Raw genomic sequence first — 229,471 nt, 5'->3', positions numbered from 1 at the left:
GCCTTGCGGATCATCTTGTCACTCCTTATGCCATGCCCATGCCGACCAGATTGGCGGCACCGACGATAACTACAGAGGAAACGAACCGGATGGGTACCAACCCCTTTCCATTTCGTCATCAACAGCCCCACGATACCGCCACACAACACATAACCGCTCGTGTGCGACATCCAGTTCACGAAGGACAGATAGTCTGGAATGCTGGCTTCACCCTAGGCATAAAAGAAGAACTGCAGATACCACATGATGCCACCGACCGCGGCCAGCAAGCCATTGAGCAGCAACCTCCACGCTGGCTGGGCTAGATCATTGCGCAGTGACAGTTCGGGAGCGCGTTGCCAGCCGAATGAAGCACTAGGCCATGTTGACGATGGCCCCACTGCCCATAATGATGCCGTAGCTCGGCAAGACGGCGTTGACAGTAGAGCTGGTTGATATCCAGTGCCAGCGATGCCTACCGAATGGTGGCTGCTGCTTTCAGACCGAAGGCAAATCCCGAGGGAAAAATTCCGCACATCACTGCCATCAACAACCCTTTCTTCAGGTTGAATTCTTGGGTAGTTGTGTCCAAGGCACTTTCTTTCTGATGCCCAGCCTAGGTGACTAGGCCTACACCGATCAATGCGACAAATACACCAATCTGGCCACTGACAGTTGTGAGTAGGTGACCTAATTCGCTGCGCAATATGGGTGGCATCAGGGTCCCCACAACCAGCGTCAAGCCTTTAACGATTCCCATGCCCAGAGACATTCCCAAGGTGCTGTCGGCACATTCCACCTGTTTGGTCGATTAAAAATCGATGGCCATCAGTACCCTTGGGCGGATTAACGATCACATCGCGCAACTCGAGGCACTGGAAGGTAGCCCCTAAAATACCTGATGGGCTTAAGCATCGGTGCAGGGTGTTCACCTTGGCCGGAATGGCTGTTCAACTTCGTCGAAATACGCAACTGAACTCGCAAGACTCTTGGACGACACCATTTGTCGCCCCTATAAGGACAATAACAGCAAGAGTGGAGTCTCTTATGAAGTAATGACCGGAACATTCGTAGTCCTACAGAAAGACTAGGCCTTCTATCGCGAATATAATGGCCCCAAACGAGATGCCAAGAACAGTCTTGGCCATGTAAGGTAGTTGCTATGTCTCAAACAAAAGACACGCTGTTGCGCCATTTTGCATTACTGCGGCTGATTCCCACCGAGCCACAGCGTATTGCTACAACGACACTTTTGGAAAAGCTCCGAGATAAAGGTTTTACTGTGACGCTGCGCTCCGTGCAGCGAGATTTGAATAGTTTATCAATCCCCTTTTCACTACAGTGCGATGACAGTGAGCTTCCCTTTCGCTGGAGTTTCACTCGCGACGCGCCACTGAAACTGGAAGACATGGATACCCCTACAGCGCTGGCGCTTTATTTCTCCGAAAGGCATCTGACCACTTTGCTCCCACAAGCAGTGCTGGACCAGCTAGCCCCTCAATTCAGGCGCGCCCGAAACTTTTTACGCGTTCTTGGCAATAACGATTTGGCGGATTGGGCAAAGAGGGTCAGAGCGATTCCTAGTGGCAAAGTCTTGATTCCTGCCGACATTGTGCCTCAGGTCTGGGAAGACGTTTCAACCGGCTTGTTGGAACACCGAATACTGGAAGTGGCTTACCAGAGCCGTAGCAAAAATGAGCTCAAACATTTCCGTCTGCATCCTGCAGGGCTAGTGTCACGACATGCCATTAATTATCTGGTGGCGTCGGTGGATGGCTACGACGATCTTCGACAGTTTGCCCTGCATCGCATATGTGAGATCCGGGTGCTAGATGACGCTGCAGATTTACACGCCACATTCGACATCGATGACTATATCGACACTGGGATTTTTAGCCATCGACAAACCGATGTTCAGACTGAATTGATTGCTGACGTACACCCGCAGATTGCCATCCTGCTCAACGAGACTCCGCTTAGCACAGTTCAGAGCCTTAGCGATCTCCCCAACCAAGCTTGGAAGCGGTTGCACGCACAGGTAACGCTGGATCGAGAAACCTTGTGGTGGATTTTTGGGCTCAACGACAACATTCGGGTCTATGCACCTCAGGTCTGGGTCGATGAAATCCGGCTGAAGTTAAACAACTTAAGGACTCTTTATTCAGAACCAGGTCACCAACCTCACTCGTGATCATGCACCGATCGACCTCTGTATTTCGATGATTAGGGATAATTTTATGAACAACGAACGTAAAAGAGCATTGAACAATTCAATCAGCCTCTGCCCGATCTGGCCTGCTAAAGCATCAGAGCAGATCGGCAACATGCTGCACGAGATCAATCAAGCGAACGCTATTATCGACAAAGTTGCCGGAACTGCACAAAACAGCGCGATAAAGGGCGGATTCGCAGCCGAGACTTGGCACGCGGAATCGTTTAACCTAGACGCAATCCTTAAAGACAAAGACGTTCGGGCCTTCACCGACAACTTCACCAATACGCCACTCACAAAAAACCATACGACCCACGATATCGTTGTGATGAAAGGCGATGAACAATTGCTCGGGGCTCAGCTGAAATACTTCAAAGATGGCGAGGCAACCCAAAAGGCATTCAGGTCCACCAAAGATGGTATCCATCAATATCAGGACAGCGATGCTTTTATCGGCCCTGCAGACCAGATAGAGCAGATCAAGGACGCAGCGGAACGTGACATGCTGCGAAACCAGCAAACTCGTCCAGGGGTATCCAAAGCTGCCGAAAGGGTACGTGAAAAGACTACAGGTAATCTTGACGTAGATGGTGTTCAGTCGACCCCACTAAGCAAGCGGGATGCCGAACATTTAGGTGGCGGGAATAAGACCGGCAAGGAGCTGCATGAAAACATGCAGAACGGTTATCTGAATAAGTCTACTGTCCAGCAAAGCCTGCGCGCAGCGAAATCAGCTGCGGTCATAACCACTGTTATCGCTGGCAGTATCAACACCTTCCAATCGATAAAACGTGTACGAGATGGGGAGATCACTGCGGAACAAGCCACTTTCCAAATTCTGCAAGATACGGCTATCGCCGCTGGAGATAGTGCGCTGAAAGCGGGTGTCGCCACTGCAGCGGTCAGCATGACCGCACGGAAATTGCCAGCAATGTTTGCAGGTACGGCCTTCAAACGAACTTTCGCCAACAACGGCGTGGCTACTGCAGCAGTGTGTGCGGTGGATGTGGTTCAGAACATCGTGCTGTTCGCGGCAGGTAAGATCACCCGCGAAGAACTCGAAACTCGTTCTGGGCACAACTTTTTGCAGTCCGGTGCAGCCGTTGTCGGCAGCTCGGTGGGCGCTGCAGTCGGTGCTCTCGGCGGACCGATTGGCGCATTGGTCGGCGGCATCATCGGTGGTCTGATCACCACAATGGCTATGAGCATCGCCATCGACAATCACATTGAGAAAAACTTCCGCCTGACTCTGGAAGCCACCGAGCTAGTGGCTAGCAACACAATGATTATGCATGACTCTCTGGAATATCTGCAGATGTCGCAGTCTTTCTATGCCGAGTTCCACAGGGGGTTATATCTGTCCGAACGTCACTTCGCAGACCAAGTCCAGACCATGGCAAACCAAAGCACACAGTTGAAGAATCTGATCGATAATCTTTAAGGGATATTATCAATGAACGAAACGATCGAAGCAGCTCCTCATAACATGTTCGAACAGCAACTGAATGCCTCGGAACAGGAAGCGGTCGAGGCTCTCGTTGCCCAGCACCGAAACAACGCAGCACTCACCCATCAACTGGCAATGGATGCTTCACGGCTGATCACATGTAGCGAAGAACGCTTGAAGCAACAAACAGAGAGCGGTTTTTTTAAGCGGTTTGCAGGCGCGATCAGTGGCAAGAACAGCCAAAACCAGTTGCACAACCAGCGTGACACCTTGCATATGCAGAGATGTGCTTGGCATTACCTCCAGCAACTCCAGCAGCAGAACCTGATCAGCGCCCAGAGCATTGCAGTAATTCGCAACAATCTGAGCACGATGAACGGTTACATTATCGAGACTCGTGAATTCCTCTTCCAGGCGGTTGACAAGCTCAATAGTCGTCTTATTCGGGTTGAGAACAACACCCATTTTCATCAATGGTCCTTGAATATCGAGGCGAACAAGCGCCGCTTCAAGTCGATGCCCAAAGCGCTGCTGGTACTGCACCTGACGTATGACTTTATACGCAGTCATTCCGGCATAATGCTGACTACTAAAGACATCAATCATCTGCTTGTTACGCTGGGAAAGCTGGACGTGGACTACGATGAAGAAGTCGAGTTGTTGAGTTTCATCATCGACTTGATAGATCAGATCGAAGTCTGTGGCATTGAACGCTATCGCTCTGACATCGAGCTGTCGTTTGAAGAGCACGTTGCCGATTCGGACTTTATCCAGATAAATATCCCAGGTCTGGCGTTTAATTCGCTGTATTACCTCTCCGACGAGTATGAGCGTATCAACGATATGATCTCGGACGGCGAACTCTGCGATAGTGACGAGAAACGCGGACTCATCATTTCCAAATTCTTCGACAAGGTGTTTTCCGGCCTTAACCCGCAGTACAAGGTGCGCGAACTGATCGAGGAAATCATCGGCGGTAGTCTGCTGACCTTGGAGATTTACAAGGATCAGAATGGGCTGAACGCCCTGCCTGATGAAGTCGCCGATAATGCAAACAGCGAACCGGTTGCACTGGTGTCGTCATTGCCAGACATCCACTCCCACACCTTCTTCGACAGCACTGACGATGTTGACGCCCGATACAATTATCTCTTGTTGTTAGCTCTGAGCATCGAAAACTCAGCGTCATTGAACAGACAAGGCCGGGAGTTTCTCGAATTATTGGCGCACAAGGCTGGGTGCCCGCAGGTAATAGCTGAAATCTCCGTACTGGCAGACAACCCTCTCAAGACGCAACACTATCAGCAGATTTTGCAAAGTCTGCTCAAGAGCGATGACAGGGCCTACACTTGGCTACTCGATGCATTCTTCTTGTTGACGCTGTGCCTGAAACCGATAGAAAGCCCTCATGTACAACGTATCTTTAGTGTGCTCAAGCCTACGCAGCTCAAGGAACAGTTCCCCCGTCTGATGACGATGCTCACCGGGCAGGATGAGGAGAGCATACTTGATGCTGCGGAGAAGCTGCAGCAGCATACTCATGGCTGGAAGAACATCGTGCACTACCGCGAGTTGCGCTTCGTAAAAACCTTTTCCGAGATAAGCACCCAATTGGACAAGATCAGCGTCGACTCAGTACGTCTTTCTCTCGAACTAACGACGGTGGCAATGAAATCCTCGGATTATTCGTTTTTCATGGAAACTTGGGGTGATGACTCGTTCCTGAGTAAAGTCAGTAGTAAAGTCGGCGGAACAGCATATGCCATTGGTCGTAGTTCTTGTCTTTCCTCGCTTAACGAAATGCGGAAAAAGATCAGTGAGTTCATCTCTGCGCATTCGAACACGCTGCACCAAGGGAATCGCATCATGAGTCGTTGGAGCATTCCCTCGATTACGTACAATGATGAGTCCGGCTACACAGATTTTGATCTGGACAACTCCGCTACTAACGAAGACTGGCACGACCAGTTCTGTCACTTAGAACGCCAGCTGGACAACACTCTGACTTCCTTCTCTGAAGCCTGCAGCTATGTTGCCAAGCAGCTGTCCTTATTCAAGGACGGTCGATTCGACGAATCTGTGGTTGAACTCAAGGCAAAAGAGTACGCCGCACGGCTAGAGCAGCAACAACAGGATAAACTAGCAAAACAATCGGTCACCATTAATAAAGATGGATGTGATCATCTTTTCAGCATTGAGTGGAATTTGGTAGAACACCCGCCCTGTGATCCAGAGAAAATTCAGTTCATCAAGACAGACGGCACCATCTGGCTGATCGTCGATAATGATAGTCGGGTCTATCGCAGCCTTGATCGTGAGCACTGGCACACCGTGCTCCTTAGCGCCGCCGAAGATTCACCGTACATCAGCAAATTGGATTTCGTGAACGGTATGTGGATCGCCATGGCGGGCTACGGTGATGGTTTCTATTACTCCAGTGATGCACAGAACTGGAAACAGAGTCACTTTCCAGACGTACCGAGCTATCACTTTACCCGCACCGAAGATGTCGTCTATTTCAACGGCCTGTGGCTCTGGCGCTTCAAGGAAAGCAAGGAGTACTCCTACATTGAAAAAGGCATTATCTTCGATTCGACCAAGACCAACAGCTACGACAAGGTAGCCGTATTCTGCACAGCGAACCTAGATGATCAATGGCAGCGCTGGGAGGACACACCTAACTTTTCTGAGGGGATCGTGGTGGATAGTCTCCAGCTATTGCCCGACGGAAACTCCTTGCTCGTATTCTGCAAGTACGACTGGTTCTATACGAAGTCGAAAAAGAAGAACAACGCATCCTCATTCGTCAGCTATTATATTCTTGGAAAAGGCTGGCGAAACTGCACTTGGACCAATGACGACGACAACTACGATTCGCCGCTCATCACACGTATGGGCACTAGCCTGTTATGTTTCTATTCGGGTTGTGTGATGAAGTCAGACAAGAATGGCTACGAATGGAATCTTCAGTCCAAGGATATCAGCATCAATGACTGCACCCATCTGCAGGACCTGAGCCTATTTTGGACACATTGGGGCCGCGAAATGCTCTACGTGAGTCAGACAGGGGAATCCTTTGCGGAGTTGGTTCTCGAAGAAGGCACTTGGCAGCACATTGCAGCCAACAAGCAAGGTGTGTTGTGCGTCTACTCGCCAAACAAGCATGAAACCTTCTTGCGAGTTGGCAATTACATTAGTCATCCGAAAGTTTAATACAGGTCGGAGGGGCATCGTCGATGCCCCATTTGACGTCAATCTGGTATCTCATCTGAGCGGTTGGAGTTGTCGCAAATAGGCCTCCTTCCTGCATGACCCTGTTTATTTCGATGAAGAAGTCGTTCAATTGACGAGTCTTGATTGAGCCTCTATTCCGAGTGTTTCGGCGTTTAGTCCTGACCGGCCCAGTTTTCTTTACGCCATCTTGACATCACGCACAGGATTTCTAGCCGCAAAGAATTGAAATATATATAAAAACAATGCTTTTTGATCTGGTTTATCACCAAACAAAACCGACACGCCTGAAGCCATGACCATTATGGCCGCCTACTGCTACCTCAATCAACTCCTTGCCCCCGTCGAGCTCGAACGCATTGCTCACCATTGTTGTTTTTGCATACGAAAACGAGCTATTACTCCCTAGATGCTGCTCATCGCCCTGTTATGCGCCCTCGTCGGCGATAGGGTCGATGCCATCACCAGCTTGCCCTAGCATTTCAATGGCTTGCAGTTCACAGATGCTCATCTGACCTCCAAAAAAACCTTTCTCACAACTAGCTGCGTAAACCCGCGTTTGCCAAATTTATTAAGACACTCGTTCAACTAGCCATTGCCTTGCAGATCGGCCAGCAGGTGACTGACGTTTCCCAAGGGGTCTTCATATCTCAACGCCTACTCTCTGCGAGCCAAACTGCTGCAGACTCCCCCTCTGTCAATGCCATCATAGGCCAGCTGGTGGACAATGACGATCAACTTTACTTCTCGCTGGTGTTCAGAAAACGGGTGAGGGTCAGCCCGAACGAATACAGTAAATGTGCTACTCCTGCTGACATTTCTGACATGCGCTTCAAGTAAACATGTACTGTGAATCGTCTTGGTGGCTCGATTGAAAAGGATCTCAGATAGATATTATCAAGGGAGAGTAAACACATATCGCTGTGAAGCTGCTTGGGAGCGCCATTACGGCCTCCCAAGTTATTGACCCTGGCATCGGGTGTCAGTCAGTCACAGATGCGCACTGCGAGCTGTTAAGGCGCCAGTCGCGCCACCAGCTTATCAACCATCTCCAGCACCAGCCCTCTGTCCGCTGTATCGAGCTTGGCCAACTGTTGGCTGAGCACAATGCCTTGTTCGGTGGGGCGGTTGCTGGTCTCACGCAGAAAGTCTGCAAGCTCACAGCCAAACAGCTGAGCCAGCTCAGCGAGCCGCACGACTGTCGGCACCACGAGGCCTCGCTCCATCCGGGAAACGGCTTCCATACCTATCTTTAAGTGCTCTGCCACTTGCTCCTGAGTCAGCCCCGCCTGGTGGCGTTGGCGTCCAATCGCTTTGCCCACGCTCTTGGCCAGCTCTTCAGAGTTGATGTTTGTCATAAGTCCTCCAGTCAACTCATATGGTTGGCTATGGACTCATTGACTTTAAGGACCCTTTGCGATGAGGATCGCCCCATTAGATCTAATTCAGTGAAATAGTCACCCCAACATCGAAAGGAGTTCGACACGACCTAACCTCAATCTATCCCCTTGGTGGCATTTGGCTATCAGCCAGCACCACCATTAACCCATTACGTTTACACCCGTTAGTCCGACAGGCTCGCCTCGTCGGTCAGGCATCCCTTTGCCATTTTTATTAAGGAGAAATCATGAATCGCACACTGCTTTATCCCTTGCTGCTGGCCTCTGGCCTATCACTGAGCGCCTGCAATGCAGAGTCTGCCGATGGCCCAGAATTCAATCTAGACGTGGAGTACACCGCTATTGGGCGGCCTCAGATAGTCGTCACCTCGCTCAACGATCAAGTCACCATTCAGAAAGTACTGATTAATGGCGGCAAGAGTAAATGCCGGGTGATGCTGCGCAATTACATCGGTGGTCGGCTTGGGGGGACCCATTTCCCGTTCAAGCTCAATTACACCGAAAGCTGGCGGCTGGTCATGACCGAACCGTGCCGATTGAGGGAGGTCACCCTCTTTACCAATCTGGGTAATGCCTCTTACACCATTGAATAAGTCGTCTGGAGAGTGACATGACAGAAAAAATCAAACTGGCACTGTGGTGTACATGGTTATCGTTGTTTGCCTTACCGAGCTGGGCTGCGCCCCAGTTCACTGTGCCAACGGTCACTAAACGGGTACCGACTAACGTTGAGGGCACCCTAAATTTCGCCAGCATGCAGTTTTGGATAGAGACCTCGAAAGGGGAACGCATCATGTTGATGCCGCTGGATGAAGATGAGCCAAGGCTCATACCCAGTGTCAGCCAGCCGGTTGCCCTGAACGGTTTTATGCTCACCTATTCAGATGGCAGTCGTTACTTCGAGCCCTCCTTTGCACCTGCGTCAGCTGCATCAAGTACCACGTCATTTACCATCGTGAAAAATGGTGATGACAACATCGAGATCCGGCATGGGGGTGAAGTGCTGCTGCGCACCGATGAATATGACGCCATCAAACTCACACACCGTTTGCCGCTGGCCAACGGGCAGGCAGTCTTGTTTGAGCTGCACAGTGGCGGAGTGGCATGCCCGGTGCTCTATCAGTTGGCGGTCGCACAGACGGGGGCGCTGACCATGCTTTCACAACCATTTGGTACCTGCAGTGATGAAGGCAAGCTGACCCCTGCCCCCAACGGTTTCACCCTCGACCTGCCCGGCAATCCTCGCCAGCGCTGGGTATGGGATGCCAACAGCTTGACGCTGCGCAAGCAGTCCTGACCACCAGCCACCACACATTCACCACCATCAGGGCACCTTCGGGTGCCCTCTTTTTTATGTCGCATTTTATTTAAGGAACGGTTCATGCCATTACCACAATCAGGGGACCACCTCGTTTCCCCCCGCACCGGTTACCAGCACCACGGTCTCTATCTGGGGGACCATCTGGTCATCCATTACCAAGGGATCAGTGCCGGAATACATTCCGGTCAGATAGCTATCACCACGCTTGCCGAGTTTAGCCAAGGGCGGGGCTATCACATCCAGCACCATAGCGCACGCGCCTATAACCGGGATGAGAGTATCGACCGTGCTTACTCCCGTCTTGGAGAGGCGCACTACAGCACGCTCTTTAACAACTGCGAGCACTTCGTGCTCTGGTGCATCGAGGGCTTTCACTACAGCAAGCAGATTAATCAGCTGATTGCCACGGGGTGTATCGCACATCAGGCGCTTCGCACTGTGGCTCGGCAGCCTACCCTTGCGGCCTTGCCTGGCATGGTTACCAGCACGGCACTGAACCCATCAGCAACTACCGCTGTGACCGCCGCAGTCGGTGCGTTGCTGGGGAGCTCGGCCACCTCGCTGGCGGCGCCTTTGGCTGCAACCTACGGCCTCTACCGCGCCTGGCGCTGGTTCAGGGATTAACGGTTCTCAAATTCGATACGAAAGGACACACCATGATGACCATGCCATTTCACCTGGCAGGGATGGCCCTGCCGATTTCCCCCGAGCTGCCTGACTTGCTGCGCAGCGCCGTGCAGGAACAACCGCTCGACCTCACCCACCTATCGACCCTGACTTTTAACTTTCGCAGCCCCAACTACAGTGCCGAAACGGGTGGCGTACATCCGGTAGAGCTGCGGCTTATTCGGGGGCTACACGGCTGGGTATTCGATTACATCACCGACTTCAGTTATCAGGGAGTGGGCCAGGATGCCGAGCTCTGCAAGGAGCTCGACTTCAACCTCTCCTGCGACGAGCATTACCTACAAGGCTGGGGGCCACTGCCCGGCGTGGAAGCGCGGGAACTGTTCGCCCTGTGGCAGAGCAATTTCATGAGCTACGCCCAGTTGGGGTATTTCTCCGTTACGGTCAGTGGGGATTAGGAGGTGTGTGATGACTAACGGACTGCCGCTCTCTCACTATTCACGCCAGTGGCTGGGACTGGTCGCGGCTAAAGCTAAGCTGCTGCCGATTCGCCAGGGCGAGCGCTGGTTGCTGCACCTGACGCCTTGTAGCAAACATACACGCACCGTCACGCTACATCTGCGCTGGTCTGGCGTGCAGTGGCAACTGCTCTCCCTCACCAATGCCGAGGATTGGCGCACCATGAGTCAGCATGTCGATGAAATCTGCGTGAACCCCACTCGTCGCTGTTTCTGGCGCTGCCAAGCAGGACCTGTCCCGCTCTCTGAGCAGCCCCGCGTGCTGGGGAGCTTTTTGAACGACCTGCAGCGTAGCTGCATTCATCACGGCTATTGCGTGGAGAGTGACCCCTTACCCCAAGAGGAGGCACATGATGCCCAAACAACCGATCGCCGTTGAGCTGGAAGCCATCAACCGAGAGGGAGAAACGCAGGTGGTGCGTGACAGTAGCCTAACCGTGCAAGGCTACAGCGTCTATCTGCGGGCTGTGGAGGCCAGCGGGCTGGCCTTGGCTACCTGGGTTGCTGACCACAACGCCATTGGTCCTGCCTATGAGCTGGCAGAACGGCTGAGCGTTGCGCTCGCTATCCCGCTCACCATGCTGGTCCCCGAACCACTAATGCCGGTGAAGCAGGAACCCACCGCCAGGGAAGGCGCCACCACCACGGCCAACTGAACACCCCTCATAGTGAACCAACAACCTCTTTGCCTTTAACCCCGACATGCTTCCTGTGTGCCGGGGTTTTGCTTATTTGGAGACCCACCATGCGTTACTACAAGCTCAAAGCCGGGGAGTGCCCCGGCACTTATGTCGTCACTGAACCCGTGACCGAACAAGACCTGCTGCGTATCGCCAACCAAATTGCCCGTAAGCGCTTGGCCAAAGGCACCGCCATTACCAGTACTACAGAGGCCGCAGAGCGACTGCAAACCCTGCTGCAAGACCGGGAGCATGAAGTGTTTGGCGCACTGTTCCTTGACTCCCAGCATCGCGTGCTGGCTTTTGAGGAGCTGTTTCGCGGCACCCTCGACAGTGCCAGCATCTACCCACGGGAAGTGGTCAAGCGGGCCTTGCTGCTTAACAGCGGGGCCATTATCGCGGTGCATAATCACCCCAGTGGTGACCCGGAACCCAGCTACTCTGACCGGGTCTTTACCCAAGCCCTCAAAGAGGCCTTGGCGCTGGTGGATGTCCGGTTGCTTGACCATCTGGTGGTCGGTGCTGAGGGCGTGGTATCCCTGAAAGAGAGAGGTCAGCTATGAACTTGGTCCCAGGCACATCACACCTCACCGCCCTCGATATCCTCCTCGAGCTGCGCTTTTGGCTGGCAAACAACGTCTAGATGCAGGCAGATCCCGCCATCGTTGCCCACTGCCTAACGGCTACCAGCTCACCCAGGCTGACTGCATCGAGGTCATTGATTTGCTGCTACATCAGCTGCGCGATTAGCCAATCCGGATCATCAGGTCCAACGCCATCACCCACAAGGCCACCTCACTGCAGGTGGCCTTTTGCATTTCAAGGAACTATGCCCATGTCTGCCTTCATGATCGATCGCAAGGACTACCTTACCTTTGCCGTGCAGTTGCACCGCTTTTGCAATGCCCCGATGCCACCGCACTATACCCTTGAGCTGCTGCGCTCCCTCTGGTGGAACTCACCAATGGAGGTCACCAGTACTTGGACATGTCGGGTAGACCGGCTGGTACGGCTGATGATGCTCGCCAACCGGCGGGCTGTCTGGCATCGCTATCAGTTAGGACGCCAGCAAGATCAGAAGGAACCACGCCAGCGTGGCTCAACCAAACTGGGATCGCTTAAACCTGCCCACCGTTACCACCAGACACCACTCACCGATGCCGAACTGGTGGCGCTGTACAAATTCACCTGCTGCGCCCTGTACCAATCGAGTGAATGGAGCGGGAGCCCTGAGCAGGCACCTCGGCTTGTGAAGGTACTACAGCAGTTGCAACAGGCTCTCGCGCAAGACGTGCTGACCCGGTTGTCACTGTGGGAGCAAGCCCCTTGGGGAGAGATGTGATGAGCCTTTCCATCACCCTGACGGTGACAAGCTCACCATCGAGCTCAACTGCCCATATAGCCCAGTGTATCGCCGATGACATGGCACACCTGCATCACCGTCTAGGGGATGGGGTGAGCGATGAACTGGGCATCAGTATCAGTTACCTGGTCGAACAGTTTGCCCTGCTGGCAGCGGCTTACCGTTCACCGGATGAAATGGAGAAACACCAATGATTGAGTTCAATGACAGCTTTAGCCAAGCCGCAGTTGCGGAGGCCATGTGTGCCCATCCTGCACTCGCCAAGCTCATCTGTCAGCAGTTGATGCTGCCGGGCTTTGCCTATGCCCACGATGTAGAGGGGCGGCGTATTGGTGGCCCGCTGGTGGCCCCCAACCCGGTGTTGCACAAGACCACGCTCTTTGTCAGTCCACGGGATATGAGTGAGCATCTGCCACGTGAGATTAACTTCGCCCGCTTTCGCTGTGCCTGTAATGCAGCGGGTCAGCCGGTCGGTGAGTGGCAACGGGTAATTGTCGGGGCCTACGTCAACCACGGCAGTAATGACGAACCGGATTGGAGTAGTCACACCTGAACCACGGCCACCAGCACACATAAGACCTCTAGCAGCCCCTCACTCCGAGGGGCTGTTTGCATTTTAAGGAACCTAACCATGCACGACCTGCGTGATTACAAGACCCTGACTGCTCGGCAGATCACCACTGCTATCGGCCAGCTCAACCACAACACCGCGCCGAAGATAATGACCCACCTGACATTACGGGCCACACAGCAGCATCCGCTTGGTAATGGCCGCAGCAGAGCCAAAGCCCTCAAGCTGCTGCGTCGGGTCAAAAAAGCCCACAAGGCGGGCTGTATCCCGTTTGAGCTCACCGTGACGGGTTGCCGCATCGACCGAGGCAGCCATCAAGCAGACCGTTACTACTACGACCGCACGCTGCTGGCCCAGGGCTGGCAGCAATACGATACCGAGGAAGACGCCTGGTATTTCGGCATCTGGATTAACACAGAGAAGCTGGAGACCTTTACCTACGCCGAGGGGGATACCAGCCATGTGATTGCGCCAAACGTCGAGGCGTTTCGTGCTGAGCTGGAGCGGCTCTACCAGTACTACCCACAAGCCCCGGCGTTTATCAGCATCGATCCGGAGGCGGGCGTTATGACCCACCATTTTGAAGCCAAACCGGAGGTGTGAAATGGCGAAAAACATCACCATCAAGGTGCCCGGCAAACATCCGCAAACCGGCGAGTTCACTACCTTCGAGCTCAAGGGCCAGCGCATGGATATCGACATCGGCGGCCAAGCCGTGCCCTTCCTCATTCACGGGAGGGGCATAGGGACGTCGCTCACCCACATCCCGAGTGGCTATCGCATCGCGCTGCTCGGCGGTTGGCTCACCGCGCGTTACGTCATACCTGAGAATAAGCCCAGCAGAACGGCCTGCGCCCAGATGGCCATAGACCGGCTGGTAGCCCAATACGGCTCGCGGCACCTGCTGGACCGACTCAACTGCAAGCCGGTTATCAACGAGACGGCTGACTGTACTCGTTGACGTCCCACAATCTTGGTCATCCGCACACAGCATAAAGGGCCAGCCCTCTCAGGCTGGCCCTTGGCATCATTGGAGTCACCGAACATGACCCGTCTTATCAACGGACTCGAGGTGCATCGCTATGCCCCCGAGCTCAACAAGCTGCATCTGCGCAACCGCCAGACGTTACCAGCGCCCGGCATCACCACCATCAGGGAAGCCAAAGCTCGCCTGTTTGGCCGCTGGCAACCAGGGCATCAGGTGACCATCACCGTGAGCCATCCCAACTACATCAATCTCTCCCGGCTTTATCGGGGGAGGCTAGCAAGCCTGACCGACCTTCCCGAGCACCTGACCAGATTGCGCCAGCGTCACAACGTACCCGGCACCTGTATAGACATTCAACTGAGGTATCGCTAATCATGACCACAACCGATCCAACATACTCTGCCACACACTCTCCAGATCTCCAGATCTCTCACACCGCTCCCCAGCATTTGCTGGGGTCTACCGCGTGATATCTCACCACGCTTTGGTGCTCGTCTGATACAGAGTCGCTACCGGCTCGATTTTCTATCCGATCGGGCCAGTCTGATTGGTGACTGGAGTGAGGTGCAGATAGCCAAGCTCGACCTGGCTTTCCCGGAGATCATCAAAGCTCTGGAAGCCAAGCTGCTGACCGGCGAACTGGATGCCCAACGTCAGCACTGCATCACTATCCAGCACAGCTGCTTTACCTGCGAAGCCGATACCCTTGGCAGCCACGGCTATGTCTATATCGCGATTTCCCCCGCAATAAGCGCGGACATCACGCACTGCGCCAAGGCGTGATCGCAGGGGAAACCCCCGGCACCTACCGGGTGACTGACCTTGTCACCGACGATGACCTCCTCACCATCGCCCAAGCCGTTGCCCGCCAGAAACTCGCCAAGGGCACAGCTCTAGCCGATAAATACCCGGCACAGCAAGGGCTGCAAGGGCTGCTGCAAACACGGGAGCGCGAAGTTTTTGCGGCACTGTTCCTTGATAACCAACACCGGATCCTGGCCTACGAGGAGCTGTTCCTTGGCACCCTGTCCGTTGCAACCGTCTACCCCCGAGATGTCGTCAAACGGGCACTGCACCACAATGCTGCCGCCCTGATACTGATACATAACCACCCATCGGGATACCCGGAACCCAGCCGGGCAGATATCGAGATCACCCTGCGCCTACAGGATGCCCTGGCACTGGTGGATATCCGGATTTTGGATCATCTGGTCGTCGGTACTGAGGGAGTGGTGTCGCTGGCAGAACGAGGAAATTTGTAACTGCCACATCGGTCAGGTGGCCCGCTCATGGAGGAAGAAGGCATTGCCAGCAGTGAGCTCTACAACGGCTTACCATCATTAGGAGTACACAGAAAATGGGATCAACTATTTGCCTATGTAGAAATTGCGAGCGAAGCGCACTGGAATGCAGTGGCCGATACCGCCATCTGCAAGCAGTGGTGGACCTATATGAAAGAGATCATGCCCTCCCTCCAACCCGGACAACAGCCCGGTCAGCCACGAGCTGGTTGAGGTATTCCATCTGGCGTAAATACTTGTTGAGATAGTTTGAGCAGGCCGCAGGCCTGCTTCCCGCTAAAAACGTGCATGCACAGAGGTAGTCATTTATTAATCTATAGTTGATGCATTGTTGGTGCGACATACTCACCAACAATAAAATACATGAGTATAACCCATATAGGCTTACAATAAGCAAAACCCAATGAGCACGTGATGTGTCAATTGGATTTGAATTATAATCCTTAGGATGTCATGCTTTAACCAAAACTAATTATTCACACTATAAAACCAGCAGCATACATAAACTTGACTTTATGTTTAAGACTGTATAGCGTATTAGAAATCATGGAAAATCAACACTCGAGAGTTTAATATGTACAACTCTGACCACGCTACCACACTAAACTCAAAATTTACAATGATTGGGTTGTCCGCAGATTGGATTTTTCAAACATGGTTAATACGTGGAACTGTTGAAAAAGGAATTGTTATATTTGAAAATGAAGACAGCTCTAATTATGAGCTCATCGAATTTTACTATAAAGGAGAGGAGCGGATTGAAATAACACTATTATCTGGCTCACTAAACCAAATAATGCAACACATCAAGAAACTAAAAGCATTACCTTAAATAACTTTTTTACCAGACTACATTAGGCAAAAAAGTAGTTTACATGGAATTATTTCAATATATTTCATGCAAAAAAACCTCTAACTCTGAGTGGAGTAGTTAGGTTATAGCATCTATAAGTTCGACCGCACTTACTACAGTTGGTTTAATCTCACTCAGAGAAGCATGTATGTCTTGGATTACAGGTTTGGGATAAATCTGCCGCCCCGAGTTTAATGCCCGGTTGGAACGGACGACATACCATGCTTGCATTCTAGTATCCCAGCTACGAACCTCACAAAACTGTTTCCAATCGAATTCCACTATGCGCTCTAATGTAAAATCTTCATGAATTATCACAATAAGGATAAACTCAAATAACTGCCGTTCTTTATTGGATTTATCTGGGTATATTGTCCCAGATTTTTTTGCCCTTTGTAGGGTCTTAATAGAATACCTATTTCCTTCACGAGAAATTGCATCTATGTTTTTTGTGCCTCGAGGAGATGGAGCTAAAACAGGAAGATCTGTGCGTTCTTTAAAGAGATTAATAGCGATTTTTTCACCGATTTCGCCGACATTGAAGTTCAACCCACGGCTTCTTGCCTCACTTGCAACTGCTGCATGCAGCGCTAGAAGCTTGATATCATCAAGGCCTTTCAAGTCTACTGAAATCTCAGTTAGCAAATTGCTATTTTTTTTCATGTTCCCTCACAACTCCAAAGATATCGCTCTGCTTATCGCCCTCTGATTGTAGGGCTACTTTAAATTTATAGATTGTGGACCTGCAAGTCCAGAGGCTATATTTTCATGCATTCATAGCCGATGGTTTGATATCACCTCCCACAGATCCGGCTCATACTGAAGTAATTCTTTACCTGAATCAGTAAATCAGTTATCAGAACTCCTAGCAGCATCGGCAACAATCGCTTTCAAGCTGCTTCTCAATTCATCACAGCTCATTCCTGGACGTAGGGTGATAGCACCGAAGCGGAACTTATCTCTGTACTGAGGATGAAAAAATCGCCCTGGTACAGGGGTAGTCTTAAAATCAGATCTAGTGACAGGAGCATACGGCGTTAGTAGGTAGGCGGCCGTAACAACCCCTTCGATTTCGCCACTCTTAGCCTCTTGTACCAATGCGTCACGATATGTGTGAATAGAAGTCAACGCGTCATTCAGACCATCATTAATCCGGTACTTCGCATCTAGGACTATGACCTGCTTCCCAAGACTGCCGAAATCACTACCAGCAAGAACCATGTCAGGTACCATAACTCTACTGAAGCTACCTTCACCGCTTGGCTCTATCCAGTACTCACGGTATTGACGTTGAAAACACAGGGTCTTATCAGGACCGACAGACACAATTACTGCACCTGCGGATATGGTTACACCACCAACAGCATCAGTTACGAACAAATTGCCTAAATCAACACCAGTTGAACCGTACTCTTGAATAGCTGCTCTAAGAAGGCGTAGAAAGCACCATAGTTCGTACAGTTCATACGTTCTTGCCAATGGCATCTGTAAGAAATCGCCGAAAAGGGCTGCGAGACCCAAGTTCATATCTTGCCATAAACGATAGAAACGGTGGTAAACAGGGTCATTGCGAAACAACGAAGACATCTGCAGCATTCCCGGACTGTCGCTAACCTCTGTCATAAAACCTGAGCTAGCAGCATCGTTTAACTGGCGCGCAATATGTCGTGTACGGACCGCCCAACTACCAGCGGTAGTGAGCATATCTGGATCTTCGTTACGGCTTATCTTTGCAAGTACATCTGCAACACTTGACAACCAAGCTGCCCACGACCGTAAGCATGTTTTGATCTGCCTGTGCTCCGGGATATCTACGCTGTTACGCCGTTTCTGTGTTGTAATCTGTGCAGGCAATCGCCCTCGGAGCACTGCTGGCAATCGTGACGGCTGGTTGGATTCCATCCGAACAAGTCCAGTGCGGAACGACTTGATAATTTCCGGTCCTGTAGCACGTACCGCGCAGTGAGAAGGTACTGTGACCTGTTCTGCACGCAGGAAATGCCTAGGTGAGCGGTTGATTGTCGCAATAGTCTGCGTGATATCCTCAGCTCGCGAGCGCAGGAACTCTAGTCGGGCTAGAGGAGGTGGCTTATTACCAGGCTGGCGGGCGACGCTCTTACGAAAAGCACTCAGTGAGAAAAGCGCAAAGGTGTCTTCTAATACCTCACGCACCATTGCGTCAAAGTCGTTACGAGTGAGTTTACGAAGATCCGGGTCTGTTGTGATCTCGAATCGGCGTATTCCGATACCGGAAAGCCTTAATGCTACTTGCACAGTTCCAGCATGAAAACCCGGTGCCCAGCGCCAACGCGCAACGCGTGGCTGGCGCGAACGCAAAGCCTCAATAGGGACATCATCAATCAAGAGATCGGCTGCAAGAGCATCATCGCAATCGCGTAGCTCAAACAGATAGGAAGATGCCTCCCTGATTGAGCCACTAGGAATAACATCCTGTTTAGGCCAGACCTGCCATTCAGGCTCCCCATTTTCTCCCTGTATATATAGCGCAGTCATTTATCAACGCATCGCCTGGAAGGAACCATATTCATCCAGGTCATTCAGTAGCCTCTGGATATACTTCTGTGCATGTGGGAGCCCCTTACAAGCCTTTTCTAGGGCATTGAGTAGTGGACGTTGACGCTCTGATCCACGTAACTTGACCAGGACCTTTTGTACCAGCAACTGGTCAGTAACGCTGTCAGCCTGATTTTGCAAGTGCTTGGCATCGAAGGCATGGTATCGCACAAACTCCTCAATTACTCGGTAACCAAACCCTAAGCCATAGTTCTCTAAGAGACCGTGGATTTCGGCTAGTTTTGGTTTGGAAGCATTTATTGCAATCTGTAACTCTGGATGATGGGCCGCCAATGAATCCATAAAACCAATTACGTTTACCGTTGACATATCGATCACAGAAGCCCGATCAAGTACTTTATCGCTGACTGGGTTGGTTGTCTCATCGATGTTAATTGTACCGATAATAAACAAGTTAGAGGGTAACGGAATCTCGGCACGGACACTGGCGCCAGTGGTTCCCTCCAGCGGTACACCATTAGAGTGCAGTTGCAAAGATCCACCAGTCTCGATGGCAGACAATATGTCCGACAAATAGTATTCAACACGTGCAAGATTCATCTCATCGAGAATGACAAATACTGGAGAATCTCGGTGGGCTGTTGCAACTAATACAGCTTCCAAAAAAGTCGGCACAACATATCGGTTCGTCAAGACATCGTAATAGCCCGTCAATCCCGTGGGGTCGGTCCATTCTGGACGAACCGGACACTCGAAAAGTAGTGGATCAGAAGCTGTATTTGTACTCAAACCATGTACTGCACGAGCATACTTTAGTGCCAGTTGAGTTTTTCCAGTACCTGAGAGCCCCGACAAGATCACGAAATGCTTGTGGTCCAGGAAATTCAGAGCGGCATGAAATCTCCGGACCTCTCTATTTGGATAGTACCCACCAAGAGCCCTGATAGAATCTTCGATTTCGCTGATTGGAATTGCTGCCGGCAGACGACACATCTTCTGGCTGAGTGTTGCAGTATCAGTCCATACGGGGAGTTCGTGTATTTTTTCCCTACCAACCAAGCTACCCAACCAACCTATGAACTCACGGGCAAGAAGGCTACGCCTTGCGGACGCCGTCGGCGGATACAGCGCAACAACAATTTTGTCTGGTTCAGTGGAGGGCCCGAAAGGTGTGAGGTCGAAAGCCAAACTATCCCAAAATTTGGCGTTTCGCAGCCAAAGGCGTCCATCTCTTGCCAGATAGATCGGCACGAGATTGTTCCTAGCGCTGTACTTGATCGTGGTATCAGGCGATTCTGACGACTCGTCACTATCTACAGCAACTTCTAGAGCAAGCTCCGAACCATCCCCCACACTTTTTGTAATCGTGCCGAGACATTTCATCTCTGCCAGACGCTTCAGGAAGTTAGCTTTGTCCTTGCGAACCAGAACAGCAAAATAAACCTCATCTTCCGGGGGAAACCGAAGAACACAGCCAAATATTAGGGCTTCGACATCTTCTTTAACATTATCCAGATTGACAACCCCAAGCTGGATACCGCCCTCGACGACCTTCGCGCTGTTCGACACACCAAACAGCTCTCTTGGTCGAACGGCCTTTGACGTACCGAAGTCCTTCTGGACAGCTTCAAGAAATTGTCGTTGCCGCTCGACAAGATTCATCTGTCATATCCTTTTGTGTAATTGCTTGCTTGATAGTCTGCATCATGTGGGTAGCTAGAGCCTTTGCTAACAGAGGCGGAACTGCATTTCCGATCTGTTTAAACGCTGGATTCATCGTGCCGCTGAAACGAAAACCATCAGGAAAAGACTGAAGCCGTGCAGCTTCACGTACGGAAATTGTTCGTGCCTGCTTGCTATCGTAATGGATATGGCTATACCCATCTTTACCCAAATGGGCCAACAGTGTACGCGCTGGTTGATCACGCCACATCTTTCGCCATTTGTTAGGGAACTTCGTTGCATCATAAGGCGGTACTATCGAGTCCTTCAGGCCAAGATACTCTTTTGAACCCTCTTCTAAGTATTCCCCTCTGGCTTGCGCAAAAGCTAGGCGCTCCTGAAACAGGTCGATAGCATGCGCATACGCTTCCGGATACTGATCGCCTGGATTCATACGGGCAAATAGTTCGTAGTCCCGCGGCAAATAACGGATAACATGATCCGTCAATCCGTCTTGAGGTGCTTCATGACTAGGCCAAGTGCGCATCAGTTCTGCGTATGCTGAAGGCTTCCTGTTACTGTAATCGATTGGTTTGTCAAATCGCCGCGCACCACGGGAAATCTTTCCAGCAGCTAGTAGCTCTCTAGCATTGATTGCAGGCAAGTCTTGTAGAGCCTCCTCAGCCGTCACTGCTGGGGGAAGGTCAGGACTTGCAGATGGGGGAGCAACGTAAGAATGAGCATTATCATCCAAGCTACGCAGTGACTTCAGAGCTACAGATCGAGATCCTTCATAACCAGGGGGGAGTATCAACCAGTGGCTTGGAGAAGGGAACGAAACTGTCACCCCCAACTCACGGCGGTATGCGATCAGGAACATTCGTTCCCGCATCTGTGGGACGCCGTAGAATGCTGCGTTAAGTAATGTGTAGGCACAGACATAGCCTTTGGCTTCCAGAACCTCGCAGGTTTCTTCGGCAATGTTCTGCCCACCGTGGTTAAGAATGTCAGGCACATTTTCCATAAGCACTGCAAGTGGCTGAAAAGCATCTACATATTCCAGATACTTCTTGTAGAGTTGCGCACGTGGATCATGAATAAATGCTTCTGGGTGTTCTTCTATTTCACGCAGCTTTGATCTGCCGACGCGAGCAAATGCTTGGCAAGGAGGCCCACCAACAACAACGTCAAAAGCATCTTCAACATTACCCAGCTCAAGCCGATGACATAATTCAACTGGAGTCGTCTTTGTTATGTCGATCGGTTGACAATGAGCATCCGCACCACCATGGAAATTCAGACCATGGGATCTCGCAGCATCAGGGTCAAACTCAACAGCGCCCCGCATCTCAAAGCCGGCAGATTCAAAGCCTAATGAGATACCACCACAGCCAGAGAAAAGATCGAGTACACGAGGCTTATCTGAAGCTTGAAGACGTGCCAGTTTACGGAGAATAACATCTTTATTCATGAACCATGACCCTGCCGTGCAGACGGACGAAAAGTGAGCTCCAAGCGCCCCTCGCTTTCATCTAGGAAACGCTGCACCGCCATGCGGATGATCCATGCGGACGATACCTGATTTGCATCAGCCAGAGCTTGTATCTGAAAATGCACGTCCTCAGGTAGCATGACTGAAGTCCTGACGCTTTTGCGATCAGACGTAATAGGGGAACGAGCCATAAATTTGAAACCTATAGTAGAAGTGGTGTCATTGTGCACCAAATTACATATAATTACACCAACAGGTTAATGTTGTTTAGTACATTGCGTCACAGCATAGCGTCCATAACGGAGCACGTTTGACAGACAACGTTCTGAATCGCCCCAGGTAGTGCAGAATACACCACTGTATATTAATACAGTTTTTTTTGCCATAGTCCGCCACAGCACCGATGCAGCACTCACAGAACTTCCCCCTGTATATCATCTCTGCCACCTGTCAGTTATCTCTAAATCTGTTGATCAGCGCGCAAAAATGACTAGGTTTCCGGGGTTTTCAGCGTCTAATTTTGACCACCCTGAGAGGGTGCAACTATCCGCTCTTTGGATCGGATAACCTGGAGTGTTAATCATGGAAACCGTATTGAAGATCCGGTGTATGTACTAGGTGGACGGCCAGTCCATCAGCGCCATCACTAAAGTCACAGGGCTATCTCGCAATACCGTTCGCAAGTACCTTCGCCAACCGTCCTCCGCACCGCCCAAATATCGACGCCAGCAGCCTGCCAGACCCAAGCTCGGCGAGTTCGAGCCGACTCTGACCCAGTGGCTGGACCTCGATGCAAAGCGGCCCAAGCGACAAACCGTTGTGCAAGACAACTCTACAACGCCTTGACTACCGGGGCGCCTACGACAGCGTCCAGCGCTTCGCCCGTGACTATAAACAGCTGCCGGCCAACGTGGCCGCCTTTGTCCCTCTGACATTCGCGGCTGGTGAGGCCTATCAGTTTGACTGGAGCGAGGAAGAGGTGAAGAGCAGCTGAACCGGGACGGGTCAAACCCACCTAGCCATCGCCCTGGGACTCAATACCGTACGCAGGGCAAACGAGTGAGTTTCTACGGCGTGGTGGTTCTGGTCAACCAACTGGAACAGGAAAAGGCATCAGGCAAAGCTGGGCAGCTTGCCAACCGGCGGGTCAATATTGATGCGGTGGTCCTAGACGAACTGGGCTACCTGCCGTTTGCCGAAAGCGGTGGAGCCCTGCTGTTTCACCTGCTCTGCAAGTTGTACGAGCGCACCAACCTGAGCTTCAGCGAATGGGGCTAGGTATTTACGGATTAGAAAATGACAACAGCGATGCTGGATAGGATCACCTATCACTGCGAAATCATCGAGACGGGAAATGATTCGTACCGCGTCAAACAGAGGATGAAATCAGCCAGCTAACCCTGGTCAATTTTGGACGCTGATTGACAGGGTTATTTACATATCTCACACCACCAACCATTCGGGCCATTGCCTCTATCGCCCCCGCAGTGTGGGCAGAAACCCGGTTTGATAGAGGAGTACCACTGGCGTTGCGTGTCGCTCACGGGTTGCGGACTGGCAACGGGGTTGGTCTGTTTCTGGGGAGTGCTGTTTACATTTGCGCCACCTCGCATGCTGGCGTAGGAATACCGCGTAGACGCATCTGCCTTTTCTGCTCTTGCTATTCGTTTCGCACGAGATCTGATGCAAACCTCGCGATAGCAGTAGCCGTCAGCATCAAGGCGTTGGTGCTGTAGTTGGCAATTACGACACGCGGTCGGCGTAGATCGTGGATACTGCCCCCCAATGCTGGTCTTGTCGCTGTCTTGCGCAGCCCGTGCGGCATAGTCCCGTGCTCTCTGGGCGGCGCGCTCCTGTTCAGCCAATCTCATCTGAGCCGTAATCGCCGCTTGGTGCTCGCGTTGCATCCTTTGCTTTGCCTCATACTGACGCCGCGCTTCCTCCAGTTGTTCTTGTTTTAGTTGCTGCAGTCTGGCTTTCTCCTCTGCTTCTTGCCGTCGCTGTTCGGCAAGCTGCTTCAGGGCGATCAGCGCCATCTCCTCGCGTGGGTGATAGAGCCAATGCAGGCAGTTGGGATTTTCGCTGAGAATAGTCAGCATCAAAGTCGTCGTGTCCATCCCTGCTGGGCGAGACTTATCGAACATCCGGTCGCCAAATTGGTTATAACGAACAGCCAAAACGCCTGTTTTAGGGTGTTTGGCAATGAATCGCCCCAGCCACAGCGGGTACAACCCTACAGGCTCGTGCGCGGCAGGAAAGTGTAAGGCAAGGTGGAAATCTGGTCGGGACATCAACTGAAATAGCCCTGCCGGAACACCATGGGTCTCTGCTTGCGGAACAAATTGAACGCCAATGTCAGCATGGGCCTTAGCAACTAGTTCCTTGACCCCATCAAACGAGGTGTAATGGGCAGGGGTATTTAGCTTCACTACACTTTCCAGCTTAGAGAGCAGCATCAACCGAACACTGGTTTCAAAGGCGTAGAAGCATTTTTCCTTGCTGTCACGGTAATGCGCGAAGCAGTGGCGGTTTTGCTCACCTTTTCTGGCAACGAGCAATCCTTTACAACTGGGACAATGACAACCGGCTGCAAGTCCTCTTTCAACATCATCGACCGAGACAATTGCACCGGTCTCGGTCTTCATTGCGAAGGGTATTTTATTCTGAAAGTCCATCAATCGGTCACCTGAATAAGCTCAACCTTCATTTCTGGTAAGCCGCAGAATAGAGTGGCAACGTCCTCTGCCTTATCCCTTTACCTGCACCCTTTGAGTCTCCACCACGTTCATCTGCTTGGTACCCTTGCACTAAATAAATACACCTAATCGTACTACACCATCCCGAAAGCCCTGAGGTATAGGGCCTGGCGGCAAAGCCTGGCATGACCTTGTGATTGTGAGAGCAACCGAAGTTGAGCTGCACTTCGGCAATATGCTGGTAGAACGTGGTACAGACAGCACAATCTTTTTCACCACACTGTGATTAACTCAGTATATGTCGCCTGTATACTCATGCCGATACTGGTTACATACACATGTCGCATTTTGGAGCACATATGGCCCCCAGAGAGCTCACTTGGGATCAGACCCTACGCTTTCGCCTGCTAGAGATCGTGTTGCAATGGGAAGGTCGGCTGACCACCAATCACCTAATGACAGCCTTCAATATCGGCCGCCAGCAAGCATCACGGGATATCAATCACTACCTGACCTACTACTCACCAGAAGGGTTGATCTATGACCGAAGCCTGAAGGGATACAAGCCCACCGAGCAATTCGTGCCGCGATTTAGTGAAGGAAAGGTAGATGAGTACCTGATGCTGTTACATCGTGAAAAACAGCACCAACGCCAACATGAAGCGGGGCTGTTGACCCTGCCGCTGATGGATTTGCGCTACGGCCATATCGAGATCTTGGATGTACCCAACCGCCATATCGACCCCAAGATTGTGCGGGGTCTGGTGCAAGCGGCTCGCGGTCAGTTGCGGGTCGATGTCGATTACGTATCCCTCAGCTCAGAGGAGCAAAGCGGCCGCAATATCGTGCCCCATACCCTGGTCTATGACGGGATCCGCTGGCACGTTCGCGCTTACTGCGAGAAGAAAGGGGTGTATCTGGATTTTGTGATGAGCCGGTTTCGTGGGGAACCTGAGCTACTGGATACCTCCCCTCACGGCCGGGATCAGGATCTTGAGTGGAACACCCAGGTCACTGCGGTGGTCATACCCAATCCAACCCTCAGCGCAGGACAACAGGCCATCATTGCCAGTGACTATGCCATGCCAGATGGCAAGCTGCTGCTCAACCAGCGCATCCCTTTGATGCATTACGCGCTGGAGCGCATGCAAGTGAGCTATAACGGCGATCACGAACAGCATCCGCTGCTCTACCCGCTGGTGCTGGCAAACCGGGACGAGTTGGTAGCCAAGGGCTGCATCTTCAAGCTCCGAAGCCCGGATTTGCGCGAGAGTTAAGGGACTTAAGGTGTTCCCAGAATAAAAACATGGCTACAGGAAGGCTAGCCCCGTTTGTACCTACTTACTTGCTCAAGAAAGTAGCTGCCCAGCTCACCCTTATGCTGGCTTGCTTCGCTTTCTGCGCTGGCCAAGTAACCGTTGCGCTCCTTCCATACCGCATACGCGGCGGCCTTCTCGACCTCGACCCGTTCTTGCTGCTCTTTCGGTAGGGCACACAGATTGTGACTCATACTGACCTCTTTGTTATCTATTGGCGCCATGGTACGCCATCAGTGGCATGCGGGACTTGCGCTGGTTCAAAGGTGGCGCGCTATAATAGCTGTATATAAATACAGGTGCTGTTACCATGAAGCTGTTAACCCCAGACCCATCACCCGCCGAGGTGACCATCCCGCTGTTCTTGCATCGCGCCTCTTGTGGCTTTCCCAGCCCAGCCAGCGACTATCTGGAAGGGAAGTTGGACCTCAACACCCACTGCGTGGCGCACCCTGCAGCAACCTTCTATCTGCGTGCCGAGGGGGAGAGCATGACTGGGGTCGGCATCTTTCCCGGTGACTTGCTGGTGGTCGATAAGAGCCTGACCCCGCGCCATGGTGATGTGGTAATTGCACTGCTTGACGGCGGCTTCACAGTCAAGACCTTGCAGCTCAAGCCGAGGCTGCGGCTGTTGCCAGCCAATCCGGCGTTCGCGCCTATCGACCCTTGCATGAGCCTCTCCCTGGAGCTGTTCGGGGTGGTCACCCATGTGATTGGCAATCTGAGGCAGCGTGATGGCCATAGCGCTCGTTGATGTAAACAACTTCTATGCCAGCTGTGAGCGGTTGTTTCGCCCTGAGCTGCGTGGCCGCCCAATCGTGGTGCTCTCCAACAACAATGGATGCGTGGTGTCGCGCAGCCCCGAAGCCAAGGCGATGGGTATCAAGATGGCCGGGCCCTACTTCAAGATCCGCGAGCAGTTCGAGGCGCATGGCGGTGTGGCGTTCAGCTCCAACTACGCACTCTATGGAGATATGTCTGGCAGGGTGATGAGCACGTTGGAGACCATGGCCCCCGAGCTGGAGGTCTACTCCATCGATGAAGCATTCCTGTCTCTGTCAGAGTCGTTTGCCGGGGACCTGATAGCCTATGGGCAACAGATCCGGCAGCGAGTGTGGCAGTGGACCGGCTTAACGGTAGGGGTTGGGATCGGCCCCTCCAAGACCCTCGCTAAGCTGGCCAACTATGCAGCCAAGAAGTGGCCTGCCACTGGCGGCGTCGTGGACTTGCGTGACGAGCTGCGCCGCGCCCGGCTGATGGCTATCACCCCGGTGGATGAGGTGTGGGGCATAGGGCGGCGCTTGGGGGCCAAGTTGGTGGCACAAGGCATCAACACCGTGGCTGACTTGGTGGCTAGCGATGCCAAAGGGTTACGCGCCCAATACGGCGTGGTGGTCGAGCGGATCGTGCAGGAGCTGCGTGGCCTGCCTTGCGCGGAGCTGACCGTTGAACCGGCGGCGAAGCAGCAGATCCTCTCGAGCCGTTCCTTTGGGGAGCGCGTGACTGACCGTGGGGAAATGGCCCAAGCGTTGTCAAGCTTTATGGCTCGTGCTGCCGAGAAGTTGCGGGCCGAGGGAATGTGTTGCCAGCGGGTGCACCTGTTCGTGCGGACCAGCCCCTTTGACGAACGTGCGCCTTACTACAGTGAGCAGGCGGGCATCCGGCTGGTCAGCCCTAGCGATGATACCCGGTTGCTGCTGCAGCAAGTGAACGTGCTGCTACCGCAGATTTGGCGCGACGGTTACCGTTATCAGAAGGGGGGAGTCATGCTGAGTGAGTTCACCCCCAAGGGGCAGCAACAGGCCGACCTGTTTGCCCCGTCCTCCGCTCAATCAGATGCGCTGATGGCAGTGATGGACCAGATCAAAGCCAAGGGATTGGGGCGCGTAGGCTTTGCCAGCCAAGGCGCGGGGTCGACTGAGTGGATGATGCGACAAGCGCACCTGAGCCCCTGTTACACCACACGCTGGGAGGACCTGCCGGTGGCGAGGTAAGTGGATACAGTAATGTTCCTACCGTTTGCTAGATGTGGTACCCCACGTGGTACCCCACGCCAAAAAGCACAAAGGGCTAGCTTCACCTCGAAGCTAACCCTTTGTTTTATATGGTGCCGATAAGGGGGATCGAACTCCTGACCTTCGCATTACGAATGCGCTGCTCTACCAACTGAGCTATACCGGCTTGTTGCTCTCCACATTCATAAAAAATGACCGGCAAGTCAATTGAACCAGCTCGATTTTATGAGTTGGCTCATGGTGTTAGAGCCCGATTTACAGATCGACAAACTCGGGGATATGGGCACGACCGCGGCTCTCGAGGAAATCGAGCAGGGCGCGGGGGGAGCGCACCAGGATCCGCTCTTGCGGGAAGCCCGCTTCGGTCACCAGACGGTGGCAATGGTCAAAATCGCCAAGGGTAAATGCCACGTGGGAATCAGAGCCGAAAGTGAGATAGGCCCCCAGATCTCGCGCGGCTTCGACTATGGCACGGCAGTTGCCTTCGCTCCCCGGGCGGGAATGAATGAAGGAGGAGTTGTTGATCTCCAGCGCCACCCGATAGTCGGCCGCCGCCTTGACCACCGCCTGAATGTCGATGGGAAATGAGGGGTTGCCCGGGTGGCTGATCATATCGACCCGGCCGCTCTTGATGGCGTTGATCATCGCCTGGGTGTGAGTGGCCTGATCGCAGGGAGGGAATACCTGCTCATGAAAGCCCGCCATGATCATGTCGAGGCGCGACTCGTAACGCTCGGGAAAATCGATCTCCCCGTCGAGGTTTTTGATGTTGGCCTCGATACCCCGCAGGATCCCTACCCCATCCACCACTCTTGGCAATATCGGCAAGTTGGCAAAGTGCCAGACATGAGGGGCATCGGCCATCTCGGGCCCGTGATCCGTGGTGGCAAACAGCTTGATCCCCTTGGCCCTGGCTATCGGCAGATAGTCGTGGATGGTGCTGTAGGCATGGGTGCTGGCAATGGTGTGAGTGTGGGTATCGACCGGGTACTTCATCTTCTCTCCCCTCATATTTTGAAAGGGCAGCATAGCAAAGAGCGGCAGCTTGGGCCACGCCAGTGCTTGCCACACTTTGTCACAAAATACCGCGAAGCTGACATAGTCTGAGGGGCTCTGGCTGGCATACTGCCCCCGTCGATACATGCCTGAACTCGCATCGACAGTTTGCCGTCAGGATGACGCGAACTCACTTTCCCCACCGTCGCTCCCTGCGGCGGTTTTTTTTTGCCTGCAAACCGCAAACCGGTAACAGACGCGCAAAAAAAGGCCCAACTAGCATGGAGCTGGTTGGGCGAGACTTAATGTTTAATTGCAGTGGCATAGATATAGAGTCCTGCTTTTTGACTAAGTTCCGCCCACTTTGCTTTTTTCATCGAAAAACATTCCGCTAACACTCATTCACATTCTCTTGACACCTCACGTTATGAAACGTACTTTTTAAACATTCGTTTAAGTGAGGTGTCCAGTGAGTAAAATCGATACCAAAAACCGTATTCTCGACGCCGCTGAAGTGCTGTTTGCCGAGCGGGGATTCGCCGATACCTCTTTGCGTCTGATCACCAGTGAGGCCGACGTCAATCTGGCGTCGGTGAACTATCACTTCGGCTCCAAGAAGGAGCTGATCCAGGCAGTGCTCGACCGCTATCTGAGCCAGTTTATGCCCGATCTCGATGCTCGCCTGCGGGTACTGATGGAGCAGGAGCAGCTGACCCTGCTGCAACTGTTTGAAAGCTTTGTCGAGCCGCTGATGAAGCTCTCGGCGGTGCGGGCCAACGGCCCGGCCATCTTCATGCAGTTGCTGGGACGCGGCTATATCGACAGCCAGGGCCACCTGCGCCGCTTCATCACCGCCCACTACGGCCCCATTTTACAGCGGATCACCCAGGCCATCTCCAAGGCCAATCCTGCCCTGTCGCCGGCAGATCTCTTCTGGCGCCTGCACTTCACTCTGGGCACCGTCGTATTCACCATGGCCTCTGCCGATGCGCTGCGCGACATCGCCCTGGCCGACTTTGGCCAGCAGCTCGATGTGGAAGGGCTGGTGCGCAACGTTATTCCTTATCTGGCGTCCGGAGTCGGGGCGCCCGTGGAGTCGACCAGGCTCTCCCTGGCCGTGTAACAACCAACAATAAATCAACGGAAACAGTGAAATAGAAGGAACTTCGGTATGATCACATTGCTTGTCCTGCTGGTGCTGGCGATAGCCGTTGTGCTCGGCGTACCCTCCATCCGTAAAAAGGTGGTAACCCGTCCGGTGTTCGGCATCTTCAAAAAGATATTGCCGCCCTTGTCAGCTACCGAGCGGGAGGCTATGGAAGCCGGCTCCGTCTGGTGGGATGGCGAGTTGTTTCGCGGCAACCCCGACTGGAAAAAACTGCACGGCTACGGCAAGGCCGAGCTGACCGCAGAGGAGCAGGCCTTTATCGACAATCAGGTCGAAACCCTGCTCGCCATGGTTGATGACTTCAAGATCGTCAACGAAACCAAAGACCTGCCAGAGCCGGTGTGGGACTATCTGAAGAAGGAAGGCTTCTTCTCCCTGATCATCCCGAAATCCTACGGCGGCCGCGAATTCTCGGCGATTGCCAACTCCACCATCGTCACCCGTATCGCGACCAAGAGCCTGAGCGTGGCTGTCACCGTCATGGTGCCGAACTCCCTCGGCCCGGGCGAGCTGCTGATGCACTATGGCACCCAGGCCCAGAAAGATTTCTGGCTGCCGGGGCTGGCCAGTGGCAAAGAGGTGCCCTGCTTCGCCCTGACCGGTCCGGAAGCGGGCTCCGATGCCGGCGCCATTCCTGACAAGGGGATCGTCTGCAAGGGGATGCACAAGGGTGAAGAGGTGCTGGGTATTCGCCTCAACTGGAACAAGCGCTACATCACCCTGGCGCCACGCGCCACCGTGCTGGGGCTGGCGTTCAAACTCTATGACCCGGAAAAGCTGCTGGGTGACAAGGAAGAGCTCGGCATCACCTGCGCACTCATCCCCACCAACCACCCGGGCGTGCGCGTCGGCGATCGCCACTACCCTATGGGTCTGGCGTTCATGAACGGCCCGACCTTCGGCAAGGATGTGTTCATTCCGCTCGACTGGATCATCGGCGGCCCGGATTACGCCGGTCGCGGCTGGCGTATGCTGGTTGAGTGCCTCTCCGCCGGTCGCGGCATCTCGCTGCCTGCTCTGGGCACCGCTTGCGGTCACATGGCGAGCCGCACCGTGGGCGCTTACTCCTACGTGCGTAAACAGTTCGGCATGTCCATCGGCAAGTTTGAAGGGGTGCAAGAGGCGCTGGCTCGCATCGGCGGCCTCACCTATCAGCTGGAAGGGGCCCGTCGTATGACCGCAGGTTCCTTGGATTTGGGTCAGGCACCGGCCATCGTCACCGCGATTTCCAAGTACCACATGACCGAAATGGCGCGTCAGATCATGGATGACTCCATGGACATCCACGCCGGTCGTGCCATCCAGCTGGGCCCGAAAAACTACACCGGCTACGCCTACATGGGTATTCCGGTCGCCATCACGGTGGAAGGGGCCAACATCCTGACCCGCAACCTGATGATCTTCGGGCAAGGGGCTACCCGCTGCCACCCGTACGTCTTTGCCGAGCTGGAAGCTGCAGCCGACACCGACGTGGAGCGCGGTCTCGAGAAGTTTGACGCCCTGCTGATGAAGCACATCGCCTTCGGCGCTGGCAACTTCTTCGGCTCCCTGTTCCAGGGGCTGACCCTGGGTCAGTTCAACAGCGCGCCGGTAGCCGGTGAAACCGCCCGCTACTACAAGCAGCTGTCCCGCATGAGTAAAGGGCTGGCCCTGTGCGCCGACGTCTCCATGCTGATGCTGGGTGGCGATCTCAAGCGCAAGGAGATGATCTCCGCCCGTCTGGGTGACGTGCTGAGCCACCTCTACCTGGCCTCCGCCACCCTCAAGCACTACGAGGATCAGGGCCGTATGGTCTCCGATTTGCCGTTCGTGCAGTACGCGGTGGAGCGCAACCTCTACCTGATTGGCAAGGCGTTCGAGGGCTTCTTCCAGAACTTCCCGAACAAGGTGGTGGGTGCCGTACTCAAGCGCGTGGTGTTCCCGTTCGGCGTCGGTTACAAGATGCCGGCCGACGATCGCTGCCACGCCATCTGCCTGGCCATGATGAAGCCGGGCGAGTTCCGCGACCGTCTGACCGCCCTCTGCTATGTGGGCAAGGACGAGGCAGATCCGGTCGGCCTGATGGAGCGCGCCTTCCAGGCCATGGTCGCTGTGCAGCCCTACGAGAAGAAGCTGGTGCAGGCCCAGAAAGAGGGCAAACTGCCCCGCAAACTGGCTCTGCCGGAGCTGGTTGCCGCCGCACTGGCCGGTTCCATCCTGAGCAAGGACGAAGCGGACAAACTGCTGGCCGCCGATGCCCTGCGCTACGAAGCGATCCAGGTAGACAACTTCGCCCCGGGCGAGCTGGAAGGCTTCTCCCAGCAAGCAAACAAGCAGCCAAACAAGGTCGAGCACGCCGCCTGATCCCTTGGCAAACCAGTACCAAACCGGCCCTCGTGGCCGGTTTTTTTGTTTGTTAACCATGCATTTACAAGCCGGGAGAATTCCAGTTAAATGCTTGAGTCCCTGTTGCAGGGGCTTTGGAAGCAAGGCCAGCGGAATGGCCGATAACAACAACTCAGGAAGAGTGAATGAACCTCGCCAAAACGGCGATCGAACGCCCCATCTGGGTGGCGGTCTCGATCGTGCTGATTTTCCTGCTGGGCCTGCTCAGCATCCGGGGACTGCCGATCCAGCTGTTCCCCGACATCGACCGTCCACACCTCAACATCTTGGTGAGCTGGCGTTCCGCCTCGCCGCAAGAGATGGAGTCGGAGATCACCGACCCCATCGAGCAGGAGATGCAGGGGGTGCAAGGGCTCAAGAGCCTTGTCAGCAACAGCTATCCCGGCTTTACCGAAATCGACATGGAGTTTGCCCTCGGCACCGACATGCAACGGGCCCAACTCGATGTGATTTCGCGACTGAACCGGGTCTCGGGACTGCCGGACAAGATTGGCGGCCCCTACGTCAACAACTACAGCAGCAACGATACCCTCACCTTCTTCTTCATCCAGCAGCTGCCCGGTGCCAAAGGGGTGATCGATGATCATCAGGCGCTGATCGAGGCGCGGGTCAAACCCGAGCTGGAGCGCATCGAAGGGGTCTCGACAGTCGCAGTCGAGGGGATCAACGAGCGCCAGATCCAGATCCGCTTCGACCCCTATCGCGCCGCCGAGCTGGGGGTGGAGATCCCGGTGCTGGCCAGCCGCGCCACCACCGGCTGGGACGTGTCGGCCGGTACCCTCGACATCGGTCGCTGGGAGTACAAGCTGCGCTTCGCCGGTCGCTATGATGTCGAGACGCTGGGGGACAAGGTGGTGGACTGGCGCGATGGCCTGCCCATCTATCTGCGGGATGTGGCGGAAGTAAGGGTGGCCAGGGAAGAGAACCCGGTGCTGCGGATCCAGAACGGCAATACCGCCATCGCCGCCCAGATCTTCAAGGAGAGCGACGCCAATGCCCTGGCCTCCCTTGAGGCGATCAAGGCCCGGGTGAACGAGCTCAACCGCGAGGTGCTGGAGCCGGTCGGGCTGCACATGGAGCAGTCGTTCGATGCCTCCCTCTACATCAATCGCGCCGTCAGCATGGTCACTGCCAACCTGGGGCTCGGGGTACTGCTCTCCTGCGCCATCCTCTGGCTCTTCCTGCGCCAGCTCAAGGCGACCCTGATGATTGCCCTCGCCATTCCCATCAGCATCATGCTCACCTTCTGCCTGCTCAAGGTGATGGATCGCACCCTCAACATCATCTCGCTGGCGGGCATCGCCTTTGCCGTCGGCATGGTGCTCGACGCCGCCATCGTGGTGCTGGAGAGTATCTACCGGCGCCACGAGCGGGGGGATTTGAGCAAGGCGGAGGCGGCGCTCGAAGGTACCCGTCAGGTATGGACGGCGCTGGTCGCCTCCACCCTCACCACGGTCGCCATCTTCCTGCCGGTGCTGCTGCTCAACGATGTGGAGGGTCAGCTGTTTGCCGATCTGGCGCTCACCATCGCCTTCGCCGTGACTGTCTCCATGCTGGTCGCCGTCATCGTGCTGCCGGCGGTGGCGGCGCGCTGGATGGGACATGAAACACTGACCGATCCCTATGAGTCGCTGTGGCAGCGCACCACTCGTCATGTGATCCGCTGGACCTCGACCTCACGCCAGCGCTGGGCGGTCATTACCCTGATGATGAGTCTGCCGGCACTGGCCACCTGGGCGCTGCTGCCCAAGATGGACTATCTGCCGGACGTGAAACGGGACGCGGTGGATGTCTGGATGAACTTCACCCCCGGGGTCAACCTCAAGGCCCAGCGCGAAGAGGTGATCGATACCCTGATCGCCCGCCTCGCCCCCTACATGAAGGGGGAGAAAGAGCCTGCCCTCAAGAACTACTACATCTTGCGCTACCCGGGGGGCGCCCAGATTGGCGTGCGCCCCAAAGACGAAAACCGCATCAAGGAGCTGGAGAGCCTGTTGATGAAACAGCTGCTGGTGGGTATTCCCGACACCCGGGTGTTCGGCGGTCAGGGGTCGCTGTTTGGCGGCTTTGACAGCGAGAACGGCGTCTCCCTGCTGCTGCAGGGAGGCAACCTGCCCGAGCTCTATCAGGCGGCCCGTGCCAGCATGGGGATCCTCAGCAAGGACTTGCCGGGAGCACAGATCCGGCCCGAGCCGAGTCTCGACTTCACCGCTCCCGAGCTCAAACTGGTGCCGCAAGATCGACGTCTCGCCGAAGTGGGTTGGGATCGCACGCCCCTGCCCACCATCATCCAGACCTTTGGCGACGGCTTGCGGGTTGGCGAGTATTTCGACGGCGAGGATCGGCTCGACATCATGCTGATGGGGCAGAGCTCCGCCAATCCGGACGAACTGAAGGCAGTGCCGCTGGCCACCCCCTCCGGGCGCATCATTCCCCTTGGCGAGCTGCTGCGGGTAGAGCACGACATGGGCCCGGCCAGTATCTTCCGGGCCGATGGGCTGCGCAGCATCATCCTGCAGATAGCACCTCCGGCGGGCATGACCATGGAGCAGGTGATCGACACCCTGAAAAACCGCAGTTTTTCCGCCATCCGCCCCCTACTGCCCGCTGGTGGCGAGCTGCGCATTGCCGGCAATGCCGACAGCCTGCAACAGGCGCTCGACAATCTGGGGACCATCTTCCTGTTCGCCGTGGTGATCCTGCTGGTGCTGCTGTGGGGGGTGTTTGCCTCCATCAAGGATGCCCTGCTGGTGCTGCTCACCCTGCCCCTTGCCTCGGTTGGCGGCGTACTGGCGCTGCAGCTGAGCGGGCTGCTGGTGCCGCTGCCGATGGACCTGCTCACCATCATCGGCTTTGTCATCCTGCTGGGACTGGTGGTCAACAACGCCATCCTGCTGGTGCATCAGACCCGCACCGCCGAGCGGGACGGCATGAGCCGCCAGCTGGCGGTGGCCGATGCCCTGCAAAGCCGGATGCGTCCCATCGCCATGACCAGTCTCACCAGCATCTTCGGCATGCTGCCGCTGATGCTGAGCCCGAGCGAGGGGAGCGAAATTTACCGCGGGCTCGCCACCGTCATTGTCGGCGGCATGAGTTGCAGCACCCTGTTTACCCTGATCCTGTTGCCTGCCTTCCTGCGTCTCGGGGAGCAGGTGGCGATCCCACAACCCCTGCGCCAGCGGGCCTGAGCAAGGAGCTCATCGATGACACATATGATTACCCGAATGTTGGCTGGCGCGGTGCTGATTGCAGGCAGTGCGCTACCGGTATTAGCCGATCAGGGCAAGATGGTGACCCTGGCGGATGTGACCCAAGGGGATGCGGCCGCCAATATCTGGGTCAGCGGCACGGTGGCGAGTCGCCAGCAAGCTGCGCTAAGCGCCGAAGTGAGCGGCCGGGTGGAGTGGATCGCCGAATTTGGCAGCCGGGTCAAAAAAGGGGACGAGCTGCTGCGCCTCGACAGCGCGGCACTGCGCCTCTCGCTGGAGCAGGCCCGCGCCGAGCAGGCGAAATGGCAGAGCAACTTGCGCTTCGCTCGCGCCGAATCCCAGCGGATCACCCGACTGCACCAGCAAAAGAGCGCCTCCCAGAGCCAGTACGACAAGGCCAGCTACGATGTGGAGCAGGCCGCGCTGGCCGAGCGACTGGCCGCCATACAGGTAAACCAGATTGAAGAACAGCTGCGCCGCAGCCACATCTATGCCCCGTTCGACGGGGTGGTGAACAACCACTTCATCCAACCCGGCGAGCATGTGGACGCAGGCGAGCAGGCGCTGGAGCTGGTCAACCCGGATCAGCCGGATATCCGCCTGCAGGCCCCCATTCTCTGGGCCCAGCAGCTGGCGCCGCAAACCCGGCTGCGGGTGGAGGGGGAGCAGCTGAGCGGTCACGGTGTTTATTACCAGCGAGCCGCCAGCGCCGATCCCAAATCGCGGCTGATCGAGCTGCGCCTAAAACCGGAAACAGGCAACTTCATCATCGGCTCGCCGGTACGGGTTGCCCTGCCACTGGGGGATCAGCAGAGCATGCTGCTGCCCCGGGACGCCTTGGTGCTCGGCACCGATGGCAGCGTGGTCTATCAGGTGGCGCGAAGCGGCAAATCGCTCAAGGTGAATCGGGTGCCGGTCACCGTGCTGTTTGGCGACAGCCAGCAAGTGGCGGTGAGCGGCGCCCTCAAGCAGGGTGATCGGGTGGTGGTGCGCGGCGCGGGCAGCCTGCAGGATGGCGACACCATAGAATTGTTCAAGGGGTAGCCACGCCCGACGCAGGCTGTCCAATCTTTGCCCGCTTGACCCGGGACATACAGCCAAACGGGCCACAGTTTGCTATCTTGGCGGCCATCACTCGCGTTTAGAGCAATCAACACCCATGAGCATTATTTTGGGCATCGATCCGGGTTCGCGGATCACCGGATACGGGGTTATCCGGGTCGTGGGCGGCAAGGCCGAATACTTGGGCTCTGGCTGCATCCGCACCGATTGCGGCGAGCTGCCGGAGCGCCTCAAGCAGGTCTATGACGGGGTATGCGAGATCATCACCCAGTTCAAACCCACCGAATTTGCCATCGAGCGGGTCTTTATGGCCCGCAACGCCGACTCGGCCCTGAAACTGGGACAGGCCCGGGGCAGCGCCATCGTCGCCGCGGCCAACGCTTATCTGCCGGTGAGCGAATACTCTGCCACCCAGATCAAGCAGGCAGTGGTGGGCACCGGTGGCGCCGCCAAGGAGCAGGTGCAGCATATGGTGACCCATCTGCTGAAACTCTCCGCCACCCCGCAGGCGGACGCAGCAGATGCCCTTGGCGTCGCGCTCTGCCACCTGCACACCCGCCAGAGCCTGATCAAGATGGCCGGCCGCGCCAGCAGCTCGGTACGTGGCCGCTATCGCTGAGCCCTTATGTCGCCCACGACTCATCTCGGTATCGCAAAATAAAAAACCGCCCCGGATCTCCGGGGCGGTTTTGTTTTGGGCGCGGAATAGAGAGCAATCCGGAGAGCAAGGTCATACACGCCAGCTCCATCAACAGTTGCAATCGAGCGACACGTGCGCCGACGTGACGAGCAACTCGATTATCATCGTAAACCCGTACCGTATTGCCATCAGACACAACGCCAAAGAGGCTTATAAATCACACTCTTGGCAATAGATACTTGCTTTCAATTTGTCGTGTCCGCAAACAATACAACCTCGAGTTACAAACTGATATGAATCATGCCAAGGAAGAATTAGATATGGAAAAAATCGGACTTTCCGCTATCGCCCTTCTGCTATGTGGTTGTTCTGCTGCTGGCGTCGTAAAAAGCAACGACCCTTGGCAAAATCTGGCCCAAGCAGATGTGCTGATTGAACATGGGCGGCCAACCGCTGCAGAAAAACTTATCGTCGAAGCTAGAAACCTTTGCAAGGAAGACGCGGTTTGCCATGCCATGGCAGATAGAGAATATGCCCTGCTACTCCTATCTTCTTCCGTTGGTTCTACTTGGGCAGAACACTATAAAGAACAAGGATTTATAGATCAGACAGTCAACCTGCAAAACAGGACAATCAAGGCAGCAGCATATCTGGAGCAGGCCGCCACTCAGCTAAATACAACAACCGCTTACGACAAGTTGAGCAATGTGCAGCTACTAAAAGCCTCTGTCTATCAGGAACTGCAGGATCAAAAAAGTACCTGTTCATCCCTGGCTCAAGCGCTGACAGCCTACCAAGATAATCTGCGCCATAACCCAGGCGCAGCCCCGCAGGGGGTGGATGGTTACGCCTCGCTGGGAGACTATATCATCGCACGGCAGAAAGCCGTTCGCTGTATGTAAACAGGTATCTTATGGTTCAGTGCCCCTTGCCAGCATTGGCAAGGGGCACTGTGTTAAACCAGCCCCCCCAGCGCACCGATCAGAGCGTCGAGTCCTTGGTCAACCTTCGAGCGCGGGCAACCGACGTTGAGGCGGATATAGCCTGTGCCTTCAGGGCCATAGGTGTCGCCGCGCATGATGGCGACCCGGTATTTCTCCACCAGCAAGGCTTGCAGCGCATCCATCCGTTCGGTGGAGTCGATGCCAAGGCCGCGCAGATCAATCCAGGCGAGATAGGTTCCCTCGGGCACCCGATAGTCGATGGCGGGGAAAGCGGCGTTTAGCCGCGCCGCCACATGGGTGAGGTTGCCGTGCAGATAGCTTTTCAAGGCATCGAGCCAGGCAGCGCCGTCCCGATAGGCGCTGATATGGGCCAGCACCCCGAGAATGGGGGGCGATGAGAGGCCATGGGCCGCCTTGAGCCGCTGCAGATAGGCGGCCCGCGCCGCTGCGTTAGCAATAAAGGCGTAGGCGCCGCCAAGGGCGGGAATATTGAAGGATTTGGAGCCCGAGCTCACCAGCGCCCAGTGATCGTCCAGCGCCACCTCGCTCCACGGCAGGTAGCGGGCAAAGCTCACATCCATATGGATGTCGTCCGAGATGACCTTGACCCCGTGGCGCTGGCAGATAGCGGCCATCCGGCCGAGTTCATCCCGCGTCCAGACCCGGCCGGTGGGGTTGTGGGGGCTGCAGAGCAGCAAAATCCGGCAATCGGGGCGGGCAGTCTGTTGCTCGAAGCAGGCCCAGTCGATCTGGTAGCTCCCCTCTGTTTTTTTGAGCGGGCAGGGCAGCAGCATCCGATCGTTGGCAGCCAGCATATTTCCGAAGGCGTCGTAGGCGGGGGTATGCACCAGCACACCTTCACCCGGCGCCGACCAGAGGCTCACCAGCTGGGCAATCACATAGATGACCGAGGGGCCGTAGACCAGCGTCTCGGGTTCGAGGCTCGCCCCGTAGCGGTGGGCAAACCAGTTGCTCACCGCCCCCTTGAAGTCGTCGTGATTCCAGCGGCTGTAGCCAAATACCCCGTGCTCAAGGCGGGTTGCCAGGGTCTGGCGAATGCAGGGGGCGGTCTCGAAATCCATATCGGAGATGGTAAAGGGGAGCAGATCGGCATGGCCAAAACGGTCGGCTACATAGTCCCACTGGGTGCAGTAGGTGCCGTGGCGGTCGACCACGCGGTCGAAGTCATAAATATCGTGCATGAAGTTTCTCCCTCCATAAACAGGAGACATATTGGGAGAGGCAAACAAGGGGGGCTTGCGCCCCCCGTTCGGTTCTTATTGGCCGGTTCAGGCCCCCATCAGGCTCTGCAGCTGGTTTTTCACCAGATGCACCTGCGGGCCGATCACCACCTGCAGGTTGTGCTCGTCGAGCTTGATCACCCCGATGGCACCGTTCGCTTTCAATACCTTGTCATCGACCCGGCTCATGTCCTGCACCGACATCCGCAGGCGGGTGATGCAGTTATCGAGCGCGAGGATGTTATCGGCCCCGCCCAGGGCGTTAAGGATGATTTCACCGTTGTAACCGCTGTTGCCGGCCTTCTTGCCTGCGGGCTGGGCAGTCTCGCTGGTCTCGATTTCACGACCGGGGGTTTTCAGGTTAAAGCGCACAATGGCGAAGCGGAACACGCTGTAGTAGATGGCAAACCAGATGGCCGCCGCGACCGGCACCAGATACCACTTGGTGGCGGTGCCCTGCAGCACGCCGAACACCAGAAAATCGATGAGGTTGCCGTCGGTGTTGCCGATGGTGACGCCGAGCAGCCCCATGGTCATAAAGCCCAGACCCGTCAGGATGGCGTGAATAACGTAGAGCACCGGAGCCACGAACAGGAACAGGAACTCCAGCGGCTCTGTGATGCCGCCGATGACGCAGGCCACCACGCCGGAGACCAGCAGCGCCTTGATCTTGCCGCGATTTTCAGGGCGGGCGCAGTGATACATGGCGAGCGCCGCGCCCGGCAGGCCGCCGAGGAAGGCAGGCATCTTGCCCTGCGAGAGGAAGGAGGTGGCAGAAACAGAGAAGCCGGTGGTGTCAGCGCAGGAGAGCTCGGCGTAGAAGATATTGAGGGCGCCGCTCACCTCGTGACCGCATACCAGCTGGGTGCCGCCCGCTTCGGTAAAGCGAATGAGCGCCACCAGAATGTGGTGCAGACCGAGCGGCAGCAGCAGGCGCTCACCGGTACCGAACAGGAAGGGGCCGAAGGGACCGGCGTGGGAGATGAGTGCCCCGATACCGTTGATGCCGGCGGCAAACCAGGGCCAGGCGAACGGCACGACCAGACCGACGACACCCAGCACCAATACAGTGATGATGGGCACGAAGCGAGCTCCGCCGAAGAAGGCAAGCGCATCGGGCATCTTGTAGGTGTAGAAACGGGCGTGGAGCTTCGCGACGATCACCCCGACGATGATGGCCCCCAGAATACCGGTGTCGATGGAGCTGATACCGAGGATCGATTTCACCCCGTAGGCCTTCTCCGCCGCTGCGTCACCGATGACGTTGGCCACGGTGAGGTAGAAGTTGATGGAGAGGTTGAGCGCCGCATAGCCGACGAAACCGGCAAAGGCCGCGACCCCCTTCTCTTCTCGCGCCAGTCCGAGCGGAATGGCCACCGCAAACATCACCGGCAGATAGATAAAGGCCACCAGCCCCACCTTGGTCATCCAGAGGAACAACAGTTGCAGCACGGTATTGTCGAGGAAGGGCATGCTCTGCTTGACCGCATCGCTGGTGAGCGAGCTGCCGACACCGAGCAAAATACCCGAGAAGGCCAGCAGGGCGACCGGCAACATAAAGGTCTTGCCGAGGCTCTGCAGGAACTCCCAGATGGTGGATTTGGCTTGAGGCTTGGCCATGAAACGGCTCCTTGTGAATAGACAGCAATATCTGCGGCTGCCCTCCCCCGCTCGAGGCAATCTCGAAGCAAAAGGCGCGGGTCAGCATCAGGTTTTGCTGGATGATAAAACGTTTTATCAACTTACAAGTGCCGACAGGATCACAGAATAAGGGGGCTGGCTGGCAGCAGGATCCAAATTTGTGAGCCGGATCGGCCCAATCGTGATGTAACGTTTCACTTGAGCATCTGAGCAGGTATGCTGGGGCCTCGCTTTCAACTGTCCGTCGTCCATTCGCCCTATGTCGCCCAAATCCCTCTCTGCCAAAGCCACCAAGATCACCGATGTCGCCCAGCGGGCGGGAGTGTCGGTCACCACCGTCTCCATGGTGCTCAACGGCAAGGGGCGCATCTCGCCGGCCACCGCCGAGCGGGTGCAGCAGGCGATAAAAGAGCTCGACTACGTGCCCAACAGCGCCGCCGCCAACCTGCGCAGCCAGCAATCCAATCTGGTGGGGCTGATCCTGCGCGACATCACCGACCCCTTCTATACCGAGGTGACCGCCGGGGTGAGCGAGGTGCTGGAGCAGCAGGGCTATCTGCTGTTTCTGACCCAGTGCGGCCACAGTCCGGAGCGGCTGCAGCAGAGCATCCACTCCCTGTCACGGCAGGGGGTGGCGGGCATCATCTTCAATCCGGTGCGCGGCGCGGCGGCCAAAACCCTGGAGACCCTGCTCGACTCCGAGCTGCCAGTGGTGTGCGCCGCCCGTTCCTACTATCGGGATGATGTGGACTTTATCGGCCCTGACAACACCCACGCCGCCAAGCAGGCCACCACCTACCTTATCGAGCAGGGCCACCGCCATATCGCCTATGTCGGCGGGCGGGCCGACTCCCTCACCCGCGCCGAGCGGATCGGTGGCTACTGCGCCAGCCTGTTGCAATATGGCCTGCCCTTCAAACCGGAGTGGGTACTGGAGTGCGAGCGCACCCAGCGCAGCGCTGCCGACACCATCGCCCAACTGCTGCACCAGCACCCCAAGGTGACCGCTATTCTCTGCCACTACCCCGAGGTGGCACTCGGCGCCATCTATGGCGTCGAGGCGAGCGGCCGCACCGTGGGCAAGGACAACTACATCGGCCAGCAGGTGGCCCTGCTCGGCTTTGACGATGTGGCGGAAGCGGAACTGACCACCCCCGCCCTCACCTTTGTCAGCTCACCGGCCCGCGAAATCGGCCGTCAGGCGGCAAAGCGACTGTTGACCCGGATGCAGCAACCCGATCTCGCCCCCAACCGCCATATCATCACCCCCAATCTGCAAAAGCGGGAGTCGGCTTGAGCTGGCAAGGCTGACCCATCTGCAGCAACCCGAGCTCACCCCCAACCGCCATATCATCACCGCTCACCAGCAAACCGCAAAAGCGGGAGTTGGCCTAAGCTCGCCAGGCAGGCTCGCCCGCCTGCGAACCACCCTCTCTTCACTTTTCCTGCGCCTTGATCCAGCGCCGATAACGGGCGTTGCCAAGCAGGGTTTGCCACTGCTGGCAAGCCAGCGCCAGCGATGGCGCAACCTTGGGGTGGCTCGGCTGACCTCGGCCCAGCCGCCGCAGCTGGTATTTCACCATCGCCATATAACCTACCGAAGCCAACACCTTGTTGCGCCAGGGGATGGGTCTGAGCTCGGCGCTTGCCGCCTGCTCACGGCGCCATCTGGCGGGCAGATCCGGGGCGATGGCAAGCGCGGTGGCCATGCCAACGACCGCCACTCCGCTGCCGAGCACTTGTTCCACCACCGGATAACGGCGGATCCCCCCGGTCACCATCACGGGCATATGAGCGGCACTCACTATCTCTTCGGCAAACGTCAGAAAATAGGCTTCCCGCGCCAGAGTGCGGCCATCGCGGGCCTGACCGTGCATGGCGGGCGCCTCGTAACTGCCACCGGAGAGCTCCACCAGATCCACCCCGAGCGGGTTGAGCATGTCGACCACAGCCTTGGCATCTTCGGTACTGAAGCCGCCACGCTGAAAGTCGGCGGAGTTGAGTTTGACCGACAGTGAGAAGCGCTCCCCCACCTGCTCACGGATCCCCTGCACTATCTCCAGCAGCAAGCGGGCACGATTCTCAAGGCTGCCGCCCCAACGATCGTGGCGCTGGTTGGTGAGCGGCGAGAGGAACTGGCTCAGCAGATAACCGTGCGCAGCGTGGATCTGCACTCCGTCAAAGCCGAGACGCTGTGCCAACAGCGCCGTATTGATAAAGCGTGCTTTCACCTCGGCAATATCGGCTTCGCTCATGGCCCTGGGCGGAGAGAACTGTTTGGAGAAACTGCCGAGCGCCATGGGCACGGCGGAAGGTGCCAGGGTAGGTTGCCCCAGCGCCGCCGGCATCTGGCGACCGGGGTGGTTGATCTGCATCCAGATCTGGGCGCCCCCGCTTTTGGCCGCTTCGGCCCAGGCCCTGAAACGCCCGGCCAGCTGTGGGGATAGCGCCGGGGTGTCGAGCACCACGCCCCCCGCTCCCGTCATGGCGTGCCCATCCACCATCACATTGCCAGTGATGATAAGGCCAGCGCCACCCTCAGCCCAGGTACGATAGAGGCGGATCAGCGCCTCGGAGGGGGCATGGTCACGGTCAGCCATGTTCTCTTCCATGGCTGCCTTGGCGAGGCGGTTGATAAGCTGGCTGCCATTTGGCAGGGTCAGGGGAGTAAATGGGTTCATGGCGATCTCCTCGGTAGTGAGGACCCCACCATAAGTTTGAAGCTGACTTGAAGGTCAAGCCCTTTGTCGAGATGCCGCTACGACCAAGGAAAGGCTCCTCCCCTTGCTCGGAGCCGTTGACATTCAAGCGGGCTTTAACCCTAGAATCTCCCGGCCCCCGCCCCTCAGCCTTAGCGTCAGGGGCCATCAACCCGCAGCCCAGGAGGCAAGATGAAGATCGGTGAACTGGCCAGACAGACCGGCATGGCGGCATCGGCTATCCGCTTTTACGAAGCCAGGGGCCTGCTCAACAAGGTGCAACGGGGGGCCAACGGCTATCGCGACTACCCGCCCGAGACAGTGCCGTTGCTGACCATCATCAGCCAGGCACAGCAGGCAGGCTTCTCCCTCGACGAGATCAAGCAGCTGGTACCGGCGGATATCAGCACCTGGCAACACGCCCCGCTGCTGGCGGCACTCAAGGCCAAGGTGAGCGACATAGAGACGCTGGAGGCCAGGCTTGCCCACAGCAAGCAGCAGTTGCAGACCCTGATCCGGCTGGTGGAGTCCAAACCCGACGAGATGCCCTGTGAAGAGAACGCCGCTCGGGTATTGGCCAGCATGGGCATACCCTCCCACGAGCACGTCGCAAAGGCTGCCACCACGGCCAAGTCTGCGTCACGCCACAAAAGGTGATCCTGTTCACAACCGGCACACTCCCTCGACCAGAGAGGTTGAGAGCCAAGTGGAGAGGAATATGATGGGCGCCTCCCTCTCTTCACGAGCCCCTTTATGAGCAACCCGCACGACCAGAATCCGCCAACTGAAATCCATCGCTGTGACAAATGCGGCGAGCGTACCCGCCATATCGTGGTGCTGGTCGCCCGCGATCACACTCAGGACATCATGCCCAAGGATCCGCGCAAAGCCTTCTGGCAAGCCTTTACTTCCAGCAGCATCACCAACTGGGCGTTTGGTGAAACACTGGCCTACCAGACCACCCATGTAAAACATCTAATTTGCGAACGCTGCGGGGAGAAGTTTCTGGAGTATTGATGGCTCCAGTCTGTCATCCATCACACAACCAACTGAATAAACTCCCGTCATCAAGCAAGTAGTTTGTTGATCCTTGGCAGGTTTTTACCTGCTGCCGGTTTTGCATTGCCCCCACCGTGATTACCATGGCTCACTTGGCAACCGGGGTTGGGAGGGACGTTGCCGAGATCGCTCTGGCCACCATAGCACCATCACCTCCCGCCACATCACCGGTTAACAGCAGCAGAGTGGAGGCTGTCGTCCAGGGGCGGTAGCATGGCAGCAAGAAATGAGATATAGCGATAATTTCCTCGTGACCGTCCAATTACGTTTCGACAATCCGACCGACAAAACTGAACAATCAAAGCGGTAAAAAACATGATCGATCACAAGCGATTCCAGAGATTGGTACAACAGCTCTACTCGACGGTAGAGGAGCTTGAAGAAATGTTTCCGGGGCGACACTTTACGCCCGATGGCCATATGGTCGGCAGTATTGGCGAATGTCTGGTTGCTGATGCTTACGGGTTAGAATTGATGAATGCATCAAACAAGGGATATGACGCTTTATCTCCATCCGGGCTGCAAGTTGAAATCAAAGCAACGCAGGCAAAATCAGTCGCCTTCCGCAGCCAGCCAGAACACACCATCGCCATCAAAATTCTTCCCAACGGCACATTCGAAGAGATTTTTAATGGCCCGGGAAACTTGGTATGGCAGCAGTTTGACGGGAAACCCCTGCCCTCAAATGGTCAATACCAAATTTCTCTTAACAAGCTCAAAGAATTAAACAAGCAGGTTGATAAATCTCAGCGGATCTTAAGAGTCACCCAATAGAACCCGTTCACAGGATGAGGTGCCCCTCTCCGGCAACAGAAAAGGATCCCGCCGTTATGTTTGAGTACGTCGAAAAACTGCAAGCGCGCATTGCTACCATGGTCAGTCAGAACGAAGCCGGGATCCGGCAGGCGGCCCACTGGTTTAGCGAGGCTATCGTCCACAACAAGATGATCCATATGTTGGGCACCGGGCACTCTCATATGGTAGGACTGGAGGGGTTTATCCGTGCCGGTGGCCTTGGCAATATCAACGCCGTACTCGACTCCACCGTCACCACTGCCGATGGTGCCCTGCGCAGCTCGGCGCTGGAGAAGCTGCCGGGGCTTGCCGCCATCCTGTGGGAGGAGCAGCCGATTGCGCCGGGGGATCTGATGGTGGTCATCTCCAATTCGGGTCGCAACGCCCTGCCCATCGAGTGGGCCCAGCTTGCCAAAGCACGCGGCCACAAGGTGATCGCTATTACCTCGGTGGCGCAATCGGCACAAAATCCGAGTCGTCACCCTTCAGGCCAGAAACTGATGGAGCTGGCCGATCTGGTACTGGACAACTGCGTGCCGCCGGGCGATGGCCTGTGCGAAGTCAATGATCGGGTTACCGGCGCCTTCTCCTCCATCTCCGGCATGGTGCTGATCAATACGCTGGTAGTCGAAGCGCAGAAACTGGCGCTGGCACAAGGTGTCACCCCGCTTATTTTCTCCAGCCAGAATGTGGATGGCTTTAATAACGATGATGTTTACCGCCATTTCCAAGGGCGATTGAAGTCGATGTAAGCAATTAAGATATTGTCGCGGTAAACGTTGGGCTTCACTTCGTTCAGCTCCAACCTACGATGCTTGGCCCAACTTACGAGATGCTCCAGAAAAGAGCGCTCATAGATGAAACAAATTCTGATTATTGGCAACTCGGGATCGGGCAAGAGCTGGTTGGCGGCGCAGCTGGCTGAGGTATTAACTATCCGCGAGGTCAATCTGGACACCATCGTCTGGCAACCGGGCGGCTTTAACCAAAAACGGCCCCAGCATGAGATTGATCATGCCATTCAAATACTTGCTCAAGAGCCATCATGGGTGGTCGAAGGGGTATTTGGTGCCCTGGCCGAGCAACTGCTTGATGCCGCCGATACCCTGCTTTTTCTGGATCTCGACTGGTCGGTATGCCGTGATTCACTGCTATCGCGCGGATCACAAAGTGCCAGGCAACGGGATACAGTGGCAGCCGAAGAGAGCTTTCAACAACTGCTGGTGTGGGCATCTGAATATGGGCAGCGAGCCAGTAAAAGCTCCCGCCACTTCCATCGCGAGCTGTTTGATCGATTCCCAAACGACAAGCACCGTTTCACGACTCGGGCAGAGGTAAATAGCTATCTCACTCAACTGACCGTTAACAGCTAACAGGAAACTGGATGGACCAATACAAACAGACTCCAAAACCTGACCATATATTTTTCAGAAAATTTATATCCTATCTGGCTATTACCTTGCCTATCGGCCTGATCCCGGAATTTATTCGGCAGGACTTTCATCTGGACTTGCTCTCATGGCAGGAGGGCGGCCGCCTCACTCTGATCATGATTGGCGTCGCGGCGGCAATGGCGGGAGTTGACTGGCTCGTGCATCGCTATCGAACCAAACGACAGCAGCCAAAGGGCCCGGTTGGACCAAACAGGTAAGAGAAGATCGGGCTGCCAAAGATATGGCAGCCCCGTGCCATCAGGAGAGCATGCTTCTTAGCATCCAGGCGGTTTTTTCATGAATATCGATGCGCTGGGTCAGCACATCGGCGGTGGGCTGGTCATTGACGGCATCGACCAGATCGAACAGTTTTCTGGCGGTTCTCGCCGTGGCTTCTTGCGCCAACACCAGATGTTTGAGCATTTCACTGGCACAGGGCACCCCTTCGACCTCCTCAATGGAGGAGAGACGGACAAACTCCTTATATGTGCCGGGAGCGGGGAAGCCCAATGCGCGGATCCGCTCGGCAATAACATCCAGCGCATTCCACTGCTCGGTGTATTGATCCATAAACATATTGTGCAGACTGTTGAACTGCGGGCCGGTTACGTTCCAGTGAAAATTGTGGGTCATCAAATAAAGGGTGTAACTATCGGCAAGCAGTGCCGACAATCCATCTGCAATTTTCTTGCGATCGGCTGCTGAAATACCGATATCCATTTCTGGTAAAACCACACTCTCTTTTTTCATCACGCTAACTCCTGTCATTGGCTTTCGGCTTGATAAATTTGGCCGATGCTTTTGCAACAATCATCCCGCCGACCGACGCTACGGCATTCAGGCGATAGATACCGTGACGCCGGTCGACTATTCTGGCCGACAGCGCTACTTTGCTGCCGATATCGATGGGAGCAATAAAACGAACGGTCAGCTCCGCTGTTAATCCTCTTATTCCCCGTTGCAGCAACGCATGTGTCATCACCGCATCGAGCAGGGTGCTGGTCATGCCGCCATGCAAAATATCGCTGTAACCCTGATGGCGCTGGTCGGCAATAAACAGCCCTTCCGTCGTCCCTTCCTCCCCCTGGTAAAAGCGAATTCCCAGTGAATCCGGGTTATGAGTGCCGCACACCATACAACGGGCGTGGGACATCATGGTCTGTTGATAGTTCTCTGATTGATATTCATCCACTTGATCTATTCACTCGCTATTTGGCCACTCGCATGTTGAGAACAGAGTGCTAGGAGAGCAGCTCTTCGATGGCGGCATGTGCCTGGGTGCCATAGATGATGGAGGGGCCGCCTCCCATCAATACCGCGACATCTACCGTTGCAATCAGCTCCGCTCGCGAAGCACCGGCCTTCACGGCCCCGGCAACATGGGCGGCAATGCAGCCATCGCAGCGGGAAGCGATACCAATACCGAGGGCGATCATTTCCCGATATTTCAGCGCCAGCGACTCGTCCTCTTTCATAACGGCTTTGTGCAGCGCAATAAACGCATTCATGGTATCCGGGCTGCTCTTGCGATAAGCAGAGCCAAGCTTGTGTTGTTCTTTATTGATCTCTCGATAATTTTTCATCACGTTATTTCTCCGGTGTGAAAATCTCACCTTTATAGAATGACTGCACTGTCATGCTGATTAACCAGATGATCAATACAATCAGGGCACACACCACTATTTTGGCCAGATAATATGGAATGATATTCCCGGTTGCGTCGGCAAACATGGCTGAGGCTGCGGAAAATGCCGCCAGTGGAAATGAGTACGCCCACGAAGAGAGAAAGAATTTCAGTTTCAAAAAAGTGAGGGTGTTGTACATCAGCAAGATAAATACAAACAGCGCAAAATAATAAATGACATGGGCAAACAGATCGCCGGAGCTGGCTATTTCGCTATACGAGATAAATCCGATGGAGGGCGGTGCCAGCAGAATAAACATGGTGGGCATCAGCTTCTCGGGCAGGCTCTCATGAAAGAACAGCCGATAGAGCACTATGGTCAGCAGAGAGAACCAGAAAATAAGGCCAATGCTGAAGAAGAACAGGCTGATCTCGTGAAAGCCAAGCGGCACGCCACCCAGGGGCACCACAATATTGCCGACAATCGGAATAAACCATGCCGGGTTGGTGTGGGTGATTGTGAAATGGTCGCGATGGATCCAGTTGCTCATGATGTAGAGGGTGAAGAGCAGCTGCAAGCTGGCGCCCACCGACCAGAGGGCCAGCGCCGCATCATGCCAGCTGGCCCAGTAGGCGGATTGCAGCAGCAAGCTGATTGAGATGGTCGGGAAGAAATTGATCCTGACCGGGTGTTTCAGCTCATGCAGGAACTCGTCATTGTGTCTGAGAATTTTCCAGCCATACATCACCAGAAACGTCGCCAGTAACAGAGATGACAAGACCCCGAACAGGAACCCTGCCGACTGCAACAGCAGCAGATCCGGAAACGCCTTGCGACAGGCAATCGCCGCCCCCGTCAGCCCCATGATGATTGAAAAGAGTGTGACAGGCATATGTGCAATCTTGGTTATGGAGGGGATTTGCTTACCCTCTTGATTCAGGTTTTCCATCAACGTTCCCCTCCAGTTCGGCCTAGCGGTTGTGCTTACTCTTCACAACATTTCTTGTGGTTGCGCTGACGGTTGCCCTGACAGCCCTGCTGTTGTCCGGAGGCTGACTTGCAGCAACCCCCTTTGCCAAGGCGGCCACGGGGAGCGCATTGACGGCTTCCCTTGCCGTGATGGCCAGCCCCCTCGGCGCAGCGCGATGCACTGCCCTGTTCAGCGGATGTCAGCTCGGTCAGATTGCCCGACTCATTGCTCAGCATGTCAGCCATAGCGAGACGCCCCTGACTGGCCTGATAGACGGCAAGCCCACTGCCCAGCAGCTTGCCAAGCATCTTGCTACCGATATTTTTCAGCACGATACGACGGGCTCCCTGCGCCTGAAGCAGCTCCGCCAACGCACTTTTGCACTCGTTGCCAGCCACCGGATTGGCGATCTCTGCCAGCGTGCTCCCCTGTTCATCTACGAATACAAAGCGCTCTGCCTTGGCAAAATGTCCTGCGATATGGTCGTCATTCATCGGAATGGCTGTGATGATGGTCATTTGACCTCCTGCTATCACTGTTGATATTCCGGCCCTGCCCCTTGCCACTCTGCATTAGTCCCCTTGTTCAGGATCTTCCCGCAGGCTTGCCGGTTGGCATGGCCATGTTCCCAGCCTCTTGCAGCAACCAGATGAAGAGCCGTACGCATCAACTTTTACTGGTTTAGTCACGCATCATTCGGCTCGATAAGCGTCTGATCATGATGCCGCCGTAATTGGCATATGCCATGTATACACTCAGTTTATGGCATATGCAACAAACTATTTTTTCCAACGAAGAGGTTTGGGGACTCATTAAAGCTCGCCCTGGCATCATTCCAGGGCGCACCAATCCGCTATCCGCGAGGGCAAAAGGCAGGGGGAGAAATGGCGCATAAAAATCCTAATCCGCCCGGCGAAATGGCGACTTTTTGTGAGAATGGTCACATCTGATGGCGCCGTTTAACCACATATAAATCCAGACTCCTCTGATGATTAATTTATTGATATGGCGTATTACAAATCTGATGGCGAGCCTGACATCAATACATTCGTCTGTTTTTAAAGAAAAAATGGATGGTTGACTGAAAATGGCGAGTCCTGCCTGAAAACGGGATCTTCATCACATCTCGTTTTTCTGCGCACAAAAATCCAGTGATTAGCACATTTGTCCGATAGGGAGGGTGCAGGCGAGCCGCGATAATGATCAGGTCATTTTTATCCAGTACGTCGATACGTACTCACGCATAGCTTCCGTCACCGGAAGCGGGGAGAGCGCTATGATCACCACCTTGATCAATGAACATCTGATCAATCTCGATTTGAAAGCGACACGCAAGGAAGAGGTCTTCACCGAGATGGCCCGCCTGCTGGCGTCGCAAGGCAAGGTCAGCGACGAGCAGGCCTTTATCAAGGATCTGTGGGCCCGCGAAGAGCTGGGCAACACCGGCTTTGAAGAGGGCGTGGCCCTGCCCCACGCCAAGAGTGCAGCGGTATGCAATCCGGCGGTCGCCATCGGCATCAGCCGCAACGGCATCGAGTACGGCGCCGAAGATGGCAAGCCGTCCCACATTTTCTTTATGATCGCCTCCCCCGATGGCGGCGCCAACCACCATATCGAAGTGCTGGCCGAGCTCTCCGGCAAGCTGATCGAGGAGGGCTTTATCGCCAAACTGCTGGCGGCAAAAACCCCGGCCGATGCGCTGGCACTGCTGCTGACCAAGAAAGAGGAGCAGAGCGCGGCCCCGACCACCAGCAAGGGCTTTATCATCGGTGTCACCGGTTGCCCGGCCGGTATCGCCCACACCTATCTGGCGGCCGAGTCGCTGGAGCGCGCCGCCAAGGAGCTGGGTTATGAGGTGAAGGTGGAGACCAACGGCTCCATCGGCGTCAAGAACAGCCCGACTGCGGACGAGATCGCCCGCGCCACCGCCATCGTGGTCGCCTGTGACAAGCAGGTGGACATGGCCCGCTTCAACGGCAAGCCCCTCATCAAGACCGGCGTGAAGGCCCCCATCAAGGATGGCAAGGGTCTGATCGAGCAAGCCCTGAAAGCCCCCGCCTATGTGGCTGGCAAAGAAGATAAAAAAGGTGAAGAGAAGAGCGCGGGCGGCAGTTCCGATCTCTATCGTTTTCTCATGAACGGTGTATCGCACATGATCCCGTTTGTGGTGACCGGCGGTCTGTTGATTGCGCTGGCACTCGCCATCGGCGGCAACCCGACCCCGAGCGGCATGCAGATCCCGGAAGGGAGCATGTGGAACCAGATCCTCAACGTCGGCGTGGCCGCCTTCACCCTGATGATCCCCATTTTGGCCGGCTATATCGCCTACGCCATCGGTGACCGTCCGGCGCTGGCACCGGGCTTTATCGGTGGCTGGATCGCCAACAACGGCAGCTTCTACGGCGCTGACGCCGGTACCGGCTTTATCGGTGCCATCATTGCGGGCCTGTTGGTCGGTTATCTGGTGCGCTGGATTGCGACCCGTCAGTACCACAAGATGGTGCAGCCGCTGGTGCCGATCCTGATCGCCCCGATTGTCGGGTCGCTCTTTATCGCTGCGGTATTCATCTTCATCATCGGCGCTCCCATTGCCGACATGATGACTGGCCTCAACACCATGCTGCTCTCCATGAGCGGTGGCAGTCTGGTGCTGCTGGGTATCGTGCTGGGTGGTATGGCCGGCTTTGATATGGGTGGCCCGGTCAACAAGGTGGCCTTCCTCTTCTCCGTCGGCATGATCGCCTCCGGTCAGACCCAGTTCATGGGTGCCATGGCCTGCGCCATCCCGGCTGCGCCCCTTGGCATGTCGCTGGCGACCGTGCTCGGTCGCAAGCTAGGAATCTTCGATGCTTCTGAAATCGAAGCGGGCAAAGCCGCCGGTGCCATGGGTCTGGTGGGTATCTCCGAAGGGGCGATTCCGTTCGCCGCCCGTGATCCGCTGGCCGTGATCCCGGCCAACATTCTGGGCAGCATGACCGCAGCTGTGATGGCCTTCCTATTCGGCATCACCAACAGCGTTGCCCACGGTGGCCCCATCGTGGCCCTGCTGGGTGCGGTCAACAAGCCGCTGCTGGCGCTGCTCTGCATGATCTGCGGTGCCATCGTCACCGGTGTGGTGGCGGTTGCCCTGAAAAAACTGCGGGTCAAAAAGAGTGATGAGGTAACCCTGGCCAAGGCGGCCTGAGTGCCTCTCGCCATCGCGGCTCGTAAAACATGACAAGAGGCCACCCCACGGGGTGGCCTCTTGTTTTTGGGGATGGCTGGTGGGCCGTATTTCCCAATATCGCCAACTGAGAATTGGTGGTCAATCAGCCCTCTCCCTTCACTTTTCCCCTTACCTTTCCCTGGCTCCCTTCTGGCCTATCCATCCCACCAGCCCAGCCCAGCCCAGCACTCACACAGAGCGCCAAACTGGCTGAAATGGCAGCAATCTGGCGTCAGCGGTGTGATGTTTCTCACGCTTTGTCCGCGAAAGCGCAAAAACTAGGAAAATTTCCTAGCCCCACTAGGGATGGCTCTCAAGCCATTTTTTGCCCCTCTTATTAGAGTCACCTCACCTGATGTCGTGACCCGCACCGCGACGGGCAATGTGCCCCGTCATCCCGTGCCGGGCCCGGGTTTATATGGATGGAGCGTCGAGCGCAGCAACGGCTGACAGCCCCGACGTTCCGTTCCCCCTTCCGTGGCGTGACCTCGAACAACCTATCTACAAATGAGGGGCGCGGCGGAAATACCGTCTATCTCGCAGAGGATGAACGAAGATGTTGAAATTGCTCCAACAGGTCCGGGTCCCCACCCTGGACCTGCCGGTCGAAGCCCGGCGCAAGCTCTGGTTCAAGCCGTTTATGCAATCTTATCTGGTTGTATTTATTGGCTATTTGACCATGTATCTGATCCGCAAGAACTTCAACATTGCGCAAAATGACATGATCCAGGAGTACGGTCTCTCCATGACCGAGCTTGGCATGATCGGCCTTGGCTTCTCCATCACCTACGGGGTGGGCAAGACCATCGTCTCCTACTACGCCGATGGCAAGAACACCAAGCAGTTCCTGCCGCTGATGCTGATCCTCTCCGCTCTGTGCATGCTGGGCTTCAGTGCCAGCATGGGCGGCACCGGTTTCAGCCTCTACTTCATGATCTTCTTCTACGCCCTGAGCGGTTTCTTCCAGAGCTGTGGTGGCTCCTGCAGCTACTCCACCATCACCAAGTGGACCCCTCGCAACAAGCGCGGCACCTATCTGGGCATGTGGAACCTATCCCACAACGTGGGCGGTGCCGGTGCGGCCGGTGTGGCGCTGTTTGGTGCCAACTACCTGTTCGATGGCAACGTGCTCGGCATGTTTATCTTCCCCTCCATCATCGCGCTGATCGTCGGCTTTATCGGCCTGCGCTTTGGTAGCGATTCGCCGGAAGCCTATGGCCTTGGCAAGGTGGAAGAGCTGTTTGACGAAGTGGCGAGCGAAGAGGATATCGCCACCGAAGAGCAGAAGCTGACCAAGTGGCAGATCTTCGTGAAGTACGTGCTGCTCAACAAGGTGATCTGGCTGCTCTGCTTTGCCAACATCTTCCTCTACGTGGTGCGTATCGGTATCGACCAGTGGTCTACCGTCTATGCCCACCAGGAGCTGGGCTTCTCCAAAGACGTGGCTATTCAGGGCTTTACCTTCTTCGAAGTAGGCGCACTGGTCGGCACCCTGATGTGGGGTTACCTCTCCGATCTGGCCAATGGCCGTCGTGGTCTGGTGGCTTGCGTGGCACTGGCGCTGATCATCGCGACTCTGGGTCTCTACCAGCATGCGACTACCCAGTTTATGTTCCTGGGCTCCCTGTTCACTTTGGGCTTCCTGGTGTTTGGTCCGCAACTGCTGATCGGCGTCGCCGCTGTGGGCTTCGTCCCCAAGCAGGGCATCAGCGTAGCCGATGGCGTCAAGGGGACCTTTGCTTACCTGATTGGTGACAGCTTCGCCAAACTGGGTCTGGGCATGATCGCCGATGGCACCCCCATCTTCGGTCTGACCGGCTGGACCGGCACCTTCGCGGCGCTGGACATCGCAGCCGCCGCCTGTCTGGTACTGATGGGTTGTGTCGCGGTCGCCGAGGAGCGCAAGATCCGCCGCATCAAGCGCGAACTGAAAGCCGCCGAGCTGGCCGCCCAGACCGCCTGATAGCCATAACAACAGACGCAGATTGTTCAGGGCCACCCACAGGGGTGGCCCTTGTTGTTTAGAGCAACCAGACACCCGACTGGCCCGGCATGAGCCTGCACAGCCGTTCAAGGGACGGGCATATCCCCATCAAGATCCCACTTTTCATATGCGCTTTTGGTAAAAGCCCCCCGCTGGCGCTATCTTGTTGCTCCCCCTTGTCAGCATCACAGAGAGCAGATGAAGATCGTCGCCGTCACCGCTTGCCCGACCGGTATTGCCCATACCTATATGGCTGCCGATGCCCTGCAAAAAGCCGCCACTGGGCTGGGACTCAAGATCAAGGTCGAGACTCAGGGCGCCATGGGCATGGAAAACATGCTGACCGCCCGCGATATTGCCAGCGCCGACCTGGTGCTGATTGCCTCCGATATCGAGATTGAGCAGAAAGAGCGCTTCCTCGGCTGCACCATCCATCAGGTGAGACTGGAAACCGTGCTGCTGGATGCCAACGCCGTACTCAAGGCCCTGCCGATCCCGGCCTGATGCTGACCCGCGAAATCACCTTCTACTGCCAGCAGGGGTTGAGCATCACCCAGGCCAAGCAGTTGAACCGGCTGGCGGGGATGTTCAAATCCACCATCCGCTGCGCCAACCTCACCCGGCGCCAGACCGTTGCCGCCAGCAACCAGCTCTCCCTGTTGACCCTCGCCACCCAACCCGGCGATCTCTGCCAGTTGCAGATTGAAGGGTGCGATGCCGAGCTCGCCCACATGGCCTTCACCTGCTGGTGCGGCGAACTGGGTCAACCGCTGGTGCGCCCGCGCACCGCCGCGCTGGCGGAGTTGCGACTGGCCAACGCTCTGCCCGACTACCATTTTGCCCTGCGCCAGCTGGCCCACAGCCCCGAACCGCTGACCAAGGCCGAAGCCCTCGAGCATCTGATCGATCTGCTGCCCGCCGAGCTGATCACCGACCGCGCCACACTGACCGCCGCGGTGGAGCGGCGCGAGCAGGTCTCGGCCACCATCATCCGCCCCGGCCTTGCCATGCCTCATGTATTGAGCGAAGGGATCAGCCAGCCAGCGCTGACCCTGCTCAATTGCAAGGAGCCCATCGAGTGGGGCTCTCAAATCGGGCCGGTGCAGACCATTATTCTGCTGGCGGTGCCGGTTGGTAGCGGACGGGAGACCCTGCGCCCCCTCACCCGACTGGCGCAGGCGATGATCGACGATGTGGTCAGCCACGCCCTGCTGTTGGCGGGCTCGGCCCCCGCCCGTCAGGCTATCGTCATCGAGAGCCTGCTAAGCTAGGCGAATTGGCTCTGGGCACTGCTTGCTGTAACGCCAGCCATTCATCCTGTCCTCAGCCCCTGTGGTACACTCGCTGCCATCGTCTGTCTGAAGTGTGTATCCGATGAAATCTCCCCGCTCCCGTCTCTCTGTCAGCCGCGCGCCGCGCCATAACGCCCCGCGCACGGCGGCCAAACCCGCCGCACCCCGCCATGCATCCCCCCGCAAACCGGAGCTGGCACCGGCGGATCGCAAATTGCTACTGCTGAACAAGCCCTATATGGTGCTCTGCCAGTTCACCGACGAGGCGGGCCGGGAGACCCTCAAGGATTACATCAAAGAGCCCGGCATCTATGCCGCAGGGCGGCTCGATCGCGACAGCGAGGGGCTGCTGCTGCTCACCAACGATGGCAAGCTGCAGGCGCGCCTCACCCAGCCGGGGGAGAAGACCCCCAAGACCTACTGGGTGCAGGTGGAAGGCATTCCGAGCGAGGAGAAACTGGCCGCCCTGCGCGCCGGGGTGGAGCTCAATGACGGCATGACCCTGCCCGCCGGGGCGCGCATTATGAATGAACCTGCGGTATGGCCGCGCAATCCGCCCATTCGCGAGCGCAAGGAGATCCCCACCAGCTGGCTGGAGATCAAGATCATCGAGGGACGCAACCGGCAGGTGCGGCGGATGACCGCCCATATCGGCCACCCCACCTTGCGCCTTATTCGCTACGCCATCGGCGACTGGACCCTGGATGGACTGGCACCCGGCGAGAGCCGCAGCCTGCCCGCCCCCGAGCTGGCGCCGCTCTCCGCCCGCCGCCCGCGTCCGTCCTCATCCCGTTCAGGCGCTCATACCGCCAAACCGGCAGGGGAGGCGCCACGGCGGGCCAGCCAGCCGAGACGGGACGAACGCCCCCGCAGCACTCACCCAACCGAGCGTTCAACTTCAAACCCGACCAGCGGCAAACCCCGCAGCAGCGGGCGAGGAACGGCACGCAGACCCGCCCGTGCGGGCAATCCCAATAGCAGCGACAAGGAGTCATGATGAGCAATCAAGCAGAGCAATCGGCCACCAGCCACGCCCGCATGGAGGCGCGCCTGACGGTCGCCGCCCTGGTGCAGTGGCAGGGGCGCTTTCTGGTGGTGGAAGAGGAGATAAAAGGCCAGCGCCGTTTCAACCAACCCGCCGGCCATGTGGAGCCGGGGGAAAACCTGCTTGAAGCGGCCTGTCGTGAGCTGAAAGAAGAGACGGGTCTGACCGCCACACCGACCGCCTGGCTTGGTACCTATCTGTTCAAACCGGCCGACAGCGAGGCCACCTATGTGCGCACCGCCATCATCTTCGACCTTGAAAAAGCGCCGGGTCAGCACCATCCAGAGGATCCTGACGGTGATGTGCTGGCTTGCCACTGGCTCACTCTTGAAGAAATAGCGGAATGCAAACCGGCCCTGCGCAGCCCCTTGGTGTGGCAGTGCATTCAGGATTATCTGGCGGGTACACGGCTGCCGCTCTCGGCCCTCAAGGCCTTTATCTGAGGCCATTTGACACTCTTTTTCGGTGACAAAGGCCAACAACAGAAAAACGATTTCCTGCTATCAGGCTCCTGATGGGAACTGCGGCATGGATATGTGACCGGGGGCGCAAAACTCTGGTAGAATACGCCCCGTTTAAACGAACTGGTAACTTCGACTAATGACAGACAACAGCCAAATCAAGGTGATCGTCGGCATGTCCGGCGGCGTGGATTCTTCCGTCTCGGCCTACCTGCTCCAGCAGCAGGGCTATCAGGTCGAAGGCTTGTTCATGAAGAACTGGGAAGAAGACGACACGGACGAGTACTGCTCTGCCGCCCAGGATTTGGCTGATGCCAAGGCCGTCTGCGACAAGCTGGGGATGAAACTCCACACCATCAACTTCGCGGCCGAGTACTGGGACAATGTGTTCGAGCACTTCCTCGAAGAGTACAAGGCTGGCCGCACGCCAAACCCCGATATCCTGTGCAACAAGGAGATCAAGTTCAAGGCGTTCCTCGAATTTGCCGCCGAAGAGCTGGGTGCCACCTACATCGCCACCGGCCACTATGTGCGCCGTGACGACAGCACAGGCCGCCCGCGCCTGCTGCGCGGTCTCGATACCAACAAGGATCAGAGCTACTTCCTCTATACCCTGAGCGAGAAGCAAGTGGGTCAGAGCCTGTTCCCGGTTGGCGACCTGGAAAAGCCCGAGGTGCGCCGCATCGCCGAGCAGCTGGATCTCATCACCGCCAAGAAGAAAGACTCCACCGGCATCTGCTTTATCGGCGAGCGCAAGTTCAAGGACTTCCTGGCCAAGTTCCTGCCCGCCCAGCCCGGTAAAATCGAGACCGTGGATGGCAAGGTGATCGGCGAGCATCAGGGTCTGATGTATCACACCCTGGGTCAGCGCAAGGGGCTCGGCATCGGTGGTCGCAAAGATGCCACCGAAGAGGCCTGGTATGTGGTCGACAAAGAGGTCGAGCGCAACGTGCTGGTGGTGGCGCAGGGCGAGCATCCTCGCCTCTACTCCGACGGCCTCATCGCCAGCCAGCTGCACTGGGTGGATCGCACCCCCATTCGCGAGCCGCGTCGCTGCACCGTCAAGACCCGCTACCGTCAGCAGGATATCCCCTGCCTGATCCAGCCCATCGACGACGAGACCATCCGGGTCATCTTCGACGAGAAACAGGCTGCGGTGACCCCGGGCCAGTCCGCCGTCTTCTACGACGGGGAAGTGTGTCTGGGCGGCGGCATCATCGAACAACGTTTCAGCCATCCGGTTTGAATCCTTAACAGAAGGCAGCAGACGTGAGCGATAAATTCCAAGACAGAACCATGGCCTTTGCCGGCATCTGCCAGGCCGCGTATCTGGTGCAGAAGGTGGCCCGAGACGGCAGCTGTGACGAGGCCGCCCTGCGCGAGAGCCTCTCCAGCATTCTGGTGACCAACCCGAGCCAGCCGCTCGAGGTGTTCAACAACACCCATCTGGCCATTCGCGACGGCTACCGTGCGCTGGTCGAGCAGCTGGGTGCCGACGGCAGCCAGAAGAATGCCGAGCTGACCCGCTACGTGGTAAGCCTGATTGCACTGGAGCGCAAGCTGGCCAAGCGCAAGGACATTCTCAATATGCTGGGTGAGCGGATCAGCCAGATTGGCCGCCAGCAACAGCACTTCGATCTGCTCGACGAGCAGATTTTGGCCAACATGGCGAGCATCTACAGCGATCTTATCAGCCCCATCGGGCCGCGCATCCAGGTTGCGGGTACTCCGCTGTTCCTGCAGCAACCGCTGGTGCAGCACAAGGTGCGCGCCCTGCTGCTGGCAGGCATTCGGGCCTGCGTGCTGTGGCGTCAGCTCGGTGGCAGCCGCACCCAGATCATCTTCGCTCGCAAGAAGATGGTGGAGCTGGCCAAACGTTACTAATCATCGGCTCGCGCGCGGACCAGCCGAGGTCAACATCAGGGTGAACAGCCGCACATCCGCCTTGATGACGACTCAGCCCCACGCGCGAGTGGATACGGATCCCCCACACAAATCATCAGGAGTTCACCCCATGGAGCTGTCCGCGCTGACTGCTGTTTCCCCGATTGACGGTCGTTATGGCGACAAGGCCGATGCCCTGCGCCCTATCTTCTCCGAATTCGGCCTGCTGCGTTTTCGCGTCGAAGTCGAGGTGCGCTGGTTGCAAAAACTGGCCAGCCACGCCGGGATCCCGGAAGTCCCTGCCCTGAGCGCGGCCGCCAACGCCCTGCTCGACGGCATCGTCAGCAACTTCAACGAGAGTGACGCCGCCCGTATCAAACAGATCGAGCGCACCACCAACCATGATGTGAAAGCGGTGGAGTACTTCCTCAAAGAGAAGGTCGAAGTGAACCCGGAGCTGGCGGCTGTCAGCGAGTTCATCCACTTCGCCTGCACCTCGGAAGACATCAACAACAACTCCCACGGTCTGATGCTGAAAACCGCTCGCGAAGAGGTCATCAAGCCTTATTGCGAAAAGCTGATCAGCGAGCTCAAACGTCTGGCTCACGAGTATCGTGACATGCCGCTGCTCTCCCGTACCCACGGCCAGCCGGCCACCCCGAGCACCATGGGCAAGGAGATGGCCAACGTCGCCTACCGTCTTGAGCGCCAGTTCAAGCAGATCATGGCGGTGGAGATCCTCGGCAAAATCAACGGTGCGGTCGGCAACTACAACGCCCACCTCAGCGCCTACCCGGATGTGGACTGGCACCAGTTCTCCGAGGAGTTCGTTACCTCTCTGGGCCTGACCTGGAACCCCTACACCACCCAGATCGAGCCACACGACTATATCGCCGAGCTGTTCGACGCCATGGCCCGCTTCAACACCATCCTGATCGACTTCGACCGCGATGTGTGGGGTTACATCTCCCTGGGTCACTTCAAGCAGCGCACCATCGCAGGCGAAATTGGCTCCTCCACCATGCCGCACAAGGTCAACCCCATCGACTTCGAGAACTCCGAAGGCAATCTGGGTCTGGCCAACGCCGTGTTCCAGCATCTGGCGAGCAAGCTGCCCATCTCCCGCTGGCAGCGTGACCTCACCGACTCTACCGTGCTGCGCAACCTGGGTGTGGCGGTGGGTTACTCCCTGATTGCCTATCAGGCGACCCTCAAGGGCATCTCCAAGCTGGAAGCCAACGACGCCGCCATGGCCGCCGATCTGGATGCCAACTGGGAAGTGCTGGCCGAGCCGATCCAGACCGTGATGCGCCGCTACGGTATCGAGAAGCCCTACGAGAAACTCAAGGAGCTGACCCGTGGTCGCCGCGTCGATGCCGAAGGGATGCGTACCTTTATCGACACCCTGGAGTTGCCGGAAGCGGTCAAGGTTGAGCTGAAGAAGCTAACCCCGGCCAACTACATCGGTGACGCCCAACGTCTGGTTGATCTGCTGAAATAAGCGGATAAATGACACTACCGGGGCCCTGTGCATGATCTGCAACAGGGCCCCTGTTATTTTCCCTGCCACGGCAGGATCCCGAGTGGCTTTTCCCAAGCCGGCCTTGGGCAAAACCTCTTTGCGAGACACGAGAAACAGCATGTACGAACTCAATCTGGATATCGCTCACTTCCTTGAGCACTACTGGCAGAAGCGCCCGCTCCTTATCAAGGGTGGCTTCAAGGACTTTCAGGATCCCATCAGCCCGGACGAGCTGGCCGGTCTGGCCATGGAAGAGGTGGTAGAGTCGCGCCTCGTCACCCGTTTCGACGGCAAGTGGGATGCTGCCCACGGCCCCTTCGAATCCTACGACCATCTGGGCGAAGAGAACTGGACCATTCTGGTACAGGCTTGCAACCACTGGGCCCCCGAGGTGAACGAGCTGGCGGTGCCGTTCCAGTTCATTCCGGGCTGGCGCTTTGACGATGTGATGGTGAGCTTCTCCACCCCTCACGCGGGTGTCGGCCCCCACATCGACAACTACGATGTGTTCATCACCCAGGGGCTGGGCAAACGCCACTGGCGGGTTGGCGATGCCAAGCCCCTCAACGAGTTTGCCGCCCACGCCGCCCTGCTGCACTGCGAGCCGTTCGAGGCGATCATCGACGTCATCATGGAGCCGGGCGACATCCTCTACATTCCGCCCGGATTCCCCCACGAAGGCTACGCCATCGAGCCCTCCATGAACTTCTCGGTGGGTTTCCGCGCACCGGATGCCAAGGCGCTTATCTCCTCCTTTGCCGATCACCTGATCGACAACGAGGTGCGTACCGAGCGTTACGGCGATGCCGATCTCAAGCCCCGCGCCCGTCACGGCGAGATCCAGCCCCACGAGCTGCACCGTCTGCGCGAGCTGATGCAGCAGGCCCTCGATGACGAGACTCTGTTCAAGGAGTGGTTCGGCACCATGATCTCCGAGGCCAAGCACGATCTGGACGTCAATCCGGTGGAGCCAGACTACAGCGCCGAGGAAGTGGCCGACCTGCTGACCCAGGGCGAGCCCGCCATCAAGGTGCCGGGTCTGCGCACCGTCTGGTTTAGCGGCGAGAGCCAGCAGTGCTTCATCGATGGCGAAGCCTGGACCCTGCAGAGCGAAGATCCGGCAGCCATTTCGCTCCTGTGCGACAAGGACATCATCACTCAGGCCGACATGGTGGAGCTGGCCGATCAGGCCGGCTTCCTGCAACTGCTGACCCGTCTGGTCAACCGCGGGTACTGGTTCTTTTCATAAAAAGAATACTAATATAAGGGTGGTAAATTACTGCCCTTACTCTATTTAAATTAAAACTTTCGTTCAAAACATGATTTCAATTTATTGATTTGATTTAGCAAACTTAATAAGCAATTTTTTTTGTCGCCTGAAAAGAATATATCATCCGTCATTATCTTTTTAACAGACAAAAGACATTCTTTTCTTTGTAATTCATTATTCTTATCATATAAATTTATTTCTTTCACAATCCATTGAAGCTTAACATACATACTAACCTGATATAAATACTTGCTATTGTCAAAGGTACTATTAGATATAATATCTATGCACTCATCAAATATTCGGTCCAATGATGTTGACAAGTCATCAATCTTCAAATTTATGAAGTCGTGTTTTGATGCTTGCCTACCTAAACGATGTGTAATAGGAACAGCAATAATTGATACTATAAGTGCCAGCACGGCTATTATTAGCTCAGCATCTTTCATTACTAATACCAGATCATTATTTGTTCATTTTCACGGCATCTTCCACATACGACTTTATTTCCAATAAAATATCTGGATCATCGTTGGATATTGCTGATGAAATAATATTCATTACTACATCCTGTTTAATCCCAGAACGAATTAAACCACCAAAAACCTCTTCTAGAAATGATGAGCCATAACCGAAAACACCATCAAAATTCACGATAACATGATTATTATCTTTGATTGCAGGAATTAGCACATCATCTCTAAATTCTTCACCACTATAGGGGCCAAGTTTTCTATATCGAGCCCCAGGGAATTCACTAAAATCAATTATCTTTATTTCCACAGTAACATCCCTCAGCAGCTACTTGGTACTGACCACTCCACTATAGTACCACCAATTGATGAATCATTGTCATATGCAGTTGATAATCTATTACATTTTTTATTATAGTATCTGTAAGTGCCTCTGTTAGAGAAGATAACCATCTTTGCTCTGTCTGTTTTATCAACAAAAGTTCTAAGGTCCGTAGTTCCCTTCCCTCTATGAGACAACCCCGTTCGAGTCTCTTTTACCAAGGTTGACGCCTTAATATATTCACAATCACCATGTGAATCCGAATTTTGCTGTCCAATCAGTGCCCATATTTTATTTAGCAAAGAAGTTTGCTGGGTTAATTCAAGCGTATTCGGGATGCCATGCCCGACATCACAAATAATAACCACATACTCTTTATTTATATTACCAACAAATATCCACCATTTTTTTAAAATAAAAGGCTTATCCACCTTAATATCAGAGGAATAGGCGTGCTCAGCAGCATTAGATATCGCTTCTATACAGCTACGATAGAGAACAGACTGCGATATATTTTCATCATCGATATTTTTCAAAATGGAGCCAGCAATAGTTCCATCACTTTCTTTACTACTGGCAAAACGCCAACATTTCACACTGGGGTTATTAATGTCGGCAGAACATATTTTCTTTCCTATTAACTCATAAAAACCAACCTGACATAACACAGCATCAACCAAATTAATAGGCTTCTTTATTCCAGATGTAGGATTGCTATGTGGCCTGATCAATTTAAACTTAACACCATCATATCTTTTTATAATAACATCAACCTTTGCTATCAGTAATAGACATGCTGATGCTGTGATTGCTCTAGTATCTCGAAAATTAATTTTCAAGGACTTTTTTGACAACCTAACCCTCTGTGCCGCCTGTTCAATACTATAAATAAACCGGTTAAATTCTTTATGATTCCTAACTTTATAAAGGTCTATAACATGAGGAGCAAACACAACAATGTCACGACTGACCTTACCTTTTTTTAATCGCCTAACACCATACTTTTTCAAATTTTTTGAGCAAAGACGCCGTAAAAATCGCTTATGGCTAAGCTTGATATGGCGAAGACGTCCTTTAATAGAAAAGAAATGCATCTAAATTCAACCTTCCTCATTATTCTGGACACTCATCAAACAGGGGGTGATAGAGCACCTCACCCTGCGCCCCCGTAAAACCACTCTCCTGCAGTTCCATCGCCATAAAGCAGTCGGCAGGCACCTCATAGATGCAGTGCAGGCCAAACTCGCTAGCCGGGCGGAAACCGAAACGGCTGTAATAGGCCGGATCCCCAAGTACTACCACCCCTTTCCAGTCCATCTCAAGCGCCGTATCAAGCCCTTCACGGATGAGATCAGAGCCAATCCCTTGGCCTTGCCAGTCGGGATGAACCGCGACCGGCGCCAGACCGAGCCAGGGCCCTTCCATGCCGTTAATGGTGATCGGGCTTAGCATCAGGTGCCCCATGAACTCGTACTCTTCCTCTTCGACCATGGTCACTACGGCAGCGCCACATTCGCGCAGGCGGTTGACCAGTTCGGCCTCATCGGCACGACCGAAGGCAGCACTCAGCAGCTCATAAACCGGCAGCATGTCACCGGGGCGCTCGGTTCTCAACATCAGGTATTACTCCTCGTACAGCAGAGCAGGCATTATTCCACACAACGGCTGGTCATTCTGAGTACCTTTGTCCAAAAATGGGAGGGTGCACTCAGGAAAACGAGCTGCAAACTGCAGCTGCAAGGCGGTTAGCGTCGCCGGGGTGGCCCTGTTCATCGCCTCACGGTAGGCCAGCCAGAGGGCTGGAGCCTCCCGCGCCAAGCGCTCAAAGGTCAGTTCGGGTGTTTGATGCCAACAGCCATCCAGCTCATCGACCAGCTCCGGCAGCTCCACCAGCAGCCGTAACTGCTGATAGCGTATCTGCGAAGAGTCACCGTTGCCGCCCAGCACCTGCGCCATCAATTGGTTGAACCAGTGGAGCCGTGATACGCGCTCCTCGCGGCTGAGCAGATCGGGCCCCTGCCGCTGCAGCGCGGCCAGTTGCAGCAACCACGCCAGCCCCTGTTCATCCCTGTCTTTCAGCAAGACGCCGCCAAGATGGGACAACTGCTCCGGTTCGGCCTGCTCCAGCAGTTCGACGGGGTAACAGTGCAGCTCCAGCAACCTCTCAAGATGCGGCGGGCAGCGAATAGAGCAGGACTCCTCCCCCGCGCCCCTCTCATCCACAAAGAGCGAGATAGCCAGCTTGCCGTTAGTACTCTGCCGATTGCTCGTTGCGGGATCCCACAGGATCACCACGGCGATCCGCTCATCAGCAAGCCAGCAGGCAATCTCCTCGGGCAAGGGATTGGTTAAGGAGGGTGCGCGATCCAGTCGCCAGTAGCTCACCTCACACGGCTGGCGACCACTGATATGGCGCCGCCCGCGATAGTGCATGCCCACTTTTGCCATCACCCGGCCAGAGGCTAAATTGTCTGGCATATGGCGAGCCGTCAGCGCAGGCAGTTGCAGTTGGTCAAAGGCAAACTCCTTGACCAAGCCAGCGGCCCGAGTCGCCAGACCGCGATGCTGCCAGGGCACGCCAACCCACCAGGCCAGTTCGCCATTCCAGTGCAGGGAGATCACCCCAAGCAACGCCGCACCTTGCTCCTCTGGCAAGGTGATGGCCCAGCTCCAGCCAAGGCCAAGCGCTGCCTTGCGCCAGCTGAGCGCCAGCCAGTCGCGGGCCCCCTCCGGCGGATAGGGGTGAGGAATATTGAGGGTGTAGCGGGCCAGCGCCTCATCTCTGCAGTAGCGTACTATCTCGCGATCATCATCGGCCTGTAGTGGCCGCAACACGACACCTGATAGCGAATGCCCCTCAGCCAGGGTCGGCACCGTCACACGGCGCGCCAGCAGTCGATTGAGCACGGCGCCCAAATCGGCCTCGGGGGTGAGCGGCAGATCGGCCCCCACAGGGCCAAGGGTGAGCAGTCCCTGCTCCCTGGCGAGGGTCAATAGGGAAGTAGAGGCGCTGATCAGGATCTGGCGGCTGGGATCAACATGAAAATCCGCCAGCAGCTCCCCATCGAGCCAGGCGGCCAGCAGGGCTCCCGGGCAGAGCACCCCGTCTGGAGGGCTGCTCGCCCAGGGTGCATCGGTTTGATCGAGGGCGGCCGCCGCCTCTTTGCCCAGCAGCAGCTGCCAGCGATGACCTTGTTGCTGCCAGTGCGGCAACAGCGCAGCCCACTGCGGTTGCCACAGACTGGCCTCGATCAGCAATTCCATCAGCTGGCCTGACAGGCCGCTGGCAGCGTCAGATGCCGGGGATGGGCTTCGATACGGGCGATCCAGCTACGGATAGCGGGCCACCCCTGCAGGGAGAAGACCCCCTCCTCTGCCACGTGGGTGTAGGCATAAAGGGCGATATCGGCGATGGTCGGCGCATCACCGCACAGGTAGGGGCTCTGTTTCAGCTGCTGCTCCATTACCGCCAGCGCCTTCTCGCCACCGGCTTTCAGACCGTCGAGCCGCGCCTCCTGCGACTCGGGTCGGCCGAGATAGTGAACGATAAAACGGGCCACCGCGATGTAGGGCTCATGGCTGTACTGCTCAAAGAACATCCATTTGAGCACCTCGGCCTGCTGGCGCGGATCGGTTGGCCACAAGGTGCTACCTTGCGCCAGATAGAAGAGGATGGCGTTAGATTCCACCAGCATGTCGCCCTGGCCAATCTCCAGCACCGGGATCTTGCCGTTGGGGTTCATGGCCAGAAATGCGGGGGTACGGGTATCCCCCGCCTGAATATCCACCTCTACCCACTCAAGGGGCAGCTCCAGCCAGCGGGCCAGCAGCCAGACCTTGTAACAGTTGCCGGAACGCAGATCACCATACAGATGCATACACACTCCTTGTGAAAACAGAATTGAACAGCGCGATCAGGGAGCCAGACGCTCGATATGCCAGCCATCCCCATCGCGGGTGTAGTAGAAACGATCGTGCAGGCGATGCTCACCCCCCTGCCAGAATTCGACCGTGTCGATCCGCACCCGAAAACCGCCCCAGAAGCTCGGCAGCGGCACTTCGCCATTGGCAAACTTCTGCTTGAGCTCGAGGAACTTGGCCTCCAGCACGCCGCGGGCCGAGATGCGGGTCGACTGTTTGGAGACCCAGGCAGCGATCTGGCTATCCTTGGGACGGCTGTGGAAATACTTCATCACCTCGAAAGTGCTCATCTTCTCCACCCGACCGGTCACATGAACCTGACGGTCGAGCGTATGCCAGGGGAAGAGCAAACTGATACGGGGATTGCCTTCCAGCTGCTGCGCCTTGCGACTCCCCATGTTGGTGTAAAAGACCATCCCCTGGGCGTCGTAGTGCTTGAGCAGCACGGTGCGCTGCCAGGGCTGACCATCGGCATCCACCGTCGCCACCACCATGGCGGTGGGATCGGTCAGTTTGGCCTCACAGGCCTGCGCCAACCACTTCTCGAACATCGCCAGCGGCTCGGCCGGCAGATCGGCCCGGTGCAGCCCGCCACGGGAGTATTCACGGCGCAGATCAGCAACATCCATCATCTTGATTTTCCTTCTCTCTTTGCCGCCCATGCGGCCATGCGTGCTGGCATTGTGCGACGAGCACGCCATGGGTACAAGCCTTGTGACCAGCAAATGGCTGCTGCAAAAAAAGAGGGAGGCTCACGCCTCCCTCCTTGATATACCCTTCGCACGATCTTGGTACGCGCAGGCTTATTGCCTGCCAGCGACAGCAGGACAATGCGCCAGCATGCGCCGGTTGTAATCGGCCGCGTAGGCCGCCAGCTTGGCCTGGGCCTCTTCCTGTCCGGGCTTGATGACATCCCCCAGACCGTCGAGGTAGCGCACACCGCAGCGCGCCTTGGCCGAGGCCTGCTGCTCCGGCGCGATGCCGGGCGCCACCTCGCCGCGCCCGGCCCGCACGATCAACCGGTAATCCTGCTTTGCCAGGCTGGCGCTGACCGCCTGCTCCAGAGTATCGGCATCGGCCTGACAGCCGCCAAGCAGGGAAACCAGCATCAGCCAGCCAACCCTCATCCGCGCCTCCGTTGCCAACCCAGCAGTGCCAGCGCCAGAGTCCAGAGACCGAGGGCACCACCGCCGCCGCTACCGCCCGAGCTGCCGCCGCTTTGGACAACCGGCAGCTTGGAGGGACTGATCGCGAAGAAGATGTTGTCGCTGCAGGCCACCTTCAGGCGGGCAGAGCTGGCCAGATCCGCTGGCAGGATGACAGTGGCGGCGCCGCTGTTGGGCTGGCTGACCGCCAGACTGCTCCAGCTGGTTCCCTCGTTTTGGGTGATGAACAGGTCTACCTTGCTGCAGCTGATCGGCGCCAGTGTGGTGCCGGCCACATCCCAGCTGACAGCCAGGCTTGCCCCCGGCGTCAATGCCACCCCAATCGGGGCGGTCAACCGGAAGGCACTGCCAGTGTTGATCACCTGGACCTTCATATCGTCGCTGGCGACACCGCCCTTGCCGTCACGCACCGTCAATCGGAAATTGAGATCCCGGTTAGTGGTGGGCCATGCCTCGCCCTTGGCGAGCGAGCCCGAGAGCAGGGATGGCAAGCTCGGCAAAATCCGCTCCGGCGAGCCGGTCGGCGACACGAAGCGGAACAACGGACGGGAGCCGTCATCGATCATGTCAAGAGCACTGCTGGACGGGTCGCCCAGATCAATCTGCTCCCAAGTATAGGTAAGGGGATCCTTGTCCAAATCGGCGCCGGCCCCCTTGAGCACGAACGGCGTGTTGGCGGGAATGATATAGCTGGCTCCGGCCACCGCCTGGGGCGTGTTGTTGACGAGATTCAGGGTGGTGCCACAGGCCGGCACGGTCGCCATGTGCGCCCGCATCTGCTCGATAGATTTGCTGTGAAAATAGGGATCGCTGTGGGGCTGGATGTTCTCGTCCCCGCAGATCCCGGCATAGGCCATGATGGAAGTACCGCTGCCCGGCTCCCAGGCTTGTGCCGCCTCCCGGTTGCCACCGCCGCAACTGCCAGTGGTGCCGTTGAAGGTGTGGTCGGCACCAAACTGGTGGCCGATCTCGTGGGCCACATAGTCGATAAAGAAGGCATCCCCCACCGGCTTATCGGAGCCCGTCATCCCGGCCGACTTGTCCGCGGTGCACAGCACGCCGAGCCCGGCCAGGCCACCTCCTCCGGTATTGACCACATGCCCGATATCGAATGCGCCCAGCTCACCATTGGCAAAGGCTTCTCCCTGTACCAGGACGTTCTTGCTGGTGTCATCAGCCTCATAGATGCTGCTCACCCCGCTCACGTAGTCAGGGTTATCGCCGTTGTAGAAAGGGTCTGTTACCGGATCGGTAAAAATCACAGAATCGTTGCCGCTGGCTAGCTGAAACTCGGCCCCCACATCTCGCTGGTACACCTCATTGACCCGGTTGAGCAGGGTAGTAATGGCCGCCAGGGCCAGCACTTGGGAGCCGCCATGATATTGGGTGTACTCACCTGCGGCCGAGATAGCGATGGTGTAACGTTTGCGAACATTACCATCCACTTGCACCTTGCGAGCCAACGTTTTGGCGTCAGCCCCGATCACCTTGTCGGCGTCTTCTTCCAGTCGGCTGTAGGCATCCTGCTGGTAGTAAATTGCATACCCCTCGGCATTGCGCAGCGGATCGACAAACACCATCTTGCCCTGATGGCTGAACATGGCATGAAAACCTTGCGGCCCCAGATCGAAGCGTCCGGTATTGACTGGATGAGCCGGGTTGTACCCCTTGAAGGTGCGGATCTGAGGATACTTGGCTGCAAGGTCTGCGGGCAGTACATTGTAAGCTTCCAGTGCAAAGGTAACCTCCCCCCCATCAGGCAGTGGCAAGGTCAGCTTGCTGGCCCCCGCTTGCAACCCGGCAAAATAGTCGAGCGGCACCTTGGCGACCCGGAACTGATGAGCCCGTACCTCATAACCCTCGTCTGCTGTTGCTCTGGCGGCAACCGTGCTCCATTCGCTGGCCATCAGGCTGGTTGAGCCCAGCATGCTGGAAACCAGCAAGGCCACCCTAGAGTATTTCGTCACATGCATTGTTTTTAGTCCTTGTATTAATGCAATCGCCTGAATTGCGGCCTGTACTTTATTTTTATTCGGCCACATCAATACAAAGCTGAAGCAACCCTTTCCACCATTCCCGAGTGGGAGTGTTGCGCCAACCTCGCCCCCCTATCATTGCGCATTTTGGTCAATTTTAGAATACATCTCTTGACAAGAAAGCTATCTCTACCCTCAGAGATCCCCTCATTTTTAGAGACTCAAATAATTCCAAGTGTGCGGGTATATAAGCGGTGTTGCTTCAGGTAGTAGATAAATTTATCCATCAACAAGACCGCATTGGCTTCTTTCATTTTAGGTAACAACTGGTAATAGATGACCCCTTGCCGAAAGAACGAATAGGTTCGGCTCTTGCTGGTATTGACCTTGATCGTTCTCTCTAGACCGACACTGTCTCCAGCCTTACCCAGCAGCGTCAGCAAGACGATGGCCAGGGCACTGAATAAAAACAGTCGGTCGCGCCGGACCGGATTACTGATGTGCACATCTCCCATACCCATGCCGAATTTGTAATCTTTGATATCACGAAAACTGGTCTCGATACCCCAGCGCTGGCCGTATAGTTGCAACGCCTTGGCGGCGCTCAGGTCGGTCCGGTTACTGGCCAGAAACCACGCGTCTTTCATGCCACTCTTATGACAACAATAGACCCGTTCGACAGGCTGTCGCTGCCCAGTTAGCTCCACCGCTTTGAGGGTTCGGGTGCGCCCGGTCGGCGTTAGCCAGTCCCGAGCTGGAACCTGCTCTACACCAGGGTAACCAACCAAAACATTTCCTTTAAATCTAATGAGATAAGCAAAGCCTAGCTCTTGCTCCAGGCGTTCGAACAGCTCCATGTAACCAAAGCCGCGGTCAGCTACTACCGTCACGAAGATACCCTCTGGCAACGTCTGCTTGAGCTTGGTGAGCAGCTCTTTCTCATGGGCATTGCGTTGCCCTTTGAGCAACGATTTCCGATGGGTTTTCCACAGCAGCGGAGTACTGCGACCGTGGTTGGTTTGCAGGCTGATAACCAAGGTACTGTGATCATCGGCATCGAATTCGGTCCAGTCCATGGAGACTACGATCTCGGTACGTTCACCGACCACATAGGGCACCCAATCGTCAAAGAGGCTCCAGACATTGAGCTTGGTGTTAGTGAGCAGGCGATCCACCTGTTTAACCGCATGTTTACGTTCGAGACCGTTGGCCAAGGAGAGGCCACTACCGATGGCGTGGATGGCCAGTGAACCTGACTCGATAACCCCGAGGGTAGCATTGGCGAGGGAAAGAACACGCTTAGCATGCATGTCCTGTCCAAATATATCGTCGATGTGGTTGAGGATTAGTTCGTGGTTAAACATGGGGATAGTCTGTTGGGTATTAGCTGGTCAAGGATGGCGATCATACCTCAGAAGCCGCGCCACGCCTCGCTCATATGAGGGGATGGTTAAGATCTCTACCTTTTTATTTAAAATAGACAAATAAGTATTTTTATTGCTAAATCACATAACTGTTCATAGAACAAATAAACTTAGATACATAAACCACATGACTCTATTGCGAATGAATCACCATTTTTTATTAACCAGTGAAGTATAACTGAAATAAAAACCTGCATGTGAATACCATAGTTAGGTGATAAGAGCACTATCCATATTGAATATAAAGTGACTGACGACCCACAGAAATTGGTACAAATACTCTGTCGAGGTGAATGTGGTCTCCACCTTGAATACTGAAGTAAATCGCACAGAAAGTATAAGCCACAAGCAGTAAAAACCATTAATATGAATTAAGGGATATAATGTGGGCAAAGTGATTTTACAGGGATTTATTATTGTGCCTCTCTCCGAGCTTGCGATAGTCAAGAGCGAGCTTGATGCCCATATCCGTTTAACTCGTGCGGAAAAAGACTGCCTGATCTTTGAGGTGACTCAAGACCCTCTCAATCCCTGCAGATTCGATGTCTATGAAGAGTTTGCTGAGCAGGCGGCTTTTCAAGCGCACCAAGCCAGAGTCAAATCCTCCCGCTGGGGGAAAATAACCGTCAATGTCGAGCGACACTATACGGTAACAGGGATTGCATAAATCACAGCCTTGCCATTTTGGCCAAGGTGGCGAACCGGGAGTGGTGCAGAACTCTCCCCCCTCTCGCTACCACGAATGCCGATTACGCTGCGCTGATCGAGCCTGCGTTACTTCCACCCTTTGTTATTAAGACCACTATGATCCGCCCATTATTAACAACCGATCTGGATGCCGCCGTCGAGCTCTGGTATCAGGCATCGGTACAAGCCCACGACTTTATTCCCGCCGCCTTTTGGCATGAGCAACGGGCAGCGATGCGGGACATCTATCTGCCCGCCAGCAAGAGCTGGGGTTATGAGGAGGATGGACAGCTACTGGGCTTTATCTCTTGGTATCAAGGGTCTATTGCCGCCCTGTTTATCTCCCCAACTCACCAATCACACGGGCTGGGTCGCCAACTGCTCGAACACCTCAAAGCCCAATATGATCGACTCGAGTTGACGGTCTACGCCGAAAATGAGCAGGCGCGGCGCTTCTATTCCCGCAACGGTTTCAAAGAGGGTGAGCAGCAGTTGTGCGAGCATAGCGGCCACCCCTCAGAGATCCCCTCATTTTTAGAGACTCAAATAATTCCAAGTGTGCGGGTATATAAGCGGTGTTGCTTCAGGTAGTAGATAAATTTATCCATCAACAAGACCGCATTGGCTTCTTTCATTTTAGGTAACAACTGGTAATAGATGACCCCTTGCCGAAAGAACGAATAGGTTCGGCTCTTGCTGGTATTGACCTTGATCGTTCTCTCTAGACCGACACTGTCTCCAGCCTTACCCAGCAGCGTCAGCAAGACGATGGCCAGGGCACTGAATAAAAACAGTCGGTCGCGCCGGACCGGATTACTGATGTGCACATCTCCCATACCCATGCCGAATTTGTAATCTTTGATATCACGAAAACTGGTCTCGATACCCCAGCGCTGGCCGTATAGTTGCAACGCCTTGGCGGCGCTCAGGTCGGTCCGGTTACTGGCCAGAAACCACGCGTCTTTCATGCCACTCTTATGACAACAATAGACCCGTTCGACAGGCTGTCGCTGCCCAGTTAGCTCCACCGCTTTGAGGGTTCGGGTGCGCCCGGTCGGCGTTAGCCAGTCCCGAGCTGGAACCTGCTCTACACCAGGGTAACCAACCAAAACATTTCCTTTAAATCTAATGAGATAAGCAAAGCCTAGCTCTTGCTCCAGGCGTTCGAACAGCTCCATGTAACCAAAGCCGCGGTCAGCTACTACCGTCACGAAGATACCCTCTGGCAACGTCTGCTTGAGCTTGGTGAGCAGCTCTTTCTCATGGGCATTGCGTTGCCCTTTGAGCAACGATTTCCGATGGGTTTTCCACAGCAGCGGAGTACTGCGACCGTGGTTGGTTTGCAGGCTGATAACCAAGGTACTGTGATCATCGGCATCGAATTCGGTCCAGTCCATGGAGACTACGATCTCGGTACGTTCACCGACCACATAGGGCACCCAATCGTCAAAGAGGCTCCAGACATTGAGCTTGGTGTTAGTGAGCAGGCGATCCACCTGTTTAACCGCATGTTTACGTTCGAGACCGTTGGCCAAGGAGAGGCCACTACCGATGGCGTGGATGGCCAGTGAACCTGACTCGATAACCCCGAGGGTAGCATTGGCGAGGGAAAGAACACGCTTAGCATGCATGTCCTGTCCAAATATATCGTCGATGTGGTTGAGGATTAGTTCGTGGTTAAACATGGGGATAGTCTGTTGGGTATTAGCTGGTCAAGGATGGCGATCATACCTCAGAAGCCGCGCCACGCCTCGCTCATATGAGGGGATGGTTAAGCGGCCACCCCGAGCTGGTGATGCATTGGCAGAAGACTCACAAATAACATCATCAAAAGATGCGCCTTCGCCCCTCAGAGATCCCCTCATTTTTAGAGACTCAAATAATTCCAAGTGTGCGGGTATATAAGCGGTGTTGCTTCAGGTAGTAGATAAATTTATCCATCAACAAGACCGCATTGGCTTCTTTCATTTTAGGTAACAACTGGTAATAGATGACCCCTTGCCGAAAGAACGAATAGGTTCGGCTCTTGCTGGTATTGACCTTGATCGTTCTCTCTAGACCGACACTGTCTCCAGCCTTACCCAGCAGCGTCAGCAAGACGATGGCCAGGGCACTGAATAAAAACAGTCGGTCGCGCCGGACCGGATTACTGATGTGCACATCTCCCATACCCATGCCGAATTTGTAATCTTTGATATCACGAAAACTGGTCTCGATACCCCAGCGCTGGCCGTATAGTTGCAACGCCTTGGCGGCGCTCAGGTCGGTCCGGTTACTGGCCAGAAACCACGCGTCTTTCATGCCACTCTTATGACAACAATAGACCCGTTCGACAGGCTGTCGCTGCCCAGTTAGCTCCACCGCTTTGAGGGTTCGGGTGCGCCCGGTCGGCGTTAGCCAGTCCCGAGCTGGAACCTGCTCTACACCAGGGTAACCAACCAAAACATTTCCTTTAAATCTAATGAGATAAGCAAAGCCTAGCTCTTGCTCCAGGCGTTCGAACAGCTCCATGTAACCAAAGCCGCGGTCAGCTACTACCGTCACGAAGATACCCTCTGGCAACGTCTGCTTGAGCTTGGTGAGCAGCTCTTTCTCATGGGCATTGCGTTGCCCTTTGAGCAACGATTTCCGATGGGTTTTCCACAGCAGCGGAGTACTGCGACCGTGGTTGGTTTGCAGGCTGATAACCAAGGTACTGTGATCATCGGCATCGAATTCGGTCCAGTCCATGGAGACTACGATCTCGGTACGTTCACCGACCACATAGGGCACCCAATCGTCAAAGAGGCTCCAGACATTGAGCTTGGTGTTAGTGAGCAGGCGATCCACCTGTTTAACCGCATGTTTACGTTCGAGACCGTTGGCCAAGGAGAGGCCACTACCGATGGCGTGGATGGCCAGTGAACCTGACTCGATAACCCCGAGGGTAGCATTGGCGAGGGAAAGAACACGCTTAGCATGCATGTCCTGTCCAAATATATCGTCGATGTGGTTGAGGATTAGTTCGTGGTTAAACATGGGGATAGTCTGTTGGGTATTAGCTGGTCAAGGATGGCGATCATACCTCAGAAGCCGCGCCACGCCTCGCTCATATGAGGGGATGGTTAAGCCTTCGCCCACTACTTTAATTTAATTAACCAGTTTCATTAACATATTTACACCTCAAGGAAAGTAACATGATAAATAAAATGTTTTTTCTAGTATCAATGGCTTTCAGCGCTAACAGCTATGCCAATCAACATAAAATAATTGGCGTATGGGAATTTAAAATGCCTGATTCAAACTGTTTTGAAGTTCGTGATTTTCGAAATGGTGGTGTTCTATTTAGTCATGCGGCTGATCAGCAGCTAGAATCAAAATATATTGTTTATGAAAAGCCATCATCTGCTGGGTTTTATAAGATGGAAGAGCATATTTTAAAAGATAATGGTGGGCATGACTGTTTAGATATGCCTATGCCAGACCTTAACGATTACGTTTTTTATCTTAAATTTTCTGCATCAGGTAATGAACTCTTAATGTGTTTGGAAGAGAAGTATGAAGCCTGTCTTGGTCCTTATGTCAGAAGGTCACAGGAAGATACGTCTAGCGATAAAAATTAGTCTACTCATGCATTCTAACATCTATCCCTCATTGTATTCTCTTGTTTACCGATGAAACGTCGTTTAGAACAACCTGGCAGAATAGGATCCCCAAAACAATGGCAGATAAAACCTGCCTGTTTTATGGCCGCCTTGAATGCCATGGCGGCATTCTCTACAATGACCCACTTTTTATTCATTTCGGGTTATATCGATGAGCGATACCAGCACCAAACCGGCTCTGCCGGATCACCTCTCCTGCAATCCCCGCAGCCCTCACTATGTGGCCGCCTGCTTCGAGCACCCGATCGGTATTCGCCTGAACGGTAAAGAGCGCACCGATGTCGAGGAGTACTGCATCAGCGAAGGTTGGGTGAAGATCCCCTCCCCCAAGGCGCTGGATCGCCGTGGTCAGCCCATCCTGATCAAACTCAAGGGCACCGTTGAAGCCTTCTACAGCTAATCAGCGCGCTGCAGTTTGATAAACAACAAGGCCACCCTCGCGGTGGCCTTGTTGTTTCCGGTATTGATGCTGGCATCTGCGCTATCTAAGCGGCCCCCACCAGTACACATTTCTCGCAGAGCAGCTCTTATACCCCCAACCGGTCGCGCAAGGTGTACCAGGCGGCGCCCGCGGCGGTAAAGGGTATACGGAACAGGCGACCACCCGGGAAGGGGTAGTGCGGCAGTTTGGCAAAGGCATCGAAGCGCTCCGCCTGACCGCTCAGCACCTCGGAGAGCAGCTTGCCCGCCAGATGGGTACAGGTGACACCATGGCCGCTGTAGCCCTGCATGTAGTAAATGTTGGGGCCGATGCGACCAAACTGCGGCAGCCGCGACAGGGTGAGCAGGAAGTTGCCGGTCCAGGTGTACTCCACCTTGACCCCCGCCAGTTGCGGGAAGGTCTTGAGCATCTTGGGGATGATCAGCCGCTCGATATCCGCCGGATCCCGCGCCCCATAGACCACTCCGCCGCCATAGAGCAGCCGGTGATCGCCGGAGGTGCGGTAGTAGTCGAGCAGGTAGTTGCAATCCTCCAGACAGTAGTTCTGTGGCAGCAGTGAACGGGCCCGCTCCTCTCCCAGCACTTCGGTGGCGATCACCTGGGTGCCGCAAGGCATGCTCTTGCTGGCCAGTTCCGGCACCAGATTGCCGAGGTAAGCGTTGCCCGCCACCACCACAAAGCGCGCCTTCACCGCCCCCTTGGCGGTCTTGACCAGCGCCGGCTGGCCCGGTGTGATGCTGGTGACGGCGGATTGTTCGAAGATCTGCCCCCCTGGATGCGGATGGCTTCCGCCTCCCCCAACGCCAGATTGAGGGGGTGGATATGGCCGCCGCTCTTGTCGAGCAGGGCGCCGACATAGCGATCGCTCGCCACCACCTCGCGCACCCCCTTGGCATCGAGCAGCTCCAGCTGGTCGTTGCCCCACTTCTGCCAGCGGGCGTATTGGGATTTGAGCTCGTGCAGCTGCTTCTCGGTCTCGGCGGCAAAGACGCCCCCCTCCTGCAGATCGCACTGGATGTTGTAGCGCTTGATCCGCTCGCGGATGATCTGTCCCCCCTCAAACAACATGGAACCGAGCAGCCTGGCCTGATCCGGCGGGCAGTTCGCTTCTATGGTGTCAATGTCGCGGCTGTAGGAGTTGACGATCTGGCCGCCGTTGCGGCCGCTGGCGCCAAAGCCGACTCGTGCGGCCTCCAGCACCACCACCTTGTAGCCCTTCTCTACCAGATGCAGGGCGCTGGAGAGGCCGGTATAACCCGCCCCGATGACGCAGACATCGCACTCCAACTGCTCGGTCAATGTCGGATAGGGCGCGTGTTTATTGGCGCTGGCTGCGTAGTAACTGTTTACATGTTCGGTCATGATCCCTGTTTCCTTACCGGTTCGGTTGCCAAACTACTGTCAGGATTAAAAGCTCGCCGGGGTGTGGGCGCTGACGATGCGACAGGTCTGCCCCGACGGATTGCTGAAGCTGTGGGGCTCGCCGGTGTCGATCACATAGCTGTCGCCCGCCTCCAGCGGATAACTCTGGCCCGCCACCGTCAGGATCACCGACCCCTCCAGCACAGTGCCAACCTCCTCCCCCTGATGAGTCACCTGACCGCCGGTGTCGGTGCCGGGGGGATAGGTCTCCAGCATAAAGCCGAGCTGGCGGCGGTTGTTGCCGTTGTGTACCAGCTTGAGGGAGACCCCCTGACTGCCCAGCTCGATAAGCTGATCCGCCTTGATCACCACCTCCGGAGTGCGGCTCTCCTCCTCGGCGAAGAAGCGCGACAGCGGCAGGCCGTAGATGGTGAGCAGCTTTTGCAGGGAGGCCACAGAGGGGCTCACCTTGTCCTGCTCGATCATGCAGATGGCACCATGGGTCAGGCCGCTCAGCTCGGCCGCCCGCCGCTGGGAGAGCCCCAGCTGATGGCGCACCGCCGCCAGCCGTTCCCCCATGGTGCGCGCCCCGGCGTCAGCCCCACTCAACGGCCGAGCCACGCTCTCCCGGCTCTGTGGCCCGCTCACCGCAAGCCTCCTCTTGCTGCGCTATCTCTGCATCCTTGCATCATCAGCCTCTCCTGCTTGCGCGTGATCGCATCGGATCAGGCGCGGCCTGTTTACCCTGCTGGTTAAAATAGCCGACCAGCTTTCCCTTGCCGTTCACTATGTTACACAGCACAGCCGTTCATTATTTTGCACACCCGATTTACCATCCCCCGGTCGTTTGCCCACTTGCAGCCAGCAAGCGAACGGGGGGAAACGTGCTATACAGCCCATTTTCTAGCATGGCGCCCCCCAGCAATTCAAATATATTTAACACTTGAAAAACATTTCAGCTCAAATTATGGTCTTTCTGTGCTTATTATTTTATACGGCAGCGGCGCAGGAAGGGTCGGCTCACTCCGGCAACCAGCTGCTCTGACCCACACTCGAGGCTTCTCATGTCAGGAACAACATCCCACTCCAGCTTGATCACATCCCGCGCCTATATAGATGGACAGTGGTGCGAGGCCGCCAGCGGCCGCACCTTCGAGGTCACCAACCCCGCCAGCGGGGCCGTGATTACCCAGGTGCCCGACATGGATGCCGAGGATACCCGCCGCGCCATCGCGGCCGCCCACGCGGCGCAACCCGCCTGGGCGGCGCTGACCGCCAAGGAGCGCAGCAACAAGCTCTACGCCTGGTTTGCCGCCATCACCGCCCACAGCGACGAGCTGGCCCGCATCATGACCTGCGAGCAGGGCAAGCCGCTGGCGGAAGCCAAGGGGGAAGTGGCCTATGGCGCCAGCTTTATCCAGTGGTTCGCCGAGGAGGGCAAGCGCGCCTATGGCCGCACCATCCCGGGCTTTAGCGGCGATCGCCGGTTGGCAACCATCAAGCAGCCGGTGGGCGTGGTCGCCGCCATCACTCCGTGGAATTTCCCCATTGCCATGATCACCCGCAAGGCGGGCCCGGCGCTGGCCGCGGGTTGCACCATCGTCATCAAGCCCGCCGCCGAGACCCCGCTCTGCGCGCTGGCACTGGCCGCCCTGGCCGAGCAGGCGGGGATCCCCGCCGGGGTCATCAATATCGTCACCAGCCATCAGGCGAGCGCGGTGGGCAACGAGCTGTGCAGCAATCCGGTGGTGCGCAAGCTCTCCTTCACCGGCTCTACCCACATCGGCAAGCTGCTGATGCGCCAGTGCGCCGACACCATGAAAAAGCTGTCGCTGGAGCTGGGTGGCAACGCCCCCTTTATCGTCTTTGACGACGCCGACCTCGATGCTGCCGTGGCCGGGGCGCTCGCCTCCAAATACCGCAACGCCGGGCAGACCTGCGTCTGCGCCAACCGGATTCTGGTGCAGGCCAGCGTCTATGACGCCTTCGCCGAGAAGCTGACTGCCGCCGTCAAGGCCTTCAAGGTGGGGGATGGCATGGCGGAGGGCACCCAGATCGGCCCGCTCATCAACCCCGCCGCCGCCAGCAAGGTGGCCGAGCTGGTGCAGCAATCGGTCGCCGCCGGTGCCGAAGTGCTGCTGGGGGGCGAAGCTCACCCCGCCGGCCCCCTTTTTTACCGCCCCACCATTCTGGGCAAGGTGGATAAAACCAACCCCATCCTGCAGGAGGAGATCTTCGGCCCGGTCGCCCCGCTGGTGCGCTTCGAGACGGAAGCCGAAGCCATCGCCATTGCCAACGACACCCCTTATGGCCTGGCCGCCTACTTCTATGGCCGCGACATCGCCCGGGTGTGGCGCGTCGCCGAGCAGCTGGAATACGGCATGGTCGGCATCAACGAGGGGATCATCTCAACCGAATTGGCCCCCTTTGGCGGAATCAAGGAGTCGGGGCTGGGCCGGGAAGGGGCCGCCGAGGGGCTGGAGGAGTATCTCGAGACCAAATACCTCTGCTTTGGCGCCATTCGCTAGGGCTGCAACAGAGAGACAAGGCGCCGCCGATCTGGCCCGATGGGCTGATCGGTGGTGATGGGCGCCAAAACGCCTGCCACATTTTCAGGGAATATCGGGGGCTGCGGCCCCTCAGGGAGGAAAGATGAGTCAGTCAGAATCAAACAAGGCGTGGCAAGCGCGCCGCGAAGCGGCCGTGGTCAACGGCGTTGGCACCCTGCTGCCGGTCTTTATCGACCGGGCGAAAAATGCCGAGCTGTGGGATGTGGAGGGCAACCGCTACATCGACTTTGCCTCCGGCATCGCCGTGCTCAACACCGGCCACAACCACCCTAAAGTGGTGGCGGCAGTTCGTGAACAGCTGGAAAAATTCAGCCACACCTGCTTTCAGGTCACTCCCTACCCGGGCTATATCGAGCTTGCCGAAAAGCTCAACGCCTTGGTGCCCGGCCCGACCCCGAAGCGCACCCTGTTTCTCTCCACCGGCGCCGAGGCGGTCGAGAACGCCATCAAGATTGCCCGTGCCCACACCGGCCGCAGCGGCACCATCGCCTTCAAAGGGGGCTTTCACGGCCGCACCATGATGGGGATGGCGCTCACCGGCAAGGTAGTGCCCTACAAGACCGGCTTTGGCCCCTTCCCGGGCGAGGTCTACCACATCCCCTTCCCCGCCGATTATCTCGGGGTGAGTGAAGAGGATGCCCTGCACGCCCTCGAGCTCTGCTTCAGCGCCGACATCGAACCCTCCCGCGTTGCCGCCATCATCATCGAGCCGGTACAGGGCGAAGGGGGCTTCTATCCCGCCTCCCCGAGCTTTATGCAGAAGCTGCGCAGCGTCTGCGACCAGCACGGCATTCTGCTCATCTGCGACGAGATCCAGAGCGGTTTCTGCCGCACCGGCAAGACCTTCGCCACCGAGTATGCCGGCATCGAGCCGGACATCATGACGTTGGCCAAGAGTCTGGCGGGTGGCTTCCCCCTGTCAGCCGTGGTGGGCAAGGCGGAGATCATGAACTCGGCCAAGCCGGGGGGCCTGGGTGGCACCTATGCGGGATCCCCCATCGCCTGCGCCGCTGCGCTGGCGGTCTTGCAGGTGATCGACGAGGAGAAACTCAACCAGAAAGCGCTGGATCAGGGGGAGCAGATCAAGGCGGGGCTGGAACGCATAGCCGAGCGTTTTGACTGCATAGGTCAAATTCGCGGCCCCGGTGCCATGGTGGCCATGGAGCTGGTGAAACGGCGTGATGCCCGCCAACCCGATCCCGACCTCACCAAGCGACTGGTGGCCGAGGCGGGCAAACGCGGTCTGGTCCTGCTCTCATGCGGGGTGCGCGCAAATGTCATACGTTTCTCGCCCCCCTGACAGCCCCTGCGGCAGTGATTGACGAGGGGTTGCAACTCCTTGAAAAATCACTGGAGGCCGTGCTGGCCTGACCAGCAGGAAAGTGACCACTCACCTGTGCAAATAAATGCAATTTTGCCCCCTTTTTTTCTTGTCAAGGGGGCCCTGCAAATGCACAATGCGCCGCCACTGAAAGAACCGATGTAAAACAATGGCATCGGTTCTTTTTTAGACAGTGAACAAACCCATAAACGAGGCCGGATCACCCCCGGAAAAGATAGCGAGATTGGCAGCAGTCTCCCGACACCAAGTCTAGTGAGGAACAACATGGGGCATCTCAATGCTTTCCAACCGGTCATGGCCGGTGTGCGCCGCCCTGGCGCCCTTGATTCCCGGGCCTCTCTCCCGGTTTCGTTGATGGACCGTGCCACTCTGGCACTGCATGAGGAACATGCATAATGGCGGCCCAGCAGGTTGGTCTGAAAAAGACCCTCAAACTGTGGCTCGTCGTGGTTATGGGACTGGCGTACCTCACCCCCATGGCGGTGTTCGACACCTTCGGCATCGTCACCGAGATCACCGAAGGCCATGTGCCGACCGCCTACCTGTTTGCCCTCATCGGCATGCTGTTCACTGCCCTGAGCTACGGCCATCTGGTGCGTAAGTTCCCGTCAGCCGGCTCTGCCTATACCTATGCCCAGAAGGTGTTTCACCCCTATGTCGGCTTTATGGTGGGCTGGACCTCCCTGCTCGACTACATGTTCATGCCGATGATCAACATGCTGCTGGCCAAGATCTATCTGGAAGCCCTCTTCCCGAACGTAGAGCCCTGGACCTATATCTTCGGTCTGGCGGCGGTGATGACCGCCCTCAACCTGCGCGGCATCAAGCTGGTGGCCAACTTCAACAGCCTGATCGTGGTGATGCAGTTCAGCATCATCGCCATCTTCATCGGCCTGATCGCCTGGGGCGTTCACAACGGTGAAGGATTGGGTACCGTGGCCAGCAGCCGTCCCTTCTTCTCCGAGCAGATCCAGGTGTCACCGCTGCTGATGGGGGCCTCCATCCTCTGTCTGTCGTTCCTCGGTTTTGACGCCATCAGTACCCTGTCGGAAGAGACCCCGGACGCGGATCGGGTGATCCCCCGCGCCATCGTGCTGACGGCGCTGATCGGCGGTGTGCTGTTCGTCACTACCTCCTACTTCCTGCAGCTCTACTTCCCGGACATCTCCCGCTTCCAGCATCCGGATGCGGTATTGCCGGAGATCGCCCTCTATGTCGGCGGCAAGCTGTTCCAGGCGGTGGTGCTGGTCTGCACTACTGTGGCGGTGCTGGCCTCGGGGCTCGCTTCCCACGCTGGTGTATCGCGCCTGCTCTACGTAATGGGTCGTGATCGCGCCCTGCCCGCCCGCTTCTTCGGCTACATCCATCCGAAGTGGCAGACCCCGGCGTTCAACGTGCTGCTGGTCGGCTTGCTGGCCCTCTCTGCGGTGTCGCTGGATCTGGAGATGGCGCTGGCGCTGATCAACTTCGGCGCTCTGGTGGCCTTCACCTTCGTCAATCTGGCGGTGATTGCCCACTTCTATGTGAAGCTGGGCCGCAACAAGTGTCTCAAGGATCACCTGATGTACCTGCTGTTGCCGCTCTGTGGTGCCGCCTGCATCGGGGTACTGTGGCTCAACCTCGAGCCCTCCTCCTTCGAGCTGGGGCTGATCTGGGCGGCGCTGGGGGCCATCTACCTGTTCCTGCGCCTCACCGTGTTCCGCATCCCGCTGCATACCGCCGACAAGGTGGAGATCGCCCAGTAACTAATGGCGCCCCTCCCCCGATAGCGAACAAGGAGCCTGCGGGCTCCTTGTTGTTTTTGCGGTGCGCTGGTTGCCAGCAGCACGGGTTGCCAGAAATGCGCTTTCTGCAGGAAGTGTGACTGATTTCAAATAACTACCCAGCCGGACTGCTCGCCGTGCCATGGCCCGAGCCTCGTCGCCTCCTATCCTCAGTCATTAATGTGAATGGATATGCAACCACTCTTTTTCCACTTCAACTCCTCCCATCCCCCGCCAGCCGATAAGTTCGCAGGACTCGAGCCCGGGGGGACGCCGGCAAATATGATCAGGATCAATGTTGAGGCGCTATGCACCCTGCAGCCCCGATTTGCCGATTTTTCATACGCCATGACAGGGTTCTCTTCCCCCCGAAAAAGGTGGAACGGCTCGGGGACGGCTGCAGGGGGCGAGTGACCACTTACCTGCCCCGTGCGTATGCAAAAAAATGCGTTAATCCGCCCTTTTTTGCTTGTCAAGGGGGCTGACCGAATGCACAATACGCCGCCAATAAAGGACCGATGTTCACTGCGACATCGGTTTTTGTATTTTTGAAGTGCAGTACAAACCCACCACAAGAGGCCGGAACGTTTCCGGAAGTGATATTCGAGATTGCCAAACAATCTCCCGACGTTGAGAGGATAACAATGGGGCGTTTTAATGCTTTCCTGCCGGTACAGCCCGGTATGCGCCTCCCCGGCGCCCTTGATGTACAGGCTTGCGAATCCATCGTATCCCTGCGCTCGTTGCAAGCACGTGCTGCGGCACTGATTGAGGAGAAAGCGTAATGGCATCGCAAAACGCCAAGCTGCTCAAGACCCTTACCCTGACACAAGTGATTGTGATGGGTCTGGCCTATCTGACCCCCATGGCTGTCTTCGACACCTTCGCCATCGTCGGTGACATCACCGATGGCCGGGTCGCCACCGCCTATCTGCTGGCTCTGGGTGGCATCCTGCTCACCGCTCTCAGCTACGGACATCTGGTACGCAAGTTCCCCTCTGCGGGCTCTGCCTATACCTATGCCCAGAAGGTGTTCAACCCCTACGTCGGTTTCATGGTCGGCTGGTCCTCCCTGCTCGACTACATGTTCATGCCGATGATCAATATCCTGCTGGCCAAGATCTACCTGACCGCCATGTTCCCGGGCGTTGAGCCCTGGGTGTTCATCTTCGGTCTGGTGACCGTGATGACCTTCCTCAACCTGCGCGGCATCAATCTTGTGGCCAACTTCAACGGTCTGATCGTGGTGATCCAGCTGGCCATCATCACCCTCTTTATCGGCCTGATGGCGTGGGGCATCTACCACGGTGAAGGGGCTGGCACCCTGATGAGCAGCCGTCCGTTCCACTTCGAGTCAGCACAGCTGGTGCCGCTCTTTACCGGTGCAACCATCCTCTGCTTCTCGTTCCTGGGCTTTGACGGGCTGAGCTCTCTCTCCGAAGAGACTCCGAACGCCGGCAAGGTGATCCCCAAGGCGATCGTGCTGACGGCTCTTATCGGCGGCATCATCTTCGTGGTGGTCTCCTACTGCCTGCAACTCTACTTCCCGAGCCTTGCCCGCTTCCAGCATCCGGATGCGGTACTGCCGGAGATCGCCCTCTACGTTGGCGGCACCTTCTTCCAGTCCGTGGTTCTGGTCTGCACCACGGTCGCGGTACTGGCCTCCGGCATGGCGGCTCACGCCGGTGTGTCGCGCATCCTCTACGTGATGGGGCGTGATCGCATGATCCCGGAGCGGGTGTTTGGCTACATCCACCCGAAATACCGTACTCCGGCCATCAACGTGCTGATGGTGGGCGGTCTGGCCCTCTCCGCCGTGTCGTTTGATCTGGATACCGCGCTGGCGCTGGTCAACTTTGGCGCACTGGTGGCGTTCAGCTTCGTCAACCTGTCGGTGATTGGTCAGTTCTGGGTGCGCGAGAAGCGCAACAAGACCCTCAAGGATCACGTCATCTACCTGTTGATGCCGCTGCTCGGTGCCGCCACCATAGGTGCGCTGTGGATCAACCTGGAGCAGAGCTCCCTCGAGCTGGGCCTGATCTGGGCTGGCCTCGGCGCAACCTATCTGTTCCTGCGTCTGGCGGTGTTCCGCATCCCGTTCCGTCAGTACGAGGAAGCGGCTGACGCCTGATCCTTTGCGGATAATGGATAGACAGAAGGGGAGCCATGGCTCCCCTTTTGCTATTTGACGGGCTGAAAATGGGGCTCGACTATTGCCACTCTCCCGCTGCCTACCCGTAGTGGTAGGCACGGAACAGACCGGGCGGATGGCGTCACCAGCCATATTTCTCGCCATCCCCATCATCTATTGGCGAGCAAACCACCAAAGCAAGTCATAAAACCATCATAAAAGTGTCACCTTGTCATATTTCTGTCATTAACCATTGATTAAATGCGCGGGTCATCAACAACCCAAGACGGAACGACCGTCTCAAGAGGCTTTATGCAACACCATCACTCCTTGTCACAGCCGCCCGCGACCCGCGCCCTGTTCAACTGGATGAGTGTCATCGTACTGGTCTACCTGATCCTGGTTGCCGTGGGCGCCATCTCCCACGGCTTCAAAGATTTCTCCGGCGGCGCCGAGGGCGCAGCCCAGATCTTCGCCTTTGCCAACAACCCCTTTGTCGCCCTGCTGCTGGGTATTCTCGCTACCGCGCTGGTGCAATCCTCCAGCACCGTCACCTCGGTGATCGTTGGTCTGGTGGCTGGCGGCCTGCCCATCAGCATGGCCATCCCCATGGTCATGGGTGCCAACCTCGGCACCACCATCACCAACACCATCGTCTCCATGGGCCATGTGCGGGATCGCGCCGAGTTCCGCCGCGCCTTCGCAGCCGCCACCGTGCACGACTTTTTCAACCTGCTGGCGGTGTTCATCTTCCTGCCGCTGGAGCTGATGTTCGGCCTGCTGCAACACAGCGCCGAGTCGCTGGCCAACCTGCTGGTAGGCTCCGCCAATATGTCGATGAAGGGCATGGATTTCATGAAGCCGCTGACCGCACCGGCCCAGCAGCTGATTGACAGCGCCGTTGCCTTCCTGCCGGGCAAGGGTGCCGCCATCGCGACCATCATCATCGGTATCCTGCAGATCCTCGCCTGCGTCACTTATCTCGGCAAAGTGCTGCAACAGGTACTGGTTGGCCGAGCCAAAGAGGTGCTGCACAAGGCGCTGGGCCGTGGCCCGCTGACCGGCATCACCTCCGGTGCGCTGGTGACCATCATGGTGCAATCCTCCTCCACCACCACCAGCCTGATGATCCCGCTGGCCGGCGGCGGCGTGTTCAGCACCCGTCAGCTCTACCCCTTCACCCTGGGGGCCAATATCGGTACCACCATCACCGCCCTGCTGGCTGCCACCGCCATCAGCGGAGCCGGTGCCCAGCTGGCCCTGACCATCGCGCTGGTCCACGTGCTGTTCAACCTCTTTGCCGTGGTCATCATCTATGGCATCCCCTTCCTGCGTGACCTGCCGGTACGCGCCGCCGAGGGGCTGGCCCGGGTAGGCAGCGAGAACAAGCTGCTGGCTCTGGGTTATGTAACGGGTCTCTTCTTCGCCCTGCCCGCCCTGATGATGGTGGCCGCCAAGTAAGCGCCGCTGCCATGACAAGGGGCGAGTCACCGACTCGCCCCTTTTTGCGTCCAGCTCGCCGGGCTTTGCCTGCCCGCTCACATCCTCCCGCCCTGTGGCTCGCCATCAGGGGCGGTGCGCGATAAGATGACGCCCTCATTGCACTTTTTACATTTCATGGAACAGGAAAAACCGATGAAATTCATACTGATCGCACTGCTCATCGCCGGTGTGGCCTACTACTTCTACTCCAGCAGCAATAACAAGAAGCTGGCGGCCGACAACGTGCGGATTGGCGCCGAGTTCCTCGCCAGCAACAAGGACAAACCGCTGGTGACCACCACCGCCTCCGGCCTGCAGTACGAAGTGCTGACCCCGGGCACCGGCACCGTTCACCCCACCGCCACCAGCAAGGTGAAGGTGCACTACGAGGGCAAGCTGCTGGACGGCACCGTCTTTGATAGCTCGGTCGCCCGTGGCGAGCCCATCGAGTTTGGCCTCAATCAGGTGATCGCTGGCTGGACCGAAGGGGTGCAGTTGATGGTGGAAGGTGAGAAGACCCGTTTCTACATCCCTGCCAACCTCGCCTACGGCGACCGCGCCGCTGGCAAAATCCCGCCGGGATCAGTCCTGATCTTCGACGTAGAGCTGCTGGGTATCCAGTAAGCGCTCCGTCACGCTCCATCAACAACAAGGCCAGCATCATGCTGGCCTTGTTGCTATGGAAACCTCACTCCCCCTTGGCGATCCCTTCCCGGCGCGGATCCGCTGCGCCAAACCAGCCGCCAGCGTTGCGCTCAACCCCTTGCAGGCCGGAGGTCTGCTCATTCAGTACCACCTCATGTCCCCTCGCCTTCAATCCCTCGACCACCGACATGGGGGTGCGTCCCGCCTCCAGCTCGGTGGGGCCGTTGCGGCTGCCAAAGTTGGGTAGATTGATGGCCTGTTGCAGGTTCAGGCCCCAATCCTGGGTGCCGAGCAGGGTCTTGCCCACGTAGTTGATGATGGCGGAGCCCCCCGGCGAGCCCAGCGTCATGGTCAGCTCGCCGCTTGGCTTGTCAAACACCAGCAGGGGTGACATGGATGAGCGGGGCCGCTTGCCCGGCTCCACCCGGTTTGCCACCGGCAGACCGGCAGCATCTACCGAGGTGAAGGAGAAATCGGGGAGCTGGTTGTTGAGCAGGTAGCCGTTGACCATCTGACGCGATCCGAAACCATCCTCGATGGAGCTGGTCATGGAGATAGCCATCCCCGCCTTGTCGACGATCGAGACATGGCTGGTGGAGGGGAGTTCCGGAGTCGCATCCTGGCCCCGCGCCAGCGCCAGTGGCGGCGTACCGGGCTTGGCAATCCCCATGGAGTGCTGACCGACAAGCTTGCCCCGCTCGGCCAGATAGCCCTTGTCCAACAACCCCTGCACCGGCACGCTGACAAAATCGCTGTCGGCGACGTACTGGTTGCGATCGGCGAAGGCCAGACGCGCCGCTTCGCTGTAGAGGTGGATAGCCTCGCTGGAGGCAGCCTGTCCTCCCTCCTTCGTGGTGATCGGCTTGAGGGCCGCCATATCGCGGCTCTCCAGCATGCCGAAGATCTGGCCGAGCGCCAGGGTGCCGGACGAGGGAGTGGGAAAACCGCAGATCTTGCTCTGGCGATAGTCAAAGCAGAGGCCATCCCGCACTTTGGCCTGATAGCTGGCCAGATCGGTGGCCGCCAGTACCCCGGGATTGGTGGGATGCTGGCGAACCTTGGCCACCATGGCATCCGCCAGCGGCCCCCGATAGAAGGCATCCGCCCCCTCTGTGGCCAGAGTGCGCAGCACCTTGGCCAGCGCCGGGTTGGTCAGCCGGGTGCCTGCCGTTTTGGGGCTGCCATCCGTCTGATAGAAGTAGGCTCGCGCCTGCGGATCCCGTGCCAGATAGGGATCCTTGGCCAGCAATGTGGCCAGCCGTGGACTTATCACAAATCCTTGCTCTGCCAGCGTGATGGCGGGCTCGAACAGCACAGCCCATGGCAGCTTGCCATAACGTTGATGGGCCAGCGCCAGGGCGCGCAGGGTGCCAGGAACGCCGACCGAGCGGCCCCCCACCACACCGTCATAAAACGCCAGCGGCTTGCCATCTTGCATAAACAGCTGGTCGGTGGCGGCAGCAGGCGCCGTCTCGCGGCCATCCACTGCACTCACCTTGCGGCCATCCCACACCAGCAGCAGCGTCCCGCCACCGATCCCGGAGGATTGCGGCTCCACCAGCGTCAACACCAGCTGCACCGCAATGGCGGCATCGACGGCACTGCCACCGGCCTTGATGATCTGGTAGCCCGCATCCACCGCCAGCGGGTTGGCGGCCGCCACCATGAAGTCATGGCCCTGCCAGCCCTGTTTGTCGGTCCAGCCACTGGCGGCTTCCGGCGCGATCAGGGTCTGGGCTGGCGGGGTGTAGTGAAAACCGTTGTCACTGGCACAACCGGCCAGCAAGGCAAGGGCGACAGCCAGCCCCAGAGGTTTGCGCAACATGACACTCTCCTTGTCTGTTTTATGACCATGAAGAGGGACTATGTCACGATTGGCGCTAGTAGCTCAAGTTATTGAACAAGATCAATATCTTACTCATCTATCAATAATGGCTATCCGCAATAGATATAAAAAAACCGCCCGAAGGCGGCTTTTACGATGGGATGGCAGAGGCCAAACAGGCGCATGTCCGGTTAGATGGACTGCTCTTCGCCACCCAGGGCGGCAAACAGCGCCGGGATAAACTGGGATAGCTCAGCGGTGACCAGCGCGAAGTCCGCATCCAGACGGGCAGCCGGATCTTCGCTGGTGACGTCGTCGTTCTGCTCGCGCAGCTCTTCGCTGAATTTCAGACGCTTGATGGAGAGATCATCCCCCAGCACGAAGCTGACGGTCTCGCCCCAGTTGAGGGCCAGCTTGGTCACCAGCTTGTCGTTGGCCAGGTGGTTCTTGATTTCATCCGTCATCAGATCCTGCTGCTTGCAGCGGATGATGCCGCCGTGCTCCATGGCACTGCGCAGCTCGGCTTCGTCTTCCAGCGTGAAGGAGGCGGGCAGGTTGCCCTCGTTCAACCACTCGGTCATGGTGATCTCGGGCGGGTTCTTGAGAGCCACCGGCACCACTGGCAGAGAGCCGATGGATTTGCGCAGCAGCGCCAGCAGGTCGTCCGCCTTCTTGGCAGAACCTGCATCCACCACCATCAAATTGTCGGCCGGATTGATCCAGGCGAAGGTCTGGCTGGTACGACTGAAGGCACGGGGCAGCAAGGTGTGGAGGATCTCCTCTTTCAACGCCTCCTTCTCTTTCTTCTTGAGGGCACGCCCCTGCTCGAACTCGATCGCCTCTACCTTCTCAGCCAGCATCTCCTTGACCACGGTACCGGGCAGCATCTTCTCCTCTTTGCGGGCGCAGATGAGGATGTGGCCGGAGGCAGAGTGGGTCAGGGTTGAGCCGAATTTGCCAAGGGGCTTGACCCACCCGAAACGGGAGATGTCCTGACTGCCGCAAGGGGTGAAGGCACAGGCTTCCAGCTGGGTTTCCAGCTGATCCACGGTCAGGTCAAAGGGGCGGGTAAAGCGATAAATCTGCAGGTTTTTAAACCACATGGCGTCCTCGGTCTCTAGATTGTCCGGCGGGCATTGTACTAGAGAGGCGCTTTGTGATCAGCCAATCATTCTCGCTAAATAAAGGGCGATCGACCTCACAGGGTCTCATTTATGTCACCAGTTTGTTCATCAAGTTCTCCTAGACTGCGAAAGTAAATTGTTAATAAGGATGAAGGTATGTTGCGGCCCAGTCGCCCGGAAGACATGGAAGAGATCGTCGAAATCTGGTTGCTGGCCTCCCTGCAGGCCCACGATTTCGTCGATGCCTCCTGCTGGTGGCAGGCCCAGGAGGATCTGCGTACCCGCTATCTCGATCGCGCCGCCATCTGGGTGTTCGAGGAGCGCGGCGATCTGCTCGGTTTCATGGCGATGGTGGACAACTATCTCGCCGCCCTCTTCGTACGCCCCGACCGTCAGGGCCGCGGCGTCGGCTACGCCCTGCTACAGGAGGCCAAGCGTCAGGGGGCGTCGCTCCACGCCCGGGTCTTTGTCGAGAATGATCAGGCGGTGCGTTTCTATCGCCGCCACGGCTTCGTCATTGAGGCCGAGGAGTCCGACCCCCTCACCGGCCACCCCCAATACCGGATGTGCTGCGAACCCGCCTGAATCGATGCAAGCCCCCTGTTTTACTTGAAAAAAGCACGGGGCATCCTCATCTTGTCTTCATCGGGTGCCACAGGCACCGTCCCTGCAACCGGGCTGCTTTCCAATGAAAATCCTCCATACCGCCGACTGGCACCTTGGCCATCAACTCCATGGTCATGACCGCCGTTTTGAACACGATGCCTTCCTCGACTGGCTGAGCGACACTCTCAAGGCGCGCGAGATCGACGCCCTGCTGGTGGCGGGCGATCTGTTTGATACCGCCAATCCCCCCGCTAGTGCCTGGCAACAACTCTACCGCTTTCTGGCCAGACTGCGCGCTGAAATGCCCCACCTCAACATGGTGCTGATCGGCGGCAACCACGACTCTCCCTCCAAGCTCGATGCCCCCCACGAGCTGCTGCGCGCCTTTGACCTGCATCTGGTGGGCAGCATCAGCCGCGACAGTGAGGGCAAGCTAGAGACCGACCGCCTGCTGGTACCGCTGCAAGACAAGGAGGGCAACATTGCCGCCTGGTGCGCCGCAGTGCCGTTCCTGCGCAGCAGCGACCTGCGGGTGGAACAGCTGGCAGAAGGACAAGACAGGCTGATTGAAGGGGTTCGACAGGTCTACGCCGAGGTGCTGGCCGAAGGGCGCGCTCGCTGCGGGGAGGCGCTGCCACTGATCGCCATGGGCCACGCCTATCTGGCGGCGGGCCAGCTCTCAGAGCTGTCGGAGCGGCGGGTGCTTGGCGGCAACCAGCACGCCCTGCCTGCCGAACTCTTTGCCGGTGCCGACTACACGGCGCTCGGCCACCTCCATCTGGCCCAGAGCCCGGCCGAGGGGGTGCACTACAGCGGCTCGCCGCTGCCGCTTTCGCTTGCCGAAGCCAACTACAACCATCAGGTGCTGGAGGTGACCTTTGCAGAAGGCAAACTGACCGGATTGGAGCGGATCCCGGTGCCCCGCGCGGTGGAGATGATCCGCCTGCCCCAGAGCACCCTCGACGACGCGCTGAACGCCATCGCATCGCTCGAGCTGGCTGCCTGTCCACAAGAGGCACAACCCTTCCTCGAAGTGCGGCTGCTGCTGCCCAAGCCCGAGGCCCGCATCCGCGAGCGCATTCTGGCGGTCATCGCAGACAAACCGGTGCGTCTGGCCCGCATCAGCACCCAGTATCAGGGCTCGGGCGAAGGGCTGGCCGATGGTCGCGAGCGGCGCAGGCTCGATGAGCTATCCCCCACCGAGGTGTTTCGCCTCTGCTATCAGCGCCAGTTCGAGGGGGAGCCCGAGGCACAGCTGGTCGCCTCGTTCGAAGAGATCCTGGAGCAGGTGAAGGAGTCAAACCAATGAAAATCTTGTCTCTGTCAGGTGAGAATCTAGCCAGTCTGACTGGCCCCTTCACCATCGACTTTACCAGGGGGGCGCTCGGCGCCGCGGGTCTGTTTGCCATCACCGGCAACACTGGCGCGGGCAAGAGCACATTGCTCGACGCCATTTGTCTGGCCTTATACGACGAGATGCCGCGCTTTATCGCCAATCGCAAGAACGTGGCCGAAGTGGGCCGCATGGATGACGAAGAGAAGCTCAAGGCCAACGACGTGCGCGGCATCCTCAGCCGCGGTCACGCCAGCGGCTTTGCCGAGGTGCAGTTTCGCGGCTGTGATGGCCGCATCTGGCTGGCCCGCTGGGCGGTGCGCCGGGCGCGAAACCGCTCGGAGGGGCGTTTTCAGGCGCAGGAGCGCACCCTGACCGATGTGGAGTCAGGGCAGGTCTTCTCCGGCAGCAAGCGGGAGCTGCAGGATCGCATCGACGAGCTGGTGGGTCTCTCCTGGGAGCAGTTCCGCCGCGCGGTGATCCTGCCGCAAGGGGAGTTTGCCGCCTTCCTCAAATCGGACGCCAACGAGCGCTCCGCCCTGCTCGAACGGATGACCGGCACCGAGCTCTACTCCGCCATCTCCATCCAGACCTATGAACGAGCGCGGGAAGAGCAGCAGAAGCTGGCCACCATCGCCCAGCGCCTCGGCGACGTGGCACTGATGGACGAAGCGACCCGCGAGCATTGGGTAAGCCAGCAGGTGAGCCTCTCCACCACCCTCAAGCACGAGCAGCAACAGCAGCAGCTGATGCAGGACTTGCGCGACCTCAACAGCCGCATTGCCGCCCAGCTGCAGGGCTGCGCCGAGGGGCAGGCGGCGCTCGATGCCGCCCTGCAGGCCCACGGCGGCGCGGCCCCCGAGCGCGAGGAGTTTGCCCGTGCCGAACAGGCCCAGGTAGCCCGCGCCGATCACGACGAGCTGGCCCGTCTCACTCTGGAAGTGCAGCAGCAGGAGAAGGTGATCGCCGAGCTGGGGCCGGAGCTTGCCAAGCTCGAAGAGCAGACCCAGCAGAGCGCGCTGACCGAACAGCAGTTGCTGGCGGAGAAGATCGCCGCCGAGCGGGAATGGGGCGCCCTGCAACCCGAACTCAAGCGGGCACAAGAGCTCGATACCCGCATCAGGGAGAAAGTGCAGCAGTTGCAGAAGATCCAGCAGGAGGGGGCACAGGAGCGAGAAGTGCAACTCACCCTCGAGCAGGGCTGGCGCGAGCAGAGCAGACAGGTGGAACTGCTCAAGCAGCAGCACCAGCAGTGGGGACTTTGGCTCGAAGAGCACAAGGAGCTGGCACCGGTGGCCCGCCAGTGGCAGCCCCTGCTCACCGCCATGCAGGATTGGGCCGAGGATGCCGACAAGCTGCAGCAACTGCTCACCCTGCGCGATCACAAGCTGCGCGCCCTGCAGCAGCTGCAACGCCAGCTGGAAAAGGGCCAGCAGGAGCGCGACTACTGGCAACATGAACAAGCTCGGCTGCAACAGCAACAGAACGAGCTGCAGGAGCAGCAGTGGGAGAGCCGCCTCGCCAAGGCGCAGGAGCAGTGGCAGCAACAGACCGAACAGCTGGGCCAGCTGCGCCAGCTGCTGGAGCTGGCCGACTATGGCCGCAACCACGGCGAACAACATGGCCGCTTGCAACAGGAGATTGCCCAGCTGGAGCAGGCGCTGGGCAAGCTCGCCACCCTCGGCGAAGAGCTGGCCCCCGCCCGCGAGCGGCTCGCCCTGCAGCGGGATGAGGCGCGCCACGCGCTGGAGCAGTCCCGTGCCATCGCCAGCTTCGAGCAGTATCGCCATATCCTGAGCGATGGCGAACCTTGCCCGCTGTGCGGTTCCGGGGAACACCCCTACAGCCAGAGCCAGCCGCAGGTAGCGGGGATCCTGGGTCAGCTGGCGGAGCGGGCCCGCAGTCTGGAACTGGAGTGGGAGCGGCTCAACCATCAATACATTCAGTGCGAGAGCGAGCGTCAGGAGCTGGCCCGCCAGCTGGCGGTGCGTCAGCAACATCTGCCGGAGCTGGAAACCCGCGCCGAGCAGCTGACCCTGCGCTGGCAACAGCTGGGGGGCGATACCCTGCTCGGCCATCCGCTGCCGCTGCGCCAGAGCCCCATTGAGTGGAACGAGCTGATGAGCACCCTGATTGGCCGTGGCCAGGCGCTGGAGCAGGGGCTGGCCCACAGCCAGCAGCAGCTGCGTCAGGCCCAGCTTGGCCAACAACAGCTGCAAGGGGTGCGTCAGCAACTGAGCCAACTGACTGCCCAGCACCAGCAGTTTGACCTGCAGTGGCAGGAGGCCGACCGCCAGCGCATCGCACTGGAAGGGGAAGCGAAGGGGATGGGCGAACAGGAGGCGACCCTGCGCCAGCGCCTCGAACAGGGTGCCCACCGCCTCGATGAGCAGATGGGTGGCCAACCGTGGCGCCAATGGCTCGGCAGCCAGCAGTGGCACGAGTGGCAGCGGACCTGCGAAGCCTGGCTGCACGGCCAGAGCGAGTGGGAGCGGCTGGCCAGCGAGATCGCCAGCCTCACCCCGGCCCTGAGCGCACAGGAGGCGCGCCTGCAGACCCAGCGCGAGCTGCTGCACAAACTCGAGCGGGACTACAAGGAGCACGAACAGCAGCGTCAGGGGCTGCTCACCAGCCGCGCCGCCTGTCTGGGTGGCGAGGAGATCCCACTGGTCGAGAGCCGCTGGCAGCAACGACTGCAACAACTCGCCAGCGAACTGGAGCTGATGCAAAGCGGCGCCCGCGCTCTGCGGGAGCGGCAGACCGAACTCAAGACCCGCCTCACTCATGTGGAGCAGGAAAAGCAGACCAGCAGTCGCCGCAAGCGGGAGGTGCTGGGGCGCTGGGCAGCCCACGCCAGCACCCTTGGCATTGCCGAGTACGACCTTCGCCGCCTGCTCGCCATCAGCCCCGATGAACTCAAGGCTCGCCGCTCTGCCCTGCAAGGGTTGGAAGATGCCCTTGGCGAGGCGCGTACCCGTCTTGCCGAGCGGCAACGGGCGCTGGCGCTGGAGGAGAGCAAGCGGGATCGCTATCGGGAACATCACCCCGAGCTGACCGCCCTGCCGGATGTAGATCTGAGCGCTCAGCTGGCGGCACTCGATGCCCGTTGTCGCGCCCTTGAAGAGCAGCTGTTCGAGTGCAAGAGCAAGCTGGCACAGGCCGAAGCCGCAGCGCTCAAGGCAGGTAGCCTGCAACAGGAGCTGGCCGCCCAGCAGGCGGTGGCCGACCACTGGCAGCAGCTGTGCGATCTGATCGGGCAAGCCAACGGCGCCAAGTTCCGCACCTTCGCCCAGAGCCTCACCCTCGAGCGCCTGTTGCTGGAGGCCAACGCCCAGCTCGCCGAGCTGTCACCGCGCTACCGGCTGGAGCGGGTACCCGGCACCGATCTGGCGCTACAAGTGGTAGATCTCGACATGGGGGACGAGGTGCGTTCGGTGGACTCCCTCTCCGGTGGCGAGAGTTTTCTGGTGTCGCTGGCGCTGGCGCTGGCCCTCTCCAGCCTCTCGTCACGGCAGACCCAGGTCGAGTCGCTGTTTATCGACGAGGGGTTTGGCACCCTCGATCCGGACAGTCTGGATCTGGCGCTAGCCAGCCTCGACTCCCTGCAGGCCGCCGGTCGCCAGATCGGGGTCATCTCCCACGTCCAGACGCTGGTGGAGCGGATTGGCGTGCAGATCAGAGTCGAAGCCCTCGGCGGCGGCGAGAGCCGGGTAGTGGTCCCCTGAGTAGCATCGGCTCAATCACCAGTACCATCGGCTAAATCACTACGCCGAAAATAACAAGACCCCGCCAATTGGCGGGGTCTTGTTGATAGGCTATCAGCCGAAGCGGTAGGCGCCCATATAGAGGCTGCCGCCATCCCAGCTCTCGTGCAGCCGGGTGGGCGCCACACCATCGGCCGCCCCCAACGCCACAAAGAGCGGGCGCAGGTGGTCATCGTGGGGATGGGACTCCACCGCGCCTGGAGCCTGCTGGCGATAGTCCAGCAGCGCCAGCCGATCCTCGTCGGCCATCTTCTGCTCCAGCCAGTCGACAAACTGGCTGGCCCACTCCGGCACTGGCGAGCCTTCCGGTGCCAGCGCCCGCAGGTTGTGGGTGATGGCGCCGGAGGCGAGGATGCCAATCCCCTGGCTACGCAGCGCCCCCAACACCTCTCCCAGTTGCCACAACTGGGCCGGGGTGAAGCTCGCGGGAATGGAGATCTGCACCAGCGGGATCTCGCTGTTTGGGTCGATCAGGGAGAGCGGCGACCAGACCCCGTGATCCAGCTCGCGCCGCACCGGGGTGGCGGTCAGTCCGGCCAGTGCCAACTGGTCGCTCACCCCTTGCTGCAACCACTCGGGGCTGCTGGCAGGCCAGCGCATCCGGTAGAGGGGTTCGGGAAAGCCGTAAAAGTCATACATCAGCGCCGGTTTGGGCTCGACGTTGATCTGCAACTCGCGGCTGAACCAGTGGGCGGAGATGACCACCAGTCCCTTGAGCTCACCCAGACGCAGGGTTCGCAGAAAGCGGGTGGCGGGTTGCTCACGCAGCACCAGATCCGGTGCGCCGTGAGAGATAAACCAGACGGGGGCGAGGGACATAAAGCGGACTCCAACAAAGTATCAGGGGGCGATACCGGAGGGGATATCGCTGTTGGAATCGATTATCCCACTGCCATTAAAGGTGAACAATCCAGCAAGATAGATAAGAACTATCAACCAATGGTTGATAATTTCACGCCTTCACGACAGGTAATCGGCAATAGATATCAAGGCTGAGGAGCATCCGGCAGCGGTCGGGCTGCACGAAGCGCCATCCGGGTCGCTGCACTGTGATCCTGCCACTCTCGCCACGCCAATCCCTCGGCGGCCGCCTCCCCTTTCACTGGATGGGAGAAGATCGCCAGCAGACCGGCATTGTCAGGCCAGTAGCGGGCTGGCAGTGTCTGAACCAGCAGCAGGGCGACGCCCAGCAAGAGCAGAGCCCATCCGGTTTCATGGCTGTTTTTCATCCCGGCCTCCTTCACCCGTGCGCCAATGAACTAACATTTTTGCGCAAGCCGGTGACAAGACGGTGACAGCGGACGGGTGGTCATTTTACAACATCTGAACCTCAACCCGGCCAAACAACCACAGATGGCAACATTTGTATCCCTTCAGCCCGAACCTGTGGCCGTATGCTCTAAAATGTGACTCACAGGAAAACGTTATCCCTGAAAAGAAAACGTTATCTGGTCAAAACGTTGTTTCTGGATCATAAAAAGATTCCAAAAACTGGTGTATATTGCTCGGCGGAAATTCCTTAACCATGAAGATTGACATGAAAAAGACCAAAATTGTCTGCACCATCGGTCCGAAGACCGAATCCAAAGAAATGCTGGCCAAAATGCTGGACGCCGGCATGAACGTCATGCGCCTGAACTTCTCCCACGGTGACTACGCCGAGCACGGCAGCCGCATCAGCAACCTGCGCGCTGTGATGGCCGAGACCGGCAAGCACGCAGCCATCCTGCTGGACACCAAGGGTCCGGAAATCCGTACCATGAAGCTGGAAGGCGGCAACGACGTCGCGCTGGTCGCTGGCCAGACTTTCACCTTCACCACCGACCAGACCGTGGTTGGCAACAAAGACAAAGTGGCCGTGACCTATGCAGGTTTCGCCAACGATCTGCGCGTCGGCAACCGCATCCTGGTTGATGACGGCCTGATCGGTCTGGACGTTATCGAAATCACCGAGCGCGAAGTTATCTGTAAAGTGCTGAACAACGGTGATTTGGGCGAGAACAAAGGCGTTAACCTGCCGGGCGTCTCCATCAAGCTGCCGGCCCTGGCCGAGAAAGACAAGCGCGACCTGATCTTCGGTTGCGAGCAAGGCGTTGATTTCGTTGCTGCTTCTTTCATCCGTAAGAAAGAAGACGTTCTGGAAATCCGTGAGCACCTGAAAGCCCACGGTGGCGAGAACATCCAGATCATCTCCAAGATCGAAAACCAGGAAGGTCTGGACAACTTCGACGAGATCCTGGCTGTTTCCGACGGCATCATGGTTGCTCGTGGCGACATGGGTGTAGAGATCCCGGTTGAAGAAGTTATCTTCGCCCAGAAGATGATCATCGCCAAGTGCAACAAAGCCCGCAAAGTGGTTATCACTGCCACCCAGATGCTGGACTCCATGATCAAGAACCCGCGTCCGACCCGCGCCGAAGCTGGCGACGTGGCCAACGCCATCCTGGACGGTACCGACGCAGTGATGCTGTCCGGTGAATCCGCCAAGGGTAAGTACCCGCTGGAAGCCGTGACCATCATGGCCACCATCTGCGAGCGTACCGATGCTGTGATGCCGTCCAACCTGTCTGCTGCCAACGACAGCAACAAGCTGCGCATCACCGAAGCCGTATGTAAAGGCGCCGTAGAGACCTCCGAGAAGCTGGACGCCCCGCTGATCGTGGTCGCGACCGAAGGCGGCAAGTCTGCCAAGGCCATTCGCAAGTACTTCCCGAAAGCTTGGATCCTGGCTATCACCACCAACAAGAAAACTGCTGCCCAGCTGGTTCTGACCAAGGGTGTGGTTGCCCACGTGGTTGACAGCATCGCCTCTACCGACGATTTCTATCGCATCGGTAAAGAAGCCGCGCTGGAAATCGGCATGGGTCTGAAAGGTGACGTGGTTGTGATGGTCTCCGGTGCTCTGGTACCGAGCGGCACCACCAACACCGCTTCTGTTCACGTTCTTTAATCAGAGCTGAACGAGTTGAAAACGGCGCCTGCGGGCGCCGTTTTTTTTGTCCCTCCCCCCTGCTTACCTGACAAGCCCGGTGTTAGAATCCACGCGAATTTAATCTATGCGGGAAATCTCCCGAATATCGCGTAATAACCCGGAAGTTATATGCCCTCAATACGTTTTAAAAGAGTCTCGGCCACCCTGTTGCCGCTGCTCTGTCTCCTCGCCAGCCTCTGCGTCCCGCAAGCCATGGCGCAAGATGTCCCCTCTCGCAACGCAGTTCAGCGAGCGCTGGATGGTCTGGGTAAATCAGAGACCCTGACCGTCAGTCAGCAAGCGGATCAGAAGTTGCTGACCGAAACCCTCGGCCTGCTCGACAGCATCGACAAGGAAGAGGCGAAGGCCAAGACCCAGGCCCAGCGGATCCGCAACCTGCCCACCGAACTCAGAGAGATCAGCGCCAAGCTCGATGCCCTGACCAAGGGCAAGAGTGCCGAGCAGATCAAGAGCGAATACGCCAGCATGAGTCTGGCAGAGCTCGACAGCCGTCAGCCGGAAGTGCTGGCCAACATGCAGGCGGCCCAGGAGGCCCTCGGCGCCATCGGCAGCCAGCTCACCAGCTTGCAGACCCTGCCGGAGCGGGCCCAGGCCAGCATGAGCCGTGCCTACCAGCGCAGTCAGGAGATCCGTACCCGCCTCAACGCAGGTGAAAGCGTCTCCAGCGCCGAGAAGATGAAGCTCGGTGCCGAACTGGCCCTGCTCGACCTGCAACTTGCCCACCTGCAAAAGGAGCTGGATAACCGTACCAGCATGCAGGATCTGGCGATCAAGCAGCGCGACTACCAGAGTGCCCGTCTCGCCAGCGAAGAGCAGAAACTGCAGCTGTTGCAGGATCAGAGCAGCGCCAAGCGCCTTGGCGACACAGAGAAAACCGCCGAGCAGACCGGTGAACTGGTGGCAACCGAAGACAGCCCGCTGGTGCAAAAAGAGCAGGAGCTCAACCACCAGCTCAGCCAGCAGCTGATCGGTGCCACCACCAGCCTCAACTCGCTGGTACAGAAAAACCTGCAAGCCAAGAGCTGGCTGGAGCGCGGCATCCAGACCGAGCGCAACCTCAATGAACAGGTGCAGATGCTCAAGGGCAATCTGCTGCTGTCACGCATCCTCTATCAGCTCTACCAGCAGCTGGAGGCGGCCCCCACCATCGCCGTCAAAAACCTGGAAGAGCAGATCGCCGATCTCCATCTGGCCCAGTTTGAACTGAGCCAGCAGCGTGACCAACTGTTCCAGAAGAACCTCTATCTGGACAATCTGATCGCCGGCAGCAAGGATCCGGTCAGCGAAGAGGACAAGGAGAGCCTTGCCAAGCTGCTCGATACCCGTATCAATCTGCTCGATCAGCTCAACCGCCAACTCGACAGCCAGCTCACCAACGCCATCAGCCTGCAGCTGACCCAGCAGCAGCTGGCGCGGGTCTATGCCTCTATCGAATTTACCCTGCAGCAACACATCTTCTGGGTAAGCAGCAATAAGCCCATCGACAGCAAGTGGTTTATCAGCTGGCCCGCCCAGGCCTACAAACAGGCCTCCGACTGGGTATTGAAACCGGACTGGAAACGCTGGCGCGAAGAGCTCTTGGGGATCTCCCTGCTCGCCTTCCCGCTGCTGCTGATCGGCGGCCTGCTGGTCTGGAAACGTCCGGCGCTGGTTGAGCGCGAGAAGAAGATCACCAAGGACCTTGGCCGTTTCCGTCAGGACAGCCAGTGGCACACCCCGCGCGCCCTGCTCTATACCGTACTGCAACGCCTGCCGGGCAGCATGTTCATTCTGGCTGGCGGTCTGCTGCTGACCTACTGCGGTCTGCTCAGTCCCAAGCTGATGTTCCAGATCACCCTGAACCTCGCCCTCGGTTATCTGGTGTTCAGCGTCTATCTGGCGGTGATGCGCCCGGGCGGTATCGCCGAAACCCACTTCCGGATCCCGAAAGCGGAGCTGCAGGCCAAGCGCAACAGCATGCGCTACATCTGGTTGCCACTGCTGCCGCTCATCATGCTCGCGACCAAGGCGGTAGTTGAACCCTCCACCTTGGGCAACGACGTGATCGGCCAGGCCATGACCCTGACCCTGCTGGGGCTGGCCGCCTATCTGGTGTTCCCCATCTCCCGCGCCCGCATCAAGGGCGAGGCGAGCATGCAGAAGTCGCTGATCGCCATCGCTCTGGCGCTGGCGCCGGTGGCGCTGATCGTGCTGGCCGTGCTCGGTTACTACTACACCGCGCTGAAGCTGACCGGTCGCCTGATCGAATCCTTCTACCTCATCATCATCTGGAGCCTGGTCTACCGCACCGCCCTGCGTGGCCTGGAGCTGGCAGCCCGTCGTCTGGCCTACCGCCGTGCGGTGGCCAAGCGTGAGCACAAATCTTCGGAAGATGCGGAAGGTGGCGAGTCCATCGAAGAGCAGCCCATGGATCTGGAGGATGTCAGCCAGCAGTCCCTGCGTCTGACCCGTACCGTGCTGATGCTGATCTTCGGCGTCGCCTTCTACTGGCTCTGGTCCGATCTGGTCGCGGTATTCTCTTACCTCGACAGCATGGTGCTGTGGCACCGCAGTGAAGGCACCGGCGCCAACGCCGTGCTCTTCCCCATCAGCCTGAGTGACGTGCTGATCGGCTTCCTGCTGCTCGGCGGTGCATGGTCACTGGCGCGCAACCTGCCGGGCTTGCTGGAGGTGCTGGTGCTCTCCAAGCTCAACCTGGCTCAGGGTACCGCCTACGCCATCACCACCATGCTCAACTACGTGCTGATCGGCTTTGGCTCCCTGACCGCTCTCTCCATGATGGGCGTGCAGTGGGACAAGCTGCAGTGGGTTGCTGGTGGTCTGTCAGTCGGTATCGGTTTCGGCATGAAGGAGATCCTCTCCAACTTCGTCTCCGGCATCATCATCCTGTTCGAGCGTCCGGTGCGGATCGGTGACACCGTCACCATCGGCTCCTTCTCCGGTACCGTCTCGCGGATCCGCATTCGCGCCACCACCCTGACCGACTTCGACCGCAAAGAGGTGATCATCCCCAACCAGCAACTGATGACAGAACGGCTCATCAACTGGTCGCTGAGTGACACCGTCACCCGGGTGATCGTACGGGTGGGCGTGGCGTATGGCTCGGATCTGGAACTGACCCGCACCCTGCTCAAACAGGCGGCCGACGAAAACAGTCGGGTACTGAAAGACCCGGCTCCCATCGTCTACTTCCTCACCTTTGGCGCCAGCACCCTGGATCACGAGCTGCGCTTCTTCGTGAGCGAACTGGGGGATCGCAACCCGGCGGTGGACGAGTTGAACCGCAAGATCGATCAGCTGTTCCGCGAGAACGGCATCGAGATCGCCTTCAACCAGATGGATGTCTACATCAAGAACATGCAGGGCGAAGAGCAGAAGGTGGAGTCCAACTCCGCCGCCCTGCCGCCGCCCGCGGAAGATGGCAAGCAGCCAGCCTGATAGCGAACTGCATTAATCTGATAGCAACAGCCGCTCACCCAGGTGAGCGGTTTTTTTATGCCAGTTTATGGCGATAGAGACAGTTATCCATTGCCAACATGGCTGGCCGCCGCATAACAGACAGCCATCATCCTTGATAAAATATAAAGAGAAATAAAAGTCTAAAAACAAACACTTGCCCTACACCACTACTTACCGCATGGATGAAACCTGCGCCCTTCTCCCCTCACCGCGCCCCCCATACCGCGCTCGCTCCGGCTCCCGGATTTTTATAACTTTTTTTAATTTTATTTGAGTGTCCTCTTCATCCTGACCATTGCAAAGTGGCGCCATTCCAGCGCCGGGCACTGTGACCGCCACTCGGCTGACACCGACTTGCTCATTTGATAATTGAAAGGATCCGAGAGATGAAACACTCCTTGATGGTAATGGGGTTGGCCGCCTGTCTGGCATTGAGCGGCTGCCAGAATATGGATACCAAGAAAGTCCTGATAGGTGCAGCTGCGCTGGGTGCCATCGGCGCCGCTGGCTATTACGCCGGGAAAAAGCACAGCGATAACAAACACGAGCATGATGGCCAGCATGACGATAGCGATGACCAGCATATGGCCACCAGCAAGATGCCCCGTTACTGCTCGGGGGAAGCAGCCAGCAAATTCCATGTCTCCCCGCGCGATATCACCACCGAGTCGGCAGAAGAGAGTGGCCACAGATACAAGGTCTATGGCCAGTACGAGACCGATGATGATCTGGTCGACTTTACCTGCACCTTCAATCACGACGGTCGTTTCCTCTCGGTCGTTCGCAGCTGATTGGCCAGCGGGTATAGCCAATTCACCACCGACTCTCCATACAGGACACTCACGATGAAACAGCAACGCAGCATGATCGCCAGCCTCATTGCGCTGGCCCTGCTTGGCCTCGCCCCATGCGCCGGTGCCACCAGCGGCCACTCCGGGATGGATCTGGCCAGCATGGATAACAGCGTGTGCGCGGCGGACGATCTGTTTCGCCACGTCAACGGCAACTGGTTGGCCCAGACCCGGATACCGGATGACCTGCCGGGGCAGACCATCGGCAATCTGCTGGCGGACAAGTCGCTGGAGGATCGCAAGGTGTTGCTGGAGGAGCTGCTCAAGCGCCCGCAACAAGCCGGAACCCCTCGCCAGCAGATCGCCGATCTCTACGCCAGCTATCTGGATCAGGCCGGACGGGATGCCAAAGGGCTGACCCCCATTCAGCCACTGCGCGACGAGATCATGGCCATCCATGATGGCGCCTCGCTGGCCACCTACTTTGCCCGTGTTAACAAGCTGGGGGGCGGCGCTCCCTTTGGTATCGGGTTCATGGCCGACAAGAAGCAGCCTGACAGCTACGGGATCTACCTGCAGCAATCCGGTCTCGGTCTGCCGGACCGGGACTACTACCTGAAAGCAGATGCCGCCAGCAAGACACTGCGGGCCAGCTACGAGCAGTTCATTACCGCCCTGCTCAACCATGCCGGCGTCGAGGGGGCGAGCGAGCAGGCCCATCGCATTCTGGCGCTGGAGACCCGACTCGCCAGCCTGCAGTGGGACAGAGTCAAGCTGCGGGATGACAACCTCACCTACAACAAACTGCCCATCGCCCGCCTCAGTCAGTTGCTGCCCCCCCTGGATTGGCAACACTACCTGACAGAGGCCGGTATCGCCGGGGAAACGGAGATCATCGTCAGTGAGCCGGACTATCTGGAGAAGCTGACCGCCGTGATGCAGGAGACCAGCATTGCGCAGTGGCAATCCTACTGCCTGTTCCATCTGCTACGCACTTATGCGCCCTATCTCGACAGCCAGAGCAATGCCCTGCACTTCGCTTTCTACGGCACGACCCTGAACGGCATCCCCCGGCAGCGGGAGCCCTGGAAGCAGGCCATGGAGGTGCTGGACGACTATCTGGGTCAGGCGGTAGGCAAACTCTACGTGGAGCGCTACTTTCCGGCCGAGGCCAAGGCACAGATGGCGACCATGGTGCGCAATCTGATCGCCGCCTATCGCCAGGAGATCGGCGAGCTCGACTGGATGTCTGCTCCGACCAAACAGCAGGCGCTGGCGAAACTGGAGAAGGTACGGGTCAAGATCGGCTATCCGGACCAGTGGCAGGATTACAGCGCAATCGAGATCCGTCCCGATGATCTGGTCGGCAATGCCCAGCGAGCGGCCACGGTGCGTTACAACGAGCACCTTGCCCGCCTCCATCAACCGGTGGATCGGGAGGAGTGGTTCGACAATCCGCAGACGGTGAACGCCTACTACAACCCGAACAACAACGAGATCGTCTTCCCGGCAGCCATACTGCAACCGCCCTACTTCGATCTGAAGGCGGATGATGCGGTCAACTATGGCGCCATCGGCGCGGTCATCGGTCACGAGCTGAGCCATGGTTTCGATGATCAGGGGGCCAAATTCGATGGCAACGGTGCCTTGCACAACTGGTGGGCTCCGGCCGATCTCAAGGAGTTCACCGCCAGAGCGCAAAAACTGGCGAAACAGTACGACCGTTTCGAGCCCATCAAGGGGGAGCATGTCAACGGCCAGCTGACCCTTGGCGAGAACATCGGCGATCTCGGTGGCCTGACCATCGCCCACAAGGCGTACCGGCTCGCCCTGGGCAACCGCCTGCCAGCGGTGCTCGATGGCTTCACTGCCGAGCAGCGTTTCTTTATCGGCTGGGCGCAGGTGTGGAAAGGAAAGTACCGGCCCGAGCTTGCAGCCGTTCTGCTCAAGACAGATCCCCACTCGCCGCTGGAGTACCGGGTCAATGGCGTCGTCGCGAATATGCCGGCCTTCTATCGCGCCTTTGCCATCAAGCCGGGAGACAAGCTCTATCTGCCACCTTCCGAGCGTGTGAAGATTTGGTGACCACCAGCAGGGGCCCTGGCCCGATAAGCTCCAGCAGATGGACCACCTCCACCTGAGCTGAAGATGACCGACACAGGGAGTGTCTGTTTTACCCTGTCTGGTTTTTCCCGACCCACATGTGCCTGACCATGTGGGTTTTTTTGACCCTTTTGCCCCGCAGCTTCTCCTCAGCCTGCCCAGCTTTCACCCGATACGGCCACGGCAAACAGCTCCGCCATTTTCTCGCCTTTGCCATTGGCTGAAAAACCGGCGGCGGAACCGCTATAAATCGGTTTACCACCAAACAGGTCTGACCTATGGTAAAGCATGTAAAAGATGCATCGTGGAGCTGCTTTTCCTATGAATGACCGAGAACTGCAACAGATCCTGTTTCGCTCCTTCGATGTGATCCCGCTGCCTATTCTGGTGTCCGAATCCATTGCCCGTCACGATGGCTGCTCACCCGACATGATCCCGCAGCGGCGCCACCGCTTCCTGAATAAAGCCTTCATTGAGCAGCTGGGCTACAACCTTGACGATCTGCCGGACATGGCCTCCTGGTTTCAGGTCGCCTACCCGGATGAAGGGTATCGCCGCACCATCATCGACTCCTGGCACTCCCAGGTGGAACAGAGCTTGTCGCAAGGGCTGGAGGTCGCCGAAATGCCTGCGCTGATCCGCTGCAAGAGCGGTCAGTCGCGCTGGTTTATCGTCACTGCCCAGCTGGGAGCCGATGCCATCCCGGATGGCCATATCGTCACCTTTCGCGATATCCACGACCTGCAGTGCATGGTGGAAGAGGTGAGCCGCCTCTCCTGCACCGATCCGCTCACCGAACTGACCAACCGGCGCGGCGCCCAGCAACAGCTGCAGGCCCTTTGGTTGCAGGGTGAGCCCCTCTCGGTGGTACTGGGAGATATCGACCATTTCAAGCAGATTAATGACCGCTACGGCCACCCTGCGGGTGATGCCGCGCTCTGCGCCGTCGCCCACGCTATGGCGGGCCAGCTGTTGCCGGGGGAGAGTCTGGCCCGTTGGGGCGGGGAGGAGTTCCTGCTGATCCTGCCAGGTTGCGATATTGAACAGGCGGCACGGCGCGCCGAACAGCTGCGCCAGCATGTCAGTTCCACCCGCTTGCCATGGCAGGGGAAGCAGCTATCCCTCACCATCAGTCTGGGGTGTGCCAGTATGAAGGGGCAGGAGAGCATCGACTATCTGCTGATGATGGCCGACCGGGCCCTTTATCAGGCCAAGGATCAGGGCCGTAACCGGGTTGTCATTTCGACGGAATAGAGTGATCACCAGAAAGGGAAGCCGACTCGCGGCCATAAAAAAACCGAAGCACAAGGCTTCGGTTTTTTACTGCGCAACTGGCGTGAGCCAGCCGGGCATTACTTCTTGATACGGATAACCGGGGTCTCGCCCACAGTCACGGCACCAGTCATTTTGATCAGCTCTTTGATCTCGTCCATGTTGGAGATGACAACCGGAGTCAGGGTAGACTTGGCTTTCGCTTCCAGAACGGCCAGATCGAACTCGATGATAGTGTCGCCGCGCTTGACCTGTTGACCTTCCTGAGCGATACGCTTGAAGCCTTCACCTTTCAGTTCAACGGTGTCGATACCGAAGTGAACGAACAGCTCGATACCGGAGTCGGATTCCAGAGAGAACGCATGGTTGGTCTCGAAAATCTTGCCGATGGTACCATCGCACGGCGCAACCATCTTGTTGCCAGCCGGCTTGATGGCGATACCGTCACCAACGATCTTCTCGGCGAAGACAACGTCAGGCACATCTTCGATCGGCACGATTTCGCCAGACAGCGGAGCAAAGATTTCGATGCCGCCGGTGTCAGAGCTATCGTCGGAAACCAGTTTCTTCAGTTTATCAAACAGACCCATATAAAGCTCCTAGAGATGATTTGTCGCTGTTTGCAGCCGATCTTAGCAGACTGCTTTCTGCTTAATAAAGTTATCTACGCATGCTTCGATTTCAGCGGCGGTGGCAAAGCTCAGTGCTTGATCAGCCATTGCCTTCACATCTTCGAAGTTGGTGTTGCGGATAAGCTTCTTGATACGCGGTACAGAGATGGCGCTCATGGAGAACTCATCCAGACCCATACCCAGCAGCAGCAGGGTAGCACGCTCGTCACCAGCCAGTTCACCACACATACCGGTCCACTTGCCTTCGGCGTGGGACGCATCGATAACCATCTTGATCAGGGTCAGGACGGAGGGTGACAGCGGGTTGTACATGGCGGAGATCATCTCGTTACCACGATCGACAGCCAGGGTGTACTGGGTCAGGTCGTTGGTACCGATACTGAAGAAATCCACTTCCTTGGCCAGATGATGAGCCATCACGGCAGCGGCCGGGGTCTCGATCATGATACCCACTTCGATGGATTCATCAAAGGCTTTGCCTTCGGCACGCAGTTCGGCCTTCAGCGTCTCTACGGTAGCTTTCAGGCTACGGAACTCTTCGACAGAGATGATCATCGGGAACATGATGCGCAGTTTGCCGAAGGCAGAGGCGCGCAGAATGGCCCGCAGCTGAGCGTGCATGATGTCTTCGCGGTCGAAGAAAATACGCACGGCACGCCAGCCCAGGAAGGGGTTCATCTCTTTCGGGAAATTCATGTAGGGCAGCTCTTTGTCGCCGCCAATGTCCATGGTACGCACGATGATCGGCTGATCCGGCATCGCTTCGGCCACTTCTTTGTAGGCTTTGAACTGCTCGTCTTCGGTCGGCAGTGCGTCACGGTCCATAAACAGGAACTCGGTACGGTACAGACCCACGCCTTCGGCGCCATTGCGGATGGCACCTTCGGTATCCTTGACGGTACCGATGTTGGCGCACACTTCGACCTGGTGACCATCCAGCGTGATGGCAGGCAGATCTTTCAGCTTGGCCAGCTCATCTTTCTCGGCCTGGAACTGAGCCTGGAACTTCTTGGCTTCGGTCAGCTGTTCAGCGGTCGGATTGATGATGATCTGGTTGTTGATCGCATCCAGCACCAGCATGTCACCGTTCTTGACGCGCTCGGTGATGTCGTTGGTGCCTACCACGGCCGGCAGCTCCAAGGAGCGGGCCATGATGGAGGTGTGAGAGGTACGGCCACCGATGTCGGTAACGAAACCCAGCACATATTTCAGGTTGATCTGAGCGGTTTCAGACGGGGTCAGGTCTTTGGCGACCAGGATCACCTCTTCGTCGATGGTGCTCAGGTTGACAACGGCGATGCCCAGTACGTTCTTGACCAGACGGGTACCGATGTCACGGAAGTCGGTAGCGCGTTCGCGCAGATAAGGGTCATCCAGCTCTGCCATCATCTTGGCGTACTGTTCGATCACCTCATAGATGGCTTTGTCAGCAGAAGCCTTGTTCTCTTTGATGAAGGATTTGATATCCCCTTCCAGCTCCTCATCTTCGAGCAGCATGATGTGGCCTTCGAAGATGGCCTCTTTTTCCTCACCGAAGGTGCGACCGGCCATCTCTTTGATGGCTTCCAGCTGGGTAGCTGACTTGGTACGAGCTTCGAGGAAACGGTTGATCTCGGCATCAATCTGGTCAGCAGAGATTTTGCCCTGATTGATAACGATTTCATCTTCTTTCAGAAGAAGCGCCTTACCGAATGCGATACCGGGGGACGCAAGAATGCCAGATATCATAATCCTTCCTATTAAAACGACTGTGGGGGAGGAATCTAAAGCTGGATTACTCCAGCTCGTCCATCAGGGCAACCAGCTTCTCAACAGCTTGCTGAGCATCCGGGCCATCAGCCTGGATAGTTACGTTGGTACCCTTGGTCAGGCCCAGGGTCTGCAGCTTGAACAGGCTCTTGGCGCTGGCGGACTTGCCACCGGAGACCACAGTGATCTCGCTTTGGAATTCTTTGGCTTCTTTCACGAACTGAGCTGCCGGACGGGTGTGCAGGCCGTTTTCAGCAGTAATAACAACAGACTTCTCGTACATGGTTTCACCCCATATTATTGATATTTTTTGGTGGATTGGTCGTTTTTGAAGCAACCTGACCCACCGTGTCAGTATGGATATGTTGTAAAGTAACGAAAGCAGACCCGCAATGGTTTAATCCAGGTCAAGTTTCTGTGCAGTAATCGGCGCGCTGGTTGGCAATTTTCAGTTATTGGGCTACAAGCCGCATCAGGACTGGCCTGAAATTATTTTATAACGAAAAATAACACTTTGTTACTTTGTGATACCCAGCCAGCAAACACCGCGTGACGCCGCACAGGATATGAGATTTAGAGCGGAATGTCTGCTTTTTTTCTCACTCCGGAACTTGTTATTTTACCCCAAAAAATAAGGATCAAGTGACACTAACAGGGGTTGAGTCTAGCCCATAAAGAAGCGGCGCTCCTGGGAGCGCCGTTGTTTTGAAAGATTCCGATCAGTTACTGCTGCAGCTCCTGCTCGCTGAACACCCCGGCAAACAGGGCGCTGGAGAGGTAACGCTCTGCCGCGCTCGGCAGGATGACCACTATGGTTTTGCCTGCAAATTCCGGCAGCTCGGCCAGACGGCTGGCTGCCACCACCGCAGCACCGGAGCTGATACCAGCCAGGATCCCCTCCTCCTCCATCAGGCGGCGGGCCATCTCGATGGCTTCATCGCTGGTCACCTTCTCCACCCGATCGATAAGGGAGAGGTCCAGGTTGCCCGGGATAAAGCCGGCGCCGATCCCCTGGATCTTGTGGGGGCCCGGTTTGATCTCTTCCCCGGCCAGCTTCTGGCTGATGACCGGCGACTCGGCCGGTTCGACCGCGACAGAGACCACTGCCTTGCCTTTAGTCTGCTTCAGATAGCGGGAGACCCCGGTAATGGTGCCGCCGGTACCGACCCCGGCCACGAACACATCAACTTCGCCGTCAGTGGCATCCCAAATCTCGGGGCCGGTGGTCTTTTCGTGGATCTCCGGGTTGGCCGGGTTTTCAAACTGTTGCAGCAACACATACTTGCCCGGCTTGGATTCGAGGATCTCGTTGGCCTTGGCAATGGCCCCCTTCATGCCGAGGGGCCCTTCGGTTAACACCAGATTGGCACCGAGCGCCTTGAGCAACTTGCGGCGCTCCAGGCTCATGGTGGCCGGCATGGTCAGGGTGATGGGATAGCCGCGAGCTGCCGCGACAAAGGCCAGAGCAATACCTGTGTTGCCGCTGGTGGGCTCAATGATCTCCTTCCCCTTGGTCAGGATACCGCGCTTCTCGGCATCCCAGATCAGATTGGCACCGATCCGGCACTTGACGCTGAAGCTGGGGTTGCGGCTCTCGATCTTGGCCAGCACGCGACCTTTGGTAACACGGTTGAGACGAACCAGCGGGGTGTGACCGATAGTCTGGCTGTTGTCCTCAAAAATTTTGCTCATGGTGCTATCCCTGTGTTTGTTACGACGATGAAACAAGATTACCCTGTGGTTTCTGAATGAGAAGTGACTATTCGTTATAACCATATGGCATTACAACATATAGATCTTATTCTCTCTGGCCCCTGACTCCGGGCGCCAATCGTCAAAGGAACCGACGTTATGGGATTTTCAGGAAGCAGCCAGTATCTCGCCTCCGATGCATTGAGGATGGCGGTCAATGCCGCCATCACCCTCGAAAAACCGCTGCTGATCAAGGGGGAGCCGGGCACCGGCAAGACGGTGCTGGCGGAAGCGGTCGCCGACCATCTCGGCACCGACCTCATTGCCTGGCATATCAAGTCCACCACCAAGGCCCAACAGGGACTCTACGAATATGATGCGGTGGCCCGGCTGCGGGACTCCCAGCTCGGCGACCCCAGAGTGGCCGATATCAGCCACTACATTCGTAAAGGCAAGTTGTGGCAGGCCTTCAGCGCCGAGCAGCGACCGGTGCTGCTGATCGACGAGATCGACAAGGCCGACATCGAATTCCCCAACGATCTGTTGCTGGAGCTGGATCGGATGGAGTTCGATGTCTACGAGACCGGTGAGCGAGTCAAGGCACGCCAGCGGCCGGTGGTCATCATCACCTCCAACAACGAAAAAGAGCTGCCGGATGCCTTCCTGCGCCGCTGTTTCTTCCACTACATCCGCTTCCCCGACAAGGCCGAGATGCAGGCCATCGTCAAGCTCCACTACCCCGACCTCAAGGAGAGCCTGCTTGGCGAGGCGATGGAGCTCTTCTTCGAGCTGCGCGAGGTAGAGGGGCTGCGCAAGAAGCCCTCCACCTCGGAGCTGCTGGACTGGATCCGCCTGCTCTTGGCCGACGATATCGCCCCCGAGGCGATGCGTACCCGCGAGCCCGGTAAGCTGGTGCCCGCGCTATATGGCGCTCTGCTCAAGACCGAGCAGGATTTGCACCTCTTCGAGAAGCTCGCCTTTTTGGCCCGGCGCGGCAGCTGACCCATGCTGATCGACTTTTTTACTCACCTGCGCCGCCACAAGCTGCCGTGCAGCCTGCGCGAGCTGCTGGACTTGCACGCCGCGCTGGCTGCCCGGCTGGTCGCTGTCGATATGGACGAGTTCTACCAGCTCTCCCGCTGTCTGCTGGTAAAAGACGAGGCCCACTACGATCGCTTCGATCGCGCCTTCGCCGAATACTACGAGGGGCTGGAAGCCATCCCCCTGCTGCCGGAGAGCCTGCCCGAGGAGTGGCTGCGCAAGGAGTTCGAACGGCTGCTGATCCCAGAGGAGAAGGCGCTGCTCAAATCCCTCGGCGGGCTCGACAAGCTGCTGGAGACCCTTAACCAGCGATTACGCGAGCAGAAAGAGCGCCACGCCGGTGGCAACAAGTGGGTGGGGACTGGTGGCAGCAGCCCGTTTGGCCACGGCGGTTTTCACCCCGAGGGCGTCCGCATGGGTGGAGAGGGGCAGCACGGCAAGGCGGCCAAGGTATGGGAGGCACGTCACTATCGCAACTTCAGCGACGACTCGCCGCTCGGCCAACGCGCCATCCAGCTCGCGCTGCGCAAACTCACGCTGGGTGCGCAAAGGCAATCCCGACGAGCTGGATCTCGACGACACCATAAAAAGTTCTGCCCGCCAGGGTTGGCTCGATGTGAAGTTGCGGCCCGAGCGCCACAACGGGGTGAAACTGTTGGTCTTTTTCGATGTGGGAGGCTCCATGGATGCCCACGTGGCCGAGGTACAACGCCTCTTCTCCGCGTTGCGCCACGAGTTCAAGCATCTGGAGTACTTCTATTTTCACAACTGCCTCTACGACTTCGTCTGGAAGGATAACAAGCGCCGCTTTGAGGAGCGGTTCGATACCCTGCGGCTGCTGCGCACCTACGGCAGCGACTACCGGGTAATCCTGGTGGGGGATGCCACCATGGGCCCCTACGAGATCACCTGGCCGGGCGGCAGTGTCGAGCAGTGGAACGAGGAGTCGTGTCAGGTGTGGCTCACCCGCCTGCAGCAGCACTTTCCCAAACTGGTGTGGATCAACCCCACCCCGCGGCGGGAGTGGCTCTGGCACCCCTCCATCAAACTGATGAATGACGTGGTTGGCGGACGGATGCATCCGCTGACCCTGGCGGGTCTCTCTGCGGCGATCGACCAGCTGTAACCCTCTCACCCCTATAAACCGACAAGCCGGGAACGCACCCGGCGAGGAGCAAAGATGACCTCTATCGTGATCAGTGGCTCAGGCCTCTATACCCCACCCTTTGCCGTCAGCAATGAAGAGCTGGTGGCCGCCTTCAACCAGTATGTGGATCTCTACAACGAGGAGAACGCCTCCGCCATCGATGCCGGCCAACTCCCCGCCAAGCAGCACTCCAGTTGCGAGTTCATCGAGAAGGCCTCCGGCATCAAGAGCCGTTATCTGGTGAGCCGCGAGGGGGTGCTCAACCCCGACATCATGCAGCCGCTGCTGGCGGAGCGGCCCGATGAGATGCCCTCCATCATGGTAGAGATGGCGGTGGCCGCCGCCGAGCAGGCGCTGATCGCCGCCGGCCGCGAGCCCGGCGAGATCGATCTGGTGATCGTGGCCGCCTCCAACATGCCGCGCCCCTACCCAGCGCTGGCCATCGAGCTGCAGCACTATCTCGGGGCGAGCGGCATGGCCTTTGATATGAACGTGGCCTGCTCGTCCGCCACCTTCGGCATCAAGACAGCCGCCGACATGCTGGCGGCAGGCACCGCCAACGTGGCGCTGGTGGTCAATCCGGAGATCTGCTCGGGGCACCTCAATTTTCGCGATCGTGATAGTCACTTTATCTTCGGTGATGCCTGCACCGCGGTGCTGCTGGAGCGGGAGGCCGATTGCAAGGTGGCCAATCCGTGGCAACTGGTGGCCAGCAAGCTGGTGACCCAGTACTCCAACAACATCCGCAACAACTTCGGCTTTCTGAACCGGCTGAGCCCGCGCACCCGCTACGGCGACGACAAGCTGTTTCGGCAGCAGGGGCGCAAGGTGTTCAAGGAGGTGTTGCCGCTGGTGTGCGACCAGATAGCAAACCAGCTCGATGAGCAGGGCTGGCCTGCCGAGAGCCTGAACCGGCTCTGGCTCCATCAGGCCAACCTCACCATGAACCAGTTCATCGGCCGCAAGCTGCTCGGTCACGATGCCAGCCAGCAGGAGGCGCCGGTCATTCTTGATAGCTATGGTAATACCAGCTCGGCGGGTTCCATCATCGCGTTTCATCTGTACAATCGCGACCTTCCTGCGGGGGCTCGCGGCGTACTGTGCTCCTTTGGTGCAGGTTACTCCATCGGTAGCTTGCTGCTACGGCGCCTGTAATGGCGGGCCTCCCGCCGACATAACAATAACCAGCAACATGGGTGGGAATATGCAGAGGATCACGGGGCGCTGCGCCCTGCACTACGGGGTAACCCTGTCACTATTTTGTCTCTATGGCTGGCAGGTTTGCCCGTTTCTCGAGAGTCTCACCCTGCCCCAGTTGCTGGGGCCAACCCTGGTGACCTTCGCCATCATGTTCGCCGTGCGCAATTGGCTGCTCTCAAGGCGGCCCCTGCCGCGCAACGGGCTGGACGGGTTTGGACTGGAGGTCGGTTTCTACCTGCTGGGAGCACTGCTGCTGTCGGGCTACAACGCGCTGGCCCACGACTTTCCGCTGGAGAGTCACCTCAAGGTGCTGCTGGGGATGACCACCCTCGGCTTTCTGGTGGCGGCCGATCTGACCCTGGAGCGGGATTGGAATCGGGCCAGAACACGGCAAGCCGAGCAGAGCCTGACTCTGAGCCACCCGCTGGCCATGCCGCTGCCACGCAAGTTCACCCTCTTTACCCTGGCGACCCTCACCCTGCTGGGGGGCGTCTTCTTCTTGCTGTTCAACAAGGATCTGGAGTGGCTGGTGACGGTGGAGCGCAGTCTGCCGAGGGTCGATGCCCAGCACTACATCCTGTGGGAGATCGCCTTCGTAATGACAGTGACCTTCTGTTATCTCGCCCTCATCATCCACGGTTATGGTCGCAATCTCGGCCTCTCCTTGCGCCAGCAGACCCGCACCATGGCCAGAGTGCAGTGCGGTGACTTTGACGCCCGGGTGCCGGTCACCCGGGATGACGAGTTTGGCCTTATCGCCGCCAGCACCAATCAGATGATCGGCGAGCTGAAATCCCGCAGCGACGAGCTCAACCTGACCCGCGACGTGGCCATCCTCGGCCTCGCCTCCCTGGCGGAGACCCGGGACAACGAGACCGGCGCCCATATCATTCGCACCCAGCACTACGTCAAAGCGCTTGCGCAATACCTCAGTCGCAGCGATTGGGATCGCTATCCGCTCGATGACGCCACCATCGACCTGCTGTTCAAGTCGGCCCCTCTGCACGATGTGGGCAAGGTGGGCATTCCCGATGCCATCCTGCTCAAACCGGGCAAGCTGACCGACGAGGAGTTCGCCATCATGAAGCGCCACCCGCAGATCGGCGCCGATGCGCTGGCGAGCGCCGAGGCGCAGCTGGGCTCCAACTCCTTCTTGCGGCTGGCCCGGGAGATCTCCCTCACCCACCACGAGAAGTGGGATGGCAGCGGCTATCCGGCTGGGCTGGCGGGTGAGGACATTCCCCTCTCCGGGCGTTTGATGGCGGTAGCGGATGTCTACGATGCCCTCATCTCGAAACGGGTCTACAAACCTGCTTTCAGCCATGAGGAAGCGAAGGAGATCATCGTGAAGGGGAGCGGCAGCCATTTTGATCCCGGCATCGTCGCGGCGTTTCTCGCCTGTGAGGCGCAGTTCAGGGAGATTGCCGCGCAGTTTCAGGATCACCACTGAGCAAGTACATTCCGACCAGCTTGCCCTGATGGCTGACAGAGCAACAGGCGTCATAAATTGTACACAAACAGGTCTGGCGATCGCCGATTCAGCGCCATGCTGACGGCCTTTGCCACGCCGCGCCCATATTGATATTTCCCTTTATTTACAGCTATTTTTTGTCATTTTGTGATCCGGACTTGTGCCAATGACGCAACCGGGATCACAAGATGGCAGGAAAAGGCCGCAATTTGCCCTTCGGCGCCAATGATGGCTTCCAATGAAAGCGAGGTTTGCTATCATCCGGAGACATTTTTCATCTGTCGCCGGCTACAAAAGAATACCCTCATGTACACACAGTTCTTCGGCCTCTCGGAACACCCGTTTTCCATCTCGCCCAATCCCAAGTACCTCTATATGAGCGAGCGCCACGGCGAAGCCCTTGCTCATCTCAACTATGGATTGCAGGATGGCGGCGGCTTTGTGCTGCTGACCGGCGAAGTGGGCACCGGCAAAACCACCGTCTCCCGCTGCCTGCTGCAACAGCTGCCCGCCGAAACCGAGATCGCCTATATCCTCAATCCCTCTCTGACCGAACGGGATCTGCTGGCCGCCATCTGTGACGAGTTTCAACTCCCCTATCCCGAAGATGCCGGGATCAAGCGGCTGTTCGACCTCATTCGCGATCACCTGCTGGCCAACCTGGCGGCAGGCAAGCGCAGCGTGGTACTGGTGGATGAGGCGCAGCACCTGCTGCCCGGCGTACTGGAGCAGCTGCGTCTGCTCACCAACCTCGAGACCGATGAACGAAAACTGCTGCAAGTGGTGCTGATCGGTCAGCCCGAGCTGCAACAGATGCTGCGCCAACCCCTGCTGCGTCAGCTGGCTCAGCGCATTACCGCCCGCTATCACCTGCTGCCGCTCTCTCACAGCGATGTGGATGCCTACGTCCGCTTCCGGCTGCAAGTTGCAGGCTGCGTACAACCCATCTTCACCCCGCGCGCCATCAAGACGCTTCATCGCCTGAGTGGCGGCATCCCCCGTTTCATCAACCTCATCTGCGACCGCGCCCTGATCGCCGCTTTCGCCCGTGGCAGCTACAAGATTGTCCACGGCGATATCAGCCAGGCTGCCTTCGAGGTCAATGGCGTTCGGGACGAAGGAAGCTGGGCCTCCGGCCTGATGGTGACGCTGGCAGGCGCCCTGCTGGTGGCCGCAGGCTGGTGGGGCTGGCAATTTTTCGGCGTGTTCCCCACCCGTCCGGTAGTCAAGGTCGAGGTGCCGGTCACCATCGACGAGACCGCCGAGCAGCAGGAGCAGCTGACCGAGGCGATCAATCAGGCCATCGACCCCGACAGCGCCATGCAGAATCTCTATCGGGTCTGGGGTTATGAACCGGAACCGTTCGAAGCAACCTGCGATAACGCCCCCCGTGCCGGTCTGCGCTGTCAGGAGGGAGAGGCAAGCCTTGACGAGCTGCGCGCCCTGCAGTATCCCGCCATGATCACGCTCACTGACCAGACTGGCGGCCTCTACTATGCGACCCTGGTCAATCTGGGGCCGAACAAAGCCAGCCTGATGATCGGCGACCAAAGCTGGCAGGTGGATCGCCAGTGGCTCAGCGATAACTGGGGCGGTAGCTACACCCTGCTCTGGCGTATGCCGAAAGGGGGTGTGAGCCTGATCGCCAGCAATGCCGGTCAGACCCAGATCCAGTGGCTCGACAATGCCCTGAGCCGTGCGTTGCAACAACCCGAGCGCAAGGTGCGCCGTTTCGATGGCGAGCTCAAAAGCAAGCTGCAGCAGTTCCAGCGGGATCAGGGGCTGACCCCTGATGGCATCGCGGGCAGCAACACCCTGCTGCGTCTCAACGCCCTCTCCGGTGAACCCATGCCCAGACTGGAGGAGGCCTCCTGATGTCTACCCTGCTCAAGGCGCTGCGCCGTGCGCAGCAACCGCAACTCTCCGCCCATATTCCAGCCATGGGCTTGCCCATGCCCCGGGAAGAGGAGCGCAGCCCACGCCGCATCGGCTGGCTGCTGGCCCCCCTGGCCCTGTTGCTGGGGGCGGGCGCCAACTATGGCTGGCATCTGCTCCACCTGCGCCCCATCGAGGAGAAGGTGGAGGTGAAAGAGGTGATCACTCCACCCTTCGTGCGGGTCGAACCCAAGGCGATGGTGACCCGTCCGCTGCCCCCGCCCCTGCCGGAGCCGGTGGTCCAACCCAGAGCAGTGGCCAAAAACGAAGGGACCAGTCAGGGGAATACCCCCGCGCTGAGTCTGGCCGAGCAGCTGATGAAAGCCCTCAATGAAACCCCATTGCAGGAGACGCCACACCCCACCGGCCAGAACAACGTGCAACCGGCCCAGTTGATGGCGCTGGGCTCGGCACCCCAATCGGTGCGCCAGCAGGTACCGCAATTGAGCTATGGCTCTCATGTATTCTCCTCCAACCCCGCCAAGCGGGCCGTGGTGCTCAATGGCCGGGAATACCGGGAGGGGAGCGAAATCGCCCCGGGAGTCGTGCTCGCGACCATCGACCAGCAATACATAGTGCTGCAGGTCGCCGGACAGAGCGTGACCCTCAAGGCGCTGCAGGATTGGCGAGGGTGAGTACGCACCGTACCCTGATGTTCACTGGCAAGCAGGATGCACCTCACCTGAGTGCCACTTTTGTGAGCATTCAAAGGTTTACGGTGTGATGAAATATCCATTTTTACGGTTTGGCGCGCCCCGACCCGTTGTGTCACAGCCACCGGCCGTACACAATACTCAGCCGCCCCAGAGCCTGGAATTTGTTGATTAATATGACGCTACGATTCAGGGATGACATCTTGACCATGCTGCTGGCCCAGTGCCGGCGGCTTCCCATGACCAGAGTCACCCAGGTGGCCTTTCTGGCGCTGCTGCTCATGCTGGCCCAGCAGAGCGCCGCCCTTACCTGGCGTCTGCTCACCCTGGCAAGCCCGCAAATCAGCCAACCGTGGCAACCCTCCGCAGTGGCGGTCAGCGGTCAGAGCAACCCGCGCCTTGAACTGGGCGAGGTGAGCCGACTGGCGCTGTTTGGCAAGGCGATCCCCAAGGCACAGGCCAAAGCCGCCGTGGCCGCCAATGCGCCGCGTACCCAGCTCAATGCCCAGCTCAACGGAGTGCTGGCCAGCTCGGATCCCGCCAAATCCATCGCCATCATCGCCATGTCCGGCATCCAGAACTCCTATGGGGTCGGTGACATGATTGACGGCACCCAGGCGCGGATCCGGCAGGTCTATCCGGATCGGGTGATCATCGAGCGGGATGGCCGCGACGAGACCCTGATGCTGGATGGCGAGGAGTATGGCAAGCCGCTGCCGCAGACCAACGCCGCCCCCCTTGGCTCCCTGCGCAGCGAGCTGATGGCCGATCCGGGCAAGATCACCGATTACCTCAATATTTCACCGGTTCAGGTGGATGGCCGCATGACCGGCTATCGCCTCAACCCGGGCAGCAATCCTGAGTTTTTCAACCAGAGCGGGCTGCAGGCCAATGACCTGGCCATCAGCATCAACGGGCTGGATTTACGGGACAACATGCAAGCCATGCAGGCGATGCAGCAGATGGCTGGCGCAACGGAAATGACAGTGACCGTCGAGCGACAGGGCGAACAGTTCGACATCTATGTGCGCTTGTCAGAATAATGATTTGGAGTCGTACCAATAATGACCACTAAAGGGAAAAGCTGGCGTCTGGCCACTATCGCAGCGGCACTGATGATGGCGGGCTCAGCATGGGCCACCGAATACTCTGCCAGTTTCAAGAACGCCGACATTGAAGAATTCATCAATACGGTGGGCAAGAACCTCAATAAAACCATCATCATAGAGCCATCGGTGCGCGGCAAGATCAACGTGCGCAGCTACGACCTGCTCAATGAGGAGCAGTACTACCAGTTCTTCCTGAGCGTGCTCGACGTCTACGGCTTTGCCGTGGTGCCGATGGACAACGGGGTGCTCAAGGTGCTGCGCTCGCGGGATGCCAAGACCTCCGCCATTCCGGTGGTGGATGGCAGCAACCCGGGCTCCGGCGACGAGATGGTGACCCGGGTCGTTCCGGTGCGCAACGTCTCGGTCCGTGAACTGGCGCCGCTGCTGCGCCAGCTCAACGACAACGCCGGCGGTGGCAACGTGGTGCACTACGAGCCCTCCAACGTGCTGCTGATCACCGGCCGCGCCGCCGTGGTCAATCGTCTGGTAGAGGTGGTGAACCGGGTCGACCGCGCAGGCGATCAGGATGTGGACATCATCAAGCTCAAGTTCGCCTCGGCGGGTGAAATGGTGCGGCTGGTAACCAACCTCAACAAGGATGGCAACCCGCAGGGCGGCACCGCCTCCCTGCTGCTCTCCCCCAAGGTGGTGGCCGACGAGCGCACCAACTCTGTGGTGGTGAGTGGTGAGCCGAAAGCGCGCGCCCGCATCATCCAGATGGTGCGCCAGCTCGACCGCGACCTGCAAAGCCAGGGCAACACCCGGGTCTTCTACCTCAAATATGGCAAGGCCAAAGATATGGTCGAGGTGCTCAAGGGGGTCAGCTCCAGCATCGAGGCCGACAAGAAGGGCGGCGGCGCAACCACAGGTGGCGCCAGCATCGGCGGTGGCAAGCTGGCCATCTCAGCCGACGAGACCACCAATGCGCTGGTCATCACCGCCCAGCCGGACGTGATGTCCGAACTGGAGCAAGTGGTGGCCAAGCTCGATATCCGCCGCGCCCAGGTGCTGGTGGAGGCGATCATCGTCGAGATGCAGGATGGTGACGGCCTCACCCTTGGCGTCCAGTGGGGCAATGCCAACGGCGGTGGCACCCAGTTCACCAACTCAGGTCTGCCTCTCGGCAGCGCCATTGCGGCGGGCAAGGATTACCAGAATGGCAAGACCGACACCGCTGCCGGTCTGCTGAAAGAGTTCAACGGCATGGCCGCCGGTTTCTATCACGGCGACTGGGCCATGCTGGCCACGGCGCTGGCCTCCAACACCAAGAACGATATTCTCTCCACCCCGAGTATCGTCACCATGGACAACAAGGAGGCCTCCTTCAACGTCGGTCAGGAGGTCCCGGTCCAGAGCGGTTCGCAAAGCTCCACCACCAGCGATCAGGTGTTCAACACCATCGAGCGCAAGACGGTGGGCACCAAGCTGGTGGTGACCCCGCAGATCAACGAAGGGGATTCGGTGCTGCTCAATATCGAGCAGGAGGTCTCCAGCGTCGCCCAGACCCAGGCGACCGGTACTGCCAACCTTGGCCCCACTTTCGATACCCGTACCGTCAAGAACGCGGTGCTGGTCAAAAGCGGCGAAACTGTGGTGCTGGGCGGTTTGATGGACGAACAGACCAAGGAGCAGGTCTCCAAGGTGCCGCTGCTTGGCGATATTCCGGTGCTGGGCTATCTGTTCCGCTCCACCTCCAACACCACCTCCAAGCGCAACCTGATGGTCTTTATCCGGCCGACCATCTTGCGTGATGCGGATGTCTATACCGGTGTCTCCAGCAACAAATACAGCCTGTTCCGCGCCGAGCAGCTCAATGCCGCCTCGCAGGAGGGGTATCTCACCTCCCCCGCCCGTCAGGTATTGCCTGCCTATGGCCAGGATGTGATGGTGTCGCCCGAGCTGCAAAAAGAGATCCAGAAGCAGATCAACGAGATGCGGAGCAGACAGCAAAGCACTGTCGAGACCACCACCCCGTTTGTGCAGAGTAAGCCCTGATGAGTGCCTACCATCTGGATGGAAGCGTCGGGCCTGCGCCACTGCCCGAGCTCCCCTTTGTCTTTGCCCGCAACTTCGGGGTGATCCTGATTGAGCGGGAGGGCGCCCCCGTGCTGCAGTGCCGCCCCGGCGTCACCCCGCAAGCCCTGCTGGAAGTGCGGCGAGTAGCGGGTTGCAGCTTCGCGGTGGAGCAGCTCGACAACGAAGCCTTCGAAGAGCTGCTGATGGCTCACTACCAGCGCGACTCCTCCGAAGCGCGCCAGCTGATGGAAGATCTCGGCAACGAGATGGACTTCTTCGCGCTGGCCGAAGAGCTGCCGCAAAGCGAAGACCTGCTGGATGCCGATGACGATGCCCCCATCATTCGCCTCATCAACGCCATGTTGAGCGAGGCGATCAAGGAGGAGGCCTCCGATATCCATATCGAGACCTTCGAGCGGGCACTGGTGATCCGTTTTCGCATCGATGGGGTGCTGCGGGAGATCCTGCGCCCCCATCGCAAGCTGGCATCACTCCTGGTCTCGCGGATCAAGGTGATGTCGCGGATGGATATCGCCGAGAAGCGGGTACCGCAGGATGGCCGTATCTCGTTGCGTATCGGTGGCCGCGCCGTCGACGTGCGGGTCTCCACCATGCCGTCCAGCTACGGCGAGCGGGTGGTATTGCGTCTGCTCGACAAGAACAACGTGCGCCTCGAGCTCAAGCAGCTGGGGATGACCGCGGCCAACCGCACCATCATCAGCGAACTCATTCGCAAGCCCCACGGCATTATTCTGGTCACCGGCCCGACCGGTTCCGGTAAATCCACCACCCTCTATGCGGCGCTGTCTGAAATCAACTCGCGGGATCGCAACATTCTGACGGTGGAAGACCCCATCGAATATGACCTCGAAGGGGTAGGCCAGACCCAGGTCAACACCAAGGTGGACATGACCTTCGCCCGCGGCCTGCGCGCCATTCTGCGCCAGGATCCGGACGTAGTGATGGTGGGGGAAATTCGTGACCTTGAAACCGCCCAGATCGCGGTACAGGCGTCGCTGACCGGTCACCTGGTGATGTCGACCCTGCACACCAACACAGCCATCGGCGCTATCACCCGGATGCGGGACATGGGGATCGAACCCTTCCTGCTCTCATCGTCCCTGCTGGCGGTGCTGGCCCAGCGGCTGGTGCGCACCCTCTGCCCCGATTGCCGTGCCCCGCGCCCCATCACCGAGCAGGAGCGCCTCGCCATGGGCATCGAGCTGGCCCCCGATCAGCAGGTGTGGCGTCCGGTTGGATGCGAGCTGTGCAACCACTCCGGCTACCGTGGCCGGACCGGCATCCACGAGCTGGTGGTGATCGACGAAGCGGTGCGTGAAGCCATTCACAGCGCCAGCGGCGAGCTCGCCATCGAGCGGCTGATCCGCGGCCACACCCCCAGCATCCGACGCGACGGTATCGACAAGGTCCTCAAGGGGCAGACCAGCCTCGAAGAGGTGCTGCGCGTGACCCGGGAAGATTGAGATGGCGGCATTCGAATACAAGGCCCTCGACAACAAGGGACGCAGCAAGAGCGGCGTAATGGAGGGCGACTCGGCCCGTCAGGTACGCCAGTTGCTGCGCGAGCAGGGGCTCACCCCCCTCGAGGTGAACGAGACCACCGAGAAGGCGAAACGGGAGGCGACCCGCTTCGCCCTGTTTCGGCGAGGCGCCAGCACAGCCGAGCTGGCCCTGATCACTCGCCAGCTGGCCACTCTGGTGGGCGCCGGTCTCACCATCGAAGAGGCGCTCAAGGCGGTGGCCGAGCAGTGCGAAAAAGCCCACTTGCGCTCTCTGGTGGCGACCGTGCGCAGCAAGGTGGTGGAAGGTTATTCGCTGGCCGACTCGCTGGGGGCCTTCCCCCATGTGTTCGACCAGCTGTTTCGCTCCATGGTGGCGGCCGGTGAAAAATCGGGCCATCTGGAAAAAGTGCTCAACCGCCTCGCCGACTACACCGAACAGCGCCAGCATATGCGCACCAAGCTGCTGCAGGCGATGATCTACCCCATCGTGCTCACCTGTGTCGCCATCGGGGTTATCTCGATCCTGCTTACCGCCGTGGTACCCAAGGTGGTGGCCCAGTTTGAACACATGGGCCAGCAGCTGCCGGGCACCACCCGTTTTCTCATCGGTACCAGCGAGCTGATGCAGGCCTACGGCCTCTGGTTCCTGCTGCTGATATTCCTTGGCAGCTTTGTCTGGCGCTGGTGGCTCACCGATGAAAAGCGCCGCAGACGCTGGCATCAGGTGCTGCTCGGTCTGCCGGTGATTGGCCGGGTCAGCCGCGGTCTCAACACCGCCCGCTTCGCCCGCACTTTAAGCATCCTCAACGCCAGTGCGGTGCCGCTGCTGGAGGGGATGAAAATCTCCGGCGAAGTGCTCTCCAACGACTTTGCCAGAATGCGCATTCTCGAAGCCGCCGAACGGGTGCGCGAGGGGACCAGTCTGCGCAAGTCGCTGACCGAGACCAAGATTTTCCCGCCCATGATGCTGCACATGATCGCCTCCGGCGAGCAGAGCGGCGAGCTCGACAGCATGCTGGAGCGGGCGGCAGACAACCAGGATCGGGAGTTTGAATCCCAGGTCAATATCGCCCTCGGGGTGTTCGAACCCATGCTGGTGGTCTCCATGGCCGGGGTGGTGCTGTTTATCGTGATGTCGATCCTGCAGCCGATCCTCGAGCTCAACAATATGGTGAATATGTAATTTTCCGGTGTTCGGTGGCGCCGCTGGCGGCCCGTCGAACCCACCCAGTGATCACTCTCTGATGGGCTATGCCATCTCATTCGTTACGGAGCAACTCATGAACAAACGTCGTCAATCCGGTTTTACCCTGCTGGAAGTCATGGTGGTCATCGTGATCCTCGGCATTCTGGCCAGTCTGGTGGTGCCCAACCTGATGGGCAACAAGGAGAAGGCTGATCAGCAGAAAGCGGTCTCCGATATCGTGGCGCTGGAAAACGCCCTCGACATGTACAAGCTGGACAACAACCGCTACCCGACCACCGAACAGGGTCTGGACGCGCTGGTGACCAAGCCTTCTATCGATCCGGCGCCGCGCAGCTACCGCGATGGCGGCTACATCAAGCGCCTGCCGCAAGATCCCTGGGGCAACCCGTACCAGCTGCTGAGCCCGGGCCAGTTCGGCAAGATCGACATCTTCTCCATGGGTCTGGATGGCGAAGCCGGTACCGATGACGACATCGGCAACTGGAACCTTAAGGATTTCCAATAAGTGATGTGCCGCCACCGCACTCCTTGTGAGCTGACTGCATGAAGCGGTCTCTCTCCTTTCATCGCCAATCCGGCTTTACTCTGCTGGAAGTGTTGTTGGTCGCCATGCTGATGGGGCTGGTGGCCACCGCCGTCACTCTCAGCATGGGAGGCGCCAGAGGAGATCGGGAGCTGGATAAGCAGGCGCGTCGCCTGATGGCGACGCTGCAGCTGGCGCAGGAGTATGCGGTGATGGATGGTCGGCTGGTAGGCATTCGCATCGAGGATAACGGCTGGCAGTTTATGCAGCGTCAGGCCAAAGATCGCAAGTGGCTGGCCCTGACTGGCGACAAGCAGCTGGGGCCGGTGCAACTGGCCGAGAACATGACGCTGGCGCTGGAGCTGGAAGGCTTTGGCTGGCAGCCGGACTCCGACGAGAAAACCGAACAGAAGCGCGACGAGAAGGAGCGAACGCCTCAGTTGCTCATCTTCCCGGGCGGCGAGCTGAGCCCGTTCGTGCTCACCTTCACCCAGCAGGATGACGATGCCCGCTACACCCGCATCGTCAAAGGGGACGAGTTCGGCCGCCTCACCCTGCTCACCGGCGATGAAGATGAAGAGGTGAGCGAATGAACGCCCGCGGTATGACACTACTCGAAGTGATGGTCGCACTGGCGGTCTTTGCCATCGCGGGTCTGGCGGTAATGAAAACCGCCAGCGAACACCTCTCGGCCCTCAACTATCTGGAGCAGAAGACCCTGGCCACCTGGGTGGTGGAGAACCAGCTGGTGCAACAGAAGCTCGATAACAAGTGGCCTGGTGACAGCTGGGTGGAAGGGGATGAGCAGATGGCGGGCAGCACCTGGTACTGGCGCTATCGCGGCGTCGCCACCGCCGACAACAACTTCCGGGCACTCGATATGGAAGTGCGCACCGAGGCCAAGGCCGAGAACCCGGTCGCCATGATGCGGACCTATATCAGCCGATGACCCAGCACTCCGCCCGCACGCCTCGCCCCGTCCGCCATGCCGGTTTCACCCTGCTCGAAATGCTGGTGGCGATCGCCATCTTCGCCAGCCTCAGCATGGGCGCCTATCAGGTGCTTCAGGGGGTGCTCACCAGCGACGAGGTGGCCAAGCGCAAGGAGGCCCGCCTCAACGAACTGCAACTCGCCTTCACCCTGCTGGAGCGAGACATCACCCAGATGGTGCCGCGCAGCGGTCGCATCGAGGGGGAGAACAACAAGGTGCTGCTGGCGGCCTCCCGGTTCGGCCAGCAGAGCGATGACTGGGGCATGGCCTTTATGCGCAGCGGCTGGCTCAACCCGGACGGCATGCTGCCCCGCTCCCATCTGCAACGGGTCGGTTGGCGCCTCAAGGATCAGAAGCTGGAGCGCCTGAGCTATCTCTATCCGGATCCGGTGATCGGTACCGAGCCGCGCATCCAGCCGGTGCTGACGGGGGTCACGGCGCTTCGCCTCTACTTCTTCGACAAGGGCAACTGGAAGGAGGAGTGGACCCAGCGCAGCGTGCTGCCCCACGGGCTGGCAGTGGAGCTGGATCTGGAAGATTACGGCACCATTCGCCGCCAGTTCCTGATTGGTGCCGGTGGCCAGCGCGCCGAAGAGAACAGCCAGAGCAGCAACCCCGACCAGGGGGGCGGCAACAACAGCAATAACGGGAACAACGGCGGCAACGGCAATACCAATGGCGGTAATGGTGACAGCCAGAACGGAGGGGGCACCAATGCGGGCTAATCTCGCCGCACCCGATCGCCAGCGCGGCATGGCGCTGCTGGTGGTGCTGCTGATCCTCTCGGTAATGGTGATCATCGCCAGCAATATGAGCGGCCGCCTGCAGCTTGAGCTGCGCCGCACCGCCAACATCACCACCGGCAAACAGGCATGGTGGTATGCCCTCTCGGCAGAGGCGCTGGTGAGCAAGGTGCTGACGCAGGATTTCAAGGACAATCCCGAGGTGGTCAACCTCAGCCAGAACTGGGCCCGCAAGAACACTGTATTTCCGGTGGACGATGGCCAGCTCAAGGGCGAGGTGACCGACCTGCAATCCTGCTTCAACCTCAACAGCCTGAGCGTGGCCGCCAAGGCGGGGAGCGGCGAGGAGCTGGCGCAGCAGCCCTATCCGGTGCAGGTGTTTCGCGAACTGCTCAAGCAGCTGGCGATGGATGATTACGAGGCGGCCCAGCTCACCGATGCCATCCGTGACTGGACCGACAAGGATACGGTGCTGGTCTCCAGCCTTGGCGCCGAGGACGCCTATTACGAGGGGCTCAAGCCACCCTATCTGACCGCCAACCAGTGGATGCTGGGCAAGGATGAGCTGCGGGCGGTGCGCGGGGTGACGGCCAGGGTCTATGCCAAACTGGCCCCCTATGTCTGCACGCTGCCAAGCGACAAGCTGAAGATCAATATCAACACCCTGCTGCCCCAGCGCCCCGATCTGCTGGTCGCCCTCTATCTGGGCACTATCGGGCTGGATGATGCCAAGCGAGTACTGAACGAGCGGCCACAGAAGGGATGGAAAGAGAGCAAGCTGATGACAGACATGCTCGCTCCGGTCGATTCGGTGAAAGGACTGAAAGAGGCGCTGGTGGTCAAGAGCGACTTCTTCGAAGCCCGAGTCGTGGCCGAGGTCGGCGATAACCGGGCCTGGCTCGAAACCCTGTTCCAGCGGGGCAAGGACAATAAACTGGTGATGCTGCGCCGCCTCAGTAGCGGCGCCGAATAAACAGCGCACCTGCAGGCCCTCGCCCGCGGGTACGAGAGATGTTGGATGCAGCCTGCGGGCTGCGCACCGGTTGCCAAGGCGCACAACGCCCTTTGCAAACTGGTATCGCAGGAGAGAGATGCGTGAGCGAAAGTCTGGTCATCCGACTGGGGACCAATAAACAACAACCCGTAGCCTGGCTGGTCTGGTCCGGTCAGGAGCAGGAGATCATCGCCTCCGGCACCCTGCCCTCGGCCGATGCTCTGGGCGAGCTGCAGGAGCGGGCCGGTGGCCGCCTCGTGGTCACCCTGGTGCCGGGCAGCGATCTTATCTTCCGGCGCGTCACCCTGCCGGGTCGCTACAACCGCCAGTCGGCGGCGGCCCTTCCCTACCTGCTGGAGGAGCAGATCGCCTCCGACGTGGACGAGCTCCATCTGGTGGTGCTGGCCCACGAGGGGCAACAGGTCGACCTGATGGCGGTGGATCGGCAGAAGATGGGCGAGTGGCTCGGCTGGCTCGATGCCGCTGGCCTCAAAAGCCTGCAACTGCTGCCCGATGTGCTGGCGCTGCCACAGGCCGCTGATGGCTGGTCTGCGCTGCAACTCGGCAGCGAGTGGCTGGTACGCCAGGGCCCCTGTCAGGGGATCGTCGCTGACGAACCGCTGCTGACTATCTTGCTGGCAACCGAAGCGGAGCCGGTCACCATCCACAGCCACACCCCGGTGCCCGCCATTGCCGCCGCCAACTGGCAGGCGGCGGAGCCCGAACTCCCTATGCTGCTGCTGGCCAAGGGGGCCCTCACCTGCCGCGCCAACCTGCTGACCGGCCCCTATCGACCCCAGACCGAATATGCCCGCTACTGGTTGCAGTGGCGCAAGGTGGCCATCACCGCAGGCTTGCTGCTGCTGGTGGCCCTCGGCCAGCGCGGGGTGCAGCTCTATCAGCTCACCGAGCAGGACAAGGCCCTCAAGGCGGAGATCCGTGCCGTCTATACCCGCATCTTCCCGGGTGAGAGCCGCATCGTGAACGTACGCAGCCAGATGAACCAGCATCTGCAACAGATGGGACAAGCCCCGCAAAACGGCGTGCTGCTGATGCTCACCGAACTGGCCCCCACCTTTGCCGAAGTACCCGGCCTCAAGCCGCAGGTGATGCGCTTTGATGCCAGTCGCCGCGAGCTGAGGCTGCAGGTGACCGCTCCCGGCTTTGCCGAGATCGAGCGGTTCCGTGAGCTGGCTGGCAAGCAATTCGAGGTACAGCAAGGCGAGGTGCGCAGCACCGAGGGCAAGGTAGAGGGCGCACTGGTGCTCAAGGGTAAATCATCATGATGGAAAAATTGCAGAGCTGGTGGCACGGCATCACCGCACGGGAACAGCGGCTGGTGGTCGCAGGCGGCGTTCTGCTGCTGGTCGGTCTCTTCTACTGGAGCGTCTGGCAGCCCATCACCAACCGCATCGCGGAGCGGGAGCGGCAGGTGCAGAACCAGCAGCAGACCCTCGCCTGGCTCAAGGAGAAGGGGGAAGAGGTGCTGGCCATGCAGGGGGGATCGGGTCGCCAGATCGACACCAGCGGCACCCTGGAAGGGGTGGTCAACCGCACCGCCTTCAACCACAAGATCAAGATTGCCCGCCTGCAACCCCAGGCGCAGGAGCTGCAAGTGTGGATCGACACAGTCCAGTTCGATGACTTGCTGCTCTGGCTCTCCACGCTGGTGGAGCAGCACGGTATTCAGGTTCAAATCATCGATATCGCCCGCGAGGATCTGGCCCCGGGTCTGGTCAAGGTCAGACGTTTGCAGTTGAGTCGTCCACAATGAAAAAACGCATCCTGATTGCCAGCCTGTTTCTGGCAGCCTATCTGCTCTTCCTGCTGGCCACCCTGCCCGCGGCACTGGTGGCTCGCCATCTGCCGCTGCCTGCCAACGTTGCCAACCTGCTGAAACTGGAAGGGGTGAGCGGCACCCTCTGGAGTGGCCAGATTGCCCGACTGCAATATGCCAGCGAATCGGTGAACCAGCTGCGCTGGGATCTCAACGGCTGGTCGCTGCTGCGCTTCGCCCCCGAAGTGGCCATTCGCTTTGGCGATCGCAACGGACTCAATGGTCAGGGCGTTGTCGGCTGGAATGGCGCCGTCTTCGGCCGGGATCTGACCCTCAACGCCCCCGCCCCCTGGTTGCTGAGCCGGGTGCCGATGCGCCTGCCGATCCCGATCACCGTCAGCGGCCAGCTGCAGCTTAAAGTGGAGCAGTTTGCCCAGGGCAACCCCTGGTGTGACAACCTCTACGGCAACCTCGACTGGTACAACGCCAGTGCCGATACCCCGGCGGGCAAGCTGGATCTGGCCGACCCCGAGCTGAAGCTCACCTGCCTCGACTCCAAACTGGTGGCTGAACTCAAGCAGGGCTCGGATGCGGTGCAGACCATGGGTCGCCTCGAGCTGCAACCCAATGGCCAATACCTGTTCCAGGGCACCCTGAAACCGGGCCCAGAACTGCCACCGCAGATGCAGCAGGGGCTCCCCTTCCTCGGCCAGCCTGACAGTCAGGGCCGCTTCCCCCTGCGCTATCAGGGGCGGATCTAAGCCATCATTCAAGGTGAAAATGGCTCAGGGACAACCCGAGCCATTTTTATCGTCCATGTGACGTGTCAGTTGAAATACCAGATACGGCAGATACAAAAAAGCCCAAGCGATTGAATCGCTTGGGCTTTCTCTTTGAATATGGCGGAGGAGGTGGGATTTGAACCCACGGATGGTCGCCCATCGCCGGTTTTCAAGACCGGTGCATTCAGCCGCTCTGCCACCCCTCCGAACGGCGTGCATACTACGCTAAGCCCTTGTTCATATGCAATACATATTTCCTGTGGGATAGTGTGCGGGAGCAAAATGGCAGGTGGCTTGAAATTGTTCCTCGTCATCCCTATTTGTTCTACATACAATGCGTAAACATGCAGTAACAAACAGCGATCACGAGGCAGCTGCTCGCCGTCTCACCCGGACATCAAGAGGACACCCAAGATGGATACCCGTTCTATCTACACTGGCACCCAAAGTGCCGTACGCGATACCAACAAGGTGCTGCGTAACACCTATATGCTGCTCTCCCTCACTCTGGGCTTCTCTGCCGTAGTGGCGGGGGTCGCTACCGTGATGAACATGCCGCCGCTGCACTGGGCCGTGTTCCTGATCGGCGTCTACGGTCTGATGTTCCTGACCGAGAAGAATCGCAACAACGGCATGGGTCTGGTCTTCACCTTCGCCCTGACCGGTCTGCTGGGCTATAGCCTGGGCCCCATCATCAACATGTACATGAACAATGGTGGTGGCGAGATCGTGATGACGGCCCTCGGTGGCACCGCGCTCACCTTCTTTGGTCTGTCGGCCTACGCCCTTACCACCAAGCGTGACCTCTCTTTCATCGGCGGCATGCTGTTCGTCGGTTTCTGGGTACTGCTGGTGGCCATGATTGCCAACATCTTCCTGCAGATGAGCGCCCTGAGCCTGGCTCTGTCCGCCATGTTCATGCTCTTCTCCTCCGGTGCCATCCTGCTGACTACCCAGCAGATCGTACGCGGCGGCGAGACCAACTACATCTCCGCCACCGTCACCCTGTATGTCTCCATCTACAACATTTTCCTGAGCCTGCTGAGCCTGCTTGGCGGCAACCGCAACTAATCAAAAACCCCGCTTCGGCGGGGTTTTTATTGGCGCCGATTTTTGTCAGGATAAGTTGTAAATCAAGGATATGAAGCGAAGTGGCCCTGATTTGGATCAGGGCCACTTCGCGCTTGGCGGGTTACTATCTCGCTCTCGTTTCGATCAAGGGTTTCACCTGTCTCATGCCGATGGATCTCTCTGGCCTGCTGCGCCGACTGCTGATTGATAGTCACATCGATTTTGCTTCGCTCAAGGGTGGTGCCTAGCATGCCCATGGAATTCTCCGGTTTGTTACGCCGACTGCTGACCGATAGTCATATCTACTTCGCTCTCAAGGTGCTGCTGGCCATTCTCGGTCTGCTCGCCTTCACCCTGGCCACCGGCAATATCCAGCTCACCGTGCTGCTCTCCCTCGGAGTAGTGGCGGGCGCCATCGCCGAAACCGACGACAGCCTGTGGGGGCGCCTCAAGAACCTCGCCATGACGCTCATCTGCTTCATGTTTGCGTCCCTGTGCGTGCAGTATCTCTACCCCACCCCCTGGCTGTTTGCCATCGGGCTCGCCAGCTCCACCTTTATCTTCGTGATGGTAGGGGCACTCGGCGCTCGCTACGCCACCATCAGCTTCGGCTCGCTACTCATCGCCATCTACACCATGCTGGGTGCCGCCAAGGCGCCGGATCTCTTCTACCAGCCGCTGGCCCTCGGCGCTGGTGCCCTCTGGTACGGGCTGGTCTCGTTCATCTGGCTCTGGCTGCTGCCCTACAAAACCCTGCACGAGCAGCTGGCCCAGAGCTACTTCGCCCTTGGTCGCTACCTGCTGGAAAAATCCCGCTTTTTCCCGGCTGACGAGCACGGCGCCCAGGCCATTCGCCACAATCTGGCCCAGCTCAATATCAATCTGGTGAGTGCGCTGACCCTCACCAAGTCGGCCCTCAACGCCCGCCTGAGCCGCCGCCATCCAGCCAGCCCCGAGCTTGCCAGCCTGCTGCGCCTCTACCTGCTGGCGCTGGAGATTCACGAGCGCGCCACCTCCAGCCACTACCCCTACAGCCGGCTGGAGGCGGAGCTCAAGCAAGGCATAGTACTGGAAGGATTTCAGGAGGTGTTCCTGCAACTCTCCGAGGCGTGTCAGCGGCTCGGCTACGCCATTTTGGTACATAAGCCCTACGCCCATAACAAGCGCATCCACTGGACGCTGCAGGCCCTTGGCGATCAGCTGGAGTTCACCAATCTCAAGCAGCACTACCCGAAAACCCTGCTGACGCCGATGAAGTTCCTGCGCCGCAATCTGGCCAGCATCAACCAGCTGCTGGGCAGCGCCGAAGTGTTGCAAAACCCCGAGCAGCCAGAGCAGGAGCTGCCCGCGCTGGCGCGCCCGCCCCGCCTGCCGCTGCTGACCCAGCTCAAGCAGCACCTCACCTTGCACTCCATGGTGTTTCGCCATGCGCTGCGTTTGTCACTCGGGCTGGTGATCGGCTACGGCATACTGCAAGCCTTTGATCTGGAAAAGGGCTACTGGATTTTGCTGACCGTGCTGTTTGTCTGCCAGCCCAGCTACAGCGCCACCCGCCGCCGACTGGTGCAGCGGATGCTCGGCACCTTCGCCGGCATACTGGTGGGCATTCCGGTGCTCTGGCTGTTCCCCGAGCTGCACGTCCAGCTGGTGGTGATGGGGTTCGCCGCCTTCCTGTTTTTCACTCAGGTGCGCAACAACTACAGCGCCGCGGTCTGCTTTATCACCCTCTACGTGCTGATGGCGTTCAACCTGCTCGATGGCATCGGCTTTGCGATCCTCGGGCCACGGCTACTCGACACCCTGCTCGGCTGCCTGATCTCCTACGGGCTGGTGGCCTGGCTCTGGCCGGACTGGCAGTACAAGCGGCTGCCGACCCTGATCGCCAATTCGCTCTCGGCCAACGCCCGCTACCTATCGGCGGTGCTGGCAAGCCTCAAGCAGCAGCGGGACGAGTCCATCGACTATCGGGTGGCGCGCAAGAGCGCCCATCTGGCGGACAGCGAGCTGGCTACCGCCTGGCAGAGCATGCTGGTGGAGCCGCAAAAGCGCCGCCGCTTCCTCGATCTCTGCTTTACCCTCACCTGGCGCAACCACGCCCTGCTCTCCTATATCTCGGCGCTGGGGGCCCATCGCGACAAGCTGGAGGCTATCAGCGGGCTGGATGAGGTGCGCCACCACATCTGCCACACCCTGGAGCAGGCCGCCGGTCATCTGGCAGGCAACCCCTCCAGCTCCATCGGCGGTCAGTGTCCGGTGATAAGTCCGGACAGCAGCGAGGAGCAGCTGATGCTGACCCAGCAGCTCAACCTGATCAGCGAGCTGGCGGATCAGCTGCTGCATCTGGCCAACGAGAGCCGGTTGCTCACCGGGGATCAAGGCGCTACCATGCCCGCCCAATCCTGATAGCCCCATTAGCGAGGAGCCCTCATGTCTGCGTCCGAAAAACATCAGCTGGAATTCAACGGCCAACTCATCGAGACCGATGCCAAGGGCTACCTGCTCAACAGCAACGACTGGAGCGAGGAGCTAGCGCTGGTGCTGGCTGCGCAGGAGGGGATCACGCTTGAGGAGCCGCACTGGGAAGTGGTGCGCTTTGTGCGCGCCTTCTATCTGGAGTTCAACACCTCCCCCGCCATCCGCGCGCTGGTCAAGGCGATGGAAAAACAGTACGGCCCCGAGAAGGGCAACAGCCGCTACCTCTACAAGCTGTTCCCGGAAGGCCCAGCCAAACAGGCGACCAAGATTGGTGGCCTGCCCAAGCCGGTGAAGTGCATCTGATCCCATGCATCTCATCCCATAACAACGGGGGGCCGCAACTGCGGCCCCCCGTTGTGTTTGGTGCGCTATCTTCGCGCACCTCGTATTCACATCCCTCAGGCTTTCAGCCGGCCTTATCCCCGCTTGTCAGCCAGCGCCACCAACTGCTCCGCCAGCCGGTGGCCGTGCAGGTAGGAGGCGATCAGCTCGCTATCCGCCTTGCCGATCTCAATCTGCTGATACCAGTGCTCCAGCATGGCAGCAAAGCCGCGCTGGGCCAGCACCGGCTGCCAGTCGTTGGGGCTAAGCATCTGCGCCTGCTTGTCGCGGGCGATGCTGCCGCGGGTGCAATTCTCAAGGTGCAGGGAGAGATTGTCGCCGTAGGCATCGATGCGCTCCTCGGTGATCCCGGCGCTGCGGTTCATGCTGCCGCTGATGGCACGATCGCCGCTCTGCCAGCTGACGCTCACCCCGGCCAGCAGGCTGTTGTCCTGCACACAGGGGCGCAATACCGCATGAAAGTCGCCATCCGGCACGCCGCCATAGAAGCAGAGGCTGTCGAGCACATGGATAAAGTCGTCGAACATAAAATCCCGCGCCTTGCCCGGCAGGGCGAAGCGATGTTTCTGCCAGTTAAGCTCGGTGAGCGGCTGGGCGCGGGCCTCGGCCATGGCGGGCAGATAGCGGCGGTTAAAGCCGGTAAAGAGAGCGCAATCTTGCGCGATGGCGAGGTTGGCCAGCGCTTCTGCCTCGGCCAGATTGTCGCACAGGGGCTTGTCGACAAAGGTGGGGATCCCCGCACGCAGGCACTGCTCGGCCAGCTCGCGGTGAACGGCGGTGGCGGCGTGGATCATCACGGCGTCGGGGCGGCTGGCCAGAAGGGCTGCCACATCGGTAAAGCACTCGGCGATCCGGTACTGGCGGGCGAGTTTCTCCAGCACCGCCGGATTGCGGGTACAGAGCAGCGGGGTGATCCGCTCGTCGCTCGCCAACAGCGGCAGATAGGCTTTTTGGGCGATATCTCCCAGACCAATCATGGCAATGCGCATCTCAACTCCTTTTCACTCGATAACGGGACAAGCGGATAACTGCCCGCACCATCGCAGGATTTTCCCCGTAGATCCAGCCTGCCGTTAGCGCGCTGGCTGGTGGCGGCCGTTCTGTGCAAACGGCGACGTTATCCGGGCATGGCAAGATCGCTGACCGACTTGATTACATCAGCCAGCCACTCGATGGCGAGATTGCCCTGGCTTTTGCGATGCCTGCCGACCACCACCTCGAACGGCTGCAGCGCCCCAGCCAGCTCCAGCACACGAAAATCGCCGAGGGCGGCGATGGCCGACGGAATGCAGGCCGCCACGTCATTGACCGACATAAAGGCTTGCAGCGAGGTGTAACAGGGGAGCGTCGCCACCGCCGCGCTGGCAACCTGCTGCGGGCTCATCTGCCCTTCGAAATTGCCGACGCTGTTGGCAAACTGCACAAAGGGGATGGCCGCCAGATCCTGCGGGGCGTTGTCCGGAAGATATCGGGAGTCGCGGCGCAGCACGCAGCAGTAGTGATCCCGGCGCAGGGTGGCGCGCAGCAACCCCGGGTCGAGATAAGCATCAAAACCAATCACCAGATCGACTTCTCCGCTGGCCAGCGCCTCCAGATGCAGCTCGGCCTGAAAGTCCACCACATCGAGCCGGATGGAGGGCGCCTGAGTGCGCAGGGCGCTCGCCAGCCTTGGGATAATGGCGAGCTGGGCATATTCGTTCGCCATCACCCTGAAGGTGCGCTGGCTGTTGGCGGGATCGAAGGGGGCAGCCACAAAGACCCCGTCGATATCGGCCAGGATCTGCTCGAACCTGGCGGCCAGCTCGCAGGCGTAATCGGTCGGCTGCAACCCGGCGCTCTGGCGGATAAACAGCTCGGCGGGAAAAAGATCTCGCAGCTTTTTCAAATGGCTGCTCACCCCCTGCTGGGAGATCTCCAGCAACTCAGCCACCCGCGACACACTCTTGTATCTGACCAGCAGCACCAGCACCCGCATCTGCCTGATATCGATCTTCTCCACCCTCACCTCACCAATTTCAGTTGTATCACATACAAATTACCCATTATTTACATTGTATCATTGGCTCTCTAACCTTGCAGCTCTTCCAGCAAAGCGAGGTTAACGATGAAAACTGTCATTCTGATTGGTGCTCAGGGGAAAATGGGGCAAGCCGCCCTCAGCGGTCTGGGCAAGCACAAGGTCATTACCGCCAGCCGCTCCGGCGAGGGGTGTGATTTTCAGGTGGATATCACCAGCCGAGAGTCTATCGAGCGGCTCTACCAAAACGTGGGTTCCTTCGATGCGGTGGTCAATACCGCAGGATTTTGCGAATACGCCCCCTTTGGCGAGATGAGCGACGAGCAGTGGCAAACCACCATCCAGAGCAAGCTGATGGGGCAGATAAATCTGGTCAATATCGGCCTCAACTACATCAATCAGGGGGGCTCCTTCACCCTGATCTCCGGCATCCTCAATATCAAGCCGATCCCGCTGGCCATTGCCGATGCCACCACCAGCGGCGCCATCGATACCTTTGTCCAGTGCGTGGCCCACGAGCTGCCCCGCGGCATTCGCATCAATGTGGTCAACCCGACCGTATTGGAAGAGGCGTGGGACGTATATGGCGAGATGATGCCGGGCTTCCAGCCGGTGCCGGGTGCTTTGGTCGGCAAGGCGTTTGAGCGCTCCGTCGATGGCTTTATTAGCGGTCAGGTGCTCTATGTCGATGCCTGATCCGGTTCAGGTGTGACCCCAATGCCTTTGTAATTCCTTGTCGATGTTTTTCCTCTTCCCCGAAAGCGCCAGCTCTCGGGGCTTTTTGCATAAAGGAACCGGGGTAGCGACAGAATATGATTTCATTTCGACGGCGGCACACAGATTTATGTCATCCGGGTCACTGTCAGAGTGGCCTCGTTTGGCTTACTATGGCGCTCTTCTACCTGTTGCCGTGCAAAGGGCTGTTGCAGACTATTTGCCGGAATGGATTACCGCTGACCAACGCCCTGTTTGGCCGCAGCTTATTGGCGCGGCCACTATTGCCTGTGCGCTATCGGCACTTATAAAACGCGTTATTTATGGATGTATAACGATGAAATCATCAATTGCACTCAAAGCCTTGTCGCCCTATATATTCGCAATATTGTCAGTTGGACTGATGTCCAGCGGATATCATGCGCTGCCGATCTATTGCGGCCTGGCCATTGTCGTCTATCCGGTGCTGGTTGCCATGCTGGCGGACGAGTGGGAAAAACAGGGATTGGTCTATCGCGAATCAACCCAGGTCGAGGTTGATGTCAATGTGCGCGGGATCCTTATCAAGGAACAGAGGCGACATCTGGAGAATCTCTATTTTATCTCGCCGGAAATAATGCAGACCAAACTCACCAGCCTCGCCCGCCTCAAACTGCTGCTCTGTGGCGCCATGTTTGCCGTGTCACTCTATGAATTCGCGCAGCAGGCCAAGGCTCAATTTGCCCTGCCCGCCGTCAACCTGATGGATATCAATCAGCTGGATATATGTGGCCTGATGCTCGGCCTTGGTGGGGTGCTGTTTCTCGGCCACTGTGCGAGCAAAAGCCTCTCCCTCTATGGAACCTGTCGCCATAAAAACTATCTGGTGCAGAGTCATAACGAACCCGGCGTCCAGCTCTATAGCGCAGCCATTTCTACCAAGGCGGCAAACCTGCAAGTGACCCATACCCGCATGTTCGATGCCTTATTGGCGTGGTATTGAGCAACCCTTAATTGGCAACCTTTAATTGCCCCCCCTTTGGCTCAAGATGACGGGGCAGGAGGTAAGACAATAAGGCCCCATCCCAAACGCGCTAACTGACCACTCTGCCGTGACCGGCGCAGTGGTTGGTTGAGCCTCTATTGCCCTCCCTATAGCTATCCTCTCTCCCTTCCCTTGCTTACTGCTTTATCAGAAGTCATCAGCCTGTCATCTGGCTGACATCCCGCGGTCATTTTCAAACTATAGAGTTTTTCACTTATTTTTCATATGGATAGATAAGGAACATCATGACTTTCCCGCGCTCTTCTTATGTGGCTGTGGCCGTCTCGCTGGTCTTGCTTGGCGGCTGCCAGTCAGAGAACGAATCGTCTGCCGACAGCCAGGGCAAAACCGCCTACCAATACAGCACCAAAGCGGTCTACAGCCCGCAGCAGCAGGCGGAGAGCTACGAGTCAGCGCCTCAGGGGTTCAGCCCGGTCTTTACCGAGATGGTGGCGCGCCACGGCTCGCGCTCCCTCTCCAGCCCGAAATATGACGTGCTGACCAAGCTGGTCTGGGAAGAGGCGCAGCGTCAGGGGGCGCTTACCACCCTCGGGCAGGGGCTGGGAGGCAAGGTCGATCTGGTGACGGCCGCCAACCAGAAACTGGGCTATGGCCTGCTCTCGGCGCTGGGCAAGGAGGAGCACGCCAATCTCGCCACCCGGCTGGCGGCGCGGCTGCCGACCCTGCTCAACAGCAGCGAGCCCCACTGCATCAAGGTGGTCACCTCGGGCAAGGACAGGGCCAACGAAAGCGCCTTCTACTTTATGGAGAGCCTCAAGCGCGACGTGAACTATGTCAGCGACTCGGCGCAGTGCTACCTCACACAGGATGACCCCTCGAAAATCGACAAAAAGCTGGTCAACAAATTCGAGCTCTACTTCCACAAGACCACACCCGAGGGGGATTACGCCCGCTACCTGCCCGCCTATGAGAGCTACCAGCGCTTTATCGGCGACGAAGATGCCGCAATCGCCCCGGCCCCCGAGCTGGCCAGGGCGCTGGAGCAGCTTAAAAACCTGAGCAAGACCAAAGAGATGGCCCGCAGCATGCTGGAGCGTATCTACAGCAAGGGGTTTGTCGACTATCTGGCGGGCGGCGTCGAGTTTGTCGCCGTCAACCCGGAAGATGGCGGCATGACCTATGTGCGCGACGAGGTGGATGCCGCCCTGATGCTCTACAACCTCTTTATCATCGGCCCCGGCATGATCCGCGAAGCGCAGGCACAGGGCAGCGAGCCCTGGGCGCTGGAGCAGTTCCTCACCCCACAAGAGTCTGCCTGGTTCTCCTACCTCTCCGATGCGGAAGATTTCTACGAGAAGGGGCCGAGCTTTGCCAACCAGAGCGCCCCCTACGCCATTGCCCAGCCGCTGCTCGACGGCCTGTTTGGCGAAGTGCAGCGTCAGGTGGTGGAAGGTGAGCAGAGCCGACGGGCCACCCTGCGCTTTGCCCACGCCGAAGCCATTATCCCCCTCGCCGCCCTGATGAAGCTGGAAGGGAGCCGTCAGGGGGCCAGCCCGGATCAGCTGTTCAGCCAGCAGAACAACGAGTGGCGCGGCGGCTGGGTCTCCCCCTATACCGCCAATATTCAGTGGGATATCTACCAGAACGGGCAGCGGCAGGTGCTGGTCAAGATGCTCTACAACGAAAAGGAGATCGCCTTTAAAACGGGCTGCCAGCCCTACCAGAGCGGCAGCCACTACTACGATTTCGAGGAGCTCAAGCGCTGCTACGGCTATAACGGCTAACCCTTCGCACGCCGGATATGGCAATCACCAGGGGCGACCAGCAGGTCGCCCCTATTCACTCCCCTTCCCTGCTTGCCAAAGCGGGATATGGCTATAAAGCCGCCTTCCGGTTCCATTTGCTGATCAAGCGCAAAAAATGATTAATTTCTGATGGTTATGTCACTTAAAGGCTCGCCTCGGCAGTTTCGTTTGGCTTACCATGGCCATTCAGAACCTGTTGAGCTGCGATGGGTTGCTGCCAGCGCAGATCAAGGGAGCATATTGGAAGCTGTAATCCACGGGCGGTAGCGTGTGCTTTAGTAGAATTACGCCTTGCTCAAAAAAGGGGGCCAGATTTTCCTCCCAAATTTTTAGCTTTAAAGTTTGGTTTCAATATATTTGAGAGATATTAAATGGAAATTAAGAGCTTTGCTGAATGTTTAGCTATAGCTGGAAATGCTAAAAAACACTTAATGTTAGGTAATGGTTTTAGCATATCACTATTCCCTAAAATTTTTAATTATAAAACATTATCGGAAAACATTGAGTCAGAAAGGATGAAGGATCTATTTAGATCTATCGGCACGTATGACTTCGAATTTGTTATGCGGCGTCTTCTCGAGACTCTTGATATAATACAGCATTATGATATAGATGGAGTTATATCTGGCCACATTAGCAATGATATTGAAGAGTTAAAACAAACATTAATTCATGTGATAAGTAAGGCCCACCCACCTAAACCATCAGAAATCACAGATCGACAATATAATAGCTGTCGTGAGTTTCTAATGAATTTCGACGGAGGGAAGATATATACATTCAATTATGATCTCCTTTTGTACTGGGTTTACATGCATTTTATGGATATACCGGACCAGAAATTGAAGTGTGATGACGGTTTTAGACATCCATATCAAGATGAATATCGTCCTCCTGAGGAAAGAGACACATCACTCCATTGGGAAATTGGCATGGAACAAGGGCAGTCTGTTTATTATATACACGGTGCTATGCACATTTTTAGTGATGGTTCAGATATAGAGAAACTATCTTACTCCAGTACTGGTATTCCCCTTGCTGAACAAGTCCAAGCTTCTATTGCAAAAGATAAATTCCCTGTTTTCATATCTGAAGGTTCTACAAGCCACAAACTGGCAAGAATCAAAAAGAATGGTTATTTGTCTAGAACATTTTCGTCATTAAAAAGCATTACAGGTACTTTATTCATATTTGGTCATTCAATCAGAGATGAAGACAATCATGTTTTTGACTTTATAAACCAGAATAATAACAAGCTTACTATTTTTATCGGAGTTTTTGGCGACCTTGAGCAAGAACATAATAAAAAGATATTGAATAAGGTAGAAATGTGGCGCGAGGCATTTCCTAAAAAGAGATTTGAAATTTATGATGCAGCCACTGTTAACGTATGGAATAAATAATTTTCAAAAAGCAAGCTGGGACACATACCATTCGCCGACCGGAATTAGCATCCTTACAGAATAAGAAAGCCTTCACCGACTATACATGGTAGTAAGGCGTATCTTGCAAACTGATTTGACCTAAACGAGCAGTGGTCATGGCGTATTCCTCAACTGTGACCTCTCAAGTCCAGAGCAGTCCTTAGCCACAGTCAAAAACCTGCGTGTCCCAAATATTCTTTTGGATTGTTATGCCACTTTAAGGCTCGCCTGAGCAGCTTCATTTGGCTTACAATAGCTATTCAGCACCTGTTGAGCCGCAATGATTTTCTGCCGCCGCGAATCAGCGGCGTATATTAGAAACGATGATACTCAAGTGACAGTGTATTTTTCAAATTATAAACTAGCTTTCCTATTATAAAGTAGGGAAGGAAAATAAATATGGGGTTTATAAATGAGCAAAGATAGTAAAATAAAACCTAAAATATTATTTAAATATAGAGATGATTCTACTCGAACAGAAGATTTAATAAAAAACAGACAAGTTTGGCTTTCATCACCATCACAGTTAAATGACCCATTAGAATGTCGAATTGGAGAAATCCCCCTAGATTGGGAAGCTAAAAACATCCGGATTTTAGAACAAGGACAGTTAATGGGTATGGTAGCCCCCCTTCTCAATGGGATGCCCCCAAAACAGCTTTTTTCATTGAGTGAACGAGAAACAAAGCAATGGCTAAAGCGTTTTAAAAAATTGAACCATGAGCGAAAAGTTAAAGCAATGAGAGCCTTATATTCTGAACATGGGGTAGAGCTTTCGAGACCTGAAAAAATTTTTAAAGATATGCGTAAGCGTATATCCTCAGTAGGAATATTTAGTCTAAGTGAGACCTGTTCTAATGAATTGATGTGGGCCCATTATGGGGCGAATCATCAAGGTATAGCATTTGGATTTAACACAGAGGATGATTGTAAGCTATCAGATCCTAGGCATTGCTTACCAGTTATTTATGCTAGAGAAAAACCATCATTTAACAACGAATTTAAGAATGAAATTGTCATTATGTCACCTCATACTGGCATGCCTAATATTCAAAGAGTATCTTTTGAAGATGATACTTTCAGAGCTGCTATCAGCACAAAAACTCCCGCTTGGGAGTACGAAAAAGAATGGCGTTATGTTGAAGAAAAATATGGTTTATTCGATTTCCCAGGCAATTTAGTCCAAGTCGTTTTTGGTATGAGAATGAGCCGAGAGCGTAAACTACATTACAAAAACATTATTGACTCATTTGTTGAAAGTGATGTTGAATATTTACAAATAATAGAGAGTAAAAGCTTAGATGGGCTTGATGCAAAAATACTTAACTCCATATAATTATATTCTTGCCAATCTTTCTTCATGTTATTGTGAATTTTACTTTGGTTAACTCCTCACATCTATTCAATAGCTTTTAGAACCACCTTGCCAAATAATGTTATTCAACAGCAATATAAAAAGGCGACCATCTGGTCGCCTTTTTATTTCTATCGCTTTCCAATCAGGAAGTATTACCGCGCCGGTCGCTTGCCACCATTTCCTTTAGCCGCAGGCTTGCCGCCTTGAGCTGCGGGTTTGGCACCTGGCTTGGAGGAACCTGCGCGGGTCGGGGTTTTCCCCTTATGGGCGGGTTTTCCGGCAGGTTTGCTTTTACCTGCATTCTGGCCCGCACTCTTGCCTTCACCCTGTGCGGCCGGTTTGCCATTAGCCGCGCCTTTGTGCAGCTGGGAGCCCACCGGCTTGCCGCCGGTCGGCTTGTTGCCTGTGCCATTGCCACGCTGGTGACTGATGTTGCTATGGCGAGTCAGGGCCGGTTTCATCCCCTTGCCGCTGGCGGCACGCTCGTTGCGCCCTTCCGCCGGCACCAGACAGCCGGGACCGTTGCCAATCAGGTGGCCCTTGCCCATGGCGAGCAGGGCTTCGCGGATCATCGGCCAGCCTGCGGGGTCGTGGTAGCGCAGCAGCGCCTTATGCAGGCGGCGACGGCGCTCGCCCTTGGCGACAAACACATCGCCACCGGTGCGGCTCACCTTGTTTAACGGGTTTTTCTCCGTGTAATACATGGTGGTGGCGTTGGCGAGCGGCGACGGGTAGAAGTTCTGCACCTGATCGAGCTTGAAGCGGTTCTCTTTGACCCAGAGCGCCAGATTGATCATGTCTTCATCGGTAGTGCCCGGGTGGGCGGAGATGAAGTAGGGGATCAGGTACTGCTGCTTGCCCGCCTCTTTGGAGTATTTGTCGAACAGCTCCTTGAACTGGTAGTAGCTGCCCATGCCCGGCTTCATCATCTTGGAGAGCGGCCCCTCCTCGGTGTGTTCCGGCGCGATCTTGAGGTAGCCGCCGACGTGGTACTTGGCCAGCTCCTTGATATAGCGGGGATCTTCCACCGCGATGTCGTAACGCACGCCGGAGGCGATCAGGATCTTCTTGATCCCCTTGAGGTCGCGCGCCTTGCGATAGAGGTTGATGGTCGGGCTGTGGTCTGTGTCCATGTGCGGGCAGATGGTGGGCCAGACACAGGAGGCGCGACGGCAGGTCTGCTCGGCCTTGGGGCTCTTGCAGCGCAGCTTGTACATGTTGGCGGTGGGGCCGCCGAGATCCGAGATGACGCCGGTAAAGCCCGGCACCTTGTCGCGGATATCTTCGATTTCCTTGAGGATCGACTCTTCCGAGCGGCTCTGGATGATGCGCCCTTCGTGCTCGGTGATGGAGCAGAAGGAGCAGCCGCCAAAGCAGCCGCGCATGATGTTGACCGAGGTCTTGATCATCTCGAAGGCCGGGATCTTCTCGTTGCCATAGGCCGGGTGCGGCACCCGCTGGTAGGGCAGGCCGAATACGCCGTCCATCTCCTCGGTTTCCAGCGGGAAAGCGGGCGGGTTGACCCAGACGATGCGATCGCCGTGGGCCTGCGACAGGGCGCGGGCGCAGCCGGGGTTGGTCTCGTGGTGCAGAATGCGCGAGGCGTGGGCGTAGAGCACCTTGTCCTCTTTCACCCGCTCGAACGCCGGCAGCTTCACATAGGTTTTTTCCCACGGCTTGGGCTTGGCCGGCTGCACCAGTACGGGTTTGGCCTCTTGCGCGGCGGGTGCCGCTTCGCTGGCGTCATCGGCGCAGGGCGCCCCTTCCATATAGGGGTTGGGGATGGGATCGATGCGGCCAATCTGGTCGAGCTTGCTCGAATCCACCCCTTTCCAGCCCGGCAGCGGCTCCTTGCGGATGACGGCGGTGCCGCGAATATCCTGCATGGTGTCGATGGTCTCCCCCGCCGCGATACGGTGGGCCACTTCCACCAGCGGCCGCTCGGCGTTGCCGTAGATGAGGATATCGGCCTTGGCATCGAGCAGGATGGAGCGACGGATGGTCTCGGACCAGTAGTCGTAGTGGGCGATGCGGCGCAGGGATGCCTCGATGCCGCCGATGACCACCGGCACCTCCTTGAAGGCCTCCTTGCAGCGCTGGGTATAGACCAGGGTGGCGCGATCCGGCCGCTTGCCGCCCACATCCCCCGGGGTGTAGGCGTCGTCGTGGCGCAGCTTTTTATCGGAGGTGTAGCGGTTGATCATGGAGTCCATGTTGCCCGCGGTCACTCCGAAGAAGAGGTTCGGTTTGCCCAGACGCATAAAGTCATCCTTCGATGACCAGTCCGGCTGGGCGATGATGCCGACCCGAAAGCCCTGCGCCTCCAGCATGCGGCCGATGACCGCCATACCGAAGCTCGGGTGATCCACGTAGGCATCCCCCGTCACCAGAATGACGTCGCAGCTGTCCCAACCGAGCTTGTCCATCTCTTTGCGGGACATGGGCAGGAAGGGCGCCGTGCCGTAGCACTCGGCCCAATAGCGGGGATAGGAGAAAAGGTTGGGTACCGGCTGCATTTTGAACACCTGGAAAAATTCGGGTCGCGCATTATACCGGTTGCGGCCAAGGGGAGCGATGGCTTTTTGTCCCTATAGATCCCGCGGAATAGGCCGCCGCCCGCAATAGCAAGGGCGCCCGCAGGCGCCCTTGTGATGATGAGGCTGATAACTGGCCCCCGCTTGGGTTCAGGTCAGGGTTCAGGCCAGGATTCAGGCCAAGGTGCTGATCAGGGCGCCGGAGGGTGCGACTCCCCTGCCCCCTTGGCGGCCAGCGCTTCGTCTACCTGCTGATCCCGCGCCCCTGTCATGCCAGCGTGACGGGCGATCAGATGGTAGATGGCGGGCACCACCAGCAGAGTGACCAGGGTTGCCAGCGACAGTCCGAAGAAGACCACAGTCCCCACCGCCATCCGGCTCTCGTAGCCCGCCCCCATGGAGAGCATCAGCGGCACTGCGCCGATAATGGCGGTGAGCGAAGTCATCAGGATGGGGCGCAGACGGCGCACCGAGCCTGCGATGATCGCCTCCTCGAACCCTTCGCCGCGCTGGCGCAGCTGGTTGATGAACTCGACGATGAGGATGCCGTTCTTGGTCACCATACCGATCAGCATGATCATGCCGATCTGGCTGTAGATGCTCATCTCCTGCCCCGTCAGCCAGAGGCCAAGCAGGCCGCCGAAGATGCCGAGTGGCACAGTCACCATCACCACCGCCGGGGTCAGGGTGCTCTCGAACTGGGCCACCAGCACCAGATAGACCACCAGCAGGGCGAGGCCAAAGACCAGCACCATCTCCCCCTGATTGTCGCGGTAATCCTTGGAATCACCGGCGTAATCCACCGTCATGCCGGTGGGCAGGTTGGCGTTGGCCCAGCCATCGAGGAAATCGAGGGCCTCACCCAGGGTGTGGTCGGGGTGCACATCGGCGGTCAGGGTGATCGCCTTCTGGCGCTGGTAGTGGTTGAGGCGGTTGGCGGTCGCCACCTGCTTGACGGTGGCCAGAGTCGAGAGACTGACCATCTCGCCGTTGGCGGCTTTTAGATAGATGCGGCCGAGATCCGAGATGCCGTTGAACTCGGTCTGATTACCGCGCAGGTAGACGTCATACTCCTCGCCCCTGTCCACATAAGTGGTCTTGCTCGCCCCGCCCAGCAGGGTCTGCAAGCTGTTGGCCACGGTGGAGACCGGAATGCCGAGCTGGCTGGCGCTGTCGCGATTGATGGTCACCTGCAGCTCGGGGGTTTTCTCGGCATAGTCGAGATCCGGGCTCAGCATCAGGCCGCTGCCCTGCGCCGCCTGTTGCAGCGCCAATCCTTGCTGGTAGAGCTCGGCATAGTCGTTACCCTGCAGCACGAACTGCACCGGCGCGGTAGAGCCGCCGCGAAAACCGGGCTGGAAGGTGCGGATCATCACATCGGGAATGCCGGAGAGCTTGGCACCCAGCGAGCGGGAGAACTCGGTGGCGGTGACGTCGCGCTCGGCCCAGTCGGTGAGCTGGATGATCACCATACCGGTCTGATCGCCGCCACGGCCAAAGGCAGGGGTGCTGAAGCTCAGGGCCTGCACCACCCCTTTGCCCAGCATCGGCATGATGGCGGACTCCACCTGCTGCATGTTGCGCTTCATCCGCTCGATGCTGGTCCCCTCTGCCCCCTTGACGAAGACATAGATGACGCCGCGATCCTCGGTCGGAGTAAGGCTGGTCGGCAGCTGGGTAAAGAGGGCGCCGATACCGCCCAGACAGAGCAGTAGCACCAGCGGCGTCCAGCGGGAGCGACGCAGCACCCACGCCAACAGGTGGCGATAGTGCCCCTCCAGCCAGCCCAGCCCGCGATCGAGCCCGGCGGTGAGTCGGTTCGGTTTATCCAGCGGGCGCATCAGCCAGGAGCCCATGGCCGGGGTCAGGGTCAGCGCCACCAGCGAAGAGCAGAGCACTGCGAGCGAAAGCAGAATGGCAAACTCGGTAAAGAGCCGCCCCACCATGCCATCCATAAAGGCGATGGGGACAAACACCATCACCAGCACGGCGGTGGTGGCGATCACCGCAAAGCCCACCTCGCGGGTGCCGTGCCAGGCGGCCAGCAGGGGCGGTTCACCCCGCTGCAGATGGTGGTGGATGTTCTCCACCACCACGATGGCGTCATCCACTACCAGGCCGATGGCGAGAATAAGGGCCAGCAAGGTGATGAGGTTGATGGAAAAGCCGAAATACCAGGCGCCGATAAAGGCAGAGATCAGCGATACCGGCACCGTAATGGCCGGAATGAGCGTGGTGCGCCCCTGCCCGAGGAACAGATAGAGCACCGCCACCACCAGCACGGCGCAGATGGCCAGGGTCTCGTACACCTCGTCGATGGCCTGCTTGATAAAGATGGTAGAGTCGTAATCCACCTCGAGCTTGGCCCCCTCCGGCAGGAAGCGCTGCATCTCGCCGAGTTTCTTCTCGATCCCCTGCGCCACTGCCAGCGGGTTGGCGGTGGACTGGGCGACGATGCCGATACCCAGACTCTCTTTGCCGTTGCGCTGATAGGCGCTGTCTTCGTTCTTGGCCCCCACCGCAACGTCGGCGATATCGGCCAGATAGACGCTCTGGCCGTTGGCGGCGGTGGTGACTTGCAGTTGCTGGAAATCTTCCGCTGTGTGGTAAAGCCGGGCGATTTGCACCGCCATGGTCATGGAGTTGTTGCGGATCTCGCCCCCCGGCAGCTCGATGTTCTCCCGCTTGAGGGCCTCTTCCACATCGCTCACCGTGATGCCACGGGCGGCCATATCCGCAGGCCGCAGCCGCACATACATCACCTGGGTGAGATCGCCGGAGAGCGCCACTTCGCTCACCCCGTCCACCAGACTCAGGGGGTCAACCAGCACGCGGTTGGCGTAGTCGGTCATGGCGGTGCGATCCATCTGACTGCTGCTGAAGTTGAGCCAGATCGCCACATCGCCGTTGCCGCTGTCCTTGGTCACCAGCGGCTCGTCCACATCATCGGGCAGCCGGGGCCGCGCGCGGGAGAGGGCATCGCGCACATCGGAGATCCCCTCCACCATGTTCCAGCCGAGCTTGAACTCGACGGTGATCATCGAGCGCCCCTTGCGGGTCATGGAGTTGATGTTCTTGATGCCGCTGATGCCGGAGAGCTGATCCTCGATGGGCTTGGTGACCTGACTCTCCATCACCGAGGGGGCCGCCCCCTCATAGGTAGTGGTGATGGAGACCGAGGGGATCTGCACATCGGGCATCTCCCGCACCGTCAATTTGCTGAAGGCGACCAGACCAAACACGGTGAGCAGGGCGCTGAGCACCACCGCCACCAGCGGGCGGCGAACTGAGATATCGGAGAGCCACATCAGCCGTTCACCTCGGCCAGATCACGCACCTGCACCCCATCACGCAGATTGACCAGCCCCTCGACCACGATGCGATCGCCGACCTTCAGCCCCTCGGTGACCCAGACGGTCTCCCCTTCGGTTTCGCCGAGCACCACAGGCACCCGCTTGACCCGGCCATCGGCCTCGAGACGATAAACAAAGCGCTGCTCACCGGCGTACTCCACCGACTGGGCGGGGATCAGGGTAAGCTGCTGGGCCGGCAGTGCCAGCTCCACATTGAGCAACATGCCCGGGCGCAACTGGCCATTGCCATTGGGGATCATCACCCGCGCCTTGATGTTCTGGGTATCGTTGGAGACGCGGCTGTCAAGGGTGGTCAGGGTGCCGTTGAATTGCTGATCCGGCCAGGCGGTACTGGTGGCGGTGACCGCCATGCCCGGTCGCAGCAGGGAGAGGTAACGCTCCGGCACCGCCAGATCGAGGCGCAGTTTGTCGAGTTCATCGAGATGCAGCAGGGTGTCACCGCTGTTGACCAACGCCCCTTCGCTGAGATCAATCAGGCTCACGGTACCGGCAAAGGGCGCCTGCAGGGTACGCAGGGAGAGCTCGTAGCGGGCGGCATCGAGGCGTGCCTGCACCTGGGCCACGGTGGCCTCCTGCCCCTCCAGCTCGGATTGGGTCACGGCGCCACGGGCCACCAGCTTGCGCATATCACTCAGCTTGCGGTTCTCGTCGCGCAGACTGGCGCTCTGCTCGGCCAACTCCGCCAGCTGCTTGCCCGCATCCAGCGCGATCAGGGTCTCCCCCTTCGCCACGCTCTGCCCAGATTGCACCGCAATCTTGACGATGCGGCCGGTCACTTCGGGGCTGATGATGACGGAGCGATTGGCCGCCAGCTTGCCCACCAGCTTGAGGGTCGGCTCGGCCAGACTCTGTTTGACGGTTTGAGTGCGGATATTGACCTGTCTGGTCGGTGCTTTGGCGGCGGGTTCGCTGTGACGCAGCGCCCAGACGCCGGCAACCACGATTAGAAGAAGGCCCAAGCCGAGCCAGATACGCATTTTCATCGAACAGTCCATGAAGAGTGAGAGGGTAAATCCAGATTGGGGCCATTTTAGCCCCAGACTATGCCGTGACTATGTATAAATGTGACAAAACGTAACAAGAGCGAGATAAGCTCACTCTGTTTCAGGTCGCGCCGTTTGTTTTCACGCCACATCGCATACACTAACGACAATTTCCTTCGCAACCCGACTGACTGCCTATGCCCAAAATGTCTGACCACCGCTTTCTCACACGCCTGACCTGGCTCCTGTTCGCCGTGGTCATCCTGCTGATTGGTCTGACCTTGCGGCAAAGCCTGAAACAGATAGAACGCCTCTACCAGAGCGATACCCTCAACAGCGCCATCTACCTGCGGGATCGGTTCAAACAGACCGAAGTATTTCTGGAGGCGATGCGCGGTCAGGCCGAAGAGCGACTGCGCAGCGACCCCCAGTCGGTGCTCACCCGCCAGCTCTATGGCCATATCGAGGCGCTGCCAGAGGGGCTGGCACTCGACAAGCTCCCCGGCGATTTACCGGCCGGACTGGCGGGCAACCTCACCGGTGACGGCCCGCTGCCGCCCCCCGGCAGTGCGCGGGAGGCGCAACTTCATTTGGCCCTGAGCCTCTCTCCCTTGCTGTCCACTGCCAGCCAGCGCCTGGGCAGCGAGATCGCCTGGGCCTACTTCACCGGCGTGGACAACTTTATCTACCTCTATCCCTGGATCCCCTCCAGCCAGTTTCGCTTTGCCCGCAGCATCTATGACAAGCACTACTGGCAGGATGCGCTGATGTCACCCAACCCCAGCCGGGACACCATTCTCTCCCGCCCCTACGAAGATGTTGCCGGACTGGGCACCATGGTCACCATGTCCCAGCCTCTCTACAAGGACGGCTCGCTGGTAGGGATGATCAGCATGGACATCCTGCTCTCACGCTTGCAATCGCAGCTAAATCAACTGGCGCCGGCGCTGGGTCAGTATCTGCTGCTCAATCAGTACCATCAGGTGCTGGCCAGCAGCGCACGCCAGCCCGTGGTGCCACAAGACCCCGAGCCGACCGGCGAATATCAGTGGTGGCAAGGGGCATTGCAGCTGACCATGGCAATTCCAGATACCCCGTTGCGACTGGCGCACAACGTCACCCTGCGGCCGCTGGTGTGGGCCATGCTCTGCCAGTCAGCGCCGACCCTGCTTGCCATCCTCTTTCTGCTGCTGGCCGCCCTCTCCAACCTGAGATCCCATCGTCTCAACCAGAGGCTCAATTACCTCTCCTGCCACGACGCCCTCACCGGTGCCTTCAACCGCCACTATCTGGTGCTGCTGGAGCGGGCGGGCGATCTGGCCCGGCTGCAAGCGGGGATCCTGATGTTCGATGCGGATCACTTCAAACGGGTCAATGACAACTTCGGCCATGCCGTCGGCGATATCGTGCTGATCCGGCTGGTGCAGATCTGCCAGCAGCAGATTAGGCCCACAGATCGCCTGATCCGCTGGGGGGGCGAGGAGTTTCTGCTGCTGATTGGCCGCAGTGACGCCGCACAGATCGGCGAGCTGGCGGAGCGGCTGAGAAAGGCGGTGGCGGATCACGACTGGGCCGCCATCGAGCCCGGGCTGGAAATCACCATCAGCCTCGGCTATCTGCCCCACCAGGAGAACCTTCCCCTGCACGAAGCGGTACACCGCGCCGATGTGGCGCTTTATCAGGCAAAGGTCAACGGGCGCAACCGTAGCGAAAGATGGCAGGGTGACGCCTCCTGACTCTCGGAGTAAGCTGAGCCCTCAACCCCTTTTATGGAGGACTGTCGTGCCACGTAAACCCCGCGTAGGGCTCGCTCTCGGGAGCGGCGCCGCCAGAGGATGGGCCCATATCGGCGTCATCCGCGCCCTTGAACGCCTCGGCATCAAACCGGATTTGATTGCTGGCTGCTCCATCGGCAGCTTTGTCGGTGCCGCCTACGCTGCCGGTGAACTGGATCGGCTGGAAACCTGGGTGCGCGGCTTTACCCGCCTGCAGGTGGTCAGCCTGCTCGACCCGGCCCTCTCCGGCGGTCTGTTTCGCGGCGAAAAGGTGTTTGGCCTTGCCGCCAGCCATCTGGGGGATCCTGATCTCGAGAATCTGCCCATTCCCTTCGCCTGCATCGCCACCGAGCTCGATACCGGCCGCGAAATCTGGCTGCAACAGGGCCCGCTGCGCCAGTCGGTACGCGCCTCCTGCGGCATGCCGGGGATCCTCACCCCGACCCGGATCAACGACCGCTGGCTGGTCGATGGCGCCGTGGTCAATCCGGTGCCCATCTCGCTGGCCCGCGCCATGGGGGCCGAGGTGGTGATTGCGGTCAACCTCAACACCGATATGCACCAACCCTGGACCGACGAGCCGGATCAACCCGGCAGCGGCGGCCTGCTCAGCCAGTGGCTCAATCGCGGTGAATCCGCGCCAGCCACCCCGGGTCTGTGGAGCGTGATGAGTGGCTCCATCAACATCATGCAGGAGCGCATCACCCGCGCCCGGATGGCCGGTGACCCGCCGGAGATCCAGCTCTGCCCGCGCCTTGGCAGCTTCTCCATCATGGATTTTCATCGCGCCAGCGATGCCATCAACGAGGGGGAAGCCTGTGTCGAGCGCAATCTCGATCAGCTCAAGGATGAACTGGGCCGCCTCGGGTTGCTGGGCAGTTAGTTGTCGACATGCTGTGGTTTAAAAATGAAAAAAGCGCCATTCGGCGCTTTTTTTTCAACTCACTTACCCGGTCACTCCTTACGGTAGAAGAGCAACCCGAGCAGAATCACCCCCACAGAGACCAGCAGATAGAGTCCCAGACTGGGATTGGTGATACCGCCATACAGAATAATGAGCGCGCCCAGGGTGGCGCAGGTCGGGATCACAAACCGCTTTATCCAGCCCAACTCGGTAAAGGTGCGCATGTACCAGACATAGAGGAACAGATAGAGGCCATAAATCAGCACGATCGGCATCTCGTCCAGGGCGATGTAACGACCGAATGTCTCGTTGATACTGCAGTACCACAGCACTGAGTAGATCACCGACAACAACGCTGCCGCCCGGGCCGAGTTGATGGGCATGTGGTGATGCGGTTCAATACGGCTCATCCACTTGGGGGCTGGCCCCTGATTGCGGATCGCCAGCGAGTAGGGAATACGCATGGTCGCCAGCACTAGACCATTGAGGGTCCCGAGACAGGAGATAATCACGAACACGGTCAAAATGGTCGAAGCAGTCCCGCCAAACAGGCTGTTTGTTGCGATATTGACCGCGTTATCCCCTTGCGCCACTATCTCGTCCGTCGGCAAGACGCTGGCGATCCCCAGAAAATAGGTGACATAGACCACAAAGACAATCAGGGTGCCAATCACCAGTGCTCTGGGCAGATTCTTCTTGGAATCGCGAATTTCGCTGTTGATGGTCACAGCGGCAATCCATCCCTCATAAGCGAAGGCGGTGGCAACCACGGCCGTGGCCAGCGTACCTCCGGTGCTTCCTATCCCATCCATTGCCTGCACAAAGTTGGTCACGGTGACACCATTGAGCAAGCCTGAAATGGTGCCCACAATGGCAACCAGGATCAACGGGATCAACTTGATCAGGGTAGACCCAACTTGCAGCTTGCCCGCCAGGACCGGGGTATAGAAGTTGATCAGATAGGTGACCGTCATATAGACAGCCGCCAGCATCCAGGTGGCACCAGAGTTGGTCGGATTATCGCTGCCAAACAAGATCATGGTGTATAGCGCGGCCACCCAGGCCAGGATGGCAGAGAGAGGTGCGTAATAGAGTACGCCTTTGAACCACCCCACCAGGTAGCCAAACATTTTGCCGTATGCTGCTTCGGCATAATCGACGATACCATTGGACTTTTCTATCCGCTGGGCAAACTCGGCAAACACCAGCGCCCCAAAGATCATTGAAAATGCACCCAATGCCCATGCCAGCAGCGCAATGGCCAGATTACCGCCAGTCAAACGCAATACATCATCGGCCTTGAAGAAGACGCCGGAGCCGATCACCACGCCGACTACCATAGCGATGGCTGTCATCAAGCCATAGCGTTTATCCAACTCATTACTGCTCATACCCATTGCTCATATCTTCCTGAATATAATCGTTCTCGGGTGGCTCAGTACCACCAGGGGACCCATTTTGCGGGGCCGCCTATTCTCGTTGGCCTGAATAGATAATTCAAAGCATGTTAGATAAAAAATCGATCTGCGGCCCAAAAAAATACCGCCCGCAGGCGGTATTTCTATTCGCATCGATGATCAGCCCTTGGCGAGGTCATCCGGTCCGATCTGGCCGATCTCTGCAACTTTTTTGTCCGCCAACAGCCAGAGGGTAAACTTGTGCAGGTCAGGGTGGTGAGCAAGAGCGACCAGGAAGGCGCCACCTACTTCACGATAACCCAGCTCGTAGTTTTTCAGGGTTGTGGGGGGAACGCCGAGCAAATCAGCAAACTTCGGACGGCTCAAACCGACCGCTTCGCGGATCTGACGGATCTTCTTGCCAACAGTGACGATATTTGAATTCATAATGTTCCATACTCCGTTTGACGGATTTACTCCGTCTTTATTTTTCGCGACGACTCGTAGTCAAGTGTATCAGTTTTGTACGGACTCGTTATGGTCGAGCCTCTATCTTATGAGCGCCTTTCGGCGACAACCCTTATCTTCAACGGGGATGGTAATCGCTCAGTTGCCTCAGGTAAACAGTCTCGAAAAGAAACCTTTATTGTCGCTCCCCCAATAACTCGTATAATCCCGCCCGCTACCCATTAAGAGGAATAAGTATGGCGTTTCCCGGCATTATCTCTCGCCTGCACCCCGTATCCAGCACAGAAGAACTGGCACAACAGCGCCTGCAAGGTGAACAATATCGTGCCGAAGCATTCTGGCTTCCGGCCTTGATGTCCAGCCACGCCAGCGAGCTGCTGGCCGCCCTGCAGGAGAGCTGCAGCCTGTTTCTTGAACAGGCATGCCCGGACCTGGCCCTGCGCAGCCACGATGGCACCCTGCATAACAATGAGCAGCTCATCACGGTAAATGGTCAGGCGATTGCTCTGGCAACCACTCAAGGTGATGGTGGTCTGGTGCCCGAATCGGGCATGTGCGAGATGGCCGACTGGCTGGAGGCGGGACACCGCCACTTCATCTGTTCAGCTGCGGTTCAGCCTGTGGCGCGCGCCATCCTCAACATCTGGCCCCTTGACCCCTATCTGGCCCGACATTTCTTGATGACATTTACCCCCCTGCTGCAGAGCGCAACCCAGGCTGATTACCTCTCGGTCTTTGCCGCCAGAGCGAATCCTGCCAGCCCGCATAGCGACTGGGTTCAGGCTTATATGAAGCTGGAGAAGAAACTGCACAGGGCCTATCTGGATCACTAATTAATCAAAATAAACAGCCAGTTAAGAGCACGACACAATTTGCCACAAGGCTCATTTGTGAGCTTGATCATGTTTTAAAATCGGCATAGAGTGCGCCTCGTCATCGGAATGACATCAGTTGCCTGGCAGTGGTTTCTCACGCATTGCGTGCCATGCCAGCGCACTCGACACACCAGGAGAGTGTGCAACCCGGTTATACCGGGTCATCTGCCAGACTCGACGCCAGCCGTACGGCGGAGCCTGCAGCTTACATAAATTACAAAGTGTGAAGCACGTGAATAACGTGCGATCTCAACGAGGATTTTTTTATGATGAAAATGGCTCCTTCCATGATCGCCATCGCCATGGCTGCTCTGGGTGCTACCGCTGCTCACGCTGCTGACGACATCTACTTCGGTGCCGGTGTCGGTGCTACTCACTTCAACGGCCTGAACAAGGTCGAAGGCGTTAAAGATGGTGAAGAAAATGCAACTGCCACAAATGCTTTCGTTGGTTATAACTTCACAGAAACCTTGGGCACCGAACTGGGCTACCAGTATGCAGGTCGTGGCAACACCGATGGTAACCGTTACGAAAATCAAGGCGTGACTCTCTCCGGTATCGCTCGTTTTCCTATGAACAACCAAGTTTCACTGTTCACTGAAGGCGGCGCTTACTGGGCTCACACCGACGGGCTGGGTGTAAGCGACACTAAAGTTTCCCCACTGGCAGGTGCCGGTGTAACTTACAAGGTGAACGACGCGCTGGATCTGCAAGCTCGCTATCGCTATATGTGGTATGTTTCTAACCTGCATACCGATAACAATGTTCAATATCGTTCCAACCAGAGCGTTGCTACCCTGGAAGCGGTATACCACCCGTTCCGTACTTCCTACGTAGCTCCGGTAGCTGCTCCGGTAGTTGAAGAAGCTCCGGCTCCTGCTCCGCAAGTTGTAGAGAAGAACTTCGCCCTGAACTCAGACGTGCTGTTTGCCTTCGGCAAAGACACCCTGAAGCCGGAAGGCGTTGCAGCCCTGAACGGTCTGTATCAGCAAATCGTTGAGTTCCAGCCGAAAGATGGCAACGCTGTTGTTGTTGGTTACACCGACCGTATCGGTTCCGACGCTTACAACCAGAAGCTGTCTGAAGCCCGTGCCCGTACCGTTGCCAACTTCCTGGTGAGCAAAGGTATGGCTGCCAGCAAAGTTGCCATCGAAGGTCGTGGCGAAGCCAACCCGGTTACCGGCACCAAGTGCAACGGCGTAACTGCTAAAGCTCAACTGATCTCCTGCCTGGCTCCGGATCGTCGCGTAGAAGTTCGCGTATCTGGCGTACAAGAAGTTCAGCAATAATCTGACCTCGTTCAGATAGTGCGAAAAAAAGGGATGCTGCGGCATCCCTTTCTGTTTGTCTCGTTCTCGCTTGCATCCCTCACTCCCGCCTCCCTGCCCTTGCCTGCCCCGTCTCGAAAGCATAAAGTAGTTGCGCCTGTAAGGTATTGGATAAGCACTAAAAAGCGCTTCTTGTCCGGTCTGTTGTCCATGACGCCAATGCATCATGAGAGTCCAAAGCCTTCGCTATCCACTTTGCTGGCGATTTTTCGCAGCAATAAAAACAAGTGCATTGCCCGACATGGGCTAACACAACGAGGATAAACCGATGAAACTCAAAATGGCTCCTACCCTGATTGCACTGGCGCTCGCCGCCGCAGGCACCACAGCTCAGGCTGCCGATGACTGGTACACCGGTGTTGGTGCAGGTTGGGCTTATGCCCACGGTCTGGATGATTTTGGCAAAGACACTGACAAAGATGCCACTGCGCTGAGCCTGTTCGGCGGTTACAACTTCAACGACTACTACGCAGCTGAACTGGGCTACCTCTACGCCGGTAAAGCGGGCGTGGACGGTGCCGATTTCAAAACCCAGGGTGCCACCCTCTCCGGTATCGCCCGCCTGCCGCTGGGCGACATCTTCTCGGTGTTTGCTGAAGGTGGTGCCTACTTCAACCACGTCAACGGCAATGGCAACAGCGACAACGGCACTGCGCCGCTGGCGGGTCTGGGTCTGACTGCCAAGCTCTCCGACCTTATCGATTTGCAGGCACGCTACCGCTATCTGTGGAATCTGGGTGACGAGCAGAAAACCTGGGAGAGCGACATGAGCGTCGCGACCCTGGAGCTGGTGATGCACCCGAATCGCACCTCTTATGTTGCCCCGGTTGCCGCCCCTGCGCCTGAGCCGGTTCCCGAGCCGGTACTGGTCGACAAGAACTTTGCCCTGAGCTCTGACGTGCTGTTTGCCTTTGGCAAATCCACCCTCAAGCCAGAAGGTGTCGCAGCGCTGAACACCCTGTATCAGCAGATCGTTGATGTTCAGCCGAAAGATGGCAGCGCCGTGGTCGTCGGTTACACCGACCGTATCGGTTCTGATGCCTACAACCTGAAACTATCCGAAGCGCGTGCCCGTACCGTAGCCGACTTCCTGGTTGGCAAAGGTCTGCCGGCTGGCAAAGTTGCCATCGAAGGTCGCGGTGAAGCCAATCCGGTCACCGGTACCCAGTGCAACAGCGTCAAGGGCAAGGCTCAGCTGATCTCCTGCCTGGCGCCGGATCGCCGCGTAGAAGTACGCGTCACCGGCGTGCAGCAAGTCAAACAGTAATCCTGTCGTTGTCGAGTCCTGATTTCGGCTAGCATTTCTCTACTCAGAATCCCCGATGTATCGCATCGGGGTTCTATATTTCAACGCATGATACGGTCGCTACACGTTGTAAATATCCACCGCCTCACGCATCATCGCCCCGCTTGCGCCAGGTTCTGCTAGCTTTGCAACAGCAACTCTCCTTTCAATATCCCGTTCACCCGATCTGCCAGCGCATTCTGGTAACTGTCATGCCCATCCGTCATCGAACATCTCACCCCGTACCATTAATGCAATGACTGATACTCGAGCAATTACTGCACTCCGCAGTCTGAGTGTTGGATGAGCTACTCGCCGCCACGCCGTTGCTTCAGTGCTTCTTTAGACATAATGGGCACCGACTCGGCGTGTATCCCTTTGGGCAGCACAAGGTGGCTCACTATCTTGCGTGAAATAAACACCCGTCACCAGGGTCAGGTTCTAGCTTGCAGATAAGTAATGTCGGCGATCCACACTTGCTCCAGTGCCACCGGCGTGACCTGCTCTTGCCCCGCCTTGAGCAATTTGGGATGACGGTCGAAGCGGTGAAAACTGTGGGAGGTCTTGTAATACGCCTGCTTGGGCGGCACCAAGTCGCTCTTCAACGCACCAACGACAGCCTCAAAGAGCTGGGCCTCTTGGCTCATCAGCGCCAGCCGCTGCTCGAGCTTTTTAATACGTTGTTCGGGCGGGGTTAGACATGATGATACTCCTGCAGGCGCACACAGAGAATCCATATGGATCCAGTCCTGCCGACCATGTTTACGCAACCATACAAGAATGGTCGGGTTGCCCTGAATGCCATATCTAGCTTGTGCCTGCTGACAAGTCAGCTCACCTTTTTCAATCTGCTCGACCTGCGCCAGCGAGTAATCGCGTTGTGTCCGTTTCACACCTTGTCCCATCGGGTTCTCCATTTATGTGGGGAAAAGGTGTAAACCATATTCAAGACGGAACACTGCGGTAAAAAAGGGGATGGCCATACCATCCCCCTTTGTTATCAATATGTTAGTTAAACCAGTGAGTAACCTATACCCGACGATAGGGCAGGTAAACCGGCTCCCACATGTGGTTGAGGATATGCTGCTGCAGATCCTGACCGATCAGCGGGTGGGAGGGATCCCGGCGCACGATATCCTTGAGCACGGCGGTCGCCACATGCACCGAGATGCTGCGCAGCTCGCGAATGCGGGGATACACGGCTCCTTTCGCCAGGTCCACCTCACTCACGCACTCGGCCAGCGCAAAGGCGGCGGTAGTGAAGACATCGGGTGTGATCTCGCGGATCTGGCTAACGATGGCCGCCAGACCTACCCCGGGGAAGATAAAGACGTTGTTGCCCTGCCCGACCCGGAACTCCTGCCCCTCGTAGCTCACATCCTTGAACGGACTACCGGTTGCAACGATGGCTTTGCCCTTGCTCCAGCGGTAGATATCTTCCGGCAGCGCTTCACAGTTGGCGGTGGGGTTGGAGAGCGGGAACACCATGGGGCGCTCGCAATGCTGCAGCATCAGCTGGATATGCTCTTCCTGGAAGGCACCGCCCGAGCCGCTGGTACCCAGCAACACGGTAATGGGCACATGACGCAGCACATCGGCCAGATTGGCCTTGCCGGGCACCTCGGTATCCCAACCCGCCAGCAGCAACCCTGGCTTGGCATAGCGGCGCTTGTACTCGTCGAGCCCGTCCCGGTTGTCGCACACCAGCCCCTGGGTATCCAGAATGTAGATGCGATCGCGGGCCGCCTGCGGATCCATCCCCTCGCGGATCATCCCTGCGCAGATCTGATCCGCGACGCCAACCCCGCCGGCGCCAGCGCCATAGACCAGATAGTTCTGCTGACCCAGGGTCTCCCCCTTGACCTTGACCGCGCCTATGATACCGGCCAGCACCACGGCACCGGTGCCCTGAATATCATCGTTGAATGACGGCAGCGCCTGCTGATAGCGGGCCAGATTGTTGAAGGCATTGGATTTGCTGAAGTCTTCCCACTGCAGCACAGCATTGGGGAAGTGGCGCTTGACCCCCTGCACGAACTTGTCGATGAACTCCTCATACTCCTTGCCGCGAATGCGCTTGTGCGGGCGGCCCAGATACATGGGATCATCGAGCAGTTTCTGATTGTCGGTGCCCACATCCAGCGCGATGGGCATGCAGCAGGCGGGGTGAATACCGGCACCCAGGGTATAGAGCGCCAGCTTGCCGATGGGGATCCCCATACCACCTACACCCTGGTCGCCGATCCCCAGAATGCCCTGGCTGTCGGTGACAACTATGATGCGGATCGATTTGGCATCGAAGTGACGGGCCTGACTGCCCATGTCATCCACGTTGTCCGGGGTGATGTAGAGGCCGCGCGGCTTCTGGAAGCGGTGGCTGAACTCCTGGCACGCCTTGCCCACGGTCGGGGTATAGATGTAGGGAGTCATCTCCTCCACATGGCGTGACAACAGGGCATAGAAGAGAGTCTCGTTGCGATCCTGCAGGGCACGCAGGTTCTGGTACTTCTCGATATCGCTGCAAGCGCTCTTGAACCCCTCATACACTCGCTCGAGCTGGGCTTCAAAAGTTTGTACCTGAGGCGGCAGCAAACCATCGAGATCAAAATCGGCCCGCTCCTGTTCGGTGAAGGCCGTGCCCTTGTTGAGGTATCGATTGTTAAGCAGATCAGTGCCGGTCAGTGCAACGGGGCGAAAATCCTGTCCCTGTGCATCTTTCCACAGCAGATATTGTCCGGTAGCCATAGTCATTCTCTTTGATTTACGTGAAATTGCCGTTCGGCAGGAGAGCAAGACTCATAATGAAATCAATCATATGACGTTTACTCGATCGGTTTTGTGAGCTTGGGCATACCCTGCGGCCAAAATAGGCGCCCGGCGACCCCGGCGAGACAAATATCCACGGCAAGGAATGAGACTCATGTTAGCATTGCGGGCAACCCAGCCCCTTTCACCGCATCACAGCCGGGAGTGACCTGATGCCCTCGCCTCTGCCAGCCTGCGTCCCCTTCTTCCTGCCATGCGCCTGATCCCGCTGCTTGCTCTGTGGCTGTTTCTGACCTGCCAGTCGGCTCTCGCCGCACCGGGCCGGGTACTCAACATCATCGTGGGTGAATGGCCCCCTTTCGTCTCCGAGCAGTCAAAACAGCACGGGCCAGTGGCCCACCTCATCAGCGATCTGTTCAAGGAGGCGGGCTATGAGGTGAAGTTCCACTTCGCCCCCTGGGGTCGGGTCTATTCGCTGGCGGCCAACAGCCAGCTCTACGACGCCACCGCCGTCTGGATGCACAAACCGGAGCGGGAGCAGGATTTTCTGTTCAGCGAAGCGGTGCTGCAGGAGCAGTTTGTCTTCTTCTCCCTCAAATCACGGCAGCTGCAGGCCGAGCGCCTTGAGCAAATCGTCGGCATGCGCCTCGGGGGCGATATCGCCTACAGCTACGGGCCCGAGCTGGACAAGATGGTGGCCGATGGCAAGGTAACCCAACAAAAAGTCACCGACGTGAAGCAGAATTTCGGCAAGCTGCTGCGCGGGCGGATCGACCTCTATCCGCAAGAGCTGCGAGTCGGTCTGGCCGAGTTGCAGAGCCAGCTCGACCCCGCCAGCGCAGCACTCATCACCCACAGTCAGACCCCTTTTCTGCGCAACGACAGCTTCGTGATGTTCCCGCGCAAGATGCCGGATTCAGCCAAACTGCGGGTTCAGTTCAATCAGCAGTTGCAGCAGGCCATCGCCAGCGGACGTTATAAGCGCTACTTCGAACTGCTTTCCCGGGGGGACTATTAACCTTGGCGAGGCAAAAACAGAAAGGATAAAACAACGGTGGCTGCCCTTTGTGGCCGCCACCTCTGTGATGCTTGTCAGCTGCTGGCTTTAGCCGCTGATGCCCACCTCCAGCTTGAACGGCGTCTTGGCCTTGCTGCTCTCGGCCGCCCCCATCTGGTAGACCCGAATGGTATAAGTGCCCTTGGCGGGCAGGGTCGCCTCAAAGTTGTTCCCTTCGGTAGAACCGATAAACATCGCCTCCCCCTTGCTGCCCGGCGGCAGAATATTGAAGTAGGGCTTGCCGGTCAGGATCACCACCATGCTCTGGCCCTTGTTGGCCGTCAGCTTGTAATCGAGGGTCTGGCTACCCTGAATGGTGCCGTTGATAGTCGCCCCTGACTCCCCCTTCTTGAACTGCACCTGCTGGGTCTTGATCCCGTCAGCCGCCTGCGCCACGCCCGCAATACCACCGAAGAGCGCAGATGCACATACCGCTGCCAGCCATGCTTTTCTCATCATTTGTCATCCCTTGTGTGAATGGAACCCCTGTTACTGTTGCTCAAGGTGGCCCAAAAAACCATCGCCGTTTGCGGCATCGCTCAATCAATTTGCCATCACCATCGACCCGCCATCAAAAGGGGCGCCGCAGCGCCCCTTCTCTTTACTCTTTGTCGACCATCAGCTTGATTTGCCCGCCTTGGGCTCATCGAGGGTGTGCTTCACCTCTTCATACCAGAGGTCGTGGTGCTCCTTGGCCCAGGTCTCGTCCACCTCGCCGGTCACCATCCCCTCCAGCGCCCCTTCCAGCTGGAACAGACCCATGTAGATATGGAAGATAAAGCCGCAGATAAGGATCAAGGCGCCTACGATATGGATGAAGCTGGCCCACTCCATCTGGCGGCGCAGCTGGCCGAAGATGGGGAAGTCGAGGAACAGCCCGGTCGCCACCACAATGCCGCCAAACCAGATCAGCAACCAGAAGATCGCCTTCTCGCCACCGTTGGAGAAGCCCGCCGAGGGGTGACTCCCCTTGTGCTTGCCGAGCATGCCGCCAAACTTCATGAACCACTGCACATCCACCATGTTGACGATGTTGTGGCGGAACCACTTGATGAGCACCCCCATCAGGCAGAGGAAGAAGAGCGGCCCCACGTAGTTGTGGAACACCTTGGCAAACCAGATCCAGTTCTCCCACACCCCGAGGCTCACCACCGGCTTAATGAAGTACTTGCCGTAGATGATGGCCAGCCCCGACCCGGAAAGGGTCAGGAACATGGCCGCCGTAGTCCAGTGCAGCGCCCGATCCAGCCGACTCCAGCGCTTGAGCTTGCGCCCGGTGCGCGGTTTGGAGAGCTTGGTCTGCCCCACCACCAGATACATCAGGCCACACATGGCGAGCGACCCGAAAATGGCGATGGCGCCGAGCGGCGACACCCACTTGGTCTTCACCTCAAACCAGAGCTGGCCCGGCACCGAGATCAGCACCCCGTGCTCCGGTGAGCGGGAGGTGGTATACCCCTCCTGCCCATCCTTCACTGCCCGCCAGTAGTCGGCGCCGGCAAAGCCGACCGCCTCTTTCTCGGCATCGGCGAAACTTGCGGTACTCACCAGCAGCAGGGCAGCAAACAGGGCCATTAGCCAGGTTTTCATGCCGACCCTCCCTGCTTGTTCAGCTTGCTGGCATCATGAAACAGCTCATCGCCATTACCCCAAGCCGCATCCTTGGCACCGCGATAGGCAACCCGCTCGCGGAAGATATCGGAGATAACCTGCGCATCCCCTGCCAGCAGTGCCTTGGTGGAGCAGAGCTCGGCACACATCGGCAGCTTGCCCTCGGCGATGCGGTTGGCACCGTACTTCTGGCGCTCCGCCTCGCTGTGATCCTCTTCCGGGCCGCCGGCACAGAAGGTGCACTTGTCCATCTTGCCCCGATCGCCAAAGGCGGCGGTCTTCGGGAACTGGGGAGCCCCGAACGGGCAGGCAAACAGGCAGTAGCCGCAACCGATGCAGAGATCCTTGTTGTGCAGCACGATGCCGTCGTCGGTGTGATAGAAGCAGTCGGCCGGGCAGACCGCCATGCAGGGGGCATCGGTGCAGTGCATGCAGGCGACCGAGATGGAAGTCTCACCCGGCAGGCCGTCGTTGAGGGTCACCACCCGGCGGCGCTGGATGCCCCACTCGAGGGCATCGTCGTTCTCGTTCTTGCACGCCGTCACACAGCCGTTGCACTCGATGCAGCGCTTGGTGTCACACATGAATTTCATTCTGGCCATGGGATCAGGCTCCTACTTTGCGAAAACGGCACAGGGTGACCTTGGTCTCCTGCATCTGGGTGACCGGGTCATAGCCATAGGTGGTGACTATGTTGACCGACTCCCCCAGCACATAGGGATCAGACCCTTCCGGATATTTGGATCGCAGATCCTTGCCCTCGAAGTGGCCGCCGAAGTGGAACGGCATAAAGGCGAGCCCCGGTTTGACCCGCGGGGTCACCAGTGCCTTCACCTTGACCCGGCCCCCTTCCGGCCCCTCGACCCACACATCCTGACCGTCGCGCACGCCGACGTCATTGGCATCCGCCGGGTTCATCTCGACGAACATCTCCTGCTGCAATTCAGCCAGCCAGGGGTTGGAGCGGGTCTCGTCGCCGCCCCCCTCGTATTCGACCAGACGGCCGGAGGTGAGGATGATGGGGAACTCCTTGCTGACATCCTTCTCCTGCACCGAGGCGTACTGGGTCGGCAGGCGCCATAGGCTCTTCGAATCAGGCCAGGTGGCGTAGTCGGCCAGCAAGTCGCGGCGCGGGGTGTAGAGCGGCTCGCGGTGCTTGGGCACCTGATCCGGGAAGGTCCACACCACGCAGCGCGCCTTGGCGTTGCCGTAAGGGACGAAGCCGTGCTTGATGGCGACCCGCTGGATACCGCCGGAGAGGTCAGTCTTCCAGTTCTTGCCCTCGGCCTCTTTCTTCTCGGCCTCGGTCAGCTCATCCCACCAGCCAAGCTGTTTCATCAGGTCGGCAGTGATCTCGGGATAACCGTCTTCCACCTCACTCCCTTTCGGCCAAGAGTCTTCGGCGAGCAGCGAGACGCCCTGATACTCGATGCCGAAACGTGCGCGGAAACCGCCGCCCCCTTCCGATACCGGAATGCTGGTGTCGTAGAGGATGTGGCTGCCGGGATGCTTCATCTCAGGGGTGCCCCAGCAGGGCCAGGGCAGACCATACACTTCGCCGCTGACCGGGCCGCCTTCGGCCTTGAGGTTGGTCTTGTGGAAGGTGTGCCAGTTCTGCTGGTGCGCCTTGAGCCGCTCCGGGCTCTGGCCGGTGTAGCCCACGCTCCACATGCCGCGGTTGTACTCGCGGGTGATGTCTTCCAAGAGCGGCTGGTTGTTCTCCACCTTGATGTGCTTGAACAGCTGGTCGGCAAAGCCAAGCTTCTTGCTCAGCAGATACATGATCTCGTGATCGACCTTGGATTCGAACAGAGGCTCAATCACCTTATCGCGCCACTGCATGGAGCGGTTGGTGGCGGTGACGGAACCATAGGTCTCGAACTGGGTGGTGGCCGGCAGCAGGTAGACGCCGTCGGTGCGATCGTTCATCACCGAGGCGACGGTGGGGTACGGGTCGACAATCACCATCATGTCGAGCTTTTGCATCGCCTTCTTCATTTCCGGGCCGCGGGTCTGGGAGTTGACCGCATGGCCCCAGTAGAACATGGCGCGGATGTTGGAGCCCTGCTCGATGAGATCGGCGTTCTCCAGCACACCGTCCACCCAGCGGGAGACCGGAATGCCATTGTTGTTCATCGGCAGCTTGCCGTTGTAGGCCTTGTTGTCGAAGCGGGCCTTGATCCACTCGTAATCGACATCCCACACCCGGGCCCAGTGCTTCCAGGAGCCCTCTTCCAGCCCGTAGTAGCCGGGCAGAGAGTCGGAGGTGACGCCAAAGTCAGTGGCCCCCTGCACGTTGTCGTGACCGCGGAAGATGTTGGTACCCGCCCCGCTCTTGCCCACGTTGCCGAGGGCCAGTTCGAGGATGCAGTAGGCACGGGTATTGTTGTTGCCGGTGGTGTGCTGGGTACCGCCCATGCACCAGACCACGCAGCCGGGGCGGTTGTCGGCCAGCAGCTTGGCAGCGCCATAGACCTGCTGTTCGTTGAGGCCGGTTACCCGCTCCACTTCCGCCGGGGTCCAGCGCGCCACCTCTTTTTGCACCTCGTCCATGCCATAGACGCGGGTGCGGATAAACTCTTTATCTTCCCAGCCATTCTTGAAGATGTGCCAGAGCATGCCCCAGATAAAAGCGACGTCGGTGCCCGGGCGCAGGGAGAGGTACATGTCCGCCTTGGCGGCGGTGCGGGTGCGGCGCGGGTCGACCACCAGGATCTTGCAGCCGTTGCGCTCTTTCGCCAGCAGGATGTGCTGCATGGCGACCGGGTGGGCCTCCGCCGGGTTGGAGCCGATAAACATGATCGACTTGCTGTTGTGCATGTCGTTCAGGCTGTTGGTCATGGCGCCGTAGCCCCAGGTGTTGGCGACGCCAGCCACCGTGGTGGAGTGGCAGATCCGCGCCTGGTGATCCACGTTGTTGGTGCCCCACAGGGAGGCCATCTTGCGAAACAGGTAGGCCTGCTCGTTGGAGTGCTTGGCGGAGCCGAGCCAGTAGACGCTGTCCGGGCCGGACTCCTTGCGCAGGCGCAGCACCTCGTTGCCCACCTCTTCGATAGCCTGATCCCAACTGATGCGCTGCCACTTGCCGCCCACCAGCTTCATCGGGTACTTGAGGCGACGCTCGCCGTGACCGTGCTCGCGCAGAGCCGCCCCCTTGGCGCAGTGACCGCCGAGGTTGAAGGGGTGATCGAATGCCGGCTCCTGACCGGTCCAGACGCCGTTCTGCACCTCGGCATAGACGCCGCAGCCCACCGAGCAGTGGGAGCAGATGGTGCGCTTCACTTCGACCGGCACCCCGGCCGCCACAGTTTTGGCTTCGGCCCGCTGCATCATGGCTGGCGCCAGCCAACCGGCGGCCACTGCGCCACCGGCCACCAGACCGGAGTTGACCATAAAGGCGCGACGGGTCAGCCCCTGACCGCGAGTTGCCTCATTGCCCTGCTCGCCCACTTGGGGCTGCTCGGCACGTTTTGTCAGTTTCATGAATTCTCCTTCACTGATCCGGCTCAGTCAGTGCCACGCAGGGTGCGATAAAAGTCGTGAACATGGGGGGTCTCCCGATAGCCCTGATCAGGCTTGGTATCGTGGGTCAGCGCCTCTTTGCTCACCACCCGACCGGCAGCACCGGCCAGCACGCCTATGGTGGCGACCACGCCAACTCCCTTGATCAGATTGCGGCGGGACGGGTCTTTCAGCTTTTCATCGCTCATTCTTGTGACCTCTGTTGTTGTTCTTGCTGGCGCCTGTGCGCCAGCTTCGCGTCCAATGGGATATCTCGTCTGTTCGTTTTGTTATGGGTGGATAAGGGCATTCAGCCCGTCACCACGCAGGCGCCAAACGGCAGGCGCAATTCGTTTTCCAGCTTGAAGAAATCTTCGGCAAGGGCGCCGACCGCCCGGTAGAAGCTGCCCCCTTTCGCCTGTTGCTGATCGCGGCAGCAGGCGAGTACCCAGGGGGCAAGGTGGCGCTCATAGAAGCGGTTGCGATCCGGGTGCTGCTCGCCAATCAGTACCGCCATCACCTCACAGAGGGCGGCGAGATGATCTTCCGGCTCGCACACTCCGCTCTGGCGCTCGAAACCGAGCGACTGCAGATCTGCGCGCAGTACCGCCAGCGGCAGCTCCATCAAAGAGCCGGTGAGATACCAGGAGGCAAACGGCACAATCTCCCCGCGCCCCAGCCCGATAAAGAGATCCTGATACTCCTCGGCAAGCTCGTTTTCGTGGTGGCTGCTGGCCGCCAGCTGCACCAGCCCCAGCCCTCTGGCAAAGGGGCCGGGAATCGGCTGCAACCCTTGCAGCCAGGCGAGCTGTTCGCCACGGGGGGCGGCGCGCCAGAGGCTTGCCAGCAGGGCGTAGAGATCGGCGCTGCTCTGTTCCAGTTCGGTCATGGTCAGTTCGCCAGCCTTTTCGTTATGTTGTTCATTCATCACTGGCCCCTCACACCTTGAGCTGGGAGACGGGATCCGCCGCCAGCGCGGCAAACACATCCTTGACCCGGCACTCCTCGCACATCAGCAGCCGCTGGGCGGCCTCGTTCTGGAAGTGGGAGTGACCGGCCAGTTTTTGCTGGATGCGGCGGATCATCGAGGCGGGCGCGAACGGCTTGGAGCAGCGAATGCAGCAGGCAGCCTCTTCGGCTTTGAGGCTCTGGACGGCGCGGCGCGCCTCGGGCACGGGTTGCAGACGGGGCGTGAGCACGATGGCCTGCTCGGGGCACGCCTTTTCGCACATGCCGCACTGGATGCAATCCTGCTCGATAAAGTTGAGACCCGGCGCATGACCCACCGCATGCAGGGCGCGGCTTGGGCAGACCGCCACGCAGCCCATGCAGAGGGTGCAGTCAGACTCTTTGAGTTCCACGCTGCCGTATGGAGCGCCATGAGGCACTGCCAGCGGCTCGCGGCTCCCTTCGTTGGCCTGCCAGAGGACATCGAAGGCGGCAAACAGGTTCTCCCGTTTGTCCCCTTTGAGCGGCTTCTCCAGCAGGGCAACGGTGGGCTGGCCGGAAACAGGCTCACCAGCATCCGGGTTAAACAGGGCGATGCGATCGGCAGAGAGACCGGCGCCCGCCAAGAGCACTGTGGCGCTCGCCAGTTCCCGCTCAACCAGCGCACGGACGCTCTCGGGGGCATCGTCACCCAGCGCAATGCGCACCGCGCTGGCGCCATAGGCGAGTGCGGCGAACCAGCTCTCGATGCCTAAACTCGCGCTCTCCTCCACCCAGACCGGCAGCCAGTTGGCAGGCAAACGGCTAAGTTCGGCTTCCACCCATTCGCGCTCGTTTTCACCGGCGATCAGCAACTGGGGCGCATCGCCACCCGCCTCCCGATAATGCTTGAGCAAGCGCAGCAGATAGTCGCCGCTGGTGTTGGCATCGGGCTGGTGATAGGCAATCGCCCCAGTCGGACAGGCAGAGGCACAGCTGCCAAAGCCCTGACAGAGATGGGGATCGATCTGGATGCGACCATTGATGGGCTTGAGGGCATCGGTCGGGCAGACATCGAGACAGCGGCTGCAACCCGGCACGCCGCGGGCGGTGAAGGCGCAGGCCTCGGGGTCGAGGCGAAAATAGCGCGGCTTGTCGAAGATACCGGTCAGCGCACAGAGCTCGGCGAGCCGTTCGGCCAGCCCTTGATCATCGGAGAGATGCAGATAACCGACCGGCGGGCGCTCCAGCGCAAAGAGCGGGGCGCGGCCCAGATCGGCCACCAGATCGAAGCGTGGCTGTTCACTGACAGCAGCCGCTTGTTGTGGAAAGCCTTGTTGTGGGAAGCAAAGCCCAGCCAGATTAACCCGCTCACCATGTCCATTGAGGCCGGTGAGCTGGAACTGCCCCAGATACCCTGTCAGGCCCGGTTCGCGCAGGGTCAGGGCCGCGAGGGATGCGGTGGCATCAAAAATGGCTTCGAGATCTGCTGCCTCGGCGTCATGGACCGCTTCGGTCACCAGTAGAGTCGGCTTCACCCCGGCGGGCAGCAGGCTGGCGGCGCGGCGAATGCGATCTTCCGGGCCGACCAGCAGCAGGCGCCCCTGACTCTGGTAAGAGACAGTGGCCGGGATCAGGTTGTCGGTCTTGACCGTGTGCTGCAGGGCATAGGCGCGAGCGCGCGCGTTATGCTCGGCCGCCCCCGCCCCGTGGGCCAGATTTGGGCTCAGATTTGGCAATGTTTGTTCAGTGCTCACATACACTCCTGCGCGCGCCACCTCATGGGATGGGCGCTTGTTGGTAAGCCGAGAGAGCAAGAGGCGAGCCAACTCCCCCGGAAAAAAAGTGACTGACAGGGAGTCAGGATCCTGAGGGTTCCATTCCCCCGCCTTTGGTTGGGACATTTTGTCCATCACAGGAAACCAAAATGTCCCGATCGTCGGTGTGGGTTTGAGAATAGTTATCAGCCAGCTCGTCGGCGGCTGGTTCGCTGACAACCGCCACCGGTTCAGCAGATCCGATGGCCGGATTGGCCGATTCGCTCTCCGGGGCGGTTACCTGATCCACCAGCCAGTTGCGCAGGCCAGCGGTCAGGGCCGCAGGCAGCAATTCGGGCTGGCTGAAATCCTGGGTGTAGTCGTCGAGCCCATCCGGTTTGTGGCTGCGAAACATGGCCCGCAGCGTCTCCTTGTCGGGGAGCTTGGCCTTGCCCGGCTGGGCTGTTGTTAGCTGCGGTTCGCCACTCTCGGTCCCCTCAACGGCAAGGGATTCACAGCTCCCCTTGTCAGTGCTGACTACTGGGCTATCCAGCGATGTATCTGGTGTTTCACCTTCGCCACTGCCTTCGATAGGGGCGGCAACTGCCTCGGGGATAACCTCTTCCCGTGGCTGCAATGCCTGATGCTTGCGCGCCTCACTCTTGCGAGACGACCAGCGCTTAAGGAACTCACTCATGGGCGCGATTTCCGCTGTCACAGCCACGCTCGCGGCCATCGGGGCCGGTGGCTTTAACGGCGCCACAGCTGGCTTGATCCTGGCTATCGACACCCAGCTGATCCTGCGCCCGCCCCTTGCCCTTCTTGCCCTTGCGGCGGGCCTCCAGCAGCTCGCCGTGACGGCCGATAAAGGCCTCCACCCAGGCTTGCAGCGCCTCGGGCAGCGGGCAGGAGAGCACCTGCCGCTCGCCATCCATATAGGCGGCGGCCACGGTCTGGCTCAGGGTCAGACCATCGGCCACAAAGCCATTGTCCACGCGGCTTCCGGTCACAAAGAGGCGGGGCGAGCCGGAGCTCAAATTGAAGCGATAATCCCCCCGCTCATCGCGAAACAGGGTAAGGGGCAAGGCACCGGCGGCCTCAGGCTCGGCGGGGTGGAGCGCCGCAATCTCGAAACGGCGGCTCTGCCAGCGGCCAACCTGGCTGTCGATGGTCTTTAACTCCAGTTGCAGCCAGCGCTGCGGGGGCAAGGTATTGGTGGTGTCTTGCACTGTCACGGCTCCCATCAGAAGGTCTCTGCCGGGCCGCCCTCCCCCGTGATCCACCCCGTTCGGGGCGGATCAGGGCAGGAGTTTTATGGCGGCCACGGCCATCAATGGGATAAGACTTAGCAAGAGTGGGGCCAAGGAGGGATGGGGTTTCGGCAGCTCGATTAGCGAATCCCATTCGGATGATCGCGCATTCATAACATGGCGCAATGACAGAGGATTTAGCGTCTAACTTTTAGCTTTATAAACAATTAACTAACGCAAAATCATATTGATAGACTCTTACAGGACCGCTACGCTACAGCGTCACACTTCAACAAAGACGATCGAAATGGAATTCTCTTCGCTTGTTGTATCTACTCTGGCGACCACCAGCTTGTTATTGGTGCCAATGTTCTTATCAGTAGGGATCATCTTGTTGATAAGGAAAAAACTGCGTTCACACAACGTCAGTCCCTTAACCGCAGACCTTCTAAGGCCAGCAGGCCATACGCTTAAGCAACAGATACAGGATCTGGAGATAGATCTCTTTTCCCAAATCATCTTCACTCCATTGGTCATGGTGATGATAGGGTTCTACATCTTGCTGCAGCACTACACGCAGAATACGGCCATTACCTCTCCAGTGTTGCTTTTCATTGGGATGATGATGCTTGGGATCTTCACTTACGGCACAGCCAAAACATACAAGACAGCAAAACGGCTGCAGCATCTCAAACTGGGGTATTCATGCGAGCTTGCCGTTGCTCAAGAACTGGATCACATTGTGCGTCCCCCTCAGCACCCCTATCGGGTCTACCACGATATTCCCTTTGATAACTTCAACATAGATCACCTGATCATCTGCCCCAATGGGGTATTCGTCATAGAAACCAAAGGCAGATCCAAGCCCATCAACGATGGTGCAAAGCAGTTCAAAGTTCGGGTTGAAAATGATGCTCTCCATTTTCCCAATCATACGGAAACAGAACCATTGGAGCAGGTTCGCCGCAACGTCACCTCGGTTCGTAACTGGCTCAATAGCGCCACAGGCAACGATATTCCCGTTGGGGGCATATTGGTTCTACCTGGCTGGTTTGTGGATTTGCGGCAAAAAGCAATATCACCCTATGTGGTAAACCCTTCTGCATTGCCAAAGTTACTGCATCAGTTTCGCGTTGGAACCCTTGAACTCTCGCAAATTCAAGCCATTGCCTATCAAGTCGAGCAAAAAGTCCGGGATGTAGCCAAATCCGGTTGAACATGGCACTCACAAATACCCCGAGATAGAACCTCACCCAAAAGTAATTTGGAACAAAACTTGCTGTATCCCTCCCCTTAGATCCCGGCAACCGGTCGCGAGGGGCCCATGACACCGACCTTTATCAAAAGCAATGCCGCAGCCCAGCTCACCATGGCCGTCGAGGTGATGGATGAGCAGGGCACGCTGCAAACCCGCCAAATCGCCTGTGAGCGGCCACTGACGGTCTACCTCAACTGGAAGGAAATCGTAACCCTGATGACGCTGGGGGCCCGCCCCGAGGCGCTGGTGCTGGGTTATCTGAAAAATCAGGGCTTTATCGAGGATATTTCAGCCATCGAGTCGGTGATCGTCGACTGGGAGAGCGAGGCCGCTGCCGTGGTGAGCAGCCAGCAGGCCGAAGATCTCGACAAGTCACTGGAGAAGAAGACGGTCACCTCCGGCTGCGGTCAGGGCACCATGTATGGCAGCGTGATGAAGAAGCTCGAAGGGGTGGTCTTGGCGGCGCCTGAGCTTAAACAGAGCACCCTCTACGCCCTGCTGAAAGCCCTGTCGGCCCATAACGAAACCTACAAGATGGCCGGTGCCGTCCATGGCTGCGCCATCTGTCGCGGCGCGGAGATCCTCTCCTTTGTCGAGGATGTGGGGCGCCACAATGCGGTGGATACCCTGGCGGGCGAGCTATGGGTGCGCGGCGAGAGTGGCCACGACAAGATCTTCTACACCACAGGGCGGCTCACCTCGGAGATGGTGATCAAGGTGGCACAGATGGGCATTCCGGTGCTGCTGTCACGCTCTGGTGTCACCCAGATGGGGCTGGATCTCGCCCGCCAGCTCGGTATAACCATGATTGCCCGCGCCAAGGGGCGCCATTTCGAGGTATTCAGCGGCCACGACCATATCGAGCTGGACGAGAAGCCGCCGGTGCTGGCGCCCAGCTCGGCAGGTCGCGGGATGCGGGATTAAGTCATGAACGAGTTTATGAACGTGAAGCAGGTGGCGGAATACCTCGATCTCAACGAGAAGAAGGTCTACCAGCTCGCCAACGAGGCGCGCATCCCCGCCACCAAGGCGACCGGCAAGTGGCTGTTTCCCCGCTCCCTGCTCGACCGCTGGCTGCTCGGCAGCTGCCACGAGGGGGTGATGAACGACCGGCTGCTGCTGGCAGGCTCGGACGACGTGCTGCTGCACTACGCCAGCAGCCGCTTGGCCCAGCAGCTCGGCACCCAGGCACTGGTGGGCTACACCCCGTGCGGCACCCGCCAGGGGCTGGCGATGCTGGCACGCGGCCATGTGGATCTGTGCGCCATCCACTGGGGGCAGGCCGAGGAGGCGCACCTGCGCCACCCGGCGCTGGTGCAGCAGTATCAGGGCCACCGGCAATGGGTGATCGTTCATGGATTCAGGCGGGTGCAGGGTCTGGTGCTGCGCCAGGGGCTGCAACCCAAGGAGGCGAAAGAGGCGCTCGACTGGCGCTGGGCCATGCGTCAGGAAGGCGCTGGCAGCCAGCGCGCCCTGCAGGAGTGGCTGCAAACCCAGGGGGAGTCGCTGACCCGGCTGGAGCGCACCCTCGAGGTCAACAGCGAGCGGGAGCTGGCCGCTGCCATCAGCCGTGGCGATGCGGACGTCGGGCCCGGCGCCCAGAGCACCGCCACCGAGTTCGGCCTCGGCTTTATGCCGCTGTCGCAGGAGTGCTTCGATCTGGTGATGCCGCAGGGGGTCTTCTTTCGCACCCTGCTGCAACAGCTGATCGGCTGGCTGCAATCCCCCGAGGGACGCGAGCTGGCGGCCCGCCTCGGCGGCTATGACCTGACCCAGAGCGGCAAGCTGGTGTGGAGTCCGCAGTAAATAACCACTCCCCCACCGACAAAACAGCCCGCCAACCATGTTGACGGGCTGTTTTTATCACGGGCCTTTTTATAACAGCATCAATCGCTTGTCTCACGACCCTCGGCATTGAGGGCGATGCGCCACCCTTCCAGTTTCGCGGGCTCGCTGCCGCTTGGCAGCAGGGCGTGGCTGCGCAGCCGCACGGTAAAGCAGCTCCCCTGCCCCGGGGTGGAGTCCACCAAGAGCTCGCCGCCCCAGCGGCTGATGATGCGGTGACTCAGGGCCAGCCCCAGTCCGGTGCCGGTGGCGCGGGTGGTGAAGAAGGGATCGAAGATCTTGTCGATAATGGCCGCCTCGATGCCGCTACCGTTGTCGATCACCCGCACCTCGGCCCCGCGCAGCTGACCCAGTTCATCGACCCAGTCGCGGCTCTCGACCCGGATCTCCCCCTGCTCTCCCAGCGCGTGGCTGGCGTTGACCAAGAGGTTGATCAGCACCTGTAGCAGCTGCTGGCGATCCGCCTCGATGGGCTGCTGGGCCCTGAGATCGGCCACCAGCTCCACCTGCTGCTGGCGCAGGGCGGAGCGCACCAGGGTCAGGCTCTCCTCGATGATGGGATTGAGGTGCTGCCACACAGGTGCGGTCTCGTAATCGCCGGGGCGCGAATATTGCAGCAGGCTGCGGGTGATGGCGCGAATCCGCTCGATCTGTGCCAGCACCAGCGCCAGCTCCTCGCTGACCGGCTCGGCCGCCTCCCCCAGCTCCAGCTTCATCAACTCCACATTGCCGAGGATCACCGCCAGCGGGTTGTTGATCTCGTGGGCCACCCCGGCCGAGAGCTCGCCAAGGGCTGCCAGCTTCTCGCTGATCAGCAACTGCTGGCGCGCCTCGGTCAGCATATGGATATGATCTTCCAGCTCCGCAGTCTTGAGCTCGAGACTTTGGGTGCGCTCGGCCACCTTCTGCTCCAGCTCGTCAGCGCTGCGGGCCATCTGCTGCTGGTGCGCTTCTTGCCTGTCCAGCATGGCGTCAAACTGGCGACCTAGCTGGGCCAGCTCGTGATCGGGATCGAGGGCCAGCGGGCCGATGCGAGCCGACTCCCCGGCCTGCACCTGCCGCACCACCTTGTGCATCCGCTCGATGGGGGAGAAGAGATCCCGCGCGCCGCGATAGACCAGCAGGCCGGAGAGCAGCAACAGCAGCACTACGCCGGAACCCAGCTCCACCAGATTGGTGAGGTAGGTGCGGATAATGGGCCACTCGAGAAAGCCCACATAGAGCATGCCGAGCCGCTCGCCCCTGGCTCCCAAGAGCGGCTCGTAGCCAGAGACATACCAGGCGTCGTGAACGAAGGCGCGGTCAACCCACATCTCCCCCCGCCCCAGTACCTGATCGCGCACCGGCGGCGAGACCCGGGTGCCCACCGCCCGACCCACCTGACGGCTACTGCTGACCGGTACGTTGGTGCTCACCCGCAGATCATCGAGAAACAGGGTGACGGTGCCGACGCTGCCATCCGGCAGGGTATTTTTGGCAAACACCTGACCCTTGAGCTCATCCACCAGCCGGGTGCTGCCGTTGACAAGCTCGCCCCCCTCCAGCACGGCCCAAAGGGAGCCATCGCGGCCCATCACCGGCGTCAGTGACAGGCTGATCAACCCCCTGTTCTCCACCACCCTGGTGCCATCCCGCTGCCACAGCACAGCCCGCTTGGCCAGTTGCGGGGAGAGGGCGAGCATCTCCTGCTGCGACCAGACCACAAAGTGACTGACGCTGCGCCCGGCCGTGAGGGCGGCGCGCTCCTGCGCCGTCAGCTGATCCAGCTCGGGGCCACGGCGCAAGCGCAGAAAATCGAGACCATAGTTGGCCGCCAGCGGCATCACCCAGTCATGCAGCTGATCCGGCGATTCCCGCAGCCGCAGCTGAAAGGCCCAGGCATCGCGCAGATGCTCGAGATGCTCGGTCTGGCGCTGCTGCTGCACCGTGATGGCGTGGTGGGCTACCCCGAGATCGCTGCGCACCGTGGTGAGCAGGTTCTGCCAGCTGTAGGTGAGGGTCCAGTAGAGGGTGAGCGCAATCATGCCCACCAGGGTGAGCATGATGGGTACCGAGGTGAGCAGCAGCAGGCGCCAGCGCACTTTGGTGCGCACGCAACGGGGCAACAGGGCGCGCATGCAGCGGGAGAGCAGGGTCAGTTTCATCGCCACCCCATCCAGTCAGCCTTCCTCATTCGATGGCCCACTCCTTGAACTTGCGATCCAGCGTCTTGCGCGCCACCCCGAGCACCCGGGAGGCGGCCGACTTGTTGCCATCATGGCTCGCCACCACTTGCAGGATGTGGGCTTTTTCCACCTCCGCCAGCGGCCATGCAAGCGGATAACCCTCCTCGCTCGCGCCCTGTTCGGCCGGCTTGCTGCTCTGCCAGTAATCCGCCGGGGGCTTGCCCAGCAGCAGGCAGCGCTCGATAAGGTTGCGCAGCTCCCGCACGTTGCCGGGCCAGGGATAAGCCTGCATCGCCACCACATCCTCGTGGGTCCAGCTCAAGGAGCCCATCCCCATCTCGGTGGTGAGCTGGCGGGTGAAGTGGTGTACCAGCGCGGGGATATCGTCGATCCGCTCGCGCAGCGGGGCGACCGGCAGCGCCACCACGTTGAGGCGATAGAAGAGATCTTCACGAAAGCGGCCCGCCTCCACCTCGGCCTTGAGGTTGCGGTTGGTGGCGGCGACGATGCGCACATCCACCGCCAATTCGCGCTCGGCACCGACCGGGCGAATGGCCTTCTGCTCCAGCGCCCGTAGCAATGAGGCCTGCATGGCGAGCGGCATCTCGCCGATCTCGTCGAGAAACAGGGTGCCTTGATGGGCGACCCGGAACAGGCCGTCACGCCCCTTGCGGGCGCCGGTAAAGGCCCCCTGCACGTGGCCGAACAGCTCGCTTTCGAGCAGCTCCGGGGCGATGGAGGCGCAGTTGAGGGGCACAAAGGCCCCCATCCGGCCGGAGAGTTGATGCAGGGCACGGGCCACCAGCTCCTTGCCGGTGCCGGACTCCCCCTCCACCAGTACGGCGGCATTGGAGGGCGCCACTCTGGCGATGAGCGTCTTGAGCTCGCGGGTCTTGGCACTGTCGCCAATCAGGGTGGGCGGGAAGAGCTTGCTCACCTCCCGGCGCAGCAGCAGGTTCTCCCGCTCCATCTGGCGGCGCTCGATGACTCTGTCCACCGCCTGCACCATCTGATCGAGGTTGAAGGGCTTGAGGATAAAGTCGCTGGCGCCGAGGCGCAGCGCCTTGAGGGCGGTCTCCATATCGCCAAAACCGGTCATGAAGATGATGTCGCTGCGGCGGGTGGCGGGGTCGATGGCCTCGTGCCACTCGATGCCGGAGCGCCCCGGCAGCCGGATGTCGGCAATGATAAGGTCAAAGTGAAGGCGGCAGCGCAGGGCTTCCGCCTCCTCCACGCTGGCGGCAGTCTCAATCTGGGCAAAACGCTTGGCCAGCGCCTTGGCCAGAAAGCTGCGCATGCCGGGCTCATCGTCAACGATAAGCAGGGAGAGGGCAGACCAGCGGCTGGGAGGGAGTGTCATGGAAAAAAGTACCTCGGATGCACGTACGGTCGGTGAATGTCCCGAGAACCGGAACCTTAGTGGGACATTTTGTCCTTACCGTATCAAAAGCACCAACACCAATTATTAAAAGCGATAACAAGCTCACCTAATTGATTCTAATAAGCTTCTGTTTTTAAACGGCAAACCGTGAATGCAGCGGCACAGGAACAGTTTGGCACCCTGCTTGCTTACTCTTGCCCTCTCCTCATCCACCCTGAAAAAAGTTGCATCACGATGACGATAAAAACCAACCTCAAACGTTTTGCCCTCTCCCTCGCCGCCAGCCTGCTGATCGCCGGTGCGGCCCACGCCGAAGCGGATACTAATGCCACAAAAGCGCCGATCCGCCTCGCCACCACCACCAGCACCGAGCAGTCCGGTCTGCTGGGCTGGCTGCTGCCCCAGTTCACCAAGGAGACCGGTTATCCGGTGCAGGTGATGGCGGCCGGTACCGGCCAGAGCCTGAAGATGGGCGAGAATGGCGACGCGGATCTGGTGATGACCCACGCCCCCTCTGCCGAGAAGAAGTTCGTCGACGCGGGCTTTGGCATCGAGCCGGTGCACCTGATGTACAACGACTTCGTCATCGTCGGCCCGGCGAAAGACCCGGCGGGTCTGGCCAAGCTGCACGACGCGGCCAAAGCGCTGCAAGCCATCAAGGATAAGGGCCAGACCTTTATCTCCCGCGGTGACGAGTCCGGCACCCACATCAAGGAGAAGACCCTGTGGCAAGCCGCAGACGTTAAACCCGAGTTTGCCGGTTACAAGTCCATCGGCCAGGGGATGGGCCCGACCCTGACCATGGCCTCGGAGCTCGGTGCCTACACCCTGACCGACCGCGGCACCTGGCTCGCCTACCAGAGCAAGCTGGATCTCGCCGTGCTGCTGGAGGGTGACAAGCGCCTGTTCAACCCCTATCAGGTGATCCTGGTCAACCCCAAGCGCTACCCGGACCTCAACACCGAAGGGGCGCGCACCCTGAAGAACTGGCTGGTCTCCGAGCATGGCCAGAAGTTGATCGGCGACTTCAAGGTAGCCGGTCAAGCGCTGTTTGTGGCGGATGCCAACGGGAAATAATGGCAACCCCGACCCCTGCGATGACCTTGATGGCCCTCCCCCGGTTCGCTGAGGGAGGCGCCTGATGCCGACCCTGCTCGACACGACCTTATTGACGGCCCTCGCCCTGCACTATGAGAGAGAGGTCTGATGCCGACATTGATCGACACGACATTAGCAGCCCTCGCCCTGCTGTTCAGTGGTGACACCGAACTGTGGCAGGTGGTGGGGGTCTCCTTCTCCGTCTCCTGCATCGCCCTGCTGCTGGTGCTGCTGCCCGCCTTGCTGCTGGGCTTTGCGCTGGCCTATCTGCCGCTGCCCGGCCGCTGGCTCTGGCTCTCCTGCATCAATACCCTGCAATCGGTGCCGACCGTGGTGATTGGCCTCTTGCTCTACATGCTGCTGTCGCGGGCCGGCCCCTTTGGCGACTGGAAGCTGCTCTTTACCCAGCAGGCCATGGTGGTGGGGCAGATGCTGATCGCCTTCCCGGTGATCGCCACCATGGCTCACGCGGCGTTTGTCCAGAGCGACCGGCGCGCCTGGGAGACCGCCCTGACCCTGGGGGTCTCCTGGCCCAAGGCGCTGATCGGCCTGATGCACGAGTGCCGCTTTGGCCTGCTGGCCGCCATCATCGGCGCCTTCAGCCGTATCGTCACCGAGGTGGGCTGCTCCATGATGGTGGGGGGCAATATCCTGCACTTTACCCGCAATATCCCCACCGCCATCGCGCTGGAAACCCAGAAAGGGGCCTTCACCCAGGGGGTGGCCCTCGGCATAGTGCTGCTCACCCTCGCCCTCTTGCTCAACCTGCTGCTGACGGCGTGTCGCGGCCACAGCTATCTGAAGAACTGACCATGCCCCCACTGTGTATCAACAGGAGTACCCCATGGCCCTGACCGCCCACCAGCTGACGATGCGCTTTGGCGAGCGCCAGCTGTTCGAGATTGAGCGCCTCTCCATCGCGGCGGGGGACACCATCTGGCTGCATGGGGCCAACGGGGTAGGCAAGACCACCTTGCTCAAGATCCTGGCGGGGCTACTCCCCCCGACCCGCGGCTACACCAATCTGCCGGGGCGCTGGCAACAGCGACTCAACCGCCTGCTCAAGAGGGATCTGGGGCCGGGCCGGGTCACCTATCTGCACCAGACCCCCTATCTGTTTGATCGCACGGTGCACGACAACGTGGCCTGGGCGCTGGATAAACAGCTCGGCAGCGAGATCCGGGTGTTCGAGGCGCTGCGCCGGGTCGAGCTGGAGGGGCTGGCGCGGGAGCACATCAGCATTTTGTCCGGTGGCGAACGGCAACGGCTGGCGATGGCGCGCGCCTGGGCGCTGCAACCGGCCTTTCTGTTGATGGATGAGCCCACCGCTAATCTCGATACACATTCGGTTGCCCTGATGGCCGCATTGGCGCAAGATCTGCGGGAACATGGCAGCGGCCTGGTCGTCATCAGCCACCAGAGCAACGCCCTGACCGACCTGTGCGAGCGGCAATGGACCCTCGCCCGTGGCCAGCTGCAAGAGACGACCCCTTTAAAAATCATCGAGCGACATGACTTCAAAAAGCGACAGCCACTCTGATCCCGTTGCCGTATCAGCAGTGATCCTGGCAGGAGGCCGCGCCACCCGGATGGGGGGCGAAGACAAGGGATGGGTAGCACTGGCGGGACGCCCTCTTATCGACCACGTTCTGGCACGGCTGCGCCCCCAGGTGGATGAGGTACTGATCAACGCCAACCGAAGTCAGCCCCGCTATCAGGCGCTGGCCCCGGTCATCAGCGATGACAACAACGATTATCTAGGCCCGCTGGCGGGCATGCAGGCAGGTCTTGCCGCCGCCCGTCACGACTGGGTGCTGTTTGTCCCCTGCGATGGCCCCGCCCTGCCGCTGGATCTGATGAGCCGCTTTCGCGCCGCCCTGACCCCGGATACCGAGCTGGTAGTGGCCCACGATGGCGACTGGCTGCAACCCGTGGTGGCCCTGCTGCACAAATCCCTGCTCCCCTCCCTCACCGCCGCACTGGCAGAGGGTGAGCGCAAAATCGATATCTGGTTTGCCCGCCACAATATGGCGGTGGTGAGCTTTGCCGATCAGCCGGATGCCTTTATCAATCTCAATAGCCCTGCCGAACTGGCCGCCTACGAGGCCCGTCTGCTTGCCCCGGCTATCGACCCCCAACAAGGAGTCACCTTATGACCCCGGCCCCCACTCTTCCCCTGCTCGGCTTCGCCGCCTGGAGCGGCACCGGTAAGACCACCTTGCTGGAGCAGTTGATCCCCCTGCTGGTGGATCGCGGCCTGCGCATCGGGGTGCTCAAGCACGCCCACCACGACTTTGATATCGACCAGCCGGGCAAAGACAGCTATCGCCTGCGCAAGGCGGGTGCCCGACAGATGATGGTTGCCTCCCGCCGTCGTCATGCCCGTGTCATTGAGACGGAACTGGCCGAAGCGGACTTTCGCCAGCTGCTGGCCAGCTTCGATCAGACAGAGCTCGATCTGCTGCTGGTAGAGGGGTTCAAGCACGAACACTTCCCGAAAATCGAGCTGCACCGCGCCGAAATTGGCAAGCCACTGCTCTTCCCCGAAGACAGCGACATCATCGCGCTGGCCAGCGATCAGCCCCAACAGAGTGGCGAACAACAGCAGACAAGCCTGCCCTACCTCGATATCAACGATCTGGCGGCCATTGCCGACTTCGTCTGCCGCTGGCTTGACGGCTGCCAGAGCAAGGAGCCGGAGGCGGGCAAGGGCTTTCTCTCGGTCGAGGCGGCCCGCAACGCCATTCTGGCGGCCCTCACCCCGAGCACGGCCTGCAGCGACAAACCGTTGGCCCAATGCCACGGCGCCGTGCTGGCCGCCGATCTGATCAGTCCCATCAATGTGCCGCCCCACGCCAACTCGGCGATGGATGGCATTGGCCTTCGCAGCGACGATCTCGCCGCCGGCCACTGGCAACTGGTGGGGGAAGTGCTGGCGGGCCAGCAGCGCCACGAGCCTGTGCTGGCCGGTCAGGCGGTGCAGATCATGACCGGCGCCCCGCTCCCCCCCGGCGTCGATACCGTGGTGATGCGGGAAGAGACGCTGATTGAAGGTGAGTGGGTCACGGTCACCGCACCGATCCGGGCGGGGCAGAATGTGCGCCTCGCCGGGGAAGACCTCGCCAAAGGCGCGGTCGCCATCCCGGCCGGTACCTGGCTGGGTGCCCCCCAGCTGGGGCTGGCGGCATCACTCGGTCAAGCATCGCTCTGCGTGCGCACCCCGCTGAAAGTGGCGCTGTTCAGTACCGGCGACGAGGTGCAGGCGCCGGGCGAGCAGCTCGCCCCCGGCCATATCTTCGACAGCAATCGCTTCACCCTGATGGCCCTTATCCGTGCCGCCGGTTGCGAGGTGATGGACCTTGGCATCATTCCCGATGACAAGACCATTCTGCGCCAGCAGCTGGAGCAGGCCGCCGCCAGCGCCGATCTGGTGTTGAGCTCCGGCGGGGTCTCGATAGGCAACGCCGACTTTATCAAACTGGTGCTGGCAGAGCTCGGCCAGATCGATTTCTGGCGCATCCAGATGCGCCCGGGCCGCCCGCTCGCCTTTGGCAAGCTGGGGCAGACCCCCTTCTTCGGCCTGCCGGGCAATCCGGTGGCGGCGATGATCTGCGTGCTGCAGTTTGTCGAGCCTGCTATCGCCCGCTTGCAAGGCAAGCGGTGGCAGCCGCTGCGCCTCTCGGCACTGGCTGACGAGCAGATGAAGAGCCGCCCGGGGCGCACCGAGTTTCTGCGCGGCATCTTCCATCAGGACCGTAACGGCCAGCTGCGGGTGCGCACCACAGGGCCACAGGGCTCGGGCATTCTCAGCTCCATGGCCGATGCCAACTGCCTGATCGAAATCGTACCGGATCAACCCGGGATCGCCGTTGGCGAGCGGGTCTGGATCCACCCCCTGCAGGGACGACTGGCCTAAATCCCGACGGGGCGTCGGCCGGATGCACGGCGCCCCGTCCCCCACCTGACAGGAGGCAGACCGTGCGTCTTGATGCCCCCCTCTCCCGACTCGATCTGCTGGTCTATGGCCGCTACCGGATCGTCCATGGCCTGCGCATTGCGCTCGCCTTTATGCTCACCTTTCTGCTGACCCGCGAGCTGAAACTGCCGGAGAGCACCTGGCCGCTGATAACCTTGGTGGTGGTGATGGGCCCCATCTCGTTTTGGGGCAATGTGCTCTCCCGCGCCCTGCAGCGGGTGGTGGGCACCATCTTCGGCGCCAGTTGCGGGGTGGTGGCGCTCTATCTCGAGATCTACTCCCTGCCACTCACCCTGATCTGGTGCGGATGCATCATGTTCCTCTGCGGCTATCTGGCCCTCGGCAAGCGCCCCTATGTGGGGCTGCTGATCGGCATCACCCTGGGAGTCACCATGGGGGCCATGCCGGGGGACATAGAGACGGCGCTGTGGCGCAGTGCCGACGTGATACTGGGCTCCCTGCTGGCGCTGCTCTTTTGCAGCATCTACCCCCAGCGGGCCTACAGCCACTGGCGGCTGCAACTGCACCAGATCCTGCAGCAGTCGGGGCGGCTCTATCACACCCACCTCTCCCCCAATGTGCTGGAGCGCCCGCGCCTCAAGCACAATCTCTCCCAACTGCTGGCCCAAACCGGCAAACTGCGGGCCCTGCTGGCCCCGGCGGCCAAGGAGACGCGCCACAGCGTCGCCCTGTTTGATGCGGTGCAGGTCACCATGCGCAACACCCTCTGCACTCTTGAGATGCTGGCCAACACCTACTGGAACGATCGGGAGAGCCACTTCCTGATGCAGAGCACGGCTGCGCTGCAAGCCTGCCATCTGGCCACCGAGGAGGCGATCAACCAGCTTGCCCTGATGATGCAAACCGGTGACGGGCGTGGCGCGGATGCCGCCATCGCCCGCCTGCACGAGGTGGCGACCCAGGTATCGCTGCCGCCCAACGCAGAGGCCGCCATCAATGGTTACCTCTGGCTCAACGTCCAGCTGACCGAGCAGCTCACCCACCTGCGCCGCCTGCTGGGGCTGATCCTCACCCCGCCCCATCGCAAGCAGCCCGACTAGACCCAATGCAAAACGCCCCGCAGTGGCGGGGCGTTTTGCTGTCTGATTGGCCGCTTGGGCCATGAAGGCTGCAAATCTTAACTGGCATTGGCCAACGGCTGCTCGGTGGTGAGGTAGAGGGAGAAATCCTGAATACCCGCCTGCAGGGCGGCAAAACAGTCGGGGTCTATAGCGGTGCCCAGATTCTCCGCCATCATCTCCAGCGCCTGCGGCACAGGGATGGCGCCGCGATAGGGGCGCTTGGCGGTGATGGCATCGAAGATGTCGGCTGTGGTAATGATGCGCGTCTCAAGGGTAATCTCGTTCCCCTTCAGCCCCTTGGGGTAGCCCTTGCCATCGAGCCGCTCATGGTGGGCGCCCGCCACTTGTGCCAGCTCCTCGAAGGCGCCGATACGGCTCAGGATCTCCTCGGTATAGGCGGCATGCATCTGCACCGCCGCCCACTCCTGCGCATCGAGTTTGCCCGGCTTGTCGAGAATGGCGTTGCTCACCCCGAGCTTGCCCACATCATGGAGCAAGGCGCCCCGCTTGAGCCAGCGTCGACGCGACTCGGACAACCCCATCTGGGTGGCAAGAATGTCGGTATAGAGCGCAACCCTGCCGCTGTGACCGGCGGTGTAGGGACTTTTGGAGTCCACCACCTGCCCGAAGGCCGCCGCGATTTCGTCCAAATAATCCTCATCCAGCGCTACCTCCCCTTGCCCGGCCGGGTGGACCAGCACCCACTCGGTCAGTCGGGGATCGGCCAGTCCTTGCCAGAACTCTTCGTCGGCCAGCGCTTCAAATTCCCGAACCAGTGCCGGATCAAACCAGCTGCCGCTGCGCTCGCGCAGCTCCTTGAGCGCCGCATCCGGGCCTGCGGCCGCGTGAAATACATCCACCACCTGACAGAGCAGGGCAATGCGCGAGAAGAGCGGGATCGCCTCACCAGCCAGTTGCAGGGGCCGACCTTTGCCATTCCAGTGTTCATCGAGGGAGAGAATGCCATCAGCCACCTCGTCACTGAAACGCAGCTGGCGAGCGATATCCGCCCCCCGATGACAGCGGGTCTGGATCAGTTCGTTGGCAATCTGGTCACCGTTGCGAAAGATATGAAACAGGCTGCGAAAACGTCCCAGCAGATCCGCCTGCAAGCCGGTGTGGCCCAGCACAAAGTTGACTACCTCGGAGAGGGAGCCATCCACCAGTTTGAAATCGCGTTTGAAGTGAAGATCGTCGGTGAGATAGAGCTCGCAGATGCGGGCGGCATTGCTGCTGCACCCAAGATCCTTAAGCAGGAGCGTGTAGTAGAGGTCATGGCGCAGCCGGGCGTCCAGTCCCAGCCGCTCCCCCAGACGGGAACCTATCCAGCAGCAGCGAATGCAGTGTCCTCTTGGTTGCCCCTCGGTCATATCGAGCGCATGACTGAGGGAACCAATCAACTCCGCCAATCGCAATCCATTCACCGTCATAGTCTACTCCCTTAGACATCATGGCGATTTTGCCAGCAGATTAGGTATACCCCATCTGAAGCTGGATCGATCTGGATTCAGTTGAATTTAGGCAGCAGCCTTGCCCTGATTCGCCCGCTCTTCCAGTTCTGCGCGGCTCAGGGTAGAGACAAAGCGGCCATCGAAGTAGATATCCATCAACTCGCCACGCTTCTCGCCACGCATCATGCTGCGGCGACCATCCAGATAGTGCACCTCCATCTGGGCTGTATGCTCGTCCGGGTAGCTGATCTCTACCTCGCGCACCCCTTGTGGCAGCATGGCCAGCGGCACCGTCTTGAGGGCCGGATCCAGATGCTGGTTCACCTTGATCACCGGATTGGCTTTCATGTCCACCACAGCCGGAGATTTGCCGGTGATGGGGTTCTTGCCAGACCAGAACTCGATGGTATTGAACACAAACAGGTCAGCGGTCGCGGCCAGACCGTAGACAGGGGAGAGCAGCATAAAGACCCCGGCACGAGCGTAGCGGTTATCCACCACGCTCAGGTTGCCCTTGGTGACCATGCCGGAAAGCCCCATCTGCCCCATACAGCCGCCCAGACCCATGCTCGCGACCATAACCAGCAGGGCCATTGCCCGCCCCTTCTGTTGTAATGCCATCGTGTTCTGTTCCTGCTCTGAAATAAATGAGGCGGCAAGCCTAATCAAGGGGCCAGAAGAGGACAATTCACAATGGCGGGACGATACAGGAGGGGTTCAGATTGGGGCACTGACTGCTCAAATATGAGTCAATGCCCCGGCATGACAGGAAGTCAGGGGGCTCAGATTGCCAGATCAGAGACGGTGCTGGAGACGTTGTTCGCCTCCCGGCGGATGTCGCTCATCACCTCATTCACCTCGCCCACCTGCTGCTTGCCCAGCTCGGCGCTGCTGGCGACGTCAGACATCTCGGAGGTGACCTTGGCGGTCAGCTCCCGGTTGTTCTGTACCACCTTGGCGATCTCGTCGGTAGAGAGGGAAGTACGGGCCGCCAGCTGGCGAACCTCGTCGGCCACCACCGCAAACCCACGACCCTGATCCCCGGCCCGGGCTGCTTCGATGGCCGCGTTGAGGGCCAGCAGATTGGTCTGGTCGGCGATGCTGCTGATGGTGGAGACGATCGCCTCGATACTGCGCGACTGCTCGTTGAGCTGATTGATAAGGCCGATACTGTGAGTCAGCTGGCTGGCAATCAGGCTGGAGGTATCGACCACCGAGGAGAGCAGACCCGCGCCACGCTCGGCGCAGTTCAGGGTCTCCCGGGCCGCATCGTGGGCCAACATGGCCGCTTCCCGCACCGCATCGCTCTTGTTGATCCGCTCGGTGATGTCGCTGGCGAACTTGATCACCTTCACCACCTTGCGATGCTCATCAAGGATCGGGTTGTAGGTCGCCTCCAGCCACACCTTGCTACCGTGACTGTTCTGACGACAGAAGAGACCGGACTTGAACTGACCACGGCCCAGCTCATCCCAGAAGTGGGGCTGGTCTCGATAGAACTGATCGTCGCAGAAGATGCGGTGATGCTTGCCCTGCACCTGCGCCAGGGTATAGCCCATGGTATGGAGGAAATTGCCATTCGCAGCAATCACCTCCCCGCCGGGGGTGAACTCGATGACCGCCAGCGACCGATCCAGCGCCGTCACCACCGCCTGCTGGCTGAGCAGTTGCAGGTGGTGCTCGGTAATATCGGCCGCGATCTTGATCACCTTGGTCACCACGCCCCGCAACTTGACCGGAAAATAGGTCGCTTCCAGCCAGATCGCCTCGCCCCGTTTGTTGAAGCGCTGGAACACCCCGGTACGGGAGCGCCCCTGCTTCAGGTCCGCCCAAAACTGCTGATAGTCGCTGCTCTGGGCATAGAGCTTGTCGCAGAAGATACGGTGATGCTGGCCGATAACCTCGGGCGCACTGAAGCCCACCACGTTGAGAAAGAGATCATTGGCGGCCAGCACAGTGCCATCCGGCATAAAGGTGATGGTCGCCACGCTGCCGTGCACTGCGTCAAAAAATCCCTGCTGTTCCAGAAGTTGATCCTGGCACTGCTGCAACTCGGCTTTCAGTTTGCTATTGAACATCGAAACGTATCCTCCAGACTGGCACCCACCATGGCCAAACCACGCAGTGGATCAATAAGATAATGGTGGCGTGCTCCATCAGCATAGTTGGCGGCGTTGCCGCGATCCCATCTGACGCCATATTTATTGCTGTAAATCAAATTCACCGACCAAACGCCACTCATGCAGAGCTGCAACCCTTATTCCACCGCCGGTTGCCACTCCAGATAGGCCGGATTGACGACAAAGCCGATCCGCTCATAGAGGGGACGCCCCTGCTCACTGGCATGGAGCCACACCTTGCCCAGCTGACGCGCTCTGGCAAAGGCAGTTATGGCATCAAGCAGCGCCGTGGCGATCCCCTGCTGGCGCCATTGCGGCCGCGTATACATATTGAGCAGGTACCCCTCCATCCCCGCCAGATTGCCGGGATAGGGTGGCCGTTCAAATAATGCCAGCGTCCCTGCCGCCACGATCTGTTTGCCGCCCTCCTGCGTATCGGCCTCAGCCAGCCAGGATAAAGCACTCTCTTCACTCATCGCCCGGGTAAAGTAGTCAAGGGTGGCCTGCCACAAGGCCGGGTCTGCCTGCGGCGTCACCAGCTCACCGACCTCACAAAACAGCTCCATGCGCAGCGCCACCAGTGCGGGAATATCTGCGGCCCTTGCCTGACGAATAATCATTGGCTGCTCCTTTTCTCTCATGGGAAATTTCGCCGGCCGTCATTATGACAAAGAGCGCCTTGTGGCGCTCTTTGTCATTGGGGAAATCACTGATAAATCAATGGCTGCGACGTGTCAGCCAGTGATCCAGGCTCAGCACCCCGCCGCCCCAGATGATCAGGGTCAGCAGCATCCAGCCCCACAGCTGGTGATCGTAAAAGCCACCCGCCCAGAGGGTCGGGTAGGAGATCACCGCCATGATATTGAAGCCAAACAGCAGCAAGGCGGCCGGGCGAGTAAAAAGCCCCGCCAGCAGGAAGAGCGGCAACAGCAGCTCGGTCGCCGTACCCAGATAAGCAGCCCACAACCAGGGCAGCAGGGGCACCTGATACTCGGATTCAAACAGATAGAGGGTGGAATCCCACGCCGTCAGCTTGAGCCAGCCTGAAGTGATAAAAACCGACGCGACCCAAAGCCGCGCCAGCAACAGCACACCGGTACTGCTCCAGCGCGGCAAATCACCACTTGAGCTGGCCAGCGCCAGCCATTTGTTTGCCATCATGGCATTACCTCCATATCCACCAGCAGACCAAGGGTTATCAGGCGAGCGAGATGTTCACTGGCCGCAGGGTCGGCCGCAAGCAGATCGACCAGCGCCGTACCGGCGAGACATCCCTGTAGCAGCGCCCACTCACCAGCCGTCAGGGGCAAGGGTGCAACCCGGCAATCCGGCTGTTTCTTCAATGCCAACCAGACGGGGGCATCAAGCACCTCCACCGCTTCGCCACCGTGCAGCGCCATCTGCCACAGGGCCAGCACCGGATAATCGCTGGCAACCAGCAGCAGATCAGTGGCTGGCAAGAGTCGCAGCCGCTCCCATTGTTGCGGCGATAATGCGGCCAGACGCTCGGCTGGCCAGCAGCGTGATTCCAGCGGCAGCAGACTGGCACGCTCAAGCTGCCATTCGAACTGCGCCAGCGCCTCCAGCCAGGGCAGTCCGGTTGTAGTCGGCAAGCGGGCCAACCATTGACCAAACCCGGCGCCATAGTGCATGACGCTCCCTTCCCTGAGCGGCTCGGCCAATACGAAGCTACGGGCCGCCGCTGCAAAAAAGTCATCCCCGACCATAGCCTTGACGGCGGGATAACTGCTCGCCAGCACCTCGCCAAGGCTCAGGATGAAGTGGTTGCGATAGACCTGCAGCACAGATTCGGCAGAAAAGAGCCGGGCGCTGATGTGAGGGGCAATGGCGTCAGGCGCCCCCAGCAGACCATCGGCAAAGTGCTGTTGCAGCTGTGCCAGTTCAGCCATGGGCCACCTCCCGTGGTGCACTCATGGCACGCGCCTCATCCAGAATGGCGCCGGCCTGCGCCGCCTCTGCCAGCAAGACCGGCAGCGGCGGGATCTCGAGGTCCCACTCAATCAGGGTGGGAATGGCCTGCTTGCGGCAGATCTGGCGATAGAGTTCCCAGACCGGCTCCACCACAGGGGCGCTGTGGGTGTCGATATAGAGGGAGCCTTCCGGCAGCTGCTTCTCGGTATAACCGGCCAGATGGATCTCCCCGACGGTGGCGAGATCGATCGCCGCCAGATACTCATCGCAAGAGAAACCGTGATTGAAGGCACTGACATAGAGATTGTTGAGGTCGAGCAGGATGCCGCACTCGCTGCGCTGCTGCAGCTCGGCCAGAAATTCCCACTCGCTCATCTCCCCGGGCAGTTGCAGATAGGAGGAGGGATTTTCAATCAACATGCGGCAACCCAGGGTCTGTTGTACCTGCTGGATCTTGTCGCTCATGTTGCGCAGGGAGGCGCGGGTATAGGGCACCGGCAGCAGATCGTTGAAGTAACGCCCGCCAATGCTGCCCCAGCTGAGATGTTCGGAGATCCGTACCGGTTTGATCGCCGCGGCCAGTGTCGACAACTGCTGCAGATGGTGCGCATCGAGCGGGTCGGCAGAACCGAGGGACATGCCAACGCCGTGAAGACTTACGGGGTAGTGCTGCGCCAGTTCGGCGAGCACCTGAAAACCGTGGCTGTGCCGTTCGAAGTAATTTTCACTATGCACATCCAGCCAACCGACTGCCGGCAGGGTTTGCCGGATCTCATCGTAATGGGGAGTGCGTAATCCGATACCAATCAAAGGGTTCATCGCAAGACTCGCTTTCGCCAATCAGAGAAGATGCAGGGGGCGACCCGTTGGCCATCCCCTGCCCGATGTCTCTTACTTGGGTTGCAGCGAACCGCCGACCAGCTTCTCGCACAGCCCTTTGGGCATCACCACAAAGGCATCACCCTGAGCATCTTCCTTGGCAGTACCGGCGCAGGAGCTGCTCTTGGTCGCACAGTCATTTTTGCTGGCCTTGACCACGCCGTAGCACTTCTCCTTTTCATCGGCAGCCATGGCTGGTGCCGCGATAAATTGGGCGCCCAGCGCCAGCAGACCGGTCATGGCGGAGGCGATAGCAGTGCTTTTTTTAACATTCATGTTCATGTTCCTTTTGATGTCGTTGGATGTTGCTGATATCCCCGATTTGTCGCAACCGGGTACCTGCAATAGAACCGGCAAACGGGATATTCCCTTTCAAAAAAAACACAAAAAGAGTTAAAAAATCCAAAGACAGACACTCAATCAATTGATTTTAAACAGCTATTTCATCATTGAAAATTTCTCGACGACCACCCATTAATGAACGAGGAAAGTGCCATATGGTGCTTTCATCCCGTTAATCTTCTTCACTGCTTCCATCAAAAGAGATGCGTCAGACATAAAAAAACCCCGCCAACTGGCAGGGCTGGATGCAACTTTAAAGAAACAAGAAATAAACAATCTGAGTAGTGTTGGGAGGCAGGAGTTGCGGCAAACAGATAAAAAAAGAGACAGCTTTGGCTGTCTCTTTTTGCACATGGTGCGAATGGGGTTTAGTAGAAGATCCGCTCGCCACGCTCGCTCATTTTGAGCCACACCGGTTTGGTGCTGGTTTTGTTCCAGATCCGGTGCAGATAGCTGTAGAAGCGGGCACGATCGCTGCGAAACAGCATCACGGGGAAAGCCAGAATGCCCACCAGCAATACATAAATGCGACGAAGAATAATCTGAGTCAGGGAAAAGGGATGAAACATGATGTAACTCCTTACTGGTAAGACCACTGAGCAAAGATTACCCCACTCCATGTAGGATTACTACATCACCAACGCATTTTTTTATAAAAAAATGGTGAAAAACGGGAAATACTGAAAACGGGTTACGTCATTAACCAACAGTTAACAAACTTGCGAAAATCGTGCGCTTTGCCACAGTTATCAGGGGAAAAACATGCAGTAGGGAGACACGCATGAAACTGCCGGAAGTGGCACTGCTGGTGCTGATGGTTGCCCTGACACGGGCACAACTGGAGGAGTGGCAACTGAATCGGGAAGATGCCATCGTGCTGGCCGAACGGGGCGTGCCCACCGTCAGCCTGTGGCAATGCGGCACACTGAAGCAACGGATTGCGGATCTCAACCAGCACAGTGCCGAGGTGCAGTTTCAATATCGGGGGCAAAACATGGCGGATGTGAGCCACTATCTCGAGCGCGAGTGGAAACAGGCTGGCTGCGAACAGTTACTGGTGCAGCAAGGATACTGACCAAAAGAGTGATGAATCAGGGAAAAGAGAGATAGAGAAGATGGAGGCACGTTCCGGAGTCGAACCGGACTAAACGGATTTGCAATCCGCTGCATAACCGCTTTGCTAACGCGCCATGCTAACAAGACTGATTGTCTTGAAAGTGGGTTCCATCGTTGGTGCGATGGAAAATTGGAGCGGGAAACGAGACTCGAACTCGCGACCCCGACCTTGGCAAGGTCGTGCTCTACCAACTGAGCTATTCCCGCGTTACTGCTTTCGTGCCAGTTGCCTGACAACGAGGCGCATTATACGTACCACGAGCGCCAGCACAACCCCTTTTTCGCAATTTAAGCCCTGATGCAGACTGTTTGCTCAGGGTTTAAACGCCTTGCTGCATTTTTCTCCAGCCAGCTGTGACCCACCAAGCGAATTTGGGATAAAGTCGTTGAAATGATTACGCTTTCGTTCGAGACTTGAGCGGCTTAATAACCGGATTCTCAATTGAAAATCACAAGATGAAATGGATCTTCACGCTTCGTGGGCTCAGGCCGCAGTTAATGCTGGCTTTTTTCATGTTGGGCATGGTGCCCTTTTTGGTCATCACCCTCTTCTTCCTATACAGCCACGGCAAGGATCTCACCACCCAGACCTCCAACCACCTGGTCTCCGTTCGTAATATCAAGAAGAGTCAGCTCGAGGATTACTTCAACAACCTCAAAGAGCAGATCATCAACTTCTCCCAGCAGGATTTCGCCGGCAACAGTATCGGCCGTTTCTATGGCTTTACCGGCGCCTTCGAGAAGTTGGGCACCACACCGCAGGAGGCCCGCAGCCGTGCTCAGGCCCGCTATCTGCCCGGCTCCTGGGATCAACTGCGCAAACCGGACAGTCAGGTGGAGATCGAACCCTCCATCACGGCGCTTATCCTCGCCGACGAGATGTATGGCCGGGTGCACCAGCGCTTTCATCGCGGCTATGCCGACATGGTGCGCAAGTCCAACTACAGCGACATCTTTCTGGTGGACCTCAACGGTGATGTGGTCTATTCGGTCACCAAGCACCCTAACTTTGCCACCAATCTGCTCTCAGGACCTTATCAGGGCAGTGGCTTGGGCCAGACCTTCGCCAAGATCAAACGCCGTCTTGATGGCGGCCAGAAGCCGCAGCAGATCTTCGAATTCACCGATTTTGGCCGCAACGAGCTGACCGGGCAGGTGGTCGCCTACATGGCGGCGCCCGTGATGCAGTACGACTATGTGCGCGGTGTGGTGATTTTCGAGCTGCTGCCGGACAAGCTCAACCAGATCATGGCGGAGCGGGAGGGGCTGGGCGAGACCGGCGAAACCATCCTGATCGGCCCCGACAAGCGGATGCGCGCCGATGCCTGGCTGGCACCGGAGTTCAGCGTCGAGAACAGCTTCAGCCCCAACTTCCGTCCACTGCAAACGCCCCTCATCACCAAGACGCTCTCCGGCGAGCAGGGGGTCGGGCTGTTCCACTCCTATCAGGATGACGAGGTGCTGGCCGCCTACACCCAGGTGAAGGTGTTCGATACCGAGTGGGCCTTTATTGCCGAGGTCTCCACCCGGGAAGCCTATGCCCCGATCCGCCAGCTGGAAACTCTGGTAATTGTGCTGGGTGCTGGTTCGGTACTGCTGCTGATCCTCTTCTCCCGCTGGCTCTCCCACTCCATCACGGCGCCGCTGCGCTCCCTGACCGAAGCGGCCGAGCAGGTGGCCGACGGCGCGCTGGATCACCCCATCGCCATCGAGCGCACCGGCGATGATATTGACCGGCTGGCCGAAGCGTTTCGCCATATGCAGCGCTCGGTGAAGGACAAGATCGAACTGATCGAACAGCAGACCCAGGAGCTGCAACAGCAGGTCAAGCTGACCCACAAGCAGAACCTCAGCCTGCAGCAGGCGGACAAGCTCAAGGATGAACTGCTGGCCAACACCTCCCACGAGCTGCGCACCCCCATTCACGGCATCAAGGGGATGGCCGAGTCGATGCTCGCCAGCCAGCAGGATTTGACCGAAGGGCAACAAAAGCAGCTCGGGCTCATCATCAAAAGCGCAGACGGCCTGGCCCGTCTGGTGGACGATCTGCTCGACTACCATCAGATGCGCTACGGCCAGCTGGAGATCCACTCCCAGCCCGTCTCATCAAAAGGGGTTATCCGGCTGGTGCTGGATCTCTGCCAGCATCTGGTGCAGGCCAAACCCCTCACCCTGGTGGATATCAGCCCGGCCGAACTGCCGCCGGTGCTGGCCGATGAGCAGCGGCTCGAACAGGTGCTCTACAACCTGGTGGGCAACGCCATCAAGTACACGCCGCAGGGCAAGGTGGTGCTCAGTGCCATCGTCGAGAACAACTTCCTGCGCATCAAGGTCACCGACACCGGCATCGGCATTGCCCCCGACCATCTGGAACATATCTTCGAACCGCTGGTGCAGATGAGCCCGGAGGTAAGCAAGCAGGGGGCCGGCCTTGGCCTCTCCATCACCCGCCAGCTGGTGCACCTGATGGGGGGCGAGCTGTTTGTCGAGAGCGAGCCGAGCGTCGGCTCTACCTTCGCCTTTACCCTGCCCCTTGCCACCGGCAAAGCGGCCTATCTGACTCTCGACAGCCGCCAGATCGAACATCAGCTGGTGCGCCAGCAACCGCTGATCCTGCCGGACTGGGAGAGCGACGATCTGCCCCCTCCCCCCGAGGATGCGCCGCTCATTCTGGTGGTGGATGACGAGCCCATCAACCTGCACATCCTGCGCCATCTGCTGCAGCCCTGCGGCTACCGCATCCTGCCCAGCAGTGACGGCCACGATGCGCTGGCCAAGCTGGCCGAGGAGCCGGTGGACCTCATCCTGCTCGATGTGATGATGCCGACCCTTTCCGGTTTTGACGTCTGCCGCCGCCTGCGCCAGCAGCACCCGAAAGATATGCTGCCGGTGCTGCTGCTCACCGCCCTTAACCAACCCAAGGATATCGAGGAGGGCTTCGGGGCCGGTGCCAACGACTATCTGGTCAAACCCTTCTGCAAGGAGGAGCTGTTTGCCCGGGTCAAGGCACTGCTGGAGGCCAAGGCCGGACGTGCCTCGCTGGTAGAGAACCGGCTATTGAAGCAGGAGATCGAACATCGCCTCACCCTGCAGGATCGACTGCATCAGGATCAGCAGCGCCTGCTGGCCCTGCTCGGTGAAGGGGCCGACCCCATGCTCTTTATCGACGAGCAGGGCACTGTGCTGTTTGCCTCCCGGGTGATGGCACGCCTGCTGGGGCAGGAGCCGGAAGCCATGGAGGGGCAGCCCCTCAATGAGTGGCTCGCCACCCCGCTGCAACAGCAGTGGCCCGACCTTGCCAGCGAGCGGGAACACAATCTGGAGTTTCTGGTGGCCGGGCAAAAAGATGTGCTCAACGCCCGTGCCCTGCCCATCGCGCTCGGAGGACAGGCCGCTTTCGCCCTCACTCTGAGTACCGAGCTGCGTCAGGATGAGAACCGGGTAATGGCGCTGGAGAACGCCCTCAAGAACCTCTCGCGGCAAGCCATCATCGAAGATGAACAGCTGCTGGGCGAGCTGAGCCGCCTGGGTGGCGAGTTCCGTTCGCTGGCCGACGACCTCATTCGCCAGCAGGATGACGAGCCGCTACGCCGTGCGCTGGTAGAGACCATGCAGCTCACCCTGGATGCCTGGCAGCAGGGGACCGGCAAGGGCAAAATCGTGCTGGCGGAGAAGAGCAAGCTGTGGCGGGTCTATATGGACAGATCCAGCCCGCAGACCCGCACCCTCGACAAATACCTGAGTCTGGACACCCTGCCCAAGTCGCCACGCTGGAAAACGGTCGTGGCCACCACCGAGTATGTGCTGGGCCACTGCCCGCTCAATGACCACCAGCGCCAGCAGTTGCAGCACAGCGCCCAGACCCTGCGTCAACTCGCCAACCGCAAGCCGTGACACGGTGCCCTAAACGGGCGCCGGATCACAATTGGCAATCTGGTTTCTTTTTATGCAAAACAAAGCCCCGCACAACCCCGAAACCGAGAGCAGATCCAATTCACAAATTTGTCATATACGCCATTTTCACAGCCACTTTTTACGCGAAAGCAAATAACGCAAAGTTATGATTTTAAAAAGATAAAAATCGATTTTGACGAGATTGACGTAACACCGTCAATTTTTACGAAAACAACGAAATCAATAGTTGTTGTTTTCCTGTTAATTCTGGTTTGCTTAGGGCGTTGGAAAACAGAACGACAAAGGTTAGACACCTGACCAACACAGAGGGCCGATTTCATCAGCATGCGAAACCGGTGCTCACACAAAACAAGGCGAACCCTCGGGAATGCCAAAAAATAAGAAAGGAAAACATATGCTTGCCAAAGTATCCAAAATCTCTACCGCTGTAATGCTGGGAACCATGATGCTTGCCGGTGCCGCCGGTAACGCCATGGCCGCAGAAAACAAAACCGTGCTGACCATGGTCGCACAGCAGGAAACCGCCTGGGTCAAGAACTTCAACCCCTTCCTGCAAGCGGGCTTGCTGCACACCACCCGTCACTTCATCTATGAGCCGCTGGTGATCTTCAACGATATGCAAGGGGGTAAACCCGTCTATCGTCTGGCCACCAACTATGCGTTCAGCGATGACCTGAAATCCGTCACCTTCGATCTGCGTGACGGCGTGAAGTGGTCTGACGGCGAAGCCTTTGATGCCGATGACATCATCTTCTCTTTCAATCTGGTCAAGGCCAACAAGGCGCTGGATGAGCGCTCAATCTGGACCCAGATCAAGAGCGTCGAGAAGCTGGCCCCCAACAAGGTCAAATTCGACCTGACCGAGGTCAACACCAACGTGGTGAACGATCTGGTGCTGGTACCTATCGTGCCGGAGCATCAGTGGAAATCGGTGAAAGATCCGGTTGCCTTCACCAACGACAAGCCGGTTGGTACTGGCCCCTTCACCGAAGTGGACAACTTCTCCGCCCAGCTCTATACCCAGTGCCGCAACCCGCACTACTGGGATAACGCCAACCTCGCCATCGACTGTATCCGCATGCCGCAGATGGCCACCAACGACCAGGTGCTGGCTGCTGTCATGAAAGGTGACATCGACTGGTTCGGCTCCTTCGTACCGGATATCGAGCGCCTCTACGTCGGCAACGATCCGAAGAACAATAAATACTGGTTCCCGGCCTCCGGTACCGTGGCGTTCAACGTCAACTTCCAGACCAAGAACCCGGGCAATAACGAAGCCTTCAACGACATCAACTTCCGCCGCGCCTTCTCCATGGCGATGGACCGCCAGTCCATGGTGGATATCGCGGGCTACGGCTACCCCACCGTCAACGAGTACCCGTCAGGTCTGGGCAAAGCCTTTGACTCCTGGAACAACCCGGAAGTGGACAAGAAGTACGGCAAGTACAACAAGTTCGATCTGGAAGGGGCCAAGGCCCTGCTGAAAGAGGCAGGCTACAAGGATTGTGACGGCGACAAGTTCCTCGACACCCCGAGCTGCAAAAAGATCGAGTTCAAGGTACTGGTACCGAATGGCTGGACCGACTGGGTCAACACTGTTCAGATTGGTGTAGAAGGGCTGCAGGCGCTGGGCCTGAACGCCAAGACCGCTACCCCGGAAGCAACCGTCTGGACCGAGAACCTGATCACCGGTGACTTCGATGTCGCCCTGCAGGGTTACTTTGCCGGTGCCAACCCGCACAAGTACTTCGAGACTGCGTTCCACTCCCGCAACATGGGCGACCGTGGCAACCGCTTCGCCGCGCCCCGTTACAAGGATCCCGAACTCGACAAGCTGATCGATGACTTCACCCAGACCGCCGATGCGGCCAAGCAGAAGGAGATCATGTTCGCCATCCAGGATCGTGTTGGTGCCAACCAGACCATCATTCCGGTCTTCAACAACCCGACCTGGTATGAGTACAGCACCAAGCGCTTCAACGGCTGGTTCAGTGCTGATAACCCGGTAGCCAAACCTCAGCTCCACCCGGACACCCCTGAGCGTCTGCTGCACGTGTTGTCCCTCAAGCCAAACAGCTAAACAATCCCGGCCCCCTGCGGGGGGCCATCTTCCCCGTTAATCCCCTTCTTGCCCGACTTTGCCGGGGTTGGGGTAGCTATACCCGACGCGGGGCAGACTTGCAGTAAAAGGTACTATCATGGGATTCATACTGAGACGCTTTTCCTTCTACCTGGTTGCCTTTCTGGTAGCCGCCACCATCAACTTCCTGTTACCCCGTGCCATGCCAGGGGATCCTGTCTCCGTGATGTTTGCCCGCGCTGGCGCCATGATGGAACCCGCCGCTCTGGAAGCCCTCAAAGCCACCTTCGGCTTTGTCGATGGCCCCATCGGCACCCAGTTTCTCACCTATGTGAAGAGTGCTTCACCTGGGATCTCGGCACCTCGGTGCGCTTCTACCCGCAGCAGGTCTCTGACGTGCTGGGCCGTGCCATCGGCTGGACCCTGTTTCTGGTCGGCACCTCCACCATCCTGAGCTTCTCCCTCGGTTCCATCGTCGGCATCTTCGCCGCCTGGTATCGCGGCGGCCGGATGGACAGCATTCTCTCCCCGCTCACCCTGGTGATGCAGGCGATTCCGCCTGTGGTGGTCTCCCTGCTCGCCCTGTTCCTGTTCGGGGTCAGCCTCGAGTGGCTGCCCATCGGCTACGCCTACAGCCCGGAGATCAAGGCTGACTGGGGCTGGGAGCACATCAAGAGCATCATGACCCACGCCATCATGCCGGTGCTGACCCTGGCCGTGGTACAGGTGGGGGGCTTTCTTATCACCATGCGCAACAACATGATCAACCTGCTGGGCGAGGATTACATCACCATGGCCAAGGCCAAGGGGCTCTCCAACAACCGGGTGATCTTCAACTACGGCGCCCGCAACGCCATTCTGCCCAGCGTCACCGCCCTCTCCATGGCGCTCGGCTTCGTTATCGGTGGCTCCCTCATCACCGAGGTGATCTTCAACTATCCCGGCCTGGGCCTGACCCTCTATCAGGGCATTCTGGCCCGCGACTACCCGCTCATTCAGGGGCAGTTGCTCATCATGACCATCACCATGCTCAGCTTCAACTTCCTGGCCGACGTGCTCTACGTCTTCCTGGATCCCCGTCTGCGTACAGGAGGCAAATAAGATGCGTATGCCGACCATTCTCAAAATCCTGCTGGGCAACAAGAAGGCTGCCTGTGGCCTCGCCATCGTGGTTGCCTTCGTACTGATGGCCCTCTTTGCCCCCATTCTGGCCAGCAACGAGCCGACCAAACGGGTGGCTCGCCCGCACCAGCCGCCCAGTGCCGAGTTCGTGATGGGTTCCACCCGCATGGGCCACGACATCTGGGCCCAGTTCACCAACGGCGCCCGTATCTCGCTGCTGGTGGGCTTCAGCGCCGGTCTGCTGGTCTGCACCCTGGCCGTCGCCATCGGCATCACTGCCGGTTACTTCGGCGGTCTGGTGGATGAGTGCCTCACCTTCCTGATGAACGTGGTGCTGGTGATCCCCAACCTCCCCTTGCTACTGGTGCTGGCGAGCTTTATCGGGGAGGCGTCACCGGCGGTGATTGCCGTGATAATAGGGTTGACCTCGTGGGCCTATGGCGCGCGGGTCATCCGTGCCCAGACCCTGGCCCTGCGCGAGAAGGAGTTCGTCATCGCCGCCGAAGTGCTGGGCGAGCCGGCCTGGCGCATCATTCTGGTGGAGATCCTGCCCAACCTCATCTCCATCATCGGGGTGAGCTTCATCGGCTCCATCATCTACGCCATCGTCACCGAAGCTACCCTGGAGTTCCTCGGCCTCGGCGACCCGACCGTGGTGAGCTGGGGCATCATGCTCTACAACGCCCAGACCTCCAGCGCCATTCTGGTCGGCGCCTGGTGGGAGATCCTGGCCCCCTGCTTTGCCATCGCCACCCTGGGTGCCGGTCTGGCCCTGCTCAACTTCGCCATCGACGAGATTGCCAACCCGCAGCTGCGCTCCCACAAAGGGCTGAGCCGCTGGAAGAAACTCGCGGCGCCGGTCACCACACCGGTTGCCACAGCACAGGAGAAGACAGCATGAACAAGCATCCCCTGCTGTCAGTACGCAATCTTTGCGTTGACTACATTACCGAAAATGGCGACGTGCGCGCCGTCAACTCGGTGAGCTTCGATATCAGACAGGGCGAGATCTTCGGTCTCGCCGGTGAGTCGGGCTGCGGCAAATCCACCGTCGCCTTCTCGGTGGCCCGGCTGCACAAGCCGCCCGCCTACATCAGCGGTGGCGAGATCCTGTTCAAGGGGGAGAACATCCTCCACTACAACGACGAGCGGCTACGCTCCTATCGCTGGCAACAGGTGTCGGTGGTGTTCCAGTCCGCCATGAACGCCCTGAACCCTGTACTGCGGATGGAGGAGCAGTTCTGCGACGTGCTGCTGGCCCACAACCCCGGCATGACCCGTTACGAGGCGATCAAGCGCGCCCAGGAGCTGCTCACCATCGTCGATATCCACCCGAGCCGGCTCAAGGATTACCCGCACCAGTTCTCCGGCGGCATGCGCCAGCGGCTGGTGATTGCCATCGCCATGGCGCTCAACCCCGAGCTCCTGATCATGGATGAGCCGACCACGGCGCTCGATGTGGTGGTACAGCGGGAGATCCTGCAGAAGGTCTATGCCCTGAAAGAGAAGTTCAACTTCTCCATTTTGTTCATCACCCACGACCTCTCCCTGATGGTGGAGTTCTGCGATCGCATCGGCATCATGTATGCCGGTGAGCTGGTGGAGGTCGCTCCCTCCAAGGCGATCCTGACCGCGCCGCTGCACCCCTATACCAGAGGGCTGGGCAACTCCTTCCCGCCCCTGCACGGGCCGAAGAAGGTACTGGAGGGGATCCCGGGCACACCGCTCAACCTGCTGGAGGTGCCGGTAGGCTGCCGCTTTCAGGCCCGCTGCGGCAAGGTACACGATCGCTGCCGTCAGGAGTACACCAAATTGGCCGAGATCCGCCCCGGGCAACAGACCGCCTGCCACCTCTATGAGGAGCAGGGACTGCAACAAGATTCCGTGATCTATCTGGACAAGGCCGCTGGCTGTTAAGGATGTCTGTCATGCAAATCGCCAAAACCGATGCACCCATCATCGAAGTCCAGCACCTCTACAAGGACTTCCCCATCAACTCCAATGCCATCAAGAGTGGCAAGATGCGGGCGCTCTCCGACATCACCTTCAACCTGCACCGGGGCCGCGCCCTGGCGGTGGTCGGGGAGTCGGGCTCCGGCAAGAGCACCATCGCCAAGATCATCGCCAAGATGTACAAGCTCAGTGCCGGGCGCATTCTCTATCGCGGCCACGACCTGGAGGAGTTCAACAAGGGCACCGCCCTGCTGGACTATCGCCAGAGCGTGCAGATGGTGTGGCAAGATCCGTTTGGTTCGCTCAACCCGACCCACACCATTTATCACCACATCGCCCGTCCCCTGCTGCTGCACAGCAAGGTGATCGACAAAAAAGAGCTGCCCGACATGGTCTACGCCCTGCTGGAAAAGGTCGGCCTGACCCCTGCCAAAGCAACGGCGGCCAAGTATCCGCACCAGCTCTCCGGTGGTCAGCGCCAGCGGGTCAACATCGCCCGCAATCTGGCGGTGGAGGCGGAGGTGGTGCTGGCGGACGAACCTACTTCCATGCTCGACGTCTCCATTCGCATCGGCATCCTCAACCTGATGGAGCAGATGAAGAACGAGCTCGGCGTCTCCATGCTCTACATCACCCACGACATCGCCACCGCCCGCTATGTGGCGGAAGATCTGGCTGTCATGTATGTAGGGCACATGGTGGAGTGGGGTGAGGTGGACGAGATCCTGCACCACCCGCAGCACCCCTACACCCAGCTGCTCATCTCGGCGGTGCCAGACCCCGAGAAGAGCATCCACGCCGAGTTGGAGGGGGGCCGCAAGGGGGAGATCCCGCTCTGGACGCCGGAGTCCTGCGGTTGCCCCTTTGCCGGGCGCTGCAATCAGGCGATGCTCCGCTGCAAGGAGGCGCTGCCACCCATCACCAAGCTTGCCGACAACCACTTCGTGCGCTGCTACCTCTACGAGTGAAGGTGAACCCGATACCGGCCGGACAACCCTGTCCGGCCATGCCTCGAGACGGAGCGGCCACAGCCCCGTGATGTGCCTCACCGCCCGGCGGTGAACCACAGGAGTAATACCTTGATGGAACTCTTGATAAATCAGGTGGGCTACGAGTGCGACGGACACAAGGTCGCCCTGTTGCAAACCTCCCCCGCCCCTGATCTCGGCGGCTATGTCAGGCTGCAACGCCTCGATGATGGTCAGATCCTGTTTGAAACCCCGCTGCAACCGGCTGGCAGCGTCCCTGGCTGGCAGGGCCGCGCTTACTGGCGCGCCGACTTCTCCGCCTTCAAGGAGCCGGGTCACTATCGGCTGGAGGCGATCACTGCCCAAGGCATTGTCCGCTCCACCCGCTTTGCCATCGGCCAGGATCTGCTGGCCAGCCGCTGCCTCTCCGATGTCATCCACTACTTCAAGGGGCAGCGCGCCAGCGGCACCTTTGATCGGGCCGACCGCAGCGCCCGCCTGTTTGGCACCGACCAGCACAAAGATGTGCACGGCGGCTGGTTCGATGCCAGCGGCGACATGAGCAAGTACTTGAGCCACCTCTCCTACGCCAACTACCTCAACCCCCAGCAGACCCCCATGGTGGTGTGGGCCCTGCTCAAGTGCCGGGAGCTGCTGGCCCCGCGCCGCGATATCGACGGGGTGAACCTCTGCAAGCGGCTCAATGACGAGGCGCTGCACGGCGCCGATTTCCTCTGCCGGATGCAGGATGAGTCGGGCTTCTTCTACATGACCCTGTTCGACAAGTGGAGCAAGGATCCCGCCCAGCGCGAGCTGTGCGTCTATGCTACCCAACAGGGGCTCAAGTCAGCCAACTGGCAGGCGGGTTTTCGCCAAGGGGGCGGCATGGCCATCGCCGCGCTGGCCCGCGCCGCCCGCGAGAGCGTCAGTGGCGACTTCGATGCCAGCCGCTACGCCGAGGCAGCCAAACGCGGCTACCTGCATCTGTGCGAACACAACCTTGCCTACCTCGATGACGGGGTCGAGAACATCATCGACGATTACTGCGCCCTGCTGGCAGCGGTGGAGCTGACCCGCACCTTCGGCAACGAGTGGCTGAATGAAGCGAGAGTCCGTGCCAGCAAGCTCTGTGCCCGCCAGCGCCCTCATCCTGAGCTGGGTCACTATTGGTCGGCCAACGAGGATGGCTCGCGCCCCTACTACCACGCCGCCGAGGCGGGTCTGCCGGTGCTGGCGCTGCTGGAATATCTGGGCATAGAACCGGATCAGGGGCACCAGGCCCGGGTACAAACCGTGGTGGAGCAGGCGCTGGCCGCCGAGCTGGCGCTCTGTGCCCGCGCGGGTAATCCCTTCTCCCTCGCCCGCCAATATGTCAAAGGGGTGGATGAAGCACCGCGCGTCAGCTTCTTTATGCCCCACAACAACGAATCCGGTTACTGGTGGCAGGGGGAGAATGCCCGCCTCGCATCGTTGGCGGCCATGGCCTTTGCTGGCGCCCGCCACTTCCCCCGCCAGAGCCAGCCGCTCATCACTTACGGTCAGCGCCAACTCGACTGGATCCTCGGGCAAAACCCCTTCAACGCCTGCATGCTGGCGGGCCACGGCATCAACAACCCCGCCTATACCGCCGGGTATCCCAATGCGCTCGGGGGGATCTGCAACGGCATCACCGCCGGATTCGATGACGAAAATGAGGTGGCCTTTATTCCGGAGGAGTACAAGGATCGGCTGGATCAGAACTGGCGCTGGGGCGAGCAGTGGATCCCCCACGCCGCCTGGTTCGCCCTGGCCATCAGCTGGCAGAGTGCGCAGGGAAATGGAGGTCGCCATGATTGAGTTCTGGGTCGGCGTCGATGGCGGGGGCACCCACACCCGCGCCCGCATTCGGGATCGGGCGGGCAAACTGCTCGGAGAGGGGCGCGCGGCCGGCTCCAATCTGGAGCTGGGCATCCCCCATGCCCACGCCAATGTGCTGGCCGCCATCGCCAGCGCCCGCCTTGCCGCCGGGCTCGGCATCGAGAGCGAACAGCAGATGGGGGTCGGGCTGGCGCTCGCCTCCGCCGAGCTGGCCGACTGCTATCACGCCCTGCTCGAGATGCCCTTCCCCTTTGCCAGCGTCAGGCTCACCTCCGATGCCTTCGGTGCCTGCCTCGGTGCCTTTGGTGGCCGTGAGGGGGCCATTCTGATCGCAGGTACCGGCTCGGTGGGGCTTGTCTATCAGGAGGGGCGCATTCGCACCTGCTCCGGCCGCGGCTTCCCCATTTCAGACATAGGCAGCGGCGCCTGGCTGGGGCTGCGCGCCATCCAACAATCCCTGCTCTGCCACGACGGCATTCTGCCCCCCAGCACCCTCGCCATCCGCCTGATGGACCGCTTCAAGCGGGATCAGGCTGAAGTGGTACGCTGGGCCGCCCGCGCCATTCCGGCGGACTATGGCCACTTTGCCCCCTGGGTATTCGATGCCGCCAGCGATGGTGACGAGCTCGCCAATCAGCTGCTGGACGAAACCTGCGAACAACTGCGGATCCTGCTGGAGGGGATGACCCAGCTGGGTGCCAGACAGATCGCCCTGCTGGGGGGGATTGGCACCCGCCTCGCTCCCCGTCTCGGCCAGCTCAACCTGATCCCCCCCCAGGCAGATGCGCTCGATGGCGCCATCCTGTTTGCCCAATCAGAGGATTTTCCATGTCTACACCCCTGATCCACACCCTGGTAGCCCGACGTGACGGCGAGGATGTCTGGTTCACCTTCACCCTCTCCCACATACCGGATACCCGGTGGAAGCTGCACTTCTGTCTAGCTCGCCATATCGACCCCGACTCCTTGCAAGGGGGCGAGCTGGAGCGCCAGAGCGGCAGCTACAAGGTGCTGATCCCGAACGCTGGCAGCTGCGAGCTGCGCTTTTGCTGCCGCCAGACGCCCATCAAGAAGCTCTCCGACATGCCGCAGGGCTTTTTCCTCAGCTTGCCGGAGGCCACCACGGGTGCTCAGCTGCTGCCGGTGACACTGGCCGCTCAGGATCTTGGACTGGAAAACCCGCCGGTAACCCGACCCGATCTACCGGATGTCGAGCCCCTGCCCGGCATAGTGCCGCAACCGGCCCATCTGGTACTGCTGGAGGGGAACTTCCGGCTGGCCGAGCGGGCTCATGTCAGCGCCCCCCGCGATGTACCGAAGCTGCTGGCCCACTTCAACGAGCTGACGTCGCTGGCACTGGAGCAGGATCACGACGCAGAAATCCGGCTAACCGAGGCCAAGCTAGCCCCTGAAGCCTACCAACTCACCATCACGCCGCAGGAGGTGGTAATTGCCGCCGCCGACGAAACGGGCTGGCGCCATGGGCTGGTGACGCTAGCCCAGTGGTATCTGCAACATGGGGAGAGCCTGCCCTGCATCACACTGGAGGATGCCCCGCGCTTTGGCTTTCGCGGCATTTTTCTCGACTGCGCCCGCCACTTCCACACTCCGGCCACCATCAAGCGCCTGCTCAAGCTGATGAGCCTCTACAAGTTCAACCGCTTCCACTGGCATCTGACCGATGACGAGGGGTGGCGACTCGAGATCAAAGCCTTCCCGGCACTGACCGACGTGGGTGCCTGGCGCGGCCACGATCTGGCGATCGGCCCCCAGCTGAGCGGCGGCGCCGAACCCTATGGCGGCTACTACACCCAGAGCGAGGTGAAGGAGCTGGTGAACTATGCCAGTGAGCTCGGCATCACCGTCATTCCCGAGCTCGACATCCCGGGCCACTGCCACGCCGCCATCAAGGCGCTGCCCGAGTTGCTGATCGAAACGGCGGATCACTCCCGCTACCGCTCGGTTCAGCATTTCGATGACAACGTGCTCAACCCCGCCCTGCCCGGCACCTACCGCTTCCTAGAGGCCGTGCTGGACGAGGTGTGCGAGCTCTTCCCCGGCCCGCAGATCCACATGGGGGGTGACGAGGTGCCGACCGGGGTCTGGACCGACAGCCCCGCCTGCCAGCAGCTGATGGCCGAACAGGGATACGCCGACTGTCGCGAGCTGCAGGGCCATCTGCTGCGCCACTGCCAGCGCTATCTGGCCACCAGAAGCAAACAGATGATCGGCTGGGAGGAGATCCTGCATGGCGACAAGGTGAGCCGCAAAGCTGCCGTCTGTGCCTGGACCAGTTTTCAGGCGGGGCTGGACGCCGCCGCGGCCGGCTATCCGGTGGTGATGGCGCCCGCCCAGTTCCTCTATCTCGATCTCGCCTGGAGCGCCGATATTCATGAACCCGGCCTCTACTGGGCGGGAACCCTCAATCTGGAGCAGGTCTATGCTTGCGATCCTGCGCCAGCCGATTTCCATGCCAACGATAACATCCTCGGGGTACTGAGCCCCTTGTGGTCAGAATTGATCACCAGCCGCGATCGTCTCGACTACATGTTGTTCCCGCGCATGCTGGCCACGGCCGAGGTGGCCTGGAGCGAGCCCGCCCACAAGGGCTGGGAGCACTTCGCCGCCCGCCTGCCGGGCCAGCTGCAGATCCTCGACCAACTGCAGGTGCGCTACCGGATGCCACAGAGGTAATGTTGTCTCTACTTTGGCGGCCAATTGGCCGCCTTTTTTACAATTAGCCAACAAAATCTCACAACCCCCTACCATTCATCCGCCATTATTGGCAAAATTCAGCCCCCAATGAAGCTGGTCCGCCTCCTGCTGGCGCGAGCCTGCGGCCACCTCCAGATCTGCCACAATAACAACGACAACATTATCAACAAGAACATCGGAGCGTATTCCTATGACCCGCAGAGACGTCCATACCCTGGACAGCGAAGTGGAGTTTCCTGCCGACGTACAACTGGTCTCCACCACAGACCTGCGCGGGGTGATCACCTACGCCAACCCGGCCTTTTGCGACATCGCAGGCTACACGGTCGATGAACTGGTGGGACACAACCACAATCTGGTACGCCACCCCGACATGCCCAAGGCCGCCTTCGCCGATCTCTGGGCCCGCCTCAAGGAGGGCAAACCCTGGCGCGGCATCGTCAAAAATCGCTGCAAGGATGGTCGTTACTACTGGGTAGATGCCTACGTCACCCCCATCTACGAGGGGAACAGGATCAGCGGCTACCAGTCGGTACGCTGCAAGCCCGAGCCCCAATTCAAGCGCATCGCCGCTCAGACCTACCAAGCCCTGCTCAAGGCCGAGCGCGGCAACAGCAGCAACCTTCCCTCTCTTGCCAGAGTGCGCACCCCGGCCATTACCCTGTTGCTGCTCGGCATAATGGGCTGGGCCTTCGCCAGCCAAGGGGCCATGACCGTCCTGCTGATGCTGCTGCCCCTGTTGCTTCTTGGCGGAGCCTACTGGCGCGAGCTCTTCGCCTTGCCCCACTATCTGCAGCAACTGGGCCGCGAATATGACAGTCTGACCCGGCTGGTCTACTCCGGTGACAATCCCGGCGCCATTGCCGATTTTCATATCAAGATGCTGCAGGCCCGCATCCGAACCGTGTTGGGGCGGATCAATGATGCCACGGCACCTCTGCAAACCCTGGCCATCAATCTGAAGCAGGCCTCTCATCAAGCCTGTCTCGATATCAACGAGCAAGATGCCCAGACCCAGCAGATGGCTACGGCTATGACTCAGATGGCCAACACAGCTCACGAGATCGCCCGCAACATTCAGGACTCCAACGGTCAGGTCAACGAAGCTCGCAATCGTTGTGAACAAACCAACCAGCAGTTGAACCAGACCGAACAACAGATCGAACAGCTCGCCAAACAGGCAGAGCTGGCGTTCAACTCGGCGGTAGAGCTCGCCAGCGAATCCGAACGGATTGGCAGTGTGATGGGCGAGATCCAGGGCATCGCCGAGCAGACTAACCTGCTGGCCCTCAACGCCGCCATCGAAGCGGCTCGCGCCGGGGAGCAGGGCCGTGGTTTTGCAGTGGTGGCCGACGAGGTGCGAACTCTATCGACCCGCACCCACAAGGCGACCGAGCAGATCCAGGGCAGCATCAAGCAGATCCAGCACACGCTGGGACGTTGGAAGGGGATGATGCAGGAGAACCTGCAACAGACCCGCGCATGTGCCGAGATGACCCGCCAGGGCGCCAGCAGCCTCCATACCGTGCTGGCAGAGATAGAGCTGGTCACCGAACACTCCACTCAGATCGCCACCGCTGCTGAGCAGCAACAAGCGGTCGTGGAGGAGATCAGCCGCAGCATCCACCAGATCTCCGAGTACTCCCACGCCAACAGTCAGAAGATGCTGGATGTCGATCACTCAAGTCAGGCTCTGCTGGAACGGGCCAAGCAACTGAAGGGGCTTAGCCAGACCTTCGGCTGAATCATTGCCAGCCCCATGACAGAAGCGCGACAATGGCGCTTCTGTTGTTTTTGACGAATCGGGTCTATGAGCATTCAACCAAGTCCATACCCATTGAACAAAACTGCCCGTATCGAAGCGATCATCGCCCTGATCCCGGCAGGCCGGGTGGTCAGCTATGGTCAGGTGGCCGATCTGGCTGGGCTGCCCGGACGGGCGAGACTGGTGGGCAAGGTGCTGCGGGAAACCGACAAGGTACTGCCGTGGCATCGGGTGCTGGGCGCAGCGGGCACTATCTCGTTACCGAAAGGATCGCCAAGCTTTGCCGAACAGACGGGACGCCTGCAGCAGGAGGGGGTCGTGGTGATCGGTGGACGGGTCAGAATGAAGGAGTGGCAATGGCAGCCCGATCTGGCCGAGCTGCTTTTTCTACTGCCGTTTTGAGGGGATCACGGCCGGATCACTCCAGCGGCGCCAGGATCTCGTCGCTGCGCACCTGCACCGGTATGGTCTCATCCGCGCGCTGCAGCAGCACCAGCAGGCTCTGTCGGTCCACCTCCAGCACATAGGCCGCCCCTTCCCGAGTCATGCAACTCATGCCTGGCCGGATCTCGTTAATCTCCATCTCAACCTCCTTGTCTACTTCGCGATTGACGACAGCTGCACTCCTTGCAGCTGTCTCAGTATACCGCTATCCATAAGCAAAGAGGCCCCTTGTCGGGGCCTCTTTTCATCAGGCTTTTTTAGCCTTTGGCAAACTCTCTTGCCAGGTACCGTTGTCGTAGTGAGCGGTCCAACCGGTCGCCTTGCCGTTGACCTCGCTCATCACGTACTGCTCCTTGGTCTTGCGACTGAAGCGTACGATAGCGGGGTTGCCGTCCGGATCGGTGAGCGGGGCACCGGCCAGATACTTGTGCTTGGCGGAGATGCGATCCTTGAAGCGCTTGAGCTCTTCCACCAGCGGCGCGCGGGTCTCGCGGGATTTGGGGAAGTTGCTGGCCGCCAGGAACAGACCGGCAGCACCGTCACGCAGTACAAAGTGGGCATCGGACTGGGTGCACTTGAGCTCCGGCAACGGTACCGGATCCTCCTTCGGTGGCGCGATGTCGCCGTTTTTCAGGATCTTGCGGGTGTTCTTGCAGGTCTCGTTGGTGCAGCCCATGTACTTGCCGAAACGGCCGTTCTTGAGCTGCATCTCGGCTCCGCAACGGTCGCACTCGATGCTCGGCCCTTCGTAGCCCTTGAGCTTGAACTGGCCCTTCTCGATCTCGTAGCCATCGCAATCCGGGTTGCGACCACAGACGTGCAGCTTGCGGCTGTCGTCGATGATGTAGGCATCCATCGCTGTACCACAGACACCGCAGCGGTGCTTGGCGCGCAGCGCTTCGGTTTCCGCCTCTTCGCCGTCAGTGGCGGAGACAAACTCGTCGGCAGAGACCAGGTTGATGGTCTTCTTGCAGCGCTCTTTCGGCGGCAGGGCATAGCCGGAGCAGCCAAGGAAAACACCGGTGGTAGCAGTACGAATCCCCATCTTGCGGCCGCAATCCGGGCAGTCGATGTCGGTCATCACCATCTGGTTGGCACGCATGCCGCCCTCTTCGGGCGCCTTGTCAGCCTTCTCCAGCTCCTGAGTAAACTCGGCGTAGAAGGCGTCCAGCACCTTCTTCCACTCCAGGCTCCCTTCGGCGATGCCATCGAGCTTGTCTTCCATCTTGGCGGTGAACTCGTAGTTCATCAGCTCGACGAAGTTCTCCACCAAACGATCGGTGACGATCTCGCCCATCTTCTCGGCGAAGAAACGGCGGCTTTCGACCCGCACATAACCGCGATCAACGATGGTGGAGATGATGGAGGCGTAGGTTGACGGACGGCCGATGCCGCGTTTTTCCAGCTCGCGCACCAGCGCAGCTTCAGTGAAACGGGCAGGCGGCTTGGTGAAGTGCTGGCGCGGATCCAGCTTGATCAGCTTCAGCACCTCGCCCACGGTCACCGCCGGCAGCTGACTATCTTCGCCCTTGCGACCCATCGGCGGCAGCGCCTTGGTCCAACCGGCGAAGCGCAGGGTACGACCACGGGCCTTGAGCTCGAACTCACCCGCCTTGACGGTCAGGGTGGAGGAGTCGTATTGAGCCGGGGTCATCTGGCAAGCAACGAACTGACGCCAGATGAGATCGTACAGACGCATGGCATCCGGCTCCATCCCTTCCAGCATCTCGGCAGTCACCTGTACGTTGGAGGGACGGATCGCCTCGTGCGCTTCCTGAGCATTGGCCTTGGCACCATACAGATTCGGCTCGGCTGGCAGATATGCCGCGCCATACTGCTCGCCGATATATTCACGCACCGCCTCAACCGCCTCTTTGCTGAGGTTGGTGGAGTCGGTACGCATATAGGTGATGTAACCCGCTTCATAGAGACGCTGGGCCATCATCATGGTCTTCTTGACCCCGAAGCTCAGACGGGTAGAGGCCGCCTGCTGCAGGGTGGAGGTGATAAACGGCGCGGACGGCTTAGAGCCGGTCGGCTTGTCTTCCCGGTTCACCACCTTGTAGTCGACCCCTTCCAGGGCTGCGACAGCGGCAAAGGTCTCGGCCTGGGTCACTGGCTTGAAGTCAGCCCCGTTGCGGCTGACCACTTCCATCCGCAGATCGCTCTTGTCGGCGGTCAGCAGATCGGCATTGAGATCCCAGAACTCGACCGGTACGAACGCCTTGATTTCGCGCTCTTTATCGACGATAAGACGCACCGCAACGGACTGTACCCGACCGGCGGAGAGACCGCGGGCCAGCTTTTTCCACAGCAGCGGGGAGACCATGTAACCCACCACGCGGTCGAGGAAACGACGGGCCTGCTGTGCATTGACGCGGTCAATATTGAGTTCGGACGGCTGGGCGAACGCCTCCTTGATGGCACTCTTGGTGATCTCGTTGAACACCACGCGCTTGTAGCGGCTGTCATCGCCACCGATGATCTCGCGCAGGTGCCAGGCGATCGCCTCTCCTTCTCTATCCAAGTCGGTTGCGAGATAGATGGTGTCGGCTTTCTCGGCCAGACTTTGCAACTCGCTGACCACCTTCTCCTTGCCGGGCAAAATCTGGTAGTTAGCCTGCCAGCCAGCGGTCGGATTGATACCCATCCGGGCAAACAGGGCCTTGCGATCCTTGGCAGCCTTCTCGGATTCGCTCAACTTGATGCCGCGAATGACAGGTTTCTTGGGCTCGGTGCTGGCGCTGCCGCTGGTGGGCAGATCGCGAACATGACCAACGCTGGATTTCACCACGTAGTCCTTGCCCAGATATTTGTTGATCGTCTTGGCCTTGGCCGGAGACTCCACTATGACCAGTGATTTGCCCATGCTGTAACTATTATCCTCATTGCACCCGACGGGGTTGGTGTGCGGTTTTGTGGGGCTGTATAAGAGATTTGGCGCGAAAAAGCAATCTTGTGAGCAAATTTGCCTGACCAGCCCGAACCACACGGCTTCTTTTATTGCTTCTTTATTTATTAATGCGAAGGCAACAGGCCAGACGCAACCGCTTTTTCAATTTTCTGCCATACCGCCCCTCTTTTTATATCTGAAACGACATAAAAACGTCTGCTGGTTACCGGCTTGTTACAAAAACACAAAATCTCTTTATAATGGCCCAACCCCGACGCATTGTGCGCGGAAGGAACCGCTACCCATCATAAAAATCGAAAGGATGTACTCAATGAAGCACTTCGAGGTCAATTTCGACGGTCTGGTCGGCCCGACTCATAACTATGCCGGCCTCTCCTACGGCAATGTTGCCTCCCAGAGCAATGCCCAGGAGGCTTCCAATCCGAAAGAGGCCGCCAAACAGGGGCTGCGCAAGATGAAGGCGCTGACCGAGCTTGGCATGACCCAGGGGGTACTGGCGCCACAAGAGCGTCCCGACCTCGCCACCCTGCGCCGCCTCGGCTTCACCGGCAACGATGCCCGGGTGCTGGAGCTGGCCGCCAAACAGGCTCCCGCCGTACTGGCTGCCTGCTATTCGGCCTCCAGCATGTGGACAGCCAACGCCGCCACCGTCTCTCCCAGTGCCGATACCCAGGATGGCCGCATTCACTTCACCCCCGCCAACCTGACCAACAAGTTTCACCGCTCCCTGGAGCCTGACGTCACTGGTCGCATCCTGCGCGCCGTGTTCAACAATGATCGCCACTTCAGCCACCACCTCCATCTACCGGAAAATGACCACTTCGGCGACGAGGGAGCGGCCAACCATACCCGCCTCTGCCGCGCCTATGGCGAGGCGGGTGTCGAGCTGTTTGTCTATGGCCGCAGTGCCTTTGACTACTCCCGCCCGGCGCCGAAGCGCTATCCAGCCCGCCAGACCCTGGAGGCAAGCCAGGCCATCGCCCGCCTACATGGCCTTGGCGAGGAGAGCGTGGTGTTTATTCAGCAAAACCCGGAGGTAATCGATCAGGGGGTATTCCATAACGATGTGATCGCGGTGGGCAACCAGAACGTGCTCTTCTTCCACCAGCAAGCGTTCCTCAACACCGAAGCGGTACTGACCGAAATCCGCGGCAAGTTTGGCGAGGGGGATTTGCACTTTATCGAAGTGCCAACCGCCGAGGTATCCGTGCTGGATGCGGTGAAATCCTACCTGTTCAACACCCAGATCCTCACCCTGCCGAGCGGCGAGATGGCCATTATCGCCCCCACCGAGTGCCGCGATAATCCGGCGGTGTCGGCCTATCTTGGCAAGCTGCTGACGCAGGAGACTCCGATCAAGGCGGTCCACTATATGGATGTGAAACAGAGCATGCGTAATGGTGGCGGCCCGGCCTGCCTGCGACTGCGGGTTGCCATGAACGATCAGGAACTCGCTGCGGTCAATCCGGCCTGCCTTATCAACGACAGCCAGTTTGCCCGCCTCGATGGCTGGGTAGATCGCCACTACCGTGACCGCCTGACCCTCGATGACCTGCGGGATCCGGCACTGGTGCAGGAGTCCCGCAGCGCTCTGGACGAGCTGACCCAGATCCTGAAACTGGGTTCGGTCTACCCGTTCCAGCGCTAAATGTGATGCCCGGGAAGACCGCCAACGCTGGCGGTCTTCTGCTATCGGCCTTCTCTTCAGCGCGATCGCCAACTTGCACGGATGCTGTTTTGTGCAGAAAAGCAGCGCACAACTTGCTGATAAGCTTGAATTTTGAGCTGAATGTATCAAAAAATCGACGAACAGTCATTTTTTACTGCCAGATGCCTCATCAAGGGGTTCACAAAGCCTCTGAATCTGATAGTATGCGCCTCGCACTTGGGGAGGGGTTCCCGAGCGGCCAAAGGGATCAGACTGTAAATCTGACGGCTCTGCCTTCGAAGGTTCGAATCCTTCTCCCTCCACCATTCAAGTGCAAAAGTAGTGACAATCAGGAAATACCCCGTGGAGGGGTTCCCGAGCGGCCAAAGGGATCAGACTGTAAATCTGACGGCTCTGCCTTCGAAGGTTCGAATCCTTCTCCCTCCACCATTTCCCTGATTGCAATGGCTGAATACAATTTGCTTTGCCCCCGTGGAGGGGTTCCCGAGCGGCCAAAGGGATCAGACTGTAAATCTGACGGCTCTGCCTTCGAAGGTTCGAATCCTTCTCCCTCCACCATCATTCAAGAAAACCCGGCCTAGCGCCGGGTTTTCACTTTCTGCTATCCCCCTCACACTTTTTCGGCATTGTCAGATCTGACAGTTGCAATTGCATCCCATCTTGCTCATCGTGGCATCATAGACATCAGAGTGTTCACATCATGTTTGAAGTCTGGGACGAGCATGGTCACGCCACCGGTCTGACACTGCAGGCGCTCAAAGTCAGAATCAGCAACGACTATCAGGGTGATCTGATGGTGCGCTACAGCAACAAGCTGGGACTCCCCACGACCCTCTTTCTGACCATTCATCAGGGCGTTGCCTATCAACGCTTCAAAGCGGGCTCGCCAAAACTGGATTGGGAATGGCTGGCCAGCGCAGGCAATGGCCACAGCCCCCGCAATTTTATGAGTGAACAGTTCCCCTTACTCCAGCTCTCCCTCGATAACTGAGTGCCCTTTCTCGCTCAATAACGTCAATTCATCGATGATTTGCTGTAATTGGGCACGAAAGCGTGTCAGCTCATCTGTACAAGCTGGCGATCCAAACTGACGGATTTTTTCTTCCAATCGCCATGCCTGTTCCGCCAATTCAGGCGCCATCATCATGCTGATGGTCCCCGCCTGACGATGCACCCAATTGGCCAATGCATTGTCATCAAGTGGCTCCTGCACCATCGACTGTTCAAGCTCCTGGCGAAAAAGCGGAAACATCTGCTGCAACTTGTCACCATGACCAAAAAATGCCTCCATGGCCACAATATCAATCAAGGTTGGCGCGGGTAAGATTCGCCACTTCTGCAACATCTGGCGCAGAGTATCCAGCAGCACCGGTTTGCCCAACAGATCGTCCATGCCCGCAGCAAAACAGCGCTGAGCCTGCTCTGGTAACACATTGGCCGTCATGGCGATGATCAGCTGCCGCTCGCCTTTCTCTGCAGCCCGTATCCTGCGGGTGAACTCATAACCATCCATCACCGGCATCTGACAGTCACAGAGCACCAGCTCATAGGCATGCTGCGCGACCATCTCGAGAGCCTGCTGGCCATGCTCTGCCACATCGCAGTTCATCCCAAGTTGCCTGAGCTGGCGTATTACCAGCGACTGGTTGAGGGGATTATCCTCCACCAGCAATACCCGACAGGGCTGCATGGGTGCGCTCTTTCGCATCCCTTTCGTTGCCGTCCCATCGCTCAAGCCAAGCTGGTGATAGCAAACTTCCCGCACCGCATGCCAGGTCATGGGATTGCTGTTGAGGGTGCAACCCTCCTCATCACAACGATAACCGAGGGGGGTTGCCAGCGGCAGCACCCGGATGACCCTGTTGCCCGCCAACTCATGGTCTGTGAAACGCAACTGAGCATCACCAGACTCCGACGTTCGTATTACTCCCAACGCATCAAGTTGCAACAACAGGGTGTGGCACAGCTTCTCGTCATGGAGATCGATGTGGGCTTGCACGCCATTGAGACGAGGATCCGGCTCTCGCTGTGCCAGCACTGGCAACGTAACCGTCAGGCTGATGAAAGTGCCCAGCCCAGGGGCACTCTCCAACCGGATCTCGCCACCCATCAAGGTGGCCAGGGTCTGGCAGATACTCAGGCCCAAGCCGGTACCACCATAACTGCGGGTGGTGGAGCGCTCTGCCTGTTCAAAGGCATTGAAGATCCGGCCAAGCGCCTCTGGGCTCATACCGATGCCGCTGTCGCGCACAGCGAAGCACAATTGCTGTTGCCCCTCCCCCTGCGACAGCAGTTGCACCGAGATCTCAATAAAGCCCCGCTCGGTGAACTTGATGGCATTGCTGACAAAGTTGAAGAGGATCTGGCGCAGACGCAGCGCATCACCGCTCACCCGAGCCGCCACACCGACATCCGCCCAGAGATAGACGCGCAACCCCTTGCGATGTACTTCGCTCACCGTCATGGTCAGCACGCTGTCAAGCAGCTCCCGGACAAGAAACGGCGCTTCTTCGAGTTGCATCTTGCCCGCTTCCAGCTTGGCGAAGTCGAGCACGTTGTCGATCAGCGCATGCAACCCCTGGGCACCGCGGTTGATAACCTCCACCATCTGGCGCTGATCCTGAGTCAATTCGGTAAAGGTGAGCTGTTCCGCCATACCGATAATGCCATTCATAGGCGTGCGAATTTCGTGGCTCATGGTGGCCAGAAACTCCCCTTTCTGGGTGGCGGCAGACTCCGCCTTGGTCTTGGCTCTGGCCAATGCAGCCTCAACCTGATGACGACGGACTATCTCCTGACGCAGCCGCCAGTAAGCCACCGACAGCACCAGAATAAAGAGTGTGATCGCCACCCCGGCGGGCAGCAGGGTGCGCACCAGTTTCGCTCTGGGGATACCTTCGCTGTAATTGAGCGCCAGCCAGCTGTTGCGTATCTGGCGCTGCTCCTTGTCGCTCATGCTGGCAAGCACCCGGTTGACCAGGGGCAGCAAGGGAATGTAAGGCTCACGTACAGCAACGGCCAGCTCATCCTTGAAGGGGGTGGGCGCAGCAATATGAAGCCGGTCATCAAACTGCTCGGTGATAAGACGGGAGACCACCACCAGATTACCGATATAGGCATCTCCCTCACCTGCGGCAACACGGGTGAGCCCCTCGCTAGCACTCTTGGTCGTGATCAGTTTAAGGTCAGGCACCAGTGCCCTCAGCTCGGGGATCAGCATGCTGTCGGTCAGCAACAGCTTTTTACCGGCCAGATCGGAGAGATCCCCGATCGGAAGGCTGCCACGGGCCGTCACCAGTACCAGAGGAAAAGATGCGAAGGGCTCGCTGGCATGCCACCCAATCAGCCGCTTGATGACCCGGGCGGGCAGTATCGCCAGATCCACATCGTGATGCAGCAGTTGCTGTTGCAGGTCAGGCCAATCCTTTACCGGTATTCGGCTGTAAGCCAACCCCAATTTCTCCTGCAGCAAATTCAGATAATCCAACATCAAGCCGACCGAGTTACCATTCTCATCGTTATAAGAGAAGGGCATCCAGCTGGGAAGCAATCCCAGTTTCAACGGTGGCAATGTCGAGAGCCAGGATCGCTCATCAGGGCGCAGCAGGAAATTGCTGTGACCCTTAACCATCCCCTCATATGAGCGAGGCGTGGCGCGGCTTCTGAGGTATGATCGCCATCCTTGACCAGCTAATACCCAACAGACTATCCCCATGTTTAACCACGAACTAATCCTCAACCACATCGACGATATATTTGGACAGGACATGCATGCTAAGCGTGTTCTTTCCCTCGCCAATGCTACCCTCGGGGTTATCGAGTCAGGTTCACTGGCCATCCACGCCATCGGTAGTGGCCTCTCCTTGGCCAACGGTCTCGAACGTAAACATGCGGTTAAACAGGTGGATCGCCTGCTCACTAACACCAAGCTCAATGTCTGGAGCCTCTTTGACGATTGGGTGCCCTATGTGGTCGGTGAACGTACCGAGATCGTAGTCTCCATGGACTGGACCGAATTCGATGCCGATGATCACAGTACCTTGGTTATCAGCCTGCAAACCAACCACGGTCGCAGTACTCCGCTGCTGTGGAAAACCCATCGGAAATCGTTGCTCAAAGGGCAACGCAATGCCCATGAGAAAGAGCTGCTCACCAAGCTCAAGCAGACGTTGCCAGAGGGTATCTTCGTGACGGTAGTAGCTGACCGCGGCTTTGGTTACATGGAGCTGTTCGAACGCCTGGAGCAAGAGCTAGGCTTTGCTTATCTCATTAGATTTAAAGGAAATGTTTTGGTTGGTTACCCTGGTGTAGAGCAGGTTCCAGCTCGGGACTGGCTAACGCCGACCGGGCGCACCCGAACCCTCAAAGCGGTGGAGCTAACTGGGCAGCGACAGCCTGTCGAACGGGTCTATTGTTGTCATAAGAGTGGCATGAAAGACGCGTGGTTTCTGGCCAGTAACCGGACCGACCTGAGCGCCGCCAAGGCGTTGCAACTATACGGCCAGCGCTGGGGTATCGAGACCAGTTTTCGTGATATCAAAGATTACAAATTCGGCATGGGTATGGGAGATGTGCACATCAGTAATCCGGTCCGGCGCGACCGACTGTTTTTATTCAGTGCCCTGGCCATCGTCTTGCTGACGCTGCTGGGTAAGGCTGGAGACAGTGTCGGTCTAGAGAGAACGATCAAGGTCAATACCAGCAAGAGCCGAACCTATTCGTTCTTTCGGCAAGGGGTCATCTATTACCAGTTGTTACCTAAAATGAAAGAAGCCAGTGCGGTCTTGTTGATGGATAAATTTATCTACTACCTGAAGCAACACCGCTTATATACCCGCACACTTGGAATTATTTGAGTCTCTAAAAATGAGGGGATCTCTGAGGCTGTGACCCATAAAGTTGGGCTCCAGACTCTCCCCCAACCAGCGTTTCTCCAATGCACTGCGTGCCTCGACCGTCAGCGACTGAATGGCAGTATCAAGCCGAATAGCAAGAGAGTGTTTCTGGGTCGCGATGCCAAGATGCAGGGTTTCCATCAACAAGGGAGACTGGGCAACCACCGCCAACGCAGGGTGGCGCTCGATAAACAGATTGGCCACATGAAGGTTGCCGATATAGGCATCCGCCCGACCTTGCTCAACCGCCTGCAATGCACGGCGCGTATCGACAAACAGCCTCGGTGTGACATTGGGATAGTGCAGCTTGACCAACTTCTCTGTCAGAAAGCCTTTTTCGATAGCAATGCTCGCAGATTGCAAACGGCTTACATCCCGAAACAGGGCGCTATCCTGGCGCACCACCACCACGGTCGGCGAGGTGTAGTAAGGCAGGCTATAGGTGACACACTGGCGCACCTCAGAATTAAATGCATCGAGCAGGATATCCAGCTTGCCACGGCAGGTATCAGCATACATGGCTTCCCAGTTGGGGTAGGCCTGCCAGGCTATCTGGTAGTCCAACTTTTTGGCCAATTGTTCCATCAATTCAACGCTGAAGCCGGCGACAACCTTGCCGTCCCACTGCTGAAATGGTCCCCACCCACCAGCTATTATTCCCACTTTAATCGTTGGCACAGGAGGTGTGTCTGCAGCAAAAATCGCTGGCGTCAAGAAAAAAGACACCATCATTATAAATCGCTTGATGAATGGTATGACTGAATAATATATAGGCATAAGGAACCACATATATTGGCCAAAAGTTATATGCACCTGAAAAATGGGGTGCGCAAGGTAGTATAGAAATGTAAGCTTTGATAGCCTGAATATTATTCACCGCTTTATAAGAGGCTCATCCATGTCCTTCAAGATTATTCTTGCCGATGACCATCCCTTGATTCTGACCGGGATCCGCAGCCTGATTGAACAGATAACACCTCATTGTGAAGTGATCGCCGAGGCATATCAGGTATCTGAATTGTTCAATTCATTACAGCAATATCACTGCGACCTGCTGATCACCGATTTCAGTATGCCGGGGGATACCCTCTGCGATGGCATGGTTATGATCCACAAGGTGCGCCGTGATTATCCAACTCTACCCATTATTGTGCTGACACAGCTCCAGAACAGCGCAATCATGCAATCCCTGATTCAGGCTGGAATTAATGGCCTAATCTTGAAAAAGTCAGTCATCGATGAATTGGCCGAAGCCATTCGCCAAATATTGCTTGGCCATAGCTATATTGGCCCGACGGTACAAATGCTGCTATCTAATGTCGATATCACCGATCCAGACAAAATCAACCCGCTCACCCCAAAAGAAAATGAAGTGGTACGCCTACTGGCCAGCGGTATGTCGGTCACTCAAGTTGCCGATCATCTTCATCGCAGCGTAAAAACCATCAGCACCCAAAAGAAAAGTGCCATGCTGCGACTGGGTATTAGCAGCGATAGCGCTCTCTTTGAATATGCCAAGAGCAGCGGTCTTTGCTAGTCGATGGCGGCATCAAATATCAGGGTCACATCTCCTGTAAAGCGAGAGCCTGGATATTTCATCATCTCGGTCACAACCCCCCCATCAATCTGAAATTGAATGGCTCTTGCGCCATTAACTACGGGAGCTGCATTCGCAGATAATGCAAATTTTTTCTTGTCTGTAGTCAAAAGTTCCATAGTGTTATTGGGATGTAGATAATATGCTTTCAATGGCACTGTACGCCCCTTGCCATCTCTTAACGCACACTCCGTTTTCCATGGGTACTGGCAGCGTAATGCCAGGGTAAATGGGGCACTGTGCCAAAGCCGAAACGGGAGTCTGTGCTGCAAGAGAGTCGGCGCGTTTTTGCCATTATGAATCCAATCCAACCACCCTTCAGGTGGTTGTAACAACGCCTTATTGCCACCAGAGAGAAACTCTACTTTTATTTGATGACGCACCTTTACTTTGAATGACACCGTTAACTGTGTGTCCCCATAGTAGCCACTACCAAAGTCAAAATCCTTCCCGCCCCCTATTGAAAATGTCACTTGACCACTATAACCCCCATTCTCCAATCTGAGGGGATTCGGTGCCTCCAGTCGATAGCCAAGATATGCCGTGTAAATATTTATATCCTTATCCCCGTAGATTTTATTATTTCCATAACATCGCCCGCCAATCAACTGTTTATGCGCTTTTATATCACGAAATAAAAAAATAGAAGTGTTATTACTCCATATAGCGCTATCAGAGCAGTCACCATAGTCTGGTATATTGCTATTACTGGGGAGGTCCACTGCTGTTGCCACGCCAACAGCAGTCACTATAAACTTCATTTTAAAAGATGGCCCGCCGCCATCTTTTTGCAGGATGACATCCCGAGCTCCAGGAAAACCAATATAATGGACCCCATCTCTGATATCCCCGCCAATCTTTACTGTTCGACGGGTGCTAACTTTAAAATGTACCGCCTGGGGTGTATCAACTGTTGCAGTGGCACTGCACCAGAAACCTGGTGCATTAGGAAACTGGGTACAGGGGGTCGTATTGATAAATTTGGCTCCTCCTGCTTCATAGGTGGCAGGATTGTATTCTGCCGTTATATTAAGTGTTGCTCCATATAAAGGGTAACCATACAGCAATACTAACAGTAACCAATAAGTGTGTATCGAGCCTGCTCTCATACTTACTTTACTTCCCGCTTCAGAAATTATCGATTAACCCATGTTTGGGGAGTACAGACCAGATCGCCTAGTAGTAATACCCCGGGCTGTCGGTCAGCTCTGGTTGTATCGAGCGACAGCTCGCACTGCTGCCCCCCCTGATACTGCACTTGAAAGTTGGGATTGCGTTCACTCATCTCTAGCGCAAAGAAACCGTCGGCCTCGCTGACTGTTCGCCCCGAGTGGTTGACCACTATTGCCCCCTTCAGTGGGGCTCCCTGCTTATCCAGCAGACGGCCAATCACTGTGACTGTGCGTAAGGCATTTACTTGACCATACCCCACCCCACCACGATTAAGGTGGTAGGGGAGCACGGTTGGCCTGATGGTGAGCGGCGCCCCGTCGTGGTCGTCCATCTCCAGTTGCAAGGCACCGCTTTGCAGGGCGGGTACCGAGACCAGATGGCGTCCGGCCCCCAGGATCTGCACACCGCCCTGATCGTCGCTGACCCGGATCCGTGTCCTCTCGTCGTCAGCGTCGATATCTAAGATCATCGCCGCCTCATTGACCATGCCGTCCATCTCGCGGGAACCGAGCGCCAGCGCCCCCTCCCGCCCCAGAGCCACCAAGCTCTCCAGGTTGATGCCACCGGTCACCTCACCGTTATAAGAGGATCGTTGGGCAAACAGATCCCCCCCCAGCCAGGGGGCCGCAAAGCGACCATAGCCGGACAAACCGCTACCATAGCTGTCAAAATTGCTGCCCACGCTGACCTGACGCAGCGGCCCCCAGTCTACCTCCTGCTGGTAGTTGAGATAGGCGCTGCGCTGGGCACCGCCCGAGCGGGAAGTATTGCTGCCCAGCCCCAGCGATAACTGGCGATCATCCCCCCCAAGGTTGATAGTGAGACTGAGGGTGCTGCCGCGATCCCGCTGCTGCGCCGTGCTCTCGCTGCCAGGACGATCGAACAGGGTAACGCCCCAAGTCACCCAACGCCCCCACAGCCGATCGCTATAGTGCCACCCCAGATCGGCACCATTGCCACGACCAGACTGGTGCGAAACATAGACGCCGAGGGAGCCCCACGTTTCCAGCGACTGCTGCAGTGACAGGCTGGACACCGCACTTGCTTCTCCCTGCTTGCGCAGATTGCGCGAATGGCTGGCCACCAGACTGCTGTTGCCATGCCAGTAGATCCCCTGCAGATCGTAACCCCACCCCATGCCAACACTCTGGTTGAGGGAGGCAAAGCCGTGGAGCTGACTGGTCGCCTCCCAATCGAGCGAGAGGGCGTGCTGGGCCCGTCTGTCCACATACTGGCTACCTGCGCCCACTACCAACGAGGGAAGCAGCAGGTGGTTCACCGCTACGCCGCCACTGGCCCCTTCCAGATCACTGTCTCCTTGCCGCACCAGCCAGCGGGTCTGGCGTCCGGCAAACAGGTTGAAGCGCCACGGCTCCTCCGGCGTCTGCCAGTTGGAGGGTTTGTAGATCATCTCGCGCCAACGGCGGGTCTCCTGACCATCCTCCAGCAGCCGCAGCTCTACCTCGTAGATACCGCCGGGAAGCGATCGGGTATCAAGTGCCTGCAAACCGGATACGACCGGCTGGGACTGGATCAGGTTGCCATCACGATAGATCTCCACCATGCCCGACCGGGCCGGTGCAACCTGGATCGGCGCCAGACTGGGCACCCCGCGCTCCCGGCGCAGCAGATCCGAACTGCCCCACATCATCCCGAGCACTGTGGGGGTTGCGCCACTGTAGTAGTTCGGCTGACGCACCAACCCCTGCGCCGAGGGAAAGAAGAAACCAAGGCGATAAAAATTGGCCTCATGGAGCCGCTCGCCATAAAGCTGAGCCAGGCCGACTTCACTCGATTGCCCCTCCTGCCAGGTGGCATCCCCCTCCATAAAGGGGGTCCACTGCCCCCAGCTGCCCTCCAGCTGCAGGTTGTAGTGACCGTTGCGCTGAGTGCCCTGCACCAGGTTCAGCTGGTTCTGGATCAGCAACCCCTTGCTCTCTTGAGGCAATGTCATAAAGCGCTGATCCCGCGCCTCCTGCTCTACCTCACCGGTCAGTACCGAGAGCTGGGACTCCTCCAGACTATATTGCAATCCCACTATGCCTTCGGGACAGGCACGGCTGCACCCGCCGAGCGGCAGGTGCGATCCCAACCTGGTCAGCCAGCGTTCACGCGCCCCCTCATCAAAGTCGCTCTCCTGCACCTCCAGCAGCGAGAGCAGCTGTACCGAGTTATCCCGCCCGAGCAGCACTTCCCCATCCCCCAGCAAGCGTCCATCGACGGTCACCCGCACCATCAGGGGCACCCCAAAGAAGTGCTCTTCAAACCCCTCGGGCAGCTGCCGCGCCTGTTGCAGCAGCATGACAGGGTCTGCTGCCACCGCCAGAGGGCTAAAAAGCAGTATCCCGAGCAAGAGAAGAAGAAAGCGAACCATGGAGTAAAACCTGAGTGCTGACTGTCCCAATAAAATGGGGGCCTGAAGGCCCCCGCTTGTTGATGTCAACAGCTATGCTTTCGGCGCTTCGGATTCAAACATCATGCTAACAATCCCCTGATAGTTGCCGGGCTTGTAACCATTGGCTGGCGGCACAGCGGGAATAATCTCCAGCCCGACCTTTTTACCGATATTGGCATCCGCCTGGTTCAACAATTCTTTAGATGAAGTATTCAACTCAACTCCGGCCACCTTGACGGCCAGTGCGATACTATCCTTGCCACTGATAATGCTGGCCGGATAGAGCAGATAGCCTTTGATGGCGCCAAGGGTACTCTTCATCTCCAGCTGCTTGGTCAACGGTTCCAGCTGCTGACTGAAAGCGTTAAAGGTCAGCTTTTGCGGGGTGTTTATCCACTCCCCTACCGGCTGGACATAAAAGCTTGCAGTCGGGATCTGCGCCGTCACTGTCACTGTATGCTCGACTTGCTCGGCTGCCATCAGGGAACCGCTGGCCAGCAGCAGGGCGGGGAAAAGCGCTAACATCTTCATAGCCACTCCTTATTGTGTGATTGTCTTTGTTGTAATAAACCGGGATCAGAGCTTGAACTCCTTGAATGCCGATTTTTTCCCTTCGATCAGTTCAAAACGAACCGTCCGGGTTGCCTCTTGACTGACCCGCTTTTTAACGCCGGGCAGTAGATGCATCTGCTCCGGCTGACTGCATGACGTCTCCTTTTTGTCACACAACTCCAGATAATCTAGAATCACGGTGGCGTTGCCCCGGTTCTCTGCATAGAGGGCACCGTTTTCGCGCCCGATATAGGTGTCATAACGGGGTGTTTTTGGGGCGACAAATAAAATGGTACCAAAACCGGTCATGATACTGACCCCAGCACTAATTTTTTGCTGTGGTGGCAACTCGGTTATTTCATCGCCCTGTGGTTTGACCGGCACAAAGCGCACCCTAAAATAGCGCTCCCTCTCCCGCGAGCCCATATAGATAAAGCGGGTAGCCTGTGAGCCGCCAGCAGGGATAATCAGCCTGGAAGGACTGATCACCAACTGACGAACCCCCTCCTCCGGTAACTCCCGCTCTTTTGGCATACCATCTGCACCATATATAATTTCGGCCAGGGTAATTTTGACAAAAGCGGTTTCATCACCGATGTTTCGTACTCTTTTTAGCTGAGTGTTTTTTTCTGCCGGCATATAGTCATATAAAGTCCCAACACTGATATCCGGTGATGCAAAGGCGTGAGTGCTTAATATCAGCAAAAAAAAAAACAAAAAAAATATTCATGGACACTTTCACTCAGTAATTAATAGAGCAACAGATCTTAATTAAAATGAACCACTGTAAAATTTAAAACTAAGAATTGCAAAGAACTCCAAAAGGCCATTCTATATAAATTATTATCTGTATATGACTTTTGGTGGCTAATTATCTATGTCACCAGTGTAGATAATTTATCCATCAGGATTAATCGGAATAATCTGATACTGTCTGAATATTACACCATCAACATTCAGACAATTCCTAGTGCCAACCCTCAATAGCCTCCCGTATTATCCACAGTCATATCCACCAATAGGTAAATGCCATGTTTGCATTCAAAGATGAGTTTCCGGTCGGTGACATGGCATCCCTGATGACAGCGGACATTGCCGTGCCCTTTTATCAGCCAATCGTAGACCGGGATCGTCAGATCATCGGCTTTGAGGCGCTGGCCAGACGCTGGGAACCCCGCCAGCAGCGTTATCAGGGAATAGACTTTCCCTCTCTCAGTGATGAAGAGTCCCTGCATGTGGATATCGTTATGCTCAGAGCCATTTGGCGTGATCTGACCGCGCTGGCACGCCATGCTCCTTGCGCCCTCTCGATAAACCTCAACCCCGCTTTTGAGAGCACAACATATAAGAACCTGCTGTTACTCACTCTCTTGCAGGCCCGCAAGCTGGATATCGCAATCTGGTTCGAGGTGGTGGAGTACGCCCCGCTAGAGCGCAAGGAGCTGGCCCTGATCGAGGTACTGCGCAGCCACGGTGCCCATATCGCCTGCGATGACTTTGGCACCCAGGAGTGCAATTTTCAGCGAGTGATGGCGCTCCCCTACGAGATCATCAAGCTGGATCGCTCCCTGCTGCTGCAAGCGACCAGGAGTAGCCATGCCTTGCGCATGCTGACCGGACTGGTGGAGTACCTGCAGCGACTCGGCATGAAGGTGGTGTGCGAAGGGGTGGAAAACCAGACCCATATCGAGATTGCCGACCAGCTCGGCTGTGACTATCAACAGGGTTACGTCTACGCCATGCCCTCCCCCCTCTCCCATTGGGCCTGAGCGACGGCTTCATTTCGGCATCCTGTCGGCTCGCGCAGCCAACAATGTCCTGCCAAATTGCATGATGACGTGGGGGCGAGTACAATCTCGCACCCCGAATATCCGGCGCATCTTCTGTAGATAGGCCCGGATATGCCGTCATGGGGTCGCGCTGCATTGAGCCTCCTCTCGGAGGGCATCTTGCACCGCAGCTCAACCACTACGATGCCATCAGGTGGCATCGTCCTGATTTGCAATCAGAACGCAATATAACATACCGCCATAAATTCAGTCACTTACAACAATCTTCAAATTGATATCCATGGAACTATACACAATGCTAGTATGAGACTGCGTTGAGTATTAGGGGCTTCTCATGAGCGATTTGATCGATGTGTTGAGTAAATTTTCTGTACATGACTTGGCTAGAATGCTGGCAGAGAGGATCGAGGCTGACAGTCAGAGCACGTTCAAAAATCGTCATGATTTGGGCGGGGGCATAACACTATTCAAACAAAAAGGCAGCTCCAGATGGCACTGTAGAGTCCATCAACCAGCAGATGGCATTTATGACTATCGTCAGAGCACACGGAAACTCGACTTACGAGATGCAACGTCCGAAGCACATCAAATAGCACTGATGTTAAAAATTAAATTATCGAGTGGTGTTGCGCTTAAAAAGGGTATTACGTTTAAAACAATAGCGAATGAAATCGTTCAATTCTACTTGAAGCGCTCTAAGCCTATAGATACATACTACATTAGCCTGATCAAGAATCACCTCCTTCCATATTTTGGTGAGCAAGAGATTGCTAGCATCAACGATAGATCAGTTAGACTGTTTTGGAATAAATACTGTGAGACTCATGATGCTCCAGGAAAATCACTTGCCAACTCAATCCATATTGTATTGAGAAGGATCTTGCTTGAAGCAAAAGAACAAGCCCTCATAAGCTCGATACCTGACATGAGCAATAAAGTAGAAACTAAAAATATTATAAAAGGAGAGTGCTGGGAACCTAATCAAATAAAAACAATTTTTGATAAATTAACCAAATGGCAATCATTATCCCCAACAAACACCGATAGAGTAATTTTTAACTTGTATTGCAGGTTTCTTTATTTAACCGGTATTAGAACAGGGAATGAGGCACTTGGTGTTAGATGGGATGATCTAAAAACAGAAAAAGATTATTACTTAAAAGTACGCAAGGGGAAAATGGAGGGCACGATAAAAGAGGGCCGTGAGATGATTATTTCAAGGAGTGGGCAGGAGAGCAAGGTTATAATTGAGGTAATGTCTCCGCTAGCTAAAATACAGGGATTTGAAAAAATTTCTGAAGCCAAAGCTAAGGCTCCAAGCCAGTGCCTATTCGAACTAAAACGTCCTGCCGAAATTTGGCGATCTTTCGCTGATGAGATGGAAGTTGAAGGAACATTGTATTGGTTCAGGCATACCTATATAACTAATGAGATACTTAGGGGAGAGCCGCTTGCACACATTGCTGCGCAGGTCGGCAACAGCGTAAAAATGATCGAACGGCACTACTCTCATGCAACTATGAGACGAATTCGAACTGCTGAATTGGATAGAAATAAAAAAGACAAATGATAAATAGATAGATTTCTAACGTTGAATAAAAATACTATCACTACCATAGCGAGTGAGTGATATCTGAGCACAATTGAAATTTAAACACCCGCGTGTTAGCTTCGCACACGCTCGTGCCACTTCGTTGTTATTCGATTTGTATTATTAGGCGCTTCGCTTTAAAATTTTAGGGCTTCGCCCTCATTTTATCAAAAAATTGACACCCGCATAAATTCTTGTATATGGTCGGGACTTTTTTATGAACAGATGGCATTACTATTTTTAGTTATGGAAATCGTTAATTGTTTACCAGCCAAATTGAAATTCGATGGCACACTACTTTTCCATGATTTTCCATGAAGAGGTGGTTATTTCTATGAACATCATTATGATGAACCCACTTATCTCAAGATGAGGGCTGAGGGTGATAATACCATTTTCATGGCTGGTATTAATTCTGTGTATGGCCACTAAGCTTAAAACGCATAGATTGACATCATAGTGAACAGAAAAGGAACTGGCCATCATGATGCTCAGTGTTTTACACTGAGCAATAGAGATACTGAGTTTTTTTCGTAATAAGAGGAGTCTTCCTTTAAGAAGATCTTCTTAAACAGCAGGAACATGAAATGGCTAAGACCCTTGTAGAACAAGGGCTGTAAGAGAATTTAAAATCAATTTTCGTACCATGAATTAACGTAACGACGCACCATGCTTTAACGCTGATTGCGTACATCGCTTTAACGTCATGGATTACTCTTTTCTACAGCCCCATTGATGACTCTTAAACGCTTCACCTGGACTTGCTTATTCGAGCCAACCTTGTCATTAAACCGAACTCTCCAGCCGTCCAACTCGCTGAGCTGCTTCAGTGCAGTAACAATCTCAGCACGTTTACGCCTTATCTCTTTTTTTTCATACTCTGTTTTTGATTTAGGTTGGTGAGGCTTGTATGGCTCACCCCAAATCCTCTGTACTAGTGTATCTATATAAGGAGATAAGTGGTAGCCATGATTGATATTGAATGAAAGCCATGCATGAAGTAGCTTAGCTATATTTGAACTAAGCAAACGACGTTCCTCCAAACATATCCTAGCGTATTGTCCCCCATCGACCGCATATGCAATTTTGGAGTTCAACACAACATAGACGACATCTTCCTCACCAATGACTGATGTGTTGTTGATTAGATAACTCAGTAGCCCAGATCTCCACTTTCTCTCTCCCTTAAATATAAGTAAATTAACATTATTTAATCTATTTAAGCATTTCTTCAACCTATTGTATTCATGACCCGATCTATTCCACCCTAGAATGTTTAAAATGTCGGTCTGTGTAGTAGTTACTAACGCACATTGTTCAGTTTCAGCATCAAAACTTACATTCAAATTATTCCACAATAGAGTCGACTTCGGTCCGGTATTAGCTGACGAAATTATTTTACTCTCTATACCAGCTAGGGCGATTAATGCGAGAAGTACGCTTTGGTCTGAGCTATCAAGCCCTTCTGCCAATTCAGCACACAGTCTTTCATGACCACTTTCAATATCTAGTTTAATATTTATTGGACGCTTACCACTTGGCATAGGCATGAACAACCCAGGTATTCGCCCTAAAAATGGGGCAGCCAGAGCAAAATTCTTTACATTGTGGTCATTATTTTTAGAAATTTTCATCAACTATTGCTTTAGTTTTTTTATTTTCACAGGGTGGCTGGATATTCTTATCTTTCCTAGTGTTTTGGGCTCCTACCAAACGACTATCACGGTCTATGACAACCAAGGTATCAATAGTTTTTCCTTTTGTGGTTTTCCCTATAGCCTCGATTTTTAGATTTATTTCCATTTTTAATCCATCGCTCCCCTCCTTATTTTTGGTGCATTCTAATTTAGTAGTTAGCGCATCATTGCCTTCTATCTTAGCTATAAAATACTCACTGTCTAATGCAGCTTTGAATGAATATGCCCCTCTTGCTCCCTGACCCAAATCTTTTCCTGTGTGATGCACAATGAGAATTGTCGCACCAGTTTTGCATTTTATTTCATCACAACCGGCGATGAATTTCCCCATATCCTCAGCAGAATTCTCATTACCGATAAAACTACGTGCAAGCGTATCAATAACAATCAATCTTACAGGCAAATTAGTTTCTTCTTGAACATTCTTTGTAGCCAAAATTAAATCAGTAACAACCTGTGGTTGTGATACAAATATTGGTTGTGATATACGGTACAGATTGTCTAGGTCATGCCCATCATTGTATTTATTAATCCAGGCGTGCATGCGTTTTTTCATGCCATTGCTTCCCTCGGCAGCAACATAGATTACAGCACCATGTTTTACCTCCCTGCCCTGCCATTTCTTCCCTGATGCGATCCGACAGGCAATATCCATTATAATGAACGATTTTCGCGAACCGCTGGGACCGTAAAATCCAGCTAGCGAATTTTCGTCTAAAAGATCTTCAACTAAAAATTGGTCGTGATCGAAATTTATCGATCCAGCGCCCCTTTCCATAATAAATTTGTTTTTCGGGGAAGATATAGTTTCCATTTCCAATCCACTAATAGAACAATAAAATAAAAAGATCCAAATGTTAACATTAATTCATCAATTAAAATTAGCTAAACAGAAAACTCAGCTACGGAAACCAAAAAAACGCTCAATATACTATCATTAGCTATACAACTAACAAGCAAAAATAGCTTTTCATAGGTGCTAGTAGGCGTTGTTGCCCAAATCAGCCAGCAAGCGACGGTGGTATCCCGATATCTTCTTCCAGTGCGCCAGACCTTCCTTGCGCATCGCCAGCACCGCTTCATTTCTTGTTCTATAACCCCGCGTGCTTGCGAGGCGGGATACAGGCTGTCGCCCCTTTGCGTGAGATAAGCGGATCCCAGCTTGCGCCGCAGCGGGTTGAGTAAGGTGGGCAGGACATCTTCCAGCGAGA

Annotated in this window: 197 protein-coding genes, 7 tRNA genes and 10 pseudogenes (2 of these 214 only partly in view); 129 read left to right on the top strand and 85 right to left on the bottom strand. The window is 58.0% G+C overall.

What is annotated here, in order from left to right; all coding sequences use genetic code 11:
• On the bottom strand, positions 1–170 hold the 5' portion of the coding sequence (locus ACTG2U_RS19795; protein ID WP_331428943.1) for an L-rhamnose/proton symporter RhaT. Its footprint begins 34 nt before the window's first position; only the first 170 of its 204 coding nucleotides appear in the window; it begins with the start codon at positions 168–170; its stop codon lies off the left edge, out of view.
• Positions 171–454: 284 nt separating this feature from the next.
• Positions 455–751: pseudogene (locus ACTG2U_RS19790) on the bottom strand (L-rhamnose/proton symporter RhaT).
• Between the two features lie 390 nt (positions 752–1,141).
• On the opposite strand from ACTG2U_RS19790, the gene ACTG2U_RS19785 reads away from it, so the two are divergent.
• Genes ACTG2U_RS19785 through ACTG2U_RS19775 form a run of 3 tightly spaced genes read left to right on the top strand, consistent with a single transcriptional unit; the run spans position 1,142 to position 6,851 of the window.
• Entirely contained in the window at positions 1,142–2,170 is a 1,029-nt protein-coding gene (locus tag ACTG2U_RS19785; RefSeq protein ID WP_047439749.1) for a helix-turn-helix transcriptional regulator, read from the top strand.
• 46 nt (positions 2,171–2,216) lie between these two features.
• Positions 2,217–3,632 carry a hypothetical protein gene (locus tag ACTG2U_RS19780; RefSeq protein ID WP_439975004.1) on the top strand — a complete coding sequence of 472 codons (1,416 nt, stop codon included), beginning with the start codon at positions 2,217–2,219 and terminating at the stop codon, positions 3,630–3,632.
• Positions 3,633–3,644: 12 nt separating this feature from the next.
• Positions 3,645–6,851, top strand: coding sequence for a hypothetical protein (locus tag ACTG2U_RS19775; protein ID WP_439975003.1), 3,207 nt, complete (start codon positions 3,645–3,647; stop codon positions 6,849–6,851).
• A 1,031-nt stretch (positions 6,852–7,882) separates the two neighbouring features.
• Here the strand turns inward: ACTG2U_RS19775 and ACTG2U_RS19770 are convergent.
• A complete protein-coding gene (locus ACTG2U_RS19770) occupies positions 7,883–8,227 on the bottom strand; it encodes a helix-turn-helix domain-containing protein (RefSeq protein ID WP_439975002.1) in 345 nt (114 codons plus the stop codon).
• 269 nt (positions 8,228–8,496) lie between these two features.
• Here ACTG2U_RS19770 and ACTG2U_RS19765 point away from each other — a divergent pair, with 269 nt between their 5' ends.
• From ACTG2U_RS19765 to ACTG2U_RS19685, 17 genes are all read left to right on the top strand, one after another.
• On the top strand, positions 8,497–8,862 hold the full coding sequence (locus ACTG2U_RS19765; RefSeq protein ID WP_439975001.1) for a hypothetical protein: 366 nt from the start codon (positions 8,497–8,499) through the stop codon (positions 8,860–8,862).
• Between the two features lie 17 nt (positions 8,863–8,879).
• Positions 8,880–9,566: a hypothetical protein gene (locus ACTG2U_RS19760; RefSeq protein ID WP_439975000.1), complete on the top strand. Its 687-nt coding sequence runs from the start codon at positions 8,880–8,882 to the stop codon at positions 9,564–9,566.
• Positions 9,567–9,650: 84 nt separating this feature from the next.
• Entirely contained in the window at positions 9,651–10,214 is a 564-nt protein-coding gene (locus ACTG2U_RS19755; RefSeq protein WP_439974999.1) for a lecithin retinol acyltransferase family protein, read from the top strand.
• Positions 10,215–10,249: 35 nt separating this feature from the next.
• Positions 10,250–10,675, top strand: coding sequence for a DUF2787 family protein (locus ACTG2U_RS19750; RefSeq protein WP_320656901.1), 426 nt, complete (start codon positions 10,250–10,252; stop codon positions 10,673–10,675).
• Between the two features lie 10 nt (positions 10,676–10,685).
• Positions 10,686–11,114, top strand: coding sequence for a hypothetical protein (locus ACTG2U_RS19745; RefSeq protein WP_439974998.1), 429 nt, complete (start codon positions 10,686–10,688; stop codon positions 11,112–11,114).
• Positions 11,089–11,391: a hypothetical protein gene (locus ACTG2U_RS19740; RefSeq protein ID WP_439974997.1), complete on the top strand. Its 303-nt coding sequence runs from the start codon at positions 11,089–11,091 to the stop codon at positions 11,389–11,391. Before ACTG2U_RS19745 ends, ACTG2U_RS19740 begins: the two co-directional genes overlap by 26 nt.
• Positions 11,392–11,480: 89 nt before the next feature.
• On the top strand, positions 11,481–11,978 hold the full coding sequence (gene radC / locus ACTG2U_RS19735) for a RadC family protein (protein ID WP_429155747.1): 498 nt from the start codon (positions 11,481–11,483) through the stop codon (positions 11,976–11,978).
• Positions 11,979–12,250: 272 nt separating this feature from the next.
• Complete coding sequence (locus ACTG2U_RS19730; protein WP_439974996.1) at positions 12,251–12,757, top strand: hypothetical protein; 507 nt, start codon at positions 12,251–12,253, stop codon at positions 12,755–12,757.
• A complete protein-coding gene (locus ACTG2U_RS19725; protein ID WP_439974995.1) occupies positions 12,757–12,972 on the top strand; it encodes a hypothetical protein in 216 nt (71 codons plus the stop codon). The genes ACTG2U_RS19730 and ACTG2U_RS19725 overlap by 1 nt, the downstream gene beginning before the upstream one ends.
• Positions 12,969–13,331 (top strand): hypothetical protein, encoded by a 363-nt coding sequence (locus ACTG2U_RS19720; protein WP_439974994.1) that lies wholly within the window; start codon positions 12,969–12,971, stop codon positions 13,329–13,331. Before ACTG2U_RS19725 ends, ACTG2U_RS19720 begins: the two co-directional genes overlap by 4 nt.
• A 78-nt stretch (positions 13,332–13,409) precedes the next feature.
• Positions 13,410–13,952: a hypothetical protein gene (locus ACTG2U_RS19715; RefSeq protein WP_439974993.1), complete on the top strand. Its 543-nt coding sequence runs from the start codon at positions 13,410–13,412 to the stop codon at positions 13,950–13,952.
• 1 nt (position 13,953) lies between these two features.
• Positions 13,954–14,310, top strand: coding sequence for a hypothetical protein (locus ACTG2U_RS19710; protein WP_158112450.1), 357 nt, complete (start codon positions 13,954–13,956; stop codon positions 14,308–14,310).
• 84 nt (positions 14,311–14,394) lie between these two features.
• Positions 14,395–14,709, top strand: coding sequence for a hypothetical protein (locus ACTG2U_RS19705; protein WP_158112451.1), 315 nt, complete (start codon positions 14,395–14,397; stop codon positions 14,707–14,709).
• Positions 14,710–14,724: 15 nt separating this feature from the next.
• Complete coding sequence (locus ACTG2U_RS19700) at positions 14,725–15,120, top strand: type IV toxin-antitoxin system YeeU family antitoxin (protein ID WP_439975136.1); 396 nt, start codon at positions 14,725–14,727, stop codon at positions 15,118–15,120.
• Positions 15,117–15,599 (top strand): RadC family protein, encoded by a 483-nt coding sequence (gene radC / locus ACTG2U_RS19695; protein WP_439974992.1) that lies wholly within the window; start codon positions 15,117–15,119, stop codon positions 15,597–15,599. The genes ACTG2U_RS19700 and radC (ACTG2U_RS19695) overlap by 4 nt, the downstream gene beginning before the upstream one ends.
• A 27-nt stretch (positions 15,600–15,626) precedes the next feature.
• Positions 15,627–15,851, top strand: a complete 225-nt coding sequence (locus tag ACTG2U_RS19690; RefSeq protein ID WP_439974991.1) for an L-rhamnose mutarotase — start codon at positions 15,627–15,629, stop codon at positions 15,849–15,851.
• Positions 15,852–16,212: 361 nt separating this feature from the next.
• A complete protein-coding gene (locus tag ACTG2U_RS19685) occupies positions 16,213–16,470 on the top strand; it encodes a hypothetical protein (protein WP_439974990.1) in 258 nt (85 codons plus the stop codon).
• 99 nt (positions 16,471–16,569) lie between these two features.
• Here the strand turns inward: ACTG2U_RS19685 and ACTG2U_RS19680 are convergent, their stop codons facing one another.
• The 5 genes from ACTG2U_RS19680 to ACTG2U_RS19660 all read right to left on the bottom strand — a co-directional run bounded on the left by ACTG2U_RS19680 (position 16,570) and on the right by ACTG2U_RS19660 (position 22,320).
• Positions 16,570–17,154 (bottom strand): hypothetical protein, encoded by a 585-nt coding sequence (locus ACTG2U_RS19680; protein ID WP_439974989.1) that lies wholly within the window; start codon positions 17,152–17,154, stop codon positions 16,570–16,572.
• Positions 17,155–17,340: 186 nt separating this feature from the next.
• The gene (locus ACTG2U_RS19675) at positions 17,341–19,005 is read right to left on the bottom strand and encodes a DUF2357 domain-containing protein (protein ID WP_439974988.1); all 1,665 of its coding nucleotides are present in this window, start codon (positions 19,003–19,005) and stop codon (positions 17,341–17,343) included.
• Between the two features lie 3 nt (positions 19,006–19,008).
• Positions 19,009–20,688 (bottom strand): McrB family protein, encoded by a 1,680-nt coding sequence (locus tag ACTG2U_RS19670; protein WP_439974987.1) that lies wholly within the window; start codon positions 20,686–20,688, stop codon positions 19,009–19,011.
• Positions 20,654–22,159, bottom strand: a complete 1,506-nt coding sequence (locus ACTG2U_RS19665; protein WP_439974986.1) for a DNA cytosine methyltransferase — start codon at positions 22,157–22,159, stop codon at positions 20,654–20,656. Before ACTG2U_RS19665 ends, ACTG2U_RS19670 begins: the two co-directional genes overlap by 35 nt.
• Entirely contained in the window at positions 22,156–22,320 is a 165-nt protein-coding gene (locus tag ACTG2U_RS19660; RefSeq protein WP_368174019.1) for a hypothetical protein, read from the bottom strand. Before ACTG2U_RS19660 ends, ACTG2U_RS19665 begins: the two co-directional genes overlap by 4 nt.
• Positions 22,321–22,970: 650 nt before the next feature.
• Here ACTG2U_RS19660 and ACTG2U_RS19655 point away from each other — a divergent pair.
• Together ACTG2U_RS19655 and ACTG2U_RS19650 are read left to right on the top strand one after the other, a co-directional pair.
• Positions 22,971–23,174 carry a hypothetical protein gene (locus ACTG2U_RS19655; protein WP_439974985.1) on the top strand — a complete coding sequence of 68 codons (204 nt, stop codon included), beginning with the start codon at positions 22,971–22,973 and terminating at the stop codon, positions 23,172–23,174.
• 3 nt (positions 23,175–23,177) lie between these two features.
• A pseudogene (locus tag ACTG2U_RS19650) lies at positions 23,178–23,578 on the top strand (ATP-binding protein); the annotation flags it as partial.
• Positions 23,579–23,610: 32 nt separating this feature from the next.
• Here ACTG2U_RS19650 and ACTG2U_RS19645 read toward each other — a convergent pair.
• Positions 23,611–24,855, bottom strand: coding sequence for a hypothetical protein (locus tag ACTG2U_RS19645; protein ID WP_439974984.1), 1,245 nt, complete (start codon positions 24,853–24,855; stop codon positions 23,611–23,613).
• Positions 24,856–25,235: 380 nt separating this feature from the next.
• Between ACTG2U_RS19645 and ACTG2U_RS19640 the strand changes: the two genes are divergently transcribed.
• Positions 25,236–26,153, top strand: a complete 918-nt coding sequence (locus ACTG2U_RS19640; RefSeq protein ID WP_224159575.1) for a WYL domain-containing protein — start codon at positions 25,236–25,238, stop codon at positions 26,151–26,153.
• A 44-nt stretch (positions 26,154–26,197) separates the two neighbouring features.
• Here ACTG2U_RS19640 and ACTG2U_RS19635 read toward each other — a convergent pair whose 3' ends face one another.
• A complete protein-coding gene (locus ACTG2U_RS19635; RefSeq protein ID WP_010634570.1) occupies positions 26,198–26,386 on the bottom strand; it encodes a DUF3283 family protein in 189 nt (62 codons plus the stop codon).
• Between the two features lie 116 nt (positions 26,387–26,502).
• On the opposite strand from ACTG2U_RS19635, the gene umuD reads away from it, so the two are divergent.
• Together umuD and umuC are read left to right on the top strand one after the other, a co-directional pair.
• Complete coding sequence (umuD, locus tag ACTG2U_RS19630) at positions 26,503–26,946, top strand: translesion error-prone DNA polymerase V autoproteolytic subunit (protein ID WP_094697199.1); 444 nt, start codon at positions 26,503–26,505, stop codon at positions 26,944–26,946.
• On the top strand, positions 26,927–28,186 hold the full coding sequence (gene umuC, locus ACTG2U_RS19625) for a translesion error-prone DNA polymerase V subunit UmuC (protein ID WP_439974983.1): 1,260 nt from the start codon (positions 26,927–26,929) through the stop codon (positions 28,184–28,186). The genes umuD and umuC overlap by 20 nt, the downstream gene beginning before the upstream one ends.
• A gap of 111 nt (positions 28,187–28,297) precedes the next feature.
• Here umuC and ACTG2U_RS19620 read toward each other — a convergent pair.
• Positions 28,298–28,373, bottom strand: a tRNA-Thr gene (locus ACTG2U_RS19620).
• Positions 28,374–28,462: 89 nt separating this feature from the next.
• Entirely contained in the window at positions 28,463–29,203 is a 741-nt protein-coding gene (locus tag ACTG2U_RS19615; RefSeq protein ID WP_111900856.1) for a phosphatase, read from the bottom strand.
• A gap of 469 nt (positions 29,204–29,672) precedes the next feature.
• Between ACTG2U_RS19615 and ACTG2U_RS19610 the strand changes: the two genes are divergently transcribed.
• The 6 genes from ACTG2U_RS19610 (at position 29,673) to ACTG2U_RS19585 (ending at position 38,569) form a co-directional block, all read left to right on the top strand.
• The gene (locus ACTG2U_RS19610; RefSeq protein ID WP_439974982.1) at positions 29,673–30,326 is read left to right on the top strand and encodes a TetR/AcrR family transcriptional regulator; all 654 of its coding nucleotides are present in this window, start codon (positions 29,673–29,675) and stop codon (positions 30,324–30,326) included.
• A gap of 48 nt (positions 30,327–30,374) precedes the next feature.
• Positions 30,375–32,714, top strand: coding sequence for an acyl-CoA dehydrogenase (locus tag ACTG2U_RS19605; protein WP_421347417.1), 2,340 nt, complete (start codon positions 30,375–30,377; stop codon positions 32,712–32,714).
• Positions 32,715–32,881: 167 nt separating this feature from the next.
• A complete protein-coding gene (locus ACTG2U_RS19600; protein ID WP_439974981.1) occupies positions 32,882–35,944 on the top strand; it encodes an efflux RND transporter permease subunit in 3,063 nt (1,020 codons plus the stop codon).
• A gap of 15 nt (positions 35,945–35,959) precedes the next feature.
• Positions 35,960–37,009 carry an efflux RND transporter periplasmic adaptor subunit gene (locus ACTG2U_RS19595; protein ID WP_439974980.1) on the top strand — a complete coding sequence of 350 codons (1,050 nt, stop codon included), beginning with the start codon at positions 35,960–35,962 and terminating at the stop codon, positions 37,007–37,009.
• Between the two features lie 115 nt (positions 37,010–37,124).
• Positions 37,125–37,646, top strand: a complete 522-nt coding sequence (ruvC, locus tag ACTG2U_RS19590; protein WP_439974979.1) for a crossover junction endodeoxyribonuclease RuvC — start codon at positions 37,125–37,127, stop codon at positions 37,644–37,646.
• Between the two features lie 314 nt (positions 37,647–37,960).
• Positions 37,961–38,569, top strand: a complete 609-nt coding sequence (locus ACTG2U_RS19585) for a hypothetical protein (protein WP_439974978.1) — start codon at positions 37,961–37,963, stop codon at positions 38,567–38,569.
• Between the two features lie 53 nt (positions 38,570–38,622).
• Here ACTG2U_RS19585 and ACTG2U_RS19580 read toward each other — a convergent pair whose 3' ends face one another.
• Positions 38,623–39,813, bottom strand: coding sequence for a MalY/PatB family protein (locus ACTG2U_RS19580; protein ID WP_439974977.1), 1,191 nt, complete (start codon positions 39,811–39,813; stop codon positions 38,623–38,625).
• An 87-nt stretch (positions 39,814–39,900) separates the two neighbouring features.
• The gene (malX, locus tag ACTG2U_RS19575; RefSeq protein ID WP_199427283.1) at positions 39,901–41,472 is read right to left on the bottom strand and encodes a maltose/glucose-specific PTS transporter subunit IIBC; all 1,572 of its coding nucleotides are present in this window, start codon (positions 41,470–41,472) and stop codon (positions 39,901–39,903) included.
• A 280-nt stretch (positions 41,473–41,752) separates the two neighbouring features.
• On the opposite strand from malX, the gene ACTG2U_RS19570 reads away from it, so the two are divergent.
• Complete coding sequence (locus tag ACTG2U_RS19570) at positions 41,753–42,790, top strand: Mal regulon transcriptional regulator MalI (RefSeq protein ID WP_439974976.1); 1,038 nt, start codon at positions 41,753–41,755, stop codon at positions 42,788–42,790.
• A 139-nt stretch (positions 42,791–42,929) separates the two neighbouring features.
• Here the strand turns inward: ACTG2U_RS19570 and ACTG2U_RS19565 are convergent, their stop codons facing one another.
• Positions 42,930–44,174: an NADH:flavin oxidoreductase/NADH oxidase family protein gene (locus ACTG2U_RS19565; protein ID WP_069528230.1), complete on the bottom strand. Its 1,245-nt coding sequence runs from the start codon at positions 44,172–44,174 to the stop codon at positions 42,930–42,932.
• 210 nt (positions 44,175–44,384) lie between these two features.
• Between ACTG2U_RS19565 and ACTG2U_RS19560 the strand changes: the two genes are divergently transcribed.
• The 6 genes from ACTG2U_RS19560 (at position 44,385) to ACTG2U_RS19535 (ending at position 47,697) form a co-directional block, all read left to right on the top strand.
• Positions 44,385–44,849: a MerR family transcriptional regulator gene (locus tag ACTG2U_RS19560; protein ID WP_103252220.1), complete on the top strand. Its 465-nt coding sequence runs from the start codon at positions 44,385–44,387 to the stop codon at positions 44,847–44,849.
• 96 nt (positions 44,850–44,945) lie between these two features.
• Positions 44,946–45,209 carry a hypothetical protein gene (locus tag ACTG2U_RS19555; RefSeq protein WP_236379828.1) on the top strand — a complete coding sequence of 88 codons (264 nt, stop codon included), beginning with the start codon at positions 44,946–44,948 and terminating at the stop codon, positions 45,207–45,209.
• Between the two features lie 357 nt (positions 45,210–45,566).
• Entirely contained in the window at positions 45,567–46,025 is a 459-nt protein-coding gene (locus tag ACTG2U_RS19550; protein WP_042082438.1) for a DUF6998 domain-containing protein, read from the top strand.
• A 56-nt stretch (positions 46,026–46,081) separates the two neighbouring features.
• Positions 46,082–46,798, top strand: coding sequence for an SIS domain-containing protein (locus ACTG2U_RS19545; RefSeq protein ID WP_265775461.1), 717 nt, complete (start codon positions 46,082–46,084; stop codon positions 46,796–46,798).
• 105 nt (positions 46,799–46,903) lie between these two features.
• The gene (locus tag ACTG2U_RS19540; protein WP_439974975.1) at positions 46,904–47,419 is read left to right on the top strand and encodes an AAA family ATPase; all 516 of its coding nucleotides are present in this window, start codon (positions 46,904–46,906) and stop codon (positions 47,417–47,419) included.
• Between the two features lie 11 nt (positions 47,420–47,430).
• Positions 47,431–47,697, top strand: a complete 267-nt coding sequence (locus tag ACTG2U_RS19535; RefSeq protein ID WP_139410646.1) for a hypothetical protein — start codon at positions 47,431–47,433, stop codon at positions 47,695–47,697.
• 40 nt (positions 47,698–47,737) lie between these two features.
• On the opposite strand, the gene ACTG2U_RS19530 is transcribed toward ACTG2U_RS19535, so the two are convergent.
• The 5 genes from ACTG2U_RS19530 to ACTG2U_RS19510 are packed head-to-tail and all read right to left on the bottom strand — an operon-like array spanning position 47,738 to position 50,592.
• Entirely contained in the window at positions 47,738–48,229 is a 492-nt protein-coding gene (locus ACTG2U_RS19530) for a Dps family protein (RefSeq protein ID WP_005334596.1), read from the bottom strand.
• Positions 48,230–48,233: 4 nt separating this feature from the next.
• Complete coding sequence (locus tag ACTG2U_RS19525) at positions 48,234–48,671, bottom strand: PaaI family thioesterase (RefSeq protein ID WP_439974974.1); 438 nt, start codon at positions 48,669–48,671, stop codon at positions 48,234–48,236.
• 49 nt (positions 48,672–48,720) lie between these two features.
• Positions 48,721–49,062: a carboxymuconolactone decarboxylase family protein gene (locus ACTG2U_RS19520; RefSeq protein WP_302245647.1), complete on the bottom strand. Its 342-nt coding sequence runs from the start codon at positions 49,060–49,062 to the stop codon at positions 48,721–48,723.
• A gap of 4 nt (positions 49,063–49,066) precedes the next feature.
• On the bottom strand, positions 49,067–50,053 hold the full coding sequence (locus tag ACTG2U_RS19515) for an SLAC1 anion channel family protein (protein ID WP_439974973.1): 987 nt from the start codon (positions 50,051–50,053) through the stop codon (positions 49,067–49,069).
• 35 nt (positions 50,054–50,088) lie between these two features.
• Positions 50,089–50,592 carry a NifB/NifX family molybdenum-iron cluster-binding protein gene (locus ACTG2U_RS19510; RefSeq protein ID WP_005361981.1) on the bottom strand — a complete coding sequence of 168 codons (504 nt, stop codon included), beginning with the start codon at positions 50,590–50,592 and terminating at the stop codon, positions 50,089–50,091.
• Positions 50,593–51,350: 758 nt separating this feature from the next.
• Between ACTG2U_RS19510 and ACTG2U_RS19505 the strand changes: the two genes are divergently transcribed.
• The 10 genes from ACTG2U_RS19505 to ACTG2U_RS19460 all read left to right on the top strand — a co-directional run bounded on the left by ACTG2U_RS19505 (position 51,351) and on the right by ACTG2U_RS19460 (position 62,716).
• The gene (locus tag ACTG2U_RS19505; RefSeq protein WP_439974972.1) at positions 51,351–53,258 is read left to right on the top strand and encodes a PTS fructose transporter subunit IIABC; all 1,908 of its coding nucleotides are present in this window, start codon (positions 51,351–51,353) and stop codon (positions 53,256–53,258) included.
• Between the two features lie 577 nt (positions 53,259–53,835).
• Positions 53,836–55,242 carry a hexose-6-phosphate:phosphate antiporter gene (gene uhpT, locus ACTG2U_RS19500; RefSeq protein ID WP_005334609.1) on the top strand — a complete coding sequence of 469 codons (1,407 nt, stop codon included), beginning with the start codon at positions 53,836–53,838 and terminating at the stop codon, positions 55,240–55,242.
• A 219-nt stretch (positions 55,243–55,461) separates the two neighbouring features.
• A complete protein-coding gene (locus tag ACTG2U_RS19495; protein WP_005334611.1) occupies positions 55,462–55,767 on the top strand; it encodes a PTS fructose transporter subunit IIB in 306 nt (101 codons plus the stop codon).
• Positions 55,767–56,534: a PTS sugar transporter subunit IIA gene (locus tag ACTG2U_RS19490; RefSeq protein WP_101529903.1), complete on the top strand. Its 768-nt coding sequence runs from the start codon at positions 55,767–55,769 to the stop codon at positions 56,532–56,534. The genes ACTG2U_RS19495 and ACTG2U_RS19490 overlap by 1 nt, the downstream gene beginning before the upstream one ends.
• Before the next feature lie 103 nt (positions 56,535–56,637).
• Entirely contained in the window at positions 56,638–57,552 is a 915-nt protein-coding gene (gene rluE / locus ACTG2U_RS19485) for a 23S rRNA pseudouridine(2457) synthase RluE (RefSeq protein ID WP_439974971.1), read from the top strand.
• Entirely contained in the window at positions 57,552–58,043 is a 492-nt protein-coding gene (locus ACTG2U_RS19480) for an NUDIX hydrolase (RefSeq protein WP_021229916.1), read from the top strand. The genes rluE and ACTG2U_RS19480 overlap by 1 nt, the downstream gene beginning before the upstream one ends.
• Positions 58,044–58,200: 157 nt before the next feature.
• A complete protein-coding gene (gene mnmA / locus ACTG2U_RS19475; RefSeq protein ID WP_005353619.1) occupies positions 58,201–59,307 on the top strand; it encodes a tRNA 2-thiouridine(34) synthase MnmA in 1,107 nt (368 codons plus the stop codon).
• Positions 59,308–59,330: 23 nt separating this feature from the next.
• Positions 59,331–59,945: a high frequency lysogenization protein HflD gene (hflD, locus tag ACTG2U_RS19470; protein ID WP_005334622.1), complete on the top strand. Its 615-nt coding sequence runs from the start codon at positions 59,331–59,333 to the stop codon at positions 59,943–59,945.
• A gap of 130 nt (positions 59,946–60,075) precedes the next feature.
• Positions 60,076–61,446 (top strand): adenylosuccinate lyase, encoded by a 1,371-nt coding sequence (purB, locus tag ACTG2U_RS19465; RefSeq protein WP_005334624.1) that lies wholly within the window; start codon positions 60,076–60,078, stop codon positions 61,444–61,446.
• A 139-nt stretch (positions 61,447–61,585) separates the two neighbouring features.
• Positions 61,586–62,716 carry a ribosomal protein uL16 3-hydroxylase gene (locus tag ACTG2U_RS19460; protein ID WP_439974970.1) on the top strand — a complete coding sequence of 377 codons (1,131 nt, stop codon included), beginning with the start codon at positions 61,586–61,588 and terminating at the stop codon, positions 62,714–62,716.
• Positions 62,717–62,766: 50 nt separating this feature from the next.
• On the opposite strand, the gene ACTG2U_RS19455 is transcribed toward ACTG2U_RS19460, so the two are convergent.
• From ACTG2U_RS19455 to ACTG2U_RS19410, 10 genes are all read right to left on the bottom strand, one after another.
• Positions 62,767–63,186 (bottom strand): hypothetical protein, encoded by a 420-nt coding sequence (locus ACTG2U_RS19455; RefSeq protein ID WP_368173619.1) that lies wholly within the window; start codon positions 63,184–63,186, stop codon positions 62,767–62,769.
• Between the two features lie 16 nt (positions 63,187–63,202).
• A complete protein-coding gene (locus ACTG2U_RS19450; protein ID WP_368173618.1) occupies positions 63,203–63,520 on the bottom strand; it encodes an STAS-like domain-containing protein in 318 nt (105 codons plus the stop codon).
• An 11-nt stretch (positions 63,521–63,531) separates the two neighbouring features.
• Positions 63,532–64,626 (bottom strand): hypothetical protein, encoded by a 1,095-nt coding sequence (locus ACTG2U_RS19445; RefSeq protein WP_368173617.1) that lies wholly within the window; start codon positions 64,624–64,626, stop codon positions 63,532–63,534.
• Positions 64,627–64,645: 19 nt separating this feature from the next.
• Positions 64,646–65,149, bottom strand: coding sequence for a GNAT family N-acetyltransferase (locus ACTG2U_RS19440; protein ID WP_439974969.1), 504 nt, complete (start codon positions 65,147–65,149; stop codon positions 64,646–64,648).
• 6 nt (positions 65,150–65,155) lie between these two features.
• Positions 65,156–66,796 (bottom strand): GNAT family N-acetyltransferase, encoded by a 1,641-nt coding sequence (locus tag ACTG2U_RS19435; RefSeq protein ID WP_439974968.1) that lies wholly within the window; start codon positions 66,794–66,796, stop codon positions 65,156–65,158.
• The gene (locus ACTG2U_RS19430) at positions 66,796–67,410 is read right to left on the bottom strand and encodes a glutathione S-transferase family protein (protein ID WP_439974967.1); all 615 of its coding nucleotides are present in this window, start codon (positions 67,408–67,410) and stop codon (positions 66,796–66,798) included. The genes ACTG2U_RS19435 and ACTG2U_RS19430 overlap by 1 nt, the downstream gene beginning before the upstream one ends.
• A gap of 36 nt (positions 67,411–67,446) precedes the next feature.
• Entirely contained in the window at positions 67,447–68,085 is a 639-nt protein-coding gene (gene pdxH, locus ACTG2U_RS19425) for a pyridoxamine 5'-phosphate oxidase (protein ID WP_439974966.1), read from the bottom strand.
• Between the two features lie 171 nt (positions 68,086–68,256).
• Complete coding sequence (locus ACTG2U_RS19420) at positions 68,257–68,580, bottom strand: hypothetical protein (RefSeq protein WP_005344032.1); 324 nt, start codon at positions 68,578–68,580, stop codon at positions 68,257–68,259.
• Positions 68,577–70,592, bottom strand: coding sequence for a reprolysin-like metallopeptidase (locus tag ACTG2U_RS19415; RefSeq protein ID WP_335813170.1), 2,016 nt, complete (start codon positions 70,590–70,592; stop codon positions 68,577–68,579). Before ACTG2U_RS19415 ends, ACTG2U_RS19420 begins: the two co-directional genes overlap by 4 nt.
• A gap of 224 nt (positions 70,593–70,816) precedes the next feature.
• On the bottom strand, positions 70,817–71,959 hold the full coding sequence (locus tag ACTG2U_RS19410) for an IS4-like element ISAs18 family transposase (protein ID WP_041204923.1): 1,143 nt from the start codon (positions 71,957–71,959) through the stop codon (positions 70,817–70,819).
• 445 nt (positions 71,960–72,404) lie between these two features.
• On the opposite strand from ACTG2U_RS19410, the gene ACTG2U_RS19405 reads away from it, so the two are divergent.
• A complete protein-coding gene (locus ACTG2U_RS19405) occupies positions 72,405–72,686 on the top strand; it encodes a putative quinol monooxygenase (RefSeq protein ID WP_335813168.1) in 282 nt (93 codons plus the stop codon).
• Positions 72,687–72,823: 137 nt separating this feature from the next.
• Positions 72,824–73,297 carry an N-acetyltransferase gene (locus ACTG2U_RS19400; protein ID WP_439974965.1) on the top strand — a complete coding sequence of 158 codons (474 nt, stop codon included), beginning with the start codon at positions 72,824–72,826 and terminating at the stop codon, positions 73,295–73,297.
• Here ACTG2U_RS19400 and ACTG2U_RS19395 read toward each other — a convergent pair.
• Positions 73,249–74,391 (bottom strand): IS4-like element ISAs18 family transposase, encoded by a 1,143-nt coding sequence (locus ACTG2U_RS19395; RefSeq protein WP_041204923.1) that lies wholly within the window; start codon positions 74,389–74,391, stop codon positions 73,249–73,251. The two genes, ACTG2U_RS19400 and ACTG2U_RS19395, sit on opposite strands and share 49 nt — an antisense overlap.
• Positions 74,392–74,581: 190 nt before the next feature.
• Positions 74,582–75,724 (bottom strand): IS4-like element ISAs18 family transposase, encoded by a 1,143-nt coding sequence (locus ACTG2U_RS19390; RefSeq protein WP_041204923.1) that lies wholly within the window; start codon positions 75,722–75,724, stop codon positions 74,582–74,584.
• A gap of 158 nt (positions 75,725–75,882) precedes the next feature.
• On the opposite strand from ACTG2U_RS19390, the gene ACTG2U_RS19385 reads away from it, so the two are divergent.
• Both ACTG2U_RS19385 and ACTG2U_RS19380 read left to right on the top strand, forming a co-directional pair.
• Positions 75,883–76,308: a hypothetical protein gene (locus tag ACTG2U_RS19385; protein WP_335813166.1), complete on the top strand. Its 426-nt coding sequence runs from the start codon at positions 75,883–75,885 to the stop codon at positions 76,306–76,308.
• A 193-nt stretch (positions 76,309–76,501) separates the two neighbouring features.
• Positions 76,502–76,750 carry a DUF3297 family protein gene (locus ACTG2U_RS19380; protein WP_005338226.1) on the top strand — a complete coding sequence of 83 codons (249 nt, stop codon included), beginning with the start codon at positions 76,502–76,504 and terminating at the stop codon, positions 76,748–76,750.
• A 127-nt stretch (positions 76,751–76,877) separates the two neighbouring features.
• Here the strand turns inward: ACTG2U_RS19380 and ACTG2U_RS19375 are convergent.
• Positions 76,878–78,154, bottom strand: a pseudogene (locus tag ACTG2U_RS19375) (NAD(P)/FAD-dependent oxidoreductase).
• Between the two features lie 45 nt (positions 78,155–78,199).
• On the bottom strand, positions 78,200–78,802 hold the full coding sequence (puuR, locus tag ACTG2U_RS19370) for an HTH-type transcriptional regulator PuuR (RefSeq protein ID WP_439974964.1): 603 nt from the start codon (positions 78,800–78,802) through the stop codon (positions 78,200–78,202).
• A gap of 416 nt (positions 78,803–79,218) precedes the next feature.
• Between puuR and ACTG2U_RS19365 the strand changes: the two genes are divergently transcribed.
• The 7 genes and pseudogenes from ACTG2U_RS19365 to ACTG2U_RS19335 all read left to right on the top strand — a co-directional run bounded on the left by ACTG2U_RS19365 (position 79,219) and on the right by ACTG2U_RS19335 (position 88,066).
• A complete protein-coding gene (locus ACTG2U_RS19365; RefSeq protein WP_439974963.1) occupies positions 79,219–80,682 on the top strand; it encodes an NAD-dependent succinate-semialdehyde dehydrogenase in 1,464 nt (487 codons plus the stop codon).
• A gap of 124 nt (positions 80,683–80,806) precedes the next feature.
• Positions 80,807–82,095: pseudogene (gabT, locus tag ACTG2U_RS19360) on the top strand (4-aminobutyrate--2-oxoglutarate transaminase).
• Positions 82,096–82,461: 366 nt separating this feature from the next.
• Positions 82,462–83,811, top strand: coding sequence for an APC family permease (locus tag ACTG2U_RS19355; RefSeq protein ID WP_439974962.1), 1,350 nt, complete (start codon positions 82,462–82,464; stop codon positions 83,809–83,811).
• A 536-nt stretch (positions 83,812–84,347) separates the two neighbouring features.
• Positions 84,348–84,614, top strand: a complete 267-nt coding sequence (locus ACTG2U_RS19350; RefSeq protein WP_021230505.1) for a hypothetical protein — start codon at positions 84,348–84,350, stop codon at positions 84,612–84,614.
• On the top strand, positions 84,614–85,960 hold the full coding sequence (locus ACTG2U_RS19345; protein WP_058057766.1) for an APC family permease: 1,347 nt from the start codon (positions 84,614–84,616) through the stop codon (positions 85,958–85,960). Before ACTG2U_RS19350 ends, ACTG2U_RS19345 begins: the two co-directional genes overlap by 1 nt.
• A 312-nt stretch (positions 85,961–86,272) precedes the next feature.
• A complete protein-coding gene (locus ACTG2U_RS19340) occupies positions 86,273–87,421 on the top strand; it encodes a Na/Pi cotransporter family protein (RefSeq protein ID WP_439974961.1) in 1,149 nt (382 codons plus the stop codon).
• Positions 87,422–87,595: 174 nt separating this feature from the next.
• Positions 87,596–88,066 (top strand): FKBP-type peptidyl-prolyl cis-trans isomerase, encoded by a 471-nt coding sequence (locus ACTG2U_RS19335; protein WP_005338245.1) that lies wholly within the window; start codon positions 87,596–87,598, stop codon positions 88,064–88,066.
• A gap of 64 nt (positions 88,067–88,130) precedes the next feature.
• On the opposite strand, the gene ggt is transcribed toward ACTG2U_RS19335, so the two are convergent.
• Entirely contained in the window at positions 88,131–89,912 is a 1,782-nt protein-coding gene (gene ggt / locus ACTG2U_RS19330) for a gamma-glutamyltransferase (protein WP_439974960.1), read from the bottom strand.
• Between the two features lie 191 nt (positions 89,913–90,103).
• Positions 90,104–91,015 (bottom strand): recombination-associated protein RdgC, encoded by a 912-nt coding sequence (gene rdgC, locus ACTG2U_RS19325; RefSeq protein ID WP_005347467.1) that lies wholly within the window; start codon positions 91,013–91,015, stop codon positions 90,104–90,106.
• Positions 91,016–91,192: 177 nt separating this feature from the next.
• Between rdgC and ACTG2U_RS19320 the strand changes: the two genes are divergently transcribed.
• The 3 genes from ACTG2U_RS19320 to ACTG2U_RS19310 all read left to right on the top strand — a co-directional run bounded on the left by ACTG2U_RS19320 (position 91,193) and on the right by ACTG2U_RS19310 (position 96,700).
• Positions 91,193–91,621 (top strand): GNAT family N-acetyltransferase, encoded by a 429-nt coding sequence (locus tag ACTG2U_RS19320; RefSeq protein ID WP_439974959.1) that lies wholly within the window; start codon positions 91,193–91,195, stop codon positions 91,619–91,621.
• Between the two features lie 103 nt (positions 91,622–91,724).
• Positions 91,725–92,951, top strand: a complete 1,227-nt coding sequence (locus tag ACTG2U_RS19315; protein ID WP_439974958.1) for an exonuclease SbcCD subunit D C-terminal domain-containing protein — start codon at positions 91,725–91,727, stop codon at positions 92,949–92,951.
• Positions 92,948–96,700, top strand: a complete 3,753-nt coding sequence (locus tag ACTG2U_RS19310) for an AAA family ATPase (RefSeq protein ID WP_439974957.1) — start codon at positions 92,948–92,950, stop codon at positions 96,698–96,700. Before ACTG2U_RS19315 ends, ACTG2U_RS19310 begins: the two co-directional genes overlap by 4 nt.
• Before the next feature lie 93 nt (positions 96,701–96,793).
• Here ACTG2U_RS19310 and ACTG2U_RS19305 read toward each other — a convergent pair whose 3' ends face one another.
• Both ACTG2U_RS19305 and ACTG2U_RS19300 read right to left on the bottom strand, forming a co-directional pair.
• Positions 96,794–97,558, bottom strand: a complete 765-nt coding sequence (locus tag ACTG2U_RS19305) for a DODA-type extradiol aromatic ring-opening family dioxygenase (RefSeq protein ID WP_040065863.1) — start codon at positions 97,556–97,558, stop codon at positions 96,794–96,796.
• 167 nt (positions 97,559–97,725) lie between these two features.
• On the bottom strand, positions 97,726–97,968 hold the full coding sequence (locus ACTG2U_RS19300; RefSeq protein ID WP_439974956.1) for a hypothetical protein: 243 nt from the start codon (positions 97,966–97,968) through the stop codon (positions 97,726–97,728).
• 308 nt (positions 97,969–98,276) lie between these two features.
• On the opposite strand from ACTG2U_RS19300, the gene pykF reads away from it, so the two are divergent.
• The 5 genes from pykF to ACTG2U_RS19275 all read left to right on the top strand — a co-directional run bounded on the left by pykF (position 98,277) and on the right by ACTG2U_RS19275 (position 107,338).
• Positions 98,277–99,689, top strand: coding sequence for a pyruvate kinase PykF (pykF, locus tag ACTG2U_RS19295; RefSeq protein WP_031227651.1), 1,413 nt, complete (start codon positions 98,277–98,279; stop codon positions 99,687–99,689).
• A gap of 150 nt (positions 99,690–99,839) precedes the next feature.
• On the top strand, positions 99,840–103,169 hold the full coding sequence (gene mscK / locus ACTG2U_RS19290) for a mechanosensitive channel MscK (protein WP_005359039.1): 3,330 nt from the start codon (positions 99,840–99,842) through the stop codon (positions 103,167–103,169).
• A gap of 407 nt (positions 103,170–103,576) precedes the next feature.
• A complete protein-coding gene (locus tag ACTG2U_RS19285) occupies positions 103,577–103,981 on the top strand; it encodes a hypothetical protein (protein WP_005359037.1) in 405 nt (134 codons plus the stop codon).
• 54 nt (positions 103,982–104,035) lie between these two features.
• On the top strand, positions 104,036–106,066 hold the full coding sequence (locus ACTG2U_RS19280; protein WP_439974954.1) for a M13 family metallopeptidase: 2,031 nt from the start codon (positions 104,036–104,038) through the stop codon (positions 106,064–106,066).
• Positions 106,067–106,405: 339 nt separating this feature from the next.
• Positions 106,406–107,338 (top strand): GGDEF domain-containing protein, encoded by a 933-nt coding sequence (locus tag ACTG2U_RS19275; protein ID WP_439974953.1) that lies wholly within the window; start codon positions 106,406–106,408, stop codon positions 107,336–107,338.
• A 98-nt stretch (positions 107,339–107,436) separates the two neighbouring features.
• Here the strand turns inward: ACTG2U_RS19275 and crr are convergent, their stop codons facing one another.
• From crr to cysK, 4 genes are all read right to left on the bottom strand, one after another.
• Positions 107,437–107,946, bottom strand: a complete 510-nt coding sequence (gene crr / locus ACTG2U_RS19270; protein ID WP_005338264.1) for a PTS glucose transporter subunit IIA — start codon at positions 107,944–107,946, stop codon at positions 107,437–107,439.
• A 42-nt stretch (positions 107,947–107,988) separates the two neighbouring features.
• Positions 107,989–109,716 (bottom strand): phosphoenolpyruvate-protein phosphotransferase PtsI, encoded by a 1,728-nt coding sequence (gene ptsI, locus ACTG2U_RS19265; protein WP_021229076.1) that lies wholly within the window; start codon positions 109,714–109,716, stop codon positions 107,989–107,991.
• A gap of 46 nt (positions 109,717–109,762) precedes the next feature.
• Positions 109,763–110,020, bottom strand: a complete 258-nt coding sequence (locus tag ACTG2U_RS19260) for an HPr family phosphocarrier protein (protein ID WP_005338266.1) — start codon at positions 110,018–110,020, stop codon at positions 109,763–109,765.
• 440 nt (positions 110,021–110,460) lie between these two features.
• Positions 110,461–111,429, bottom strand: a complete 969-nt coding sequence (gene cysK, locus ACTG2U_RS19255) for a cysteine synthase A (RefSeq protein ID WP_213389918.1) — start codon at positions 111,427–111,429, stop codon at positions 110,461–110,463.
• A 159-nt stretch (positions 111,430–111,588) separates the two neighbouring features.
• Here cysK and ACTG2U_RS19250 point away from each other — a divergent pair, with 159 nt between their 5' ends.
• From ACTG2U_RS19250 to exeN, 18 genes and pseudogenes are all read left to right on the top strand, one after another.
• Positions 111,589–112,431, top strand: a complete 843-nt coding sequence (locus ACTG2U_RS19250; RefSeq protein ID WP_439974952.1) for an AAA family ATPase — start codon at positions 111,589–111,591, stop codon at positions 112,429–112,431.
• A 3-nt stretch (positions 112,432–112,434) separates the two neighbouring features.
• Positions 112,435–113,596, top strand: a pseudogene (locus ACTG2U_RS19245) (vWA domain-containing protein).
• Between the two features lie 54 nt (positions 113,597–113,650).
• Positions 113,651–114,772, top strand: a complete 1,122-nt coding sequence (locus tag ACTG2U_RS19240; RefSeq protein WP_139459968.1) for a beta-ketoacyl-ACP synthase III — start codon at positions 113,651–113,653, stop codon at positions 114,770–114,772.
• 49 nt (positions 114,773–114,821) lie between these two features.
• Positions 114,822–116,267 carry an HD domain-containing phosphohydrolase gene (locus ACTG2U_RS19235; protein ID WP_302245353.1) on the top strand — a complete coding sequence of 482 codons (1,446 nt, stop codon included), beginning with the start codon at positions 114,822–114,824 and terminating at the stop codon, positions 116,265–116,267.
• Positions 116,268–116,594: 327 nt separating this feature from the next.
• On the top strand, positions 116,595–118,163 hold the full coding sequence (locus ACTG2U_RS19230; protein ID WP_302245354.1) for an ExeA family protein: 1,569 nt from the start codon (positions 116,595–116,597) through the stop codon (positions 118,161–118,163).
• Entirely contained in the window at positions 118,163–118,858 is a 696-nt protein-coding gene (exeB, locus tag ACTG2U_RS19225; RefSeq protein ID WP_227096043.1) for a GspB family T2SS assembly factor variant ExeB, read from the top strand. Before ACTG2U_RS19230 ends, exeB begins: the two co-directional genes overlap by 1 nt.
• A 227-nt stretch (positions 118,859–119,085) precedes the next feature.
• Positions 119,086–119,919, top strand: a complete 834-nt coding sequence (exeC, locus tag ACTG2U_RS19220; protein WP_302245465.1) for a GspC family type II secretion system variant ExeC — start codon at positions 119,086–119,088, stop codon at positions 119,917–119,919.
• A gap of 21 nt (positions 119,920–119,940) precedes the next feature.
• The gene (gene exeD, locus ACTG2U_RS19215; RefSeq protein WP_159143319.1) at positions 119,941–121,980 is read left to right on the top strand and encodes a GspD family T2SS secretin variant ExeD; all 2,040 of its coding nucleotides are present in this window, start codon (positions 119,941–119,943) and stop codon (positions 121,978–121,980) included.
• On the top strand, positions 121,980–123,485 hold the full coding sequence (gene exeE, locus ACTG2U_RS19210; protein ID WP_439974951.1) for a GspE family T2SS ATPase variant ExeE: 1,506 nt from the start codon (positions 121,980–121,982) through the stop codon (positions 123,483–123,485). The genes exeD and exeE overlap by 1 nt, the downstream gene beginning before the upstream one ends.
• A 1-nt stretch (position 123,486) precedes the next feature.
• A complete protein-coding gene (gene exeF, locus ACTG2U_RS19205) occupies positions 123,487–124,707 on the top strand; it encodes a GspF family T2SS innner membrane protein variant ExeF (RefSeq protein WP_005338296.1) in 1,221 nt (406 codons plus the stop codon).
• A 97-nt stretch (positions 124,708–124,804) separates the two neighbouring features.
• Positions 124,805–125,236: a GspG family T2SS major pseudopilin variant ExeG gene (gene exeG / locus ACTG2U_RS19200; RefSeq protein ID WP_005338297.1), complete on the top strand. Its 432-nt coding sequence runs from the start codon at positions 124,805–124,807 to the stop codon at positions 125,234–125,236.
• Positions 125,237–125,274: 38 nt separating this feature from the next.
• Positions 125,275–125,847 (top strand): GspH family T2SS minor pseudopilin variant ExeH, encoded by a 573-nt coding sequence (gene exeH / locus ACTG2U_RS19195; protein ID WP_005350046.1) that lies wholly within the window; start codon positions 125,275–125,277, stop codon positions 125,845–125,847.
• A complete protein-coding gene (exeI, locus tag ACTG2U_RS19190; RefSeq protein WP_439974950.1) occupies positions 125,844–126,203 on the top strand; it encodes a GspI family T2SS minor pseudopilin variant ExeI in 360 nt (119 codons plus the stop codon). Before exeH ends, exeI begins: the two co-directional genes overlap by 4 nt.
• Positions 126,200–126,847: pseudogene (gspJ, locus tag ACTG2U_RS19185) on the top strand (type II secretion system minor pseudopilin GspJ); the annotation flags it as partial. The gene exeI and the pseudogene gspJ, both read left to right, overlap by 4 nt.
• A gap of 112 nt (positions 126,848–126,959) precedes the next feature.
• The gene (exeK, locus tag ACTG2U_RS19180; RefSeq protein WP_439974949.1) at positions 126,960–127,961 is read left to right on the top strand and encodes a GspK family T2SS minor pseudopilin variant ExeK; all 1,002 of its coding nucleotides are present in this window, start codon (positions 126,960–126,962) and stop codon (positions 127,959–127,961) included.
• A 122-nt stretch (positions 127,962–128,083) separates the two neighbouring features.
• Positions 128,084–129,268, top strand: a complete 1,185-nt coding sequence (exeL, locus tag ACTG2U_RS19175; RefSeq protein ID WP_439974948.1) for a GspL family type II secretion system protein ExeL — start codon at positions 128,084–128,086, stop codon at positions 129,266–129,268.
• A complete protein-coding gene (gene exeM / locus ACTG2U_RS19170) occupies positions 129,265–129,756 on the top strand; it encodes a GspM family type II secretion system protein ExeM (protein ID WP_439974947.1) in 492 nt (163 codons plus the stop codon). The genes exeL and exeM overlap by 4 nt, the downstream gene beginning before the upstream one ends.
• Positions 129,753–130,520 carry a GspN family type II secretion system protein ExeN gene (gene exeN / locus ACTG2U_RS19165; RefSeq protein ID WP_439974946.1) on the top strand — a complete coding sequence of 256 codons (768 nt, stop codon included), beginning with the start codon at positions 129,753–129,755 and terminating at the stop codon, positions 130,518–130,520. The genes exeM and exeN overlap by 4 nt, the downstream gene beginning before the upstream one ends.
• A gap of 139 nt (positions 130,521–130,659) precedes the next feature.
• Here exeN and ACTG2U_RS19160 read toward each other — a convergent pair.
• A tRNA-Ser gene (locus tag ACTG2U_RS19160) sits at positions 130,660–130,747 on the bottom strand.
• 208 nt (positions 130,748–130,955) lie between these two features.
• On the opposite strand from ACTG2U_RS19160, the gene ACTG2U_RS19155 reads away from it, so the two are divergent.
• The 3 genes from ACTG2U_RS19155 to ACTG2U_RS19145 all read left to right on the top strand — a co-directional run bounded on the left by ACTG2U_RS19155 (position 130,956) and on the right by ACTG2U_RS19145 (position 134,390).
• Positions 130,956–131,612 (top strand): Bax inhibitor-1/YccA family protein, encoded by a 657-nt coding sequence (locus ACTG2U_RS19155; RefSeq protein WP_005338308.1) that lies wholly within the window; start codon positions 130,956–130,958, stop codon positions 131,610–131,612.
• A gap of 249 nt (positions 131,613–131,861) precedes the next feature.
• Positions 131,862–134,015, top strand: a complete 2,154-nt coding sequence (gene yccS / locus ACTG2U_RS19150; protein ID WP_302245360.1) for a YccS family putative transporter — start codon at positions 131,862–131,864, stop codon at positions 134,013–134,015.
• A gap of 24 nt (positions 134,016–134,039) precedes the next feature.
• Positions 134,040–134,390, top strand: a complete 351-nt coding sequence (locus tag ACTG2U_RS19145) for a TusE/DsrC/DsvC family sulfur relay protein (protein WP_019446869.1) — start codon at positions 134,040–134,042, stop codon at positions 134,388–134,390.
• A 113-nt stretch (positions 134,391–134,503) separates the two neighbouring features.
• On the opposite strand, the gene ACTG2U_RS19140 is transcribed toward ACTG2U_RS19145, so the two are convergent.
• Together ACTG2U_RS19140 and ACTG2U_RS19135 are read right to left on the bottom strand one after the other, a co-directional pair.
• Entirely contained in the window at positions 134,504–135,418 is a 915-nt protein-coding gene (locus ACTG2U_RS19140) for a Gfo/Idh/MocA family protein (protein WP_302245361.1), read from the bottom strand.
• Positions 135,419–135,546: 128 nt separating this feature from the next.
• Complete coding sequence (locus ACTG2U_RS19135; RefSeq protein ID WP_439974945.1) at positions 135,547–136,428, bottom strand: LysR family transcriptional regulator; 882 nt, start codon at positions 136,426–136,428, stop codon at positions 135,547–135,549.
• 105 nt (positions 136,429–136,533) lie between these two features.
• On the opposite strand from ACTG2U_RS19135, the gene ACTG2U_RS19130 reads away from it, so the two are divergent.
• The 5 genes from ACTG2U_RS19130 to ACTG2U_RS19110 all read left to right on the top strand — a co-directional run bounded on the left by ACTG2U_RS19130 (position 136,534) and on the right by ACTG2U_RS19110 (position 142,710).
• The gene (locus ACTG2U_RS19130; protein ID WP_005347588.1) at positions 136,534–137,142 is read left to right on the top strand and encodes a short chain dehydrogenase; all 609 of its coding nucleotides are present in this window, start codon (positions 136,534–136,536) and stop codon (positions 137,140–137,142) included.
• A gap of 421 nt (positions 137,143–137,563) precedes the next feature.
• Positions 137,564–138,142 carry a hypothetical protein gene (locus tag ACTG2U_RS19125; RefSeq protein WP_439974944.1) on the top strand — a complete coding sequence of 193 codons (579 nt, stop codon included), beginning with the start codon at positions 137,564–137,566 and terminating at the stop codon, positions 138,140–138,142.
• 287 nt (positions 138,143–138,429) lie between these two features.
• On the top strand, positions 138,430–139,929 hold the full coding sequence (locus tag ACTG2U_RS19120; RefSeq protein ID WP_439974943.1) for a histidine-type phosphatase: 1,500 nt from the start codon (positions 138,430–138,432) through the stop codon (positions 139,927–139,929).
• 392 nt (positions 139,930–140,321) lie between these two features.
• A complete protein-coding gene (locus tag ACTG2U_RS19115; RefSeq protein WP_386892783.1) occupies positions 140,322–141,353 on the top strand; it encodes a DUF4917 family protein in 1,032 nt (343 codons plus the stop codon).
• 433 nt (positions 141,354–141,786) lie between these two features.
• On the top strand, positions 141,787–142,710 hold the full coding sequence (locus tag ACTG2U_RS19110) for a DUF2971 domain-containing protein (protein ID WP_439974942.1): 924 nt from the start codon (positions 141,787–141,789) through the stop codon (positions 142,708–142,710).
• A 173-nt stretch (positions 142,711–142,883) separates the two neighbouring features.
• Here ACTG2U_RS19110 and ACTG2U_RS19105 read toward each other — a convergent pair whose 3' ends face one another.
• The 3 genes from ACTG2U_RS19105 to ACTG2U_RS19095 all read right to left on the bottom strand — a co-directional run bounded on the left by ACTG2U_RS19105 (position 142,884) and on the right by ACTG2U_RS19095 (position 149,622).
• Positions 142,884–145,247 carry a YgiQ family radical SAM protein gene (locus ACTG2U_RS19105; RefSeq protein ID WP_439974941.1) on the bottom strand — a complete coding sequence of 788 codons (2,364 nt, stop codon included), beginning with the start codon at positions 145,245–145,247 and terminating at the stop codon, positions 142,884–142,886.
• Positions 145,248–145,456: 209 nt separating this feature from the next.
• Positions 145,457–148,573 carry an efflux RND transporter permease subunit gene (locus ACTG2U_RS19100; RefSeq protein ID WP_368177129.1) on the bottom strand — a complete coding sequence of 1,039 codons (3,117 nt, stop codon included), beginning with the start codon at positions 148,571–148,573 and terminating at the stop codon, positions 145,457–145,459.
• Positions 148,573–149,622, bottom strand: coding sequence for an efflux RND transporter periplasmic adaptor subunit (locus ACTG2U_RS19095; RefSeq protein WP_439974940.1), 1,050 nt, complete (start codon positions 149,620–149,622; stop codon positions 148,573–148,575). The genes ACTG2U_RS19100 and ACTG2U_RS19095 overlap by 1 nt, the downstream gene beginning before the upstream one ends.
• 197 nt (positions 149,623–149,819) lie before the next feature.
• Here ACTG2U_RS19095 and ACTG2U_RS19090 point away from each other — a divergent pair, with 197 nt between their 5' ends.
• Positions 149,820–151,358, top strand: coding sequence for a diguanylate cyclase (locus ACTG2U_RS19090; protein WP_439974939.1), 1,539 nt, complete (start codon positions 149,820–149,822; stop codon positions 151,356–151,358).
• A 46-nt stretch (positions 151,359–151,404) separates the two neighbouring features.
• Positions 151,405–152,280 (top strand): patatin-like phospholipase family protein, encoded by an 876-nt coding sequence (locus ACTG2U_RS19085; RefSeq protein ID WP_005338362.1) that lies wholly within the window; start codon positions 151,405–151,407, stop codon positions 152,278–152,280.
• Positions 152,281–152,351: 71 nt separating this feature from the next.
• Here ACTG2U_RS19085 and ACTG2U_RS19080 read toward each other — a convergent pair whose 3' ends face one another.
• Both ACTG2U_RS19080 and ACTG2U_RS19075 read right to left on the bottom strand, forming a co-directional pair.
• Positions 152,352–153,692 (bottom strand): APC family permease, encoded by a 1,341-nt coding sequence (locus ACTG2U_RS19080; protein WP_439974938.1) that lies wholly within the window; start codon positions 153,690–153,692, stop codon positions 152,352–152,354.
• Positions 153,693–153,878: 186 nt separating this feature from the next.
• Positions 153,879–154,145: a helix-turn-helix domain-containing protein gene (locus ACTG2U_RS19075; RefSeq protein ID WP_005343938.1), complete on the bottom strand. Its 267-nt coding sequence runs from the start codon at positions 154,143–154,145 to the stop codon at positions 153,879–153,881.
• A gap of 257 nt (positions 154,146–154,402) precedes the next feature.
• Here ACTG2U_RS19075 and ACTG2U_RS19070 point away from each other — a divergent pair, with 257 nt between their 5' ends.
• From ACTG2U_RS19070 to ompA (ACTG2U_RS19060), 3 genes are all read left to right on the top strand, one after another.
• Entirely contained in the window at positions 154,403–154,999 is a 597-nt protein-coding gene (locus ACTG2U_RS19070; RefSeq protein WP_335813215.1) for a hypothetical protein, read from the top strand.
• A 308-nt stretch (positions 155,000–155,307) separates the two neighbouring features.
• The gene (ompA, locus tag ACTG2U_RS19065; protein ID WP_335813216.1) at positions 155,308–156,330 is read left to right on the top strand and encodes a porin OmpA; all 1,023 of its coding nucleotides are present in this window, start codon (positions 155,308–155,310) and stop codon (positions 156,328–156,330) included.
• A gap of 307 nt (positions 156,331–156,637) precedes the next feature.
• Complete coding sequence (gene ompA / locus ACTG2U_RS19060) at positions 156,638–157,636, top strand: porin OmpA (RefSeq protein ID WP_439974937.1); 999 nt, start codon at positions 156,638–156,640, stop codon at positions 157,634–157,636.
• A gap of 99 nt (positions 157,637–157,735) precedes the next feature.
• Here ompA (ACTG2U_RS19060) and ACTG2U_RS19055 read toward each other — a convergent pair.
• Together ACTG2U_RS19055 and ACTG2U_RS19050 are read right to left on the bottom strand one after the other, a co-directional pair.
• Positions 157,736–158,559, bottom strand: a pseudogene (locus tag ACTG2U_RS19055) (hypothetical protein).
• 124 nt (positions 158,560–158,683) lie between these two features.
• Positions 158,684–160,399, bottom strand: a complete 1,716-nt coding sequence (locus tag ACTG2U_RS19050) for an NAD-dependent malic enzyme (protein WP_064339679.1) — start codon at positions 160,397–160,399, stop codon at positions 158,684–158,686.
• Positions 160,400–160,673: 274 nt separating this feature from the next.
• Here ACTG2U_RS19050 and ACTG2U_RS19045 point away from each other — a divergent pair, with 274 nt between their 5' ends.
• Complete coding sequence (locus ACTG2U_RS19045) at positions 160,674–161,438, top strand: substrate-binding periplasmic protein (RefSeq protein ID WP_439974936.1); 765 nt, start codon at positions 160,674–160,676, stop codon at positions 161,436–161,438.
• A gap of 87 nt (positions 161,439–161,525) precedes the next feature.
• On the opposite strand, the gene ACTG2U_RS19040 is transcribed toward ACTG2U_RS19045, so the two are convergent.
• The 9 genes from ACTG2U_RS19040 to ACTG2U_RS19000 form a co-directional block, all read right to left on the bottom strand.
• Positions 161,526–161,936: a hypothetical protein gene (locus tag ACTG2U_RS19040; protein WP_013723543.1), complete on the bottom strand. Its 411-nt coding sequence runs from the start codon at positions 161,934–161,936 to the stop codon at positions 161,526–161,528.
• A 159-nt stretch (positions 161,937–162,095) separates the two neighbouring features.
• Complete coding sequence (locus tag ACTG2U_RS19035) at positions 162,096–163,067, bottom strand: formate dehydrogenase subunit gamma (protein ID WP_236767391.1); 972 nt, start codon at positions 163,065–163,067, stop codon at positions 162,096–162,098.
• On the bottom strand, positions 163,064–163,690 hold the full coding sequence (gene fdh3B / locus ACTG2U_RS19030; protein ID WP_042054477.1) for a formate dehydrogenase FDH3 subunit beta: 627 nt from the start codon (positions 163,688–163,690) through the stop codon (positions 163,064–163,066). The genes ACTG2U_RS19035 and fdh3B overlap by 4 nt, the downstream gene beginning before the upstream one ends.
• 4 nt (positions 163,691–163,694) lie before the next feature.
• Positions 163,695–166,571 (bottom strand): formate dehydrogenase subunit alpha, encoded by a 2,877-nt coding sequence (locus tag ACTG2U_RS19025; RefSeq protein ID WP_439974935.1) that lies wholly within the window; start codon positions 166,569–166,571, stop codon positions 163,695–163,697.
• A 23-nt stretch (positions 166,572–166,594) separates the two neighbouring features.
• Entirely contained in the window at positions 166,595–166,798 is a 204-nt protein-coding gene (locus tag ACTG2U_RS19020; RefSeq protein WP_041208942.1) for a transcriptional initiation protein Tat, read from the bottom strand.
• A 101-nt stretch (positions 166,799–166,899) separates the two neighbouring features.
• Positions 166,900–167,517: a TorD/DmsD family molecular chaperone gene (locus tag ACTG2U_RS19015; protein WP_439974934.1), complete on the bottom strand. Its 618-nt coding sequence runs from the start codon at positions 167,515–167,517 to the stop codon at positions 166,900–166,902.
• A 10-nt stretch (positions 167,518–167,527) separates the two neighbouring features.
• Positions 167,528–169,273, bottom strand: coding sequence for a 4Fe-4S binding protein (locus ACTG2U_RS19010; protein ID WP_439974933.1), 1,746 nt, complete (start codon positions 169,271–169,273; stop codon positions 167,528–167,530).
• Between the two features lie 103 nt (positions 169,274–169,376).
• The gene (locus tag ACTG2U_RS19005) at positions 169,377–169,970 is read right to left on the bottom strand and encodes a DUF3306 domain-containing protein (RefSeq protein ID WP_439974932.1); all 594 of its coding nucleotides are present in this window, start codon (positions 169,968–169,970) and stop codon (positions 169,377–169,379) included.
• Positions 169,963–170,517, bottom strand: coding sequence for a DUF3305 domain-containing protein (locus ACTG2U_RS19000; RefSeq protein WP_439974931.1), 555 nt, complete (start codon positions 170,515–170,517; stop codon positions 169,963–169,965). The genes ACTG2U_RS19005 and ACTG2U_RS19000 overlap by 8 nt, the downstream gene beginning before the upstream one ends.
• 313 nt (positions 170,518–170,830) lie before the next feature.
• Here ACTG2U_RS19000 and ACTG2U_RS18995 point away from each other — a divergent pair, with 313 nt between their 5' ends.
• The 3 genes from ACTG2U_RS18995 (at position 170,831) to ACTG2U_RS18985 (ending at position 173,587) form a co-directional block, all read left to right on the top strand.
• Entirely contained in the window at positions 170,831–171,739 is a 909-nt protein-coding gene (locus tag ACTG2U_RS18995) for a nuclease-related domain-containing protein (RefSeq protein ID WP_139398712.1), read from the top strand.
• A 108-nt stretch (positions 171,740–171,847) separates the two neighbouring features.
• Positions 171,848–172,705, top strand: a complete 858-nt coding sequence (locus ACTG2U_RS18990) for a formate dehydrogenase accessory sulfurtransferase FdhD (protein ID WP_439974930.1) — start codon at positions 171,848–171,850, stop codon at positions 172,703–172,705.
• 15 nt (positions 172,706–172,720) lie between these two features.
• Complete coding sequence (locus ACTG2U_RS18985; protein ID WP_013723539.1) at positions 172,721–173,587, top strand: helix-turn-helix transcriptional regulator; 867 nt, start codon at positions 172,721–172,723, stop codon at positions 173,585–173,587.
• A gap of 80 nt (positions 173,588–173,667) precedes the next feature.
• Here ACTG2U_RS18985 and ACTG2U_RS18980 read toward each other — a convergent pair whose 3' ends face one another.
• Together ACTG2U_RS18980 and ACTG2U_RS18975 are read right to left on the bottom strand one after the other, a co-directional pair.
• Entirely contained in the window at positions 173,668–175,770 is a 2,103-nt protein-coding gene (locus ACTG2U_RS18980; RefSeq protein ID WP_181281571.1) for a sensor histidine kinase, read from the bottom strand.
• 25 nt (positions 175,771–175,795) lie between these two features.
• Positions 175,796–177,151, bottom strand: a complete 1,356-nt coding sequence (locus ACTG2U_RS18975) for a sigma-54-dependent transcriptional regulator (protein WP_439974929.1) — start codon at positions 177,149–177,151, stop codon at positions 175,796–175,798.
• A 255-nt stretch (positions 177,152–177,406) separates the two neighbouring features.
• On the opposite strand from ACTG2U_RS18975, the gene ACTG2U_RS18970 reads away from it, so the two are divergent.
• The 6 genes from ACTG2U_RS18970 to ACTG2U_RS18945 all read left to right on the top strand — a co-directional run bounded on the left by ACTG2U_RS18970 (position 177,407) and on the right by ACTG2U_RS18945 (position 183,307).
• The gene (locus tag ACTG2U_RS18970) at positions 177,407–178,249 is read left to right on the top strand and encodes a substrate-binding domain-containing protein (protein WP_323930959.1); all 843 of its coding nucleotides are present in this window, start codon (positions 177,407–177,409) and stop codon (positions 178,247–178,249) included.
• Positions 178,250–178,378: 129 nt separating this feature from the next.
• Entirely contained in the window at positions 178,379–179,080 is a 702-nt protein-coding gene (locus ACTG2U_RS18965; protein ID WP_019446238.1) for an ABC transporter permease, read from the top strand.
• A gap of 34 nt (positions 179,081–179,114) precedes the next feature.
• Positions 179,115–179,810, top strand: a complete 696-nt coding sequence (locus tag ACTG2U_RS18960; protein ID WP_439974928.1) for an energy-coupling factor ABC transporter ATP-binding protein — start codon at positions 179,115–179,117, stop codon at positions 179,808–179,810.
• Positions 179,782–180,426, top strand: coding sequence for a molybdenum cofactor guanylyltransferase MobA (mobA, locus tag ACTG2U_RS18955; protein ID WP_439974927.1), 645 nt, complete (start codon positions 179,782–179,784; stop codon positions 180,424–180,426). The genes ACTG2U_RS18960 and mobA overlap by 29 nt, the downstream gene beginning before the upstream one ends.
• Positions 180,423–182,186, top strand: coding sequence for a bifunctional molybdopterin-guanine dinucleotide biosynthesis adaptor protein MobB/molybdopterin molybdotransferase MoeA (locus tag ACTG2U_RS18950; RefSeq protein WP_439974926.1), 1,764 nt, complete (start codon positions 180,423–180,425; stop codon positions 182,184–182,186). The genes mobA and ACTG2U_RS18950 overlap by 4 nt, the downstream gene beginning before the upstream one ends.
• 62 nt (positions 182,187–182,248) lie before the next feature.
• Positions 182,249–183,307, top strand: a complete 1,059-nt coding sequence (locus tag ACTG2U_RS18945; protein WP_042054492.1) for an FUSC family protein — start codon at positions 182,249–182,251, stop codon at positions 183,305–183,307.
• Between the two features lie 77 nt (positions 183,308–183,384).
• Here ACTG2U_RS18945 and ACTG2U_RS18940 read toward each other — a convergent pair whose 3' ends face one another.
• The 9 genes from ACTG2U_RS18940 to ACTG2U_RS18900 form a co-directional block, all read right to left on the bottom strand.
• Positions 183,385–184,758 (bottom strand): HD-GYP domain-containing protein, encoded by a 1,374-nt coding sequence (locus ACTG2U_RS18940; RefSeq protein ID WP_019446713.1) that lies wholly within the window; start codon positions 184,756–184,758, stop codon positions 183,385–183,387.
• Positions 184,759–184,845: 87 nt separating this feature from the next.
• Positions 184,846–185,400, bottom strand: coding sequence for a DUF3332 domain-containing protein (locus tag ACTG2U_RS18935; RefSeq protein WP_047439970.1), 555 nt, complete (start codon positions 185,398–185,400; stop codon positions 184,846–184,848).
• A gap of 161 nt (positions 185,401–185,561) precedes the next feature.
• Entirely contained in the window at positions 185,562–186,857 is a 1,296-nt protein-coding gene (locus ACTG2U_RS18930) for a methyl-accepting chemotaxis protein (protein ID WP_439974925.1), read from the bottom strand.
• 179 nt (positions 186,858–187,036) lie between these two features.
• Positions 187,037–187,519: a GNAT family N-acetyltransferase gene (locus tag ACTG2U_RS18925; protein ID WP_439974924.1), complete on the bottom strand. Its 483-nt coding sequence runs from the start codon at positions 187,517–187,519 to the stop codon at positions 187,037–187,039.
• 97 nt (positions 187,520–187,616) lie between these two features.
• Positions 187,617–188,060 carry a DoxX family protein gene (locus ACTG2U_RS18920; protein ID WP_139741053.1) on the bottom strand — a complete coding sequence of 148 codons (444 nt, stop codon included), beginning with the start codon at positions 188,058–188,060 and terminating at the stop codon, positions 187,617–187,619.
• On the bottom strand, positions 188,057–188,809 hold the full coding sequence (locus ACTG2U_RS18915) for an HvfC/BufC family peptide modification chaperone (RefSeq protein WP_439974923.1): 753 nt from the start codon (positions 188,807–188,809) through the stop codon (positions 188,057–188,059). The genes ACTG2U_RS18920 and ACTG2U_RS18915 overlap by 4 nt, the downstream gene beginning before the upstream one ends.
• Positions 188,802–189,650 (bottom strand): MNIO family bufferin maturase, encoded by an 849-nt coding sequence (gene bufB / locus ACTG2U_RS18910; protein WP_439974922.1) that lies wholly within the window; start codon positions 189,648–189,650, stop codon positions 188,802–188,804. The genes ACTG2U_RS18915 and bufB overlap by 8 nt, the downstream gene beginning before the upstream one ends.
• Positions 189,651–189,722: 72 nt before the next feature.
• A complete protein-coding gene (locus ACTG2U_RS18905) occupies positions 189,723–189,986 on the bottom strand; it encodes a BufA1 family periplasmic bufferin-type metallophore (protein WP_005334862.1) in 264 nt (87 codons plus the stop codon).
• Between the two features lie 434 nt (positions 189,987–190,420).
• On the bottom strand, positions 190,421–190,621 hold the full coding sequence (locus ACTG2U_RS18900) for a YbfA family protein (RefSeq protein WP_005334863.1): 201 nt from the start codon (positions 190,619–190,621) through the stop codon (positions 190,421–190,423).
• 212 nt (positions 190,622–190,833) lie between these two features.
• Between ACTG2U_RS18900 and ACTG2U_RS18895 the strand changes: the two genes are divergently transcribed.
• The gene (locus tag ACTG2U_RS18895; RefSeq protein ID WP_005347702.1) at positions 190,834–191,127 is read left to right on the top strand and encodes a hypothetical protein; all 294 of its coding nucleotides are present in this window, start codon (positions 190,834–190,836) and stop codon (positions 191,125–191,127) included.
• Positions 191,128–191,168: 41 nt separating this feature from the next.
• Here the strand turns inward: ACTG2U_RS18895 and ACTG2U_RS18890 are convergent.
• Positions 191,169–191,242 (bottom strand) — tRNA-Cys (locus ACTG2U_RS18890).
• 57 nt (positions 191,243–191,299) lie between these two features.
• Positions 191,300–191,375, bottom strand: a tRNA-Gly gene (locus ACTG2U_RS18885).
• A 249-nt stretch (positions 191,376–191,624) separates the two neighbouring features.
• Between ACTG2U_RS18885 and ACTG2U_RS18880 the strand changes: the two genes are divergently transcribed.
• The 11 genes and pseudogenes from ACTG2U_RS18880 (at position 191,625) to ACTG2U_RS18830 (ending at position 207,945) form a co-directional block, all read left to right on the top strand.
• A complete protein-coding gene (locus tag ACTG2U_RS18880) occupies positions 191,625–195,062 on the top strand; it encodes an ATP-binding protein (RefSeq protein WP_439974921.1) in 3,438 nt (1,145 codons plus the stop codon).
• A 415-nt stretch (positions 195,063–195,477) separates the two neighbouring features.
• On the top strand, positions 195,478–197,163 hold the full coding sequence (locus tag ACTG2U_RS18875) for an ABC transporter substrate-binding protein (protein WP_005353816.1): 1,686 nt from the start codon (positions 195,478–195,480) through the stop codon (positions 197,161–197,163).
• 118 nt (positions 197,164–197,281) lie between these two features.
• A pseudogene (locus tag ACTG2U_RS18870) lies at positions 197,282–198,264 on the top strand (ABC transporter permease).
• A 1-nt stretch (position 198,265) separates the two neighbouring features.
• Positions 198,266–199,186: an ABC transporter permease gene (locus tag ACTG2U_RS18865; protein WP_005347708.1), complete on the top strand. Its 921-nt coding sequence runs from the start codon at positions 198,266–198,268 to the stop codon at positions 199,184–199,186.
• The gene (locus ACTG2U_RS18860) at positions 199,183–200,202 is read left to right on the top strand and encodes an ABC transporter ATP-binding protein (RefSeq protein WP_019446723.1); all 1,020 of its coding nucleotides are present in this window, start codon (positions 199,183–199,185) and stop codon (positions 200,200–200,202) included. The genes ACTG2U_RS18865 and ACTG2U_RS18860 overlap by 4 nt, the downstream gene beginning before the upstream one ends.
• A gap of 11 nt (positions 200,203–200,213) precedes the next feature.
• Positions 200,214–201,206: an ABC transporter ATP-binding protein gene (locus ACTG2U_RS18855; RefSeq protein ID WP_439974920.1), complete on the top strand. Its 993-nt coding sequence runs from the start codon at positions 200,214–200,216 to the stop codon at positions 201,204–201,206.
• Positions 201,207–201,320: 114 nt separating this feature from the next.
• Positions 201,321–203,042 (top strand): glycoside hydrolase family 9 protein, encoded by a 1,722-nt coding sequence (locus tag ACTG2U_RS18850; RefSeq protein ID WP_439974919.1) that lies wholly within the window; start codon positions 201,321–201,323, stop codon positions 203,040–203,042.
• Positions 203,035–203,907 carry a BadF/BadG/BcrA/BcrD ATPase family protein gene (locus ACTG2U_RS18845; protein ID WP_439974918.1) on the top strand — a complete coding sequence of 291 codons (873 nt, stop codon included), beginning with the start codon at positions 203,035–203,037 and terminating at the stop codon, positions 203,905–203,907. Before ACTG2U_RS18850 ends, ACTG2U_RS18845 begins: the two co-directional genes overlap by 8 nt.
• Positions 203,892–205,757, top strand: coding sequence for a beta-N-acetylhexosaminidase (locus tag ACTG2U_RS18840; RefSeq protein ID WP_439974917.1), 1,866 nt, complete (start codon positions 203,892–203,894; stop codon positions 205,755–205,757). The genes ACTG2U_RS18845 and ACTG2U_RS18840 overlap by 16 nt, the downstream gene beginning before the upstream one ends.
• A gap of 211 nt (positions 205,758–205,968) precedes the next feature.
• The gene (locus ACTG2U_RS18835; RefSeq protein WP_439974916.1) at positions 205,969–207,522 is read left to right on the top strand and encodes a methyl-accepting chemotaxis protein; all 1,554 of its coding nucleotides are present in this window, start codon (positions 205,969–205,971) and stop codon (positions 207,520–207,522) included.
• Between the two features lie 66 nt (positions 207,523–207,588).
• A complete protein-coding gene (locus tag ACTG2U_RS18830; protein ID WP_429013881.1) occupies positions 207,589–207,945 on the top strand; it encodes an MGMT family protein in 357 nt (118 codons plus the stop codon).
• A 16-nt stretch (positions 207,946–207,961) separates the two neighbouring features.
• Here the strand turns inward: ACTG2U_RS18830 and ACTG2U_RS18825 are convergent, their stop codons facing one another.
• Entirely contained in the window at positions 207,962–208,126 is a 165-nt protein-coding gene (locus tag ACTG2U_RS18825; RefSeq protein WP_005334891.1) for a hypothetical protein, read from the bottom strand.
• A 108-nt stretch (positions 208,127–208,234) separates the two neighbouring features.
• The gene (topA, locus tag ACTG2U_RS18820; RefSeq protein WP_100653220.1) at positions 208,235–210,856 is read right to left on the bottom strand and encodes a type I DNA topoisomerase; all 2,622 of its coding nucleotides are present in this window, start codon (positions 210,854–210,856) and stop codon (positions 208,235–208,237) included.
• 355 nt (positions 210,857–211,211) lie between these two features.
• Between topA and astB the strand changes: the two genes are divergently transcribed.
• The 5 genes from astB to ACTG2U_RS18795 all read left to right on the top strand — a co-directional run bounded on the left by astB (position 211,212) and on the right by ACTG2U_RS18795 (position 213,561).
• Positions 211,212–212,549: an N-succinylarginine dihydrolase gene (gene astB, locus ACTG2U_RS18815; RefSeq protein WP_429013884.1), complete on the top strand. Its 1,338-nt coding sequence runs from the start codon at positions 211,212–211,214 to the stop codon at positions 212,547–212,549.
• A gap of 241 nt (positions 212,550–212,790) precedes the next feature.
• A tRNA-Tyr gene (locus ACTG2U_RS18810) sits at positions 212,791–212,875 on the top strand.
• Between the two features lie 39 nt (positions 212,876–212,914).
• A tRNA-Tyr gene (locus ACTG2U_RS18805) sits at positions 212,915–212,999 on the top strand.
• Positions 213,000–213,043: 44 nt separating this feature from the next.
• A tRNA-Tyr gene (locus ACTG2U_RS18800) sits at positions 213,044–213,128 on the top strand.
• A 142-nt stretch (positions 213,129–213,270) separates the two neighbouring features.
• Positions 213,271–213,561, top strand: coding sequence for a hypothetical protein (locus ACTG2U_RS18795; protein ID WP_005353834.1), 291 nt, complete (start codon positions 213,271–213,273; stop codon positions 213,559–213,561).
• Here the strand turns inward: ACTG2U_RS18795 and ACTG2U_RS18790 are convergent.
• Complete coding sequence (locus ACTG2U_RS18790; RefSeq protein ID WP_439974915.1) at positions 213,535–216,201, bottom strand: ATP-binding protein; 2,667 nt, start codon at positions 216,199–216,201, stop codon at positions 213,535–213,537. The genes ACTG2U_RS18795 and ACTG2U_RS18790 overlap by 27 nt on opposite strands.
• 82 nt (positions 216,202–216,283) lie before the next feature.
• On the opposite strand from ACTG2U_RS18790, the gene ACTG2U_RS18785 reads away from it, so the two are divergent.
• The gene (locus ACTG2U_RS18785; RefSeq protein ID WP_439974914.1) at positions 216,284–217,426 is read left to right on the top strand and encodes an IS4-like element ISAs18 family transposase; all 1,143 of its coding nucleotides are present in this window, start codon (positions 216,284–216,286) and stop codon (positions 217,424–217,426) included.
• 27 nt (positions 217,427–217,453) lie between these two features.
• On the opposite strand, the pseudogene ACTG2U_RS18780 reads toward ACTG2U_RS18785, so the two are convergent.
• Positions 217,454–218,242 (bottom strand): annotated as a pseudogene (locus ACTG2U_RS18780) (transporter substrate-binding domain-containing protein); the annotation flags it as partial.
• Positions 218,243–218,363: 121 nt separating this feature from the next.
• Between ACTG2U_RS18780 and ACTG2U_RS18775 the strand changes: the two are divergent.
• A complete protein-coding gene (locus tag ACTG2U_RS18775) occupies positions 218,364–219,002 on the top strand; it encodes a response regulator (protein WP_236380010.1) in 639 nt (212 codons plus the stop codon).
• Here the strand turns inward: ACTG2U_RS18775 and ACTG2U_RS18770 are convergent.
• The 4 genes from ACTG2U_RS18770 to ACTG2U_RS18755 all read right to left on the bottom strand — a co-directional run bounded on the left by ACTG2U_RS18770 (position 218,999) and on the right by ACTG2U_RS18755 (position 223,899).
• Positions 218,999–220,171 carry a hypothetical protein gene (locus tag ACTG2U_RS18770; RefSeq protein WP_227095052.1) on the bottom strand — a complete coding sequence of 391 codons (1,173 nt, stop codon included), beginning with the start codon at positions 220,169–220,171 and terminating at the stop codon, positions 218,999–219,001. The two genes, ACTG2U_RS18775 and ACTG2U_RS18770, sit on opposite strands and share 4 nt — an antisense overlap.
• Positions 220,172–220,197: 26 nt before the next feature.
• Positions 220,198–222,537 carry a CS1-pili formation C-terminal domain-containing protein gene (locus tag ACTG2U_RS18765; RefSeq protein ID WP_429013801.1) on the bottom strand — a complete coding sequence of 780 codons (2,340 nt, stop codon included), beginning with the start codon at positions 222,535–222,537 and terminating at the stop codon, positions 220,198–220,200.
• Between the two features lie 144 nt (positions 222,538–222,681).
• On the bottom strand, positions 222,682–223,161 hold the full coding sequence (locus tag ACTG2U_RS18760; protein ID WP_227095054.1) for a CS1 type fimbrial major subunit: 480 nt from the start codon (positions 223,159–223,161) through the stop codon (positions 222,682–222,684).
• A gap of 45 nt (positions 223,162–223,206) precedes the next feature.
• On the bottom strand, positions 223,207–223,899 hold the full coding sequence (locus tag ACTG2U_RS18755) for a hypothetical protein (protein WP_439974913.1): 693 nt from the start codon (positions 223,897–223,899) through the stop codon (positions 223,207–223,209).
• 314 nt (positions 223,900–224,213) lie between these two features.
• Between ACTG2U_RS18755 and ACTG2U_RS18750 the strand changes: the two genes are divergently transcribed.
• Together ACTG2U_RS18750 and ACTG2U_RS18745 are read left to right on the top strand one after the other, a co-directional pair.
• Positions 224,214–224,951: an EAL domain-containing protein gene (locus tag ACTG2U_RS18750; RefSeq protein ID WP_439974912.1), complete on the top strand. Its 738-nt coding sequence runs from the start codon at positions 224,214–224,216 to the stop codon at positions 224,949–224,951.
• A gap of 355 nt (positions 224,952–225,306) precedes the next feature.
• Positions 225,307–226,542 (top strand): site-specific integrase, encoded by a 1,236-nt coding sequence (locus tag ACTG2U_RS18745; protein WP_043851842.1) that lies wholly within the window; start codon positions 225,307–225,309, stop codon positions 226,540–226,542.
• Positions 226,543–227,267: 725 nt separating this feature from the next.
• Here the strand turns inward: ACTG2U_RS18745 and repC are convergent.
• The 3 genes and pseudogenes from repC to ACTG2U_RS18730 form a co-directional block, all read right to left on the bottom strand.
• Positions 227,268–228,197, bottom strand: a complete 930-nt coding sequence (gene repC / locus ACTG2U_RS18740; protein ID WP_102989304.1) for a replication protein C, IncQ-type — start codon at positions 228,195–228,197, stop codon at positions 227,268–227,270.
• The gene (locus ACTG2U_RS18735; RefSeq protein WP_043851840.1) at positions 228,184–229,074 is read right to left on the bottom strand and encodes a helicase RepA family protein; all 891 of its coding nucleotides are present in this window, start codon (positions 229,072–229,074) and stop codon (positions 228,184–228,186) included. The genes repC and ACTG2U_RS18735 overlap by 14 nt, the downstream gene beginning before the upstream one ends.
• Before the next feature lie 186 nt (positions 229,075–229,260).
• A pseudogene (locus tag ACTG2U_RS18730) lies at positions 229,261–229,471 on the bottom strand (IS5 family transposase); its annotated part runs 375 nt beyond the window's last position; the annotation flags it as partial.

Source organism: Aeromonas sp. 95A (assembly GCF_051919235.1).
Taxonomy (GTDB): domain Bacteria; phylum Pseudomonadota; class Gammaproteobacteria; order Enterobacterales; family Aeromonadaceae; genus Aeromonas; species Aeromonas veronii.
Note: the sequence above shows the minus strand (reverse complement) of the source record. Positions and strands in the feature narration are given on the sequence as shown.

Excerpts from the sequence above, each read along its gene's own strand:
- rdgC (WP_005347467.1), bottom strand. The coding sequence starts at position 91,015 with ATGTGGTTTAAAAACCTGCAGATTTATCGCTTTACCCGCCCCTTTGAC.
- ACTG2U_RS19380 (WP_005338226.1), top strand. The coding sequence starts at position 76,502 with ATGAGCGATACCAGCACCAAACCGGCTCTGCCGGATCACCTCTCCTGC.
- ACTG2U_RS19025 (WP_439974935.1), bottom strand. The coding sequence starts at position 166,571 with ATGAAACTGACAAAACGTGCCGAGCAGCCCCAAGTGGGCGAGCAGGGC.
- ACTG2U_RS19410 (WP_041204923.1), bottom strand. The coding sequence starts at position 71,959 with ATGTTTAACCACGAACTAATCCTCAACCACATCGACGATATATTTGGA.
- ACTG2U_RS18975 (WP_439974929.1), bottom strand. The coding sequence starts at position 177,151 with ATGACACTCCCTCCCAGCCGCTGGTCTGCCCTCTCCCTGCTTATCGTT.
- ACTG2U_RS19765 (WP_439975001.1), top strand. The coding sequence starts at position 8,497 with ATGAATCGCACACTGCTTTATCCCTTGCTGCTGGCCTCTGGCCTATCA.
- malX (WP_199427283.1), bottom strand. The coding sequence starts at position 41,472 with ATGGCCAAGCCTCAAGCCAAATCCACCATCTGGGAGTTCCTGCAGAGC.
- ACTG2U_RS19435 (WP_439974968.1), bottom strand. The coding sequence starts at position 66,796 with ATGGAATTGCTGATCGAGGCCAGTCTGTGGCAACCGCAGTGGGCTGCG.
- ACTG2U_RS19260 (WP_005338266.1), bottom strand. The coding sequence starts at position 110,020 with ATGTACGAGAAGTCTGTTGTTATTACTGCTGAAAACGGCCTGCACACC.
- ACTG2U_RS19430 (WP_439974967.1), bottom strand. The coding sequence starts at position 67,410 with ATGCATCTGTATGGTGATCTGCGTTCCGGCAACTGTTACAAGGTCTGG.
- ACTG2U_RS19385 (WP_335813166.1), top strand. The coding sequence starts at position 75,883 with ATGATAAATAAAATGTTTTTTCTAGTATCAATGGCTTTCAGCGCTAAC.
- ACTG2U_RS18845 (WP_439974918.1), top strand. The coding sequence starts at position 203,035 with ATGATTGAGTTCTGGGTCGGCGTCGATGGCGGGGGCACCCACACCCGC.
- ACTG2U_RS19120 (WP_439974943.1), top strand. The coding sequence starts at position 138,430 with ATGACTTTCCCGCGCTCTTCTTATGTGGCTGTGGCCGTCTCGCTGGTC.
- exeH (WP_005350046.1), top strand. The coding sequence starts at position 125,275 with ATGAAGCGGTCTCTCTCCTTTCATCGCCAATCCGGCTTTACTCTGCTG.
- ACTG2U_RS19240 (WP_139459968.1), top strand. The coding sequence starts at position 113,651 with ATGACCTCTATCGTGATCAGTGGCTCAGGCCTCTATACCCCACCCTTT.
- ACTG2U_RS19585 (WP_439974978.1), top strand. The coding sequence starts at position 37,961 with ATGAATCATGCCAAGGAAGAATTAGATATGGAAAAAATCGGACTTTCC.
- mscK (WP_005359039.1), top strand. The coding sequence starts at position 99,840 with ATGCCCTCAATACGTTTTAAAAGAGTCTCGGCCACCCTGTTGCCGCTG.
- ACTG2U_RS19720 (WP_439974994.1), top strand. The coding sequence starts at position 12,969 with ATGATTGAGTTCAATGACAGCTTTAGCCAAGCCGCAGTTGCGGAGGCC.
- ACTG2U_RS19565 (WP_069528230.1), bottom strand. The coding sequence starts at position 44,174 with ATGAACCCATTTACTCCCCTGACCCTGCCAAATGGCAGCCAGCTTATC.
- ACTG2U_RS19070 (WP_335813215.1), top strand. The coding sequence starts at position 154,403 with ATGGCGTTTCCCGGCATTATCTCTCGCCTGCACCCCGTATCCAGCACA.
- ACTG2U_RS19685 (WP_439974990.1), top strand. The coding sequence starts at position 16,213 with ATGTACAACTCTGACCACGCTACCACACTAAACTCAAAATTTACAATG.
- bufB (WP_439974922.1), bottom strand. The coding sequence starts at position 189,650 with ATGAACCCTTTGATTGGTATCGGATTACGCACTCCCCATTACGATGAG.
- ACTG2U_RS19660 (WP_368174019.1), bottom strand. The coding sequence starts at position 22,320 with ATGCTACCTGAGGACGTGCATTTTCAGATACAAGCTCTGGCTGATGCA.
- ACTG2U_RS19345 (WP_058057766.1), top strand. The coding sequence starts at position 84,614 with ATGGCATCGCAAAACGCCAAGCTGCTCAAGACCCTTACCCTGACACAA.
- cysK (WP_213389918.1), bottom strand. The coding sequence starts at position 111,429 with ATGAGCAAAATTTTTGAGGACAACAGCCAGACTATCGGTCACACCCCG.
- ACTG2U_RS19015 (WP_439974934.1), bottom strand. The coding sequence starts at position 167,517 with ATGAATGAACAACATAACGAAAAGGCTGGCGAACTGACCATGACCGAA.
- ACTG2U_RS18980 (WP_181281571.1), bottom strand. The coding sequence starts at position 175,770 with ATGAAACTGACCCTGCTCTCCCGCTGCATGCGCGCCCTGTTGCCCCGT.
- exeB (WP_227096043.1), top strand. The coding sequence starts at position 118,163 with ATGTCTACCCTGCTCAAGGCGCTGCGCCGTGCGCAGCAACCGCAACTC.
- ACTG2U_RS19035 (WP_236767391.1), bottom strand. The coding sequence starts at position 163,067 with ATGAAAACCTGGCTAATGGCCCTGTTTGCTGCCCTGCTGCTGGTGAGT.
- fdh3B (WP_042054477.1), bottom strand. The coding sequence starts at position 163,690 with ATGGCCAGAATGAAATTCATGTGTGACACCAAGCGCTGCATCGAGTGC.
- ACTG2U_RS18835 (WP_439974916.1), top strand. The coding sequence starts at position 205,969 with ATGACCCGCAGAGACGTCCATACCCTGGACAGCGAAGTGGAGTTTCCT.
- exeG (WP_005338297.1), top strand. The coding sequence starts at position 124,805 with ATGAACAAACGTCGTCAATCCGGTTTTACCCTGCTGGAAGTCATGGTG.
- ACTG2U_RS19420 (WP_005344032.1), bottom strand. The coding sequence starts at position 68,580 with ATGAGGGTTGGCTGGCTGATGCTGGTTTCCCTGCTTGGCGGCTGTCAG.
- ACTG2U_RS19075 (WP_005343938.1), bottom strand. The coding sequence starts at position 154,145 with ATGAATTCAAATATCGTCACTGTTGGCAAGAAGATCCGTCAGATCCGC.
- ACTG2U_RS19445 (WP_368173617.1), bottom strand. The coding sequence starts at position 64,626 with ATGCATTTCTTTTCTATTAAAGGACGTCTTCGCCATATCAAGCTTAGC.
- ACTG2U_RS19755 (WP_439974999.1), top strand. The coding sequence starts at position 9,651 with ATGCCATTACCACAATCAGGGGACCACCTCGTTTCCCCCCGCACCGGT.
- ACTG2U_RS18895 (WP_005347702.1), top strand. The coding sequence starts at position 190,834 with ATGAAACTGCCGGAAGTGGCACTGCTGGTGCTGATGGTTGCCCTGACA.
- ACTG2U_RS19615 (WP_111900856.1), bottom strand. The coding sequence starts at position 29,203 with ATGAAGTACCCGGTCGATACCCACACTCACACCATTGCCAGCACCCAT.
- ACTG2U_RS19740 (WP_439974997.1), top strand. The coding sequence starts at position 11,089 with ATGCCCAAACAACCGATCGCCGTTGAGCTGGAAGCCATCAACCGAGAG.
- rluE (WP_439974971.1), top strand. The coding sequence starts at position 56,638 with ATGAAATCTCCCCGCTCCCGTCTCTCTGTCAGCCGCGCGCCGCGCCAT.
- ACTG2U_RS19710 (WP_158112450.1), top strand. The coding sequence starts at position 13,954 with ATGGCGAAAAACATCACCATCAAGGTGCCCGGCAAACATCCGCAAACC.
- ACTG2U_RS19140 (WP_302245361.1), bottom strand. The coding sequence starts at position 135,418 with ATGCGCATTGCCATGATTGGTCTGGGAGATATCGCCCAAAAAGCCTAT.
- ACTG2U_RS19535 (WP_139410646.1), top strand. The coding sequence starts at position 47,431 with ATGGACCAATACAAACAGACTCCAAAACCTGACCATATATTTTTCAGA.
- ACTG2U_RS19235 (WP_302245353.1), top strand. The coding sequence starts at position 114,822 with ATGCAGAGGATCACGGGGCGCTGCGCCCTGCACTACGGGGTAACCCTG.
- ACTG2U_RS18785 (WP_439974914.1), top strand. The coding sequence starts at position 216,284 with ATGTTTAACCACGAACTAATCCTCAACCACATCGACGATATATTTGGA.
- ACTG2U_RS19550 (WP_042082438.1), top strand. The coding sequence starts at position 45,567 with ATGATCGATCACAAGCGATTCCAGAGATTGGTACAACAGCTCTACTCG.
- ACTG2U_RS19595 (WP_439974980.1), top strand. The coding sequence starts at position 35,960 with ATGACACATATGATTACCCGAATGTTGGCTGGCGCGGTGCTGATTGCA.
- ACTG2U_RS19045 (WP_439974936.1), top strand. The coding sequence starts at position 160,674 with ATGCGCCTGATCCCGCTGCTTGCTCTGTGGCTGTTTCTGACCTGCCAG.
- ACTG2U_RS18925 (WP_439974924.1), bottom strand. The coding sequence starts at position 187,519 with ATGATTATTCGTCAGGCAAGGGCCGCAGATATTCCCGCACTGGTGGCG.
- ACTG2U_RS19460 (WP_439974970.1), top strand. The coding sequence starts at position 61,586 with ATGTACGAACTCAATCTGGATATCGCTCACTTCCTTGAGCACTACTGG.
- ACTG2U_RS19280 (WP_439974954.1), top strand. The coding sequence starts at position 104,036 with ATGAAACAGCAACGCAGCATGATCGCCAGCCTCATTGCGCTGGCCCTG.
- ACTG2U_RS19000 (WP_439974931.1), bottom strand. The coding sequence starts at position 170,517 with ATGGGAGCCGTGACAGTGCAAGACACCACCAATACCTTGCCCCCGCAG.
- ACTG2U_RS19230 (WP_302245354.1), top strand. The coding sequence starts at position 116,595 with ATGTACACACAGTTCTTCGGCCTCTCGGAACACCCGTTTTCCATCTCG.
- ACTG2U_RS19095 (WP_439974940.1), bottom strand. The coding sequence starts at position 149,622 with ATGAAAATGCGTATCTGGCTCGGCTTGGGCCTTCTTCTAATCGTGGTT.
- ACTG2U_RS19320 (WP_439974959.1), top strand. The coding sequence starts at position 91,193 with ATGTTGCGGCCCAGTCGCCCGGAAGACATGGAAGAGATCGTCGAAATC.
- ACTG2U_RS19125 (WP_439974944.1), top strand. The coding sequence starts at position 137,564 with ATGTCCAGCGGATATCATGCGCTGCCGATCTATTGCGGCCTGGCCATT.
- ACTG2U_RS19605 (WP_421347417.1), top strand. The coding sequence starts at position 30,375 with ATGATCACATTGCTTGTCCTGCTGGTGCTGGCGATAGCCGTTGTGCTC.
- ACTG2U_RS19355 (WP_439974962.1), top strand. The coding sequence starts at position 82,462 with ATGGCGGCCCAGCAGGTTGGTCTGAAAAAGACCCTCAAACTGTGGCTC.
- ACTG2U_RS18995 (WP_139398712.1), top strand. The coding sequence starts at position 170,831 with ATGGAATTCTCTTCGCTTGTTGTATCTACTCTGGCGACCACCAGCTTG.
- ACTG2U_RS19390 (WP_041204923.1), bottom strand. The coding sequence starts at position 75,724 with ATGTTTAACCACGAACTAATCCTCAACCACATCGACGATATATTTGGA.
- ACTG2U_RS18840 (WP_439974917.1), top strand. The coding sequence starts at position 203,892 with ATGTCTACACCCCTGATCCACACCCTGGTAGCCCGACGTGACGGCGAG.
- exeN (WP_439974946.1), top strand. The coding sequence starts at position 129,753 with ATGAAAAAACGCATCCTGATTGCCAGCCTGTTTCTGGCAGCCTATCTG.
- ompA (WP_335813216.1), top strand. The coding sequence starts at position 155,308 with ATGATGAAAATGGCTCCTTCCATGATCGCCATCGCCATGGCTGCTCTG.
- pykF (WP_031227651.1), top strand. The coding sequence starts at position 98,277 with ATGAAAAAGACCAAAATTGTCTGCACCATCGGTCCGAAGACCGAATCC.
- ACTG2U_RS19505 (WP_439974972.1), top strand. The coding sequence starts at position 51,351 with ATGATCACCACCTTGATCAATGAACATCTGATCAATCTCGATTTGAAA.
- ACTG2U_RS19785 (WP_047439749.1), top strand. The coding sequence starts at position 1,142 with ATGTCTCAAACAAAAGACACGCTGTTGCGCCATTTTGCATTACTGCGG.
- ACTG2U_RS19275 (WP_439974953.1), top strand. The coding sequence starts at position 106,406 with ATGAATGACCGAGAACTGCAACAGATCCTGTTTCGCTCCTTCGATGTG.
- ACTG2U_RS19555 (WP_236379828.1), top strand. The coding sequence starts at position 44,946 with ATGAGCAACCCGCACGACCAGAATCCGCCAACTGAAATCCATCGCTGT.
- ACTG2U_RS18855 (WP_439974920.1), top strand. The coding sequence starts at position 200,214 with ATGCAAATCGCCAAAACCGATGCACCCATCATCGAAGTCCAGCACCTC.
- ACTG2U_RS19250 (WP_439974952.1), top strand. The coding sequence starts at position 111,589 with ATGGGATTTTCAGGAAGCAGCCAGTATCTCGCCTCCGATGCATTGAGG.
- exeM (WP_439974947.1), top strand. The coding sequence starts at position 129,265 with ATGATGGAAAAATTGCAGAGCTGGTGGCACGGCATCACCGCACGGGAA.
- ACTG2U_RS19315 (WP_439974958.1), top strand. The coding sequence starts at position 91,725 with ATGAAAATCCTCCATACCGCCGACTGGCACCTTGGCCATCAACTCCAT.
- ACTG2U_RS19310 (WP_439974957.1), top strand. The coding sequence starts at position 92,948 with ATGAAAATCTTGTCTCTGTCAGGTGAGAATCTAGCCAGTCTGACTGGC.
- ACTG2U_RS19715 (WP_439974993.1), top strand. The coding sequence starts at position 13,410 with ATGCACGACCTGCGTGATTACAAGACCCTGACTGCTCGGCAGATCACC.
- umuD (WP_094697199.1), top strand. The coding sequence starts at position 26,503 with ATGAAGCTGTTAACCCCAGACCCATCACCCGCCGAGGTGACCATCCCG.
- ACTG2U_RS19675 (WP_439974988.1), bottom strand. The coding sequence starts at position 19,005 with ATGACTGCGCTATATATACAGGGAGAAAATGGGGAGCCTGAATGGCAG.
- ACTG2U_RS18770 (WP_227095052.1), bottom strand. The coding sequence starts at position 220,171 with ATGAGAGCAGGCTCGATACACACTTATTGGTTACTGTTAGTATTGCTG.
- ACTG2U_RS18790 (WP_439974915.1), bottom strand. The coding sequence starts at position 216,201 with ATGGTTAAGGGTCACAGCAATTTCCTGCTGCGCCCTGATGAGCGATCC.
- ACTG2U_RS19750 (WP_320656901.1), top strand. The coding sequence starts at position 10,250 with ATGACCATGCCATTTCACCTGGCAGGGATGGCCCTGCCGATTTCCCCC.
- ACTG2U_RS19365 (WP_439974963.1), top strand. The coding sequence starts at position 79,219 with ATGTCAGGAACAACATCCCACTCCAGCTTGATCACATCCCGCGCCTAT.
- ACTG2U_RS19560 (WP_103252220.1), top strand. The coding sequence starts at position 44,385 with ATGAAGATCGGTGAACTGGCCAGACAGACCGGCATGGCGGCATCGGCT.
- ACTG2U_RS19155 (WP_005338308.1), top strand. The coding sequence starts at position 130,956 with ATGGATACCCGTTCTATCTACACTGGCACCCAAAGTGCCGTACGCGAT.
- ACTG2U_RS18880 (WP_439974921.1), top strand. The coding sequence starts at position 191,625 with ATGAAATGGATCTTCACGCTTCGTGGGCTCAGGCCGCAGTTAATGCTG.
- ACTG2U_RS19040 (WP_013723543.1), bottom strand. The coding sequence starts at position 161,936 with ATGATGAGAAAAGCATGGCTGGCAGCGGTATGTGCATCTGCGCTCTTC.
- ACTG2U_RS18915 (WP_439974923.1), bottom strand. The coding sequence starts at position 188,809 with ATGGCTGAACTGGCACAGCTGCAACAGCACTTTGCCGATGGTCTGCTG.
- ACTG2U_RS18920 (WP_139741053.1), bottom strand. The coding sequence starts at position 188,060 with ATGATGGCAAACAAATGGCTGGCGCTGGCCAGCTCAAGTGGTGATTTG.
- ACTG2U_RS18970 (WP_323930959.1), top strand. The coding sequence starts at position 177,407 with ATGACGATAAAAACCAACCTCAAACGTTTTGCCCTCTCCCTCGCCGCC.
- ACTG2U_RS18830 (WP_429013881.1), top strand. The coding sequence starts at position 207,589 with ATGAGCATTCAACCAAGTCCATACCCATTGAACAAAACTGCCCGTATC.
- ACTG2U_RS18900 (WP_005334863.1), bottom strand. The coding sequence starts at position 190,621 with ATGTTTCATCCCTTTTCCCTGACTCAGATTATTCTTCGTCGCATTTAT.
- ACTG2U_RS19640 (WP_224159575.1), top strand. The coding sequence starts at position 25,236 with ATGGCCCCCAGAGAGCTCACTTGGGATCAGACCCTACGCTTTCGCCTG.
- ACTG2U_RS18850 (WP_439974919.1), top strand. The coding sequence starts at position 201,321 with ATGGAACTCTTGATAAATCAGGTGGGCTACGAGTGCGACGGACACAAG.
- ACTG2U_RS18865 (WP_005347708.1), top strand. The coding sequence starts at position 198,266 with ATGCGTATGCCGACCATTCTCAAAATCCTGCTGGGCAACAAGAAGGCT.
- ACTG2U_RS18765 (WP_429013801.1), bottom strand. The coding sequence starts at position 222,537 with ATGCTGCTGCAACAGGCGCGGCAGCTGCCCGAGGGGTTTGAAGAGCAC.
- ACTG2U_RS18860 (WP_019446723.1), top strand. The coding sequence starts at position 199,183 with ATGAACAAGCATCCCCTGCTGTCAGTACGCAATCTTTGCGTTGACTAC.
- exeK (WP_439974949.1), top strand. The coding sequence starts at position 126,960 with ATGCGGGCTAATCTCGCCGCACCCGATCGCCAGCGCGGCATGGCGCTG.
- ACTG2U_RS19415 (WP_335813170.1), bottom strand. The coding sequence starts at position 70,592 with ATGCATGTGACGAAATACTCTAGGGTGGCCTTGCTGGTTTCCAGCATG.
- mobA (WP_439974927.1), top strand. The coding sequence starts at position 179,782 with ATGACTTCAAAAAGCGACAGCCACTCTGATCCCGTTGCCGTATCAGCA.
- ACTG2U_RS19580 (WP_439974977.1), bottom strand. The coding sequence starts at position 39,813 with ATGCACGATATTTATGACTTCGACCGCGTGGTCGACCGCCACGGCACC.
- ACTG2U_RS18960 (WP_439974928.1), top strand. The coding sequence starts at position 179,115 with ATGGCCCTGACCGCCCACCAGCTGACGATGCGCTTTGGCGAGCGCCAG.
- ACTG2U_RS19110 (WP_439974942.1), top strand. The coding sequence starts at position 141,787 with ATGAGCAAAGATAGTAAAATAAAACCTAAAATATTATTTAAATATAGA.
- ACTG2U_RS19005 (WP_439974932.1), bottom strand. The coding sequence starts at position 169,970 with ATGAGTGAGTTCCTTAAGCGCTGGTCGTCTCGCAAGAGTGAGGCGCGC.
- purB (WP_005334624.1), top strand. The coding sequence starts at position 60,076 with ATGGAGCTGTCCGCGCTGACTGCTGTTTCCCCGATTGACGGTCGTTAT.
- ACTG2U_RS19635 (WP_010634570.1), bottom strand. The coding sequence starts at position 26,386 with ATGAGTCACAATCTGTGTGCCCTACCGAAAGAGCAGCAAGAACGGGTC.
- ACTG2U_RS19300 (WP_439974956.1), bottom strand. The coding sequence starts at position 97,968 with ATGAAAAACAGCCATGAAACCGGATGGGCTCTGCTCTTGCTGGGCGTC.
- ACTG2U_RS19105 (WP_439974941.1), bottom strand. The coding sequence starts at position 145,247 with ATGCAGCCGGTACCCAACCTTTTCTCCTATCCCCGCTATTGGGCCGAG.
- ACTG2U_RS19745 (WP_439974998.1), top strand. The coding sequence starts at position 10,686 with ATGACTAACGGACTGCCGCTCTCTCACTATTCACGCCAGTGGCTGGGA.
- ACTG2U_RS19545 (WP_265775461.1), top strand. The coding sequence starts at position 46,082 with ATGTTTGAGTACGTCGAAAAACTGCAAGCGCGCATTGCTACCATGGTC.
- ACTG2U_RS19490 (WP_101529903.1), top strand. The coding sequence starts at position 55,767 with ATGCTGACCCGCGAAATCACCTTCTACTGCCAGCAGGGGTTGAGCATC.
- radC (WP_429155747.1), top strand. The coding sequence starts at position 11,481 with ATGCGTTACTACAAGCTCAAAGCCGGGGAGTGCCCCGGCACTTATGTC.
- ACTG2U_RS19285 (WP_005359037.1), top strand. The coding sequence starts at position 103,577 with ATGAAACACTCCTTGATGGTAATGGGGTTGGCCGCCTGTCTGGCATTG.
- ACTG2U_RS19455 (WP_368173619.1), bottom strand. The coding sequence starts at position 63,186 with ATGAAAGATGCTGAGCTAATAATAGCCGTGCTGGCACTTATAGTATCA.
- ACTG2U_RS19705 (WP_158112451.1), top strand. The coding sequence starts at position 14,395 with ATGACCCGTCTTATCAACGGACTCGAGGTGCATCGCTATGCCCCCGAG.
- ACTG2U_RS19645 (WP_439974984.1), bottom strand. The coding sequence starts at position 24,855 with ATGGACTTTCAGAATAAAATACCCTTCGCAATGAAGACCGAGACCGGT.
- ACTG2U_RS19350 (WP_021230505.1), top strand. The coding sequence starts at position 84,348 with ATGTTCACTGCGACATCGGTTTTTGTATTTTTGAAGTGCAGTACAAAC.
- umuC (WP_439974983.1), top strand. The coding sequence starts at position 26,927 with ATGGCCATAGCGCTCGTTGATGTAAACAACTTCTATGCCAGCTGTGAG.
- repC (WP_102989304.1), bottom strand. The coding sequence starts at position 228,197 with ATGAAAATTTCTAAAAATAATGACCACAATGTAAAGAATTTTGCTCTG.
- ACTG2U_RS19440 (WP_439974969.1), bottom strand. The coding sequence starts at position 65,149 with ATGTTGAGAACCGAGCGCCCCGGTGACATGCTGCCGGTTTATGAGCTG.
- ACTG2U_RS19600 (WP_439974981.1), top strand. The coding sequence starts at position 32,882 with ATGAACCTCGCCAAAACGGCGATCGAACGCCCCATCTGGGTGGCGGTC.
- ACTG2U_RS18825 (WP_005334891.1), bottom strand. The coding sequence starts at position 208,126 with ATGGAGATTAACGAGATCCGGCCAGGCATGAGTTGCATGACTCGGGAA.
- ACTG2U_RS18750 (WP_439974912.1), top strand. The coding sequence starts at position 224,214 with ATGTTTGCATTCAAAGATGAGTTTCCGGTCGGTGACATGGCATCCCTG.
- ACTG2U_RS18935 (WP_047439970.1), bottom strand. The coding sequence starts at position 185,400 with ATGGCATTACAACAGAAGGGGCGGGCAATGGCCCTGCTGGTTATGGTC.
- ACTG2U_RS18985 (WP_013723539.1), top strand. The coding sequence starts at position 172,721 with ATGAACGTGAAGCAGGTGGCGGAATACCTCGATCTCAACGAGAAGAAG.
- ACTG2U_RS19020 (WP_041208942.1), bottom strand. The coding sequence starts at position 166,798 with ATGAGCGATGAAAAGCTGAAAGACCCGTCCCGCCGCAATCTGATCAAG.
- astB (WP_429013884.1), top strand. The coding sequence starts at position 211,212 with ATGAAGCACTTCGAGGTCAATTTCGACGGTCTGGTCGGCCCGACTCAT.
- ACTG2U_RS19670 (WP_439974987.1), bottom strand. The coding sequence starts at position 20,688 with ATGAATCTTGTCGAGCGGCAACGACAATTTCTTGAAGCTGTCCAGAAG.
- ACTG2U_RS18795 (WP_005353834.1), top strand. The coding sequence starts at position 213,271 with ATGTTTGAAGTCTGGGACGAGCATGGTCACGCCACCGGTCTGACACTG.
- ompA (WP_439974937.1), top strand. The coding sequence starts at position 156,638 with ATGAAACTCAAAATGGCTCCTACCCTGATTGCACTGGCGCTCGCCGCC.
- ACTG2U_RS19780 (WP_439975004.1), top strand. The coding sequence starts at position 2,217 with ATGAACAACGAACGTAAAAGAGCATTGAACAATTCAATCAGCCTCTGC.
- ACTG2U_RS19145 (WP_019446869.1), top strand. The coding sequence starts at position 134,040 with ATGTCTGCGTCCGAAAAACATCAGCTGGAATTCAACGGCCAACTCATC.
- ptsI (WP_021229076.1), bottom strand. The coding sequence starts at position 109,716 with ATGATATCTGGCATTCTTGCGTCCCCCGGTATCGCATTCGGTAAGGCG.
- ACTG2U_RS18965 (WP_019446238.1), top strand. The coding sequence starts at position 178,379 with ATGCCGACATTGATCGACACGACATTAGCAGCCCTCGCCCTGCTGTTC.
- ACTG2U_RS19530 (WP_005334596.1), bottom strand. The coding sequence starts at position 48,229 with ATGAAAAAAGAGAGTGTGGTTTTACCAGAAATGGATATCGGTATTTCA.
- ACTG2U_RS19090 (WP_439974939.1), top strand. The coding sequence starts at position 149,820 with ATGCCCAAAATGTCTGACCACCGCTTTCTCACACGCCTGACCTGGCTC.
- ACTG2U_RS18875 (WP_005353816.1), top strand. The coding sequence starts at position 195,478 with ATGCTTGCCAAAGTATCCAAAATCTCTACCGCTGTAATGCTGGGAACC.
- crr (WP_005338264.1), bottom strand. The coding sequence starts at position 107,946 with ATGGGTCTGTTTGATAAACTGAAGAAACTGGTTTCCGACGATAGCTCT.
- ACTG2U_RS19050 (WP_064339679.1), bottom strand. The coding sequence starts at position 160,399 with ATGGCTACCGGACAATATCTGCTGTGGAAAGATGCACAGGGACAGGAT.
- ggt (WP_439974960.1), bottom strand. The coding sequence starts at position 89,912 with ATGTTGCGCAAACCTCTGGGGCTGGCTGTCGCCCTTGCCTTGCTGGCC.
- ACTG2U_RS19730 (WP_439974996.1), top strand. The coding sequence starts at position 12,251 with ATGTCTGCCTTCATGATCGATCGCAAGGACTACCTTACCTTTGCCGTG.
- exeI (WP_439974950.1), top strand. The coding sequence starts at position 125,844 with ATGAACGCCCGCGGTATGACACTACTCGAAGTGATGGTCGCACTGGCG.
- exeD (WP_159143319.1), top strand. The coding sequence starts at position 119,941 with ATGACCACTAAAGGGAAAAGCTGGCGTCTGGCCACTATCGCAGCGGCA.
- ACTG2U_RS19480 (WP_021229916.1), top strand. The coding sequence starts at position 57,552 with ATGAGCAATCAAGCAGAGCAATCGGCCACCAGCCACGCCCGCATGGAG.
- ACTG2U_RS19515 (WP_439974973.1), bottom strand. The coding sequence starts at position 50,053 with ATGGAAAACCTGAATCAAGAGGGTAAGCAAATCCCCTCCATAACCAAG.
- exeE (WP_439974951.1), top strand. The coding sequence starts at position 121,980 with ATGAGTGCCTACCATCTGGATGGAAGCGTCGGGCCTGCGCCACTGCCC.
- ACTG2U_RS19665 (WP_439974986.1), bottom strand. The coding sequence starts at position 22,159 with ATGAATAAAGATGTTATTCTCCGTAAACTGGCACGTCTTCAAGCTTCA.
- ACTG2U_RS18930 (WP_439974925.1), bottom strand. The coding sequence starts at position 186,857 with ATGTTCAATAGCAAACTGAAAGCCGAGTTGCAGCAGTGCCAGGATCAA.
- ACTG2U_RS19100 (WP_368177129.1), bottom strand. The coding sequence starts at position 148,573 with ATGTGGCTCTCCGATATCTCAGTTCGCCGCCCGCTGGTGGCGGTGGTG.
- ACTG2U_RS19510 (WP_005361981.1), bottom strand. The coding sequence starts at position 50,592 with ATGACCATCATCACAGCCATTCCGATGAATGACGACCATATCGCAGGA.
- ACTG2U_RS19680 (WP_439974989.1), bottom strand. The coding sequence starts at position 17,154 with ATGAAAAAAAATAGCAATTTGCTAACTGAGATTTCAGTAGACTTGAAA.
- mnmA (WP_005353619.1), top strand. The coding sequence starts at position 58,201 with ATGACAGACAACAGCCAAATCAAGGTGATCGTCGGCATGTCCGGCGGC.
- ACTG2U_RS19400 (WP_439974965.1), top strand. The coding sequence starts at position 72,824 with ATGATCCGCCCATTATTAACAACCGATCTGGATGCCGCCGTCGAGCTC.
- pdxH (WP_439974966.1), bottom strand. The coding sequence starts at position 68,085 with ATGATGGATGTTGCTGATCTGCGCCGTGAATACTCCCGTGGCGGGCTG.
- ACTG2U_RS19760 (WP_439975000.1), top strand. The coding sequence starts at position 8,880 with ATGACAGAAAAAATCAAACTGGCACTGTGGTGTACATGGTTATCGTTG.
- ACTG2U_RS19655 (WP_439974985.1), top strand. The coding sequence starts at position 22,971 with ATGCAAAGCGGCCCAAGCGACAAACCGTTGTGCAAGACAACTCTACAA.
- ACTG2U_RS19130 (WP_005347588.1), top strand. The coding sequence starts at position 136,534 with ATGAAAACTGTCATTCTGATTGGTGCTCAGGGGAAAATGGGGCAAGCC.
- uhpT (WP_005334609.1), top strand. The coding sequence starts at position 53,836 with ATGTTGAAATTGCTCCAACAGGTCCGGGTCCCCACCCTGGACCTGCCG.
- ACTG2U_RS19725 (WP_439974995.1), top strand. The coding sequence starts at position 12,757 with ATGAGCCTTTCCATCACCCTGACGGTGACAAGCTCACCATCGAGCTCA.
- ACTG2U_RS19570 (WP_439974976.1), top strand. The coding sequence starts at position 41,753 with ATGTCGCCCAAATCCCTCTCTGCCAAAGCCACCAAGATCACCGATGTC.
- ACTG2U_RS19775 (WP_439975003.1), top strand. The coding sequence starts at position 3,645 with ATGAACGAAACGATCGAAGCAGCTCCTCATAACATGTTCGAACAGCAA.
- ACTG2U_RS18950 (WP_439974926.1), top strand. The coding sequence starts at position 180,423 with ATGACCCCGGCCCCCACTCTTCCCCTGCTCGGCTTCGCCGCCTGGAGC.
- ACTG2U_RS19770 (WP_439975002.1), bottom strand. The coding sequence starts at position 8,227 with ATGACAAACATCAACTCTGAAGAGCTGGCCAAGAGCGTGGGCAAAGCG.
- ACTG2U_RS19115 (WP_386892783.1), top strand. The coding sequence starts at position 140,322 with ATGGAAATTAAGAGCTTTGCTGAATGTTTAGCTATAGCTGGAAATGCT.
- ACTG2U_RS19395 (WP_041204923.1), bottom strand. The coding sequence starts at position 74,391 with ATGTTTAACCACGAACTAATCCTCAACCACATCGACGATATATTTGGA.
- ACTG2U_RS19305 (WP_040065863.1), bottom strand. The coding sequence starts at position 97,558 with ATGTCCCTCGCCCCCGTCTGGTTTATCTCTCACGGCGCACCGGATCTG.
- ACTG2U_RS19080 (WP_439974938.1), bottom strand. The coding sequence starts at position 153,692 with ATGAGCAGTAATGAGTTGGATAAACGCTATGGCTTGATGACAGCCATC.
- ACTG2U_RS18940 (WP_019446713.1), bottom strand. The coding sequence starts at position 184,758 with ATGACGGTGAATGGATTGCGATTGGCGGAGTTGATTGGTTCCCTCAGT.
- ACTG2U_RS19495 (WP_005334611.1), top strand. The coding sequence starts at position 55,462 with ATGAAGATCGTCGCCGTCACCGCTTGCCCGACCGGTATTGCCCATACC.
- ACTG2U_RS18990 (WP_439974930.1), top strand. The coding sequence starts at position 171,848 with ATGACACCGACCTTTATCAAAAGCAATGCCGCAGCCCAGCTCACCATG.
- ACTG2U_RS18745 (WP_043851842.1), top strand. The coding sequence starts at position 225,307 with ATGAGCGATTTGATCGATGTGTTGAGTAAATTTTCTGTACATGACTTG.
- ACTG2U_RS18760 (WP_227095054.1), bottom strand. The coding sequence starts at position 223,161 with ATGAAGATGTTAGCGCTTTTCCCCGCCCTGCTGCTGGCCAGCGGTTCC.
- yccS (WP_302245360.1), top strand. The coding sequence starts at position 131,862 with ATGCCCATGGAATTCTCCGGTTTGTTACGCCGACTGCTGACCGATAGT.
- ACTG2U_RS18735 (WP_043851840.1), bottom strand. The coding sequence starts at position 229,074 with ATGGAAACTATATCTTCCCCGAAAAACAAATTTATTATGGAAAGGGGC.
- ACTG2U_RS19335 (WP_005338245.1), top strand. The coding sequence starts at position 87,596 with ATGAAATTCATACTGATCGCACTGCTCATCGCCGGTGTGGCCTACTAC.
- ACTG2U_RS19340 (WP_439974961.1), top strand. The coding sequence starts at position 86,273 with ATGCAACACCATCACTCCTTGTCACAGCCGCCCGCGACCCGCGCCCTG.
- exeC (WP_302245465.1), top strand. The coding sequence starts at position 119,086 with ATGCTGCTGGCCCAGTGCCGGCGGCTTCCCATGACCAGAGTCACCCAG.
- ACTG2U_RS19690 (WP_439974991.1), top strand. The coding sequence starts at position 15,627 with ATGGAGGAAGAAGGCATTGCCAGCAGTGAGCTCTACAACGGCTTACCA.
- ruvC (WP_439974979.1), top strand. The coding sequence starts at position 37,125 with ATGAGCATTATTTTGGGCATCGATCCGGGTTCGCGGATCACCGGATAC.
- exeF (WP_005338296.1), top strand. The coding sequence starts at position 123,487 with ATGGCGGCATTCGAATACAAGGCCCTCGACAACAAGGGACGCAGCAAG.
- ACTG2U_RS19520 (WP_302245647.1), bottom strand. The coding sequence starts at position 49,062 with ATGAAAAATTATCGAGAGATCAATAAAGAACAACACAAGCTTGGCTCT.
- ACTG2U_RS18905 (WP_005334862.1), bottom strand. The coding sequence starts at position 189,986 with ATGAATGTTAAAAAAAGCACTGCTATCGCCTCCGCCATGACCGGTCTG.
- topA (WP_100653220.1), bottom strand. The coding sequence starts at position 210,856 with ATGGGCAAATCACTGGTCATAGTGGAGTCTCCGGCCAAGGCCAAGACG.
- ACTG2U_RS18775 (WP_236380010.1), top strand. The coding sequence starts at position 218,364 with ATGTCCTTCAAGATTATTCTTGCCGATGACCATCCCTTGATTCTGACC.
- ACTG2U_RS19540 (WP_439974975.1), top strand. The coding sequence starts at position 46,904 with ATGAAACAAATTCTGATTATTGGCAACTCGGGATCGGGCAAGAGCTGG.